This is a genomic window from Flavobacterium tagetis (assembly GCF_016735615.1).
In the GTDB taxonomy this organism is placed as follows: Bacteria; Bacteroidota; Bacteroidia; order Flavobacteriales; family Flavobacteriaceae; genus Flavobacterium; species Flavobacterium tagetis.
In genome coordinates, this window is record NZ_JAERSF010000001.1 from 57,672 (window position 1) to 288,357 (window position 230,686).

The 230,686-nt window shown below is 33.1% G+C and carries 212 protein-coding genes and 10 tRNA genes (1 of these 222 running past the window's edge); 87 read left to right on the forward strand and 135 right to left on the reverse strand.

Annotated elements, in window-relative coordinates; genetic code table 11:
• The 17 genes from rpoB to JI750_RS00295 form a co-directional block, all read right to left on the reverse strand.
• Nucleotides 1–1,409, reverse strand: partial view of a DNA-directed RNA polymerase subunit beta gene (gene rpoB, locus JI750_RS00215; protein ID WP_201998150.1) — the 5' portion only. It extends 2,404 nt beyond the left edge of the window; only the first 1,409 of its 3,813 coding nucleotides appear in the window; its start codon is at nt 1,407–1,409; the stop codon falls past the left edge of the window.
• 267 nt (nt 1,410–1,676) lie between these two features.
• Nucleotides 1,677–2,048 (reverse strand): 50S ribosomal protein L7/L12, encoded by a 372-nt coding sequence (rplL, locus tag JI750_RS00220; RefSeq protein ID WP_008466917.1) that lies wholly within the window; start codon nt 2,046–2,048, stop codon nt 1,677–1,679.
• 92 nt (nt 2,049–2,140) lie between these two features.
• Nucleotides 2,141–2,644, reverse strand: a complete 504-nt coding sequence (gene rplJ, locus JI750_RS00225) for a 50S ribosomal protein L10 (protein WP_091492767.1) — start codon at nt 2,642–2,644, stop codon at nt 2,141–2,143.
• Nucleotides 2,645–2,666: 22 nt separating this feature from the next.
• Nucleotides 2,667–3,356: a 50S ribosomal protein L1 gene (gene rplA, locus JI750_RS00230; RefSeq protein ID WP_025572415.1), complete on the reverse strand. Its 690-nt coding sequence runs from the start codon at nt 3,354–3,356 to the stop codon at nt 2,667–2,669.
• A 13-nt stretch (nt 3,357–3,369) separates the two neighbouring features.
• A complete protein-coding gene (gene rplK, locus JI750_RS00235) occupies nt 3,370–3,807 on the reverse strand; it encodes a 50S ribosomal protein L11 (RefSeq protein WP_008466923.1) in 438 nt (145 codons plus the stop codon).
• Between the two features lie 67 nt (nt 3,808–3,874).
• Complete coding sequence (nusG, locus tag JI750_RS00240; protein ID WP_008466925.1) at nt 3,875–4,426, reverse strand: transcription termination/antitermination protein NusG; 552 nt, start codon at nt 4,424–4,426, stop codon at nt 3,875–3,877.
• A 10-nt stretch (nt 4,427–4,436) separates the two neighbouring features.
• Nucleotides 4,437–4,634, reverse strand: coding sequence for a preprotein translocase subunit SecE (gene secE / locus JI750_RS00245; RefSeq protein WP_008466927.1), 198 nt, complete (start codon nt 4,632–4,634; stop codon nt 4,437–4,439).
• Nucleotides 4,635–4,652: 18 nt separating this feature from the next.
• A tRNA-Trp gene (locus tag JI750_RS00250) sits at nt 4,653–4,723 on the reverse strand.
• Between the two features lie 55 nt (nt 4,724–4,778).
• The gene (gene tuf, locus JI750_RS00255; protein WP_111364131.1) at nt 4,779–5,966 is read right to left on the reverse strand and encodes an elongation factor Tu; all 1,188 of its coding nucleotides are present in this window, start codon (nt 5,964–5,966) and stop codon (nt 4,779–4,781) included.
• Nucleotides 5,967–6,021: 55 nt separating this feature from the next.
• Nucleotides 6,022–6,093 (reverse strand) — tRNA-Thr (locus JI750_RS00260).
• A gap of 83 nt (nt 6,094–6,176) precedes the next feature.
• A tRNA-Tyr gene (locus tag JI750_RS00265) sits at nt 6,177–6,257 on the reverse strand.
• A 59-nt stretch (nt 6,258–6,316) separates the two neighbouring features.
• Nucleotides 6,317–6,390, reverse strand: a tRNA-Thr gene (locus JI750_RS00270).
• 90 nt (nt 6,391–6,480) lie between these two features.
• Complete coding sequence (gene hpf / locus JI750_RS00275) at nt 6,481–6,783, reverse strand: ribosome hibernation-promoting factor, HPF/YfiA family (RefSeq protein WP_008466930.1); 303 nt, start codon at nt 6,781–6,783, stop codon at nt 6,481–6,483.
• A gap of 32 nt (nt 6,784–6,815) precedes the next feature.
• The gene (locus JI750_RS00280) at nt 6,816–7,709 is read right to left on the reverse strand and encodes a tyrosine-type recombinase/integrase (RefSeq protein ID WP_201998152.1); all 894 of its coding nucleotides are present in this window, start codon (nt 7,707–7,709) and stop codon (nt 6,816–6,818) included.
• A gap of 89 nt (nt 7,710–7,798) precedes the next feature.
• Nucleotides 7,799–7,993 carry a 30S ribosomal protein S21 gene (gene rpsU, locus JI750_RS00285; protein WP_026730435.1) on the reverse strand — a complete coding sequence of 65 codons (195 nt, stop codon included), beginning with the start codon at nt 7,991–7,993 and terminating at the stop codon, nt 7,799–7,801.
• Between the two features lie 143 nt (nt 7,994–8,136).
• Nucleotides 8,137–9,279: an acyl-CoA dehydrogenase family protein gene (locus JI750_RS00290; RefSeq protein ID WP_201998154.1), complete on the reverse strand. Its 1,143-nt coding sequence runs from the start codon at nt 9,277–9,279 to the stop codon at nt 8,137–8,139.
• 13 nt (nt 9,280–9,292) lie between these two features.
• The gene (locus tag JI750_RS00295) at nt 9,293–10,180 is read right to left on the reverse strand and encodes a ComEA family DNA-binding protein (RefSeq protein WP_201998156.1); all 888 of its coding nucleotides are present in this window, start codon (nt 10,178–10,180) and stop codon (nt 9,293–9,295) included.
• A gap of 263 nt (nt 10,181–10,443) precedes the next feature.
• On the opposite strand from JI750_RS00295, the gene JI750_RS00300 reads away from it, so the two are divergent.
• The gene (locus JI750_RS00300) at nt 10,444–11,910 is read left to right on the forward strand and encodes an APC family permease (RefSeq protein WP_201998158.1); all 1,467 of its coding nucleotides are present in this window, start codon (nt 10,444–10,446) and stop codon (nt 11,908–11,910) included.
• 50 nt (nt 11,911–11,960) lie between these two features.
• Here JI750_RS00300 and JI750_RS00305 read toward each other — a convergent pair whose 3' ends face one another.
• The 7 genes from JI750_RS00305 to JI750_RS00335 all read right to left on the reverse strand — a co-directional run bounded on the left by JI750_RS00305 (nt 11,961) and on the right by JI750_RS00335 (nt 22,607).
• Nucleotides 11,961–12,188 carry a PspC domain-containing protein gene (locus tag JI750_RS00305; RefSeq protein WP_201998160.1) on the reverse strand — a complete coding sequence of 76 codons (228 nt, stop codon included), beginning with the start codon at nt 12,186–12,188 and terminating at the stop codon, nt 11,961–11,963.
• 63 nt (nt 12,189–12,251) lie between these two features.
• A complete protein-coding gene (locus tag JI750_RS00310) occupies nt 12,252–13,523 on the reverse strand; it encodes a DUF2851 family protein (protein ID WP_201998162.1) in 1,272 nt (423 codons plus the stop codon).
• A gap of 74 nt (nt 13,524–13,597) precedes the next feature.
• The gene (locus tag JI750_RS00315) at nt 13,598–14,080 is read right to left on the reverse strand and encodes a 3'-5' exonuclease (RefSeq protein ID WP_201998164.1); all 483 of its coding nucleotides are present in this window, start codon (nt 14,078–14,080) and stop codon (nt 13,598–13,600) included.
• Nucleotides 14,081–14,158: 78 nt separating this feature from the next.
• Nucleotides 14,159–15,520 carry a pyridoxal-phosphate dependent enzyme gene (locus JI750_RS00320; RefSeq protein ID WP_201998166.1) on the reverse strand — a complete coding sequence of 454 codons (1,362 nt, stop codon included), beginning with the start codon at nt 15,518–15,520 and terminating at the stop codon, nt 14,159–14,161.
• A gap of 45 nt (nt 15,521–15,565) precedes the next feature.
• Nucleotides 15,566–17,551, reverse strand: coding sequence for a putative porin (locus tag JI750_RS00325; RefSeq protein ID WP_201998167.1), 1,986 nt, complete (start codon nt 17,549–17,551; stop codon nt 15,566–15,568).
• Nucleotides 17,552–17,801: 250 nt separating this feature from the next.
• Nucleotides 17,802–19,316: a SusD/RagB family nutrient-binding outer membrane lipoprotein gene (locus JI750_RS00330; protein WP_236672943.1), complete on the reverse strand. Its 1,515-nt coding sequence runs from the start codon at nt 19,314–19,316 to the stop codon at nt 17,802–17,804.
• 3 nt (nt 19,317–19,319) lie between these two features.
• Nucleotides 19,320–22,607 (reverse strand): SusC/RagA family TonB-linked outer membrane protein, encoded by a 3,288-nt coding sequence (locus tag JI750_RS00335; protein ID WP_201998168.1) that lies wholly within the window; start codon nt 22,605–22,607, stop codon nt 19,320–19,322.
• Nucleotides 22,608–23,266: 659 nt separating this feature from the next.
• Here JI750_RS00335 and rnhB point away from each other — a divergent pair.
• Entirely contained in the window at nt 23,267–23,929 is a 663-nt protein-coding gene (rnhB, locus tag JI750_RS00340; protein WP_201998169.1) for a ribonuclease HII, read from the forward strand.
• Nucleotides 23,930–23,975: 46 nt separating this feature from the next.
• On the opposite strand, the gene JI750_RS00345 is transcribed toward rnhB, so the two are convergent.
• The 4 genes from JI750_RS00345 to JI750_RS00360 form a co-directional block, all read right to left on the reverse strand.
• Nucleotides 23,976–24,827, reverse strand: coding sequence for a nuclear transport factor 2 family protein (locus JI750_RS00345; protein WP_201998170.1), 852 nt, complete (start codon nt 24,825–24,827; stop codon nt 23,976–23,978).
• A 277-nt stretch (nt 24,828–25,104) separates the two neighbouring features.
• Complete coding sequence (gene lipB, locus JI750_RS00350; RefSeq protein WP_201998171.1) at nt 25,105–25,803, reverse strand: lipoyl(octanoyl) transferase LipB; 699 nt, start codon at nt 25,801–25,803, stop codon at nt 25,105–25,107.
• Between the two features lie 5 nt (nt 25,804–25,808).
• Entirely contained in the window at nt 25,809–26,552 is a 744-nt protein-coding gene (locus JI750_RS00355) for a hypothetical protein (RefSeq protein ID WP_201998173.1), read from the reverse strand.
• A gap of 66 nt (nt 26,553–26,618) precedes the next feature.
• Nucleotides 26,619–27,422, reverse strand: coding sequence for a hypothetical protein (locus tag JI750_RS00360; protein WP_201998175.1), 804 nt, complete (start codon nt 27,420–27,422; stop codon nt 26,619–26,621).
• 293 nt (nt 27,423–27,715) lie between these two features.
• On the opposite strand from JI750_RS00360, the gene lysS reads away from it, so the two are divergent.
• From lysS to JI750_RS00375, 3 genes are all read left to right on the forward strand, one after another.
• On the forward strand, nt 27,716–29,419 hold the full coding sequence (lysS, locus tag JI750_RS00365; RefSeq protein WP_201998177.1) for a lysine--tRNA ligase: 1,704 nt from the start codon (nt 27,716–27,718) through the stop codon (nt 29,417–29,419).
• 394 nt (nt 29,420–29,813) lie between these two features.
• Nucleotides 29,814–30,959, forward strand: coding sequence for a S1 family peptidase (locus tag JI750_RS00370; protein WP_201998179.1), 1,146 nt, complete (start codon nt 29,814–29,816; stop codon nt 30,957–30,959).
• Between the two features lie 74 nt (nt 30,960–31,033).
• Nucleotides 31,034–33,841: a DUF2135 domain-containing protein gene (locus JI750_RS00375; RefSeq protein ID WP_201998181.1), complete on the forward strand. Its 2,808-nt coding sequence runs from the start codon at nt 31,034–31,036 to the stop codon at nt 33,839–33,841.
• 79 nt (nt 33,842–33,920) lie between these two features.
• On the opposite strand, the gene JI750_RS00380 is transcribed toward JI750_RS00375, so the two are convergent.
• From JI750_RS00380 to JI750_RS00420, 9 genes are all read right to left on the reverse strand, one after another.
• A complete protein-coding gene (locus JI750_RS00380) occupies nt 33,921–34,517 on the reverse strand; it encodes a hypothetical protein (protein ID WP_201998183.1) in 597 nt (198 codons plus the stop codon).
• Nucleotides 34,518–34,544: 27 nt separating this feature from the next.
• Nucleotides 34,545–35,558, reverse strand: coding sequence for a 2-hydroxyacid dehydrogenase (locus JI750_RS00385; protein ID WP_201998185.1), 1,014 nt, complete (start codon nt 35,556–35,558; stop codon nt 34,545–34,547).
• Between the two features lie 95 nt (nt 35,559–35,653).
• Nucleotides 35,654–36,142, reverse strand: a complete 489-nt coding sequence (locus tag JI750_RS00390; protein WP_201998187.1) for a DUF6985 domain-containing protein — start codon at nt 36,140–36,142, stop codon at nt 35,654–35,656.
• Between the two features lie 78 nt (nt 36,143–36,220).
• Nucleotides 36,221–36,466 carry a DUF6755 family protein gene (locus JI750_RS00395; protein WP_201998189.1) on the reverse strand — a complete coding sequence of 82 codons (246 nt, stop codon included), beginning with the start codon at nt 36,464–36,466 and terminating at the stop codon, nt 36,221–36,223.
• Nucleotides 36,467–36,484: 18 nt separating this feature from the next.
• Nucleotides 36,485–36,994, reverse strand: a complete 510-nt coding sequence (locus tag JI750_RS00400; protein WP_201998191.1) for a QcrA and Rieske domain-containing protein — start codon at nt 36,992–36,994, stop codon at nt 36,485–36,487.
• 11 nt (nt 36,995–37,005) lie between these two features.
• A complete protein-coding gene (locus tag JI750_RS00405; protein ID WP_201998193.1) occupies nt 37,006–37,575 on the reverse strand; it encodes a 4Fe-4S dicluster domain-containing protein in 570 nt (189 codons plus the stop codon).
• An 18-nt stretch (nt 37,576–37,593) separates the two neighbouring features.
• On the reverse strand, nt 37,594–39,810 hold the full coding sequence (locus JI750_RS00410; RefSeq protein WP_201998195.1) for a molybdopterin oxidoreductase family protein: 2,217 nt from the start codon (nt 39,808–39,810) through the stop codon (nt 37,594–37,596).
• A 69-nt stretch (nt 39,811–39,879) separates the two neighbouring features.
• Nucleotides 39,880–40,929: an MFS transporter gene (locus JI750_RS00415; RefSeq protein WP_201998197.1), complete on the reverse strand. Its 1,050-nt coding sequence runs from the start codon at nt 40,927–40,929 to the stop codon at nt 39,880–39,882.
• A gap of 6 nt (nt 40,930–40,935) precedes the next feature.
• Nucleotides 40,936–42,405: an MFS transporter gene (locus tag JI750_RS00420; protein WP_201998198.1), complete on the reverse strand. Its 1,470-nt coding sequence runs from the start codon at nt 42,403–42,405 to the stop codon at nt 40,936–40,938.
• A 284-nt stretch (nt 42,406–42,689) separates the two neighbouring features.
• Here JI750_RS00420 and JI750_RS00425 point away from each other — a divergent pair, with 284 nt between their 5' ends.
• Nucleotides 42,690–43,130, forward strand: a complete 441-nt coding sequence (locus JI750_RS00425) for a DUF4890 domain-containing protein (RefSeq protein WP_201998199.1) — start codon at nt 42,690–42,692, stop codon at nt 43,128–43,130.
• Nucleotides 43,131–43,174: 44 nt separating this feature from the next.
• On the opposite strand, the gene hemL is transcribed toward JI750_RS00425, so the two are convergent.
• The 4 genes from hemL to JI750_RS00445 form a co-directional block, all read right to left on the reverse strand.
• Entirely contained in the window at nt 43,175–44,461 is a 1,287-nt protein-coding gene (hemL, locus tag JI750_RS00430) for a glutamate-1-semialdehyde 2,1-aminomutase (protein WP_201998200.1), read from the reverse strand.
• A 130-nt stretch (nt 44,462–44,591) separates the two neighbouring features.
• Entirely contained in the window at nt 44,592–45,491 is a 900-nt protein-coding gene (locus JI750_RS00435; protein ID WP_201998201.1) for a glucosaminidase domain-containing protein, read from the reverse strand.
• Nucleotides 45,484–46,392 (reverse strand): 1-aminocyclopropane-1-carboxylate deaminase/D-cysteine desulfhydrase, encoded by a 909-nt coding sequence (locus JI750_RS00440; protein ID WP_201998202.1) that lies wholly within the window; start codon nt 46,390–46,392, stop codon nt 45,484–45,486. The genes JI750_RS00435 and JI750_RS00440 overlap by 8 nt, the downstream gene beginning before the upstream one ends.
• Nucleotides 46,389–46,724, reverse strand: coding sequence for a hypothetical protein (locus JI750_RS00445; RefSeq protein WP_201998203.1), 336 nt, complete (start codon nt 46,722–46,724; stop codon nt 46,389–46,391). Before JI750_RS00445 ends, JI750_RS00440 begins: the two co-directional genes overlap by 4 nt.
• A gap of 115 nt (nt 46,725–46,839) precedes the next feature.
• On the opposite strand from JI750_RS00445, the gene JI750_RS00450 reads away from it, so the two are divergent.
• The 5 genes from JI750_RS00450 to ilvA all read left to right on the forward strand — a co-directional run bounded on the left by JI750_RS00450 (nt 46,840) and on the right by ilvA (nt 52,549).
• Nucleotides 46,840–47,019 carry a C1orf53 family protein gene (locus JI750_RS00450; protein ID WP_095928730.1) on the forward strand — a complete coding sequence of 60 codons (180 nt, stop codon included), beginning with the start codon at nt 46,840–46,842 and terminating at the stop codon, nt 47,017–47,019.
• 11 nt (nt 47,020–47,030) lie between these two features.
• Nucleotides 47,031–48,005: a 2-hydroxyacid dehydrogenase gene (locus JI750_RS00455; protein ID WP_201998205.1), complete on the forward strand. Its 975-nt coding sequence runs from the start codon at nt 47,031–47,033 to the stop codon at nt 48,003–48,005.
• 476 nt (nt 48,006–48,481) lie between these two features.
• Complete coding sequence (gene hutU / locus JI750_RS00460) at nt 48,482–50,458, forward strand: urocanate hydratase (RefSeq protein WP_201998207.1); 1,977 nt, start codon at nt 48,482–48,484, stop codon at nt 50,456–50,458.
• 30 nt (nt 50,459–50,488) lie between these two features.
• Entirely contained in the window at nt 50,489–51,025 is a 537-nt protein-coding gene (locus tag JI750_RS00465) for a DUF4136 domain-containing protein (RefSeq protein ID WP_201998209.1), read from the forward strand.
• A 279-nt stretch (nt 51,026–51,304) separates the two neighbouring features.
• Nucleotides 51,305–52,549, forward strand: a complete 1,245-nt coding sequence (gene ilvA / locus JI750_RS00470; RefSeq protein ID WP_201998210.1) for a threonine ammonia-lyase IlvA — start codon at nt 51,305–51,307, stop codon at nt 52,547–52,549.
• Between the two features lie 80 nt (nt 52,550–52,629).
• Here the strand turns inward: ilvA and JI750_RS00475 are convergent, their stop codons facing one another.
• Nucleotides 52,630–55,047 (reverse strand): RICIN domain-containing protein, encoded by a 2,418-nt coding sequence (locus tag JI750_RS00475; protein ID WP_201998211.1) that lies wholly within the window; start codon nt 55,045–55,047, stop codon nt 52,630–52,632.
• A gap of 376 nt (nt 55,048–55,423) precedes the next feature.
• Between JI750_RS00475 and JI750_RS00480 the strand changes: the two genes are divergently transcribed.
• From JI750_RS00480 to JI750_RS00490, 3 genes are all read left to right on the forward strand, one after another.
• On the forward strand, nt 55,424–55,834 hold the full coding sequence (locus tag JI750_RS00480) for a group III truncated hemoglobin (protein ID WP_201998212.1): 411 nt from the start codon (nt 55,424–55,426) through the stop codon (nt 55,832–55,834).
• Nucleotides 55,835–55,910: 76 nt separating this feature from the next.
• Nucleotides 55,911–56,354, forward strand: coding sequence for a hypothetical protein (locus tag JI750_RS00485; RefSeq protein ID WP_201998214.1), 444 nt, complete (start codon nt 55,911–55,913; stop codon nt 56,352–56,354).
• A 137-nt stretch (nt 56,355–56,491) separates the two neighbouring features.
• Nucleotides 56,492–58,255 carry an aromatic amino acid hydroxylase gene (locus tag JI750_RS00490; RefSeq protein WP_201998216.1) on the forward strand — a complete coding sequence of 588 codons (1,764 nt, stop codon included), beginning with the start codon at nt 56,492–56,494 and terminating at the stop codon, nt 58,253–58,255.
• A gap of 109 nt (nt 58,256–58,364) precedes the next feature.
• Here JI750_RS00490 and JI750_RS00495 read toward each other — a convergent pair whose 3' ends face one another.
• The 6 genes from JI750_RS00495 to JI750_RS00520 all read right to left on the reverse strand — a co-directional run bounded on the left by JI750_RS00495 (nt 58,365) and on the right by JI750_RS00520 (nt 69,693).
• Entirely contained in the window at nt 58,365–59,000 is a 636-nt protein-coding gene (locus JI750_RS00495) for a DUF4230 domain-containing protein (RefSeq protein ID WP_201998218.1), read from the reverse strand.
• Nucleotides 59,001–59,208: 208 nt separating this feature from the next.
• The gene (tamL, locus tag JI750_RS00500) at nt 59,209–61,527 is read right to left on the reverse strand and encodes a translocation and assembly module lipoprotein TamL (RefSeq protein WP_201998220.1); all 2,319 of its coding nucleotides are present in this window, start codon (nt 61,525–61,527) and stop codon (nt 59,209–59,211) included.
• Nucleotides 61,511–66,610, reverse strand: coding sequence for a translocation/assembly module TamB domain-containing protein (locus tag JI750_RS00505; protein ID WP_201998222.1), 5,100 nt, complete (start codon nt 66,608–66,610; stop codon nt 61,511–61,513). Before JI750_RS00505 ends, tamL begins: the two co-directional genes overlap by 17 nt.
• Before the next feature lie 174 nt (nt 66,611–66,784).
• The gene (locus JI750_RS00510) at nt 66,785–67,741 is read right to left on the reverse strand and encodes a GSCFA domain-containing protein (RefSeq protein ID WP_201998224.1); all 957 of its coding nucleotides are present in this window, start codon (nt 67,739–67,741) and stop codon (nt 66,785–66,787) included.
• Nucleotides 67,742–67,841: 100 nt separating this feature from the next.
• Nucleotides 67,842–68,708 carry a hypothetical protein gene (locus JI750_RS00515; protein ID WP_201998226.1) on the reverse strand — a complete coding sequence of 289 codons (867 nt, stop codon included), beginning with the start codon at nt 68,706–68,708 and terminating at the stop codon, nt 67,842–67,844.
• A 172-nt stretch (nt 68,709–68,880) separates the two neighbouring features.
• Nucleotides 68,881–69,693, reverse strand: coding sequence for a hypothetical protein (locus JI750_RS00520; protein WP_201998228.1), 813 nt, complete (start codon nt 69,691–69,693; stop codon nt 68,881–68,883).
• Nucleotides 69,694–69,851: 158 nt separating this feature from the next.
• On the opposite strand from JI750_RS00520, the gene JI750_RS00525 reads away from it, so the two are divergent.
• Entirely contained in the window at nt 69,852–71,000 is a 1,149-nt protein-coding gene (locus tag JI750_RS00525) for a M12 family metallopeptidase (RefSeq protein ID WP_201998230.1), read from the forward strand.
• 62 nt (nt 71,001–71,062) lie between these two features.
• Here JI750_RS00525 and JI750_RS00530 read toward each other — a convergent pair whose 3' ends face one another.
• Together JI750_RS00530 and JI750_RS00535 are read right to left on the reverse strand one after the other, a co-directional pair.
• A complete protein-coding gene (locus JI750_RS00530) occupies nt 71,063–71,857 on the reverse strand; it encodes a hypothetical protein (RefSeq protein ID WP_201998233.1) in 795 nt (264 codons plus the stop codon).
• Nucleotides 71,858–71,947: 90 nt separating this feature from the next.
• A complete protein-coding gene (locus tag JI750_RS00535) occupies nt 71,948–72,685 on the reverse strand; it encodes a hypothetical protein (protein ID WP_201998234.1) in 738 nt (245 codons plus the stop codon).
• 303 nt (nt 72,686–72,988) lie between these two features.
• Between JI750_RS00535 and JI750_RS00540 the strand changes: the two genes are divergently transcribed.
• On the forward strand, nt 72,989–74,734 hold the full coding sequence (locus JI750_RS00540; RefSeq protein WP_201998236.1) for an ABC transporter ATP-binding protein: 1,746 nt from the start codon (nt 72,989–72,991) through the stop codon (nt 74,732–74,734).
• A gap of 294 nt (nt 74,735–75,028) precedes the next feature.
• Here JI750_RS00540 and alaS read toward each other — a convergent pair whose 3' ends face one another.
• Nucleotides 75,029–77,668, reverse strand: coding sequence for an alanine--tRNA ligase (gene alaS / locus JI750_RS00545; protein ID WP_201998238.1), 2,640 nt, complete (start codon nt 77,666–77,668; stop codon nt 75,029–75,031).
• A 276-nt stretch (nt 77,669–77,944) separates the two neighbouring features.
• Between alaS and JI750_RS00550 the strand changes: the two genes are divergently transcribed.
• The 8 genes from JI750_RS00550 (at nt 77,945) to JI750_RS00585 (ending at nt 85,422) form a co-directional block, all read left to right on the forward strand.
• The gene (locus JI750_RS00550) at nt 77,945–78,922 is read left to right on the forward strand and encodes a M23 family metallopeptidase (RefSeq protein WP_201998240.1); all 978 of its coding nucleotides are present in this window, start codon (nt 77,945–77,947) and stop codon (nt 78,920–78,922) included.
• A 47-nt stretch (nt 78,923–78,969) separates the two neighbouring features.
• The gene (locus tag JI750_RS00555; RefSeq protein WP_111364203.1) at nt 78,970–79,302 is read left to right on the forward strand and encodes a MerR family transcriptional regulator; all 333 of its coding nucleotides are present in this window, start codon (nt 78,970–78,972) and stop codon (nt 79,300–79,302) included.
• Between the two features lie 34 nt (nt 79,303–79,336).
• The gene (locus JI750_RS00560) at nt 79,337–79,921 is read left to right on the forward strand and encodes a LemA family protein (protein WP_201998242.1); all 585 of its coding nucleotides are present in this window, start codon (nt 79,337–79,339) and stop codon (nt 79,919–79,921) included.
• Nucleotides 79,922–79,951: 30 nt separating this feature from the next.
• Entirely contained in the window at nt 79,952–80,389 is a 438-nt protein-coding gene (locus tag JI750_RS00565) for a TPM domain-containing protein (protein WP_201998244.1), read from the forward strand.
• 3 nt (nt 80,390–80,392) lie between these two features.
• The gene (locus JI750_RS00570; RefSeq protein ID WP_201998247.1) at nt 80,393–81,226 is read left to right on the forward strand and encodes a TPM domain-containing protein; all 834 of its coding nucleotides are present in this window, start codon (nt 80,393–80,395) and stop codon (nt 81,224–81,226) included.
• A 93-nt stretch (nt 81,227–81,319) separates the two neighbouring features.
• On the forward strand, nt 81,320–81,733 hold the full coding sequence (locus JI750_RS00575) for an RrF2 family transcriptional regulator (protein WP_012023964.1): 414 nt from the start codon (nt 81,320–81,322) through the stop codon (nt 81,731–81,733).
• A 252-nt stretch (nt 81,734–81,985) separates the two neighbouring features.
• A complete protein-coding gene (locus JI750_RS00580) occupies nt 81,986–84,532 on the forward strand; it encodes a TonB-dependent receptor (RefSeq protein WP_201998249.1) in 2,547 nt (848 codons plus the stop codon).
• Nucleotides 84,533–84,678: 146 nt separating this feature from the next.
• The gene (locus JI750_RS00585; protein ID WP_236672945.1) at nt 84,679–85,422 is read left to right on the forward strand and encodes a DUF2490 domain-containing protein; all 744 of its coding nucleotides are present in this window, start codon (nt 84,679–84,681) and stop codon (nt 85,420–85,422) included.
• Between the two features lie 111 nt (nt 85,423–85,533).
• Here JI750_RS00585 and JI750_RS00590 read toward each other — a convergent pair whose 3' ends face one another.
• The 3 genes from JI750_RS00590 to era form a co-directional block, all read right to left on the reverse strand.
• Nucleotides 85,534–88,287: an outer membrane beta-barrel protein gene (locus JI750_RS00590; protein ID WP_201998251.1), complete on the reverse strand. Its 2,754-nt coding sequence runs from the start codon at nt 88,285–88,287 to the stop codon at nt 85,534–85,536.
• Nucleotides 88,288–88,444: 157 nt separating this feature from the next.
• Nucleotides 88,445–89,755 (reverse strand): ribosome biogenesis GTPase Der, encoded by a 1,311-nt coding sequence (der, locus tag JI750_RS00595; protein ID WP_201998253.1) that lies wholly within the window; start codon nt 89,753–89,755, stop codon nt 88,445–88,447.
• Nucleotides 89,756–90,087: 332 nt separating this feature from the next.
• Nucleotides 90,088–90,969: a GTPase Era gene (era, locus tag JI750_RS00600; protein WP_111422569.1), complete on the reverse strand. Its 882-nt coding sequence runs from the start codon at nt 90,967–90,969 to the stop codon at nt 90,088–90,090.
• 117 nt (nt 90,970–91,086) lie between these two features.
• Here era and JI750_RS00605 point away from each other — a divergent pair.
• Nucleotides 91,087–91,159 (forward strand) — tRNA-Met (locus tag JI750_RS00605).
• 239 nt (nt 91,160–91,398) lie between these two features.
• Here JI750_RS00605 and JI750_RS00610 read toward each other — a convergent pair.
• The 4 genes from JI750_RS00610 to JI750_RS00625 form a co-directional block, all read right to left on the reverse strand.
• A complete protein-coding gene (locus JI750_RS00610) occupies nt 91,399–92,787 on the reverse strand; it encodes a serine hydrolase (RefSeq protein ID WP_201998255.1) in 1,389 nt (462 codons plus the stop codon).
• A gap of 279 nt (nt 92,788–93,066) precedes the next feature.
• Nucleotides 93,067–93,567, reverse strand: a complete 501-nt coding sequence (locus tag JI750_RS00615; protein WP_201998257.1) for an anthrone oxygenase family protein — start codon at nt 93,565–93,567, stop codon at nt 93,067–93,069.
• A gap of 1 nt (nt 93,568) precedes the next feature.
• On the reverse strand, nt 93,569–94,195 hold the full coding sequence (locus JI750_RS00620; RefSeq protein WP_201998259.1) for an NAD(P)-dependent oxidoreductase: 627 nt from the start codon (nt 94,193–94,195) through the stop codon (nt 93,569–93,571).
• Between the two features lie 80 nt (nt 94,196–94,275).
• Nucleotides 94,276–95,046 (reverse strand): helix-turn-helix domain-containing protein, encoded by a 771-nt coding sequence (locus JI750_RS00625; protein WP_201998261.1) that lies wholly within the window; start codon nt 95,044–95,046, stop codon nt 94,276–94,278.
• 202 nt (nt 95,047–95,248) lie between these two features.
• Here JI750_RS00625 and JI750_RS00630 point away from each other — a divergent pair, with 202 nt between their 5' ends.
• A complete protein-coding gene (locus tag JI750_RS00630) occupies nt 95,249–96,013 on the forward strand; it encodes a ThuA domain-containing protein (protein WP_201998263.1) in 765 nt (254 codons plus the stop codon).
• Here the strand turns inward: JI750_RS00630 and JI750_RS00635 are convergent.
• Together JI750_RS00635 and JI750_RS00640 are read right to left on the reverse strand one after the other, a co-directional pair.
• A complete protein-coding gene (locus JI750_RS00635; protein WP_201998265.1) occupies nt 95,978–96,538 on the reverse strand; it encodes a GNAT family N-acetyltransferase in 561 nt (186 codons plus the stop codon). The genes JI750_RS00630 and JI750_RS00635 overlap by 36 nt on opposite strands.
• Before the next feature lie 87 nt (nt 96,539–96,625).
• The gene (locus JI750_RS00640) at nt 96,626–97,771 is read right to left on the reverse strand and encodes a helix-turn-helix domain-containing protein (RefSeq protein ID WP_201998267.1); all 1,146 of its coding nucleotides are present in this window, start codon (nt 97,769–97,771) and stop codon (nt 96,626–96,628) included.
• A gap of 345 nt (nt 97,772–98,116) precedes the next feature.
• On the opposite strand from JI750_RS00640, the gene JI750_RS00645 reads away from it, so the two are divergent.
• The gene (locus JI750_RS00645; protein ID WP_201998269.1) at nt 98,117–98,671 is read left to right on the forward strand and encodes a porin family protein; all 555 of its coding nucleotides are present in this window, start codon (nt 98,117–98,119) and stop codon (nt 98,669–98,671) included.
• Nucleotides 98,672–98,762: 91 nt separating this feature from the next.
• Here the strand turns inward: JI750_RS00645 and JI750_RS00650 are convergent, their stop codons facing one another.
• Entirely contained in the window at nt 98,763–100,241 is a 1,479-nt protein-coding gene (locus JI750_RS00650) for a serine hydrolase (RefSeq protein WP_201998271.1), read from the reverse strand.
• Nucleotides 100,242–100,423: 182 nt separating this feature from the next.
• On the opposite strand from JI750_RS00650, the gene JI750_RS00655 reads away from it, so the two are divergent.
• Nucleotides 100,424–101,986, forward strand: coding sequence for a serine hydrolase (locus JI750_RS00655; protein ID WP_201998273.1), 1,563 nt, complete (start codon nt 100,424–100,426; stop codon nt 101,984–101,986).
• Nucleotides 101,987–102,088: 102 nt separating this feature from the next.
• Here JI750_RS00655 and JI750_RS00660 read toward each other — a convergent pair whose 3' ends face one another.
• Complete coding sequence (locus JI750_RS00660; RefSeq protein ID WP_201998275.1) at nt 102,089–102,604, reverse strand: hypothetical protein; 516 nt, start codon at nt 102,602–102,604, stop codon at nt 102,089–102,091.
• A 347-nt stretch (nt 102,605–102,951) separates the two neighbouring features.
• Here JI750_RS00660 and JI750_RS00665 point away from each other — a divergent pair, with 347 nt between their 5' ends.
• From JI750_RS00665 to JI750_RS00685, 5 genes are all read left to right on the forward strand, one after another.
• Entirely contained in the window at nt 102,952–104,049 is a 1,098-nt protein-coding gene (locus JI750_RS00665; RefSeq protein WP_201998277.1) for an exopolyphosphatase, read from the forward strand.
• A gap of 201 nt (nt 104,050–104,250) precedes the next feature.
• The gene (locus JI750_RS00670; RefSeq protein ID WP_201998279.1) at nt 104,251–105,651 is read left to right on the forward strand and encodes a DUF1254 domain-containing protein; all 1,401 of its coding nucleotides are present in this window, start codon (nt 104,251–104,253) and stop codon (nt 105,649–105,651) included.
• A 126-nt stretch (nt 105,652–105,777) separates the two neighbouring features.
• The gene (locus JI750_RS00675; RefSeq protein WP_111362835.1) at nt 105,778–106,104 is read left to right on the forward strand and encodes an ArsR/SmtB family transcription factor; all 327 of its coding nucleotides are present in this window, start codon (nt 105,778–105,780) and stop codon (nt 106,102–106,104) included.
• Between the two features lie 59 nt (nt 106,105–106,163).
• On the forward strand, nt 106,164–106,637 hold the full coding sequence (locus tag JI750_RS00680) for a DUF6428 family protein (RefSeq protein WP_201998281.1): 474 nt from the start codon (nt 106,164–106,166) through the stop codon (nt 106,635–106,637).
• A 131-nt stretch (nt 106,638–106,768) separates the two neighbouring features.
• The gene (locus JI750_RS00685) at nt 106,769–107,188 is read left to right on the forward strand and encodes an arsenate reductase ArsC (RefSeq protein ID WP_201998283.1); all 420 of its coding nucleotides are present in this window, start codon (nt 106,769–106,771) and stop codon (nt 107,186–107,188) included.
• A 32-nt stretch (nt 107,189–107,220) separates the two neighbouring features.
• Here JI750_RS00685 and JI750_RS00690 read toward each other — a convergent pair whose 3' ends face one another.
• Nucleotides 107,221–107,514, reverse strand: coding sequence for a hypothetical protein (locus JI750_RS00690; RefSeq protein ID WP_236672947.1), 294 nt, complete (start codon nt 107,512–107,514; stop codon nt 107,221–107,223).
• A 167-nt stretch (nt 107,515–107,681) separates the two neighbouring features.
• On the opposite strand from JI750_RS00690, the gene JI750_RS00695 reads away from it, so the two are divergent.
• Nucleotides 107,682–107,909, forward strand: a complete 228-nt coding sequence (locus JI750_RS00695) for a helix-turn-helix domain-containing protein (protein WP_201998286.1) — start codon at nt 107,682–107,684, stop codon at nt 107,907–107,909.
• Nucleotides 107,910–107,981: 72 nt separating this feature from the next.
• On the opposite strand, the gene JI750_RS00700 is transcribed toward JI750_RS00695, so the two are convergent.
• The 6 genes from JI750_RS00700 to JI750_RS00725 form a co-directional block, all read right to left on the reverse strand.
• Nucleotides 107,982–109,061 (reverse strand): hypothetical protein, encoded by a 1,080-nt coding sequence (locus JI750_RS00700; protein WP_236672948.1) that lies wholly within the window; start codon nt 109,059–109,061, stop codon nt 107,982–107,984.
• Between the two features lie 77 nt (nt 109,062–109,138).
• On the reverse strand, nt 109,139–109,618 hold the full coding sequence (locus JI750_RS00705; RefSeq protein WP_201998288.1) for a hypothetical protein: 480 nt from the start codon (nt 109,616–109,618) through the stop codon (nt 109,139–109,141).
• A gap of 17 nt (nt 109,619–109,635) precedes the next feature.
• Nucleotides 109,636–110,115, reverse strand: a complete 480-nt coding sequence (locus JI750_RS00710) for a YybH family protein (protein ID WP_201998290.1) — start codon at nt 110,113–110,115, stop codon at nt 109,636–109,638.
• A 140-nt stretch (nt 110,116–110,255) separates the two neighbouring features.
• Nucleotides 110,256–111,323, reverse strand: coding sequence for a type II asparaginase (locus JI750_RS00715; RefSeq protein WP_201998292.1), 1,068 nt, complete (start codon nt 111,321–111,323; stop codon nt 110,256–110,258).
• Nucleotides 111,324–111,347: 24 nt separating this feature from the next.
• Nucleotides 111,348–112,796, reverse strand: a complete 1,449-nt coding sequence (locus tag JI750_RS00720) for an aspartate ammonia-lyase (RefSeq protein ID WP_201998294.1) — start codon at nt 112,794–112,796, stop codon at nt 111,348–111,350.
• A gap of 37 nt (nt 112,797–112,833) precedes the next feature.
• On the reverse strand, nt 112,834–114,060 hold the full coding sequence (locus tag JI750_RS00725; protein WP_236672949.1) for a DcaP family trimeric outer membrane transporter: 1,227 nt from the start codon (nt 114,058–114,060) through the stop codon (nt 112,834–112,836).
• Nucleotides 114,061–114,497: 437 nt separating this feature from the next.
• On the opposite strand from JI750_RS00725, the gene JI750_RS00730 reads away from it, so the two are divergent.
• On the forward strand, nt 114,498–116,075 hold the full coding sequence (locus tag JI750_RS00730; protein ID WP_201998295.1) for a tetratricopeptide repeat protein: 1,578 nt from the start codon (nt 114,498–114,500) through the stop codon (nt 116,073–116,075).
• A gap of 65 nt (nt 116,076–116,140) precedes the next feature.
• Here the strand turns inward: JI750_RS00730 and JI750_RS00735 are convergent, their stop codons facing one another.
• Entirely contained in the window at nt 116,141–116,599 is a 459-nt protein-coding gene (locus JI750_RS00735) for an Lrp/AsnC family transcriptional regulator (protein WP_111377338.1), read from the reverse strand.
• Nucleotides 116,600–116,760: 161 nt separating this feature from the next.
• Here JI750_RS00735 and JI750_RS00740 point away from each other — a divergent pair, with 161 nt between their 5' ends.
• Together JI750_RS00740 and JI750_RS00745 are read left to right on the forward strand one after the other, a co-directional pair.
• Nucleotides 116,761–117,663 carry an EamA family transporter gene (locus tag JI750_RS00740; RefSeq protein WP_201998296.1) on the forward strand — a complete coding sequence of 301 codons (903 nt, stop codon included), beginning with the start codon at nt 116,761–116,763 and terminating at the stop codon, nt 117,661–117,663.
• Complete coding sequence (locus JI750_RS00745) at nt 117,657–118,418, forward strand: alpha/beta fold hydrolase (protein WP_201998297.1); 762 nt, start codon at nt 117,657–117,659, stop codon at nt 118,416–118,418. Before JI750_RS00740 ends, JI750_RS00745 begins: the two co-directional genes overlap by 7 nt.
• Here the strand turns inward: JI750_RS00745 and JI750_RS00750 are convergent.
• Nucleotides 118,415–118,660 (reverse strand): hypothetical protein, encoded by a 246-nt coding sequence (locus JI750_RS00750; protein WP_201998298.1) that lies wholly within the window; start codon nt 118,658–118,660, stop codon nt 118,415–118,417. The genes JI750_RS00745 and JI750_RS00750 overlap by 4 nt on opposite strands.
• A gap of 294 nt (nt 118,661–118,954) precedes the next feature.
• Here JI750_RS00750 and JI750_RS00755 point away from each other — a divergent pair, with 294 nt between their 5' ends.
• Nucleotides 118,955–120,211 carry a putative DNA modification/repair radical SAM protein gene (locus tag JI750_RS00755; protein ID WP_201998301.1) on the forward strand — a complete coding sequence of 419 codons (1,257 nt, stop codon included), beginning with the start codon at nt 118,955–118,957 and terminating at the stop codon, nt 120,209–120,211.
• A 5-nt stretch (nt 120,212–120,216) separates the two neighbouring features.
• A complete protein-coding gene (locus JI750_RS00760; RefSeq protein WP_201998303.1) occupies nt 120,217–120,993 on the forward strand; it encodes a TIGR03915 family putative DNA repair protein in 777 nt (258 codons plus the stop codon).
• A 198-nt stretch (nt 120,994–121,191) separates the two neighbouring features.
• Here JI750_RS00760 and JI750_RS00765 read toward each other — a convergent pair whose 3' ends face one another.
• Nucleotides 121,192–122,658, reverse strand: a complete 1,467-nt coding sequence (locus JI750_RS00765; protein WP_201998304.1) for a glycoside hydrolase family 130 protein — start codon at nt 122,656–122,658, stop codon at nt 121,192–121,194.
• A 188-nt stretch (nt 122,659–122,846) separates the two neighbouring features.
• On the opposite strand from JI750_RS00765, the gene JI750_RS00770 reads away from it, so the two are divergent.
• Together JI750_RS00770 and JI750_RS00775 are read left to right on the forward strand one after the other, a co-directional pair.
• Nucleotides 122,847–123,386 (forward strand): helix-turn-helix domain-containing protein, encoded by a 540-nt coding sequence (locus JI750_RS00770; protein ID WP_201998305.1) that lies wholly within the window; start codon nt 122,847–122,849, stop codon nt 123,384–123,386.
• A gap of 88 nt (nt 123,387–123,474) precedes the next feature.
• Complete coding sequence (locus JI750_RS00775) at nt 123,475–124,413, forward strand: hypothetical protein (RefSeq protein ID WP_201998306.1); 939 nt, start codon at nt 123,475–123,477, stop codon at nt 124,411–124,413.
• 29 nt (nt 124,414–124,442) lie between these two features.
• On the opposite strand, the gene JI750_RS00780 is transcribed toward JI750_RS00775, so the two are convergent.
• On the reverse strand, nt 124,443–124,685 hold the full coding sequence (locus tag JI750_RS00780; RefSeq protein WP_201998307.1) for a hypothetical protein: 243 nt from the start codon (nt 124,683–124,685) through the stop codon (nt 124,443–124,445).
• 372 nt (nt 124,686–125,057) lie between these two features.
• On the opposite strand from JI750_RS00780, the gene JI750_RS00785 reads away from it, so the two are divergent.
• Nucleotides 125,058–125,603: a DUF4494 domain-containing protein gene (locus tag JI750_RS00785; protein ID WP_111377332.1), complete on the forward strand. Its 546-nt coding sequence runs from the start codon at nt 125,058–125,060 to the stop codon at nt 125,601–125,603.
• 89 nt (nt 125,604–125,692) lie between these two features.
• Here JI750_RS00785 and JI750_RS00790 read toward each other — a convergent pair whose 3' ends face one another.
• Nucleotides 125,693–126,112, reverse strand: a complete 420-nt coding sequence (locus tag JI750_RS00790; RefSeq protein WP_142479109.1) for a hypothetical protein — start codon at nt 126,110–126,112, stop codon at nt 125,693–125,695.
• Nucleotides 126,113–126,342: 230 nt separating this feature from the next.
• Between JI750_RS00790 and JI750_RS00795 the strand changes: the two genes are divergently transcribed.
• The 3 genes from JI750_RS00795 to JI750_RS00805 all read left to right on the forward strand — a co-directional run bounded on the left by JI750_RS00795 (nt 126,343) and on the right by JI750_RS00805 (nt 128,556).
• Entirely contained in the window at nt 126,343–127,875 is a 1,533-nt protein-coding gene (locus JI750_RS00795) for a glycosyltransferase family 39 protein (protein WP_201998308.1), read from the forward strand.
• The gene (locus JI750_RS00800; protein WP_201998310.1) at nt 127,868–128,392 is read left to right on the forward strand and encodes a DUF4269 domain-containing protein; all 525 of its coding nucleotides are present in this window, start codon (nt 127,868–127,870) and stop codon (nt 128,390–128,392) included. Before JI750_RS00795 ends, JI750_RS00800 begins: the two co-directional genes overlap by 8 nt.
• A 91-nt stretch (nt 128,393–128,483) precedes the next feature.
• Nucleotides 128,484–128,556: transfer RNA gene (locus JI750_RS00805), tRNA-Met, on the forward strand.
• Between the two features lie 220 nt (nt 128,557–128,776).
• On the opposite strand, the gene JI750_RS00810 is transcribed toward JI750_RS00805, so the two are convergent.
• The 8 genes from JI750_RS00810 to JI750_RS00845 form a co-directional block, all read right to left on the reverse strand.
• Nucleotides 128,777–130,969, reverse strand: a complete 2,193-nt coding sequence (locus JI750_RS00810) for a peptidase domain-containing ABC transporter (RefSeq protein WP_201998311.1) — start codon at nt 130,967–130,969, stop codon at nt 128,777–128,779.
• A complete protein-coding gene (locus JI750_RS22155; protein ID WP_201999747.1) occupies nt 130,969–131,475 on the reverse strand; it encodes an SPASM domain-containing protein in 507 nt (168 codons plus the stop codon). The genes JI750_RS00810 and JI750_RS22155 overlap by 1 nt, the downstream gene beginning before the upstream one ends.
• Before the next feature lie 12 nt (nt 131,476–131,487).
• Nucleotides 131,488–132,267 (reverse strand): radical SAM protein, encoded by a 780-nt coding sequence (locus JI750_RS00820; protein WP_201998313.1) that lies wholly within the window; start codon nt 132,265–132,267, stop codon nt 131,488–131,490.
• A gap of 65 nt (nt 132,268–132,332) precedes the next feature.
• Entirely contained in the window at nt 132,333–132,527 is a 195-nt protein-coding gene (locus tag JI750_RS00825; RefSeq protein WP_201998314.1) for a hypothetical protein, read from the reverse strand.
• A 19-nt stretch (nt 132,528–132,546) separates the two neighbouring features.
• A complete protein-coding gene (locus JI750_RS00830) occupies nt 132,547–132,747 on the reverse strand; it encodes a hypothetical protein (RefSeq protein WP_201998315.1) in 201 nt (66 codons plus the stop codon).
• A 16-nt stretch (nt 132,748–132,763) separates the two neighbouring features.
• The gene (locus JI750_RS00835) at nt 132,764–132,961 is read right to left on the reverse strand and encodes a hypothetical protein (RefSeq protein WP_201998316.1); all 198 of its coding nucleotides are present in this window, start codon (nt 132,959–132,961) and stop codon (nt 132,764–132,766) included.
• Nucleotides 132,962–133,051: 90 nt separating this feature from the next.
• The gene (locus tag JI750_RS00840) at nt 133,052–133,231 is read right to left on the reverse strand and encodes a hypothetical protein (RefSeq protein ID WP_201998317.1); all 180 of its coding nucleotides are present in this window, start codon (nt 133,229–133,231) and stop codon (nt 133,052–133,054) included.
• A 29-nt stretch (nt 133,232–133,260) separates the two neighbouring features.
• On the reverse strand, nt 133,261–135,636 hold the full coding sequence (locus tag JI750_RS00845; protein ID WP_201998318.1) for an outer membrane beta-barrel family protein: 2,376 nt from the start codon (nt 135,634–135,636) through the stop codon (nt 133,261–133,263).
• Between the two features lie 243 nt (nt 135,637–135,879).
• Here JI750_RS00845 and JI750_RS00850 point away from each other — a divergent pair, with 243 nt between their 5' ends.
• On the forward strand, nt 135,880–136,197 hold the full coding sequence (locus JI750_RS00850) for a helix-turn-helix domain-containing protein (RefSeq protein ID WP_201998320.1): 318 nt from the start codon (nt 135,880–135,882) through the stop codon (nt 136,195–136,197).
• A gap of 86 nt (nt 136,198–136,283) precedes the next feature.
• On the opposite strand, the gene JI750_RS00855 is transcribed toward JI750_RS00850, so the two are convergent.
• The 3 genes from JI750_RS00855 to JI750_RS00865 form a co-directional block, all read right to left on the reverse strand.
• Nucleotides 136,284–136,550, reverse strand: a complete 267-nt coding sequence (locus tag JI750_RS00855) for a serine hydrolase (protein ID WP_201998321.1) — start codon at nt 136,548–136,550, stop codon at nt 136,284–136,286.
• 251 nt (nt 136,551–136,801) lie between these two features.
• Entirely contained in the window at nt 136,802–137,179 is a 378-nt protein-coding gene (locus JI750_RS00860) for a nuclear transport factor 2 family protein (RefSeq protein ID WP_201998322.1), read from the reverse strand.
• 93 nt (nt 137,180–137,272) lie between these two features.
• Complete coding sequence (locus tag JI750_RS00865) at nt 137,273–138,088, reverse strand: SDR family NAD(P)-dependent oxidoreductase (RefSeq protein WP_236672950.1); 816 nt, start codon at nt 138,086–138,088, stop codon at nt 137,273–137,275.
• 134 nt (nt 138,089–138,222) lie between these two features.
• On the opposite strand from JI750_RS00865, the gene JI750_RS00870 reads away from it, so the two are divergent.
• Entirely contained in the window at nt 138,223–138,723 is a 501-nt protein-coding gene (locus JI750_RS00870) for a GNAT family N-acetyltransferase (protein ID WP_201998323.1), read from the forward strand.
• A gap of 6 nt (nt 138,724–138,729) precedes the next feature.
• On the opposite strand, the gene JI750_RS00875 is transcribed toward JI750_RS00870, so the two are convergent.
• Nucleotides 138,730–139,161, reverse strand: a complete 432-nt coding sequence (locus tag JI750_RS00875) for a GNAT family N-acetyltransferase (RefSeq protein ID WP_201998327.1) — start codon at nt 139,159–139,161, stop codon at nt 138,730–138,732.
• Between the two features lie 414 nt (nt 139,162–139,575).
• Between JI750_RS00875 and JI750_RS00880 the strand changes: the two genes are divergently transcribed.
• Together JI750_RS00880 and JI750_RS00885 are read left to right on the forward strand one after the other, a co-directional pair.
• Nucleotides 139,576–139,647, forward strand: a tRNA-Glu gene (locus tag JI750_RS00880).
• 105 nt (nt 139,648–139,752) lie between these two features.
• A complete protein-coding gene (locus JI750_RS00885) occupies nt 139,753–140,952 on the forward strand; it encodes an outer membrane protein assembly factor BamB family protein (RefSeq protein WP_201998329.1) in 1,200 nt (399 codons plus the stop codon).
• Between the two features lie 65 nt (nt 140,953–141,017).
• Here the strand turns inward: JI750_RS00885 and JI750_RS00890 are convergent, their stop codons facing one another.
• Entirely contained in the window at nt 141,018–141,323 is a 306-nt protein-coding gene (locus tag JI750_RS00890; RefSeq protein ID WP_111365111.1) for a hypothetical protein, read from the reverse strand.
• 263 nt (nt 141,324–141,586) lie between these two features.
• Entirely contained in the window at nt 141,587–142,429 is an 843-nt protein-coding gene (locus tag JI750_RS00895; RefSeq protein ID WP_201998331.1) for a leucine-rich repeat domain-containing protein, read from the reverse strand.
• A gap of 179 nt (nt 142,430–142,608) precedes the next feature.
• Here JI750_RS00895 and JI750_RS00900 point away from each other — a divergent pair, with 179 nt between their 5' ends.
• On the forward strand, nt 142,609–143,097 hold the full coding sequence (locus tag JI750_RS00900; protein WP_201998333.1) for a DUF1761 domain-containing protein: 489 nt from the start codon (nt 142,609–142,611) through the stop codon (nt 143,095–143,097).
• 119 nt (nt 143,098–143,216) lie between these two features.
• Nucleotides 143,217–144,362, forward strand: coding sequence for a GNAT family N-acetyltransferase (locus tag JI750_RS00905; protein ID WP_201998334.1), 1,146 nt, complete (start codon nt 143,217–143,219; stop codon nt 144,360–144,362).
• A gap of 3 nt (nt 144,363–144,365) precedes the next feature.
• Here the strand turns inward: JI750_RS00905 and JI750_RS00910 are convergent, their stop codons facing one another.
• Nucleotides 144,366–145,235, reverse strand: coding sequence for a diacylglycerol/lipid kinase family protein (locus JI750_RS00910; protein ID WP_201998335.1), 870 nt, complete (start codon nt 145,233–145,235; stop codon nt 144,366–144,368).
• 61 nt (nt 145,236–145,296) lie between these two features.
• Here JI750_RS00910 and JI750_RS00915 point away from each other — a divergent pair, with 61 nt between their 5' ends.
• The gene (locus tag JI750_RS00915) at nt 145,297–146,259 is read left to right on the forward strand and encodes an App1 family protein phosphatidate phosphatase (RefSeq protein WP_201998336.1); all 963 of its coding nucleotides are present in this window, start codon (nt 145,297–145,299) and stop codon (nt 146,257–146,259) included.
• Nucleotides 146,260–146,600: 341 nt separating this feature from the next.
• Here JI750_RS00915 and JI750_RS00920 read toward each other — a convergent pair whose 3' ends face one another.
• Nucleotides 146,601–148,520 (reverse strand): ABC-F family ATP-binding cassette domain-containing protein, encoded by a 1,920-nt coding sequence (locus tag JI750_RS00920; RefSeq protein ID WP_201998337.1) that lies wholly within the window; start codon nt 148,518–148,520, stop codon nt 146,601–146,603.
• Between the two features lie 437 nt (nt 148,521–148,957).
• On the opposite strand from JI750_RS00920, the gene JI750_RS00925 reads away from it, so the two are divergent.
• Nucleotides 148,958–149,341: a DUF983 domain-containing protein gene (locus JI750_RS00925; protein ID WP_201998338.1), complete on the forward strand. Its 384-nt coding sequence runs from the start codon at nt 148,958–148,960 to the stop codon at nt 149,339–149,341.
• Here the strand turns inward: JI750_RS00925 and JI750_RS00930 are convergent.
• From JI750_RS00930 to topA, 8 genes are all read right to left on the reverse strand, one after another.
• Nucleotides 149,322–150,395, reverse strand: a complete 1,074-nt coding sequence (locus JI750_RS00930) for an NAD(P)/FAD-dependent oxidoreductase (RefSeq protein WP_201998339.1) — start codon at nt 150,393–150,395, stop codon at nt 149,322–149,324. The genes JI750_RS00925 and JI750_RS00930 overlap by 20 nt on opposite strands.
• Before the next feature lie 75 nt (nt 150,396–150,470).
• Nucleotides 150,471–151,460, reverse strand: coding sequence for a type IX secretion system ring subunit PorN/GldN (gene porN / locus JI750_RS00935; RefSeq protein ID WP_201999751.1), 990 nt, complete (start codon nt 151,458–151,460; stop codon nt 150,471–150,473).
• A 182-nt stretch (nt 151,461–151,642) separates the two neighbouring features.
• Nucleotides 151,643–152,632 carry a type IX secretion system ring subunit PorN/GldN gene (gene porN, locus JI750_RS00940; protein WP_201998341.1) on the reverse strand — a complete coding sequence of 330 codons (990 nt, stop codon included), beginning with the start codon at nt 152,630–152,632 and terminating at the stop codon, nt 151,643–151,645.
• Nucleotides 152,633–152,676: 44 nt separating this feature from the next.
• Complete coding sequence (porM, locus tag JI750_RS00945) at nt 152,677–154,218, reverse strand: type IX secretion system motor protein PorM/GldM (protein ID WP_201998343.1); 1,542 nt, start codon at nt 154,216–154,218, stop codon at nt 152,677–152,679.
• A 52-nt stretch (nt 154,219–154,270) separates the two neighbouring features.
• Complete coding sequence (gene porL / locus JI750_RS00950) at nt 154,271–154,918, reverse strand: type IX secretion system motor protein PorL/GldL (protein ID WP_008467092.1); 648 nt, start codon at nt 154,916–154,918, stop codon at nt 154,271–154,273.
• A 55-nt stretch (nt 154,919–154,973) separates the two neighbouring features.
• Nucleotides 154,974–156,368 carry a T9SS ring complex lipoprotein PorK/GldK gene (porK, locus tag JI750_RS00955; RefSeq protein WP_201998345.1) on the reverse strand — a complete coding sequence of 465 codons (1,395 nt, stop codon included), beginning with the start codon at nt 156,366–156,368 and terminating at the stop codon, nt 154,974–154,976.
• A 262-nt stretch (nt 156,369–156,630) separates the two neighbouring features.
• Nucleotides 156,631–157,782, reverse strand: coding sequence for a formimidoylglutamase (locus JI750_RS00960; RefSeq protein WP_201998347.1), 1,152 nt, complete (start codon nt 157,780–157,782; stop codon nt 156,631–156,633).
• A 6-nt stretch (nt 157,783–157,788) separates the two neighbouring features.
• Entirely contained in the window at nt 157,789–160,305 is a 2,517-nt protein-coding gene (gene topA / locus JI750_RS00965) for a type I DNA topoisomerase (protein WP_201998349.1), read from the reverse strand.
• 496 nt (nt 160,306–160,801) lie between these two features.
• Here topA and miaB point away from each other — a divergent pair, with 496 nt between their 5' ends.
• The 9 genes from miaB (at nt 160,802) to JI750_RS01010 (ending at nt 170,452) form a co-directional block, all read left to right on the forward strand.
• Nucleotides 160,802–162,247 (forward strand): tRNA (N6-isopentenyl adenosine(37)-C2)-methylthiotransferase MiaB, encoded by a 1,446-nt coding sequence (gene miaB / locus JI750_RS00970; RefSeq protein ID WP_201998352.1) that lies wholly within the window; start codon nt 160,802–160,804, stop codon nt 162,245–162,247.
• A 90-nt stretch (nt 162,248–162,337) separates the two neighbouring features.
• The gene (locus JI750_RS00975; RefSeq protein ID WP_201998355.1) at nt 162,338–162,709 is read left to right on the forward strand and encodes a GxxExxY protein; all 372 of its coding nucleotides are present in this window, start codon (nt 162,338–162,340) and stop codon (nt 162,707–162,709) included.
• Between the two features lie 53 nt (nt 162,710–162,762).
• Entirely contained in the window at nt 162,763–164,022 is a 1,260-nt protein-coding gene (locus JI750_RS00980; RefSeq protein ID WP_201998357.1) for a sigma-54 interaction domain-containing protein, read from the forward strand.
• 102 nt (nt 164,023–164,124) lie between these two features.
• Nucleotides 164,125–164,628 carry an LptE family protein gene (locus tag JI750_RS00985; protein WP_201998359.1) on the forward strand — a complete coding sequence of 168 codons (504 nt, stop codon included), beginning with the start codon at nt 164,125–164,127 and terminating at the stop codon, nt 164,626–164,628.
• Nucleotides 164,629–164,726: 98 nt separating this feature from the next.
• Nucleotides 164,727–166,460: a tetratricopeptide repeat protein gene (locus tag JI750_RS00990; RefSeq protein ID WP_201998361.1), complete on the forward strand. Its 1,734-nt coding sequence runs from the start codon at nt 164,727–164,729 to the stop codon at nt 166,458–166,460.
• 3 nt (nt 166,461–166,463) lie between these two features.
• On the forward strand, nt 166,464–166,808 hold the full coding sequence (gene secG / locus JI750_RS00995) for a preprotein translocase subunit SecG (protein ID WP_201998363.1): 345 nt from the start codon (nt 166,464–166,466) through the stop codon (nt 166,806–166,808).
• Nucleotides 166,809–166,951: 143 nt separating this feature from the next.
• Nucleotides 166,952–167,227 (forward strand): co-chaperone GroES, encoded by a 276-nt coding sequence (locus JI750_RS01000; RefSeq protein WP_008467105.1) that lies wholly within the window; start codon nt 166,952–166,954, stop codon nt 167,225–167,227.
• A 75-nt stretch (nt 167,228–167,302) separates the two neighbouring features.
• Nucleotides 167,303–168,934, forward strand: coding sequence for a chaperonin GroEL (gene groL / locus JI750_RS01005; protein WP_111365082.1), 1,632 nt, complete (start codon nt 167,303–167,305; stop codon nt 168,932–168,934).
• Nucleotides 168,935–169,252: 318 nt separating this feature from the next.
• Nucleotides 169,253–170,452 carry an alkaline phosphatase family protein gene (locus JI750_RS01010; protein ID WP_201998364.1) on the forward strand — a complete coding sequence of 400 codons (1,200 nt, stop codon included), beginning with the start codon at nt 169,253–169,255 and terminating at the stop codon, nt 170,450–170,452.
• A gap of 261 nt (nt 170,453–170,713) precedes the next feature.
• Here JI750_RS01010 and JI750_RS01015 read toward each other — a convergent pair whose 3' ends face one another.
• Entirely contained in the window at nt 170,714–172,243 is a 1,530-nt protein-coding gene (locus JI750_RS01015) for a SulP family inorganic anion transporter (protein ID WP_201998365.1), read from the reverse strand.
• 247 nt (nt 172,244–172,490) lie between these two features.
• Nucleotides 172,491–172,736: a hypothetical protein gene (locus tag JI750_RS01020; RefSeq protein WP_201998366.1), complete on the reverse strand. Its 246-nt coding sequence runs from the start codon at nt 172,734–172,736 to the stop codon at nt 172,491–172,493.
• A 170-nt stretch (nt 172,737–172,906) separates the two neighbouring features.
• On the opposite strand from JI750_RS01020, the gene JI750_RS01025 reads away from it, so the two are divergent.
• The 9 genes from JI750_RS01025 to JI750_RS01065 all read left to right on the forward strand — a co-directional run bounded on the left by JI750_RS01025 (nt 172,907) and on the right by JI750_RS01065 (nt 179,602).
• Nucleotides 172,907–173,902, forward strand: a complete 996-nt coding sequence (locus tag JI750_RS01025; protein ID WP_201998367.1) for a sensor histidine kinase — start codon at nt 172,907–172,909, stop codon at nt 173,900–173,902.
• On the forward strand, nt 173,878–174,591 hold the full coding sequence (locus JI750_RS01030) for a LytR/AlgR family response regulator transcription factor (protein ID WP_201998368.1): 714 nt from the start codon (nt 173,878–173,880) through the stop codon (nt 174,589–174,591). Before JI750_RS01025 ends, JI750_RS01030 begins: the two co-directional genes overlap by 25 nt.
• Nucleotides 174,592–174,914: 323 nt before the next feature.
• Nucleotides 174,915–175,379, forward strand: a complete 465-nt coding sequence (locus JI750_RS01035; RefSeq protein ID WP_201998370.1) for a hypothetical protein — start codon at nt 174,915–174,917, stop codon at nt 175,377–175,379.
• Between the two features lie 347 nt (nt 175,380–175,726).
• Nucleotides 175,727–176,971, forward strand: coding sequence for a TMEM143 family protein (locus tag JI750_RS01040; protein WP_201998372.1), 1,245 nt, complete (start codon nt 175,727–175,729; stop codon nt 176,969–176,971).
• Nucleotides 176,972–176,977: 6 nt separating this feature from the next.
• On the forward strand, nt 176,978–177,493 hold the full coding sequence (locus JI750_RS01045; RefSeq protein WP_201998374.1) for a DUF2199 domain-containing protein: 516 nt from the start codon (nt 176,978–176,980) through the stop codon (nt 177,491–177,493).
• A gap of 47 nt (nt 177,494–177,540) precedes the next feature.
• On the forward strand, nt 177,541–178,005 hold the full coding sequence (locus JI750_RS01050) for an Mpo1 family 2-hydroxy fatty acid dioxygenase (RefSeq protein ID WP_201998375.1): 465 nt from the start codon (nt 177,541–177,543) through the stop codon (nt 178,003–178,005).
• A gap of 107 nt (nt 178,006–178,112) precedes the next feature.
• Complete coding sequence (locus JI750_RS01055) at nt 178,113–178,619, forward strand: hypothetical protein (protein ID WP_201998376.1); 507 nt, start codon at nt 178,113–178,115, stop codon at nt 178,617–178,619.
• Nucleotides 178,620–178,740: 121 nt separating this feature from the next.
• The gene (locus tag JI750_RS01060) at nt 178,741–179,361 is read left to right on the forward strand and encodes a hypothetical protein (RefSeq protein ID WP_201998377.1); all 621 of its coding nucleotides are present in this window, start codon (nt 178,741–178,743) and stop codon (nt 179,359–179,361) included.
• Nucleotides 179,330–179,602, forward strand: a complete 273-nt coding sequence (locus JI750_RS01065) for a hypothetical protein (RefSeq protein WP_201998378.1) — start codon at nt 179,330–179,332, stop codon at nt 179,600–179,602. The genes JI750_RS01060 and JI750_RS01065 overlap by 32 nt, the downstream gene beginning before the upstream one ends.
• Nucleotides 179,603–179,952: 350 nt before the next feature.
• Here the strand turns inward: JI750_RS01065 and JI750_RS01070 are convergent, their stop codons facing one another.
• Nucleotides 179,953–180,894, reverse strand: a complete 942-nt coding sequence (locus tag JI750_RS01070) for an AraC family transcriptional regulator (protein WP_201998380.1) — start codon at nt 180,892–180,894, stop codon at nt 179,953–179,955.
• Between the two features lie 439 nt (nt 180,895–181,333).
• Here JI750_RS01070 and JI750_RS01075 point away from each other — a divergent pair, with 439 nt between their 5' ends.
• Nucleotides 181,334–182,716, forward strand: a complete 1,383-nt coding sequence (locus JI750_RS01075; RefSeq protein WP_201998382.1) for a WG repeat-containing protein — start codon at nt 181,334–181,336, stop codon at nt 182,714–182,716.
• Nucleotides 182,717–182,912: 196 nt separating this feature from the next.
• Here the strand turns inward: JI750_RS01075 and JI750_RS01080 are convergent.
• The 16 genes from JI750_RS01080 to JI750_RS01155 all read right to left on the reverse strand — a co-directional run bounded on the left by JI750_RS01080 (nt 182,913) and on the right by JI750_RS01155 (nt 200,117).
• Nucleotides 182,913–182,986, reverse strand: a tRNA-Arg gene (locus JI750_RS01080).
• A 120-nt stretch (nt 182,987–183,106) separates the two neighbouring features.
• Nucleotides 183,107–183,556 carry a GatB/YqeY domain-containing protein gene (locus JI750_RS01085; RefSeq protein ID WP_201998384.1) on the reverse strand — a complete coding sequence of 150 codons (450 nt, stop codon included), beginning with the start codon at nt 183,554–183,556 and terminating at the stop codon, nt 183,107–183,109.
• Between the two features lie 197 nt (nt 183,557–183,753).
• Complete coding sequence (ftsZ, locus tag JI750_RS01090; protein ID WP_201998386.1) at nt 183,754–185,742, reverse strand: cell division protein FtsZ; 1,989 nt, start codon at nt 185,740–185,742, stop codon at nt 183,754–183,756.
• 79 nt (nt 185,743–185,821) lie between these two features.
• A complete protein-coding gene (gene ftsA, locus JI750_RS01095) occupies nt 185,822–187,228 on the reverse strand; it encodes a cell division protein FtsA (RefSeq protein WP_201998388.1) in 1,407 nt (468 codons plus the stop codon).
• Between the two features lie 6 nt (nt 187,229–187,234).
• Nucleotides 187,235–187,957, reverse strand: coding sequence for a cell division protein FtsQ/DivIB (locus tag JI750_RS01100; RefSeq protein ID WP_201998390.1), 723 nt, complete (start codon nt 187,955–187,957; stop codon nt 187,235–187,237).
• The gene (murC, locus tag JI750_RS01105) at nt 187,944–189,293 is read right to left on the reverse strand and encodes a UDP-N-acetylmuramate--L-alanine ligase (protein ID WP_201998392.1); all 1,350 of its coding nucleotides are present in this window, start codon (nt 189,291–189,293) and stop codon (nt 187,944–187,946) included. Before murC ends, JI750_RS01100 begins: the two co-directional genes overlap by 14 nt.
• A 53-nt stretch (nt 189,294–189,346) precedes the next feature.
• Nucleotides 189,347–190,435 carry an undecaprenyldiphospho-muramoylpentapeptide beta-N-acetylglucosaminyltransferase gene (gene murG, locus JI750_RS01110; RefSeq protein WP_201998394.1) on the reverse strand — a complete coding sequence of 363 codons (1,089 nt, stop codon included), beginning with the start codon at nt 190,433–190,435 and terminating at the stop codon, nt 189,347–189,349.
• A gap of 45 nt (nt 190,436–190,480) precedes the next feature.
• On the reverse strand, nt 190,481–191,791 hold the full coding sequence (locus JI750_RS01115; RefSeq protein WP_201998396.1) for an FtsW/RodA/SpoVE family cell cycle protein: 1,311 nt from the start codon (nt 191,789–191,791) through the stop codon (nt 190,481–190,483).
• 50 nt (nt 191,792–191,841) lie between these two features.
• Nucleotides 191,842–192,201, reverse strand: coding sequence for a four helix bundle protein (locus JI750_RS01120; RefSeq protein ID WP_201998398.1), 360 nt, complete (start codon nt 192,199–192,201; stop codon nt 191,842–191,844).
• Between the two features lie 67 nt (nt 192,202–192,268).
• Nucleotides 192,269–193,600 (reverse strand): UDP-N-acetylmuramoyl-L-alanine--D-glutamate ligase, encoded by a 1,332-nt coding sequence (murD, locus tag JI750_RS01125; protein WP_201998400.1) that lies wholly within the window; start codon nt 193,598–193,600, stop codon nt 192,269–192,271.
• The gene (mraY, locus tag JI750_RS01130) at nt 193,601–194,833 is read right to left on the reverse strand and encodes a phospho-N-acetylmuramoyl-pentapeptide-transferase (RefSeq protein ID WP_201998402.1); all 1,233 of its coding nucleotides are present in this window, start codon (nt 194,831–194,833) and stop codon (nt 193,601–193,603) included.
• Nucleotides 194,834–194,934: 101 nt separating this feature from the next.
• Nucleotides 194,935–196,398 carry a UDP-N-acetylmuramoyl-L-alanyl-D-glutamate--2,6-diaminopimelate ligase gene (locus JI750_RS01135; RefSeq protein ID WP_201998403.1) on the reverse strand — a complete coding sequence of 488 codons (1,464 nt, stop codon included), beginning with the start codon at nt 196,396–196,398 and terminating at the stop codon, nt 194,935–194,937.
• Entirely contained in the window at nt 196,395–198,401 is a 2,007-nt protein-coding gene (locus tag JI750_RS01140) for a PASTA domain-containing penicillin-binding protein (RefSeq protein ID WP_201998404.1), read from the reverse strand. Before JI750_RS01140 ends, JI750_RS01135 begins: the two co-directional genes overlap by 4 nt.
• Nucleotides 198,392–198,739, reverse strand: coding sequence for an FtsL-like putative cell division protein (locus JI750_RS01145; RefSeq protein ID WP_008467159.1), 348 nt, complete (start codon nt 198,737–198,739; stop codon nt 198,392–198,394). The genes JI750_RS01140 and JI750_RS01145 overlap by 10 nt, the downstream gene beginning before the upstream one ends.
• Before the next feature lie 21 nt (nt 198,740–198,760).
• Nucleotides 198,761–199,669, reverse strand: a complete 909-nt coding sequence (rsmH, locus tag JI750_RS01150; RefSeq protein WP_201998405.1) for a 16S rRNA (cytosine(1402)-N(4))-methyltransferase RsmH — start codon at nt 199,667–199,669, stop codon at nt 198,761–198,763.
• Nucleotides 199,644–200,117, reverse strand: coding sequence for a division/cell wall cluster transcriptional repressor MraZ (locus JI750_RS01155; RefSeq protein WP_035691746.1), 474 nt, complete (start codon nt 200,115–200,117; stop codon nt 199,644–199,646). The genes rsmH and JI750_RS01155 overlap by 26 nt, the downstream gene beginning before the upstream one ends.
• A gap of 377 nt (nt 200,118–200,494) precedes the next feature.
• Between JI750_RS01155 and JI750_RS01160 the strand changes: the two genes are divergently transcribed.
• Together JI750_RS01160 and yihA are read left to right on the forward strand one after the other, a co-directional pair.
• The gene (locus JI750_RS01160) at nt 200,495–201,259 is read left to right on the forward strand and encodes an alpha/beta fold hydrolase (protein ID WP_201998406.1); all 765 of its coding nucleotides are present in this window, start codon (nt 200,495–200,497) and stop codon (nt 201,257–201,259) included.
• 44 nt (nt 201,260–201,303) lie between these two features.
• Entirely contained in the window at nt 201,304–201,924 is a 621-nt protein-coding gene (gene yihA, locus JI750_RS01165; RefSeq protein WP_201998407.1) for a ribosome biogenesis GTP-binding protein YihA/YsxC, read from the forward strand.
• 865 nt (nt 201,925–202,789) lie between these two features.
• On the opposite strand, the gene gldC is transcribed toward yihA, so the two are convergent.
• Together gldC and gldB are read right to left on the reverse strand one after the other, a co-directional pair.
• The gene (gldC, locus tag JI750_RS01170) at nt 202,790–203,122 is read right to left on the reverse strand and encodes a gliding motility protein GldC (RefSeq protein ID WP_008467164.1); all 333 of its coding nucleotides are present in this window, start codon (nt 203,120–203,122) and stop codon (nt 202,790–202,792) included.
• Entirely contained in the window at nt 203,122–204,078 is a 957-nt protein-coding gene (gene gldB / locus JI750_RS01175; RefSeq protein WP_201998408.1) for a gliding motility lipoprotein GldB, read from the reverse strand. Before gldB ends, gldC begins: the two co-directional genes overlap by 1 nt.
• Nucleotides 204,079–204,177: 99 nt before the next feature.
• On the opposite strand from gldB, the gene nadE reads away from it, so the two are divergent.
• A complete protein-coding gene (gene nadE, locus JI750_RS01180) occupies nt 204,178–204,984 on the forward strand; it encodes an NAD(+) synthase (protein ID WP_201998409.1) in 807 nt (268 codons plus the stop codon).
• A gap of 92 nt (nt 204,985–205,076) precedes the next feature.
• Complete coding sequence (locus JI750_RS01185) at nt 205,077–205,706, forward strand: response regulator transcription factor (RefSeq protein WP_008467169.1); 630 nt, start codon at nt 205,077–205,079, stop codon at nt 205,704–205,706.
• A 93-nt stretch (nt 205,707–205,799) separates the two neighbouring features.
• On the opposite strand, the gene dnaG is transcribed toward JI750_RS01185, so the two are convergent.
• The 5 genes from dnaG to JI750_RS01210 all read right to left on the reverse strand — a co-directional run bounded on the left by dnaG (nt 205,800) and on the right by JI750_RS01210 (nt 212,107).
• Nucleotides 205,800–207,872: a DNA primase gene (gene dnaG / locus JI750_RS01190; protein WP_201998411.1), complete on the reverse strand. Its 2,073-nt coding sequence runs from the start codon at nt 207,870–207,872 to the stop codon at nt 205,800–205,802.
• Between the two features lie 128 nt (nt 207,873–208,000).
• Nucleotides 208,001–209,596 carry a hypothetical protein gene (locus JI750_RS01195; RefSeq protein ID WP_201998412.1) on the reverse strand — a complete coding sequence of 532 codons (1,596 nt, stop codon included), beginning with the start codon at nt 209,594–209,596 and terminating at the stop codon, nt 208,001–208,003.
• Nucleotides 209,597–209,633: 37 nt separating this feature from the next.
• Nucleotides 209,634–210,377 (reverse strand): hypothetical protein, encoded by a 744-nt coding sequence (locus tag JI750_RS01200; RefSeq protein WP_201998413.1) that lies wholly within the window; start codon nt 210,375–210,377, stop codon nt 209,634–209,636.
• Nucleotides 210,364–210,924 (reverse strand): RNA polymerase sigma factor, encoded by a 561-nt coding sequence (locus JI750_RS01205; RefSeq protein WP_201998414.1) that lies wholly within the window; start codon nt 210,922–210,924, stop codon nt 210,364–210,366. Before JI750_RS01205 ends, JI750_RS01200 begins: the two co-directional genes overlap by 14 nt.
• A gap of 205 nt (nt 210,925–211,129) precedes the next feature.
• The gene (locus JI750_RS01210; RefSeq protein ID WP_201998415.1) at nt 211,130–212,107 is read right to left on the reverse strand and encodes a polyprenyl synthetase family protein; all 978 of its coding nucleotides are present in this window, start codon (nt 212,105–212,107) and stop codon (nt 211,130–211,132) included.
• Nucleotides 212,108–212,267: 160 nt separating this feature from the next.
• Here JI750_RS01210 and JI750_RS01215 point away from each other — a divergent pair, with 160 nt between their 5' ends.
• Nucleotides 212,268–213,128 carry a hypothetical protein gene (locus JI750_RS01215; RefSeq protein ID WP_201998416.1) on the forward strand — a complete coding sequence of 287 codons (861 nt, stop codon included), beginning with the start codon at nt 212,268–212,270 and terminating at the stop codon, nt 213,126–213,128.
• Nucleotides 213,129–213,213: 85 nt separating this feature from the next.
• Here JI750_RS01215 and rlmN read toward each other — a convergent pair whose 3' ends face one another.
• Nucleotides 213,214–214,257: a dual-specificity RNA methyltransferase RlmN gene (rlmN, locus tag JI750_RS01220; protein ID WP_201998417.1), complete on the reverse strand. Its 1,044-nt coding sequence runs from the start codon at nt 214,255–214,257 to the stop codon at nt 213,214–213,216.
• Between the two features lie 373 nt (nt 214,258–214,630).
• Between rlmN and JI750_RS01225 the strand changes: the two genes are divergently transcribed.
• The 7 genes from JI750_RS01225 (at nt 214,631) to JI750_RS01255 (ending at nt 220,176) form a co-directional block, all read left to right on the forward strand.
• On the forward strand, nt 214,631–215,191 hold the full coding sequence (locus JI750_RS01225) for a YceI family protein (RefSeq protein WP_201998419.1): 561 nt from the start codon (nt 214,631–214,633) through the stop codon (nt 215,189–215,191).
• A gap of 304 nt (nt 215,192–215,495) precedes the next feature.
• Nucleotides 215,496–216,065 carry a YceI family protein gene (locus tag JI750_RS01230; protein WP_236672952.1) on the forward strand — a complete coding sequence of 190 codons (570 nt, stop codon included), beginning with the start codon at nt 215,496–215,498 and terminating at the stop codon, nt 216,063–216,065.
• Between the two features lie 5 nt (nt 216,066–216,070).
• A complete protein-coding gene (locus tag JI750_RS01235; RefSeq protein ID WP_201998422.1) occupies nt 216,071–217,522 on the forward strand; it encodes a hypothetical protein in 1,452 nt (483 codons plus the stop codon).
• Between the two features lie 10 nt (nt 217,523–217,532).
• The gene (locus JI750_RS01240) at nt 217,533–218,084 is read left to right on the forward strand and encodes a hypothetical protein (protein ID WP_201998423.1); all 552 of its coding nucleotides are present in this window, start codon (nt 217,533–217,535) and stop codon (nt 218,082–218,084) included.
• Between the two features lie 178 nt (nt 218,085–218,262).
• Nucleotides 218,263–218,661, forward strand: coding sequence for a hypothetical protein (locus tag JI750_RS01245; RefSeq protein WP_201998424.1), 399 nt, complete (start codon nt 218,263–218,265; stop codon nt 218,659–218,661).
• A gap of 110 nt (nt 218,662–218,771) precedes the next feature.
• The gene (locus tag JI750_RS01250; protein WP_201998425.1) at nt 218,772–219,413 is read left to right on the forward strand and encodes an O-methyltransferase; all 642 of its coding nucleotides are present in this window, start codon (nt 218,772–218,774) and stop codon (nt 219,411–219,413) included.
• A gap of 43 nt (nt 219,414–219,456) precedes the next feature.
• Nucleotides 219,457–220,176, forward strand: coding sequence for a phytanoyl-CoA dioxygenase family protein (locus JI750_RS01255; RefSeq protein ID WP_201998426.1), 720 nt, complete (start codon nt 219,457–219,459; stop codon nt 220,174–220,176).
• A gap of 248 nt (nt 220,177–220,424) precedes the next feature.
• Here JI750_RS01255 and JI750_RS01260 read toward each other — a convergent pair whose 3' ends face one another.
• From JI750_RS01260 to JI750_RS01290, 7 genes are all read right to left on the reverse strand, one after another.
• Nucleotides 220,425–220,988 (reverse strand): phosphatase PAP2 family protein, encoded by a 564-nt coding sequence (locus tag JI750_RS01260; protein WP_201998427.1) that lies wholly within the window; start codon nt 220,986–220,988, stop codon nt 220,425–220,427.
• Nucleotides 220,988–221,335 (reverse strand): Sec-independent protein translocase subunit TatA/TatB, encoded by a 348-nt coding sequence (locus tag JI750_RS01265; RefSeq protein ID WP_008467194.1) that lies wholly within the window; start codon nt 221,333–221,335, stop codon nt 220,988–220,990. Before JI750_RS01265 ends, JI750_RS01260 begins: the two co-directional genes overlap by 1 nt.
• A 153-nt stretch (nt 221,336–221,488) precedes the next feature.
• A complete protein-coding gene (locus tag JI750_RS01270; RefSeq protein WP_201998428.1) occupies nt 221,489–223,732 on the reverse strand; it encodes a M1 family metallopeptidase in 2,244 nt (747 codons plus the stop codon).
• A 66-nt stretch (nt 223,733–223,798) separates the two neighbouring features.
• Nucleotides 223,799–224,305: a DUF6702 family protein gene (locus JI750_RS01275; protein ID WP_201998429.1), complete on the reverse strand. Its 507-nt coding sequence runs from the start codon at nt 224,303–224,305 to the stop codon at nt 223,799–223,801.
• Complete coding sequence (gene bamP / locus JI750_RS01280) at nt 224,302–225,057, reverse strand: BamP family beta-barrel-assembly machinery protein (protein WP_201998430.1); 756 nt, start codon at nt 225,055–225,057, stop codon at nt 224,302–224,304. The genes JI750_RS01275 and bamP overlap by 4 nt, the downstream gene beginning before the upstream one ends.
• The gene (locus JI750_RS01285; RefSeq protein ID WP_201998432.1) at nt 225,047–225,775 is read right to left on the reverse strand and encodes a carboxypeptidase-like regulatory domain-containing protein; all 729 of its coding nucleotides are present in this window, start codon (nt 225,773–225,775) and stop codon (nt 225,047–225,049) included. Before JI750_RS01285 ends, bamP begins: the two co-directional genes overlap by 11 nt.
• The gene (locus tag JI750_RS01290) at nt 225,762–226,529 is read right to left on the reverse strand and encodes a hypothetical protein (protein WP_201998434.1); all 768 of its coding nucleotides are present in this window, start codon (nt 226,527–226,529) and stop codon (nt 225,762–225,764) included. Before JI750_RS01290 ends, JI750_RS01285 begins: the two co-directional genes overlap by 14 nt.
• Before the next feature lie 163 nt (nt 226,530–226,692).
• Here JI750_RS01290 and pepE point away from each other — a divergent pair, with 163 nt between their 5' ends.
• Nucleotides 226,693–227,400 (forward strand): dipeptidase PepE, encoded by a 708-nt coding sequence (gene pepE, locus JI750_RS01295; RefSeq protein WP_201998436.1) that lies wholly within the window; start codon nt 226,693–226,695, stop codon nt 227,398–227,400.
• A gap of 134 nt (nt 227,401–227,534) precedes the next feature.
• Here pepE and JI750_RS01300 read toward each other — a convergent pair.
• Nucleotides 227,535–227,607 (reverse strand) — tRNA-Gly (locus tag JI750_RS01300).
• 95 nt (nt 227,608–227,702) lie between these two features.
• Nucleotides 227,703–227,775, reverse strand: a tRNA-Gly gene (locus JI750_RS01305).
• Nucleotides 227,776–227,910: 135 nt separating this feature from the next.
• Between JI750_RS01305 and JI750_RS01310 the strand changes: the two genes are divergently transcribed.
• Both JI750_RS01310 and JI750_RS01315 read left to right on the forward strand, forming a co-directional pair.
• Complete coding sequence (locus JI750_RS01310; protein WP_201998438.1) at nt 227,911–228,348, forward strand: GNAT family N-acetyltransferase; 438 nt, start codon at nt 227,911–227,913, stop codon at nt 228,346–228,348.
• A gap of 1 nt (nt 228,349) precedes the next feature.
• Nucleotides 228,350–229,933 carry a L,D-transpeptidase family protein gene (locus tag JI750_RS01315; RefSeq protein WP_201998440.1) on the forward strand — a complete coding sequence of 528 codons (1,584 nt, stop codon included), beginning with the start codon at nt 228,350–228,352 and terminating at the stop codon, nt 229,931–229,933.
• On the opposite strand, the gene JI750_RS01320 is transcribed toward JI750_RS01315, so the two are convergent.
• Nucleotides 229,922–230,647 carry a murein L,D-transpeptidase catalytic domain family protein gene (locus JI750_RS01320; protein WP_201998442.1) on the reverse strand — a complete coding sequence of 242 codons (726 nt, stop codon included), beginning with the start codon at nt 230,645–230,647 and terminating at the stop codon, nt 229,922–229,924. The genes JI750_RS01315 and JI750_RS01320 overlap by 12 nt on opposite strands.
• Nucleotides 230,648–230,686: the final 39 nt, after the last annotated feature.

Here is a 230,686-nt window from a genome sequence, read left to right on the forward strand (position 1 = left end):
TGGTTAGTACCAAAGAAAGAGTTGATAACTGATGATAATGTTTTAGCATTGATCAAATCAATTGGTGTAAACACCTCGTTATCTCTAACGTTCATTCTCTCACGAATAGTTCTAGCCATACGTGCTAAACCAACACCGAATTGTTGAGACAATTGTTCACCAACTGTTCTAACACGACGGTTTGACAAGTGATCAATATCATCAATCTCTGCTTTAGAGTTAATCAATTCGATCAAGTATTTTACAATTGTAATAATATCTTCTTTGGTAAGCACTTGCTTATCCATAGGGATATCTAAATTCAATTTTTTGTTCATTCTGTAACGACCAACTTCACCTAAGTTATAACGTTGATCAGAGAAGAACAATTTATCTATAATACCACGAGCAGTTTCCTCATCAGGCGGTTCAGCGTTACGCAACTGACGGTAAATGTGCTCTACAGCTTCTTTTTCAGAGTTTGTTGGATCTTTTTGTAACGTGTTGTGGATAATAGCATAATCTGCTTGATTGTTATCCTCTTTGTGTAACAAAATAGATTTTACGTTAGAATCAATGATCTCTTCAACATTATCTTTGTCGATAATAGTATCACGATCAAGGATGATTTCGTTACGTTCGATAGAAACTACCTCTCCAGTATCCTCATCTACGAAATCCTCGTGCCATGTGTTCAATACACGCGCAGCAAGTCTTCTTCCAATATATTTCTTAATTCCTGTTTTAGATACTTTAATTTCTTCAGCTAAGTCGAAAATCTCAAGGATATCCTTATCTCTTTCGAAACCGATAGCACGGAATAAAGTCGTTACAGGTAATTTTTTCTTTCTATCGATATACGCGTACATTACGCTGTTAATATCAGTAGAGAATTCTATCCAAGATCCTTTAAAAGGAATTACTCTCGCAGAATAAAGTTTAGTTCCATTTGCATGGAATGACTGTCCAAAGAAAACCCCTGGAGAACGGTGTAATTGAGATACTACAACACGCTCGGCACCATTAATAACAAAAGTACCACTAGGAGTCATGTAAGGAATTGTTCCAAGATAAACATCTTGTACAATAGTTTCAAAATCTTCATGTTCTGGATCTGTACAGTATAGTTTTAACCTAGCTTTTAAAGGCACACTATAAGTAAGACCTCTCTCTATACATTCTTGAATTGTATAACGTGGCGGATCAACAAAATAATCTAGGAATTCCAATACAAAGTTGTTTCTTGTATCTGTAATTGGGAAGTTTTCCATGAAGGTATTGTATAACCCTTCGTTGCCTCTTTCGTCAGATTTCGTTTCTAATTGAAAGAAATCTTTAAAAGATTTAACCTGAACATCTAAGAAATCTGGATAGTCAGGGATATTTTTTGTAGAGGCAAAATTCAATCTTTCAGTCTGATTTGTTATCATCAATGGACAAAATTTTGATTAAAAAAAAGTAATTTATTTTTGTGTATGAACACACTGTTTAATCTATACTTTCTTATTATAATCAATACATCTTTAAAAATTAATTCTATAAATTAAGTCTAATTTTCTTTCTTCGTATTGATCAAAAACTTTTTCGTATTTTAAACTATGGGATAATAAAATTTGATATATTTTATTATACGAAAAATGGTTTAGGTCTTTGAGTGTTAACTCAAGACCTAAACCTAGTTCTTAAACTGAGTTTAATTATTTAAGCTCAACAGTAGCTCCAGCCTCTTCTAAAGATTTTTTAAGACCTTCAGCCTCTTCTTTAGAAACACCTTCTTTAACGTTGCTTGGTGCACCGTCAACTACATCTTTAGCTTCTTTAAGACCTAAACCAGTTAATTCTTTAACTAATTTTACAACAGCTAATTTAGAAGCTCCTGCATCTTTCAATACAACTGTAAATTCAGTTTGTGCTTCTTCAGCAGCACCGTCTCCTCCTCCAGCAGCAACTACTACAGCAGCAGCAGCAGGCTCGATTCCGTACTCATCTTTTAATATTGTTGCTAATTCGTTAACTTCTTTAACTGTTAAGTTAACTAATTGTTCTGCGAATTGTTTCAAATCTGCCATTTTTTCTATCGTTTAAAATGATTTGTGTAAAAAATATAATTTAATTATTGTGCGCTAATTAAGCAGTAAGGAAGCAAACTCCCTTACGATAATTACTCTGCTCCTTCTTCTTCGCTTCCAGCGAATTTGTTTTGTAAAGCAGAAATAATTCTTTGAGCTGGAGATTGTAATAATCCTATGATTTCTCCAATAAGCTCTTCTTTAGATTTAATTGTAGCTAATGCATCTAATTGGTTATCCCCAATATATACTTCAGAATTGATGTAAGCTCCTTTTAAAACTGGTTTATCAGATTTCTTACGGAAATCTTTGATAATTTTTCCAGGTGCGTTAGCAACATCAGAAATAAAGATAGCACTGTTACCTGATAAAACTGTAGGTAAATCACCATAATCATTATCAGAAGCTTCCATTGCTTTTGCAAGCAAAGTATTCTTTACAACCTCTAATTTGATACCTGCTTTAAAACAAGCTCTACGCAAGTTTGAAGTTGTCTCTGCGTTTAAACCAGAAATATCAGAAATGTAAATGATATTTGTACCAGCTAACTGCGCAGTTAAATTTTCAATCGCGATTGATTTTTCTTCTCTAGTCATACTAAAAATTTTTAACTACCAATTATACTGCTTTTGGGTCTAATGCGATAGCAGGACTCATTGTGCTTGTAAGGTGAATACCTTTAATGTATGTACCTTTAGCAGCAGTTGGTTTAAGTTTTATTAATGTTTGAATAATTTCGTGTGCGTTGTCAACAATCTGCTCAGCTCCAAAAGAAACTTTACCGATTCCTGCGTGTACGATACCAGTTTTATCAACTTTAAAGTCAATTTTACCAGCTTTAACTTCTTGAACAGCTTTAGCAACATCCATAGTTACAGTACCTGTTTTAGGGTTTGGCATTAAACCTCTAGGTCCTAAAATACGACCTAATGGACCTAATTTACCCATAACAGCTGGCATAGTAATGATCACATCAACATCTGTCCAACCGTCTTTAATTTTTTGTAAGTAATCGTCAAGACCAACGTGATCTGCTCCTGCTTCTCTAGCTTCCGCTTCTTTGTCTGGAGTAACCAATGCTAATACTTTAACGTCTTTTCCTGTTCCGTGAGGTAAAGTAACTACACCTCTAACCATTTGATTCGCTTTTCTTGGATCAACACCCAAACGAACTGCGATATCAACAGACTCATCAAATTTTGCAGAAGCAACAACTTTAATTAATGCAGCAGCATCTTTTAAAGAGTATAATTTGTTCTTTTCAATTTTTGAAGCAGCCTCTTTTTGCTTTTTTGTTAATTTTGCCATTTCTTTTTCTTAATTAAAAAGGAGCATCTCCTGATACAGTTATACCCATAGATCTAGCCGTTCCAGCAACCATACTCATAGCTTTCTCGATTGTGAAAGCATTTAAGTCAGGCATTTTGTCTTCAGCAATAGTTCTAATTTGTTCCCAAGTAACGCTAGCTACTTTTTTACGATTAGGCTCACCAGAACCAGATTTTAGCTTTGCAGCTTCCATTAACTGAACTGCTGCTGGAGGAGTCTTAACAACAAAATCAAATGATTTGTCTTTGTACACAGTGATTTGCACTGGACAAATTTTGCCAGGTTTATCTTGAGTTCTAGCATTAAATTGCTTACAAAACTCCATGATATTAACCCCAGCAGCTCCTAAAGCAGGTCCAACCGGTGGCGACGGGTTCGCAGCACCTCCCTTAACTTGTAGTTTAACTACCTTACTAATTTCTTTAGCCATTTTTAAAAAATTTAACACTGTAATCAATGGAAGCGATTACAATGGTTTATTATAGTGTAACAAAAAATTATACTTTTTCTACTTGCATAAAGCTTAATTCCAATGGAGTTTTTCTTCCGAAAATCTTAACCATTACCTCAAGCTTACGCTTCTCTTCATTGATTTTCTCAACAGATCCATTAAATCCATTGAAAGGTCCATCAATAACCTTAACCGTTTCACCAACACTAAATGGAATAGAACGAGTATCTGTATTAACAGCCAATTCATCCACTTTACCTAACATACGGTTTACTTCAGAAAGTCTTAAAGGCACAGGTTCCCCTCCTTTAGTTTCTCCCAAAAATCCAATAACACTAGTAATTGACTTAATAATATGAGGGATTTCACCAACCAAGTTAGCTTCAATCATAACATATCCAGGAAAGTAAACTTTATCCTTAGATGATTTTTTCCCATCTTTTACAGTAACTACTTTTTCAGTAGGAACCAAAACTTGAGAAACATAATCCTCCATACCTAATCTCGCAATTTCAGTCTCGATATAAGCTTTCACTTTATTCTCTTGACCACTAACTGCTCTAACTACGTACCATTTTTTCACATTATTATCTGCCATCACAAAAAAATTATCCTTTTAACCAGTTAAAAAATCCAGCCAAAGCTTTTGCAAAAAATTCGTCTACTCCCCATGTTGCCAAAGCGAATAAAATCGAAAATACAGCCACAACAATTGTCAATTTTTGAACTTCAGCCCAAGCTGGCCAAGTAACATTTGACTTTAACTCTTCGAAAGCCTCTGATAAATAATTAGTAACTTTTGTCATTTGATATATTTTTTATTGCACGGGCGGAGGGATTCGAACCCCCATCAACGGTTTTGGAGACCGCTATTCTACCCTTGAACTACGCCCGTAATTAAAGCCAGTGATTTCAAATAAGAAATCACTGGCTTTTATTTATTTATAGAATTACTCTACGATTTCAGTAACCTGACCAGCACCAACTGTTCTACCACCTTCACGGATAGCAAAACGTAAACCTACGTTCATAGCGATTGGGCTTAATAAAGCAACCTCAATAGTTAAGTTATCACCTGGCATTACCATCTCTACACCTGCTGGTAAAGAAATAACTCCTGTTACGTCAGTTGTACGTACGTAGAACTGTGGACGGTAGTTATTGTGGAATGGAGTATGACGTCCACCTTCTTCTTTTTTCAAGATATAAACCTCAGCTTTAAATTTAGAGTGTGGTTTTACTGAACCTGGCTTAATAATAACCATACCTCTTTTGATATCAGCTTTATCAATACCTCTTAACAATAAACCTACGTTATCTCCAGCTTCACCTCTATCAAGGATTTTACGGAACATCTCAACTCCTGTAATAGTAGAAGTTAATTTTTCAGCTCCCATACCAATGATTTCAACAGGATCTCCAGTGTTAGCAACTCCAGTTTCGATACGACCTGTAGCAACAGTTCCACGACCTGTAATTGTAAATACGTCCTCAACTGGCATCAAGAATGGTTTAGCAACGTCACGTACTGGCTCTTCGATCCAGTTGTCAACAGCTTCCATTAATTCGATAATTTTAGGTACCCAGTTTGGATCATTGTTTAATCCTCCTAAAGCAGAACCTTGAACTACAGGACCATTATCTCCATCATATTCGTAGAAAGATAATAAATCTCTAATTTCCATTTCAACAAGCTCTAATAACTCAGCATCATCAACCATATCCACTTTGTTCATGAAAACAACGATTCTTGGAATACCAACCTGACGTCCTAAAAGGATGTGCTCACGAGTTTGTGGCATTGGACCATCTGTAGCAGCAACTACTAAGATAGCTCCGTCCATTTGAGCAGCACCAGTAACCATGTTCTTTACGTAATCCGCGTGACCTGGACAGTCAACGTGAGCGTAGTGACGGTTAGCAGTTTCGTACTCTACGTGTGATGTATTAATAGTAATACCTCTTTCTTTCTCCTCTGGAGCGTTATCGATTTGATCAAACGATTTTGCTTGACAGTAACCAGCATCTGACAATACTTTTGTAATTGCAGCAGTTAATGTAGTTTTTCCGTGATCTACGTGTCCAATTGTACCTATGTTTAAGTGCGGTTTGGAACGATTAAAATTCTCCTTTGCCATTTTACTTAATTTTTAATCTTAGTTATATATTAATTTTCAATTTCCTACTTACTTGAGCCAATGTCGGGATTTGAACCCGAGACCTCTTCCTTACCAAGGAAGCACTCTACCCCTGAGCTACACCGGCAGAGAGTTCTTATTTTAGATTTCTGAATTTAGATTCCAGATTTTTAAAAACCTAAAACCCAAAACCTTAACCTCTTTTATTTGTGGGGAGAGCAGGATTCGAACCTGCGAAGTTCACACAGCAGATTTACAGTCTGCCCTCGTTGGCCGCTTGAGTATCTCCCCTAATTTTAAAATCTCATTATCTTAAAGAACCAATTTCAAATCGCATTTGAAATTTATTGAGCCGATAGAGGGACTCGAACCCACGACCTGCTGATTACAAATCAGCTGCTCTAGCCAGCTGAGCTACATCGGCGAATGCATTAAAAAAGTCCGCTATTTCTAACGGACTGCAAATGTAGCTATTTTATCTTTTAATCAAAACATTTTTTAAAAAAAATTTCAATTAAATGTGCGCTCTTATTTTTTCCTTCCTTTTTACAAGCAAACGTTCTAACGACTCTGCAGAAAGCTCAACCGCTTCTTCAAATGTTTTACACTGTTTTTTTACCAAAAAATCATCACCAGGAACATTAATCTTTATCTCCACCACCTTATTCTCCTTATCACTTGTTCTTTCTACTTTTAAAAAAACATCTGATGAGACCACACGATCGTAGTATTTCTCTAGCTTACCCATTCTTTCTTGGATAAAATCGACCAATTTTCTGTCGACAGTAAAATTAACTGCATGAACATCTACCTTCATAATAAAAAATTTAGGATTAACATTTAGAACTACTATTTATTTCTAGGATGCGCATCTTTATACACTTTTTTAAGTTCCGCCAAACTATTATGAGTATAAACCTGCGTAGATGCCAAACTAGAATGCCCTAGCAACTCTTTAACTGAATTCAAATCTGCCCCATTATTTAAAAGATGTGTTGCAAAAGTATGACGAAGCACATGCGGACTTTTTTTTACCTTTTCTGAGACCCTACTAAAGTATGAATTTATTAAACGATAAACAAAAGATTCGCTCAATTTTAACCCTTTTTTCGAAACAAAAAAATAGTCCGAATCAATCAAACTTTCCAAACCATCGCGCTCCTTTATATATGAATCAATTTGACCTGCAATAATTGGCAAAATAGGAATAATACGCTCTTTATTTCTTTTCCCTAAAACTTTAATTGTATTACTTGAAAGATCAACATTTTTAACCATCAAATGAATCAATTCAGCCCGACGCATTCCTGTAACATAAAACATTTCAACGACAAGCCTATCCCGAACACCTTCAAAGTCAATAGAAACATCTATCACAGCAAGCAAATCTTTCAATTCTTTTTCCGAAAAAGGAACCTGAACAGTTTTCGGAGTCTTTAAAGATTTATGCTTCAGCATAGGATTAACTTCTATACATTTAATCTTCAAAAGAAATCTATAAAAAGCTTTCAAAGAAGCCATCTTCCTATTAATGGAAACATTTGAAATATTCTGATCAACCAAAAAAACAATCCAGCTTCTAACCAGACTATAACTTACCAAATCAATACTTTCCTGATCAAAAGATTCCTTCACAAAAACCTCAAAAGAAGCCACATCACTCAAATAAGCTTCAACCGTATGTTGAGAATATTTTTTTTCCAATAAAAGATAATCCAAAAAAGCTTCTTTATTCGTTTTCATAAAATCTAAAAATTAAGCACAAAAAAACCGTTAGTATCAAAATTAAAACATTTTGACCACTAACGGTAATTATTTTCTAAAAGCTGATATTAACTTTCTAAACTATCTTTCAAGCCTTGAATGTAAGCCGCTTTTTGGATTTGAGCTCTTTTGATAACAGAAGGCTTAATAAAAGCAGTACGTGCTCTTAATTGACGAACAGTTCCTGTTTTATCAAATTTTCTTTTATAGCGCTTTAATGCTCTATCGATATTTTCTCCGTCTTTAATTGGTATAATTAACATAATATAGACACCTCCTCTCGTTAAGGCTGCAAATGTATATATTAATTATGAATTATGAGTTATAAATTTTGAATTATTTTTCAATCAAGACTTGAAATCGGAAAGAAAAATCATTTCACCCCCTTCATTTGCCTTTTAAAACACTATTCTTTCAACAAATTTCTGGAAATAACCAATTTTTGAATTTCAGTTGTCCCTTCGCCTATAGTACACAATTTAGAGTCTCTATAGAATTTTTCTACTGGAAAATCTTTAGTATAACCATAACCTCCATGAATCTGAACTGCATCATTTGCAATTTTCACACACGCTTCTGATGCATACATCTTAGCCATAGCCCCAGATGTAGTTACTGGTTTATGCTGTTGTTTTAAGTATGCCGCTTTATGAAGCAACAATTCCGAAGCTTCGATTTCTGTTGCCATATCTGCCAACTTAAAAGAAATTCCTTGGAAATTACTAATTGGCTGCCCAAATTGATGCCTTTCTTTTGAATACTTTAACGCAGCTTCATACGCACCTTTTGCAATACCCAAAGATAGAGCTCCGATAGAGATTCTTCCACCATCAAGAATTTTCATAGCCTGAACAAAACCTTCACCAACCTCCCCTAATCTATTTGCATCAGGAACACGACAGCCATCAAAAACTAATTCAGCTGTTTCGCTTGCTCTCATTCCTAATTTATTTTCTTTTTTACCAGATGAAAAACCTTTCATGCCCTTTTCAAACACAAATGCTGTCATTCCTCTAGAATCGCCTTTTTCTCCAGTACGAACAATTACAACAGCAACATCTCCAGATATACCATGCGTAATAAAGTTTTTTGCACCATTTACAATCCAATGATCGCCGTCTTTAACTGCAGTTGTATTCATTCCCCCTGCATCTGATCCTGTATTATGTTCTGTAAGTCCCCATGCACCTATATATTCGGCTGTAGCCAATTTTGGAAGCCATTTTTTCTTTTGCTCTTCATTTCCAAAAGTTAAAATATGATTCGTACATAAAGAATTATGCGCCGCAACTGACAACCCTATTGAAGGATCTACTTTTGAAATTTCTTCTATAACTGTAATGTATTCATGATAACCTAAACCTGAACCTCCATATTCTTCTGGAACCAAAACTCCCATGAAGCCCATCTCTCCAAGTTGCTTAAATAATTGTATTGGGAAAATTTGCTTTTCGTCCCATTCCATTATATAAGGTCTAATATTTTTTTCTGCAAAGTCTTTTATAGACTGTGCAATCATTATTTGCGTTTCGTTGTAATCAAAGTTCATGAGTTAGTTTCTTTTAGAACTCCAAATATAAACTAATTATTTTTGCTTTTTCAACAGGAAAATCTTTAATTTTTGCTAAATCCTCAATATTATTAAAATTTCCATTCATACTTCTATACGTTACAATTTGTTTTGCGAGCCCATGTTTAAAGTACGAAAATTGAGCTAATTCTTTTAATGATGCTTCATTTACGTTTATTTTCTTCAAAGTTGAAGGAATTACAGCTTTAAAATGACTATTTAGCTCATTTATAACTTCTGGCGAAAGTCCCCAAATATCTTTCATCTGCTCCATTGACACAAATGATCCAACGATTTCTTTCTGCTTCAAGATTCTCGAGGACAACCCTTCTCCTATTCCGTAAATTTTCATCAAATCTTCTTGTGTTGCCTCATTAATATTTTTTATTTCTAACTTTTCTTTTTTCGGAAAGCTTTTTACAACGAATTCTTTTTTCTCCACATTATAGTTCTTTTTATTCTGCTTCCAATCTGGAAATTTAAACAAAGGAGAAATTTCCTTTAACAAAGAATCCGAGACTCCAGTAACTGCCTGAAACTCTTCAGCCGAATTTACATATTTATTTTCTTTGCGAAATGCCATTAAGCGATCTATTTCTTCCACAGACATCCCGAGCTTGTATCCTTTATAATCAGAAATAAAATTAGGGTTGAAAAGATAATTAATAGGGCTTGCCTTTTTATCATCTAGCTTTTTCTGATCGATTTCTGACTGTAGAGCAAGCCATTGCTCTTTTTCAGAACTTTTACTTTCTGAAATATTAAAATCGGATAAATAATAAAACAGTTGCAACCCTATCATAATAATGAAGAGCATAAAAACACCTATCCGTTGCTGTTTAGTAAAATGAAAATACTTGTTTAAAGACTTAAAATTCATAAATAAAATTACTTTCGAAGAATAACTTAAGAAAAATCTTTCAAATTTATTAAGAAAATTAGTAAGAAAAGTAACTTTTAAAAAATTATCGAATCTCTTATAAAAGTCCAATTAATTTAATGAATGTCAATACTTAGAGAATCTTTCTTACGAGTACTGTAAAAAAAACAAAGATTTTATAACTTAAAACATGATAATTGTTTTTATTTTTTACAAAAAACAATACATTTGGCACTTAATAACAAATAAACCAATAAAATAATATGTCAATTTGGAGAGTTAAACCTATATCAGCCTTTGAGGCCGATATGAAAAAGAGTGATTTAAAGAGAGTCCTAGGAAAATGGAGTCTTACTGCCATTGGTGTTGGTGCCATTATCGGTGGGGGAATTTTTGTACTTACAGGTACTGGGGCTTATTATCATGCAGGTCCAGCATTAGCAATTTCGTTTATCATCGCAGGTATTGCGTGTGTATTTGCAGCTCTTTGCTATTCTGAATTTGCTTCTATTTTACCTGTTGAAGGATCTGCTTATGCATATGCTTACGGTACAATTGGAGAAGTCTTTGCTTGGATAATTGGATGGGGACTAATTCTCGAGTATGCAATGGGATCGATGACTGTAGCAGTTTCTTGGTCCGGATACTTTAATAAATTGCTCAAAATATTTCACATTCACCTTCCTGATTGGCTAACTACAGATCCTGCAAGCTACACAGGAGAAGGTTTTTCTATGAATCTTCCAGCTTTCTTGATCGTTATCTTAGTTATTTCATTACTTATTAAAGGAACAAAAAGTGCTGCTAAAGCAAATAACGCAATTGTTATTCTTAAAGTATCTGCTGTAATCTTTGTAATTATTGCCGGTCTTTTCTTTATTAATACTGCAAACTGGAGCCCATTTATTCCTGAAGCAACTCAGATTGTTGAAAAAGAAACTACTCATAATGCTTACGGAATTGGAGGTATTATCTCTGGAGCCGCAGCTATTTTCTTTGCTTATGTTGGTTTTGATGCCGTTTCTACACAAGCTGGAGAAGCTATCAATCCTAAAAAAGATGTTCCTTTTGCAATTATCGCTTCTTTATTAATCTGTACTACCTTATACATTCTTGTTTCTTTAGTATTAACAGGAATGATGAATTACCAAGACTTTAATCCACTAGGAAAATATCCTGAAGCTATCAAAGCTCCTGTTGCTTATGCTTTTGATATTGCAGGACAAGGCTGGGCTGGTTCTATTATTACTGTTGCCGCAACTATTGGTTTGATTTCTGTATTAATGGTAATGATCATGGGGCAATCCAGAATTTTCCTTGGAATGTCTAAAGATGGTTTAATTCCGCAAGTTTTCTCTAAAGTAAACCCTATTTCTGGAACGCCAAAAACAAACTTAATGATTCTTGGAGTTATTATCGCAACTGTTGCTGCTTTTACACCAATCAACAAATTGGCTGATATGACAAGTTTTGGCACTTTGTTTGCCTTTACAATGGTTTGTATCGCAGTTTGGATTTTAAGAGTAAAACAACCAGGATTAACCAGAACATTTAAAGTTCCTGCTTTACCAATTATTGCGGTATTAGGAATTGCAATCAATTCTTATTTAATTTTTAATTTAAGTAAAGATGCACAGTTATTATCTTTTGGATGGCTACTTCTTGGTATAATTGTATATTTTGGATATAGCAAGAAAAGATCTAGACTTAACAATACTACAGAAGAATAACAAATACAACTTTATAAAAAAAAGCTCCAAATTTACATTTGGAGCTTTTTTTATAAATCAAATACTGACGTTCTTTTTGAGCGAATTAAATCTTTTAGCCTAATCCAGAAAGCGAGAGTTAAATAAACTCCAAATCCTAAACCGACTGTAACAAAAGAGATGTAGATAAAAAACAAACGCACACTCGTTACACGCATTCCGAGTTTATCTGCTAGTCTTGAAGAAACATGAAAACCATATTTTTCAAAAAAGAATTTAAGTTTTAAAATTGCTGACATTTCTTTTTTTGATTTTAGATTTACAAAAATAACAATTATCTAATTATCAAATTTTCTAATTCGCTAATTATTTTTAAGCAACTCTAATCCGATAGCACATTTTAGGCAAGCCTTACGCTCACAATATTCATTTTTAAGCTCTAATAATGTCTGACTTTCAAATGCTGTTTTTGAATTGATTCCAAACGAATTAAACTTGTCTATAATGGCATTTTTTTCTGAAGCCACTTCATTTACAAAATCAATTAAATTTTCTGAAATTGATTCTCCAATAATATTGGAATAAGTAAATTGAAGCGGAATAATCGTATTTATAATCAGGAGATCTATAAATGATTTAGAAAGCGTTTTAGACTTCTTCGGGCTCTCTTTGTCAAATTGATAATGATCTTGCCAATATGAGCTCGCAGACACACTCAGCAAACGATATACATCATCTACTGATTTTAATTCGATAATCTTAGAAAACAAATTTTGATGTTTATGGTATAAAGCCCCTAACTGAGAGAGTCTAATTGTTGGAAAATTATCTGGGCGAAGTTTAAAAAACTGAAGAGGTTCTATATATGTTTTTTCTATTTGATATTTATGCAGTAGATAAAAATAACGAAACTTGAGATCTTTATAATAAACATCTTCTTTTTCTGCTTCTAACAATCCAGCAACACCAAAAAGCAGCGCTTCTAAATTTTCAGCTTCAAAACTTTCTTTTCTAATTATCGAAAACGGAATTGCCTTAGAAATTTGTAAAAAAGAATCTCCATTGGTGTTTAATCCAAAATTCTTTGCTAAAAGACAAAATAAGACTGCCTCCCAATCTTGACCAGTTTCTTCCAGTAATTGATAAACAAACTTTGATTTTCGTTCTAACCGCTCAAAAAATAATCTTTCCTGCCAGTTTTTAAATATAAACCCATCAATTTCTTTTAATTGTCTTTCGCAAGAAATCCATGTTTTTGGAGCAAATAATGCATTATAATTTTCGATTATTTCTTTTGACACATAATCTTTGAGAACTAAAACCGGGATTTCAGTATTGTTTTCTCTAAAAATAGCTGTGTCATTCTCCCAAACTACATGAAGGATAACATTTTTATAAGCTGGATCTTTTTCGTGATTATGCAAATACCAATCTGAAGATTTTAAATGAATCTCTATATTACCCGCCCATTTTTGATTTCCAATTTCGATATGTGCATTAAAAAAATCTGGTCCAGAAAGTTCTAGATAATCACCAGTTTTAAGAATAGTAATTAATTCACCTTGGACAGATTTTAAATTCAAGGCATCAAACTTCTTGAATTTCCAGAGATAATGCAGAAAGTCTTCTTTCATTTTAGATTCTATAGTGTAATTACAAAATCTAAAAGTAATTAATTTTTAATACTATTCTTACAAAATAAAAATATTTAACGAAGCATATATAGTTTAGCACAAGCTCTTGCATCTGATAACGCTTCATGGTGATTGAGCTGAATTTTCATTTTGCGACAACAATCGCTTAGTTTTGTTGGCTTAATGCCTTTTGCTTTGTAGATTTTAACTGTGCATTCCCATTTTGTAGCAATATTCAAATCGTCATAATTTAAGCCATGAAGCAGCATTGTTTTCATTAAAACATTCCGATCAAAACTTTCATTGTGCGCCACTACAACTCTATTTTTAAGCCTCTTTTCAATCTCGGGATATATCTGAAAAAAAGATTTTGCATTGATGGTATCTTTAGGATAAATTCCGTGAACACGAATCGTAAAAGGATTATACTCGTTATTTGGCGGTTTAATTAAAGAAACATATTCGTCTATAATAATTCCGTTTTCGACTGTCACAATACCCACCGAACACGGATGATATCCTGTTGCAGTTTCAAAATCGATAGCTGTAAAATTCATTTTAATTTTTTAAAAGACAAATCCATAAACCTAATTGCATTACAACAAGGTTTATGGATTGTTTTTGTTTATAAAGGCTTACTTAATTGAGCCTATAATATCATATTTAGTAATAATATGATGTTGTCCGTTTCCTAAATCGACCAAAACAGCATCATTTTCTTTGCTGAAAAGTTTTGAAACTTCTTCAATTGGCGTTCCTAATTTTACAATCGGGAAAGGTTTACCCATTACTTCTTTAATTGGTTTTTCGGCAACATTTTTATCAGCAACATAGCTTCTAAATAAATCCGTTTCATCTACAGAACCCACAAATCCATTGATGTCAACAACCGGAATCTGCGAAATTTTATATTTACGCATACGCTCAATTGCATGAGAAACCAATTCTTCTGTACGTACCACAATCAGTTCCTTATCAATATGATCTTTTATAACGTCTTCTGCTTTTGTTACGTTTTCTTCTAAGAATCCGCGTTCACGCATCCAATCATCATTGAACATTTTACCTACATAACGGCTTCCAGAATCGTGAAATAATACCACAACAACATCTTCTGGTTTAAAATGCTCTTTTAGCTGTAATAAACCTTTTATACAAGCTCCTGCAGAATTTCCAACAAAAATCCCTTCTTCAAGAGCAATCTTTCTAGTATAGACTGCAGCATCTTTATCGGTTACTTTTGTAAAACCATCAATTAGAGAAAAGTCAACATTCTTAGGCAGAATATCTTCTCCAATACCTTCTGTTATATAAGAGTAAATTTCGTTTTCGTCGAAGATTCCTGTTTCGTGATATTTCTTAAATACAGAACCATAAGTATCAATTCCCCAGATTTTAATATTCGGATTTTGTTCTTTCAAGTATTTTCCAACTCCAGAAATAGTTCCTCCTGTTCCAACTCCCACAACAAAGTGTGTAATTTTTCCGTCTGTCTGTTTCCATATTTCTGGTCCAGTCTGCTCATAATGCGCCAACGAATTTGACATATTATCATACTGATTTACATACCAAGAATTTGGGGTCTCTTCTGCCAAACGCTTTGAAACAGAATAGTAAGAACGTGGATCTGTGGGTTCAACATCTGTAGGGCAAACAACAACTTTTGCTCCAACAGCACGAAGAATATCCATTTTTTCTTTAGACTGTTTGTCTGAGATTACACAAATTAATTTATAGCCTTTTACGATTGCCACAAGTGCAAGTCCCATTCCTGTATTTCCAGAAGTTCCTTCAATAATAGTTCCTCCAGGTTTTAGTCGGCCATCTGCCTCTGCATCTTCAATCATTTTTACAGCCATTCTGTCTTTTACAGAATTACCTGGATTAAAGGTTTCGACTTTTGCCAATACTAACGCATCAATTTCAGCAACAATTTTGTTGAGTTTTACCAATGGTGTATTACCAATTGTTTCTAAAATATTATTTGAAAAGTCCATTTTTATTTAAGTTTTATTAAGTGGTTCTAAATAATAAGCCAGTTTTTATTGGAAGAAATTCCAAACCAGACCAAAGCGCAGTACAAAATCACGATACGGATTATGTGGTGCAGCATAATAATTACTTTGTGAAAATAAAGCATTAAAATGCTCTGCTTTTAAATAAAAACGAGTCTGGCGTATTCTGGCATTTACAAAGAAATCGAATGTTGCAAAACCTCCAATTTTCTTATCCTGCTGTACAAAAAATTCTGCAATTACAGGGTTATAATCATCTCCGTAATATTTTGTCATATAATTAAATACAAGTCCGGCTTGCATAAACAATGCTTTTTTAAAGAAATGATTAGAATAATAGAATGTATTTCTAGTTACAAAATCAGGCACATTTAAAACTAAATCTGACTGATCTACTTTTTGATACAAAAGTGTATTATCTAGTGCAAAAGGTCCAAATTTAAACTCTCGACTTGCTTTTATTTCTAAATAATTAATCACATTTCCGTACTGCATTGGTTTAACGATTTGTTCACTCACTGCTTTCTGAGCATCTGTAGCCATATCTGTGAAATACAAATGATCTTTTAATACCGTATATTGAACTTGTCCAGTCAACCAAGGAGTTGTAATTTCTGCACTTAGCGAATTAATTTTTTCATTTTTAAAATTATTTGACCAATTGTACGAAATCCAGCTACTTTGGTACAAATTATAATTGTTATTAGGCAGTTTGTTGATATTGCGATATCTAAAATCAAATTTAATTTTTTCGCTCATATCATATCGCAACTTAGCATCTAAATCTGAAAGCGATTCCTTGGTGATTGACCTTGAATACAAAAATCTACCATTCCATTTGTTTTTCTGATATTCATATTGAGCACCAAAATTATTAAACTGTAAATACAAATTGTCAGGAACAGCATTTCCATCTGCATCAACAATAATTCGGCCGTATTGGTAATTTGATCTGTAATCGTCTACAAAAAATATAAATTTCCCTAATAATGAATTTTCGTAAGCTGCCCCTACCTTATTATACAGTCTTTCATATTTAGTTTGATCATTAATATTACTTGCTGCGTAAGACTCTCCAAATCGCTGTATACGCGTAGTCGATCCATCATTGGCTGTTATAGTAGAAATTACAGTTGGCTGTTTATACTCATAATCTTTGTACTCATAATTAAACTGATGCGTTATATATAGGTTATTACTTCCATCAGTTGGGTTTACCCTAAAAGCATGATCAAAAAACAGTCTTCGTCCTTTTAAAAAGGATTCTGCATCAGTCAAATAAACCTGTAATCTTTGTCGGTTTTTATAATCTTTATTATCACTTTCAAAATCAGCATCGTTCGTTATACCTCCATTTTCTTCATTCAATATATCCTGATTCGTAAAATGAGCGTTTATTGCGTAACGTTTATTGGTTGTTGCATAACTGGTTGTAATTCTTAAATTTCCAGCACTGACCAATTGATTGTTGTAATCTCCTTCAGATCTTAATCCTTTATATGCAATTGAAAAATTAAGATTTTTAGAAGCATTTAATGTGATAAAAGAATCTACATTTTGTCCTTTTTTTATAGTCGTATTAAAAAATAACTCTGTAAAAGGAGTTGCAACAGAATAATATCTAATTTGATCTGCTTGCATATAAAGCGAATGCTTCCCGTTAAAACCAATTTCAGGATATGGAGAAAAACTGGTTAAGCTATATTGCAACGTGTTTAAAGGCTGGCCTATATTAGATAATTCCTGAAGTCCAAAAAGATCTTTTCTAAGATGATTTTGTCTGTAAGCACTTTTAATAGTCAGCGAGGTATCCGCATAAATGGTATCATGTTCTAATGTCACAATTTTATACTGATCTATCGTCGCTATTTTTTGTTTTTTCTTTTTTACGGTATCTGTTATACTAGAATATTCCGTATTCATATCTAAATTATTTTTAGAAGCAGTTTTTTTTTCTTGCGAAAACAATAAAGTTGGAACAACTAATAGATATAGAAAAATGAATATTCTCATTTGATGGCTTTATATAAAATTATTTCGAAAAAATTTAGTGAAGCAAAGGTAAAAGATAAAAACGTATAAATAAAAAAACATAATATATAATATGAAACTAGAATTGTTTCGGTCTTTAGGAAACGAAAACCCCGTATACAAAAGTATACGGGGCTCTCAAAAAAAATCAAAATATTTATTTTTCTTATTCCCAAATTGGGTATAAATCAATTTTAATCATCAACTTAATTGATATAGAACATTCTAAAGATTAGAATTTATCCCAGAACAATTTAGTATTTAATAAATCTCCACCAATATCAGCAGCAGCTTTAGTATAATTTGCCTTATTTATACTTGCTTCTACACCTGGATAAGTGTATCTAACTGGTACAGTGAAAATAAGCTTATTGATAGCTGCTTGTGGTGCTTTTAATACAGGGAAATCCAATCTTCTGTAAGATGTCCATGCTTCGTATCCTCTGTTATAAAGAGCAAACCATGCTTGATTACCAATTTTTTCTTTATACGTAGCTCCACTTAACGGATTATTATAATCTACTTTTGGGCTCGCAATATAAGCATCAATAGCAGCAGTATTAGTTACTCCCCAATCTGCCATAGAAGCTCTAATACCTGCATCATAGTATACTTTTGCTTGAGCAGAACCACCTGGAATTAAACTTTTCTCAGCAGCTTCTGCTAATAAGAAATTCAACTCAGCGAAATCAAAGATATTTCCTGGAAAAGCAGGATTATTTAATGTAGACGTTATTTGCGAGTAAGTCGTATAAACATTTCCTGCACCATAAGTTCCACCAACAAATGTTCTTCCTGCAGGAATAACAGGAGCTGGAGAAGTTAGATTAGTAAAATATTTAGGCATCCTTGGGTCACCGCCAGGAACAACAGCATCCATAGCAGAAACAAAAGGCTCAGCAGGAATAAAATCAAATCTCTGACTAGTTACTAAATCAGCATACAATGGATTTTGATTTCCTGATGTAGTCAAATAAGTCAATTTTGTATTATCAGCATTACTAGCCAAAGCACCAGAAGCTAGAGCTGCCTGAACTTGAGTAGTTGCGTATGCTGGATCAATATCAGACATATTAACTGCCATTCTAATTATCAACGAGTTAGCAAATTTCATCCATTTCGCATTACTTGCAGCATTACCTGAATAGATAATATCCGCAGCACCAAAGTTAGCTGCTGCACTATTCGTTTTTAAAACAGCAACATCTGCATTTAATCTTTTAATAAGATCTATGTAGATAGTTTTTGCATCATCATAAGCTGGTAAAGGATATTTCTGAATATCAATTGCCTGTGTGTAAGGAACGTTTCCAAAAGTATCTACCAATACACTATAAGCATAAGCTTCCAAAATATCAATAAGCGCCAATTTATTTTGCTTAATTGCCTCATCTGCAGGAGTTGCAGTAGCTGTTGCTGCAATCATAACTCTTGAATCATGAAAATCAGCTAGAACATCTCTGTACAAAACCAAAAAGTGCGTATCAGGAATTTTTCTATTTGTAATGTTATACTGGCTTTCATCAGGATAAGTAGTTTCCGTCCATTGTTGTGCAAATAATCTAAAAACATTATTATTTACACTAGTACTAACCATTTGATCGACTAATTTTTTCTCAGCATTTGTAAACAAATATTCAGCTTTGGTGGTTGTTGGTCTTTTCGGATCAACATTCATATCTGTAATGTCTTGGCTGCACGAAACCATCATACCTACCACAGACATTAATAAAAGTACTTTTTTCATGATTTAAAATTTTAATGTTAGGTTACAACCAATGTTTCTTGTTGTAGGAAGTGAACCTCCTGAATAACCTGATGATAAGTTACCTGAACTTATACCACTTTCTGGATCTGCATCTGGAAGATTTTTACTGATGATCCATAAGTTAGAACCTACTAAAGAAAGACGTAAATCATTCAAACCTGCTTTAGCTATAAATTGTTTAGGGAAGCTATAAGTAATACTTACCTCTCTTAATTTAACATAACTTGCATCGTAAACAAATGCTTTTTGCGGATTATTGTTGTATCCATAGATACTTCCAGCTACTTCAGGACTTGGCGTTCTTGTAGTATTAGGAGTTCCATCTTCATTTACTCCTGGTAAAATAACACCTCCACCATTAGCAAGTGTATTTCTTACAGGGTTTCCAAGCTCATTGTTTCCTGCTGTAGAAGTATATAAACCAGAGCTTTGTCCATAATATTGGTCAAGAGAGAAAATATCTCCTCCTTTTTGAACATCAATTAAGAAACCTAGAGAAACTTGTTTGTAAGTAAATTTGTTACGAATACCTCCAATCCAATCTGGAGTAACATTACCAATTACATTATTAGTAGTTGCAGTTTGTAAATACACTCCATTTTTAGTTACTCTTTGACCGTCTGCACTGTAGATATAATCTTTTCCAAGAATATCTCCATAAGCATGTCCTTTTGTACCAACGATACTAACACCTCCTTGGAATGTTCCAATTGTTAAAACATCAACACCTGGTGCTAAAGCTACAACTGTATTCTCATTTTTAGACCAGTTTAGGTTAATATCCCACTGGAAATCTTTTGTTTTGAAAGGAGTTGCATTGAACACTACCTCAATACCTTTATTTTCTACAGATCCTGCGTTTACATATCTAGAAGAGTTACCAGTTGCAGTAGAATAATCTACTGGGAAAATTTGATCTTCACTTAAACTTTTATAAACACTTACATCAAAACCTAATCTTCTGTCAAGGAATTGCATCTCTAAACCAAGTTCTTTAGATGTAGTTTTTACAGGGTGCAAATCTGGATTGTTAGCAATGTTCGGTCTTGAATAAAGTTGGTTTGAACCAAATGGGTTAAATTTAGTAAATACATCTTGCAATGCATATGCGTCAATACTTCCTTGTGGATTCTCTGCATAACTTGCTCTAAGTTTACCGAAAGATAACCATGGTTGATTAATATGACTTGTGAAAACATAACTTCCAGAAACAGAGTACGTATTAACATCGTTGTCGTCTTGTGGCAACATAGAGAATGCATCATTACGTACAGTTCCTTCTAAATAAAGGAAATCTCTGAACCCTACCGAAGCAGATGCATAAATACTGTTTACAGCTGTGTTATCTTCAGCCTCAATTGGGAATGGAGAAGCATTTACTGAATTTGATAATGCATAGATTCCTGGAATAATAAGTCCTCCATCTGTAGAAGCTAATGTAGAAGTACGTCTAGTTCTTAAAGCATTATAACCAACTAAACCTGTTAATGTGAAATCTTCAGTAATTTTTTTATTGAAGTTCAATGTAACCTGATAGTTTTGCTCAGAAAACATACCAGTATACTTTTGGTATCCTGAACCAACAGCTAAACGGTTGATTCCAAATGTTCCTGCCAAAGATCCTACTGCTTTTCTCTCTTCACGTAATTCTGAATAAGTATCTGTACTTATTTTTCCTGTAGCGTTTAACCAATCTGTAAATTTATAATCTAACTGACCATAACCGATGAAACGATTTCTTTCGTCTGTTTGGTAGTTTCTATATCTTGTAAAATATGGGTTATCCCAATATTTAGGATTTGTATTTCCATTAGCAGGATCTGCCATGTTCCATGAAATATTTTGTCCGCCTGAATTTTGGAAAACTTCTTTTTGAGATTGAATATCTACGTTAGTTCCCCACCATTGACGGAATAAACCAGCAACGTTATCACCACCGTAACCAGTAGTGTTTCTACCCATTGTAGTTTGAGCTAAATAATTTGCAAAAACACTTGCAGATAATTTATCTGTTAATTTGTGGTTGAATTTAATACTTGCATTATTTTTCTTCAATTCACTATTTGGCAAAATACCATTCTCTTTATAGTTGTTGTAATTGATAACAAAGTTGCTTTTATCTGTACCCCCTTCAAAAGAGATTGAGTTATTGAATGTTTGTGCTGTTTGAAAAAATGTAATTGGACCATTTTTAGCAGCAACCCATGGAGATTTTTGTCCAAATTTTGAAGAATATGGAGAATAAGATTCCCAAGTATAAACAGAAAGATTTGGATCAAACGCAACACCGTAAGAAGCATCATCTGTTGTACTTACAACTTGGTTACCATTTTTATCTATAACAAAAAATGCACCTGTTGGTCCAACTGGAGTCCCTTTTGGATTACCATTGGCATCATAAGTTGGTCCATATCCTTGACCATATTTGTTTTGGTAAACAGGGAAAGTGTTTTTATCAACTGATCCAACACCAAACTCACTAGAAATAGTAATTCCCATACCTTTTTGAGCTTTACCTTTTTTGGTAGTAATCATAATTACACCATTACCAGCTTGAAACCCGTATAAAGCAGATGCAGCAGCACCTTTCAATATATTTAATGTTTCAATATCATCAGGATTAATATCCATACCAGCATTACCATAATCATAAGTATTACGTGCTCCTGCTGTTTGTGCTCCATTACTAGAGTTCACATTCGAGTTATTAATAGGCATACCATCAATAACAATAAGCATTTGGTTATTTCCAGTAAGGTTTTTAACACCTCTTGAAACTACGTTTGTAGATCCTCCAAAGTTTGTATTTCTTCTAATTTGTACCCCAGCAGATTTACCAGAAAGATCGTTAAGGAAGTTAGGACCGGCAGTACCACCAACTAAGTCTTCTCCTTTTATTTCCTGAGTAGTATACCCAAGAGCTTTTTTCTCTCTCTTAATACCTAATGCAGTTACTACTACACCTTCAAGTTCAACTGATGAACTTACTAATTTTGCATTTACAGAAGTTGAGCTTGCTGCAATTTCTTGGGTTTTCATCCCAATGTAAGTAAATACCAAGATTTGATTTGGGGATGCTTTGATAGAATATTTTCCATCAAAATCTGTTTGTGTTCCAACTTTTGTTCCTTTAACTAAAACACTCACACCTGGCAAAGGCATTCCTGCGTTATCGGAAACAATTCCTGAAACAGCTCTTTCTTGCGCAAAGGTAAGTTGCGCTATAAGTACTAATAATAGCACTAAGAATCCATTAAACTTTAGTTTCATTTTATAAATTTTGAATTAGTAAGTCGCAAACATCTTAATATTTTCTTAAAGCAACAACCCGATTTTCGGGTAACTCATAACTATTTTTTAATATTTCTTTAACATCTGATTTTTTTAAAATACTTAATTAGCATAAAAACAACACTATATGTAATTTTATACATAAAATACTGTAATTTGTTCAACATTAATATTAACATTTAATTAACATTTAAAGGAAGAATAACCTCAAAAAAATGGATAAAATTCAAAAAAAAAGACAAGTATTATCTTATAAAAAAACTTAGGAAATAAAACATTTTCAACTGAGAATGTTTTATTCCGGCTTTTTTTCCATTTATACTTCTTTATTTTAACATAATAAATTGTAAATCAATTCTTCTAAGTTTTATAAATGTTAAATTTCAGCCTATTTTGCTCCTCTTTTTAAAAATTCATAATTAAACATTTTTCAAAAAAAATCATAAAAAGCAGATGTTTTTCCTTGTTTTTACTGGGATCACAGATTTAAACTCATTTTAAAAAATGGCCAAATTTGCATCAATTTGGAATTTTAAATATGACAATTCTAGAAGGACAAATTTCTCTCTGTTTTCACTTAAATTTTGTTAATGATTTTTAGAAAAAAAGCACCATATTTGCTTTTTAAAAACTAAAAAATGCTCGAAAAAAATTTCTCTGGGTTTGTTTTAGAAACGGGAACTGATGAGGCTGGCAGAGGATGTTTGGCTGGACCAGTTACTGCTGCAGCTATAATATTACCCGAACATTTTGAAAATCAAATTCTGAATGACAGTAAACAGTTGTCTGAAAAAACAAGAGCACTTTTAAGACCTATTATAGAAGAAGAAGCTTTATGTTTTGCTGTTACGCATTTATTTCCAGACGAAATTGATGAAATAAACATTCTAAATGCTTCGATGAAAGGAATGCAGGAGTGTATTTTAAAACTAAAACATATTCCTGAATTTATTATTGTTGATGGAAATCGTTCTTTGAATGCCAAACTGGGACTTAAAAACACCTATGGAAAACAGTTTTCTAAAGATGAAATTGCGCTTTTAAAATCGATTCCGAATCAAAGCATTATAAAAGGCGATGGGAAATATTTAAGCATCGCTGCCGCGTCTGTTTTAGCAAAAACCTATCGTGATGAATACATGGATCAAATTCATGAAGAATTTCCAATGTACAACTGGAAACAAAATAAAGGATATCCAACCAAAGAACATCGTGAAGCCATTAAAGAATTCGGAACTACAAAATACCATAGAATGAGTTTTAGGCTTCTACCTGAGCAGTTAGAACTCGATTTATTTTAATAAAAAAACGACCTAGATAATAGGTCGTTTTTTTACTTTTTATTTTTTACTTTTTACTTTTTAAAAACTCAGCAAATGTTTTTGTATCATAATAGAAAGGTCTAACAGAAGTAATTTTTCCATCTTTCAAATCGAAATGTTCCGAAATTGGAACCGACATTGTTTTGCCCGACTTTTTAGATTTGCAGTTTATTGTAAAATAAATGATTACTTCATTTTTAGAAGCATCGCTAAAATAAGTTGGTTCTTTCTCTATTTGAAGATCAAAAAACTCTGTTGATTTTGTAAACATTTTAGTCCATTCACTAAAACCAATATAAGTTCCGCCGTAAGGTAATCCAGCTGCCTGATTGTAAATTGAACCATCTGCCACTACAGTCGCCAATGCATCAAGATCTTTTGTTTTAAAAAGGCTTTCGTAATATTTTGCTACTACTTTTAAATTATCAGTTTCTAAATTTTTCAAAATATCAGCTTCAGACAATGTTGCTCCTTTGTCCCAGAAACCAATAATTTTACTAACCTGACCCTTTCCATTTAAACGTGCAAAATCACGGCCAGCCATTATAAGGTTATTTTTAGAATCGAGAACCTTCCATTCCCACGTAACATAATTGTCTTTTACAATTTTTGGACCCGACGTTAATACAGCATCTGGGTTTTTCTTATAAAACTCGTTGATCACATTATTAAATGCGGCAATCCCTTTTATAGAAGCCGAAGGATCTTCAAAGGTGCTGTCTTCTAACCAGATTGATTTAATCATCTTTAATCTGGTATCGCTATTTTTTTCCTGCCACACTTTTTCATAAACTGCAACTGGATATAATTTATCTTTCTTTTGGGCAAAAAGACCATTAAGCACAAAAAGGAAACAGAATAAGTAGATTTTTCTCATAAGCAATCAGGAATAAAATGAAATTTAAATTTAATAGTATAAAACCAAATTTAGCATAAATAGCTAAGAGAATTACAAGAAGTCTAGAATTTGCCATCCCATCAAAATCTTAACTTTTGCGAAATGGTTTTTCCGTTTTTTGAATATAAATTTAAGAAAAAAACTGCTTTCTATTAAAAAAACAAACCTAATTTGCTGTTCAATTCACCACTTAAAATAAAAAACCCGTTTCAAAATCGATACTTGAAACGGGTTACTTTTTATTAGGAATTATTTTTTAAACAAATTCGGCTTCGAACAGCTCAGTTAAATGTTTGATGATTTTAACTTTTACTTCTTCTTCGTCTACTTTTTCTACTCCAAGTTCAACGTTTAAAGAAGTAACGCCTTTTCCGCGAATACCGCACGGAATAATATTATCAAAGTAACCTAAATCGACATTTGCGTTTAAAGCAAACCCATGCATGGTTACCCACCTTGAAGCACGAACGCCCATTGCACAGATTTTACGTGCAAACGGAGTTCCAGCACCAAGCCAAACACCTGTTTCTCCTTCGCTTCTACCCGACTCTAAACCATATTCTGCCAAAGTCAAAATAATAGATTCTTCAAGCAAACGAAGGTATTTATGAATATCTGTAAAGAAATTTTCTAAATCTAAAATCGGATAACCTACAATCTGTCCAGGTCCATGATACGTAATATCGCCTCCACGGTTAATTTTATAGAAAGTCGCGCCTTTCGCTTCGAGCTGTTTTTCGTTTAATAATAAATTCTCAAGGTCACCACTTTTCCCTAAAGTATAAACATGCGGATGCTCTACAAAAAGTAAATAGTTTGGCGTTGGGAGATCTAGTTCTTCTCTTCTGTTCTTGATTTTTAAATCGACTATATCTTTGAAAAGTTCTTCTTGATATTCCCAAGTCGACTTATAGTCTCTTTTGCCCAGATCCTGAAGTTGGATTTTTTTGTTCATTTTAATTATTTTTCAAACTCAACATCAAAGTTAAGCTTGTCGGGATTCTCCATATAATCCGTAAAAGAGTATTGAATTGTAATTGATTTTCGATCGTCACTAAACAACGCAGTTGGATTAGAGACTTTCTTAATTTTTTTTGGAAAATGATAATTTACAACATAACTAGATGAAGCAAACATCATTTTTGACATATCTGCCGCAGAGTCTTTTGCTTTTGCAGCTTTTTTTTGCTGATCTACTACTGCTTTTCTTGTAAATTTCTTTCCGTCATAAGTATAACTTAGCTTACTGCCATTATCTCCAAAACCGCTTCCCATAGGATTTGCACCTCCTTCTAATTTTTGAAGCGTACCTAATGTTTGTAAAATATCTTGAAGTTCATTTACATTTTTAAAATCAGTTGCCATTATCATTTGAAACTGTTTTTTCTCCGAGCTCATTTTTGTTGACACAACAAAGTTTTCCAACTTTTTAAGCTCTTGTTGTGTTTCTGGTGACAACTTAGCAATACTGTCTTTTTTCTCTTCAAATACTTGCTTGAAAGTAAAAGTAGTATCAATATCTTTTTTAGCATCCCCCATTTGCCCAGCAATCTGATCGCCCGCCATTTCCATTAAAGCAGAACCATCCATATCTACAGAGAATTTTCCAGTTCCGTTATCGTTTATATAAATATTTTCAGTGAAAGTACAGCTAGTTAAAGTCGCTATTAAAAAAGAAAAACCAAGTAGTTTATATAATTTCATCGTAGTTATATTTTTATCAAAGATACAAAGACTATTTTTAAAAATACATTTTATTGAAAGCTCCAATTATTGTTCAAATTCAACTTTAAAACCAAAATCTACATTACTTTCCTGCATGTTATCCAAAGGCACTTCTACAGTAAAGCCTTTTCTATCTTCTGTTATAACTGCTTTTTTGAGTGAGACGGTTTTGATTTTTTTAGGAAAATGATATTCGGCAATATACCTGCATTCCTTTAGCATTTCTTCCATTTTTTTAGAGAATGGATCATCGCTTTTTTCTTTCTTAGCTTCTTTTTTCTTTTTAGCTTTTTTATCGTCTTTAGCAGGCGTTACAGTCTTAATAAAAACCTTTCCATCATAAAAAATAGTCGTGGTTGCTTTTTCTTCAGGCTTGGGCGCGGCACTTAAAAGTCCTAAATTCTTTTTGTCTGTAGCAGCCAATCCTTCTAAACTTTCTGCCGGAGTTGCAATAGATTTATAGCCTGTTCCACTAGGAAAATCAAATGCCATAGCATATTCAAATTGCTTTTTTTCGTCATTTATCTTTATGCTCACTTTAAAATTCTCTAAAACTTCAAGTTTCTCTTTTTCTTTCTCAAGTATCTCTAGTTTTTCTTTATCTCCATCTGGAAGTTTAGAAATACTGTCTTTTATTTTTGCTAGAACATCTTTGAAAGTAAAAGTGGTATCTAAAACTTTATTAACTTTTGTCGAATCTGATTTTTTCATCCCCATTTTATACATCGGAGACATATCAAAACCGTACGAAAAAGTTCCAGAACCATCTTCGTTCATAGTCATCTTTTCTTTAAGGATACAGCTAGTAAAACAAAATGCAATAAAAAAGCAAAGTAGAATTTTTTTCATAATTGAGGTTTAAGTTATTCAAGCGAAGATACTTTCTTTTAAGAATTATTTTAGTTTCATTTTAAAACAACTTCAAATTTGTCATTTAAGGCTTTATCCAAACCCTGTAAATGAACAACTTGATATTAGAGCATATTTTACATTTGTTAGAAACACGTCTATTCCAACAGCTATCGATGCCGACTAAAGTTGATTGAAACCCAATAATTTGATGTTGCAAAAAATCTAAAAACTGCATTAAAAAATCTACATTCTTTTCTTTATCTTTGCACACTTAAAAAAATAAAGCAAAAATGGCATTATCAGAACAAGAAATCATCAGAAGAGAAAAACTTCAAAACTTACGCAACTTAGGAATCAATCCTTATCCAGCTAATCTTTTTCCTGTAAATCATACATCTAAGCAGATAAAGGAGTCATTTGAAGAGGGTAAGAAGGTTATCGTTGCGGGTCGTTTGATGAGTGTTCGTGATCAGGGTAAAGCTTGTTTTGCTGAGTTGCAAGATAGCGAAGGACGTATTCAATTGTACGTAAATCGTGATGTATTGTGTGAAGGTGACGATAAAACTTTATACAACCAAGTATTCAAAAAATTAACCGATTTAGGAGATTTTATTGGTATTGAAGGTGAATTGTTTACTACACAAGTTGGTGCAAAATGTATTCGTGTTTCTGGTTTTACTTTCTTGAGTAAAACTTTGCGTCCGCTTCCATTGCCAAAAGTTGACGAAGAAGGAAATGTTCACGACGCATTTAATGATGCTGAGTTACGTTACAGAATGCGTTATGTAGATTTAACTGTAAACCCACAAGTTAAAGAAACATTCATCAAACGTACTAAATTGTTCAGTGCAATGCGTGGTTATTTTAACGACGCTGGATATTTGGAAGTTGACACTCCGGTTTTACAATCCATTCCTGGTGGAGCTTCGGCGAGACCATTTATTACGCACCATAACTCGCTTGATATTCCGCTTTACATGCGTATTGCAAATGAGTTGTATTTAAAAAGATTAATTGTTGGTGGATTTGAAGGTGTTTATGAGTTCTCTAGAAACTTCCGTAATGAAGGTATGGACAGAACACATAACCCTGAGTTTACTGCAATGGAAATATATGTAGCTTACAAAGACTACAACTGGATGATGGAGTTTGCTGAAGGTTTATTGGAGCATTGTGCGATTGCTGTAAATGGTACAAGCGAAGTTACTTTTGGCGAGCACAAAATAAACTTTAAAGCGCCTTATGCACGTGTCACAATGACAGATTCTATCAAACACTTTACAGGTTTTGATATCTCTGGAAAAACAGAACAGGAATTGTTTGAAGCAGCACGTGGAATGGGAATCGAGGTTGACGAAACAATGGGTAAAGGAAAATTAATTGATGAGATTTTTGGAGCTAAATGTGAAGGAAATTATATTCAGCCAACTTTCATTACTGACTATCCAAAAGAAATGTCTCCGCTTTGTAAAGAGCACCGCGATAATCCAGATTTAACGGAGCGTTTTGAATTAATGGTTTGCGGAAAAGAAATCGCAAATGCATATTCTGAATTAAATGACCCTATTGATCAAAGAGAGCGTTTTGAAGATCAAATGCGTTTGGCTGCAAAAGGTGATGATGAAGCAAACGGAATTATCGACGAAGATTTCTTAAGAGCTCTTGAATACGGTATGCCTCCTACTTCTGGAATGGGAATTGGAATGGATCGTTTGATTATGTATTTAACAAACAACGCTTCTATTCAAGAAGTTTTATTGTTCCCACAAATGCGTCCTGAGAAAAAACAAGCTCAGATCGAATTGACAGAAGAAGAAAAAGTGATCATTACTTTATTGAAAGGAAACGAAAATAAAATGGATTTATCTCAACTAAAAGTTTCTGCTAACTTAAGCGGTAAAAAATGGGATGCTTCTATGAAAAACTTATCTAAACATGGTTTGACTAAAGTTGTCGTTGATGGCGAGTTTAAATTTGTGGAATTGGTGGGGTAAATTTTAAAAAATCCAATTTTGGAAATTCCAAATTCCAAATTGATTTACATACTTCAACCCCGACAGGTTTTAAAAACCTGTCGGGGTTTCTTTTTTTAAACGAATACTTCTTCTCATCAATACTTAAAACTGAAATCAAAACTCATTTTTAAAAAACTGAAAAACAATACTTTAATTCCACTAAATTGTTTTACAAGAAAATACTTTCATAAGCCTTACTATAACATTAAAAAACAAAACAAATTACGACTCTAAGTTAATATACAATTGATATAGTTTTTGCTTTTTTTAGCAAACAAATTACTACATTTGAAAACAAAAATAGACTTTCAATCAAGTCTATTTTTTTTTAACCCAAACCCATTCAATTAACATTTTTCAACCAATAATCTAAATGAAAATTAGAAAGATCGCCCCAAACGAAGACTTAGAAACAACAATCAAGAAAAAAAGAAACCGTTACAAATTTGCAATCGTCGCTGTTGTTTTTGTCTCAGCAGCATCATTTTTAGGATTTAAATATTTTACACCTAAAAAGGAAGCCGTTTGTTTAGCCACAGATACCAAAATCTACGATGCTTACAAAGACGCAGTTGTACTTATAAAGCATAAATATGGATACTTTGCTAAAATTAACGGAAAAGAATTTCAACTTAATGTTGAAGACGCTAAGGAAGAAACCATTTACGGAACTGGCTTTTTTGTAGATACAGAAGGAGACATGATAACCAATAGACATGTTTTACAGCCATGGGATTCAACTGAAGAAGAGAGCGAGAAAGTAAATACTAATATTCGAAATCTACGAATGAAGATTGCTTCTATTCTTACTACCGATGTTTCTGAAGATGACTATGAAAGCTTTATCAATAACAACTGGTCGCATGCTTCAATCTCATACGAAGAAGGTGAAGGAGAGGGAGAATACGAAGAGTCAGGTGAAGAAACTACTGAGTCAGCGGGTGAAGAATTTGTTAGCTCTAATGAAACAGAAACAGATACAACTCAAGCATCAACAGATATTGCCGCATCTATTCCAGTGAAAGAATATGTTTCTGCAGAAAATATTGAGGTATATGTAAAAACTGTAGGGATTGAAGTGGCTCTTCATAATTCTGATGGTGAATGGATTAATTGTGAGATTAAAAAAGTTTCAGATGACAGCAATATTGATTTAGGCATTTTGCAAGTAGCCAATCATAAAACTCCTAAAACAGTTACCAACATCATTAGCCTTGATAATATTGTTGACAATGATACTTCTCTAGCTCCGGGGCAAAAAGCGATAATGGTGGGCTATCCAATGGGAATCGATTTGGCTCAGACAAATTCTGGTATAAAAGTACAGCTTTACAATGGTCAGATAAGTAAAGAATCTGACGGCAATAAAATTCAATACAGTATAACTTCTACACATGGCGCTAGTGGTTCACCAGTTTTTAATGAATGTGGCCAACTAATTGCTGTTAATTTCAGTGGATTCGATCAGGTTCAGGGTTTCAATTTTGGAATTGTAGCAAAGCATATTCAATCACTTTAGTCAAAAAAAAAAGACTCTTAAATCTAAACGGATTTTGACATTTCAAATCAAATAAAAAATCACGCTTATTAATTATGAATAAATTTTTCACTATCTGTACGCTACTGTTCTTTAGTGCCGCTTTTTCACAGATTCCAACTCTGGATGTCGAAAATCAGAAAAAAAATTCGGTAATCTTACAGGAAGTACAAATCGAAACCAAAATTTTAGGAAATCTTGCCTCAACTACGGCTACTTATACATTCTATAATCCTGGCGACAGAATTTTAGAAGGAAATTTTACACTTCCATTGCCAGAAGGAGTAAGTGTAAGTGGCTATGCATTAGATATTAACGGAAGCTTAAGAGACGCTGTTCCCGTTCCAAAAGAACGAGCTAAAGAAGTATTTGAAAGTATTGAAAAAAGAAATGTAGATCCAGGTATTATTGAAAAAGTAGCTGGAAATAATTTCAGAACCAGAATTTACCCGATTACAGCTAGAGGCACCAGATTTATAAGAATTACATACAATCAGGAATTAAAAAATTCGGCTACTGATTATCTGTATTTTTTAAGTTTTGCCAATGCTGTTAGGATTCCAAAATTCAATCTGAAAGTATTAGTTAATGAAAGTCTGACAACTCCAAAAATCACAGAAAATCCAGATGGAAGTTTTGCTTTTCAGAAACAAGGAAATCAATGGATTGCTGAAATTAAAAAAGCGAATTTCACGCCAAATGAAAGCCTAAAAATAAGCATTCCAAAAGTAAACGAGTCTTCTAGTGTGATGCTTCAAAAAGCTTCTGACGATAAATCTTATTTTGCGGCAAGTGTTTCGATGAATTTCCCTGTAAAAGAAAAAGCAAAATCTCAAAAAGTCGCTATTATTTGGGACAACTCATTCAGCGGATCAAAGAGAAACCATCAAAAAGAACTAGACTTTCTTACTGCTTATTTTTTAGAGAACAAGGATATTGCAGTCTCTTTTGTTCTTTTAAATAATACTCTAGAAAAAACAGAAGATTTTGCTGTTTCTGGAGGAAACTGGAATGCATTAAAAGACAGAATTCTGAATCTGAAATACGATGGTGGAACTGACTTTGGCGCTTTAAAAGAGATTTCATCAATAGACGAATATCTTTTGTTTTCTGACGGAATTTCAAATTTTGGTGATTTAACTTTAAAATTCAAAAAACCAGTCAACAGTATCGTGAGCACGCCAACTTCTGACTTTAATTTGCTAAAGCTTTTAGCATCACAATCAGGAGGGAATTTTATCAATCTTAACGAATTAGACACTCAAACTGCTCTAAAAACCTTCAAAAGACTTCCTATTATATTTTTAGGCTTTAAAGAAACTAATACGCTTCAGGAACTGTTTCCAAATGTTGGAACTGCCGTAAATGAACCGGTAAACATATTTGGAATTTCATCTTCGAACGTAAGTAAACTTACTGCTGTTTTTTCAGTAGGAAATAAGAAATTTGAAGTACCTGTAGATTTTAGTAACGCTGTACAAGTAAACAATTGGCCTATTGCGCAATTTTGGGCGCAACGAAAAATTAATGATCTTGAACTTAATTCAACACAAAACAACGATGAAATAAGAAATCTGAGCGAACAGTTTGGAGTTGTAAGCAAGAACACTAGTCTTATCGTATTGGAAGATGTTAATGATTATGTACGTTTTGGCATTACTCCTCCAGAGGAATTATTATCAGAATACAATAAAATCGTTTCGCAAAACAAAAGAGAAGTTTTAGAAAAAAGAAGAAATCTTTTATCTAAAGCTTTTGATAAAACGCGAGAACTGACAACTTGGTGGAATAGCGAATTTAAGCCTACGGAAAAAAAACAGTATCCAAAAGTTTCTAAGCAATCACAAAAATTGTCGTCGGCAGAAGAAAGTGTTGTTAGCGATAATGCTGTATATTCTGCAGAAAGCAGAGCGGGTGATAAAAAAACATCCTCTGGAAAAATAACTTTGGTAGATGTTGAAAGCACTCAAGAATACATGAAAGATTTTCAATCTTTACAGTCTCCCGAATTGATTTACCAGAAATATCTTGAAAATCGTCCGAAATATGAGAAACAGGTAACGTATTATTTTGATGTTTCTAAACTGCTATTCAAAAAAGGAGACAAAGCACTTTCGCTAAAGGTTTTAAGCACATTAGCCGAACTTGATTTGGAAAATGAAGAATTGTACAAAACGATATCTTATTTATTGAAACAGAGAGGCAATTATGAAAAAGAATTGTGGATTACTCAAAAGATTCTAGAATGGAGACCTTTTGATCCTCAAAGCCATAGAGATTATGCATTAGCTTTAGTTGACAATAAAAAACCTCAAGAAGCTCTTAACATCTATAAATCTATGCTTTATCAGGAATATACCGATGAGATTTCTGTACGAGACAATGGTATTGAAGAAATCTTGATTATGGAAATCAATAATATTTTGAGTCAAAACAAAAATGTTGATGCAAGCAAAGTAGATGATCGTCTAAAAGCCAATCTTCCTGTTGATATTCGTATTGTTATTAACTGGAATAAAGACAATACAGATATCGATCTTTGGGTTACAGATCCAAGAGGAGAAGATTGCTCTTACTCGCATAGATCTACAGAAATTGGAGGAAGATTAAGCAACGATTTCACTCAAGGTTTTGGTCCTGAACAGTTCTTATTAAAAAAAGCAATTAAGGGAAAATATAAAATCAAGACTAATTTCTTCGGCGAGAGACAGAATATTCTTTCTGGGCCAACGACTATAATGGCAGAAGTTTACCTTTACTATTCTGATGGTAGACAAGAACGAAAAATTGCTGTTTTCCAAAGTCAAAAAGAAAACAAACGTGAAAGCGATAGCAAAATTCTAATTGGAGAATTTGAATTTTAGAAATTACAAACTTCACTAATATTTAAACCCGACAGATTCTTAAAACCTGTCGGGTTTATTTTTTATCCTAAATCACAATTTAAAACGAATACTTCTCCAATTTTCCACTCTGAATATCCAAAACCTTTGTGCTTTCTTTTGGAACATCGCCTTTTATAACTTCTTGAACAGACGGATTAGATGGATATTTACCACCTTTCATTTTTAAAAGATGAAATTTTCCTCCGCTTTCAAATATAAGATCATAAAATTTTTCTGTTGATGAAGTGGTTACATAAATTGGAAAATCGGTTACAGTGAAACGATTGATTATACTTCCGTCATTCTTCAAGATATAACCTGAACAGCCTCCACTTCCACAGAAATAAGAATTTGAGAAACCAACAAAATATTCGTTTTTCTTATCATTATTTAAATCAAAAGCATCATAATAAAAATAACGATCGTCTTTTGTCAGTGCAGAAATATCATTTTTTAATAAAACCAGCAATTGTTTACGGATTAATTCTACCGCCTTGTCTTCTTTTGGAGTAACTTCGCTCAAATCTGCCGTCCCGCCAAGTGTTTTAGACAATGTGTCTTGAACAACTGTTTTTACTATATTTTTTGAATTGTCTTTATTCTGGCAAGAGCTCAATGCCAAAATTGAGATTAGAATTAAAATCTTATTTTTCATAATCTGATATTTTAAATTCGTTATAATTTACACTAGTAATGCGGCTTTATTTTCAATATCATTTTCCGTTAGCAATGATTTTATATTGTTAAAAGTCACCAAAGCAATCTGCGTTAAAGCTTCGTTGGTAAAAAATGCTTGATGCGCCGTTACCAAAACATTCGGAAAACTCATTAAACGCTGAATTGCATCATCCTGAATAATGTCTGCCGAGAGATCTCTAAAGAATAGTTTTTCTTCCTGTTCGTACACATCAATTCCTAAATAGCCAATTTTCCCTTCTTTTAAGCCTTCAATAACCGACGACGTTTCGATTAACCCGCCACGGCTTGTATTGATAATCATAACACTATCTTTCATAAAAGAAATAGAAGTGGTATTGATAACATGTTTGGTCTGTTCATTCAGCGGACAATGGAGCGAAATAATATCACTCGATTTAAAGATTTCTTCCAATCCTACAAAAGAAACACCGTCTTTTTTCATCTCTTCATTTTCAACAATATCATAAGCCAAAACTTTACAGCCAAAACCTAATGCAATTTTAGAAAATGCTTTTCCTATATTTCCTGTTCCAATAATTCCGATTGTTTTTCCGAATAAATCAAAGCCTAATAATCCGTTTAAAGAGAAATTCTGTTCACGAACTCTATTATAAGCTTTGTGCGTTTTTCTATTTAAAGTCAAAATCATCGCCATGGCATGTTCGGCAACCGCCTGAGGAGAATATGCAGGAACACGACAAACTTTTATGCCGTGATTTTTAGCAGCTTCCAAATCGACATTATTAAATCCAGCACACCGTAAAGCAATTATTTTTACTTTTTTTTCTGCTAATTGTTTAATAACTGTTTCGTTTACAATATCATTTACAAAAACACAAACAATCTCGCACTCTTCAATTAAAGCTACTGTCTGAGGATTTAACTGTGTTTCAAAAAAATCTAACTGAAAACCAAAGTCTTCGTTATATTTATTGAAAAACGTTTTATCGTAAGGCTGAGTAGAAAAAAAGGCAATTTTCTTGTTTGCTAAGGTCATGGAATTTAATTTTTAATAGTTCCTTAAAATTACGGATTTTATTTTAAAGTCTATTTAAGACATAAAAAAAGAGCTTGTTAAGCTCCTCATTTATCTTAAGTCTCAGCTATTCCTGCAACTGCTACTATTTTATTATTTCTTAATTTAATTTCAATACCATGTTCGGTATCTAAATTATAACGAATTGGTATTTTTATCTCATTTCTTTTTAAAATCCTTATGTATAATATTTCTTTAATGTACTCAAAGTGTTTTTCTTTAGTATCAATATTTAAAGGTTCCTCTCCTGATTGTCTTGGGTCTTCATAATATTTCGCATAAATCTTTTTATAGCGAAGAAACGTTTCTTCTTTTATTTGAAGTATAACATCTTCAATATTTTCTAAAAAACTACTATACGTTTTTTCAAAATCATCTAATTCTTCATTTGTTGGAAATTCTTCGATTTCTTCTCCATCTTCATCAAATTCTTCTCCTAAAAAAACTTGAATTTCGTCATCTTTAAAATGAGAATTTTTAAAAAGCTTATCTCCTGAAATTCCTGCCCAGTCTTCTTGAATCTCTCCCCAAAATTTATGATTCATAATTTATACTTTTTTACAAACTTAAAGCTTAATCAAGTTTGTAACAAGTTATAAATATAATATTAAAAGCTTTATATATTATTTTTTAAAATTCCCTTTTGGCAGATAATACAGCCATCCAAAACCAATTAAAAATAAAATAAGCGAACCTATAAATGCTGGAATTAAAATCTCTTTATTGTTATCTAATGCATTGTTTAACGCAGCATATAACAACCAAATCTGAATGCTTACATTTAAGATTAAAACAAATATTAAAGTAGACAGAATAACATTCAACTTATTAGGATTTGCCTGATTTTGACTTTTTCTAAATGTACTCATAATCTTTATTTTAAACTATTAACTTTCTTTATTTTCGAATGCTTTCACGAAAATCTTTTCTCCTTTTAAAACCACTTCTAACTGAGGCAAAGCTCTTGGCGGAGGTCCTGCAATTACATCTCCCGTCAAAGCATCAAAAGAACCTTCGTGGCACGGACAGTGAATAATTCCGGTTCCTGGCTTGTAATAAACAGCACAAGAAAGATGCGTGCATTTTTGTTCGTAAGCTCTAAACATCCCGCTTTCTAAATGCACCAAAATATACGGAATGTTACTTCCTTCAATTACAAATCCTCTTGTTCCTCCTAATGGAATATCTTTTATTTCACACACAAAATGTTCTCCAACAACTTCTTCGCCAGGCAATAAATAAGCTTTTGCTGCAACCAGTCCGCTTCCAACCATTAAACCTCCTGAAACCAGCGTAAGGAATTTGGCAAAATCACGTCGGCTTACTTGTGTCGATTCTTGTTTTTTATATGGAAAATCTTTCTTCCAGTTTTCTTTTAAATTATCTTCTTTAGACATGGATTTTAGATTTAGAATATTCTTAATTCGCTGCTTCCTTTTGGCATCATGATATTCACTTTTGTGTTGACACGTTCTTTCCCAAAAACAAATGAATTTACAGGAGTGCTGTTAGGGCGCATTTCTTCGATCTGAGCACGAGTTCCATAAAACAGTGCGCCACTCGGGCAAACTGTAGCACACATTGGCTTTTTGCCAACGCTTGTTCTGTCATAACACATATTGCATTTCATCATTAAATCGTATTCTTCCATTTTCTTCGGAACCCCAAACGGACAAGCCATTACACAATTGGAGCAGCCAATGCAACGCTCTGTATTTGCGGTATGAACTACGCCAAATTCGTCTTGCGAAATCGCATCAGCAGGACAAACATTGGCACAAACCGGATCTTCGCAATGCATGCATACCTGAACCGTGGTTTGAATCGTTACGGCACGCTCGACATAATTAACATGAATCATCGATTCCTGACCATTTGTTTCACATTCCGAACACGCCATTTCGCAGGCTTTACAGCCTATGCATCTTTGTAAGTCTACAAAAAACTCTTCGTTTTTATTATAATTAGTCAAATTCATGATTCTTGTTTTTATAGATTAAACACTTGCATAAGCATTTGATTTGTCTGATGAATTTTCTATTTCTCCCAAAGGTTCCAACTTACAAGCACAAACTTTGAACTCTGGAATTTTTGAAATAGGATCTAATGTTCCAGGTGTTAACTGATTGGCTGATTTTTTCCCGGGCCAGTGATACGGAATAAAAACAGTATCTTTTCGAATGGTTTCTACAATATTGGCAGGAAAAATTCCTTCACCTCTTCGGGTTGAAACTTTTACTAATTCTCTTTGCTTAATATTATATTTCTGTGCCATTTCAGGATGAATTTCTAACAAAGGTTCAGGAAACTGATCAACCAATTTCCCGATTCTTCTGGTTTGTGTTCCGCTTAAATATTGAGATACAACTCGTCCAGTCGTTAATATTATTGGATATTCATCATTTGTGATTTCGCCAGGCAATTTATAAGGAGCTGGATTAAAATGTGCTTTTCCGTCTGGAGTTGCAAACTTTTTATCTTCCCATAATCTTGGCGTTCCAGGATGATCTTCGGTTGGGCATGGCCAGAAAACGCCCATATTATCTTCTACTTTTTTATAAGTAATTCCGTTGTAATCAGCTGTTCCCCCTTTTGATGCAACTCGAAGTTCATTAAAAATGGCCTCGCTGTCGGCGTAAGTAAATCTTTCTTCTTCGCCTAATCTCTTTGCTAATTCTAATAATATTGAAGTATCTGTTCTAGCATCTCCCGGAGGTGTAACAGCTTGTCTGATTCGAATAACGCGGCCTTCAGCTGAAGTTGTCGTTCCTTCTTCTTCTTCTTGCAATGAACCTGCTAAAACAATATCGGCATGACGCGCTGTTTCATTCAAAAAGAAATCTATGGCAACGTAAAACTCTAATTTTTCAAGGGCAGAACGCACATAATTATTGTTTGGAAGAGATACTAACGGATTAAAACAAATCGAAATCAATCCTTTTATTTCACCGCTGTGAATGGCTTCGATAATTTCATAAGCTGTAATGCCTTTGTGAGGCATATCTTCTTCTTTAATCTTCCAGACATCGGCAATGTATTTTCGATGATCCATATTTTCTATATCACGATTTCCGGGCAGCTGATCACATTTGTGGCCGTGCTCTCTTCCTCCCTGACCATTTCCTTGTCCAGTAATGGTTCCGTAACCACAATATGGTCTTCCAATTCTTCCTGTTGCCAAAACCAAATTGATGCATCCTAATACATTATCAACACCTTTAGAATGATGTTCTATTCCTCTTGCGTGCAGTAAAAAGCTTGTTTTTGCTTTTCCCCATAATTCGGCCGCTTCTTTAATTTTTTCTTTTGAAATTCCTGTAATTTCTTCTGCCCATTCTAACGTATAATCCTTTACAGCATCTATGGTTTCTTGAAATCCTGAAGTATGATTATCTATAAAATCGTGGTCTAACAAATCATGATCTACGAGATATTTCAACATTGCTCCATATAAAGCCGAATCGGTTCCAGGTCTTACATCCAAGTGAACATCTGCCGTTCTTGCCAATGGAATAACTCGCGGATCAACAACAATTAATTTGGCTCCTCTATCTCTCGCTTTCCAGATCCAATGGGTTAAAGTGGGAAACGTCTCGCTTATATTCGCTCCAGCAACTATAATAACTTCAGCATATTCTAAATCGGAATAATTGTTTGAAGCGCGATCTAAACCAAATGCTTTCTTATTTCCTGCACCAGCACTTACCATACAAAGACGTCCGTTGTAATCTAAATTTCTTGTTTTTAAAGCCACTCTGGCAAATTTCCCAACCAAATAACTTTTTTCATTGGTCAACGAAACTCCAGATAACATTGAAAACGCATGTTTACCATATTTCTCCTGAATTCTTTTGATTTCAGAAACGGTTTTATCCATAGCTTCATCCCAAGTGGTTTGTTCAAAACCTTTGCCTTCTACCCTTTTTATTGGATGCAATAATCGATCTGGATGATTGTTCTGCATGTATCGCTGAACACCTTTTGGACAAAGACGACCTTCATTGAACGGGAATTCCATCCAAGGTTCAAAACCAACCACTTTATTGTCTTTTACAGATAATTGAATTCCGCACTGCATCCCGCAGAAACAGCAATGTGTTTTAACCGTTTTGTCTGGTTCATCACGCCCTGAATAACCTTCTTTTGGCGTATAATTCAAATGCGGACCAAATGCCTCAATTATTTTTTCAGTTGATACAGGTAGTTTTGCCATGATTTTTTTGTTGTTTTTTGTTTCAGCTTCAAGTCATATTAAAGAGACCTGAAACCTGACACTATAATTTTATCCAAATAAATTTCCGCCTTCAATTCTTGCTTTTAAATGTGCTTTCGCCAAACGATCTCGTTTTCCTTCTGGACTTAAATCCAAGTGTGAATTACCTTGATCATCACTAAAGTCAAAACCTAATTGTTTGGTTACTATTTTTAAATCATCAATATGAAGCTGAGTTGTAAAAGGTTTTCCAGTTTCTTTGCAGATGGCCATCCCTTTTTTCATTCCTTCCTTTTTGTAAATATGCGCACCAATTTGAGCCGGTCGCTGAATGATGTGGAAGAACTTTCCAAAGGGAATCCATATCAAAAACATTATAACCGTTACAGCATGAATTACGGCTAGAAAATCATACGCGAATCCTTTCATAAACTGATACGAATACGTTAGGCATAATCCAGTGACCGAAATAGCAATTAATAAAAGAAGTGGCAGTAAATCGCCTTCAAAAGTCTGTGTGGCAATTAATCCTGGATTGGTTAAACGTCTTCTTAAATAATAAAGAGAACCGAAAATAACCAGATAAGAAGACCAGTTTAAAGCATGGAAAGTTAAAAATGCCATAATAGAATCCAATCTGAAATCCATTACTTTAAAACCAAAAAAATGAGCTTCGTAAACGGAAATAGAATTGGGTGCCAAAGTAAAATGAATCCATCCAAATGTAAGCGGAAAAGTAATAGCAAAAGCCGAAAAACAGCCAATTGCAATACAAAAATGGGCCAGCCATCTGTATTTTCCTCTTGGATAAATGAATTTCTGAAAAGCGATATTCTGAACTGATTCTTTTCCTAAAAACCACAAATGCGAAAATACTTTTCCTGTAAAGAGAAAATGAATGCCGCGTTTGAAATACATCCAAGTTGGCGGGCGTTGCAACCAAACCGTATAGCGATACACTACTCCGAAAAATGCAAACAACGTTCCGAACAGATAGGTAACCAAAGCCGCATCAAAATTTTGCAATTTTCTTGATCCATAGAAAACCAATACGACCATAAAAACCGAAGCGGCCGTTGCAATTAATAAAGCTTTTGTATTAAATGTTTTTTCTTTCATGACAGATTATTTTCGATCAATATCTTTAGCCATTTCAGGCAGTTTTTCTTTTGTCATTTTCACAATTACACGATGCATCCATATTAAACAAGTTAGCGACAATGCTAAAATAAAGAGCCACGAGCTCGTCCAGAATCCTGTAAATGATAATAAATACCCGAAAATAATAGGCCCGAAGAATCCGCCTAAACCGCCTAAGAGTCCGACCATTCCGCCAATTACTCCCACTTCATTAGGAAAATAATCTGGTATATGTTTGTAAACAGCAGCAGAACCAATTCCCCACGAAATTCCTATTAGAATAACCAAAACTAAATACACCCACATATTGGCTTCAAAATGAATTTGTGTAATTCCTTCTGCCAATAAATCTTTCTTTTGCACTTTTTGGTTTTGCTCTACAACCACTTCCTGCCATGTTTTTTTGGATGGAAAAAATTTAGAATGCGGCTGACTTTCGTCTTTCTGGGCGATGTTATATTCTTTATCATCTATTACAATTTTATCTGGTGCTACAGACGTAACTGTTCCTGCTTTGCTAGATAACAACCCACTTCCTGATGTTGTAATATCCATTTTCGGAAATAATAGTAAAAAGCTCAAAACGACTGAAGAACTCAAAACCCAATACATCACTTTTCTAGCCCCGAATTTATCCGATAAAAAACCTCCAAAAGCACGTACGACACCTGCAGGCAAACTAAAACAGGAAGTAAAGATTCCGCCTAAAACTAAAGTTGTGTGATAGACATTCATAAAATTTGGCAGAAGCCATTGTGAGAAAGTAACAAACGACCCAAATACTAAGAAATAATAAGTTCCGAAACGCCAAACACGCACACTCTTTAAAGGCTGTAATAATTGTTTTACCGTTTTGGACTGTGCTTCGATTTTTTTGTTTTTGGCAAAAATCAGAAATACAATTCCCATCAATAATAAAGCAGAACCGTACAGAATAGGCAGCCATTTCCAACCATTTTCAGGATCGCTTTCTGAAAATGTACTTAATAATGAAGGTGCAAGAAATGGTGTAATTGAGGCTCCTGCAGTTCCCATTCCGAAAATTCCTAAAGCTCTTCCCTGCCATTCTTTTGGATACCAAACAGAAGTTGATGCTACGCCTACAGCAAAACTAGTTCCGACCATTCCGAATAAAAAACTTAAAATGGCAAAAACAGTAAAAGAAGTCGCAAAAGGTAAAAGAAACAATGGAATTGATGCCAAAATCAATAAAGCAGAATGCACAATTTTACCTCCAAATTTATCGGTTAAAATTCCCATTGGCAATCTCATAATCGATCCTGTAAGAACAGGAATCCCTAAAAGCCAGCCGATCTGTACAACACTCCAGTTAAAAATTTCCTTATCAACTAAAAAAGTGACCAGTACTCCGTTGAGTGTCCAGCATGCAAAACAGATTGCAAATGCCAAAGTGTTTAAAAAAAGGATGCGGTGGGCTTGGGAAAGATCTGCCATAGAATAAAGTATTAAATTGTGTTTTTGAAAATCTATTACTGAAATATGGGAATCATGGAAATTGCTTTTACTAAACAACAAAAAAGCAATAGTTTACTAAAGTTAAAAAAAATATCCAAAGCAAAGCACTTACTGTCAAATATTTAGCGTTATAATAATCTTATTTAAATTCATTCTTAGAAAAACTGGTAATCAATCTGTTAAATAAAACACAATTTCAAAAGAGTGATTAAACCTGTTTTAATTAATAAAGTCTAATCTGTAAACAATTAAAAAACTTGAATATGAAAAAATTATTTATTGCAGCTATGTTATTTGTTGGAATAGCAAGTTTTGCACAAGAAACGGATCAAAAACCGGCGCGTGAGCAAAGAGAGAGAATGACTCCGGAACAGCGTAATGAGAAACAGCTTCAAAAACTGACTACAGAATTAAGTTTAGATGCTAGTCAGCAAGCACAGGTAAAGCAGCTTTTAGCAGATAGAAGTGCAAAAGCTGAAAAATTTAGAGAAGCTAGAAAAGAAAAAAAGGATAGCAACACAAAACCAACTGCTGAAGAAAAAGCGGAGTTCAAAAAACAAATGGAAGACGAAGTTGCAGCAAATGATGCTAAAATGAAATCGATCTTAAAAGCTGATCAATACACAAAATGGAAAACCCTTCAAGAAGAGAAAAAAGACAAAATGAGGGATAAAATGAAAGAGCACAAAAAAGATAAAATCTAATTTGATGCAAAAAAAAGAGGCTTTGAAAGCCTCTTTTTTGTTATTTAAAATGTTTTCGATACTTTATCAATCGCATTGATTGTAAAATCTAAATCTTCGTAAGTTAATGCATCTGTAATAAACCACGTTTCGTATGCAGATGGTGCGATGTAAATACCTTCTTGCAATAATCCGTGGAAGAATTTCTTGAATGTTTCATTATCCCCTTTTGCAGCAGTTTGGAAATCGGTAACTGGATTGGCATCAAAGTGAACCGAGATCATAGAACCAACTCTATTAATGGTAAACGCAACATTATTTGCTTTTAAAACTCTATCAATTCCTGCTTCTAAATAAGCTGTTTTTTCTTCTAAACGTGTAAAAACTTCTCTGTCAGAATCAAGTGCTTTTAGCATCGCCAATCCCGCTGCCATTGCTAACGGATTTCCAGATAATGTTCCCGCTTGGTAAACTGGTCCAAGAGGAGCTAAATAATTCATGATTTCTTCTCGCGCCGCAAAAGCTCCAACTGGCAATCCGCCACCGATAACTTTTCCGAAAGTCACGATATCAGCATCTATACCATATAATTCCTGAACTCCTCCGCGAGCCAAACGGAAACCTGTCATTACTTCATCAAAAATCAATAAAATTCCGTTTGCAGTACACAAATCTCTTAAACCTTGCAAAAATCCTTCTTGAGGAGGAATACATCCCATATTTCCTGCAACTGCTTCAATGATAATCGCAGCTATTTCTCCTTTATTAGCTTCGATTAAAGTTTTTACATTCTCTAAATCATTGTATTTGGCTAACAAAGTATCTTTTGCAGTTCCTTCTGTAACTCCAGGGCTATTTGGCGAACCAAAAGTTACAGCTCCACTTCCTGCTTGAATCAAAAATGAATCTGAATGTCCGTGGTAACAACCTGCAAATTTTACAATTTTATCTCTTTTTGTAAATCCTCGAGCCAAACGAATTGCACTCATACAAGCTTCTGTACCTGAATTTACAAAACGAATTTTATCAATATTTGGAACCATAGAAACAGCCAAAGCAGCGATTTCAGTTTCCAATTCAGTCGGCATACCAAATGAAGTTCCTAGTTTTGCTTTTTCAATAACAGCATCAACAACTGGCTGATAGGCATGACCCAAAACCATTGGTCCCCAAGAGTTAATATAATCTATTAATTTGTTTCCATCTTCATCATATAAATAAGCACCTTTGGCACTTTTTACAAAAATCGGAGTTCCGCCAACGGCTTTAAATGCTCTTACTGGTGAATTTACTCCTCCCGGAATTACTTTTTCTGCTTCAGCAAAAAGCTGACTACTTCTTTTATATAACATTCTTATTTTTGATTTTAGAATTCAGATTTTAGATTAAAACTGAAAACCTATTTTAATTTCTAGATTAATTTCAACAGAACTAAAAACTGCCACTGAGACTGAATACTAAAAACTGAACCTGACCACTTAATTACTTAACCTTAAGTCTCTGTCCAATTGAAATAGCATTATCCGTTAGATTATTTTTTCTTTTTAAATCTTCAACCAATAAATTGAATTTCTTTGAAATGGAATACAATGTATCTCCTTTTTGAACTTCGTATGAATTTGGATCATATTGGTTCATATTGATCTTTGGATCAGAAGCGACATCATAAGATGATTTTTTAGGTGGAGCCGAAGTATTAATTGGCACATAGTTTCTTCCTGTAACCTGGCAATCGTATTGATGTAGATTATAACGTTCAATATAACTAATCAACTTATCTGGATATTTCGGATCTGTTGCATAACCAGCTGCTCTTAATCCTTTTGCCCAAGATTTATAATCGTCTTTTTCGTAAGTAAATAAAGTTGCATATCGCTTTTTCCCAACCAAAAACAAAGCATGATCTCTATAAGATTCTGATGCCTGAGGATATTTTCTGAAACATTCCTGAGCCGAATCATCATCGTGGCGAACACTTTCTCCTAACCAATCATTATGACATTTTATACCAAAGTGATTATTAGCATCTACAGCCAAATCTCCTCTTCCTGCGCCCGATTCTAAAATTCCTTGCGCTAGAATAATACTCGCTGGAATTCCGTACGTTTTCATGTTTCCCATTGCAATATCTTTGTAAAGCAAGACATAATTATTAATCAAATCGCTGGTAACAACTGTTTTGGAAGTAGATTGAATAACCTCAGTTGTATTATTTGTAGAAGGGTAATTTTTACCGATAGGCTTAACAGGAGTACTTCTTTTTGTCGCTGCCGTTCGAGATTGAACTGCTGCCGCTTTTTTAGTCGTCGCGATAGCAGGCTTACTAGAAGAGCAGCTTGCTAAAGCTAATATTACGAGAAGTAATACAATTTTTTTAATCATTGGTTTTTAGTATTGGTAATTTCTTCTGCTTCAACTTTATATTCATTCCATCAATTCCCTGCAATCCACCTGTGTGAATGAGTAAAATTTTTGAATGTGCAGGAAAATAATTTTTGCGGATTAAATCTATAACGCCAAAAACCATCTTTCCTGTATAAATTGGATCTAAGGGTACTTTATTTTCTTCAAAAAAAGCATTAATAAATTCGATTAATTCTAAATTTATCTTTCCATAACCTCCAAAATGATAGTCAGAAATTAAATTCCAGTTATCTTTTTTTGCAAAAATACGAATTTCATCGGTTAAAAAGTCACCTTTTAACGCTGGAAAGCCCAAAATTTTCTGATTTTGCAGCGAACTATTAATTAATCCCGAAATCGTGCCGCCTGTTCCAACTGCGCAACATACGTAATTAAAAACCGAATCTTCTTCGGTTAAAATCTCCTCGCAGCCTTTTACTGCCAATTCGTTTGTACCTCCTTCTGGAACCAAATAAAAATCGCCAAATTGCTTTTTCAGCTTTTCTATAAATGAAGTTTCGCTTTTTAAACGATACTCTTCTCTTGAAACAAATTCAAATTGCATTCCGTTTTCTTGGGCAAATTTCAAGGTTGGATTTTCTTCTATTTTATCTAAAAGCTCATCGCCTCGAATTATTCCGATGGTTTTGAAACCTTGTTCTTTTCCCGCATAAGCAACTGCTGCAATATGATTGGAAAATGCTCCGCCAAAAGTCAGTAAAGTGGTTTTATTTTCGGCTTTCGCCTGAAGTAAATTGTATTTCAATTTTCTAAATTTATTCCCCGAAACAAAAGGATGAATGAGATCTTCACGCTTTATAGTCAACGAAATATCATTCGGAAATTGAATATTGATGGATTGATTGAAAACTGGATTCATTTTAATTTAATATAATGTAGAAACTGGAAAAAAGATCTGTTTTTCAGATAATTTAAATCGGCTTCTTTTGTGTAAGCTTCTCTTTCAAAACTAATATTTCGATACGCTACATCTTTGTTTTTGTATTGAATTAAACGAATTAAAAATTCCAGAACATACCAAATAAAGAATGGCAGAACTAGCATTTCTAGCTGTTGCCTCAAATGTATTTTTTCATGATTTACAAAAGTCCCGTTTGCTTTATCAAAATCATATTTAACTAAAACGAAAGGAAATAAAGTCATTCCTCGATACCCTTTCGGAATTAAATATTTAGCAACAATCAGAAACATTGGCTGTAAAATTTATAAATTTGTAGCTATAAAATTGTTCGATTTCAATAAAATCATAATCAAATATTTATATTTTTGATTTTAGTTTATCCGAAAAAGAACCCGAAGCAGATTTATGAAAGAGCAAAGTAATGAAAATAAATTAATCGAAGGCGAAGATTTTTACTATACGCCCGAAGGTTACAAATGCTTTACTGAAAAACATCATTTAAAACGTGGTTATTGTTGCAAAAGCGGTTGTCGCCACTGTCCGTACGGATATGATAAAAAAACAGGAAGAATAAATAAAAATTAGAATACCACAAGATGAAGGTTTTTATCAATAAAATTATACCTGAAGATGGCATTAAATTGCTTCAAGACAAAGGCATTACCTTTACAATAAATCCAACAGAAAATGCATTGTCAAGAGAAGAGTTTATAAAAAACTGTCAAGAACATGATGCGTTGCTGAATGTTGGAACAAACAAATTTGACGAAGATTTTTTTCAGCAATGTCCCAATTTAAAAGGTATTGCTTTGTTTTCTGTCGGATTTGATTCTGTCAATATTCCATCGGCAAACAGCAGAAAAATTCCTGTTGGAAATACGCCCGATGTTTTAAGCAGAGCGACATCGGATGTTACTTTTTTATTGATGCAAAGTGTTGCGAGAAAGTCATTTTTCAATCATAAAAGAATTTTAAATAATGATTGGGGAAGTTTTGACCCTTTGGCCAATTTAGGACAGGAACTTTACGGTAAAACGCTGGGAATTTTCGGTTTGGGAAGAATTGGTTTTGAAATGGCTAAAAAATGTAAGGCCGCATTCGGAATGAACATAATTTACCACAATCGTTCGCATAATGAAATTGCCGAAAAAGAATTGGATGCGAAATATGTAGATTTTGAAACGTTACTCGCAGAAAGTGATGTTTTGAGTGTTCATTCGAATTATACAGAAGAAAATAACGAAATTTTCAATAAAAATGCTTTTGCTAAAATGAAATCTAATTCGATTTTCATCAACACGGCAAGAGGAAAATTTCATAATGAAAATGATTTATTTGAGGCGCTAACGAATAGTATAATCTGGGGCGCAGGATTGGATGTTACCAATCCTGAACCAATGAAATCAGATAATCCGTTATTATCACTTCCTAATTGTTGCATTTTACCACATATTGGCTCTGCAACTTATGAAGCTAGAAATGCAATGGCGATTTGCGCGGCTCAAAATATTATTGCGCTTTTTGAAAATAAAAAAATGCCGTTTTGTGTTAATGAGGAAGTTTATATTTAAAATTCCAATTTTTTAAATTCCAAATTCCAATTTAAAATCAACAATCTAAAATCTAAAATTATAAATGGATATTCGTTCAAGAAAGTTTAAGATTACGATTTACAAATCGTATCATAGGTCGGATATCCGTTATCCCTAGCTCTTTTTAATTAGAAAATGTGACAATTTGAAAATGAGTCAATTTGAAAATGAGGTAATTAAAATAAATTTTAAATTCCAATTTCGTCGGCTAATATTTCGCTCCTCTGGAGCTTTTATATTGGGGTTACTGTTTTTCTATATATATATTTCGCCTTTCCAAGGCTTTATTTTATCAGCTCCAGAGGAGCTAAATATTTATAGAAACAATTAACCGTCAGTCACATTTAAGCCCCTGCGGGGAGGCATAATTAAAAAAACAAAAATTAATCTGTTGTTAATCTAACCGCAATATCTTAGCTTCTTAGAACCTTAGCAACTTAGCATCTCTAAAAAAAATGACTTTCAAAGAACAAATACAACAAGGAATACCTTCTATATTACCAGCAAAGCAGGCTTACGATCCAGCAATTAATCATGCTCCGAAACGAAAAGAAATTCTTTCGGCAGAAGAAAAAAAGTTGGCGCTGAAAAATGCTTTACGCTATTTCGATCCAAAACATCACGCCGAATTACTTCCTGAATTCTCAGAAGAATTAGAAAAATACGGCCGTATTTATATGTATCGTCTTCGTCCAGATTACAAAATGTATGCAAGACCAATTGACGAATATCCAGGGAAATCATTGCAGGCGAAAGCGATTATGCACATGATTCAGAACAACTTGGATTATGCAGTGGCACAACACCCGCATGAATTGATTACGTATGGAGGAAATGGAGCCGTTTTCCAAAACTGGGCGCAGTATTTATTGACGATGCAATATTTGTCTGAAATGACAGATGAGCAGACTTTAACCATGTATTCAGGACATCCGATGGGATTGTTTCCTTCGCATAAAGAAGCGCCAAGAGTTGTGGTTACCAACGGAATGGTGATTCCTAATTACTCGAAACCTGACGATTGGGAAAAAATGAATGCATTGGGAGTTTCGCAATACGGACAAATGACGGCTGGAAGTTATATGTACATTGGCCCTCAAGGAATTGTACACGGAACGACAATTACGGTTTTAAATGGTTTTAGAAAAATAAAACAAAATCCTGAAGGAAGTTTATTTGTAACTTCTGGTCTTGGCGGAATGTCTGGGGCACAGCCAAAAGCAGGAAATATTGCAGGATGTATTACCGTTTGTGCTGAGGTAAATCCGAAAATTACTAAAATTCGTCATGAACAAGGTTGGATTAATGAAGTAGTAACTTCTACAGACGAATTGGTTGCCAGAGTTGCTTTGGCGAAAGCCAATAAAGAAACCGTTTCGATTGCTTATTTAGGAAATGTAGTTGATGTCTGGGAACGTTTCAATCAGGAAAATATCAAAATTGATTTAGGTTCAGATCAGACTTCACTTCATAATCCATGGGCTGGAGGTTATTATCCAGTTGGAATTTCATTTGAAGAAGCAAATGATTTGATGGCAAATAATCCCGAATTATTCAAAGAAAAAGTTCAGGAAACTTTACGTCGTCATGCAGCAGCAATTAATAAACATACTGCTAAAGGAACTTACTTTTTTGATTACGGAAATGCCTTTTTATTAGAAGCTTCTCGTGCAGGAGCAGATGTAATGGCCGAAAATAATATCGATTTTAGATATCCGAGTTACGTTCAGGATATTATGGGGCCAATGTGTTTTGATTACGGATTTGGCCCTTTCCGCTGGGTTTGTACTTCTGGAAAGCCTGAAGATTTACTAAAAACAGATGCGATTGCGTGCGAAGTTTTAGAAAAAATGGCTGAAACTGCTCCAAATGAAATTCAGCAGCAAATGCAGGATAACATCAAATGGATTAAAGGTGCGCAAGAAAATAAATTGGTCGTAGGTTCTCAAGCTCGTATTTTGTATGCTGACGCTGAAGGTAGAATTAAAATTGCAGAAGCTTTTAATCAGGCGATTGCAAAAGGAGAAATTGGTGCAGTTGTTTTAGGACGCGATCATCATGACGTTTCTGGAACTGATTCGCCTTACAGAGAAACTTCAAACATCTATGATGGCTCTCGTTTTACTGCCGATATGGCCATTCATAATGTGATTGGAGACAGCTTTAGAGGAGCAACTTGGGTTTCTATTCACAATGGTGGCGGAGTTGGCTGGGGAGAAGTTATAAATGGCGGATTTGGTATGGTTCTTGATGGTTCTACAGAGGCCTCAAAGCGTTTAGCTTCAATGCTTTTCTGGGATGTTAACAACGGAATTTCAAGAAGAAGCTGGGCACGAAATGAAGGTGCTGTTTTTGCTATAAAAAGAGCAATGGAAGTTGAGCCATTATTAAAAGTAACTTTACCTAATCTAGTCGATGAAAGTTTGCTTTAATTAAAATTGAGAACATTAATTCTTAGATATATGAAAACACTTAAGTTAATTCCGTTTTTGCTACTGCTGATACTTACTTCTTGCAGCACTGTGACCGTTTATTCTGATTATGACAAAACTGTCGATTTTACGCCTTATAAAACGTACGCCTATTTTAAGCCCGGAATTGACAAGGTTGAAATATCAGATTTAGATAAAAGAAGAATTCTTCGTGCAATTGATGATCAAATGCAAGCTAAAGGATTTACGAAAAGTGAAAATCCTGACTTGCTAGTAAACATTTTTACTAAATCAAGAGAGCAAGTCGATGTAAACCAATTTACAGCTGGTTGGGGTTATGGCTGGGGCTGGGGTTGGAATCCTTACATGATGTATGGAGGACAGACAACAGTTTCTACTTCTACTGAAGGAACTTTATACATTGATTTAATCGATGCTAAAAAGAAAGAAATGATTTGGCAAGGTGAAGGAGTTGGAACTTTGACAAGAAACATCGATAAAAAAGATGAAAAAATTGCTGAATTCGTTGCTAAAATTTTAGCACAATATCCGCCAGTAAAAAAATAATTTTTACATTTGCTGTTCAATCAACAAGAAAAATGACAAACTTTAACAACATTATTATCGCTATTATTAGCATTATTGCAATTCAGCAATAATGGCGAGGTGCTATATAAGTTTGTAAAATATAATTTATAGAAACCTCCCAATTGGGAGGTTTTTTATTTTAAGAATAATTAAAAAGTCGCCACGAATTACACAAATTAACACGAATTACTTTTACGCCGCTTCTACATAAAGATTAGTGAAAATTTGTGCAATTCGTGGCAAAAAAAACAAAACACCATGAGTTTATTTGAAGAAGTACTTAATGCCCAAAAGCATCTCGAAAATGTAGTTGCTGCAACGCCTTTAACGCAAAATTTGAATCTTTCAGACGAATTTGAATCGACTATTTTATTAAAAAGAGAAGATTTACAAATTGTTCGTTCTTATAAAATTAGAGGCGCTTATAACAAGATTTCTTCGCTAAACGAAAAAGAAAAAGCAAACGGAACTGTATGCGCCAGTGCAGGGAATCATGCTCAAGGCGTTGCCTATTCCTGTAATCTTTTAAAGATCCATGGTAAAATTTACATGCCAAAAACCACTCCAAAACAAAAAGTAAAACAAGTTCAGCTATTCGGAAAATCATTTGTTGAAATTGTTTTAACCGGAGATACTTTTGATGATGCTTATGCATCGGCAACTGCAGACGCCATAAAAAACCACAAAACATTTATACATCCTTTTGATGATGAAAAAGTAATTGCTGGGCAAGGAACTGTAGGATTGGAAATCTTAGAAAGCTATAAAGAACCTATCGATTATGTTTTTGTGCCAATTGGCGGCGGCGGACTAGCATCTGGCTTATCAGAGGTTTTTAAACATTTGAGTCCGCACACCAAAATAATCGGCGTTGAACCAAAAGGCGCTCCTTCAATGAAAACTTCAATTGAAGAAAACAAAAATACACCATTAAAAACAATCGATAAATTTGTTGATGGTGCAGCAGTTAAACAAGTTGGTGACAAAACATTTGAAATCTGCCGTTATAATTTAGAAGATATTATTTTGGTTCCAGAAGGGAAAGTCTGCACAACCATTTTAAGGTTGTATAATGAAGAGGCTATGGTTGTAGAACCTGCAGGAGCTTTAACAATTGCCGCTTTGGATTTTTATAAAGAAAAAATTAAAGGCAAAAATGTGGTTTGCATTGTAAGCGGAAGCAATAATGACATTGAAAGAACTGCCGAAATAAAAGAGCGTTCCTTGCTTTACGAAGGCTTAATGCATTATTTTATGATTCAGTTCCCGCAACGTCCTGGAGCATTAAAAGAATTTGTCAACAATATTTTAGGTCCTGATGACGACATCACTTATTTCCAATTTGCCAAGAAAAACAGTCGTGAAGTAGGTTCTGTTGTCGTTGGTTTAGAATTGAAAAACAAGAATGACATTATGCCAATTAAATTAAAAATGACCGAAAATGGTTTTGAGTTTCAATATCTGAATGACAATCAGGATTTGTTTACGCAATTAATTGGATAAAATAAAAAAACAAAGGCTGTCAGATGGGATGACAGCCTTTTCAAATTCAATACAAATTACTAATTGAATTGTGGATGTAATTATTGCTTCAAGATTTTTTTCGAATAAGAACCTTTACTATCGTTAACTTTTACAACGTAAACGCCTTTTGGCAATCGAGATATTTCTATTTCAGCTTGATTTCCTTTTACAAAATTCACATTTTTCTTTAAAACTGGCTGTCCAGTAATATTAAAAATCTGTACATCAGCATCTCCCTCATGATTGGTATCAATTTTCAAAGAATCATCTGCTTCATCAACAAAAATTGTCATATCATTTGAACTTGCATTTTCAACCGCAGCGGTTTGTACAGCTAAAGCACTTTTTGCTGCAGAAGATTCAACCTGTACCAACTGCCACTGCTGATTTAAGCCTCCTGTATAAGCCCAAACCTGAATATTGGCACCATTTGCTGTAGAAACGTTTTCAACATCAAGCGATTTGCCACTGTTTACATTTATAATTTTGTAATATCCTGTGCCAAGACTTGTTACTGTCCACTTAAATTCATTTGAAGATGAGAACGTTTTTTGCTGAACTTTTAATCCATCACCTGTACCGTTGTTTTCAACAGCCAAATACATTCCAGTCGATTTTACAATGATGTAATAATTCCCGCTTCCGTCAGAAACAAATTTCCATCGCTGGTTGCTTCCTCCCCCGTTTGTAATATCATATTGCTGGATTCTGCTTCCGCTTGTTGTAGCATTATCAGCAACGTCTAAACCTTTATTGCTGTTTCTAGATATAATATTATAGTATCCTGGAAAACCTGTTGAGCCAGCTGTTACGGTAATTGCACTCGTTGCTGTTTTTGCTCCATCAACAGTAGTTGCTGTGATAGTAGCATTTCCTGCTGCAATTGCCGAAACCAGTCCGCTTGAATTTACTGTTGCAACAGAAGTATTACTAGAGCTCCAGTTTACTGCAGTATTTGTAGCATTATTAGGAGAAACAGTTGCTGTCAATTGCTGTGACTGACCCGCTGTAAGTGTTGCAGAAGCCGGACTCACACTAACTCCCGTAACCGCAACTGGATTTGATGCTCCCCAAGTAAAAGTAACCGCAGAAGATGCTGGAACTTCATAATTAAATGCAGATGACCCAGAAACTACTTTTATTGTATTTGATGATCCGCCAGAATTATAAATTACAAGTGCTGTTGAACCATCAGGATTTTTAAATGCAACTGAAGAAATACTTCCACTTGTGCTCGAAGAACCAATTCGTACTGCACCTGGTTTTACGTATTTGGAAATCTGGCCAATAATATAATACGCAACATTTTTAGTATAGCTTGTACTATTATTAACTGTAATCGCGCCTAAACAAGTAGTGCAACCTCCAGGAGTGCGGGGACCAAAACTTGGGTTATTAGCAGCATTCCATTCTAAAACTGTTTTAGACCAGTTATTTGTGCTTCCGATAACAACGTTTTGCATGTGCCAGCCAAAATCTCCACTAAAACTTCCGCCCGAACCAGTGTATTGTTCTGTAAAGTAAACGTTTTTATTAGTTTGAGTTTTTACCGTTGACATTGCCGAGATGTTTCCTAAATACAAGTGAAACGCTGCTCCATCAACATACGAGCTGTTATTTAAAACATCAATCGGATAAGCTGTATTATCGCAATTGTGGTCAAAAGCAATAATTTTAATGTTTCCATAACCCGCTGCTGCCATCTGAGGACCAAGCTGTTGATTAATGAAGTTCTTTTGCTCTGTAGAATTCATCAGCATACTTGGTTCGTTGTTTGGATTTTCTGGTTCGTTTTGTGGTGTAATTCCCCAAATATTAATACCTTGTGCTTTCATAGCATCAAAATATTTTACGAAGTATTTTGCATACGCCGCATAATATTGCGTCTGCAAAGAACCTCCAACCCATGAACCATTAGATTTCATCCATCGCGGTGCAGACCATGGTGTAGCTAAGATTTTGATGTTTGGATTAATCAACAAGATCTTTTTAAGGATTGGAACCAAATAAGTTAAATCAGGTCCATTCAAACTGAAATTGTTCATGTTGGTGTCGCCCGAAGTTTCGTTATAACTGTAAGATGAGCTACTTAAATCTGAAGCTGCAATACTAATACGAACTACGCTTGCATTTAATCCCGTTGTCGGATTGTATAAATCATTCAACAATTGGTTTTGCTGTGTGGCAGCCATTCCAGAAATGACTTCGCAGCTTCCTTCGGTAAGTGTGTAGCCGAATCCGTCCATAGTTTGGTAAGTTGTTCCTGCGTTTACTGTTACAGTTGAAGGATTGGTTCCTGAATTGGTTCCGAAACTTACAGTAGCTTGCTGCTGTAATAATTTAGTCTGATCTCCTGTAGTCATAAAAGGAGTTACCGTCTGAGCATTTAAGCTGTTCATGAATAAAAGCGTACCGCAACATAATAGTTTCAACGCTTTACTTACCCGAATTGTAGGTGTTTGAGTAGTTTTGTGCATTCTTTTGTGGTTTTGGTTTGATAATTAGTTTTTTCTTATTTATTCAGTTTTATTTTACTAAAACATCACAATATTATGAGTATTTTTACAACATTCTTAATTTTTTAACTTTACAAATACACATCAAATTAAAAAAATCGATATAACAAAAACTAATCTTATTGTTTTTCAAGGCACTGAAAAACAATATTTTAAAAAAATAAAAATCATAAAAAACTTACCTGTTAAAATCGAAATAACTTATCATAAAATAAAAAATCTATACAAATCCTTACAAAATGTGATTTTGCCTAGTAATTAAAGGGCATATGACAATTATCAGGGAAGTAAAAGAAAGATATATTGTATTTTTGCAGCTTACTTAAAATACAATAAAATGACGGCTTTAAAAGATATTTCGACAATAGAAGACATTCAGCAAATGGTTAATAGCTTTTATGCAAATGTTAGAAAGGACGATTTAATTGGGCCGATATTTAATGATAAATTACAAGACCGTTGGGAACCTCATCTTCAAAAAATGTACAATTTCTGGCAAACCATTTTATTTGATGTTCGCGCTTATTCTGGAACGCCTTTTCCTCCGCATAAACAATTACCTGTAGACAAAACCCACTTTGACCGCTGGATTGCTATTTTTAATTCAACAATCGATTCTCAATTTGCTGGGCCAATAACCGAAGAAGCTAAAATGCGCGCTACCAATATGGCATTTATGTTCAGCCATAAAATTGAATATTTTAGAAATGCAGAAAATGAAATGAGAGATGCAATAAAAAAATCTTAAAAGATTTCTTTCAAATAAAAAGCAGAATTTTATATTTGATAAAACGAATTAAACCCAAATCTATATTCTTTTATTTATGAAAAAAGTAATTTTATTTATTGCAATCTGCTTCTCATTTTTTAATCAATTATCAGCACAATCTCAAACGTCAGCTTCTAATTTATACAAAGGAACATTCGATGGAAAAACTCCTGTAACGTTTTATATTAAAACCCAAGAAAATCAATGCACTGCCGACTTAGACTACATTGCAATTTATCGCTATAAATCGAACAAATGGATTTATCTGAATGTTACGCAGAATAGAAAAGTTGAAAATGAATTTATCATGGTGGAACATGGTTTTAGTGGTGTTTTGATGTTAAAGAAGATAGGAAATACTTTTTCTGGTTTATGGATTAGCCCTGATACTAAAAAGCAGCTAAAAATAGAAATCAAAGAAACGTCAATGACCAAAAAAGAAATTGAAAACTATGAACAAACGTTGGAAAGGGTAAGTTTCGAAAATAATGACTGTTAAAATCCTATTTCTTTCAGCTCTTTAAAAATCTATAAAAATGCAATAAAAGTTAATTTCGAATAAAAATTTTGTGATGGATGGTAAAAAATCGAGCCGTAAATTCGTAATTTTACATTTTAATCTACAACGTTTTCGAAATGAATCCAAACATTGAAACCAATCCGTTATTAGAGCGATTGCCTAAACATTTACAGCAATTCATTAAACCTCAAGATTATAGCGATTACACTCCTATTAATCAAGCAGTTTGGCGATATGTTATGCGTAAAAATGTAGATTATCTTTCTAAAGTTGCGCATCATTCTTATCTGGAAGGTTTGCGTAAAACGGGAATCGAAGTTGATTCTATTCCGAGCATGTATGGAATGAACCGAATCCTTAGCGAAATTGGCTGGGCAGCGGTTGCCGTTGACGGATTTATTCCGCCAAATGCTTTTATGGAATTTCAGGCTTATAATGTTCTTGTTATTGCATCTGATATCAGACAATTGGAACATATTGAATATACTCCTGCTCCAGATATCATTCACGAAGGCGCCGGCCACGCTCCTATTATTGCTAATCCTGAATATGCTGAATATTTAAGACGTTTTGGTGAAATTGGCTGTAAAGCAATTTCTTCTCACAAAGATTATCAAATGTATGAAGCGATTCGTCTGCTTTCTATTTTAAAAGAAGCTGAAGATACTCCGCAGGAAAAAATCGACGAAGCTGAAAAAGCGGTTGCTGATTTACAAAATGATATGGGAGAATTGTCTGAAATGGCACAAATTAGAAACCTACATTGGTGGACAGTTGAATACGGTTTGATTGGAACCGTTGAAAATCCAAAAATATATGGTGCTGGATTGCTTTCTTCTATTGGAGAAAGTGCACACTGTATGACAGATAATGTGAAGAAAATCCCTTATGATATTTCGGCTGCGAATCAGAATTTCGATATTACGCAGTTACAGCCACAGCTTTATGTAACTCCAAATTTTTCTTATTTAAGTTTAATTCTGGAAGAGTTTGCCAATAAAATGGCTTTGCGAACTGGAGGTCTTTCTGGAATTCAAAAACTGATTCAATCGAATGCTTTAGGAACTATTGAATTGAGCACTGGACTGCAAATTTCAGGAGTTTTTACGAATGTTATTGAAGAGGAAGGAAAACCTGTTTACATTCAAACAACAGGAAAAACAGCCTTGGCTTACCGCGAAAAAGAATTAGTGGGTCACGGAACTTTAACGCATCCGCACGGATTTGGAAGTCCGATTGGGAAATTGAAAGGTTTTAATCTTGCAATTGAAGATATGAGTCCGAAGGATTTACAGGCTTATAGTATAGTGGAAAACGAAACTGTAAAACTGGAATTCGAAGGCAATATTATTGTGGAAGGTGAAATTATAACAGGTTCGCGAAATCTTCACGGAGAAATTATTTTAATCAGTTTTAGAAATTGCACCGTAACTCATGGAGAAACTGTTTTGTTTCAACCTGAATGGGGCAATTACGATATGGCAATTGGCAAAAAAGTGATTTCAGCATTCTCAGGTCCAGCCGATGTCAATAGTTTTGACTTAATTAATATTGTTCCTTCAACAAAAACTATCAAAGCAAAACATACTGAAGAGCGCGATGAATTAGAAATTTTATACGCCACAGTTCGAAACATTCGAAATAATAAAGACTCTAAATCGGAATTAAAATCTGTTTTTGAGAAACTAAAAAGCAACCACCCTAATGACTGGTTATTATCTGTTGAAATTGCAGAACTTTTGAAAGATTCTGATGAAAAACAACTTCTACAGGAAGTTTTGGTTTATTTGGATCAATTGAAAGAAAGACGTCCTGAAATTGCGCATTTAATTTCTGGCGGATTGGATTTGATTTTTGATAATTTGCCACAAAGGCACTAAGACGCGAAGTTTTTTTACGTTTTTTTAATCTCGCAAAGATGCAGAGTCGCAAAGTTTTTTACTTTTTAAAGTTTACTTTGCGACTCTGCGTCTTTTGCGAGATTTTTTTTTATAGCTTTGAATTCAAATCCTGAGTTAACTCTTTTTCAGATTCAATAGTTTTTCCATTATACTGCAATTTCCAGCCCATTGAATTTGTCATGATTAAAATCTTAGACAATTCGCTTATCAGTCTATTTTGGGCATTGGTCTTAAGAGTAGAATTTTCGATTTTCTTAGCCAGATTGGCTTTTATCGATTTATTGATTTTATTGTAATCATCTCCCGTAAACGGATTTAGTTTGCTCTGTTCAACATCATAAAACTGAATATCTGGGTTTATGGTGATTTCTTCTTTCGGAATATTTAAAATCGTAATGGTTTTATTTTTTTCATCAATATCATATTTCATCTGATGAAGATCATAAGCCACCGTTACGTTAGCATTGACCACAATAAGTGCTTTCTTCTCAAAAGAAATCATGTCCATCAAATATTTCTGCTGATTTTTATAGGTAATGACTTCTGAAAAATGCCCTTCTGTAACAACCAATTTCCCAACATTAAGAATCTGCTGCTGAATTAAATTAGTATTATACTGAATGTCAGAATCGTCTTCTTTTTTGAACTGGCAATATTTAAACCCCAGAACAATTATTAAAACAATAACTCCAACACCTATAATTCTTTTAATCAAGTTTTGCATTCCTCTAAAATATTTTAGACCAATTTACTTCTTTTTTTAGTTTTTTTCGCCACGAAATTGTTTCTTTTTCTGCCACGAATTCACAAATTTTCTCCAATCAATACGGATACTTACAATTGAATTTCACAAAATTTGATTTGTGAAATTAGGAAAAATCTATAGACAAAGAAATTAGTGAAAATTCGTGAAATTCGTGGCAGAAAAAACTTTAGAAAGGATATCCGATAGCGATATTCAAAATCAGATTGTCTTTTCTCCAAGTACTGCTTCCAAAATTAATGTCATCAATAATCCAGCGCTGACCATCTGGCAATGCTGGATTTCTAAGCGGAATAGCCAAATCTGTTCTTAAAACAAAAAACGACACATCAAAACGTAAACCTACTCCAGCGCCAACAGCAATTTCTTTCATAAAATCTTTTGAAATTTCTGCTCCAGGTTTGTCCGGATCGGCATGCAAAAGCCAAATATTTCCTGCATCCAAAAACACCGCTCCTTTCACAATACTAAATAATTTTGCTCGGTATTCAGTATTAAATTCTAATTTCAAATCAGCTGATTGATCAGGAGTATAATTATTATTTGTTGTTGGCGGAATAACATAACTACCCGGTCCTAAAGTTCGTGCTCTAAACGCTCGAATACTATTTGTTCCTCCTACTACAAACTGTTTAGATGCTGGAAGTGTTCTCGAATTTCCGTAGGCAAACCCAGCACCGACAATCAATCTACTGGCTAATTCGCTTTCTTTTCCGAGTTTTAAATAATGCCTGAAATCGGATCTTATTTTTACATATTGGCTAAACGGAACATCAAAGATTTTTATGGTATCATTTTTCTTAATGTTGGCTCCAGTAACCGCCCCTGTTAAATTTCCAGCCAAATCTAATTCTCCATTAAAATAGATTGTATGTTTTTTGCGCTTCTGCATCGTGTTGGTATACGTATAATTGTATGTTGGGCCAAAAATCAACTGCTTCTCTATTACTTTTCCTAATGCTGGATCATCATTTATATCTTCTAAATATTCTGGCGTTACATGATTTGGACTTACATAAGTCACATCAATCACATTTAACTGATGTTCTTTTCGCATATTTTCTTTCCATAAATAACCAAAAGAGGTATTGAAAGAATTCAACGCATATAATTGTGTACGTTTTTGGTATTCATAACGAATTGTTGCTTTGGTTCTTGGCACATATTCGCTATTTCCTTCAATATGAAAAGGCGTTATAAATCTCGGCCAAGTTAAACTAACTTCTCCTCCAAGTTTATAAATATTTTTACCTTTATTAACGCCACCTAACTGAAAATCGGCTCCGCCAAAAATCGAGGCAGTAAACAATTCTGCACCACCCAAAAAGTTTCTATTATTCCAATTCAAATTCAATTCTGTACCAGTATAGCTTGCTGAATTGGTTTTTCCAATAACTTCAACACGAATAAACTTTTTAGGCAGAAGCGTTAAGTAATAATAAGAGTCCAAAGCATTGTCAATACTATCTGAAGGCTTAAATTCGTTTTTAACAAAACTGAAAGTTCCTAGATTTACAAAACGGTTTAAAGTCAAATTATGATCAGTTCTATTGTATAAATCGCCTTTTTTAAAATAGATTGTTCTGTCATAAACTCTTGGTTTAAAAGTTTCTGCAGTATCAATAATCGTAAAATCTTTGTACTGTGTGATATTCTTTTTTCTATAAACCATACTATCGTTGGCCAGAGAATAATTCGGATACACAAAAATGTTATTTATGGTATAAGCTCTTAAAGCTTTTGCAGGAGTTTCGTCTTTAATAACCAATCTGATTTTTACTTCATGATCGCCTTTGCTGCTGTCTACTTTTGCCAGAAGATAATCAGGACTGAAATAGTAATATCCTTTTTCTTTCAATCTGGCATCGATACGTTCTCGCTCTGCTTTTATAACATCTAAATCATAAGGTTTTCCGACTTTCAATAAACTGCGTCGGCTTGATCTGGCAATTATTTTTGACATTTTTAAAGAATCATCAGGAAAAGTCACGCTTTTAATAACATATTGTTTTTTGGGAACAACAGTATATTCTGCTGTAGCTCTTTTATTGTTTACGGTAGAATCGGCGCTAACGCGAGTTTTAAAATAACCTCTGTTTTCTGTAAAGTTTCGCAAAACTGAAGCATTATAATCTAAATCTACTTTGCTGAAAAGAACTGGTTCTTCTCCGACTTTAGTTCGAAGCCAATATCTAAATCCTTTTTGTTTTTTAGGTTCTCCGGCAATATTATAAAACCATAATTTCGGGCGTAATCCTAAAAAAATTTTATTCGGTTTTGGGCGCAAAAGTCCTTCCAACTCCGTTTCGAGTGCTTTTCTATCTTTCTTTTTCATAATAGAATCTTTCACTTTTACCGAACCGCCTGTATACAACAAATCGCCTTCCGGAAGATATTTTGTATTACTGCATCCAAAAACAAAAAACAGGGATATCAGCACAAAACACTTTGCAAAATGGTTATTTATATGATTACGTTTTTTGTTCATTTCCTTCAATTTGATTTTCCTGCAATTCCTCCTTCTCTTTATCTTCCTTCTTTTTCTGTTTTTCTTTTTCTTTTCGAAGCTTTTCTTCCCTTATCAATTCTTTTTCTTTTTCTGTGCGATGGAAAAGTTCCCTGAATTTATTGTAACTCATCGTAATAATAAAAGCAACACCCGTTTCTATCACCTGTCCTTCAACTGCCACTTGATATTGATTTTTTCTGTAAGCACGAACCATATAACGGCCGTCTTTAGTCAATTGATAATCCAGAGCAACGTCGCCAGCAATATTGGTACTTTCTTCATTGGCGCGCTCCGCTCCTTCCACTCCAAAACTGCTTCCAACAGTTACTTTCAATCTGTCATCCAACAGTTTTTTAGAAACTTCTACATTCAGATCGGTTCTGTTTTGCATCGTTCCAGAAGTATAATCTTCAGACGATTCTAAATCGAAATTGACTTCAAAACCTGTAATTAATTCTCCAGCCAGATTATTCAATTGTTGCGAAAGAATCTTACTCACACTTTGTCTTGCCATTGTTTCAGCACTGATTCCTCCACTTTGACTCGCAAACGGATTTTCACCCACAAAACGATTTAATAACAAAAGGGCAAAAACCTGTTTGTTTAATTCTGCGGGATCTTGCTCTAATTGTTTCAACTTGGTTTGCGTCATTTTAACTACATCTGTAGAAACATTATAATTTCCATCCGGCAATACAATTCCAAAAGAAATTTCAGGCTTCATTAATTCGCCGTTCATTTTCAATAAAGTCTGAAACGGAAGTTTTTGTTTGTAAGTGTTTTGTACCGCCTGAGTCTCACTTTGTAATTGTTTTCCAAGTAAATCAATTGGTGCGGCATCAACCTTGTAAATAGCCGTAATATTGACATTTGCCATCGTAGGTTCGCCATTCCAGGTTATAAAACTTCCTTTTTGAATATCAAATTTTCTTTTAATTCCGTTAAAATTCATTTGATAAGCACCATCCGAAAACTCATATTTTCCTGTCAGAGTTGTTTTCCCGGATTTATCGATTCCTCCAACCAATTCAGCTTCTCCTTTTAAGTTCAAATAATCTCCGTTTGATTTATCAATCAGTAAAGTCAATTCTGCTTCCTTATCAATTGTAATGGCAACGTTAACATCCATTCCTTTTAATTCCGATTGATCTAATTTATTCTGAAGATCAACTGTTTGTTTAAGATACATATTATCTTCATCGACAAACTCCACAATTCCTTCACGATCCGCAATTGAAGGATCTGACTGTGGCATAACCACCGTAAACTTAGTTTCTTTATTTATTTTTAAAGTTCCGTCAACAACCGGACTTTCTAAACTTCCTTTGATATTTAATTTAGTATCCAAAAATAAATCTCCGTAGAACAAATCATTGTCGGCAGCTTTAGAATGAATTGCTCTAAAATCGTCAGCTTCAACCAGCAGATTAAAATTATACTTTATAAAATCAGCCGATTGAATAGTTCCATTCACGAACAGTTCATTATCATTTTCATCTAAAAGAGAAAATTTATCAAATGAAATTATTCCCTCATTGAAAGTGATTTTTTCTTGTCCGGTTTTAAAATAAGAATTAAGCTGTGTCACTCTGAAACCGGCATCATTAAAGTTCAATTCCCCATTCACTTTTGGAGCCGAAGTATTTCCTGTAACTTTAAAATTCCCTGATAAGAATCCTGTTCCTTCGGAAATATTTCCCATGCTGAAACCTTGAATACTTTTGATGTACAGCTTATTGATTGCCATATCTAAATCAAAACTGCCTTCCGCAATTTTATATTCTCCGGTAAGTTTTACATCATTTCCTTCATCGCTCAAAACGACATTAGCTGAAAGAGTATCTTCGGTTTTATTATCAACTTTTATTTCTAAATCGCCAACTTTCGAACCTTTAAAAGTAAAATCATCTATTTTTAAATCAGAGGTAAAAGTCGGTTTGGTCATTATATTTTCGACTAAAGCATTTCCGTTTATCAAACCTTGAATCATCGATTCATCTTTAGAAACCATATTCATAATGGTTCCCATTTTAAAATTCACAAAATCAACTTGCAACGGCGCATTATTTTGTGTTCCCTGAGACTGAATCTTCAATTGGTCTCCTTCCTTATTCAAATAAAACTTATTGATATAAAGTCTCTTATCTCCAAATTCAATTGCGTTTTCGGGATCGACTGTCCATTTATCATAATTTAAAACAAAACTGTCGGCATCAATTTTAAAAATGTTTTTAGAGTCTTCATGTTTTAGGTTTCCGGCAATAAAATATTGCTTTTTTTCTTTGGCATCTTTTACTTCTAACGCATACGTCAGTTCATTATTTTCTACTTTTCCTGATAAGCTCGTAAACGGAATTTTAAGAGATCCGCTTTCTATAGTCGCCACAGAAACCAAATATTCTAAGGCATTTTCTTTGGTTTCGATATTTATTTTTCCGTCCGAAATAGTGTTTCCGCCATACACAATACGCGGAATTGTTCCTTTTACTTCTAATGAATCGACCTGACTGTTATATTTTCCGTTTATTGTAAAAGGCTCTAAAGCAGTCAGTTTTGGTAATAATTTCAAAAGCACAGGATCATTATCTACTTTCAAAGTAAAAGCTAATCTTTGTTCATCTGATTCGGCGTTTACTTTTGGATTTTGAAGGTTAACATATTTAGACAATGATTTTTGAATTGAATTGGCCAAAGTCGTCAATTTGTATTTTCCCGTAACTTCTGCTTTTAGAAATTGAGACGAAATTTTAATTGAATTACTGTCTTTATCTGCAAAAGCAAACACTCGAATGGAATCTAAAACAATTGGCTCTTTGTCTTGCAAAATCTGAATGTTGGACAAAAACACTTTTCCGTTCAGAAAATCCGGATTACTGTTGGCAATATCGGCATCTACATTTCCGCGCAGTTTCATTGGGGCGGCATGAAGATTTAGTTTTTCTAAATCGGCTATATCGAGATTTAATTTCAGTTTTACGGTCGGATATTTATCTTTTGTATCTCCGCTTGCTGTTAAGTTAAAATTCAGATTTGGATCTTCCATTCCTGATTTTACTGCGAACGATCCATTTTCTATATTTCCTTTTAAGGTTAAATCTTTATAAGTATATCGATTAAAGACTGCTTTTTTTACAATTCCGTCAACCACAGCCTTTGCCGTTTTTGGATCTAATCCGTTTCCTTTTACTTTCGCGTTAAGCGTAATTTTCCCGATTGAATCGTTTTTGATTAATCTGCCTAAATCGAACTCATTTAAGGAAACTGTCGCATCGTATTTTTCTCTTTTCTTAACACGCTGATCAAATAAAGCATCAACTTTTGCATTTCCGAAACTGCTTTTTAAAGCCAGATTGGTTTTGAAATTCTGAACCGAACCTTTAAATTTTCCTTGTAAACTCAACTGCGACGGAAGCTGAATGTTTTTTGGAATTGTTCCTGGCGGCACAAACATATTAATGTCTTTTGCGGTGCTCGACATTTTTTTAATATTCAGATCGTAATAGGCTTTTTCTGCATCTGGCAATCCAGCGATTTTCCCCGAAAGGGAAACTTTTGTCATTCCGATACCGCTCATTTCGAATTTGGAAATATTCAAATCTTTTACTTTTCCGCTAACACGGCTGTCCACATACAAAATCGCATTTGGATTGCTCTTAAACGGATTGATGTTTTGAAGCGTTGGCACAAACAATAAAATGTCTTTGAAACCGATTTTGGATTCTTTCAAGTTGGCATCAATAGACAGATTTCCTAAATCCTTTTGAAGCGATGCTAATGATTTGTATTCGGCTTTGATTTTATCCTGAACAAGCGTTTGAGGCGTTTTTAAATACAAATTTTCTAAAGACGCATTTTTCGGTCCGTAAAAGAAATTGGTTTTTAAGGATTGAATCTGCAAACCGCTTTTTTCATTAACAGTAAGCTTATTTATATTTCCCGAAATCGTATCGTTTCCGTAATACAATTTCTCTGCTTCAAAATTAAATTTACTCAAATCCAAATGACTGTAATCTAAACCTTTTGCAACAGGTTTTGACTGCATATCATCAAATTTGAAAGCAACATTTTCGATATTAACTTTGTTTAATTTTGTTTTCCAGCCCGCTTGTTTTATGGCAGTTGTATCTAAATCTGGGGTTTTAATTTGTTTGTCTTGAACCCCTAATCGTAGGTTTCCGCTTAAATCTTTAACTTCGAAAGTATCGAAATCTAAAAGCTGTTTGTTCAGATCGATTTCATTTACAGCTAAATTTAGGTTTCCTAAACGAATGCCCGAATTTAGTTTTGAATCTTTATTATCGTATAAAATATCAATCTTAGACAAAGCAATTTTATCTAACGCTAATTTAAAATCTGGACGTTTTGAAATTGTATCGACGGTTTTAACCGAAACCTCTGCAATTTTCTCCACTACATCCTGATCTAAAACTACTTTTAATCCGTTTAAATTAATCGTCGGAATATTAAAATCCATTTGATCGAGATCAAATTTCTTGAATTTGGTATCAAAATGGGTCAGATTTACTCGAATATCATTTTTGGCGAAATCGTCTTTAAAATTGAATTTAACCTGATCGAGATTTACTTTGACAACCGAGATTTTAAAAGTTTTTGCATTTGGATCTTCTACTTTCGGTTCTTTGGATTCGAAAGCCTTTATGATGTAATCAAAATTGAAAACGCCGTCTTTATTTCTTGATATATTCGCTTTTACATTTTCAAGCGAAACCGAATTGATTTCGAGTTCACTATTAACGAGTTTAAAAAGATCAACATCAACCTCTAATCGTTTACCTGCCAGTAAAGTATCTTTTTTTTGATCTTCAAAATAAAAACCTTCCAGCACTACATCTTTAGGAAATTTGATTAGAATTTTATCTAGAGATACTTTGGTTTTTATCTTCCCTTGAAGATACGTTATAGCTTTATCCTTAACAAAATTTTGAACTGATGGAACCTGAATTAAAATAATGAGAAGTAATAATAATGTAATCAGAGAACCCACACACCAAAGCAGTATACGAAGTGTTTTCTTTAAATAGTGAATGGATTTCTTATTCATACGTCAATAAAATCGTTAAGATTAAAATTGCTTCTGAAAAAAGCAGGATTAGACATCTTACAAAAATGTAAAATTTAAACCTTAACAATTTACATAATTATGAGGAATTATTCTAAAATTTTATGGCTAAATAATTTTTTATGCCACAAAGACACTAAGACTCTAAAGTTTTGTTTAGAATTTTATATGAGGTAGTTTTTCACCTAAAGCTTCTATTTTTTGCTGTAGTTTTGCCAGAAACTTTTGGTGCTGTTCTGATTCTGGATTAAAGCTTCGATGACGAAGGCTTTTTTGGATTTCGTCTATTTCTTTCATCATAGGGGCACTTTCTTCTGAAACATAATTTTCACTGAAAAGCTTCCAGATATAATCTATCGCAATCTGATTTGGATGTAACATATCTTCGTTGTAGAAACGATAATCACGAAGTTCGTCCATCATGATTTCGTATGAGGGAAAGTATGCAGTGTTCAGTTTTGAGTGTTCAGTTTTTAAAACTTGATGCAAAGCTGTAAATAAATGCGATTTGCTTAATTGGTTTTCTACAAATCCATCCTTAATATGACGTACTGGAGAAATGGTGAAAATGAAGTTTATATTGGAATTTAAAACTTGAATGGCTTCAATTGTATTTTGAATACTTTTTTGAATTGCTTCTGCTGACAATAATTCTTTCGAAAATTGTTTTTGAGGCACTTTATGGCAATTGGCTACAATTTGGTCTTTTTCAAGATTTCTGTAAATCCAAGAAGTACCAAAAGTGATGATAATATGGGTCGCTTCTTTAATTTGCTTATGGGTTTCTGTAATTGCTTTATTTAATGATTCCAACAATTCTTGTCGATCGAAATTGCTTAAATCGGAATGCACTTCGTAACTGTGCCAGCGTTCGTTATGAAAAAAAACATCTTTTTCTTCAAACAATTCTTGTTTAGAAATTCTGCTAAATAATTTCTCAATTGAAATGGGATTAAAAATTATTCCAAACGGATTAGTTTCGTTCTGAAATTTAAAATAATCGAATTTCTCTGCCATATTTTCTGCAAAACAAGATCCAATAGAAAGTATTTTCGAATCGTAATTGATTGAATTATTACTTTTTGAAATTGGGATTTGGGTTCTGAATTGCATGATTTCTAAATTTAAACACGAATTTCACCAATTTTAATCAATAAAAAAACCAAATACAAAAAGTATTTGGTTTGTAAATTTAAAATATTAAAACTATACTCTATTGATAAGTAAATGTTACATCATCTTGAGCATCATCAGTAGATGTTTTATTTAAAGGAAACCCGTTTACATTATAAACATAGTTTAAATATTCCTTGTAAACAGATATATCATTAGGTGCAGATGCAATTGTTGTAATTTTTTCTACAACATTATTGCTTCCAAAATCAGTAATACCAAAATCTCCGTGAGCCATATCATGTCCAAAAAGCAAAGTTCCTTCTAAAGCGATCAAACTAAGTCCCAAAATATTTTTTAACGGATTATTTTTATTATCATATTTATATTCATAAGTGTAATTATAAAATGGAGCAACAGTATATTCTGTATATTTTTTTACAAGGTTTCCATTTTTAAAACTTAAAACTACTATTCCGTCTTCCGCTTCTTGAGAACCTCCTCGAAATGTTTTATAACTAATGGTTCCATCTGTATTATGTGCATATACTAACTTAAAAACAGGATCTGCTAATCCATTATGTATCGACAGATATGTTAATGTCTTTAATTTACCATTTTCATATGTGTACAATGTTCGCCCTGATAAATTATTAAAAGTAAAGCCTTCTGCTTTCGTAATCAAATTCCCTGTATAAGTAAATACGGTTTTCATTACATCAGCTCCATAAGGGCAGGAAATACTTAAAATTTTATTGCCATTTAAATTAAATGTATTTACCTGGTCATAAAATCCAATATTAACCATATCACCATTGTTATATTCATAAGTTCCCATCTTGTAACTTATTGCTTTAGGCAAATCGCTTTGTGTTGGCAATGGCTTGGGTGAAGTTTCAATATCATTTGAACATGAAGATATAACTCCCGTAATAACAAATAACAAATAACAAAATCTCTTTTTCATTGTTTTTTCAATTAAATAGTTAAAACACAAAAAGAGGGTTTTACTATCCTATTTGTTACCCGTAAAAGTCTAACTTACGACACTTTAAGGCATATTCTAAGACATCATGCCTTCAAACATGATCAAACCAAATACAAAAGTACTTCGCCTTTTACAGTTTTTTTTAAAAGAATTAATACATATATTCAACAATTTCAATTATCCTTTCTGTATAATAATCATATGTTGTTTTCTTTATTGGGTATCCTTTTTTATTGTATTTATATTCCATTCTAAAAGCATGTGGTTCAAAAATTATATTTGATGATGGCCCTTGAATATTCTTTACATAATAACGACTCATATTATTATTTGAAGACATATTTATTTCATAATCAAAACTATACTGATCGAGTAATAAATTTAAGCCCTTAATATTTTTAAAGGCATTTTTATTTGTATCGTACTCATAATTAACAACACTAATAACATCATAACCATCTTCCCAATTATATTCGGACTTCATTATATTTCCATCAATTATAGTAATTACATCTTTTCCAGTTCTTTTTGTTTCTTCCCATGTATCAATCTCTAAATCATACGTTTCTTTAGTTATTGAACCATCATTGTTATAATTATAAATATATCTTATTACTGTACCATTTACAAATTTAGCAACAGTTTTCAGCTTATCATTTTCATAAGTATATAAAGTTTCATAACTTTTTGTTTCTTCTCCTTTATAGAAACTATAAACTCTTTCCTTCACGATATGACTACCATCATATTTATAATCTCTTTTACCATTTTTATTTGTTATACTCACGATTTTATTTCCGTCATATATAAAATTGGTATCATAATTTTCAGAAGGAGAAGTGGGATATATTGTCTTTAAGGTTTTAGGTAAAATTGCATTTTCAGAATGATAGTATTCTTCGTTGGAACAAGAATTAAAGACTAAAAAAATAACTGACAAGCAACACACTAACTTCTTTTGCATTATATTTTATTTAAAGATTTAAAGCAAAAAAAAACATTTCTATAAAAACAAGTTTCCACTAAAAGTTTTAATTACATTAAAATAAGACAAACCTAAAAAAGTAGGTTATTTCGTCTGTTTTTTTTAATAAAATTGCATTTAATTTAAACTGTACAATTATGAGAGAATTAAAAATTCTGTTAATATTCTTAATGTTAGCACTATCATCTTGCCATTCGGATGAAAGAGGCACTAATCCAAAATCGATTTCATCCAAAGATAGAACTCCATTAATCTGTACATTTGATCTAATAGAAAATTCGAATAATTTGACTTCAAAGCCTAATGCAGCCATAGTAAATTGGCGTTGGCAGGCAGGTCAAACCGTTAAAATTAAATTTTTGGATGGTGAAATTGCTTGGCAGGAAAAGGTAAAAAGCATCGCCAATGAATGGACTAGATATGCTAATCTAAAATTTGAATATGTAAATAAGGATGAATATGCTGATATTAAAATTGGTTTTTTATTAACTGGAGAAAATAATTATTATGGGGCTTGGTCAGAATTAGGCGCCAAGGTATTATATATGAATCAGGATAGACAAACTATGCGTTTAGGTCCTCTTACAGCAACAAGTGAAACTACAACTAGAAGAACAATATTACACGAATTTGGACATGCATTAGGACTGCATCATGAAACTACTAACCCAACAGCAAACATCCAATGGGATTTACCAAAAGCTTATAAGTATTATAGTTTGCAATTTACCAAAGAGGAAACTGATTTATTTATAATAAACAAAGTAAATGTCTCTAATTATAGTGAATACGATCCGCTTTCAATAATGCATTATTATATACCTGCCTCAATTACAAAAAATGGAATTGGAGTAGATGCACAGACTGTTTTATCAGAGATAGATAAAAAATCCATAAATATGTGGTATCCTTTTCCTTTTGTATCTGTTATGGAATCTGGACAAAGCTTTAATGATCTACGTTGGAAAGATCGCATTCAATCGAACAATAAAAGATATTCTTTAGAATTTACTCCTGGTTTTTTACGAATAATGGATGTAGTTGAAAAAAAGATAATTTGGGAAGTTGGAAATATTCGATATCCTCGTAGAGCAATTTGTGATTTTGAATCAAATGGAAATATTATATTAAAAGGAGCTAAATATACTGCAGCAACGATAGAAACCATTTGGAGTAGCAATACATCTGAGTTTCCTGGCGCAACATTACATTTACAAGATGATGGAGATCTTCAATTAATTTATAATGGAACTGTAAAATGGTCTTCTAAAAATGGAAAAATCTAATTAAGTAAAAAAGCCAAATACTTCTGTATTTGACTTTCTCTAAATTTAAATATCACTTAGTTTTAATATGTATATTCTATTTCATATTCAATATTTTTTCCTCCTCCATCAAATGAAGTATGTCTAGTTGGATAAGAAACATCATTATAAATATAAGTTGTTAAATACACCGATGGATTCGGAAATTCAGTTGTTGCTCTTGTAGTTTTTACAATATTGTTAGTCCCAAACCCATCAATTTCGTTTAGTAATAAATTGAAACCTAATATGTTTTTGAGGGGATTTTTTTTGGAATCGTATTCAAAAACTAATGTTGTGGTTGAAGAGCCAGACTTTTGTTCCTCTTTTATTAGGTTTCCATCTTTATAAGTTAAAGTTCCTTCTCCATCTTTACTTTCAGTTTTCTTTACATTATCAACCGTATAATTAATGTAAGAAACGGTTCCATTGGAATTATGAGTATAAACCATCTTCTCAATAAAATAACCGTCAGGATATTCGGCACTTATCCTTTCTCTAAAAACTCTCGTTTTTAGTTTTCCATTTTCATAACTATACGAAACTTCTTCACTTTTGATTTCTTTTCCATTTTCTATATCAAATTCTTCTTGCTTAATTATTACATCTCCATTGTATGTAAATACTGTTTTTGAATCGTCACGAACGATACTAAGAATTTTATTGCCATTATAAGTTAGGGTTCCTTTACTATTTGTACCTAGATAAATAGAAGGATAAACATAAGAAATTGTCTTTGGCAATGTAGAATCGGTTTCTTGTGAAGGAGATTTCTCATCACTAGAACATGCTGTTAATAGCAAAGCTAGAACACCAAATAGCCATAATTGTTTTTTCATAATTGAGAGATTAGTTATACTTTTCAAAAGTAAGAAAGCCAGAAGCATTTGCAACTGGCTTTTTATAATATTAATAAACTTGTTCAAATATTAATAAAAATATTCAATAGTACCGAAGCTATCAGATCCTGTATTAACTTCTTTAGTTGGGTATCCTTGATCATTATAGGTAAAAGTGCTATTTCCCCATAAATCACCATCTGCTGTATCTGTTAAAATATTGAATTTAACTCCATTTCCTTCTCCATCAACAAATGCAATTTTATCCATTCCTGTAATATTTTTAGTAGGATTGTTTTTACTGTCATATGTATATTTATGGTCTGGCTGATTTGCAGTAATTGCAAGGATTTCGCTTACTTCGCCATTTACAAATTTAATTGTTGATGTAACGCCTCCGCTTGTTTGAGTTTCACTATCTCCAGAATATGATTTTACCGAAATTGTACCATCAGCATTGTATATATAAACTTCTTTATATCCCCAATCCATATTTGGTTCTACTCTAACAAAAGTCGTCAATTTACCTTCGGCATTATAAGAAAAAGTATTTATCTGATCTATCGTCCCGTCAGGATATTTAAATTCTATTTTAGTGATTAAATCTCCTGTATAAGTATAATACAAGTTTGCGTCACCTGTATCGTCTATAGAACTGACAATTTTATTACCATCATATTTATAGTTTGTAGTATATTTTTCTCCATCAGAATTTGTAACAACTGTTTTTTTAAGTAACACATTCGAAGAATCTGAAGAAGAATCATCACTTGAACAAGAAGCTAACACTAACGTTAAAGCTCCAAAAAGACATAAAATTTTTTTCATTTTGATTTGGTTAAATTCGTTGTTGATGCAAACTTAACGCAACCCAAAATCAAAACCTTACGGGTTTCCTCATTCGAAACAAATAATACACTTCAAACATTTTTCAATATATTGTTGGCAAACAATATAACCACAATAATTACCTTATTTTAAAAAATCGAAAAGTAAAAAACACGTGTAAACACCTAGCTTTTTTCCTATATTTTAATTTATCAAAAAAATTACATTTTTAATAACAAAAATGAACTTCACAAACTAAAACAATTCCTTATTTTTGCATCTTCCATTTTTTTTAAATCTTATATGAAATTACTATATACCTACATTATCAGACACAAAATGCTCTTGTTTTTTGCGTTGATAATGGCTACCATCAACATTTGTTTCAGTTTGTCAGACTCTGTAATTACAGGAAAATTAATGCAAGACTGTGGTGTCGGTCTGGCAAAATACAAAGGAAACGAAATAGGATTTATAAAATCTTTAGCCTTCTGGCTTGGGCTTTCGCTTGGTGCCGCTATGATTTCCAGAATTACAAAAAACTTCCAGGATTACTTTACCAACGTCGTAATTCAGAGAACCGGCGCGCAAATGTATACTGATGGAATCAAAAAGTCTCTTGACCTTCCTTATGCAGAATTTGAAGATCAACGAAGCGGCGAAACTTTAAGCAAACTGACAAAAGTTAGAATTGATTCAGAAAAACTGATTACACTTTCTATTTCTTTAATCTTCCAGACTATTATCGGCTTCATTTTCGTAATCGTATATGTTGCCAGAATCGATTTCAGGATTTCGATTATCTTCTTAATTACGGCGCCAATTATTGCTTTGGTGAGTTTATATTTAGGAAAAAAGATCAAAATCGTTTCTCGAAAAATTGTCAATCAAACCAATGCATTGGCAGGTTCTACCACCGAAAGTTTAAGAAATATCGAATTGGTAAAGAGTCTTGGCTTGACTTATCAGGAAGAAAAACGTTTAAATCTGAATACTTTTAAAATTCTTCAATTAGAATTACAAAAAATCCGTTTTATTAGGAGTTTAAGTTTTATTCAAGGAACAACTGTTCATTTCTTAAGAACTTGTGTTGTTTTTGCCTTGTATTACTTTTTATTTGGAGGAAAAATTATCGTTGGAGATTTATTGACAATGGTATTTTTTACTTTCTTTATTTTTGGTCCTTTACAGGAATTAGGAAACTTTATTATTGCTCTTAATGAGACGAAAGTTTCGATGGAAAATTTCAAAAACTTATTGAATGCTCCAAAAGAATTTCGCCCGAAAACACCAAAACATATTGGTGCAATTCAGAAATTGCTTTTCCAAAATGTCAGCTTCCAGCACAAAACAGCCAAATTCAAAGCGGTTGAAAACATCAATTTCGAAATCAAACAAGGCCAGACCGTTGCTTTTGTCGGTCCGTCTGGATCTGGAAAAACAACTTTAGTAAAATTATTAGTCGGTTTGTATACTCCAGAAGAGGGTCAGGTTTTATACAATGATATTGATTCTACCGAAATTGATTTACTAGATTTAAGAAAACAGCTTGGTTTTGTAACGCAAGACGCACAATTATTCTCGGGAACAATCCGCGAAAATTTATTATTTGTTAAGCCAAATGCAAGTGACGAAGAACTATATGATGCTTTACAACGTGCAAGTTGTGATAAACTTTTAAGACGTGCAGAAGATGGTTTAAACACCACAATTGGCGAAGGCGGAATCAAAGTTTCGGGCGGTGAAAAACAGCGTTTATCTATTGCAAGAGCTATTCTTAGAAATCCGAATTTATTGATTTTTGATGAAGCGACTTCTGCTTTAGACTCTATCACTGAAGAAGAAATTAATGATACTATTCGTAATATTTCAGATAAAAATAGAATTACGGTTTTAATCGCTCACCGTTTATCAACTGTAATGCATGCTGATAGAATTTTTGTTCTGGAACAAGGTAAAATCATCGAACAAGGCAAACATGAGGATTTGATTGTAGAAAAAGGATTGTATTACGCTATGTGGCGCCAACAGATTGGCGAAAGAAAATAGTTTTTTTTAAGGTTCTGAGGTGCTAAGATACTAAGGTTCTAAGTTTTTGCCTACTATTTGTCATTTCGACGAAGGAGACCCGAGCGATAGCGAACAGGCGAAGCAAATCTCCACAAGTAACTCCGCAACGAAAATTCAATCTTTGTCGAGCTTCTCACGAAGATTTCTCCTTCGTCGAAATGACATAAAATGAGAAAACCCTATAAACACAAAACCCGACAGGTTTTAAAAACCTGTCGGGTTTGTTGTAAATTATAAAACTTAGTTCTTTAGTACCTCAGAACCTTAGAATCTTTATTTAACAAAATCTACCGCTTTAGCCAAAGCCTCTCCAATTCCGTCAACATTTTTACCTCCTGCAGTTGCAAAGAAAGGCTGACCACCACCACCACCTTGGATGTATTTACCTAATTCGCGAACCACTTGACCAGCGTTTAAGTTTTTACTTGCTACGATTTCTTTAGAAACATAGCATGTTAACATTGGTTTTCCTTCATGTGCTGTAGCTAAAACAATAAATAAATCGTTGTAAGCATTACCTAACTCGTAAGCTAAATCTTTTGCTCCCTCTGGGTTTAAATCTACTTGCTTAGCCAAGAATCGAACGCCATTGATTTCTTGCAATTCTTTTGCCAAATCAGCTTTCATGTTTTTAGCTTTATCTTTTAATAAAGCTTCCAATTGTTTTTTCAACTGAGCATTTTCATCTTGCAATGCTAAAATTGATTTTACAGGATCTTGAGCATTTTTAAGCGCTTCTTTAATTTCAGCTAAAGAAACAGCTTGAGACTCAAAATATTCTTTTGCTGCTTCACTAGTAATTGCCTCAATCCTTCTGATTCCAGCTGCAACTGCTCCTTCTGAAACAATTTTAAAATGCCAGATGTCAGATGTATTTGCAACGTGAGTTCCTCCACATAATTCAACAGAATCTCCAAATTTAATGGTACGAACTAAATCTCCGTATTTCTCTCCAAATAAAGCAATTGCGCCATCTTCAAGTGCCTGCTCTTTCGGAATTGCTCTTTTTTCGATTAATGGTAAACTCTCACGAATCCTTGCATTTACGAAGTTTTCTACTTCTACTAATTCTTCATCAGTTACTTTAGAGAAATGAGAAAAGTCGAAACGTAAAGATGCATTTCTTACCATCGAACCTTTTTGCTCAATATGAGTTCCTAAAATCTTACGTAAAGCTTGGTGCAACAAGTGCGTAGCCGAGTGATTTGACGAAGTTTTAGCTCTTTGGTTTGCATCAACAACCGCGTTAAAAGTTCCCGTAAGGTTTTCTGGTAACGATTTTGCTAAATGTATCGTTTGGTTATTTTCTTTTTTCGTATCGATAATATAAACGATATCTCCGTTTTGAGCTTCTAAATATCCTTTATCTCCCGTTTGTCCTCCGCTTTCTCCATAAAAAGGAGTTGCATTGAAAACTAATTGGAAAATCTCTCCGTCTTTTGCACTTTCAACTCTACGATATTTAGTGATTTTTACTTGCTGTGATAATCTGTCATATCCAACAAATTCCTGAATATCATCTTCAACAAGTACATTCCAGTCACCAGCAGTTACTTTAGACGCTGCACGAGATCTTTCTTTTTGCAATTGTAATTGTTCTTGGAATCCTTCTTCGTCTAATTTCAATCCTCTTTCAGAAAGAATCAAAGCTGTTAAATCGATTGGGAATCCGTAAGTATCATACAATTCAAATGCTTTTTTACCATCAACAGTATTTGTATTGTTATTTGAAATTACAGCATCTAAAAGAACTAATCCTTGATCTAATGTTTTCAAGAATGAATTCTCCTCTTCACGAATTACATTCGAACAAAGTGCTTTCTGCGTTCTGATTTCTGGGAAAGAATCTCCCATTTGCTCGCTTAAAGTTTCAACCAATTTAAAAATAAACGGCTCTTTTGTTCCTAAGAAGGTAAATCCGTAACGAATTGCACGACGTAAAATTCTACGAATTACATATCCTGCACCCGTGTTAGAAGGCAACTGACCGTCAGCAATAGCAAAAGCTACCGCACGAACGTGATCTGCAATTACACGAATAGCAATATTCATTTTATTCTGTTCCTCACTAATGCCTGTTACATCATTAGTGGTATATTTTGCTCCGGTAATGGTTTCAATTTCTCTAATTAAAGGCATGAAAACATCTGTATCATAGTTTGATGTTTTTCCTTGTAAAGCCATACACAAACGCTCAAATCCCATTCCGGTATCTACGTGCTGTGCTGGAAGTTTTTCTAAAGATCCATCCGCTTTACGATTGAATTCCATGAATACGTTATTCCAGATTTCAACTACCTGTGGGTGATCATTATTTACCAAACTTTTTCCTGAAACCAAAGCTTTCTCTTCTTCAGAACGTAAATCAACGTGAATTTCAGAACATGGTCCGCATGGTCCCTGATCTCCCATTTCCCAGAAATTATCTTTTTTGTTTCCAAGAATAATTCTGTCTTCGTCGATTAAAGTTTTCCAGATATCCCAAGCTTCTTGGTCAAAAGGAACGTTATCTTCTTTACTTCCTTCAAAAACAGAAACATAAAGATTTTCTTTTGGGATTTTGTACACTTCTGTCAATAATTCCCAAGCCCAGTTGATCGCTTCTTTTTTGAAGTAATCACCAAAAGACCAGTTCCCTAACATTTCAAACATAGTGTGGTGGTAAGTATCAATCCCCACTTCTTCAAGATCGTTATGTTTTCCTGAAACACGAAGACATTTTTGCGTATCGGCTATTCTTGGACTTTTTGGAGTTCCGTTTCCTAAGAAAAATTCTTTAAACTGGGCCATTCCCGAGTTATTGAACATTAGGGTTGGATCATCTTTAAGAACAATAGGAGCTGAAGGAACAATAGTATGCCCTTTACTCTCAAAAAAATCTAAAAATTGTTTACGTACGTCTTGTGATTTCATATTTAAATTAGAAAAATGTGTCAATTTATTGTGTCAATTTGATAACTAGATAATTAGCTAATTAATTCATTTGATGATGCGTTAAGTTTTTGATAATGTAATTAAAAAACTTATAATTTAAACAATAAATTGCCTATTTTGCGCATTATCTAATGATAAAATAGCCCCAATATCTAATCATTAATCCTCGTAAAAAAGTGTCGAATAACTGAAACAATTAGCAGTTTTATTCGACTAACTCATTTTACAAGGTGCAAAAATAGCGTATTTTAAAATATGGCGAAAGTAAAATATTATTACGACCCAGAAAATCTGGCTTATACAAAAATAAAAACCAGAAAAAGAATAAAAATAGGTTACGCATTCTTGTTTTTACTGGCATCGGCTCTGTTTGGTTTCTTAGTTTTTGTTCTTTTAATTAACACACCTTATTTCGAAACTCCAAAAGATCGTTTACAGGCACGTGAAATTGAAAATTTGAAACTACAATATGCCATTTTGAATAAAAAACTGGATGAAATTGATGAAGCTGCAGATGCTTTAGAAGAACGTGATAATAATATTTATCGTGTTTACTTCAATAAAGCTGAAATTCCAGATTCGATTCGAAAAGCTGGTTTCAGAAGTTCCGACAGATACAAAACACTAGAAGGATATAACAATTCTCAATTGGTTTTGAATGCAACAAAAAGAGTTGATAAATTATCGAAGCAATTGGCAATTCAGTCTAAATCTTTAGATGAGATTTTAAAATTAGCTGGAGCTAAAGAAAATTTATTATTGGCTATTCCTGCCATTCAGCCAGTTCGAAATGAAAATTTAAAACGTGTCGCGTCAGGTTTTGGATATCGCATTGACCCTTTCACGAAAGTGAGAAAAATGCATAACGGAATGGATTTCACCGCCAATACAGGCGCTCCAATATACGCAACAGGAGATGGTGTTGTGGAAAGAGCTGACAACACAGCTTCAGGATACGGAAATCATGTTGTGATCAGGCACGGTTTTGGATATGAGAGTTTGTACGCGCATTTGAGCAAATACAATTGTCGTCCGGGGCAGCGTGTAAAACGTGGCGATGTTATTGGTTATGTTGGAAGCACAGGAAGATCTGAAGGTCCGCATTGTCATTACGAAGTGCATAAAGACGGTAAAGTAGTCAATCCGCTGAATTTTTATTATGGAAATATTTCAGCTGTAGAATATGTTGCGATTTCACAAATGGCAAACCAAGAAAATCAATCATTAGATTAATAGTACAAAAAATACTATTTTTGAAGTAAAATAGAAAAAAACGAATCATGCATATTGAACTTTCTAAAGACAAAAGATATTACAGTATTGGCGAAGTTGCCAAAGCTTTTAATGTCAATGCTTCTTTGATACGATTTTGGGACAGCGAATTTGACATTCTAAAACCTAAAAAAAATGCAAAGGGAAATAGAATGTTCACTCCAGACGATATTACCAATCTTCAATTGATTTATCACTTAGTTAAAGAAAGAGGATTTACGCTTGAAGGTGCCAAAACACACTTAAAAGAAGGCCAGAAGAAAACGTTAGATAAATTCGAAATAATACGTAAATTAGAGTCGATAAAAACGCAACTGAACGACATAAAAAACGAATTGTAATTAAAAATAGAAATAAACTTAAATCAAAACAAACATGAAAAAGTGGTTAATCCCTGTAGGAATTATTGTAGCACTTATTGCTATTATCGCATTTTGGTCGATTGGTATTAAAAATACTGCTTTACAACACAGTCAAGCTGTAAATAAAGAATGGGGAAATGTTCAAACGGCTTACCAAAGACGTAATGATCTTATTGGGAATTTAGTAAACACTGTAAAAGGTGCTGCTGACTTTGAAAAAGGAACTTTAACTGCTGTAATAGAAGCTCGTGCAAAAGCTACTTCAGTAACAATTGATCCAAGCAATGTAACTCCAGAACAATTAGCAGCATTTAACCAAGCTCAAAGTGGAGTAACTTCATCTTTATCAAGATTATTGGTTTCTGTTGAGCAATATCCAACTTTAAAAGCTAATGAGAATTTCTTGAAATTACAAGATGAATTAGCAAGTACTGAAAACCAGATTTTAACAGCTAGAACACGTTTTAACGAAGCGGTACAAGTTTACAACGGATATGTTTTAAAGATTCCAAACAACTGGTTCTTGAGCGAATACAAAGAGAAACCATACTTTGAAGCTTCTACTGGAGCAGACAAACCTGTTGAAGTAAAATTTTAAGAATACCTAACTAACTCTAAAATCATTTTCATGTCAAAAGTAGAAGATTTTTTAACCAAAGAAGAAGAACAAGAAATTGTTGAAGCTATTCGTATGGCCGAAAATAATACTTCTGGCGAAATTAGAGTACATATAGAAAAAACAACTTCTAAAGTCCATTTTGATAGGGCTTTAGAAGTTTTTCATGAATTGCGAATGGATGAAACTAAACTGAAAAATGGTGTATTGCTCTATTTTGCCGTTGAAGACAAAAATTTTGTGATTTGTGGAGATAAAGGAATTAATGATTTAGTTTCTAATGATTTTTGGGATTGCACCAAAGACATTATGGTGAATCACTTTAAAGCTGGCAATTTTAAACAAGGAATTGTTGACGGTATTTTGAATGCCGGCGAACAGCTTAAAAAATATTTTCCTTCTCAGGAAGATGATGTAAACGAACTATCTAACGAAATCTCAAAAGGATAAATAATGAAAAATTCCAAAATTAAAATCCCAAATTCCAATAGAATTTTTCAGATTACTTTTTTATTTATCGCATTATTTATCAGCAATGCTATTTTTGCGCAATTTGAGATTCCACCAAAGCCAAGTTTTCAAACTTCTGTTTACGATTACGCTAACATTTTAAGCTCTACAGAGAAAGCACAATTAGAAGAAAAACTAATTCGTTACTCCGATTCGACTACCACTCAAATCGTAATTATCACTATTGAAAGTTTAAAAGGAGAAGATGTAAGCCAATTAGCAACAAAATGGGGTCAAACTTGGGGAATTGGAGGAACTAAACAAGATGATAATGGAGTTGTTATTCTTTTAGCTAAAAATGAGAAGAAAATTGCCATTAATCCAGGGTACGGACTTGAAGATCGTTTAACGGCAGGTATTGGCGGAACAATTATCAGAAACATCATTATACCGGAATTTAAAGCAGGAAGTTTCTACAACGGTCTTGATAAAGGAACTGATGCCATTATTGATGTTTTTAAAGGAAAATTTAAAGGCGAACGCAAACAAGCCAAAGGACAAGATTTCCCTATTCTACCTTTTATCGTAATTGTTGTAATTGTTTTGATCTTACTTTCTCGAAATAAAAGAGGCGGCGGAGGAAATTCTGGCAACAATGGCGGCGGTCCTAGCCTGCTCGATGTTATTATTCTGAGTAATCTTGGAAGAAGTGGCGGAGGCGGATTTGGAGGCTTCGGCGGCGGATCATCTGGTGGTGGTTTTGGCGGAGGCGGTGGCTTCGGTGGCGGATTTGGCGGTGGCGGTTTCTCTGGCGGTGGATCTAGCGGAGGCTGGTAATTTATTCTGGTTCTAATTTTCTTTGTTTCAGGTTTCAAGTTTAGGTTTCAATCTTAAAAAATCATACATTTACATTTTACAATTTATTAATAGATGTTATCACATAAAGCAAAATACGCCCTTAAGGCCTTACTTTATTTAGCAGAACAAGACGAAAATCACATTTCTAGAACTGTAGAAATCGCTGATGGCGCTAACATTCCTAAAAAGTTTTTAGAGCAGATTTTATTAGATCTAAAACGCGGTCGTTTTGTAAGCAGTAAGCAGGGAAAATTTGGCGGATACTATCTAATTAAATCCAAAAACGATATCACTTTGGCAGAAATTCACCGATTATTTGACGGTGCAATTGCCCTTTTGCCATGCGCTTCTTTAAATTTTTACGAGCCTTGCTCTGATTGTAAAACCGAGTCCGAATGCAGTCTTCGTCACGGTTTAATGCTAATTAGAGATAAAACTTTGAAGGCTATGGAAGGCATCACAATCGCCTCATTGGTAAAAAAATAAAAAAATATTTTCTAAAGTCTAGTAAATCGATAGAATTAATTATATATATTTGCCAAAAATAATTAACTAATCATTTACAAAATTTTAACTCATGAAAGTACATTCTAGTAAATCAGGTGGACAAAATCTTTTGCAAAAAAAACATAATTATAATTTCACAATCGTGAATACTGCTTCATCTATGATGTGTATGTGTTGGTAAAAAAAAATTTAATTTTAAATTCTACTAATCATATATACTTAATATAAAAAATGAAGACATCTATAAAAAATATACTTACAATACTTGCAGTTTTAACATTCTCAATCTCATTCGCGCAAAAAATTGACGGGGTTGTTACAACAGATCAAAATATTCCTTTAGAAGCAGCCAATGTGGTAATTAAAGGAACAACTTTTAGCACAATTACAGATTCTGAGGGAAGATTTTCGATAGAATCACAAGGAAAATTACCGCTTACAATCCTAGTTCAATACATTGGCTATAATACCGCTGAACTTGAAATTACAGCTATCCCTGCTTCACCTTTATTGGTGACTTTACGCGAAGAAAACAAACTTGTTGAGGTTGTAGTTTCTTCAAGAAGAAGAATTGAAAAAGTACAAGACGTGCCTATTGCCGTTTCTGTAGTTACAGGAAAACAAGCAGAAGCAGCAGGAGCTTTCAACGTAAACCGTATTAAAGAATTGGTTCCTTCTGTACAATTGTATTCTTCTAATCCAAGAAATACTGGAATCAACATTAGAAGTTTAGGTTCACCATTCGGACTTACCAACGATGGTATCGATCCTGGAGTTGGTTTCTACGTAGACGGTGTTTATTATGCGCGTCCTGCAGCAACTACTTTAGATTTTATCGATGTAGAACAAATCGAGGTATTACGTGGCCCACAAGGTTCTTTATTCGGAAAAAACACAACTTCTGGAGCTTTTAATATTACATCTCGCAAACCAAGTTTTACAACTGGTGCCGATTTTGAATTGAGTTACGGAAATTACGCCTTTTTACAAGCTAAAGCTTCTATCACTGGAGCATTAGGGAAAAAAGTTGCTGGTCGTTTATCTTTCTCAGGTACACAACGTGATGGTTTAATTGATAACATTGCGACAGGAAGACCAACCAATACTTTAAACAATCAAGGTTTTAGAGGACAATTATTATGGACTCCTACTGAAAATACTAACATTACTTTTGCAGGAGATTTAACAACACAGCGTCCTGACGGATATGCGCAGGTTGTTGCTGGTGTTGCCCCTACCCAAAGGGCTGCATACCGTCAGTTTGATGCTATTATTAAAGATTTAAATTATCAACTACCAAGTTTAAATGCTTTTGACCGTAAAATAGATCACGATACACCTTGGCGTTCTGGACAAGATTTAGGAGGTGTTTCTTTAAACATTGACACTAAAATTGGAGGCGGAACTCTAACTTCTACAACTGCATGGCGTTTCTGGAACTGGGACCCGTCAAACGATAGAGATTTTACAGGGTTACAAGTTTTAGCTAAATCTCAAAACCCAACAAGACAAACTCAGATTACACAAGAGGTTCGTTATGCTGGACAATTAACTTCAAAAATTAGCGGTGTTGCAGGAGTATTCTTTATCGATCAGACTTCTCAAACAGATGGTACAGAAGAATCAGGAAATGCTCAATGGAGATTCTCTCAAAGTTCAACTAGTCCATTATGGAAAACTCCAGGTCTTTTTGAAGGATACGGAATTAAAACTGATGCAAGAATTAGAGCTTCTAGTGCTGCAGTATTCGGACAGCTTGATTGGGCTGTTACAGAGAGATTCCACATTTTACCTGGTTTGAGATATAATTTTGATAAAAAAGACGCAAGTTATTCTCGTAAAACTTATGGAGGTCTTCAGACTACAGATCCTGCCTTATTGGCTTTGAAAAAATCGGTTTACTCTGATCAAGCATTTGATTCAGATACTGACAATACAGACTTTTCTGGAAACTTAACGCTTACTTATAAAGCATCAGACAAAATCAACGCTTATGCAACTTATGCAAAAAGTTACAAGCCGGTTGGAGTTAACGTAGCTGGTCTTCCAACAAATGCAGCGGGACAGCCATTAACTGAACTTGCAGTGGTTAAGCCAGAAAAAGTAAATCATTATGAAATTGGAGTAAAAACTTCTCCTTTCAAAAACTCAATTTTCAACTTAACGTTCTTTAATACTGACATCAAAGATTTCCAAACCAACGTTCAGGCAGCTGAATTAGGTGTAAACCGTGGATATCTTGCCAATGCGGATAAAGTACGTGTAAGAGGTGCAGAATTGGATGCAAGTTTTGTTATCAATTCGCATGTAACAATTAATGGAGCGGCAACTTATACAGATGGTAAATATGTGAAGTTTACTAATGCGCCACTACCTTTAGAAGAAACTGGAGCACCAGTTGCCTTCAAAGATGTTTCTGGAACTGAATTGCCAGGAGCTTCAAGATGGGCAGGTTCTCTTGGAGGTGAACTTTCGGACAACGCAAAATTCTTTGGTAATGCTGGAAAAATCTTCTTTGCTGCTGACGGATACGCTCGTTCTGAATTTTCTTCAAGCCCTTCGGCTTCAAAATATTTAGTAGTACAAGGTTATGCAATCTTTAATGCTCGTTTAGGTTTCCGTGCTTCGCAAGGTTTATCTATTCAGATTTGGGGAAGAAACCTTTTCAATAAAGATTACTATGAGCAATTATTGCCTGCAGGTGGTAACACAGGTCAATATGCTGGAGTTCTTGGTGATCAAAGAACTTACGGCGTTACATTTAAGTATTCACTGTAAGATGGTTAGTTAGTTTTAGTATTAAAAAGGGATACATTTTAAAATGTGTCCCTTTTTTTTATTTCACAAAATAACTTTCAAATCAAATTTTAAAATAGACGGAAATAAGATCATTTGTATAAATTCGCAGCCTGAATTTATAGTTTTTGAACAGATCTTTTAGATTACTTTTTATTATAATCTTTCTTTGTCAGCTAATTACTGGGCAAAATCAAAGAAATATCGACCAGCAGACTTTGACTTGGATTCGATACTATAATATTTTTCCGTTATCCGAAAAATGGGCTATTCATTCTGAATTTGATAATCGAAGCTTTGTAAAACCTGTTCATGAGAATCTTTTCGTTATACGATCTCAAGTTCGTTACAGAGCGACTAATATGATGGATTTTGGTGCCGGATTTGCCTTTTTTAGCGTCAATACTCAAAACCCAAACCTTGATCCTGATTATTCTGTTCCTGAATATCGTGCACAGCAAGACCTTACTTTAATTAATGATATTGCCAAAATCACTTTTCATAATCGCTTTCAACTAGAAGAACGATTCATTCAAAAAGCAGATAAAAACGGACTTTTAGACGAATTCTCATTTGCATACCGATTCAGATACCGTTTACAATCTATGTTTACTCTATGGGAAAAAGAAAGAAGAAGCATAAAGGGAACTATTTCAGATGAAATTTTATTTAATTTCGGAAAAGACAATCGTAGAAATACATTCGATCAAAACCGTTTTTATATTGCGCTACGTTATCATTTCAATCCAAATCTTGGTTTAGAATTGGGTTATTTAAAGAACTTTCAAAGACGCGCAAGCGGTGTAGATTTCTACGATCGTGATATTGTAAGGTTTACGGTTTATCATAGAATTAATCGTAAAAAGTTATGAGTTATGAATTATGAGTTATGAGTTATACAAAAAATGCCTGTCAAATTAAATTTGACAGGCATTTTTTTAACCTTTGAACCTTTGTTCCTCTGAACCTTTGCACCTTAAAAATCAAGACCCCCTCTGTCTCTTTCCTCCTTTTTTACTTTCGGCAAAGTTTCCAATTTTATAGGCTAAAGAAAACATTACATATCGTTTTAAAACGGTGTTTTCTTCATCTCTAATTGAAGTTGGTGAAATGGTTCTTGTTGCACTTTGGTTCTGATTTAAAACATCATACACTTTTACTTTAGCATATAATTTTTTATCTAAAAATCCGTAAGACAAACTCGTATTCCAAAGGAAGAAATCTTTTTTGAAATCGTCTGAAATATTTGAATTATAAGTATATCCAAAGTCATTTCCGAAGATTAAATTAGCTGGCCAATATGATGTTGTCTGCATATTAATTCTGTGAATTACGTTTGAAGTGGCGTCTCTTGAATAGTTTTCATATCTCGTTTCGTTATACGATAAACTATAAGATGGCGCAATCGAAAGCACTTCTCCATAATCATAAGAAGCATAAACACTTGGCGTAACGACAACCGATTTTGCATAATACAAAACAGCATTTGTAAATCCTTTATCAAAATTATAATTACCGCTTAAACGCAAACCATATCTGATAGTATGAGCATCTTTTTTAATCTGCTGGTTCCAGTTTCCTCCAACCGAAGCCGAATAAGTTCCTGAAATATTTACATAAGTCGTATTTCTTTTTCCGCTGTCATCATAAATCGAAGTAGAAACAATATCATTACTGTAATAATCTCCTTTAAGAAATAAACTGTACCCAGAACGCGTTCTAAAATCAAAATTCTTAAAATCGATGCCCGTTGTACTTTTTTCAATCGGGTTTAGATTTGGATTTCCAATTACACTATTTAACGGATTATTTAAATCTGCAACTGGCATTAATTGTGTTGCCGACGGAAGCGCATTAGAATAATCGTATTTAAAAGTCAAATTTTTAGAACGATTAAATTTATATCTAAGCTGTGCTGTTCCGTAAGGAAGCATATATCTCTTATTCAAATCTGTAGCTTGATTCAAGTAAAAAGAATGATTATCAAATTCTACAATTGATGTTCTTGAATTTACATTCAACGTAAATTTACTTTTCTGCCAAGTAATACCAACTTTCGGTGCAATCGAATTTTGTTTTGATGTAGTATAATTGGTCAGCGATAAATTTAAATCTGAGTATTCTTGCGATGCATCATCAAAATTGAATGTTTTTTGATCGTTCATAGAACTTTGCCAGTCAAAATCGGTTCCGAAACGCAGTCGAAGCGAATCTGTTACAGGCTCTGTATATTCAAGATCAAGCGAATAAGCATCACTTTTTGATGTATTTTTTGCATTCTGATTTCTTTCATCATTTGGTTTATTATCCTGATAAAAAATAGTCTCAGAAATATTGATTCCGTTCGAATCATTTTTAGTGTTATTGTTGTTAAAAACCACACTTAAATTACGCGATTGCTTCTTAAAAGTTTTATTGAAGTTAATACTGTTAGCAAAACTTGTATTTGAACTTTCTGTGTGCGATGTTGCCGTACTTTCGTTCAATGCATCGCCATTTTCATTTTCAGAAAAAGTCGAAGAAGACGAATTGCTGTTCGATTCTGATAAATTCAATTTAGGAGCAAAAACAATCTGCATAGTAGGATTGATTTTGTATTCCAGTTCAAAATTTACTTTGTTTCCTGTGTTTTCATTTCTAGTTTTAGAATCTGCTTCGGTTAAAATATTTCCTGTTGGCAACAAACTAAGCTGGTTTGATTTACTTTCGTTTTTGGTTATAGCATTTGTAAAGTTGTAACTGCTCATAAACTCCAAATCCTTTGTCCAATCATCAGAATAATTAATTCCGGCCAAAGTAGACTGCGTAATTCCCTTTCCTCCACTGCTCGCGCCTTGACTTCCTCCTTTTGCATTTCTTCCGCCTCCCATATTATCAAAAACCTCATCCATAGAAAATCCGGTCGAGTTGATATTGTTTGACGAAGCCAATACGCTTATTTTTTGCTTATTCTTAAAGAAGTTCATCATTAAACTGCTTTCGTAGCGCTCGTCTGAACCATATCCACCAAGGACTTTTCCGAAATAGCCTTTATTTTTCTTTTCGTCAATGGTAATATTTATACTCGAATAATCTGAAGTCGATTCTTGTTTAGCCAGTTCTTCTTTTTTGGTTTTAAAATCAGAAACTTGAACTTTTTTAATAATATCAGCCGGAAGGTTTTTAATGGCAATAGCTCCATCTTTATCAAAAAATGCTTTTCCGTTGACTAAAACCTGATTGACTTCTCGTCCATTTACCGTAATTTTTCCCGTGTTATCAACATCAAATCCTGGCAACTGTTTCAGTAAAGTTTCCACATTTGCATCTGGACGCACTTTATAAGAACCTGCATTAAATTCTAGAGTATCTTTTTTAATGGTAATTGGCGGTGCTTCGCTTTTAATTACCACTTCATTCAAGACATTGGCATTTTCAAGCAGGTACAATTTACCAAAGTCTTTACTTTCTGTAAGCGCTTTTTGCTCTTCAAAATAAGTTTGATATCCTGTATAATTTACTTTTAAGAAAACTGGCTTATCATACTTTTTAGTATTGATAATAAAATTTCCGTTTTTATCGGTTGTAGCATATTCAATAATTGTTGAATCTTTTACGGCTGTAAAATAAACGGTGGCGAGTTCAAGCGGAAGCTGCGAGTTGATATCAACTACAGTTCCTTTAATAACGATATTGTTTTGTGCATTTGCCGAATAAACAAAAGCTAGAAACAATAGTAATGAATAAATTCTGGTCATAAAATTAGGTTAGTTAGATCAGTAAGACTTAAAAAAATGCAAAAGGTTTAATTGTATTTTTTACATTTATTCAAATATAATGCCAATAAAAAATTGATACTATAATAAAGATAGACACAAAACATAAAAAAGTCCCCTATTCAGGGGACTCATTTTTTTATTTTTCTCTTATATAAATATCGATTGGAACTCCTGCAAAGTCCCATTTCTCTCGAATTTTATTTTCCAAATACCTTTTATAAGGTTCTTTTACATATTGAGGCATATTAGCAAAAAATACAAACTGAGGTGTTTGTGTTGGCAATTGCATACAATATTTAATCTTTACATATTTTCCTTTTGTTGCTGGTGGCGGATACGCTTCAATCACTTTCAACATGTACTCGTTGAATTTTGAAGTCGCAATTCTTTGTTTTCTGTTTTCGTAAACTTGAACTGTTGCTTCAAGCGCTTTTAATAAACGTTGTTTCGTTAAAGCAGAAACGAATAAAATTGGCACATCTGTAAATGGCATCAATTCTTTTTTGATTTTATCTTCGTAATCGCGAGTAGACATCGTATCTTTTTCTACTAAATCCCATTTGTTTACCAAGATTACAACACCTTTACGGTTTTTCTCTGCTAACCAGAAAATACTCTGATCCTGACCTTCAAATCCGCGTGTTGCATCGATCACTAAAATACAGATATCAGCATGTTCGATAGCACGTACAGAACGCATTACAGAGTAAAACTCTAAATCTTCTTTTACTTTTGCTTTACGACGAATACCAGCAGTATCAACCAAATTAAATTCGAAACCAAAACGGTCAAATTTAGTATCAATTGCATCACGAGTTGTTCCAGCAATATCAGTAACAATATAACGATCTTTACCAATCAAGGCATTGATAAAACTAGATTTTCCTGCATTCGGACGACCTACAACTGCAAAACGAGGCAAATCTTCTTTAACCTCAACTTCTGGTTTTTCTGGGAAAGCTTCAATTAAAGCATCTAATAAATCTCCTGTTCCGCTTCCTGAAATACTTGCAAATGTGAAATAATCTCCTAAACCAAGATTATAAAACTCAATTGCATCTTTCTCACGCATTGCGTTATCTACTTTATTTACAGCCAATAAAACTGGTTTTGTTACTTTACGAAGCAATTTTGCAACGGTTTCATCCATTGGCGTAATTCCTTCTTCAACATCAACCACAAAAATAATAACATCGGCTTCGTCGATAGCAAGCTCTACCTGTTTACGGATTTCACCTTCGAAAACGTCATCAGACCCTCGAACGTATCCACCTGTATCAATGACAGAAAACTCTTTTCCGTTCCACTCGCTTTTACCATAGTTTCTATCACGGGTAACCCCAGATACTGAATCTACAATAGCTTCTCTTCTTTGTATCAGCCTATTAAAAAGGGTCGATTTCCCTACATTAGGTCTTCCTACTATCGCAACAATGTTATTACTCATTTTATTGAATTTTAGTCCCGATAGCTATCGGGATTAGATTTAAGATTTCACTTTTTGATTATATAACAATAAATTATAAGTCAAAAATGCTTTATTTAAATTTTTTGCAAAGGTAGTTAAAAAAACTACTAATTTGCTATCCCGATAGCTATCGGAACTAAGTACCTAAGTTTTTATTGTTTTTTTTGCATAATTTTCAGGAGCTAATCCAGCTATCCGCTATATCTTTTCCTGGCTAAAGAAGCCAGAAAAAGGATACCGCTCCTATCTGGGCTAGGACACCTATTTTCAAAAGAACTTTCGTTTAACGATTAACCGATTAAACAAAAAAACTACTGATTGTAACCAAATCGTTTCAGCATATTTGCGTTGCTTCTCCAGTTTTTGTTCACTTTTACATAAAGTTCAATATGAATTTGTTTTCCGAAGAATTTCTCTAAATCAGCACGGGCATCGGTTCCTACTTTTTTCAAAGCGGCACCTTTGTGTCCAATGATGATTCCTTTTTGTGTGTCACGCTCCACCATAATTACTGAACGGATTCGTATAATATTGTCGGTTTCATGAAATTCTTCTGTTACAATTTCTACTGCGTATGGAATTTCTTTAGCGTAATTCAATAAGATTTTCTCACGGATTGTTTCATTAACAAAGAAACGCTCTGGTTTGTCTGTTAATTGGTCTTTAGGGTAATACGGTGGTGATTCTGGCAATAATTCGATAATTCTTCCGAAAACTTCTGGAACATTGAAATTCTGCAAAGCCGAAATCGGGAAAATTTCTGCATTTGGCACTTTTTCTTTCCAAAAAGTAACTTGCTGTTCTAACTGTTCTTGGTTTGAATTGTCAATTTTATTTAAAAGTAATAAAACCGGAATCTTAGCATGAATGATTTTCTTGAAGAAGTCTTCGTCTTTCAAATCCTGCTCCCCTATTTCGACCATGTAGATTAAAATGTCAGCATCTTCAAAAGCCGATTTTACAAAGTTCATCATCGATTCTTGCATTTCGTATGCTGGTTTGATGATTCCAGGAGTATCAGACAAAACCAATTGAAAGTCTTCTCCGTTTACAATTCCTAAAATTCTATGACGTGTAGTTTGTGCTTTTGATGTAATGATCGACAATCGTTCTCCAACGAAAGCGTTCATCAATGTTGATTTTCCAACATTTGGATTTCCGATAATATTTACGAAACCTGCTTTATGTGACATTTGCATGATATTTTAAGATGCAAAGGTAGTCATATCAACTCAATACAGAAAATAAAACATTTTTTTAAGTTTTCGTTGGATTTCTAAAAAATCGGCGTATCTTTGCACCCGAAACATCGCGGGATAGAGCAGTAGGCAGCTCGTCGGGCTCATAACCCGAAGGTCACAGGTTCGAGTCCTGTTCCCGCTACTAAGTAAAAACACCACTTGAAAAAGCTGGTGTTTTTTTATTCAAAATTTTATCAGCTTGTCGGACTCATATCCGCCGCCGCGGGCACAGGTTCGAGTCCTGTTCCCGACCGCTACTAAGAAAAAAGCTTCAGATTTCACTGAAGCTTTTTTTGTTTTTACCTTTTTTTCTGATTCTCTTTGCGGGCACAAATTGTAAATATGCACTATCGCTGTCTACACATTGGAGAGATCGATTTTTTATTTCGTCCTTTTTGCTTCTATCTTTTTCCCATTCTGCAATAAAAACAAATTTGAAATTTCTCCTTTTTCGTTCTTTTCAAACTGAATTTGGGCATCTACTACTTTATAGAAAAATAACTTTTCACTTTCTGCGAATATTCGGAACGTATTTTGTCCTGTTAATTGTGAAAATAGTTGGTCTTTATCTAATGAAATTTTGATTTCAAAATCTTTTTCAACTTCATAAGTTCCAACAAACTTTTGAAGTTCTTCGGTAGTAACACTAATTTCTTTTCTGAATTTTTGCACCGGCAATGGTTTATTATACAGAATATTTCTAATTGCTTTAGAAGGTATTGAAACGTTGTTGTGATTTTGAAGTATTATAATTGTTTTATCATTTGTAAGATGCCTATCGATAAAAGTTACATAACCTGGCCAACCTCCATCATGGTTTGCAATTTTTCCAAAATCAACATTTTCTTCAATTCCCCAGCCAAAACCATAATTCCTTTTAGCTCCGTCTTTCAAAGTTGCTAATTCAAAAACTGATTTCATTCCCTCTTTTGTGAGTAATTTATTGTTGTATAATGCTCTATCCCAAATCAATAAATCGTTTACAGTTGAATTAACTCCTCCGTCTCCAACAATACCATCAAGCCAAACAACTATTTTAGTTTCTTCCAATTCATCTGGTAAAACATATTTTTTCAAACTATCTGAGTAAACATATCCAAAAGCATAATTGTCAATTTTCTTTGGCGATAATCTACGATTGTAAACAAAGGTATTTTTCATTTTCAACGGTTGGAAAATAACTGTCTTTAAATAGTCAGCGTATGTCAAACCCGATGCTTTCTCGATTATTGATGCTAATAGTGCATAACCTGTATTACTATATTCCCATTTAGTATTTGGCTCAAATAATATTTTTGGATGATGGGTACTAAATATATTAATTATGTCTTTGTTAGTGGCGATTTTAGATTTGTCAAATAAACTATCCATAAGTTGCATATAGTCTGGTAGACCCCCAGTATGATTCAATAAGTTTCTTACAGTTATACCTTTATAAAAAGAAAGTTCGGGTAAGTATTTATTGATGTCATCGTCCAAATTCAACTTCCCTTTTTCTTTAAGTATCATTATCCCCATTGCTGTGAACTGCTTTGAACAAGATGCCAATTCAAAAATCGAATTTTCGTTCAATTTTTCTTTTGTTGTTTCGTTTGCAAGTCCAAAACTATGGCTATAAATAACTTTCCCTTTTTCTGCAATTAGAAAATTTCCATTGATTTTCTCTTGTGAATAAAGAGAATTAAGTAAACTGTCAATTTTTTGAATTCTTCCTTGTCCAAATGTAAGATATCCAATTAAAAGAAGTCCGATTGTAATTGTTAATTTCATTTTTTATTTCTGGTTAGTTAATGTCGGTGAGATGTTTCAAATATATATTTTTTTCACTACAAACTGTCAGAAGGACATTAAATTTGATTGATGTTTTTTTAGTTCTTATATGAGTGACTATACACGAAAAAAGTATAGAAAAAATTAAGATGCACATGCTAAAACATTATAATAATCCATGATCTGGTTAGATATTTAAATGCTTCTCACTACCAAAAAAAACACCACTCATTACAAGTGGTGTTTTTTTGTTTTTACCAATTTATTTTATATTTAGCATCAATTATTTTTTAATTTATGTCCATTATAAACACAGGCTAAAATAACGAAAAACACACTGCATAAGGAAGATAGAGATCTTATGTTATTCCAAAAATTCCAACGGTCTTCGAAGATATTTCTCATTTGCTTCGCACTTGCGCTTGAGGCACTTGCAAGATCAAACAACTCCAGAGTATTATTGAGAGGAACGTTTACAAATACAGTTACAGCAAACACACCAACTGAATAAAATAGTGTCGCTATAAAGAGCAACAGAAACGATTGCTTTTTGTAGCGCAGAAAACTGGTAATTGGAAGCAAAAGTAACGTGCCAAAAAAACAAATGAAAAATGGTATATTCTGAATCTCTCGATTGATGTTCTGCATGGCATTTAGAAATTCCTTATCGTTTAGTTTTCCCAATCCCAAACTCACCGAAATCGAGTATGAAAAGAAAAGCCCAGCCATTAATGCTGTTGTCGTTGCTGTAATAATTAGTAGAATGTTTGATGCTCTCATTTTAATTGGAAATACTAACTGTTCTTTTTAAATATTCATTGGTATTTAGTTGACGAATCATAAAATCAGCAACTTCCTTACGGGCAATTTTTAGATTGAGTTTTTTATAATTTCCGTCAAAACCTATGCGATACGTATTGGTAATTTGGTCATCTGTAAAAGCACTAGGCCTAACAATTGTATAATCCAAATTACTGTCCAAAATATATTTTTCTTGCAATTTATGGTCTTGAAATGCTTTTTTTAGCAACATTCCGAACATAACATGTTTCCAGATAAAATTAAGATTTCCATAGCTTTCGCCCAAGCCTAGTGTCGTTTGGCAAATCAGCCTCTTTGATCCTTTTTTCCTCATTGCCTCAATAATTTTTTTTGTTCCTTCTGCGCGTATTTTGCCTTTTCTACCATCGCCTAAGGCACAAAAAACTGCTTCTTGATTCTGCAGCGCGTTTTCAACATCATTCAAACTCAAAACATCACCTACACGAATATGAAGGTTAGGATGAGAAATGGTTTGTAGTTTTTGAGGATCACGAACAAAAGCCGTTACTTCATCACCATTTTTTAATGCTTGTTTTACGATTTCAATGCCAACTGTACCTGTGGCTCCAAAGATTATTACTTTCATTTTATATCAATATTTAAGATTAGTGATACAAAATTGCAATAGATAAATGCCTTAAAATAGAATAAAAGCGACAGTGGCAATTATTTCTCAAATGATTTTGGAGTTTTACCGGTAAAAGCCTTAAAAACTTTTATAAAATGAGATTGATCTGAAAACCCATTTTGATACACAATGTCGGTATGTTTTTCATAATCTTTAACCGTCAATTGATCCAAGGAGGCTTGAAACTGGATAATCTTAGCAAATTGCTTAGGAGTAAGCCCTGTTTCAGTCAGAAATCTTCGCTCAAAGGTGCGAATATTGAACTTTAGCTTACTGGCGATCGAACGGATGCTTTCCTGACCTTTTGTTTGAAAGATGCATTCTATGCCTTGTCGTATTTCAAAATCAAGGTTTTCCTTTTTCTTTTCAAAATACCGTAAAAGCAATTTTGATATAATTTCAATTTTATCTTTTACGCTTTCACTCAATCCCAATTGTTTTTTGAGCCACTTCATATCTTCTTCAGTATCATCAAAGTAATAGCAATTATCATTTATGCTTTGAGGCAGAATATCGAAAAATGTTTTCAAGACAAACGGATACAACTGAAAAACGATAATAAGAAATGCGCCCGAAATCTCAAGTTCAATTGGCAGAATGGTTTGGCCATAAAGAAAAACTTCTGGCATCTTTTTATCGTGAGGCTTTACGATTAATCCGTGATCAGTTTGCTGAAACATCAAACCTGGACAACCGTCTGCAAAAAAAGGCAATGTCGTATCTGTATTTTTATCTTCATTTTCAAACACCCATATGTTTTTCACAAAAAGCGAAATAGAGTCTTCGGGAACAATATTTTGATAGTCCATATTATTGTGATTACCGATTTTATATCTATCAAATATCTGAAAATTTTTCAAAACGCAAATTTCGAGACATTTACGAAACTTTTCAATTGTCAAAAGAAGTAACAATCTGTCGATTATTCAGAACTAGCCATTTTGTAATACCTAGAAAACACGCTCGACAGAAATATTTTTTTTCTATCTTCCCAAAATAAAATTTTCTAAAATGAACCACCTGTTTTCGATAAAAAAATCATTTTTATTCAGTTTCATTGTACTAACAAGCTATTTCTTGGTTTCTTTTCACATAAAAACCGAAGAACAGACTACTTCTTATAAAACCAAAAAAGTTCTGATTTTTTCTAAAACTAATGGTTTCAGACATGAAAGCATTCCTGCCGGAATTGCAGCGATAAAAAAATTGGGACAGGAAAATCATTTTATTGTCGATGCTACTGAAGATTCTTTGGCAATTAATTCAAAAAACTTAAAGCAATATCAAGCTGTTATATTTTTAAGTGCCTCAGGTCATGTTTTAGGCGAAAATCAAAAATTGGCTTTACAAAAATTCATAGAAAACGGAAATGGTTTTGTCGGCATTCATTCGGCCACAAACTGCGAACCAGATTGGTCTTGGTACACAGAAATGATCGGCGGAATCTTCGAGGGTCATCCTGAGCCACAGAATGCAAAACTTATCATTGTAAATCATGAACATTCGTCTACAAAACATCTTCCTGCAATTTGGGAACGAAAAGACGAATGGTACAATTTTAAATATTTAAACCCAAACGTAAATGTGCTTATAAAGATTGACGAATCTTCATATAAAGGCGGTAAACATGGCGAAAATCATCCTTTGGCATGGTATCATGAATATGATGGTGGCAGAATATTCTACACAGCTTTAGGACACAGCTCTGAAAGTTACAACGATCCTCTTTTTGTACAGCATTTACTTGGCGGAATCACTTATGCTATCGGCAGATAAAAAGATAGCATAAATATCAAGACTTACAAACTTGCCATTTTTAATTTCACAATCTTTCATAGTTCCTTCATACTGGAAGTCAAGCTTGCCCATTATGCTTTTACAATTCTTATTTTCCGACTCAACAAATGCTTCAATTCTGTTAAGTTCTAAATTATCAAATCCATAATTACAAATTAACGGTATTGCTTCTTTGATAATTCCATGTCCCCAAAAATCTGGAATTAACCAAAAACCAATTTCTGCTTTTTTATGTTCTTTACTTAAATTATTTAATCCCGCCGCTCCGTAGAATGTTTTATTGTCAGCAGAACAAATAGCAAACCAAATTCCAGTATCGTTTTTTTCAAGGTCAGCAAAGAAAACCATTTGTTCTTTTGTTGCTTCCAATGTTTCAAAACTCACTCCATAATATTTGATAACTTCTGGATGTGAAAGTCCTTTGAAAACATTTTCAAGATCACTATCTGCAAATTGTCGCAGCAAAAGTCTTTCTGTTTTTATTGTTGGAAATTCTTTTTTCATGATTTTTTGTCCGTTACTAATTATCAGTTTCCGTGGTCAAGATTAAAAATAACTCATTTATTTTCAAACATGTAACTAAATTCAATTTTATTTATTGGTGTTCCGAAAGCTGTTTGGTGTCATACCTGTCGATTTTTTAAAAGCATTGTGAAAAGTTGTCTTCGAAGTGAATCCAGATTCTAATCCTATTGCCAGCAGGCTGTAGTTTTCATAATCCGAATCGAGAATCATTTCTTTCACGGCTTCAACCCTATAGTTATTTATGTAATTGGCAAAGTTATCTCCCGTAATCACATTGACGAGTTGTGAAACATATCCCGCACTTATTCCCAGCTCTTCTGCTACTTTTTCTCGGTTTAAATTGCTGTCTTTATAAATTTGATGCTCTTCGCAAAGTATTTCCAATCTCTTAAAATAAGGGTTTTCTTTTGTAAAGATTTCTAAGCCATTAGCGTCATTTCCTCTTTTAATAGGTACTTCTTCAACAAATATTTCATCGTCTAACAAAGTCTTATTATTTAGCAATTCTTCGATTTCAGTTTTATTGTCAGCCAACCTGTATCTGAACACACCATAATATGCCGTGCAATGAATTAAAAATGTAGCAAACAACGCCAAAATCTGCATAACATATGAGAGATCATATTCAAAAAGCAGCCCTGTCAAAATAACCACCATCCAGGAAAGCATTAATGCATAAACCAAAAACCATAGAAAAGTGATCCATTTCTTTTCTTGTTTATCTTTTGAAAATTTAATAAAACCGAAAGTATAAACAGCCATAAAAGGCATAAATAACAGAACAAGATAAAAATCAAAACTTCCTAAAGTTTCTAGAAAACTTTTAAGAAAGTGCGGAATTGTAAAAATATGTGCGACAGCATCACAGTCATAAAAAACATTTGTAATGGCTGAATATACAAACGGAGCATACAGCCATCGAATCTTTTTCGAATTTCTAATTGGATGGTTTACCTGATGTATAACAAACATAAAAATGAGAACCGGAAAAAGAAATGCCCATTCTACATTATCCAGAAAACGCAGGAAAGGCATACTGCTGTAAAGATCAATTATTTCGAAAACGAGATTGGCAATAAGCACCGAAAGCGCAAATATTGCATAAGCCAGATATCTATTGGCATTACTCTTAAATAGTGGTGATTTTAGAATAATTGTTCCAAGAACTATTCCTTGAAAAATTGCCGTGTTAAAAAAAATAGTAAAGATCAATCTATATAGTGGTTATTTAGTTAGGATGCTGTTTCTGTTTTTTTTTAGGTAATTACCTATAATTTTCCATCACGAAACTATACTTAATTGATTTTATTTACTGTTAAAGGAATTACAATTAAAACTAAACAAAATGACAATTAATAAGATCTGAATTACAAATTATCATTCGATTATTCTGTAAAATCTTTAATAGAATTGGCTTATTTCAACGTTTCATGTTCCTAAGAAAAAGTTAAGAAACAGCTAGAAATAAGTACCAATTTATCCACTTTTAAGCTTTTGAAACCTCTGCTAATTTTGCTTTTTTGAATTTTGGCATCAAATAATTCAAAACACTATTTTATGAAAAAAATTTTATTGTTAGCTGTTTTTACAGTTTTAGGATTTGTGAATGTAAATGCCCAAGAAATTAAATTTGGAGCTAAAGCGGGTTTAAACTTTGCAACTATCAGTGAAGATAATACCGAAAATGCTGATTTTGTAACATCGTATAACATTGGTGTTATGTCAGAAATTCCATTGTCTGAAAAGTTCTCTTTTCAACCCGAAATAATGTATTCTCGTCAGGGATATAGTTTCAATAATGATGTAATTGCTATGAATTATTTGAACATTCCCTTAATGGGAAAATACTATGTAACAAAAGGATTGAGTCTTGAAGCCGGACCTCAGATAGGTTTTTTACTTTCTGCTAAAAGTGAAAAAACAGATGTAAAAGATTCGTTTAATACTTTTGATTTTGGTGTTAATTTTGGCTTAGGATACAAACTTGAAAACGGGCTTAATTTTGGTGTAAGATATAATCTGGGATTAACTGACATTAATAATGTAGATAATTCTTCTATTAAAAATAAAAACGGAGTATTTCAGGTATCTGTTGGTTACTTCTTTTTCTAAAAACATTAATAAAAAAACACCACTCGAAATGAGTGGTGTTTTTGTTTCCTTAAATATTGAAAGCTTCTGAAACCTCATAATTCTACATTGATCAGAGCAATTCTTTTAATACCTTTTTACCGTTTTCATTATCTGGATTTAATTCAACAGATTTTTGATACATCTTAATGGCATCCTCTTTTCTACCACTTTGAAGCAATGCTTCTCCGTAGCTATCATATATATTTGAATTATTTGGAAAAAGTAATGTTGCTGAAGCGAATGTTAAAAGAGAATTGTCTGTTTTTTGCGATCTAAGAAATTGATATCCTAGTCTATTAAAATCTCTTTCTGTTGCTTCATAATTGCTTGGATTTTTTAAATATTCTTCAATTAACTGATTTGCTTTTTCTTTATTTCCACTTTCAAGTAAACTGCCATAGACTCTCGAAAGACTCTGCAAAGGCATTTTATAAGGCTTATTATCAATTAATTTCAAAACTTCACTGGCGGTCGTAAGAACCGGACTTGCAGTATTGGAGAGCAAAATGACTGTATTATTTCTAGTAATATTATGCATTAAAATTGATGTAAGCCCAGTATTGAGTCCATCATGAAAAACTATTTTTTCATTAGTATCAGTAGTGTACATCGCCCAGCCCAAACCATAGGCTATCTCTTTTTCATCTATTCGAAAAGAAGCAATTTTTCCATCATTAAGTTTTGCTGGTGTCAGCGCTTCTTCTAATTCTTTCTTACCTAAAAGCTGATTGCTAAACAATGCTTTTTGGTACTTCTGTAAATCTAGAGCCGTACTTACAATTCCTCCAGGTCCATAAAAATTACTTTTTTCATCTATTAAAAAAGTTTCTTTTAAGGTTTGAACATTCACTACACTAGTCGAATAAAAGTTGGGATAAGTATACAATTCTACCTGATTTGGCTCTTTAATTCTTCTATCTTTAGGAAGAAATGAATCTTTCATTTTAGCTGGTTCGAAAATATTTTGTTTCAAATAATCTCTAAAACTAATTCCAGTTACTTTCTCTACTATCAAAGCAGCAAGACAATAATTAACATTATTATATTCCCATTTATCTCCTGGAGCAAATGAAAGTGGCACTTTATTTTCAATTAATGCAGGTATAATATCTTCATTAGAAAAAACCTTTTCTGGCTTTTCTTTTATTGCATTATCAAATAGACGATAGTAGTTACTTACTCCCGAAGTATGGCTCAATAAATGTCTAATGCTAACATTTGGATACGGAAAATCCAGAAGATATTTTTGGACTGGATCGTCTATATTCAATTTCCCTTTTTGCTTAAGTTGCAGTATTGCTGTAGAAGTAAAGGTTTTTGATACCGATGCAATTGTAAATAGAGATTTTTCATTGATTTTTTCGTTCTTTTCGAAATTAGAATATCCATAAAAATTAGAAAAGACTTTTTCTCCCGATTTTGAGATTAAAACACTGCCATTAAAAAGATTATTTTTAGCAAGAGTTGAAAAAAAATCTTTTATCTCTTGCCCTGAGATAGTACTTGTAAAAAGTAAAACTGTAAAATAAAGAACGATTTGTTTTTTCATTTTGATTGATTTGATTTGATTGATGATTGATTTTTTAAACGAAAATAATGAAATCTTATTACTACAATTCAATAAAGTTATTTCTTATATTGGTCATTCATAAATTTCAATTGCAAACCAAATTATTTCTTATTTAAAAATTCTGTTTAACTGTTTACCAGAAGTCCAAAAATCAAATTAATATGAAAAAAATGAGAATCCGTTTAGCTTTATTACTTTTTATTTGCTTTGCATCTTCAACATCATTTGCTCAATTATCATCTGTAAAAATTGATTCTTTAATGCAAAATGCTCTTCAAAGATTCAAAGTCGCAGGAGCATCAATTGCTGTGGTTAAAGATGGAAAAATAATCCATTCGAAAGGATATGGAGTTGGTTCAATTGAAACCAAAAAAGCGGTAGACGAATACACCAATTTTCAGATTGCATCTAATTCTAAAGCTTTTACAACAGCCGCATTATCTATTTTAGAAGATGAAGGCAAATTGAAATGGACCGATAAGGTTAAAGATTATTTGCCTGAATTTAAAATGTATAATGATTATGTTACAGAGAATTTTAATATTCAGGATTTAGTGACGCATCGAAGCGGACTTGGATTAGGTGCTGGTGATTTGATGTTTTTTCCTGACGAATCTAACTTTACCGCACAAGATGTGATAAAAAGTTTTCAGCATTTTAAACCTGTTTCTGCCTTTAGAACCAAGTTTGATTATGATAATTTGCTTTATATAGTTGCTGGGGAAATAATTGCAAAAATTAGCGGAATGAGTTTTGAACAATTTGTACAACAAAGAATTATAACTCCTTTGCAGATGAATCATACGTTTGTTGGAAGTTTGCTAAATGATAAAACAAATCTCGCTGTACCTCATTCTTCAACATCTGGAACAATAAAAACCGTTGAAGCTTATGATATAGGAATAGCAAGTGCTGCAGGAGGTATTTACTCTAACGTTGCTGACATGGCAAAATGGATGATTGTGCGTTTAAATAAGGGCAAATATGGTGAAGATTTAAAATCGTCTCTGTTTTCTTTAAAAAATCATGACGAAATGTGGCGTTTGCATACCATTATGCCTACAGATTCTGACCCTAGATACAATTCTCATTTTAACGGTTATGGGTTAGGATGGTTTATATCAGATTCAAAAGGGAGTCTTAAGGTAGAACATACGGGAGGATTGCCAGGAATGTTATCAAAAGTAACGCTGTTTCCTGATCTGAACTTAGGAATTGTGATTCTAACGAATACCGAAAATGGAGGTGGCGGTCTTTTTACTGCAGTATCAAACACTATTGAAGATCGTTATTTAGGCCTTAATGATTATGGCTGGACAGATAAAGTAGCCCAATGGATGAGCGAAGACAGAAATTCAAGCGATGACGTAACCAAAAACGTTTGGAAAAAAGTAGCTTCTGCAAAAAATGTCAAAATAAAAAATGAAGATTTTATTGGCATTTACGAAGATAGCTGGTTTGGAAAAGCAGAAGTATTTTTAAAAAATAAACAATTGTGGATCAAATGCCTTCGATCTCCAAAGTTAAATGGACCCATGGCTTTTTATAATGCCAATACATTTGCTGTAAAATGGGAATACCAAGCTATGAATTGTGATGCTCTTGTAATGTTTTCACTTGACGAAACAGGTAAAGCCCAATCTATTAAAATGAAAGGCATTTCTCCAGATATCGATTTTAGTTTTGATTTTCAAGATTTAGATTTCAAAAGAGTAGAAAAATAGAAACTTCTTTTTATCACGATTAAATTTAAGTAAAGCTTCAGAGAAATCTGAAGCTTTTTTGTTCTTATACTAACTAACGCTCGAATCGGCAAAGGGAGCCTCTCAGTGAATATAATTTCCAAAATCTAAAATCAATGATTTATTGTCAGAATGGATAAAAAGAACTCTAACCAAACTCCCATCGTTAGTATCAATCAAGTATTCATAACTAATTATATCCCATAAGTCAATTAGATCAAAAATGTTCCTTTTTACTGTTTCTACTAATTGATTTAGATTGTCAATATGATAATTGCTTCTGAATATATCAGGCGCGTTGTTGAATGTTGCTAAATGATTAAGACACCATGAAAAATTCTCGCTTATTCTCTCTCTGATGCTAGTAATATCTTTTCTTGTTGGCTGAATCTTGTTAAGGAAAAAAAATTCTGTACCCAAATTGTTTGGAGAGGAAAATACAAATCGATCTTCATCAGTTAATCTTTTATCAGTACTAACTTTTATATCAAACATTGTCGGGTTATATCCGTCTGACAATACACTCATGAAATCGGAAAACAAACGAATTGAATTTTCCAATAACTTGATCCGAATCAATTCGGTCTCATTCTCTATCATATATTTTCTTTAAATCAACAGTTGCTCACATATCTACATGAAAAGTCCCATGCATAATCAACCAAATATAGATAATTCCTAATTCGTCGATCATAAATTTAGAGAAATCTGAAGCTTTTTTTAATAAATATACTTTAGCGAAATAAAATCCGTTATCCCTTTACAATTATTTAATATTACGTTTTCTCAATAACTGATTTTATATTATTAAATGTTTTCTTAAATTCGCGATTCCATAATGAAATCATTTGTTTTTATTCTAAAATTGTGATTTTCATATAAATACCACATAAAACAAACTTTATAATTATTAAAAACAAATTATATTCTAACTACAATTCAACACAATGCTTAAAAAACACAACCCCAAATTTTTATTTTTTATCCTTTTAACCTTATTTTTTTCTGCTTCTGCATTTTCTCAAAAAAGTGTTTATGCTGGAATCGAAATTGGTCGTAGAGCCATAAAAGTTTCTGTAATTGATGTTAGCAACATCAGAAAAGCCGATTATAAAATCCTTTCTTTCTGGACTGAAAGAATTCCTTTTGCTGATCACATTGACTCTAAAGGCGAACTTACTGCAGAAGACATTACTAAAACTACCGTTACAGTTACCAACCAATTACAGAAAATTAGAGCTGAAAATAAACTTCTTGAAGAAAACATCTTTATTGTAGCAGCTCCAGTTTTTGCATCTGCGCGTAACTTAGATGTTCTAAAAAACAAAATTGCTCTTTTAACTGGAAAACAATTAGAAGTATTAGAGGTGAACGAGGAAGCAAAAACTCTTGTAAAAGGTGCTATTCCTCCTGTTGATTTTGCTAATGCTTTCCTTCTTGATATTGGTGCTCAAACTACAAAAGGCGGTTATATCGACGAACTTAAAGACGGTAAATTAGAATTTGTTCCATTAGAACTTAGTTTTGGAACCATGACACTTACTGATGCTGTAGAAAAAACAGTGGTAAACAAAAGTCAAGTAAACGATATGTCTACATATCAAGAAAAATCTTTTGATTATAATGTGATTCTACGTAAAAAAACAAAAGAATTATTTGATGCAAATCCTCCTTTGGCAAAAAAGGATAAATTATATTTATCTGGTGGAGCTGTTTGGGCATTTTCAACTCTTTTCTATGACGAGAATGTTAATAAAGAGCATTATGTTGCTTTGACTCTTCAGGATGTAATCGATTATGATGCAATTCTTAAAAACAACTTTAATAAGTTTACTAATCTTGCAAAAACAAACAAAGAGGCTGCAAGAGTTTTAAGCACTTACGATCAAAAATATTTGATTTCGGCAAACAACATTCTTGTTACTTGTCTTGAAAGTATTCCAGACTATGCAACAAAGAAAATTTACTTTGTAAAAGAAGGACAAGTAATCTGGTTGATCTCTTATATTGCTGATCGTTCGAAAAAAATAAATACTAATTTTTAAGGATTTATTCTCCTAACATATTAATATCATAAAGCTCTAGAGAAATCTGGAGCTTTTTTATTTTAAGTCATTTCATAAGAGCAAAATGGTTTCAAGTTATAATTTGCAACCATGCTTAACATTCAAAAAAGTATAGTTCTTCTATTAAAGTCTAATTTTAAAATCAGGAAAAAATCTTACATGAAATAAAACTTCCCGATTATGAAAAATTTAACCGCTTTTTTTATTACTGCACTTTTAGCACTAACAGCCTGCAAAAAAGAACAATCAAAAGATAATCCAGAAAATGCAAGTGCAACGTCTACGGACTCTATAACTGCTATTGCAAAAGAAGCTTGGATATACGGATATCCAATATTTTATAATTACAAAACCATTTATGCCAATGCGCTGAATAAAGGAGACAGAGCATACGCAGGTTTTAATAAATTTAAAAGCTTCGCTAATAGCGCTACTCCCGCAGATACTCTAGTTGTAACAATAAATAATGATACGCCTTACTCTATGGCAGCGCTTAATGTTTCTGATGAACCTGTTGTTCTTGAAGTGCCTAAAATGGAAAGTGACCGATATTACGTAATGCAATTGGTAGATTTATATACCTTTAACTACGAATATATTGGAACTCGTGTTACTGGAAACAATGGCGGAAAATATCTGCTTGCAGGACCAGACTGGAAAGGTGAAACGCCAAAAGGAATTGACAAGGTTTTGCACTCAGAAACCAACTTAATATTTGTAGTCGGACGAACTCAGCTTCATGATCCTGCTGATATTTCTAATCTGAAAAAAATACAAAGTCAGTATAAAATAACTCCGCTACACGAATATACAAAACAGCCTGCACCACCAGTTAAAAAATACAACTTAGAACTTCCTGTTTGGAAAGAGAGCGATTATGGCACTCCGCAATTTATTAATGTATTAAACTCTCTATTACAATATGCGAGCGAAGACAGCAGTGAAAAAGAACTGAGAGCCCGTTTTGCTAAAATCGGACTTGTACCAGGCACTGCTTTTGACAGCAGTAAATATCCGCCAGAAACGATAAAAGCAATCGAAAAAGGAATTGCAGAAGCAAAACAAGAATTAGAATCAAAAGTAAGCGGTCTTAAAGACTTCGGAAATCTTTTTGGCACTAGAGCCGAACTTCAAAATAATTACCTAAATCGTGCAATTGCAGCGGCTGCTGGAATTTACGGAAACACAAAAGAAGAAGCTGTGTACACGGGAGCTAGTAACGACAAAGACAATCAGCCTCTTTTAGGAAATAATAAATATGTTATAAAATTCAGTAAAGATCAGCTTCCTGAGGCGAAATACTTTTGGAGTTTAACGATGTATAATCTTCCGAAACGTTTTCTGGTTCCGAATCCGATTAACAGATATTCTATCGGTAATAAAACAAAAGGTTTAAAGTATGAGCCAAACGGAGATTTGGTTATTTATCTGCAAAGCACTTCGCCTGGAAAGGATAAAGAAAGCAACTGGCTTCCGACTCCGAAAGATGAAAAATTCATGTTTGTTATGAGAATTTATGGTCCAGAACCTGATGTAATCAACAATGTCTGGAAAATGACTTTACCAGAAAAAGTAAAATAATCATTCATTGATAAAGCATAAAAGCTTCAGAGAAATCTGAAGCTTTTTTTTGTTTCTAAAATAATCTATTAAAAATTTCATCATTTAAAAACTATATCGCAATATTGCAATATTAATATAACCAACATGGGAGCAACTAAAACTGAACATTTTACAGACGCACAAAATCAAATTGCTACAATTGCCAAAGCATTAGGGCATCCTGCAAGAATTGCCATAATCGAATATTTATTAAAAGTAAACGAATGTATTTGCGGCGATATCGTAAACGAACTGCCTCTTGCCCAGCCTACAGTTTCTCAGCACCTAAAAGAGTTAAAAAATGCGGGAATCATTAAAGGAAATATTTCTGGAAATGCAATTTGTTATTGTATTGATGAAAAAACAATTGACATTTTAAACTCCTACTTTTTAAACATTACACAAACTATTTCAAAATCAAAATGTTGCTAAAACATTTTTTTTGACAAAGTGTATCGTAATATTGCAATTAACAAATAAATAAAAACAAGATGAAATTATCAGAAGTAAAACAGATTTTACCAACATTGGAGAATGTTGAGTTTCAATTGGAAAATGGAACTTTTGTGCCAGAACATTTTCATGTGACGGAAGTTGGCGTAGTGACCAAAAACTTTATTGATTGCGGCGGAGTAATCAGAACTGAGAAAGCAGTAAACTTTCAGCTTTGGGATGCCAACGATTTTGAGCATCGCTTAAAGCCTAATAAATTATTGCACATCATTCAATTGTCTGAAGACAAGCTAAACATAGAAGATCTAGAAATTGAAGTAGAATATCAAAACAGTACAATTGGTAAATATGATTTAGAGTTTAATGGAAAAACGTTTATTCTAAAAAATAAAACCACAGCATGTTTGGCACAAGATGCTTGCGGTATTCCAGCAGAAAAACAGAAGATCAATCTTACTCAATTGACCAATGACACTGCTTCCTGCTGCACGCCAAATTCAGGATGCTGTTAAAAAATGAAAGAACTAATCTTTAAACACAAAAAACCAATTATAATAACCTCCTCTGTTATTTTGCTGCAGCTTATTTTTGGTTTTGAACCAAAATTCTGCATTATAAATATCATTTGGTTATTTGTTTAATTATGAAAAAGAAAATACTAATACTTTGTACAGGAAATAGCTGTAGAAGCCAGATTGCTGAAGGCTATATGAGATTTTTTGCAGGAAATAAAGCTGAGGTTTACAGCGCTGGTGTAGAAACTCATGGCGTTAATCCGAAAGCTATTTCGATAATGAAAGAGGATGGAATAGATATTTCAAACCATACCTCTAATAATATTGACGAATACACCCATATTGATTTTGATTTTGTCATTACAGTCTGCGATAATGCAAAAGAACGATGTCCATTTTTTCCAACCAAAGCAGTCAAATTTCATTATAATTTCCCCGATCCTGCAAAGGCAACAGGAACTGATTCTGAAATAATGGAACAATTTAGGAGCGTTAGAGAGCTCATAAAAGAGTATTGCAAAAATTTTGCTACAGAAAACTTATCATAACAAAAAGCTTCAGAACAATCTGAAGCTTTTTGTTATTCCTCAACCAACATTTCGTTAATAATATCTAGCAATTCCATTTCGTCAGTAGGAAATAAATGAAGTGCTTGTTCTAAAACCAATCTGACATCTATCGAAGGGTTTTTATGATTTTCATTTTCTAAAGCCATAATACAAAGCTTTAAGGTATTTGTGATCAAACAGCCTAATTCGGAATAATTTAAAACCTTTACCTCAACATTACAGCTTTTATTACCCGTTGGTTTCAAAATATTTAAATATTGAACCGATTGTTTTTTGATGTATTCTAAGTCTTTTAATTCTTTCATTTCTATAATTTATTCTTTAATAATCAGATATTTATTCATTAAGTGAATTTGACAGCATCACATTATCAAACAAATATAAGCAAAAAACAGACGAATATGACTGGATTTATATATTCCTGTTTTTTTAACTACTTCATTTTAATTTTCAATAAATAAAATAAGAAGAGATGAGAAAGAATGAAGTTCCCGAATCTGTAAAGATTGTTGGAAATAATATAAGAGAGATTGTCAAAGAGAAAGATCTCAAAGTCCGACATGTAGCTCATGATGCAGATCTTGATATTGAAGCTTTAAGAAGATATATGCTAGGAAAACAAATTATGGGTATTGATAAACTTATTCGAATAGGTAAAGCCTTAAATGTTCCTTTTTCGGAATTATTTCGAAATATGTAATTAAAACCAAAAATGCGTAAACCCAAAAGGACTTACGCATTTTTTCTGATGAAACATTATAAAAAACGCCGTTTATCTTCTTCTTCCGCCGCCTCCGCCGAAGCCTCCACCTCCACTAAAGCCACCTCCGCCACGAGAACCGCCTCCCATTTGTCCTGCACTTGGTCTTGACGAAGAGCCTCCTCCTCTATTAAAATTGCCTCCTGAAGAGCTTCCTCTATTAAGATTTGAAGTCCCTGCACTTGGCGATGAACTTTGACGTGTTCTTCCAGATGCGCTAGTATTTCCTGCACGATTGGAATTTCCTGCTGATGGACGTGTACTTGCTGAAGGGCGCGAATTACCTCGATTGGTATTGTATCTATTATTGGTCGAATTATCTCGTACTGTAGTAGATCTCGATCTATTATTATTGTAATTATTAAAACTGTTTCTGTTATTTATATATACATTGTTATGCCCGCCATGATAATGTCCGCCATGATAACCATGATGATGGTAATAATGGTTATGACGATAAATTCCAACCGCCATTACAGTAAAAGCGGCGAAATAAGGCGGATAAAATCCGTAATAATAAGGTGGATAATATGGCACGTAAGCTGGTGAATATACATATTGCACAATTGGCACTGTTTCTACCACAACTGCCGTTACTGCTGGCGAACTTTGTACGGGTTCGTCTCCTGTATAGGCAGGGTTTGCTGTTTTTGCTGGCGAAGATTTAGCTACTGGTTCAATAACATAATCTTTTCCATACAGAAGCTCATCGCCTACAATCTGCATTTTCACCTTTCCGTTTTTATCTTTATCGACCAAAATAACAGCAACGTCTTGATTTTCCTTCTTGTTTACAGCAACCTGCAGAATAAAAGTAAACGAATTACCATTTTTCTTTGTGACTACTTTTATAAAGTCTACTTTTTTATCCAGATCCAAATCCAGATTATTGATTCCTGTTTTTTCCAGATTCAGATTTTTTTCAAATTCCTCGATGGTTTTTGATTTCTGGAACAGAGACATTACAGCATACAGATCAAGATTATCGCCAGGAAGCCCAAGTTCTGGACCATCATTATCAGATTGGCAAAAAATCAACTGGGCAGACATGATTAATGCAACGGTCAAATATTTTGTAAATTTCTTTATCATAGTAAGAGTATAAAATATTAATAAGCGGAGTAGAAAATGATTCTTTCTATACTTTCTACTCTGTACCCAGAAATCGTTTATTGTTTTTTCGTTTTATCCAATTCTCCAATAAAAGGAATAGCATCTTGAATTTCAGCTCGTATGGTTACTTGCAAATACTGTTCAAGTTGCACAAATTTTGCAGCATTGATTCCGCCAATAGCTTTCACCAGTTTAGAATGTGTTTTGGTAAGCAGTTTTTCAGCTTCTTGATTATACTTTAAATTCGAAGATGTTAATTCTGTAGCTTTAGCATCGCTCAGCGTAGCATAATTCTTTGCATAATCTTCAAGAATTTGAATCTTCTTTTGACTTAAAGCTTTGCGCTCTGATTCGTAATTGTCATAAATCGGCTGAAATGCTGTAGCCTGTACATCTGTTAAACCCAAATATTCTTTGACCACTTCTGCTTTAGATTTTCCGTAAAGATCTTGGATTAGTTTTATCTCATCAACAGAACTTTGCGCAGCGGCATTCAATCCAAAAACCAATGACAGTATAAATAGTATTTTTTTCATAATCTTTATTTAGTAAGTTATTCTATCAATCCATCAGAAGCGCTCATGTCTCTTACACAAACATATTTGCCATCTCTTTTTTCGAAATAGCTCATGTAGTTTCCGGTATTAATTGGCGTTTTAGTAGAATCTATTACTTTATAATATCCTACTTCTAGAACCATATTTCCGTCATGCGAAACAAAAACTTCTTTGGTTTCAAATGATATCGTATTGGTATTATTAGTCAAATCTGATTCTAAAAACTCATATCTAGCATCTTTACCAATAATTGGTGGCCTGTTCTGATAAAAAGTTATCGCATCGTCTGCATAATATCCTATTTCTTTTAGCTGACCTGCATTGTATGTAGCAGCATATTCATTTTCTTTTGCCTGAATTTGCTTCTTGATTTCTTTTAGGTCAATTACAGTATTTTCGTCTTTTTTTGTGTTGCAGGAAACCAATAAAGCACAAAACCCTGCGAGAACCGCTCTTATCACTATTTTATTTTTCATACACATTAAATTTTCAAGTTGATATTACATTATTCCCTTTTACTAACAGACCAAAAAGCAGCTGTTGCCTTTAGCAATGATTTTATCAGCATCAATAATAGTATTAGGATCATAAGTCTAGATTTGCTTAAAAAATAAGATTAATATTCTTCGAATATCTTTTGAAGTTCTGCCAAGCTTCTTTGTTTCAATAATGCTACTGACAATAAGATTCTAGATTTCTGCGGATTCAAAGCGTATGAAGCAATAAGTCCAAGTTCATCATCATTGCATTCTACATTACGGCTTACAAGTCCAGTTGCAACTCGCGTGCTTCTAACTACTATAATTCCTTTTTTACTGGCTCTTGCACAAGCATCTAATGAAGCTTTGTTCATATTTCCGTTTCCTACTCCAGCAATTACAATTCCTTTGGCGCCACGCTCTATTGAAGCATCAATTAAATCTGGTTTCATATCTGCATCGGCATAAATAATATCTACGCGAGGGAAAGAGCTAACGCCCTTCACATCAAACTCTGAGTTTTTCCCAAATTTTTGACTAGGGTAATTAAAGAAATCATTCGTCCCGTAAGAAGTAATACCGATAAGTCCACGAAGCGGAGACATAAAAGTCTGAACAGCAGTTGTACTCACTTTTGTTAAAGATTGAGCTGAATGAATCCAGTCATTCATTACCAAGAGAACTCCGCGTCCTTTTGCTTTAGGATCACCGGCTACTGCAATCGCATTATAAAGATTTAAAGGCCCGTCTGCACTAATTGCCGTTGACGGACGCATTGATCCAACAAGCACTACTGGTTTATCTGTTTTTGTAGTTAGATTTAAGAAAAAGGCCGTTTCTTCCATCGTATCAGTTCCGTGCGTAATTACAAAACCGTCTACATCGTTGCTGTTGGCTAATTCATTAATTCGATTAGCCACTTTCAGCATAATTTCAAAAGACATATCCTGAGATCCTACATTCGCAATTTGCTCGCCTTTTATATCGGCCACTTTTAAAGCATCAGGAATTGCATTTACCATCGCATCAATGGTAACCTGCCCCGAAGTATATCCTGATTGTACCCCAGTTTTAGCAGAACCTGCAATTGTTCCTCCGGTTGCCAATATTAGAACTTTCGGCTTAGCCTGTCCGAACATGCTGATATTTAGCGATAATATCAGCAGTAAAATTATTTTTTTGCAAAAGTTGATATTTAATTTCATGTTTTTTCTGTTTAAAGTTGAGGTTTATTTTTGGCCTGTTAAAGTTGCTGGATCAAGCAGTTTTTTAATTTGATCTTCTGTCAGCAATTTCTTTTCGCGTATAAGTTCTAAAATACCTTTATTGGTTGCCAATGCTTCTTTGGCTAGTTCAGTTGTTTTTTCGTAACCCAAAACAGGATTCAGAGCAGTTACAACACCAACACTTCGATCCATATAATGCGCCAAAACGTCCTTGTTTACCGTAATGCCATCGATACAGTTTTTTCTAAATAATGGCATTGCTTTAAAAAACAATCCTTGAGATTCCATCATAGCGATGGCTTGAACAGGTTCAAAAGCATTTAATTGCAATAAACCAGATTGAGCGGCAACCGTTACAGTCAAGTCATTCCCCATAACTTTAAAACACAATTGGTTCATAAGTTCTGGCATAACCGGATTTACTTTTCCTGGCATAATTGAAGATCCTGGCTGAAGTGCAGGCAAATTGATTTCGAAAAAACCAGTACGAGGACCAGAAGCCAAAATGATCAAATCGCTGCTTATTTTTGCCAATGCAACTGCCATACTTTTAAGTGTAGAAGAATACATTACAAATCCTTGCTGGCTGGTTGTGGCGGCAATTAGATCTTTGCTCATTACGATTGGTTTTCCTGTAATTTTGGCAAGATGTGCAGCTACTTTTTCAGCATAACCTGGAGAAGCAGTAATACCTGTTCCAATAGCTGTAGCTCCCATATTTTGTTCGCATAGATAGACTTCAGATTTTTTCAAAGCACTAATCTCTGCATCAAGCTGATTTCCGAAAGCATGAAATTCCTGGCCTACCGTCATTGGCACAGCATCCTGTCCTTCTGTTCTTCCCATTTTTAGGATGTCTTTAAATTCATCCCCTTTTTTATGGAAAGCTTTAGCCAAAAGATCGGCCTCTTTAAGCAGTTTGTCATTATGAAGCAGTAATGCCACTTTTATAGCTGTTGGATACACATCATTTGTTGATTGTCCCATATTAAGATCATCGTGAGGTTCAATGTATTGATATTCTCCTTTTTTATGACCGCTCAGTTCCAATGCAATATTGGCCAAAACTTCGTTCACATTCATATTAGCAGAAGTACCAGCACCACCTTGATACAAATCAACCAAAAATTGATCGTGATATTTCCCGTCAATTACAGCTTGGCAAGCTTTTTCTATAGCAGCCAGCCTGTCTTTTTTAAGTCGGCCTACATCAGCATTTGCACGCGCCGCCGCTAGTTTAACCATTGCAAAAGCTTTTACATAATCAGGATAAGATTGCGTGGTCAAACTACTTATCTGAAAATTTTCTAACGCACGTGCTGTCTGCACACCGTAATAAGCATTTGCTGGGATTTGTTTTTCTCCTAGAAGATCTTTTTCAGTTCGAGTCTGAGCATTAAGAATGCCTAAAGACAATGCGAACAATAGCAGGTATTGTACAGTTTTACACATATTTTCTTTTTTTTATTGATTAAAAAACAAAAGGCTTTTACTGATTTCTTTTATAAAATGATTGTGAAAAATTATATCTAAAAGAAAACTGTATTTTATTTATTGAAGTACTCCATCCGTCGTTGAAGTTTTCGCGGTTACCCCACTGAAATTCTACTCCAACCATGCAATTTTTTACAGGAGTGTACAACAGATTTCCAAGCACATACTGTCCCTTTTTAAAAGCGTCATCTGTTTGTCCGTCTGAGTTATCAATATCAATCATAGAATATCCTATTGCGGTACTAAACTTGTCACTCCAAGTATGATCTAAGAAAGCAACAACACCAACTAGAGGAAGCGCAACACCTTTTACAGGAGTTACAAGATTACCAAAATTGTTTTCGATACCTATATCAACCGGAGCATCGTTCATGTAGTTTTGTATTCCCTCTCCATATACAACCTGTCCTCTAAAAACATCATTTTTACTAAAATTGATATTAGTACTTAAATTAAGTCCCCAGCCTACTGCGTCTCCAGACAAATCATACTGATCATTATTCTGATCTTTCCATTCGATTTTTCGAACGATACCAGCTAACTCAATATACCCCCATTTTGTAGCGTGATGATATTCTGCAGAAAGATCTGGTAGCGGAAATCTTGCTTTTACCCCTTGCAATTCCACACGATTTGCATAATCTCCCTGATCGGCACTTGCTCCTGGTCTTTCTAATGCAATGGTTAAACGGGTATCGCCTTGAATTGGCATATAACGTATTTGAATATTTCTAAAAAATACCATTCCTGTTGGTCCCCAATATTCTAACGAATTCGGGAACACACCAATATCCATAAAAGGGCTCCAAGTTTGTCCAGCTCCAAATTTTCCTAATTCGGCATAAGCATGGCGAAGACGAAAAGTAGTCTGTCCCGCATCAACACCTGTACCGAACAATTCGAACTCAAAATGAGTTTTTAATTCGCCAATTCCTGTGTCAAAGTAATTTTTAAAACCTAATCTAGTCTGACGTACAGAAGCATAGTAACTGCCATCTGGACCGTATTGATCCTTAAAAGCGGGCAATTTGGTAGGTCTAACCACATCGTACCAATCTGATTGTATCTGATTGAAATTATAACCGACATCGGTCATAATAAAACCGTAGATTTCCATGCTTTTATTCCCTTCATCTTGAGCCTGAACAAAAGCGGAAATGAGAAAACAAGTTATGAGGAAATGATGCCTCATAGCTGTCATTTGCAAAAACCTTTTTTTCATAATGATTATAGTTTGTTTACTGTGGGATACAACTTTTAATCTGATTTTTGCAGTCCTGGTTTAAAATAAAAGTCATTTTATTTTAAAAAATCGATATTCCTCAGTACGAATTTTTATTCACCTTAAAAGCTTTTATCTGATCCTAAAAGTTTTTAATATGGGAATGCAAAAATTTCAACACTTTTATAATACAGTCTTTTTTTGTTAAAAAAAGCACCAAAACACAGGTTTTTCATTGATTATCAAACAAATATAATTAATACAATAGTACAATCAGGGTTATTAACCGTTACATTTAACGGTTAAAAATATCAGATAAATAATACTAACATGTTAAAAATTTTCATAAATTTATATCTCCATAAACATTTGGTTTTTAACATTTTATACGCCCCAGTGACTTTTTTTTGACATTAATAATTTTCAAATAATTTATTATGGATATAAAAAAAATCCCCTCGGATAAAATCTATGATGAGCTGGAAAATGTTTTGAAGTTTTATTCTTTTAAAAACTCAACACTGCTAAGTAACTTTCTGCGCTATATTGTGACAGAGACTATAGATGAAAGACAGCAGTTTATCAAAGAATATTCTATAGCTGTAAATGCTTTAAGCAGGCCTTCTCATTTTAATCCTCATGATGATGCAATGGTTCGAATTCATGCAGGACGCTTGAGAAAATTGCTTCATGAGTACTATTCTACCGACGGAAAAGACAATCCGCTTATTATTCACGTCCCGAAAGGCGGTTATGTTCCAGAATTTATTCACAACAACAAAATGAGAGCTACTGATCTCCATGTCAGTACCAATAAAACAAATCCGGTGATTACGGTTTTTCCTTTTAAAACAATCGCTCATCGACCAGATTTAGAAGCTTTTTCACAGATTCTTTCCGAAGAAATTAGCGCAGAACTTTCTCGTTTTCAGGATATCTCTGTAATCGGCCATTTCCCTTCTGATGTTATTTCAAAAATTAACGAAAATGTTCTAGAAGCTGCTAATCTTATTGGAGCTGATTTTATTATTACAGGACATATTCAAATTATTGATAACAAATTGCAAATCAGAATCAATCTGATAAATTCTTCTTCAGGAAAGTTTATAATGACCAAATTGTTTACACCTGCAACTTTAGATGACGGCATTAGACTTCAAAATGATATTGTCAAAGATATAGTTTCTACTATGGGTGGCTATTATGGTATTATTTTTAATGAAATGGTGAGAACTGCTCCATCTAAAATTTCGAATAACACCGGAATTCTAAGAGCAATCTGCAGTTATCATGAATATCAGCGCTCTTATTCTATCGAAAATTTTGCTAAGGCTCTGTCCAATTTAAATGAAGCTGTAGAATTAGACCCAAATCATGCAATTGCTTGGGCAATGCTGGGCGAAATGCATTTAGCTTCTATGGCATTAGGATTAGATAATTGTAAAAAAACGGTAGAAAAAAGCAGTCATTGCGTTACAAAAGCTTTAAATATTGATCCTAATTGTCAGCAGGCTTGGTATGCCCTAGCCATTATAAACTGTTTTAAAAAAGATCAGGACAATTGTCTATCAGCGGCAGAACAATGCCTAAAGATAAATCCTAATTCTTCTGGTATTGCTTCAGGAATAGGTTGCGTATTGATTTTTGCAGGTTATTTTGAAAAAGGGTTTAATTTATTAGAAAATACAATCCGCATAAACCCCTCACATCCATGGTGGATTAATGTTGGATATTGTTACTATTACATCCATAAAAAAGAATACCAAAAGTCTTTATATTGGGCAGAAAAAATGGATTTTAGCGAGACTATTTGGGATCCCTTATTAAAAGCTGTTTCTTTATCCCTCTTAAGTGAAGATGCAAAAGCAAAAGTCTATTTAAATAACCTTCTAGAGCTACAGCCTCAAACAGCAGGAGAAATAAAAGAAACGCTTTCTAGTTTCATGTTTTCTGATGAAATTGTTTTTAGAATCATTAACAGCTTAAAAAGAATTGGACTAAAAAATGACTTTTAAACTCTAAGAGATTTAATCAAAAACTACGCAAGCCTTTTATTTAAAAAGCTTGCGTAGTTTTTGATCTAAAAATGCAATTTAGTAGATTGTTTGATATAACTCATTACAAATGAACTCTGCACTTTGCTTATATTAGGAATATCTGAAAGCTTTCTAATAAAATCATTAAACGATTCTGGATCTTTCACTACTACTTTTAGAACATAATCGAAGATTCCGCCAGTTACATATCCTTCAACAACCTCATCGAGTGCGGCAACTTGTCTCGAAAATTCTTCTACAAGCTCCAAACGCTGACTGTTTAAAGAAACATTAATAATTACTGTAAAATTTAACCCTACCCTTTTCGGATCAATTATCGCTACATAATCTTTTATATAACCTTCATTTTCGAGTTTTTTAATTCGGTCATAAACCGAAGTTCTCGACATGTTGAGTCTTTCCGTCAAATCTGTAATATCAAATCTTGCATTCTCCTGAAGGATTCGAAGTAACTCTATTTCTTGTTTGCTTAATTCTTGCATCGGATTTTTTCCAGTTAAAGTATAAAAAATAATTCAATTTCGTACAAAACACACAAAATCATAACTTTAAAAATATTAAATACATATTTAAATCACAAATATCGATCTTTATTCTCCATTATATACTTTTGCCTGTACAAAACATATTTCAAGAATAAAAAATGAACAAATATATTATCATTGTTGCTTTGGGCGCATTAAGTTTCGGAATGCTTTCTTCTTTTGCTAAAATCGCTTATGGAGAAGGCTATTCTCCTGCCGAAATCACTTTGACGCAAGCACTTGCAGGAACCCTAATTTTATGGTCGATCGCAATTTTTAAAAAACTAAAAAACGGCCATAAAATGGCATTAAACTGGAAATTGCTTTTGGCAGGAATCACAATGGGATCTTCTGCTTACACTTATTATTTATCTGTTGCTTATATTCCTGCTTCGTTGGCAATTGTGTTATTAATGCAGATTACCTGGCTTAGCATTTTGGTCGATTGGATATTTTTTAAGAAAAGACCAAATACTGTTGAGGTAGGTTCAGCACTTTTCATCATATTAGGAACTGTTCTCGCAGGGAATCTTTTAGATCTAAACGATGCTAGTATTTCTTTTACAGGAATAGGTTTGAGTTTATTATCGGCAATCCTTTATACTTTATATATTGTTTTTACAAGCAAAATTGGCAAAGAAACCCCAATGTTTGAAAAAAGCGCTTTAATGACCAGCGGATCTGCAATGATTATATTTTTAATCAATTGCGAAGCTATTACCACAAGCACACATTTAGATTTCGGATTATTGCAATGGGGAACATTTTTAGCCATTTTTGGGACAGTAATTCCGCCAATATGTTTTACAGTTGGAATGCCTAAAATAGGTGCAAGTTTGAGTTCTGTTTTATTAACGCTAGAATTGCCTGCTGCCGTTTTTTGTGCACACATTATTTTGGGCGAAAAAGTTACTTTTCTCCAAATTATCGGAATTGCAATAATGCTTGGCTCAATTGTTTATCTTAATGTTTCTAAAGCTAAAAAAGCAAAAATCATTCAAAACGAAACTGTAATATGCTAATCAATATAGACGGAAATAATCTCTACGCCGAATATTACAATGAGTTTGAAGATCGTCCAACAATTGTGTTTCTGCACGATTCTTTAGGATGCACAGCACTTTGGAGAGATTTTCCAAAACAGATTGCCGAGCTTTGCAAATGCAACATTCTAATTTATGACAGATTGGATTACGGAAAGTCAGATTCAATGCCAACTTATGTCCGTCCCGTAAATTATTTAGAATTGGAAGCTGCTGTTTTAAATACTATACTAGAAAAACTAAAAATTGAAAATGCTATTTTATTTGGACACAGCGATGGAGGTTCGATTGCACTGATTGCAGCAAGTAAATATCCGCAACGCATTAAAATGGTTATTTGCGAAGCAGCACATATTTTTGTTGAAGAAATTACGCTTAATGGTATTCGCGAGGCTGTCGTTGCGTATCAAAACACAAACTTACCTGAAAGACTGCAGAAATATCACGGAAACAAAACCGAAACTATTTTTAAAGCTTGGACTGAAACATGGCTCAGCTCCGATTTTAAAAATTGGAACATAGAATATCTTCTTCCTGAAATCAAATCTCCTTTACTGTTTATTCAAGGTGAAAAAGACGAATACGGAACTTTAGATCAAGTCAGAAATACAGTAAGTAGCGTATCCGGAAAAGCGGAAAAATGTATCATTCCAAATGTTGGACATACTCCACACAAAGAAGCTCCAGAAACTGTACTGGATAAAATCGTTGCATTTATAAAAGCTAACGACTAAGCCGCTTTCTTTGCGACGCGTTTTTTCTTTTCTAATAATTTAAGATGATTTTCGGCACATAGAATTTTCTCAGTTGTACCATTTTTTTGTATCTCAATGAGATAATGAAAATCTCTTTCTTTTGAAGTCGATTTTATTATAAGTCCCTTTTTAAAATCCATTTTTCTTTCGATAATGGTTCCCTTGTAAGATATCCCACTCAATGCTGTGTAGGAAACATCTTGTCCTTTTACAAATTTCATTGTTTTAGCCGTTTGTTCCTAATATTTGCTAATACTTCTAAATTTGAAAAACCAATGTTAAGGGGGGAAATCAGTTTTTCTATTTCGGCGAATGTATAAAGTTTTGACAATCTACAACCCCGTATTTATACCTGTTTTTTGAATTTTAAATATAGTTATTTTTTTAATGTAAAAATAACCTTCCCAAAAAAAATTGATACAATTTAGAACAGCTCATTTCGCTCCTTTTTTATAATGAATTCCTAGTTTTGAAAGAATGAATTTTCATTCCAAAAACAACTAAAAAGAGCAAAAATGGTACAGGAAAGAGTGATGGAGAAATTGGCAATTTTAGCAGATGCAGCCAAATATGATGTTTCTTGCTCATCGGGACAAAGCACTAGAAAAAACAAAAACAAAGGTTTAGGAGATACTGGAGGAGGAATTTGCCATGCTTTTACCGAAGACGGACGATGTGTATCTCTCTTAAAAATTCTGCTTACCAATCATTGTATTTTTGATTGCGCATATTGTGTGAGCCGAAAAAGCAACGATATTAAACGTGCTGCTTTTACTGTACAAGAAGTGGTCGACTTGACAATAGGTTTTTATCGAAGAAATTATATCGAAGGTCTTTTTCTAAGCTCTGGCATTTTTGACAATGCCGATTATACGATGGAACGTCTAGTAAGAATTGTAAAGAAGCTTCGATTAGAAGAAAACTTTAATGGCTACATTCATCTAAAAGCAATTCCTGGTGCCAGCGAAGAATTACTAAAAGAAGCTGGGCTATATGCTGATCGTTTAAGTGTAAATGTCGAAATGCCGACAGAGCAAAGCCTTAAATTGTTAGCGCCAGACAAAAATCATAAGGACGTGATTAAACCAATGCAATATCTTAAAAATGAAATTATTGGTTATCAGGAAGAGAAAAAATCCAATTACAAAACGCCTCTTTTTGCTCCAGCAGGACAGAGCACGCAAATGGTGATTGGCGCAACAAAAGAAAACGATCTGGAAATTCTCGGAATGGCCAATTATTTTTACGAACAAATGAAAATGCGTCGAGTGTATTATTCTGGTTATGTTCCAATAAGTTATGATAACAGACTTCCCGCAATTGGCACTCCAGTTCCTATGATTCGCGAAAACCGTTTGTATCAGGCTGATTGGTTAATCCGTTATTATGGATTTAACGTAAACGAAATTGTTGGTTTTGATCAGCCTAATCTTGATTTGGATATTGACCCGAAATTAGGATGGGCGCTGCGAAATTTACATCAGTTTCCTGTTGATATCAATACGGCAGATCTAGAATTAATTCAGCGAATTCCCGGAATAGGATTTTTGAGTGCTAAAAAAATTGTATCTGCTAGAACTTTCAAAAAATTGCAGCCAGAAGATTTAAAGAAACTAGGAATTGCTTACAGCCGTTCGAAGTTTTTCTTGGCTTTTTCTACGCCTTTTTATTTACAGAAAGACTTGACTTCTCTTCAAATAAAAAATCAGATTTTGAATTTGCAAAACAGTAAATACAAGAATAATTTTTCGAACCAGCTCTCTTTATTTTAATTAAAATGACACAGATTATTTATGATGGAAGTTATGAAGGCTGGCTAACAGCTGTTTTTGAAATCTACGAATACAAACTAAAAGATATTGTTTTTGCCAAAGAAGAGATTTCAAACACTTTACTTTTCTCCAACACACATTCTATAACAACTGATAGCGTAAAAGCAAATCGTGTTTTGAATGGCTTGCAACAGCGTCTTTCTCATCACGGTTTCAATAATCTTTATTTTGCTTTTTTATCTGAATTGGATCAGATTGAAGAAATCTTATTTCGATTTGTTGAATATTCTTTTTCAAGTCCAATCAATATTGAAGGAGATTTAAGCCGAAGCGAGGTTTTAAATGTAAAAAAAGCAGCACATTTAACTGGAAAAGAAAGTCATAGAATGAAAGCTTTTGTTCGCTTTAAACTAACAAAAGACAGACTGTATTATGCCATCATAGAACCCGATTGTGATGTTTTACCGCTTATCGAACAGCATTTTAAAAACCGCTATGCCGACCAACGTTGGCTGATTTACGATTCAAAACGCAAATACGGAATTTATTATGACCTTGAAAATGTTTCAACAGTTGAAATGCAATTTGAATCAAGTCCGTCTTCCAGTTTTCTAGCCGAAATAAATGATGAAAACGAAGAATTTTTCGAGAATTTATGGCGAAATTATTTCAAAAGTGTCAATATTGAATCCAGGAAAAATACCAAACTTCACATCAAACACATGCCAAAACGATACTGGAAAAACCTGACGGAGAAAATCCCAAACCTCAACAAAAAATGATATTATCTAATCCGATAGGTTCAAATCAAAAATATACTTTTAACACATAGAGACATAGATTTTTGCACCAAAAAAGAAAGCAAAAGAAACAAGTTTCAACACATAGATAAACTATGTGCATTAAAATTAGTGAAACGCCTTTTTTTTAAGACTTCAAAAACTATGTCTGTATGTGTTAAAATACTTTAGACAAAGATATTATTTACTTTTTTTAAGCGCATCCAGCAATTCTACCATATCGACTACAGCATAAGTAGAGCAATAATCTGATACGGCATATGGCAAAATTAAACTGTTGTTATGAATAATCGCTCCACAAGAATACACCACATTTGGCACATATCCTTCTCGCTCATCTTCTAAAGGGGAAAGCAAAGGTTCTGTAAGTCTTCCTATTTCTTTTGAGGGATCATCAAGATCAAATAGCGAAGCACCAATACAATAGCGTCTCATTGTACCAACTCCATGCGTAATGACAAGCCAGCCTTCCTCTGTCCATAATGGAGAACCACAATTTCCAATCTGAGTTAATTCCCAATTAAATTTAGGTTTTTGCAAAAGAATTGGTGTGTTCCATTGTGTTACACGATCAGAATACATAATATAATTGTTCACTCCATCAATTCTCGCTAGCATGGCATATTTACCTTTTATTTTTCGAGGAAACAAAGCCAGATTTTTATTCTGAGCGCCTTCTCCATGAAGTGGCATAACTCTAAAACTATAAAAATCTTCAGTAGAAATTAATTTGGGAAGTATTGTATGTCCGTTATAAGCTGTATAAGTTGCCATAACACGATCTGAACCGTTATCATCAACAAAACGCACAAAACGAGCATCTTCTATTCCGCGACTTTCAGAATCAGAAATCGGAAAAATGACACGTTCTGTTATATCCGAATCGTGTTTGAACTGCAAATCGTAAAAAGAATTCGCCAGCCACAATATTTCTTCTAGGGCAACTTTTCTTTCTTCTCTAATTAAAGGATCTTTTAAAGCTTCAATAAGCGTGTTTTTCAGCACAGCAAATTCAAATTCCTCAGGAAGATCCTGCATAATCTGAGCGATATATTTATCAGTTGTATGCATTTCATACAGCTTGGTCAAAAATCGCTCTTTATTAAACAATGTTTTATGTTCGATTTCTGCCTGATCAATATGATTTCCTATCTTCATAATGTGCAGATTATTGTCACGGTCTAAAATGGCTCTTCTAAAAACAATCGATGAAATATGGCCTTCGCCCGTTGCACGAAAAGAAATAATTACTCTCATTTCTCCCGCTTCAAGCCCCGTTTGATCAAAATCTTCTACGATAGACGGATTAAAAATCGCAGCCGATTCTATGGCATATTCCATTGTGCAATAAGACCCAATAAGCATTTTGCGGTCTAGAGATAAAGCTTCATAGTCAATCTGCATTTCCTCTATTATAGGACGAATTCTTTCGCAGTGTCTAAAAAATACAGCCGAGATATTTCGATGCCTTCTGGCAAATTCGCGAAGTGTCTGCTCCAAAGTCTGCAGTACTTGTTTCTCATCCAACATCATTATCCGAAGCACCATTTGCTGGGTCCTTTCCTGCCCATTCATAAAATATCGGGCAACAACTCTTTTAGAATCTGGCAACAACTTTACATTTTTTCGAACTACGGATACTCGCATAACTGGAAATTTTATGATAACATCATTAAAGGAATCATTTATTACACAACAAGTTAGTGAATTTTGTTAAAGAAAAAAACTTAATTTTTTATTAAACTTTGAATTGGTATATAATTGAAGGTTTTATTCGTACCCATTTCATCAAAACTTTTTTCATAATTTCGTCTTTAAACCAGCAGTTTAAAACCATGAAGAATAAAGTTAAACTTTTGAGAGAAGAAAAAAACATGACTCAAAATGAACTTGCCGAAAAATCGGGTCTTTCATTACGAACCATTCAGAGAATTGAAGCTGGAAGCATTCTTAAAGGTTTTACCTTAAAAACAATTGCCGAAGCTCTAGAAACCAATCCCGAAAATCTTATTTTCAAAAAGGAAAGCGTCCAAATAGAAAGAGCCAAACTGATTAATCTTTCTGTTTTATCTGGGCTTATCATTCCGTTTGGGAGCATCATTTTTCCTTTAATTTTAACCTACAAAACTAAAGATGAAACAAACAAAGAATTAGGAAAACAAATTGCAAGTGTTCAAATTGTCTTAAGCCTTGTGATTTCTCTTTTAATGATTTTAAGTCCGTTTATCCAAAAAATATTTACTTTAAAATTTCCTCTTTTTATTATTCCTTTAATTGCATATTTGGGCTTAAAACTCCTGATTGTTTTTCTAAACGGAATCAGTTTAAACCAAAAACAAGAGTTATCTATAAAACTGAAAAACAACTTCTTATAATTCAAGTCATAAAAATGGCGTAAAACTGTCGTATTGTTTTCGCACGAAAATCGGAATTGAAATCCGAATCTTGCAGAAAAAACAGACCATGAAATTATTTAAGAAAATTGCATTCGTATTTTTAGCTATTATCGTTTTATTCTTGATCGGAGGATATTTTTATTTTCAAAAGAAATTTACTCCGCCAGAAAACTATTTAAATGTTTCAGGAGTTGCAGAAAATATTCCGGCAAAATGGATTTCGAGCAACGGCAACTCCCATTCTGCTCTACTTTTACCTGTTAAAATAAAAGAAATCAATCAGACTTTCTATATGCAATTTGATTCGGGTTCGCCTATTACTGTTTTTTACAAAAAATCAGTAGAATCAATTGCAGCAAAATTTCAAAATCAACTGATCATTTGCAATGAAAACTCCTCAATTTCTACTGCTTTTACAATTGGAAAAATGAATATATCTTCAGATAATTTTGAAGTTTTGAATTATGGTGAAAAAATCAATTTTGACGATTTAAAAGCCGTGGACATAATCGGTACAATTGGAACCGATTTATTAGAAAAACGTGTTACTGTTTTAGATTTCAAGAACAATCAATGTTCATTCATCGAAAAAATCAAAGAAGATGATTTCACCGATTTTGAATTCAAAAAACGTAAAATACTCATTCCTTCCGTTATCGAAAATGAAAAACTAAAACTGCTATATGATTCTGGAACTAGCGGTTATGAACTCATTACAACAAAAGAAATCTGGCAGCAATACCGCAATAAAAACAGTAAGATAAAAACCGAAAAAGGAAATTCGTGGGGAAATACTTTGAGTGTTTATTCCGCTTCCGCGAAAAAGAAAATACAATTTAGAAAAATAACATTGAACCTTTCTGAAGTTACTTATATCGAAGGCACTTCAGATCTTCAAAAATTCTTGATGAAACGTTCTGGAATGCAGGGAATGATTGGCAACAAACTTTTCCTGAACCACAAATTGATTCTAGACTGCAAAAACGAAAAATTCAAATTGGAATAAAAAGTAAAATTCTATAATATTAAGTGTTTTTAAGAATTGATTTCAATGATGTTTTTGACGCTCTCAATAAAAGTTTCGGTCTCTTTAATTTCTTGTTTTATCAATTGATAATGGTCAGATAAATTGTGCTGTTCCATCATATCTTTTTTTAGATAATTAATCATCGATTCTAGACTTCGCGTGTCTTTTTGATCTTGCCTTTTTAATTCGCGCTGTTTGCTTTCCAGATATTTTAAAGTCTCTGCTAACTTTTGAACGTTTAATTTTCTCAACCTTTTATTTTTAATAGTGATAACAATAATAGCTGGAAATGCGAAAATTCAATATGCTCCAAAAACCAATATCATTTGAATTTAACTCCGTTCCCAGCCATTATTATTGGTACTTACGAATAAATCGATTACTTGGATTTCAGAAAATTCATATTTTTTTATAATATTTCAGTTTAAAAACCAAACAACTGTTTTACAGCATTTTACATTAAAAACATAAAAAATGAAGCCAAATTATTCAGTAAAAATCACAACTTTCAGATTCTCAAAACATTACCTAAAATCATCTAAAATTGTGAATATCTATTTGAAGATTTAACTATTATTTCTGCTGTAAAATTTATCTTTGGCATCCTTAAAATTTAAAAAGAGATGAGCGCAACTTGGTACGAATGCAAAGTAAAATATAGAAAGACAGATGAAACTGGAGGACAAAAAGTTTTAACCGAGCCTTATTTGGTCGATGCTTTGTCTTATACAGAAGCTGAAAAAAGAATGACTGAGGAAATGGCCGCTTATACTAGTGAAGAATTTAAAATCACGGCTATAAAAGTGGCAAATTATGCCGAAATTCATCCTTTTGAAAACGCGGACAGATGGTTTAAATCTAAAATCACTTTAATCGCTTATGATGAAGAAAGCGGTAAAGAAAGAAAAACAAGCATGTATATGCTAGTTCAGGCAAATGATGTTCGCGAAGCTTATGACAATACACTTCACATAATGAAAAATACAATGGGCGAATATTCTATTCCTGCTATTACAGAAACACCAATTATGGATGTTTTCCCTTATTTCAGCGGTGAAGAAGGCGAAACAGAAATGCTGGAAAGATTTAATGCACTGAAAGCGTCTAAACCAGAAAAGCCAGAAGCAGAAATTATCGACCACATGGAATTTGAAACTGTCGAGGAATAAGACCTTTCGATCAAAGATATTTTCTGAAAATTTGAAAATAAAAAAAGCAAAATAGATTTCTATTTTGCTTTTTTTATTTTTAAGCTATTTCAATAAAGCATTTTTGCCAATGGCGTCACTGCCGAAGCTGATTTGGGCAATAAGGATGTAAGTGCATCAAATTGTGTTGGACTAATATTCTTTTTCATTTTGGATATAAAAGATTCTCTAGTCGTGGTCATTTTAGAAGTATAACCTGCCTTGTCAGTAGCCATTGTAGGCAAAATATTCTTCTTTTTGTTTAGAGTCTCATTTACCAATGAATTTACAATCGGTTTTTGAGCATCTGTTAATTTCAATTTTGGAGATAGTACCCCCATAACCTGATTCGCTAAACTAGCAACATCAAAACCGGGTACTGCCGCTGTCGACGCCTTACTTGCCGCTTTTGTAACATCTCCTATACTTTGTGCATTTGTAAATGAAATTGTCCCTAAAAAGACAACTAAAATCAATAATTTCTTTTTCATGGTATTTTCTTTTAAAGTTATTTGCTTGATAATAAAGGTAATAAAAATCTTAATCCAACTAACACTTGAAAATTATAAATATCTAAACATCTGCACTTTACTTCTTTTTATTCAAAAACATTCCCAATATTCAAAAATCAAAATAAGTCCTATCTTAGCTACAGAATTACGTGTTGATTTGAAACCACTTACAGCACAAAACCAAACAAGCCTAAGAAACCAAAATCTACATGAACAAAAGAACACTTATTTTAATTGGGTTTATCATTTTAAAATTTGCACTTCAATGTGTTTTAGTGAGTCCAGAATACGATTTGCAACGCGATGAATATCTGCATCTGGATCAAGCGCATCATTTGGCTTGGGGCTATTTGTCTGTTCCGCCAGTTACTTCTTGGTTTTCGTATATTATTTATCTACTCGGAAATTCAGTTTTCTGGATCAAATTCTTCCCTGCCCTATTTGGCGCTTTGACGCTTTTGGTGGTCTGGAAAACTATAGAACTTTTAAAAGGCAATCTTTATGCTTTAATATTAGGTGCTTTATGTGTTTTGCTTTCTTGTCTTCTTCGTCTCAACACACTATATCAGCCCAATTCTTTTGATGTTTTATGTTGGACTGCATTTTATTATTTTCTGACACAATACATTACTTCAGAAAACACAAAATGGATTTATTTCGCTGGAATAACTTTCGCCTTGGGTTTCCTGAACAAGTACAATATCGTGTTTTTGTTTCTCGGATTAGTTCCCGCTATTTTACTTTCTAAACAACGAAAAATACTGACAAAAAAAGAGTTTTATTTTGCTCTGATTTTAGGATTAATACTAATTCTTCCGAATCTTTACTGGCAATACAGCAATTATTTTCCGATTGTACACCACATGAAAGAATTGGCCGAAACGCAATTGGTTAATGTAGATCGAGCTAATTTTCTTAAAGAACAGATTCTCTTTTTTATCGGCGGATTATTGGTGATTTTAGCTGGACTTTATTCGGTATTATTTTACAAACCCTTCAAAAACTATCAGTTGTTTTTTGCAACATTTGTTTTCACTCTTTTGATTTTTATTTACTTCAAAGCAAAAGCCTATTATGCAATCGGATTATATCCAATATACATTGCTTTTGGAGCTGTTTTTTTATCGGAAATTTTAAACAACGGATGGAAACGTTTTCTAAAGCCTGTTTTTATCTTACTTCCGTTATTGTTTTTTATTCCGATGTACAACATTGCTTTTCCAAATAAAAGTCCAGAATATATGGTAGCGCATTCAGAGAAATATAAAAAAATGGGAATGCTTCGCTGGGAAGACGGAAAAGATCATCATTTGCCTCAGGATTTTGCTGACATGTTGGGTTGGAAAGAATTGGCCAGAAAAACAGATTCGCTTTACGCATTATTACCCAACCAGAAAGAAACTATTGTTCTTTGCGATAATTACGGACAAGCTGGCGCAATTAATTATTATACTAAAAAGGGAATAAAAGCGGTTTCTTTCAACGCTGATTATCTGAATTGGTTTGATCTCAGCATTAAATACAAAAACTTGATCCGTATTAAGGATTTCGAAGAGAATGACGAAGAAATGAAAGAAACAAGTCCGTATTTTGAATCTTCGGTTATTGGAGGAGAGGTTAGAAATCAATATGCAAGAGGATATCGTGCTACGATTTTTGTTTTCACGAATGCTAAAATCGATATCAATAAAAGATTAGAGCAGGAAATCAATGAAGAAAAAAACAATATCATAAATGATTAATTTCAAAGACATATCTTATTTAAAAACAGGAAATCTAAAACAGCAAACCGCTTTCCATATTTTAACTCAATATAAAATTTTGGAAAATCTTGCCGAGTTTGATCCTATTTTGGTTGGCACGATTCCGATAAATATTGATATTGAAAATAGTGATTTGGATATTGTATGCTATTGGAAAAACAAATCTGATTTTATTGAAAGAATTAAACATTTGTTCGAAAAAGAAAACCATTTTTCTATTCGAGAAATTGTAATTGACAATCAAGAATCGGTTGTTGCAAACTTCTTTATTGAGACTTTCGAGATAGAAATATTCGGACAAAATGTTCCAACAGAACTCCAAAATGGCTACAGGCATATGGTTATTGAAGACCAAATTCTGCTTTCTAGAGACGAAAACTTTAGATTAGAGATTATAAAACTGAAAGAAAATGGCATAAAAACCGAACCTGCATTTGCCTTGCTATTAGGCTTAAACGGAAATGTTTACCAAGAATTACTGGATTATAAAATCTAAGAAAAATCGTCTTTTAGAAAAATTATAAAAAATAAAGTACTAAAATTGTTTGCATAACCGTATTTAGTGTGTATCTTTGCACCCGAAACATCGCGGGATAGAGCAGTAGGCAGCTCGTCGGGCTCATAACCCGAAGGTCACAGGTTCGAGTCCTGTTCCCGCTACTAAGTAAAAACACCACTTGAAAAAGATGGTGTTTTTTTATTTAAAATCTTGACAGTTCGTCAGACTCATATCCGCCGCCGTGGGCTAAGTAAAAGAGCTTCAGAAAAATCTGAAGCTCTTTTATAACTCATTTTAATATTTTAGTTTTAATATAAAAATAAAAGGTAAAAAAATCAATAGAGTAATCTCTGAAACTTTTCTTGAGGGATTGCAAAAAAATTAATTTCCTAATTCCAATTGATTTTTAACTAATTTAAAATAATCAGCCTTATTTTTAACTAATTGCTCATGATTTCCAATCTCGGAAACCTGACCATTTTTAAGAACTATTATCTGATCAGCATTTTTAACAGTACTCAAACGATGTGCTATAATTAAAACCGTTTTCCCTCTAAAGAATTTTTGCAAATTATTATGAATATTTTTTTCATTTTCAGCATCTAATGCAGATGTTGCTTCATCAAAAAAAATGTAATGTGGATCTTTATAAATAGCTCTAGCAATAAGAATTCTTTGTTTTTGCCCTCCTGACATCCCATTTCCAGAAGCTCCGATTTTGGTTTTATAACCTAATGGCAAGCTGTCTATAAAATGCTTAATATTTGCGACTTTGGCTGCATTTTCTAATCTTTCCATATTAATTTTCCGATCACCACAAACTATATTTCTTTCTATCGTATCAGAAAATATAAAACCATCCTGCATGACAACTCCACAATTCTCACGCAAATTTTTAGGTGAAAGATTCTTTATATTCTCTGAATTAAATAGCACATCTCCTTCTGTTGTTTCATAAAATTTTAATAGCAATTTCATTAAGGTAGTTTTCCCACTTCCACTTGAACCAACTATAGCTGTTATTTTTCCTTCTGGAATTATAAAATTAATATCCTTTAATACATAAGGAGATTTAGTCCCCTCATATTGAAATGAGACATTTTTCAAAAATATTGCCGAATTCTCGCTCCTAACGAAGCATAATTGTCTATGATCTTTCTTTTCTTCTGTCTCATGATTTTGGACTTCATTCAAACGTTCTAAACTTAATTTTGCATCTTGCAATGAACGAAAAAAACTAACCAATTGACTAACTGGAGAATTCAACTGACCTACTATATAAGAAACACTTAATAATTCTCCTAAAGTCATTTTTCCTTTCACAACCAGAGTAGCCGCTAAGAAAGTCACAACAATATTTTTTATTTGATTTAAAAAATCAAAACCAGACATTTGAATTTGATCTAGTTTTAAAATTTTAATATTTATTTCAAACAATTTTTTCTGAATAATTTCCCATTCATTACGCTTAAAATCTTCAAATTGATTGATTTTCATTTCTGTTACTCCATTGATTATTTCAAATATTGAGTCTTGATTTTCGCTACGTTGCTGAAATTTTAAGTAGTCTAATATTCTGCGTTTTTTTAACCAATAAAATGACCATGAAACAGAAACAATAGTTAGAAGTAAGTATACCGCCAATATTAAAAAATCATAGTACCATAAAACCCCAAAAAAAACAGAAAATGTAATAATTGAAAAAAAAGTTAACAAACTCTGTGAAGTCAAAAAGTATTCTATTCTTTCGTTATCTTGAATTCTCTGATTAAAATCTCCCATCAATTTTGTTTCAAAAAAAAATATTGGCAACTCCAGTATTTTTTTTAGAAAACTCGAGATTATTGTAATGCTTATTTTGGTTCCCATAAATAGCATTAACCAATTTCTAATTATATCAATTATGATTGAACCCAAAAACACTAGTAATTGTGACAACAAAATAATACTTATAAAATTTAAGTCTTTTTTGTTTACTCCTTTATCTATTAAGTTTTGAGTAAGAAATGGAAAAATTAATGTTAAAACACTTCCTGATAAAATCAGGATAAACATATAAGATATTTGTTTTCTGTAAGGCTTTAAATAACCTAAGATATACTTTAAATCTAAATCATCATTCTTTGGTGGTATCAAGTTAAAAAATAATTCTGAAGGCTGTAAAAACAACAATATACCATCCTTTTCATCAGTGATCCAAGATTTTTTAAAAGTTTCTTCACGCAATTTAATAAGTCCATGTGCTGGATCGGCAATGTAGAAAGTTCTTTTTTTTGAATATCTATTTTTTGAAATCTTATATAAAACGACAAAATGATTTTGATTCCAATGAAGTATTACTGGAAATTCTTCTTGTTCTGCTAACAACTCATTAATAGATATTTTTGCTGCAAAACTTTCCAAGCCAATGGCATTTGCCGCTTCAACAATTCCTAATAAAGAAACTCCTTCACGTGTAATAAAGGAGTTTTTTCTAAGGTATTCTAATCCATATTTTTTACCGTAAAAACTTGTTATCATCGACAAACAAGCTGGACCACAATCCATCTGGTCTTTTTGTTTAACAAATTTCATTAACTTATTGCGTACATAAATTTATCCTTGATAATTTCGATTTTTTTATTTTCATCAAAGTTGTGAATACAATATTCTTTACCTTCATGTTCTATTGCTTGTTGTGAACATCCACCATTACAAATAGGCAATATTTTACAACTTAAACATGGTGGATTCTTAAATTTTGAATTCATTCTTTTTTCATATTTTTCATTCCATTCAATTGTGCCATCTTCATTTAGAACACCTTCCTTTGAAGCAGATTCAAAGTCACGAGCGGTACATTTGTAAACTTCACCATTGTAATTAATAGTTGCATGATTATTTTTGTCAGCATAACACGAATTGCGTACCGTATCTAGATTTAATCCTTTATATATCGAATTGAATCCTTTTTCTCTAAATAGATTAACAATCTTCTGAACATCATCATTAATATCTTTTTGTTCTTGCCAGACCTCATGAAATGAAAAGTTTAAATTTTTTTTATCTTCATCAGTTAGAATAATAAAGTCATCAATAATTAAATGTAATTTTTATATTGTTTCCTCAGAAATATTCAATCGTACACTTACTTTAAATTTATTTTTTAGACACAAATGAATGTTATTCACTATTTCGTCATAAGAGCCTTTTTCTTTAGAAACATATCTAACTTGATTGTGCCTTTCTCTATGTCCGTCCAATGTAATTTGAAAAAAGCTAACACCATTTATTCTGCAGCTATCTAACATTTCCTGATTAATAAGCAAGCCATTGGTCGTAAAACCAGATGAAAAATTGATATTTTTCTCTTTCATTTTAGGATAAATATTCTCCAATATTGGCTTAACAGTTTTGTCAAAATACAACAACGGCTCACCGCCAAACCAACTTAAATGAAATGTTTCCATTTTTTTTCTTTCGGCAAGAATATTTTCAATTAATTTCACTACAGAAATTAAAGTTGTATTGGTCATCTTAGATGCTTTGATATGAGTTTCATAACAATACCAGCACTTAAAATTGCAATTCATTGTTGGATTAATCGTAAGCTGATAAAAAGTCTCATTATCAAAATCAAATTTTCTAGATAATTCTTTTACTTTTTCAATTTCATCTTCATCCTTATCTACTAAGAAACCTTTTTCAATCAGATGTGAATAAAATTCAGGATGGATTTCATTTAACTCTTCAAGATTATTTTCTCTTACCGCAGCTAATAAAATTTCATGTAATTCGGGATCCAAAATTGTAAAATCATTAGCAAAAGCATTATATCCGATTTTTCTATCCTCGTAATTAAAAAATGAATTAAATTGACTATATTTCATCATAATCTTTGAAAAGTTGGTGGTTATAATTCAATAACCACCATTTTTAAATTATTAATTGTATACTTTTATGTGCATTGTATTTTATTTGTACAATCTCCATTATTACCTGTACAAATTCCATTTAAGCAAGTATCATTAGAATTCTCAGCATCTTTCTGTCCTCCTTTAATTTTACTTAATTGATCATCAGTAAGTGACGAAAACCCTCCCACAAATTTATCCTTATTAACAATCAGCCATGATTTTTTAAAATTTTCCATTTTACTTTATTTTTAGTTATTAACAAGTCCCAGTATTATTACAAACACCTGGATTTCCACTTTTCGTACAATCATTTTCGTTTGTACAAACTGCGTTTGTGTCAGCAGCATCTCTTTGACCTCCTTTGATTTTCAATATTTGATCGTCACTTAAGGATTCAAAACCTCCATTGAATTTATTGCCGAAGACCTGTAATCTCGCATTTTTAAAATTTTCCATTTTAAGTCTTTTATTATTAACAGCTACCATTTACGCAAGAGCCAACATTAGTTTCTCCTGGACAAGAACCATTTAAACAATTTGTATTTTGACACTCCGCATCCTTTTGCCCTCCATTAATTTTCCTCATCTGTTCTAACGATAGTGAAGAAAAACCACCTTTTAAAGCAAACTCATTGTTTCCTTTTGAATAAATTAATTTCGTTTTTTTCATTTTTTAATCAGTTTAAATTTATATTTAATAATTACTCACATAGCAACAAATATTTTATATTGTTTTATAACAATCAATATTCGTAAGTGACTACGAGCAAATTGTATTTGAATTGTATGAGCAATCGAATTGATTTACATTACATAAATTTTGCTCTTTTTCTTTTATACCTCCCTTAATCTTAATTAATTCTGATGGACTCAAAAAAGAAAAACCTCCTATTAGTATTCCATTCTTTTCAATCAATTTACTTTTTAAATCTTTTTTCATAATTTCCTTATTTAATTATTTAATAAAAATTAGTTTGCTCTTTGTATTTCTTCCTGGTTTCCAAGTTTTCGTTGTTTTACACCAATTTTATTACTTCCAATTTTGTATAATAATGAAAATCTCATACTTTGAGTATCTCTGTATTGCATAAAACTTTGATCAATATTATTTGAAGTGTAACGCATTGTTACTCGGTCAGATTTCAAAATATTAGTAAGTAGTAATGTTAACTGCAGTTTCTTGTCTAAGTAAAAATGCTTGAACGAAATATCAAGATTGGAAGCTGGAGATTTTTTTACTTGCATAGACATTGATTGAAAATCATACCAATAAGCTCCTTCTATAAAAAATGTTTTTGCTTTGTTTGCAGTAAACGTATGGCGAGTTTCAAAACCTCCCCCTGCTCCTGAACCTGTAGCCTCTATTTCAGGTATATGACTTTTATACTCTACATAATAAAAATAAATACTAGAAACTGTAGACCATCGTTTGTTAAAATCAAAATTTATAGATTCATCAAAATTTACTCTATTATAGTCGGCATAATTTTCCCATGTGGCTGTTTGAGTATTATCTAATTGTGGAATGTTAATTTGACTAATATTATTTTTACCTATTGTATAACTAGCGGAGCTAGTAAAGATGCTTTTGTAACTATGTTTGATTTCTGCATTGTATACGAAAGATGGTTGTAAAAAAGGATTACCAAATACGTAACTATTTATGGAACTATATCTTCTCGCTGGATTTACATAATCATATCCTGGTCGATTAATTCTTCTGTTCAATGAAAATGAAAATGAATTATTTTCATTTACTGTATATGTTGCAAACAATGTTGGAAAAAACTTTGAATAGTTTTTTCGATTAGTTATATTTTCAGTAAGGACGACTCCCTTAGTTTGTGTGTTTTCGAAACGCAAACCAACTTTAAATTCCCATTTTTTTATTTTTTTGTTTGCTGAAAAATAAACGGCCTGAGTATTTTCTTGATAGTCGAATTGAGTTTCCTGATTAAAAACATCTTCATTAGCTATATTATCATAAAAAAGAAGATTCACAGCACTATTGGTATTAATAAAACTTAACTTACCTCCATATTCATAATTTGCAAAATGACTTGGAATAGTAAAGTCAATTTTACCAGCATAATTTTTTATTTCGAGATTACCTTTATTAATGACATTATTATCCAGAATGACATTATTGTCCTGATCAAGAATTATCGAATTGAATGGATTTATTTTGTCATTCTTATAAGTCAAATAATCTAAGTCAAAAGTCATTACTTTACCTTTATCATTTAACTTAGTAACTCCATTTACATTTAAAGAAGATCTCGAATAGTCTATTTCAGAATTACCATTTGAAGCATAGATATTTTCCAGATCGCCTGTTTCTTTATTAGTCACAATAGAGTTACTGTAATCATAAATTGTCGGTTTATTTATCGCCCCAATGTATTGTACTCCAAGAGTGGTTTTATCTGTTACTTTATAATTAAAAATAATTGTAGGTGTAATGAATGCTGTATTATTCACATTGTTTAAATACACATTCCAGAAGGATGACGGATAATTATATGTAATATAGTTGTCATAAAGTGTTTTTGATTTATTAAATCCTAAATCGGCTAAAAAACTAATTCTCTTTTTTTGAAATGAAAAATTTGCTCCCATAATATCTGAAAAATATGTTGCTTGCTTCATTGTATTTCTCAGTGTCATGTTCCAACTATCATTTTTAGGCCTTTTTAATTTAATATTAATCAAACCACTATTCCCTTCTGCATCATACTTCGCCGGGGGAGTTGTAATGATTTCTATAGATTTTATATTGTCTGATGCAATTGATTTCAAGTAATTCACAAGATCCTCTCCAGAAAGCTGAATTAATCTGTCGTCTACCATCAATCCGACACCACTTTTACCTACCATAGAAACAGTTTCATTTTGTACGCGAATTCCGGGAGCAACTTTTAGTGCATCCAAAGCATCACTGCCAGATGTGGCAACACTATTTTCTACATTAAAAACAAGTCTATCAACTTTTCGTTCAATAAGTTTTTTTTGAGATTTTACCATAACTTCATTTAACATTTGTCTATTATCCATTATTCCAATAAATCCTAAATCAATATTATGATCGAGATTTATTTTTTTTCTCCATAAAAAAGCATCAAATTGTTTTATTTCCAAAATATAAGTCCCTGCATATGCATATAATATAAATTCTCCATTCCTATTAGTCATTTCACTTTTTATAGGAATTGAATCTTTGGTAACCAACAAAACTTCAGCTAGCTCAATGGGATTATTTTTAAAATCCACTACTTTTCCACTTATTTTTATTTGTGCGAACAAAGCTGAGCTATAAAAAAAAACAATCACTAATAATCTTATCATATATAATACAAATTAAGCCTTATTGGCATATATAATTACAGGCAGGTGTAGGAGCTAATCTTAAAAATTTCCATTTATCACATACTAATAATCAATTAAAAAGTAAGAATAATTTTATATTTTTCAAATATCTGGGTAAATTATCAAAATTTAGTTGTCATATTTAGAATAAAAAATTCCCATTCAATTTCAAAAAAAATAAGATTTTTCTTGTATTTTTATAATTATTTTAACTTTAGATTCATGAATATCGGAGAAAACATTCGGAAGTATAGAAGAGAAAAAGATCTTAAAGCAGAGCAAATTTTTGAAGAGATAGGAATTAGTCAATCCACTTATTCGAAAATTGAAAACAATAGATGCAAAGTTGACATCGCTACTTTAATAAAAATAGCGTCAGTACTCAATATTGACGTCGTTGAATTATTGAGTATACCCAAAAAACCTGCAAAATATGATGAGTTAAATCTTTTAATAAAAACTCTGGAAGACAAAATAGTTTTACTGAAAGAACAGAACTTTTTATTGAAAGAAGAAATAGAAATACTTAAAAAAAAGTAGTTTGCTGACCACACTTATATATATATATGATAACTCACACAAAGCTACCTTATTTAATTAGACACATTTGAAGTATCATATTTTCCTTAAACTGTAGTATTATTACAGCTGTAAATGTTTTTTGATACTGATGCAATTGTAAATTGAGATTTTCTATTGATTTTTTCTTTCTTCTCAATATTTAAATATCCATAAAAATCAGAGAAAATAATTTGTCCTGATTTAGAAATTAACACACTGCCATTAAATAGGTTATTTTTAGCCAGTGTTGAAAAGAAATCTTTTATCTCTTGTCCTGAAACACTACTTGTAAAAAGCAATGCTGTAAAATAAACAACGATTTGTTTTTTCATTTGACTGACTGATTGATTGATTGATTGATTGATTGATTGATTGATTGATTGATTGATGATTTTTAAACGAAAATAACAAAAGATTACTACTACAATTCTTTTTTTTTAATATATTATTACTATACATTTCAAACTAAAACAGAATCGAACCACTAAAAACAAAAAAAACTTCAGATTTTTCTGAAGCTTTTTACATTCGTTTGTGTTCATTAGCAGAACGCTTTTACAGTCGAGGAAAATATATCTGATTTCTAACTTTTTTCCAGTTCTGTTTCAGTATGCATCACACATGCCCACTTATTATTTTCTTTAATCCAAGTAGAAGTACAAACACATTTAATTGGTGCTTTTTGACTTTGATCTACTATCTCAAAATCGAGACGATATCCTATTATGGCAGTATTTTCGGCTATTAGACTTTCTTTTACATCATAGATGTTCAGCACTTTTATTTTATTGGTCTGTCCAGAGTCAAACATATTTTTGAAATCAGCTTCGCTGATACTTTGAATACCGTTTTTTCCGGCAACTATGCAAGGAAACAGCGTCAGATTTCTTACCGTTTCATAGTTATTATTTTCAACTCCGTGCCAGTATTTTTTTTCCAATTCTATAATTTGTCCTTCCATATTATCTCGTTGTTAATTAGACTTTTCACAAATTTCACATTAATATTGAATTAAAACTCCTCTTTTAACATAGATTTAATTCAAGCTTCTTATTTATAAATCTGGTTTTGGCCCTTTTGAAATGATGGATCTCATTACCCCAGGAAACCATCTTTGCAACCATACAGCTAATTTTCCATGACCTGTAAAAATGTAATTTCTCTTTCGTTTCAAAATAGCCTCTACCATCACTTTTGCAGCTTTATCAGTTGGCCACATTAAATTTGACGGTCGTGGATCTTGTTGTTCAGGATGCCAAATTCCGTCATTATCAGTTCGCGCAATCTCCGAGACCACAAATCCGGGATGAACCGTAGTGCAGCTCACACCTGTGCCCATTAATTCAACCTGCAAAGTTTGACCAATAGAGTTTACAGCAGCTTTTGAAGCACCGTATGCACCCACATTAGGATTAGGAAGATAAGCGCCAACACTTCCAACTAAACCAATTCTTCCTTTGTTTTTCTTTAAATGTGGCAGTGCATATTTTACTGTTAGAGCTAATCCAGTCACATTGCCTTGCAATTGCCTATTCCAATCTTTGGCTGTTAGGTTTTCTATACTTCCGAAAACGCCAAAACCAGCATTGGCTACAACCACATCCAAACTCCCCCATTCTTTAATGATTTGTTGGACTGCGTTTTCAATAGAGGTGTCTTCCATTATGTCACACGGAATTACCAATGCTAGTCCACCTGATTGCCTAATCTCGTCAGCAACTTCATCCAACAGTTCTTTACGCCTTGCAGAAAGGACAACTTTATATCCTAATCTTGCGCATTCAAGAGCCATCGATTTTCCAATGCCAGATGAAGCGCCAGTTATCCATATTACGTCTTCTTTTGCTTTTGTCATTTTTACTACACTCATTTCAAACATCTAATTTATTCATTATAAACCAGATAAACAAAATAAAGACTTTTCATAATCGCATATTCACGAGCTGTAAGTTTACCTTATTTATTTCTCTAAATTCGATATATTTACAAAGAAAATCCAAATCAATGCGCACTATCTATCAAAGCCCAAAAATAATTATTCGCGAATTTTTACCTCGAGAGAAGCAGACATTCTTAGACCTTTTTAAAGACGAACAGGTTACCCAATATCTTCCTGAAACTTCGCCTGAACGATATGTCGAAATGTTTAACGAATTGCTGGAAAATTATGAAAAGAAAAATCTCAGCAGATGGGCAATATTTAGTGCTATAGACAATGATTTTATAGGAATGTGTGTTGCACGTGTTTTTGCGCACAACACAAACCAGATAGAAATCGGATATGTATTAAGCCGAAACTACTGGGGAAAAGGTATTGCTACAGAAGTATGTAAGGCTCTCACGCAGTATAGTTTTGCAAATACAGATACCAAAGAAGTTGTAGCTATAACAGATCTTGACAACACAGGATCGCAAAATGTATTGCAAAAAGTTGGATTTGAACGATTAAGCAATTTGATAAGAAATCAAGAAGAGCTAGCTTATTTTAAGATAGAAAAGGTGTAATTCACTTTATAATTTCATGTCAAATATTTTTTGTTCTTTGGTTTCATTGAAACCAATTTTAGAATAAAAAATATGAGTTTCTTTTCGAACTGTGTTGCACCTCACCCTTATTTTAGTGCTATTTTTGGAGTTCGCCCATTCGATTACTTTTTCAACTAAAATTTTACCAATTCCGTTTCTTCGGTAATTTTCATCTACTACTAGACCTCCAATTTCTACAAAAGAATCAGATTCAACCCGCAGAGAATAAAAGCCGTGAATCCAGCCAACAATATTCTCATTATAAATACATACAAAAATACTATTGTCTGTATTTTTTAAAATTTCCGAAAGTCGACTATGCATTTTTTCAATTGTTGATTCATAACCTAATTGATTGGATAGCTTGCTTATAAATTCAACATCATTTAATTCTGCTTGTCTTAAAAAAAATTCCATACTTATAAATTTAATACCTTGCATTATGATGATTTATAACGAAATTAAATCCATTCCTTGAATTTGCAAAATAATCTACTGCACAATTGGCAAATAATCTTTTAAGGAAGATTTTATCAATTCAGTAAGAAAGCTTGTCTTTATAATTTAAAAAAGTTATAAAAATATTCTTTCAAAAATAAAATTACTCAATATTTTCAAAAATATTTTTCTCTTAAAAGAACAAGCATTTTCTACACGTACACACAAAACAATCAATTATCAATCAAATAAATACAACTTCATTAACTCAGTTACAGAAGTAATATTGATGGTTCAAAATGATTTTCATTCAAAAAAAATCAAAAAGTTTTTTCCAAAATGCTTTGTACATCTCAAAAATAGTTGCATTTTTGCACCCGCAATAGCAAAGCAGGTCCGTTCGTCTATCGGTTAGGACGCCAGGTTTTCATCCTGGTAAGGGGGGTTCGATTCCCCCACGGACTACTTACTAAGACAAAAGCTTCAGAGAAATCTGGAGCTTTTTTTGTTTATATTTACTCCGTTAAATGTTTTAAAAAAGACAATCAAAAAATCAACCCAAATCTTAAAATGAAACACAAATTAATAGCCCTTTTATTTGTATTCGCCTCTGCAAATATGTTTGGACAAGCGCCCGACAGCAAAACTAATTATACCAACAGCAAATTACCCGCAGAAGAAGCTGTTACTAATAAATCTTTAAAACCATTAAAAAAAATCTCTTTAGACGACACCTCCATTTTAGTTTACGATTACGATGGTTCTCTTTTTTCTTGGGATTTAGAAGTAGAAAGTATTGTTTGGACAGTAAAAGCTTCGGATGCTCATACTGAAATGTGCGCTAATAAAATAACGATTCATGACGGAGTGGTATATATTCCGTTTATTAATGGCGAAATTTATGCCGTAGATAATGGCACCGGAACTATTTTCTGGAAATCTAGATTAGGAAACATCACAGACCAGATTGTTTTAAAAGATCAGACTCCGATTATAGCTAATGGAAAACTTTTTATAACTGCTCAAAATCAAAATCAGAGCAGTAATTTATACGCTTTAGATCTAAAAGATGGAAGTTTAGCTTGGAACTACAAATTAGACACTCCAAACAACGATATTGAGCCATTGTTTTTTGACAATAAAATCTTTACTCAAAGCGGAACAAATGTTTATTGTTTTGAAGCTAATACTGGTAAGTTGCTTTACCAAAAAAGCTTTGACGAAACCATGACCGGAAAACCTGTTACCGATGGCGAAAGTGTTTTTATTGCTGGCGACAAAAATTGGCTGTATGCTTTAAAACCAAACAGCTTAGATGTTTTATGGCAGTTTAAGATAGACGAAAACCAAAACAATGTGAAAGAGCGTATAGTATGTCACGACAAAAAACTATACTTTGCAGCACAAGGTCCTGAAGTTTCCTCAATTTATGCTGTCGATTCTAAAAAAGGAACTCAGCTTTGGAAAACAGATTTTAAAGGCGATAATGTCCAATACATCGTTAAAGAAGTAGATAATCTTTGGGGATATACTCTTAACAAAAAACTTTTTGAATTGGATTTATCTAATGGCGAAATAGCTTTTGAAGAAAAACTGACTACGTTGCCAATTTCAAATATTGAATTTCCTGCCGATGACAACTTACTTTACTATTATTGCGATGCAGGCTTAATTCAGTTTGATTTAAAAGAAAAAGACGAAAACGTATACTACATGCGAACTTCGCTTAAAGATGATCCTTACAGCGCTTATTTAAAGATTATTCGATAATAAAAAAAGAAGCTTTTTCACTTAATGAAGAAGCTTCTTTTTTTTGTTACTCTTTTGAGAAAAATTTATGCTCTAAACAAAGCATATTTATTGTAGTTATACAAGACTTTATCATAAGGAACATAAAGCGAAACTATTTTCTCTGACGATTCATTGAATGTGATTCCGTTGTGTTTCCTGAACAAGTAGATTTCTCTTAAGCAATTAGAAAGACTTTGGTGAATTTCACTTGTAAAAGTTGGCAGTTTTTTGTCGCCCACCAAAAGATCGATCTGATAGTTTGAACTGCTTTTTGACAAATTGTTTCCAATAATTCTAATTGTAAAAGTAGTTGGTTTTCCGTACTGTTCACCTTGATATTGTAGTGTCATGATTTCTTCTTATTAAGTAATTAGTAATACCGCTGATTAATTCGGTTTTTGGTTCTCCGGATACTTTTTATTAAAGTTATAAAAATTTAGACAAACATAAAAAATTCAATTCTAAATTAAATGTTATATTTTTAAAAGACGAAACCTCTAGAAACCATAAAACCGTAACACAGTTACGGTTTTGGCAATTAACTAAATATATTTAATCAACTTGTTTAACGAGTGTAAAATTCATTCATAAGCATCGATTAATTTTGGGTAAACTATTGTAATTTATTTTCTTGGTTTATTTCTAATAAAAACGGATTTCCATTTTCGTCTATCATTGTCACATTTAAAGCATCCAATAAAGCTATCTTTTTTGAAACTTCTCCTGTAAATTTATTATATGAAAGATTCAATTCTTCCAAATTGCTAAGCTTTTCAATTTCCTGCGGAATATCTCCTGTAAAATCGTTATTAAACAAACTAAAATTCTGCAATGCATTCCAATTAATAATTTCGTTTGTCAAATTTCCTGACAACTTATTATCGTTTAAAAGCAAGATCTTTAATCCCGAAATTTTATAAATAGAAACAGGAAGTTTTCCATTAATCTCGTTATTAAAAACAGCTAAAATTTCTAGCTGATTCAGTTTTCCAATCTCCGACGGAAGCTCTCCTGAAATAGTATTCATAAAAAGCTCCAAATCTTTCAATTTTCCCAATTGGCAAATAGAAGCCGGAATTACACCAGACAATTTGTTGTTGGCAACATTCAGCAATTCCAATTCTTTCAGATTAAAAATCGACGAAGACAAGCTTCCTTCAATTTTATTCTTTTCCAGATTGAGAGATTCTAAATTTACAAGATCATACAGCGCTTCAGGCAATTCTCCTTGCAGATTATTGTCTGCTAAATTCAACGCAACTACTTTTCCATTTTCAACTTTAACTCCGTACCAGGTAGAAACAGACAAACTTAAGTCCCACTTCTTTTTCCATTGCAAACCATTTGTTGCATGATACAATTTTGTAAGTGCCTCTTTTTCTTTATCAGAAACGGTATCTGCCAAAACACTTAGCGAAAAAGCAAATACTAAAGAAAAGGTTATTAAAATTTTCATAACAGATTTGGGATTTGTTACTAGCGTAAAATTATACAATTCACAGCTATAATACACTAAATATCGGCAAACTGTTGAAAAATTTTTTATTTGTAGGATTAATACCTCTTTTTATATTTTTCAGAAACCTACCCCTTTTTTAATTACATTTGAACAACTAATTCTAAAAACCTCATATCATGCAAATTAACTTCGCCGCTTTATTCATTGCAGCCATTGTCACACTCGTAACCGGTTTTATCTGGTACAGCCCAAAAGTATTCGGAACTATCTGGATGAAAGAAAATAATCTTACTCAAGAAGAGTTAAGAAAAGGAAATATGCTTAAAATATTCGGACTAACGTACGTATTTTCCCTAATGATCACTATGACTTTAATGTCTTTAACGATTCATCAGTCTGGCGCAATCGGAATGGTTGGCGGACCGCCTTTAATGGATAGTGCAAAACCTTCATTTGCTGCTTTTATGGCAGATTACGGAATGGCATACAGAACTTTTAAACATGGTGCGCTTCATGGTTTTATGTCAGGACTATTTTTCGCATTTCCGTTAATCGGAATCAACGGCTTATTCGAAAGAAAATCTTGGAAATATATTTTCATTCATGCTGGATATTGGATTCTTACCTTAACTCTTATGGGCGGAATCATTTGTGGATTTGCTTAATATCACTAATAAAAAACCCGTTTGATAAACTTACTTCAAACGGGTTTTTCTTAATAATAACTTAAAGCAGATAAGTTATTACAAATATTATCTAATTTTGAAGAAATTAGCTCACTCTTTTGAATACAACATATTCTTTCCAGATTTACAAAAGCGCATCTTTATTGCCTGTAGAATGGAACTCGCTTGCAGCAAATAACATCTTTTTGACTCGAGAATATCTCGAAGTGCTGGAAAACTCTTGTCCAGTAAATATGACTTGTCATTTCATTGCACTTTTTGAAGAGGAAAAATTAATCGGAATTGTGTTAACACAGTTCTTATTTGCAGAGAAACTAGAATCTTTTGGAGAACGTGACAAATGCTTAAAAACTTCGGTACGCAATTTTGCCTTAAAAAATTTCGCTTCTCACGTTTTATTTGTTGGGAATAATATGCTTACAGGACAAAATGCTTTTATTTTTGACAAGAACATCAAAGAATCAAAAGCGATTAAAACACTTCATAAAGCAATTAATCAGTTAAAAAAAGATCTGAAAGAAAGCGGAAAAAAAGTTCACATAACCAGCATAAAAGATTTTACAGCAAAAGAAATAGAACCGCTTCGAGCTGAATTTAAAAACAATTACACCTTTTCGACCCAACCCAACATGATTTTCAACATCAAAGAAAGCTGGAAAACCGAACAGAATTACATCGATGCCTTGTCAAAAAAATACCGTGATCAATACAAACGCGCACGAAAAAAATCGGAAGGAATTATAAAACAGCAAATGTCACTTTCCGACATCAGACAATATGAAGATATTATTTATGACCTCTATTTTCATGTTGCCAAAAATGCACCTTTCAACACCTTTTTCTTAGCTCGCAACCATTTTAGTTTTTTTAAAGAAATAATGGGAGACAACTTTCTTCTATATGGTTATTTCTTAGATGAAAAACTAATTGGTTTCAATACTTTAATCAAAAATGGCAACGTAATGGACACCTATTTTTTAGGTTACGACGAAAGCATTCAACGAGAAAAAATGCTGTATTTAAATATGCTCTACGACATGATTGCATATTCTATCAAGAAAGGCTTCCGTGAAATTGTCTTTGCCAGAACTGCTCTCGAAATCAAAAGTTCCGTTGGCGCAAAACCTGTAAAAATGTATGGTTTAATTACGCATAGCAACGCTTTAATTAATCATAATATTTCCAGATTTTTTAATTATTTGGAACCCAAAACAGAATGGCAAGAACGCAATCCGTTTAAATAAAACTTACGGAACCGCAATTTTCATCTGCTTATGCAGAATATCGATTTCCAATGAAGTCTGGGCGCCGCAATATTCTCCATCAATTTGAAAATTAACGGGATAATCAGTTTTAATTTCTGCTTTATTCGTTGAAATAATTACGATATCCTCAGAGTCAATAGGCATATTTCCGGTAATTATTTTTCCGATTAGAAGCAGATCAAGACTTTTCAAAATCACCAGCTCAAACTTTCCATCATTCATAGCGCCATTCGGATTGATGATTACACCCGTTCCATATTTCTGCGAATTGGCAATTACAATCATTCTCGCAACATGCTGTACCGTTTTATTATTTGCTGAAATTGTTGCCACAAAAGGCTCTTCAGATTCTTTAAGCGTCGTAAAAGCTTGGAGCGCGTAACCCCAAAATCCTCGAACATCACTTTGCTCATAGTTTTTAACCAGATTGGCATTTAAACCAAGGTCGCTTAAATGAATGCTTTTTTTGCCGTTGATGCAAATCATATCCATTTCTATATAGTGATGTAAAAAGGCTATTTTAAGGTTCTCCTCTATCCCATCTGGAAGATTCAAGTCTACCGAAAGTCCGTTTGCAGAACCTGCAGGCAAAATCCCGATTATAACATCTTGATCTTCCATGGCTTCTGCAACCATTTTTATCGTTCCGTCACCTCCTGCCACAACAATACGTTCTGGCTCAGATTCATCATATAAAGATTGTATCGTCCTTAAATCATTTTTTCCTGTAGTTTCATACACTTCCAAATCAAAATGATTGGTTGCCGCAAACTCTTCGACAGCATCAATCAAATCAGATTTATCTAAGTCTCCAGAAATAGGATTTACAACAAATAGAATATTCTTTTTCAAAATTTTATCTTTAAAATCAATTAAATTAAGTAAATTACAGTTACATAAATATACGTAATTAATGAAACCAATTCTACAATTATATCGCGGTTATGCAAATGAACAAGAGCTAATTGTAATGGGGCACGTTTTAAAAAGGGAAAACAAATACAATTTTGAGAAAAGGAAATTAAAAAATGCTACTTCTATTCTTCGATTGTTCAGAATAAAAACCATTAAAAATTTTGATGTTTACCTTCACTACAATAATGAAGTAATTCACACCAAAACACTTGACGACGGTTACTTTAACTTCTGTATTCCGCTAGAAAAAGAAACTCACTTTGGATGGATGTCCTATGAAGTAAGTATAAAATACCGTAACGAAACCACAACTTGCAAAGGCAGTTTTATAAGACCACACAAAGGAAAACTCGGAATCATATCTGATATTGACGATACTTTTCTGATTTCACATACCAATAACTTCTTTCGAAAACTTTATATTCTATTATTTAAAAATGTAAACGACCGTAAAGTTTTTAATGATGTTGTACCGCATTATCAAGCTTTAAGTTCTGCGGGAAGAGATAATGTAGAAGAAGTAAATGCATTTTTTTACATCTCTAGCAGTGAATGGAATTTATACCGATTTATTGCCAAATTCACGCAAATTAACAAACTCCCAAAAGCTGTTTTTCTCCTAAAAGATATCAAACGTGGCATTACCGATTTCTTTATGAGCGGAAGAGGAAATCACGATCATAAATATGAAAAAATCAAACATGTTGTTGAGTTTTATCCAACACTTAAATATGTTTTAATGGGTGATGATTCTCAGCACGATCCAAAACTCTACGAAAGAATCTGCAAAATATTTCCCGTGACTGTAGTTGCCGTGTATATAAGACAAACTGGAAAATCTCCTAAAAAAGAAGTCCAAAAGATTTTAAAAAATCTGGAAAGCATAAATGTTTCGGTGTGCTATTTTAAAGAAAGTAGCAAAGCGATAGAACATTCTAGATCTATTGGGATTATTAAGTAGTTTTTAAAACTTAAATAATTTGGGCGAGACAACATTAGAAAAAGTGGGCCAACATACTTTGTCTTTATTTGCCCACTTTCTCTAATGCTGTCGGGCTGTACGCGCTACTTCGGTAGCTTGCTCCCATCCCTCTCGCGACCAATCTTTGTCGAGCTACTTACGAAGATCCCTCCTTCCTTGGAATGACATACTCTGTGAAAAATGAGCAACTTTCATCAGCCTAGATTGATCCTAAAAAATAGATTAGCTCCTGAAAATCAAAAAACCTTTATCAAAGTTTGAAACTTTGACAAAGGTTTACATATATTTTCGAGTAATGTGACTGTGACCGAGACTATAGACTAAGCATTCATCCCTTCAATATCTTCTGAGACAACTTCCCAATCAATTAATAATTGCTCTAAATCTTGTTTCTTTTTATTGTAAGCCGTAAAAAATGAAGCGTCTTCGATGTGTTTATCATAATTAGTTTCAAGCATTTTATCGTCATGCTGGATCTGTTTTTCTAATTGCTGAATCTGACTTTCAATTTTACTTAATTTGTTCTGAAGTGCTTTTCCTTTCTTCTGATCTTCATAAGATACTTTGGCAACTTCTTTTTCTTTTGGAGCTTCCTTTTTCACCACATCTTTTTTCTCCACTTCGCGCATATTTTCAAGATTGCGTTGTTCTAAGAAAAAGTTGATGTCTCCAAGATATTCTTTAATTTTTTGATCTTTAAATTCGTACACTATATTTGACATTCCTTGAAGAAAATCCCTGTCGTGAGAAACTAATAATAAAGTTCCGCCAAATTTTTGAAGCGCCGCTTTTAAAACATTTTTAGATTTAATATCTAAGTGGTTCGTAGGCTCATCCATCAGCAACACGTTGATTGGCTGTAATAACAATTTACAAAGTGCCAAACGGTTACGTTCTCCTCCAGAAAGGACTTTTACTTTTTTCTCAACATCATCTCCGCGGAATAAAAACGAACCCAACATATCACGAACTTTCATTCGGTTTGTATCGGTTGCCGCATCTTCCATTGTTTGAAGCAAAGTAATTTCTCCATCTAAATATTCAGCTTGATTTTGAGCAAAATACCCTAATTGCACATTATGCCCTAATTTGATATTTCCTTGGTATTCAAATTCGTTTACTAGCGCTTTAATGAAAGTCGATTTTCCTTGTCCGTTTTGTCCAACAAAAGCAATTTTACTTCCTCTTTCAACCAACAAACTAATATCTTTAAGAATCGTTTTGTCTCCGTAAGCTTTTGTTACATGTTCAGCTTCAATAACTACTTTTCCTGGTTCTTTAGAAACTGGGAAAGAGATATTCATTACCGAATTATCATCTTCATCTACTTCAATTCTTTCTACTTTATCTAATTTTTTAATCAACGATTGCGCCATTGAAGCTTTTGAAGCCTTTGCACGGAATTTCTCGATTAATTTTTCTGTTTCTTCAATCTTCTTCTGCTGATTCTTTTGAGTAGCCAATTGCTTCTCGCGAATTTCATGACGAAGCTCTAAATACTGAGTATATGGCTTATTGAAATCGTATGCTTTTCCTAACGAAATTTCGATTGTTCTATTCGTCACATTATCCAAAAACATTTTATCGTGCGATACAATTACCACAACTCCAGGATAATTGCGAAGGAAATTCTCCAACCAAATGATACTTTCAATATCTAAGTGATTGGTTGGCTCATCTAGAAGCAATACATCATTAGACTGCAATAAAAGTTTTGCCAACTCAATACGCATTCTCCATCCTCCAGAAAAAGTCTCGGTTTGGTTATTAAAAACTTCTCTTTTAAAACCTAAACCTAAAAGGATTTTTTCTGTATCTCCCACATAATTATATCCACCAAGAAGATCAAAACGATGTGTGTAATCAGACAAATCTTCTATAATCTGCCCATATTCTTCACTTTCATAGTCGGTTCTTGTAACCAATTGATGATTGATTTCTTCTAGTTTTTTCTCTACAGCTTTAATTTCTGTAAAAGCCTCATACGCTTCTTCCAAAACGGTTCTTCCATGTTCAAAATCAATATCCTGACGCAAGAATCCCATTTTTATATCTTTCTCTTGAGAAATTACTCCAGAATCAGGTTTAAAATCTCCAGCTAACATTTTTAGCATTGTAGATTTACCTGCCCCGTTTTTACCAACAAGACCTACGCGGTCGCCGGCACCCAAACGAAAAGTAACTTCTTCAAATAAATAGGTTCCTCCAAAAGAAACGGAAAGATTGTGTATATTAAGCATAATGTATTGCTGTAAATGTAAAGGCTAGAAAACCTTTTTTATTCATTAAATAAATAAACTGTAAAAAGACAAATATCCTGTTACAATTTTGAAAGTGCAAAAGTATAACTTTTAATTGAAGTTTTTATACTGAAAAACAATAGCTTTTGTAATATTCAAAAACTAAAAGCCTTGTTTAATTCAGAACTTTCCTTATTTAGTTAAGCCAAAAAACAATTGCATTGAGAATATATCTTTTTTGCATTTTAGAAAAAAGAAAAATTGTCATGGCAAACATTTTACTCAAAATCAAATCAGCATAAGCTGTAAGTTTTTATCCTGATTTAGTAGCTTAAAGCCTCAAAATACTTTATATTTGCTTTAAATAATTACTCCCATTCACACTGGTATCCAAATACAATCGAGGTGAATTGAAAGACTATAAAATTTACTTAAAAATGTTCAAAAGAGGCTCCAAACTAAATAGCATAATAACAGGAAGTTGTCCAAAATGCCAAAAAGAAAGCATGTATGAAGACACAAATCCGCTTCATTTAAGTAAAGTTCTCAAAATGAATGAGCATTGCAGCCACTGCGGCTTTAAATACCAGATTGAACCTTCATTCTTTTATGGTGCCATGTATGTTAGTTATGCCCTAAATGTAGCTGTAGGTGTTGCTGCATTTATTGTTTCATTTGTTTTTTTTAACACCACAATAGAGCAGTCATTTTTGGCAATTATTATAACACTGGTTCTTTTATTTCCATTTGTTTTGCGGCTTTCAAGAAACTTATATATTAATATGTTTGTTTCTTACGATCCTAATGCTGGCAAAAAGTAAGGCCTTTCAAATATCTTTTATGGAATCGTTTAATGTCAGCTTCTCTGTCTAGCGGAACATTATTCTCGATATGATCGTATAATGCTTTCGCCATTGCCGGACCAAGCATTACACCGCGTGTTCCCAAACCGTTAAGAATATGCAGAGACTTATGTTCTTCATGCGTTCCAAGCAAAGGTCGTCGATCTGCAACCGTTGGGCGGACTCCAGCAAAGTGTTTTACTATTTCAAAATCGCAATTAATAATTTCTTTAATACGCTCCAAAAGCTCTTGCTTGCCTTCTTCTGTAGGCTCAGCAGTTTTATCATGCCAATTGTAAGTTGCCCCAACTTTGAATAGATCGTTGCCTAGAGGCAAAATAAAAACGCTTGTATTTACAATTACATCTAGATTCAAATCTGGTGCTTTTATAATAAACAATTCCCCTTTTGTCCCATCTAGCGGAAGATAGTTAAAGAAAGGATTTTTATGCATTCCAAAGCCTTCAGCAAAAATGATATGGCGAGCCTGAATATTTTTATATCGAATTTCTGAATCTAAAAATTCAATGTGACTAAAATCAAAAGATTCTTCTCTCAACAAATCATTCTCAAGTAAATATTGCCTATACACATCTAGCAATAAAGCAGTATCAACATATCCTGTATGCAAAACTTCACCGTAGTCGAATGGAGAGTCGATGCTTTTATATTTTTTTGAAATTAATTTAGTAGACAAAAAAGGAGCTAGATTTATTTTATCTGAAGCTGCAAACCAATTGTTCTGCTCTTCAATTGAAAAGAACTTTCTTAAAACTGGCATTTTAAAGTTGAATTTCTCTTTGAGCTTCTCTTCTACTTTATCATAAAACTCGTTCATCAATACAAGTTGCTCTTTTGCATTCCAGACTTCACTAAAGCGCTTTAATATTACAGGATTATACAAACCGCCAGCAATTCTAGAGGAATTCTGAGATTTGTCATCTAAAAGTAAAATTGATTTGTTGTTCTTAAGGGCGACTTCGGCAAAAGAAATTCCAGCCAATCCAGATCCGACAATTAAATAATCAAGCATTGTAGTATATAAATAAAATAAAAAAACTCTTATTACAAAGGTAGCAAGAGTTTTTCTTATTATGAGTTTATCGACTTAGTAATTCCACATATCTTCCTCAAAATTACGAATCTTCTCTTTCACTCTTTCAGATTCTAACAATTGACTTTGCGCATTGTCTCTAATATAATCTTTAATTTCACGATCACCATACACATTTTCCTCTTTATATATTACAGAATTAAAACGTCTCGAATTCAAGATTTGATCAAATGAAATTGGCAATGCCGAATTTTGATCGTTGAAAGCTTTTCCTTCATGTAACACCTCACGGGCATTTGGAAAGAAGACCCAAAAGAGTTCAATATAATCCTTTTCATCACTATTCATAGTATATACATCAGGGGTTATAGGACAAATTCCAAGTAAACGATATTTTAAATCACTTTGTCTCTTATCAAAATACCAAAAACCTTTAATCTTATACATACTCACATCTGCAGCCGTTAAATCCTGTTTCAAGATATATTCAGCAGGGACCGTTCTTGTTGGCCCTACTGTCTGGTCTACATAAGTAACTTTTTTATTCTTACCTGTACCCGTAACGACTTTCTTCTTAACAACACGAGTCCTATAATCATCAGGATACTGATTGATTAGCTCTCGCCCAGCATCTGTTGTATCAACACGCGATAAAGCACCTTGAATATCTTTTAAAGACTTTTTTGTATTGAAATAACTATCAGTATAAACTTCAGTAATTTTGCCACTTCTAATACCCTTCGTTAAAATATCATAAAGTGAGCGCCTATCTGGGCCTATGTTAGCAGTATCTACTGGAAAATATAATGGAAAATTGATTTTTTCATTTAAATCGATAATTTCCCAAACCATTTTTCCCATCAAAACATCACGATCATCGACATAACCATATGCTAATGGTTTATCGTTATCAGATATCATTTGGGCTGCCGTCCTAACTCCAATCTGATCAGCGGTTTTGGCATTAAGTAAATTAGACTGAGCATTAGAAGACAAGCCTCCAAGAACAGTAACAATAGCAACTAATAAATTTCTTACTTTCATCATGATAATTTTTTACAAGACATTAAACGAAATTTTATTATAAATATTGTTATTTTTCTTACATAAATATAAATTAATTAACCTAATCCTATTCAGACGGGTGTTTATTAATTTATGGACATAAAAAAAACTCTTACTACAAAGGTAGTAAGAGTTTTTTAATTATTATACTATGTATCAACTTAGTAGTTCCACATATCTTGCTCGAAGTTGCGAATTTTTTCTTTCACTCTCTCAGATTCTAACAACTGATTTTGTGCATTGTCTTTCATGTAATCACTAATAGCTCTGTCTCCATAAAGATTTTCTTCTTTGTAAACCACAGCATTAAAGCGTCTAGAATTTAAAATCTGATCAAATGAGATTGGAAGAGCTGAATTGTTGTCGTTGAAAGCTTTTGCTTCATGCAATGCTTCTCTTGCATTTGGGAAGAATATCCAAAACAATTCAATATAATCCTTTTCATCACTATTCATGGTATAAACGTCTGGAGTTACTGGACAAAGTCCAAGTAAACGATATTTCAATTCACTTTGACGTTTATCAAAATACCAGTAACCTTTAATTTTATACTGAGTAACATCTGCAGCAGTTAAATCTTGTTTCAAAATATATTCAGCAGGAACCGTTCTTGTTGGTCCAACTGTTTCTTCAACGTAAGAAACCGATTTGTTTTTACCTTTACCAGAAACTACTTTTTTCTTCACAACACGTGATTTGTAGTCATCTGGATATTGGTTGATCAACTCTCTTCCTGCATCTGTTGTATCAATACGAGACAATGATCCTTCGATGTCTTTCATAGATTTTTTAGTGTTAAAATAACTGTCAGTATACACTTCAGTGATTTTTCCACTTTTAATAGCTTTAGTTAAAACGTCATAAAGAGAACGTCTGTTAGGACCAATATTAGCTGTATCTACCGGAAAATACATTGGAAAGTTAATTTTTTCATTTAAATCAATGATTTCCCATGTTGTTTTTCCCATCAAGATATCTCTATCATCTACATAACCATAAGCCAAAGGCTTATCATTATCAGATATCAATTGAGCAGGAGTTTTAAGTCCAATCTGATCAGGAGTCTTTGCATTAAGCAAATTAGATTGCGCATTAGAAGCAAAACCTCCAGCGATAGAAACAATAGCTATTAAAAAATTTCTTACTTTCATCGTGGTATCGTTATAAGATATTGAATGTAGTTGACACTACTTTATTATTGTATTTCGTAAATTACAGGAGCAGTTCTTGGCAATAAATAACTACCAGCTCCAACAAGTTTAGTTTTAATTTCAGAAATAGTAACTTGGTCTCCTTTACCTGCTCTTGAAAGTACTTGTTTACATTGTGCATTCATTTTGTTTCCTGAAACAACAACTGTAGGCTGTCCAGCAATTTTCATATTGAATCCAACAACATCTAAACCAACTTCAAAATCAAAATCAAGAAGTTTAGCTCCAATAGTAGCAATCTCTAAGTTAGATTTAGGACCTTTAACAACTCCCATCTCACCTCTAATTGTTCCTGTTGGACCAGGAATACCTTTAATTCTGAATGTTTTCTTATCAGTTACTTTATCACCGTTTGGTAAAGTACCAGTTACAGAAATTGTAGTTTCAGTACCTTGACCTGGGCTCATGTTATATTTTCCTGGTTTTCCAGCAGAAGATAAACCTGGAGCACTTGCAACAATTTTGTTAGCATCAACACCAGCAAAAGATACAGAGATTGGGTTAACAACTCCTCTATACACAACGTTCATTTTATCTGCAGAAATTGTAGCAGCGTTTGGTCTTGGAACTACAACGTATTTACCAGAGAATTTTAAAGGAATATTTTTTCCATCCTCTAAGAAAGTAAATTGTCCGTTGATGTCTTGTTCTCCAACTCCACCAGCAGTTAAAGAGATAACAGCTTGTCCGTTAACAATTTGTCCAGGACCTTGGAAAGAAGTTGGTGTAGTGTTTTCGTCATAACGACCTAAAACAACTTTACCAGTAACTTTTTCTCCTTGGAAATAAGCATTTTTATCTAAAACAACGATTGCTTGGTAGTTGCTGTAAGAAGCAGCAGCAACTGCAGCTTTACCTAATGCACTGTTGTAAACGTCAGTTTCAACTTTTTTAACGTCATTTTGCCAAGCTGAAAGTTTTGCAGCTGTAGCAATTGCAGGAAATCCTTTAAAGTGGTACGCTAAGTATTTTTCTTTAAGCCCTTCTTTATTTTTAACATCAGAAACATCAAATTTCTTTTCAACCTCTGCAATAATTGCAGCGTATTTTTTGTCTGTTCCTAAAGCCGCTTTGATATCAGCTTTATATTTTTCGATTTTAGAGATAATTTCGTTACCTTTTTTAGTGTAACCGTCTCCTGTAAACCAGTCGTCGATATTATCTCCTCTATCCATAGACTCATAAGGCATTTTTCCAGTTGCTTTATCAACTTCAAAACCTTTAACTGCCTGAGCTTTTAGAGTAGCTATATAATCATAAAAATCTTTTGTAATTGTTTCAACTTTGTGAGCTGTTACTGCAGCAATAGCAAATTCTCCTTTTGCCTCAGCAGCTTTTTGATCTAAAGAGCTTAATAAACCAGCGTTTGACTCTGTAGAACTAGTGTTTGCACCTTCGAATTTTTCATTCATCAAACCAAAAGCAGAAATTACTTCTTTTGATACGTTCATTGCTAACATTGCGATGAAAACCAGGTACATCAGGTTAATCATCTTCTGTCTAGGGGTTAATTTTCCTCCTGCCATTTTTTTCTAATTAGTTCTTTATTAATAAATTTAATATTTAGTTAAAAACTAATTATCCTTTGTTACTCATTGCAGAAAGCATACCACCGTAAACGCTGTTTAAAGAAGCGATGTTTGCAGTCATTGATGCCATTTGTTCTTTTAATTTAGAAGCGTTTTCAGCGATTTCTTTGTTAGCTTCAGCATTTCTAGAAGCGCTTTCTAATTGAACTTTATATAAACTGTTTAATGATTCCATTTGAGCAGCAGCAACAGATAATTCTTCAGAATATTTCTTTTGACCTGCGATTGAATCTACAGTTGGAGCAATTCCTTTAGCAGCAGATTCGAAGTTTTTGATGCTGTTTCCTAAACTTGACATTAATTCACCGTCAATTTTAGCTTCTTTTAATAATGTGTCTAATTTTTGAGATAATAATCCTTGAGCGTCAGTTGGAGTTTCAGCTTTAGCTTTTTTCTCTCTAGCTTGTCCATTAGCTAATTCTGGGTAAACTAGAGTCCAATCTAGTTCTTCTTCAACTGGTTCGAAAGCAGAAAGCGCGAAAATTAAAGCCTCAGTAACTAATCCTACTGAAAGCATAACTGTACCTGTTAAAGGTCCAATCTCAAAGTGAGTAATTTTGAATAACGCTCCAACGATTACCACTGCCGCTCCCATACCATAAGCGAAATTCATTGCTTTTTTACTTAATAATGCCATAATACTTTTTTTTTAGGTTTAAAATAGATTTGTTGGATATTGAATTAATTATAAATTACTTTTTTCTGTTTCCTGTAACTTGAGTACCCATGTAATCTTGTACAGTTCTGAATCCGATGTAACTTCTAGCAGAATCAGCATATTCGTGGTCACGAGTGCTTACCTGTAGGAAATAAGCAACATCTTTCCAAGAACCTCCACGAACTACTTTTCTTTGATTTTTACCATCGATAACGTTTGGATTCATTGTTGATACATACTCGTAAGCGTTTGGATTATAAGCTGAATCTGTCCACTCAGAAACGTTTCCTGCCATATTGTATAATCCGTAACCATTCACATCGTATGATTTAGCTTCAACTGTATAAAGAGCTTCGTCAGCAGCATAATCTCCTCTACTTGGTTTGAAGTTTGCTAAGAAACAACCTCTATCACTCTTAGTGTAAGGACCTCCCCATGGGTAAGTTGCAGACTCCAGACCTCCTCTAGCAGCATACTCCCATTCCGCCTCAGTAGGTAATCTGAAAGCATTTACTAAGTCACGTCCTTTTTTCTTAGATTTAATGTAGCTGTTTTTGTTTAAAGTTCTCCATGCACAGAATGCTTTAGCTTGTTTCCAAGTTACACCAACTACTGGATAATCTCCGTAAGCCTTATGCCAGAAATAATCATTATGCATTGGCTCATTATATGAATAAGCAAAATCTTTAATCCAAACTGCAGTATCAGGATAAACATTTACCTGCTCAGTTTTTACGAAGTCGCTTCTTTTTCCAACTTTTGCTTTTGCAGCAGCTTGAATATCCATCCAAGAATAACGGAATTTTAATTTATTTACATCAATTGTTCTTAAACCATTATATGATTCTTCAATTGGCAAATACATAGAATCCATTACTTCAGCGTAATACTCATCTGGATATGCTTTAGTATCTTTAATTAACTTAACTTTTCTGTTTAATTTTCTTCCAGCATACGGATCATCTTTTGTACCAACACTATAGTAGTTATCGTACATATATTTATCATAAGCCGTCATTTTTTCTGGATCAGAATCGTTAAAAGCGTAGTCAGCAATGCTTCCTGCTTTTTTACCTTTTCCATCAGTAGCTTTTTGCCCTGTTTCGTCTGCTAAAATTGCTAAACGAACTCTCATTGTAGAGTCTTTTACCCACTCCACAAATTGACGATACTCACTATTTGTAATCTCAGTTTCATCCATGTAAAATGAACGAACAGTTACAGTTTTAGTTGGAGCATCTTCTACGTTAGCTAAATCAGCATCTGATTTACCCATAATAAAAGATCCACCCGGAACTAATGTCATTCCATAAGGCTTCTCAGGATGCCATTTCCCTCCAGTAACACCGACTAATTCACCTTTGTCACCAGACTTACCACAGCCGATTACTAGTGTTAACATTGCTGCAAATGCAATAAACTTCTTCATATAAATTTGGGATTATCTATTCATTATTAAAAGTCCGTAAACGTATTTATTATTTATCTAAAAAACAATACTACTTGCGAATTTATTTTATCGTTCAAAAATAATGTTAAATAAAATAAAAAAAAAATATTTTATCGACAAACTGTAGCAAAAAATCGATGTAAAACGTTAATTTTTATATTATATAAATATTTTCTTACTAATTTATTTTAACCCTTTTAAACAGGTTTTAAAAACTTAAGAATTCACTTAATTTTTTGATCTATAAAGCATTTTTTCGTTGTGCTTTCCACCATCTTTCCGGCAATTCTTGATTGCAAGCCGACAAATATTCGTCGTAAGAACATGGTAATAACGTATTTCTTTTCAATTTATTGCTGCCGTTTGATTCAAATGGAATTTCTATCCACCAACGGTCAGTTTTATCACTTTTATAGAATATCAATTCTTCATCATCTAGCGGAACAATATACTTCAAATAGTTTGCTCGGCTTCCAAATGGATATTCTTTTGAACGATAATGATACCCCTCAATAAAATACCATACAATCTGAGCAATAATAACCGATTCGGCTAATGTGCTATTATGATTAAATACCCCAAAAGAAGAAACTTTATCGCTAATACCAGCATATCTAGCTAAAGCACAAACCTCTTTTCCATTAAATCCGTTTGGCTCAAAAGTAACCATATTTCCTGAAGCAGAAGACTTTACAGAATTCAAATCTATACTAACCAAGTCTGCATCTCTAAAAACAGGCTCAGCCAAAGTAATTTTATTAGAAATTTCGCCTAATCGATAAGCATCAAAAAACAGCTTCTGGATCAAATCGATTTCTTCTTGCGAATTGTAATAAGTCTGATATCCTATATTACAGTAGTTAAAAAGGTTATTTGGCTCGTCTATAATAATCTTTGTTAAGTATGAATTAGCAGAAACTGACTCATTTTCCTTACCAAAATCAAATTTATTATCTACTGCAACCAAATTTACCATCTGCTCCAAATCATCATAAGCGCGATACAAAGCATAGGTCAAATCCTGAGAACCTCCCAGAACTATAGGAATGACTTTATTCTTAATTAATGTAGCCGTAACTTTCTTTAATGCATAATAAGTATCTTCTACTGAATCGCCCGCAAGAATATCACCTAGGTCTGCAATGGAAGCATCCCAGTTACCAGGAAACATACTATAAAGCTTTTTACGCGTAGCAGAAAGATTAACTTCGTTAATCATATTAATGTTGGTACGGTCTTCTAAAACACCAATTATAGCAATATTAATCTGCGCAATATCAGGAAACTGATCTTGGGTATGAAAGACAACTTTGCTTCCAAGCTCTTGTGAAGACAGTGCGCCGACGAATTTTACAATTCCGTCATTAACTGGTTCTAGAAAATCAAATTCCATTTATACTTATTTCTTTTTAGCAGCCGTTTTTTTAGCTGGAGCTTTTTTAGCCGTTGTTGTTTTTTTAGCAGCCGTTTTCTTTGCTGGTGTTTTTGCCGCGATCATTTCTTGAACTTGAGCCAATGTTAATTTTGTTGCATCAACATCTTTACTCAATTCAATTTTGATTTTTCCTTTTAGAATTACAGAACGTCCCCAACGAGCTTTTTCTACTACAATTCCTTCTTCTTCCCAGTTATGAATAACTTTGTCAATATTTTTCTGAAGTTTTTCTTCAATCAGTTCTTCAACATCAGATTGAGAAAGGTTATCAAAATTGTATTTTTTGTTTACGTTTATAAAAAGTCCGTTCCATTTAATGAATGGTCCAAAACGTCCCACTCCTTTTTGAACAGCTTCTCCTTTGTAAACTGCAATTGGCGCATCAGCAAGTGCTTTTTCGTCAATTAATTCCTGAGCTCTTTCTTTCGAAACATTAAGCGGATCTTCTCCTCTTGGCAATGAAATAAAAACACTTCCGTGACGAACATAAGGTCCGTAACGTCCATTATTTACTTCAACTTCTTCTCCTTTATATTCTCCTAAACTTTTTGGAAGCAAGAATAAATTCAAAGCTTCTTCAAGTGTAATGTTTCCAATATTTTGATCAGCCATTAAGCTGGCAAACTTTTTATCTTCATCGTCTGCTTCTCCAATTTGAGCCATTGGTCCAAATTTTCCTAAACGAACAGAAACTTGTCTTCCGTCAGCATCTTTTCCTAAGATTCTTTCTCCACTTTCACGTTCTGCATTTGCCTCAACCTCTTTTACATTTGGATGAAACTGATTGTAGAAATCTTGCATCATTTTTGCCCAGTCAATATTTCCTTCGGCAATTTCGTCGAAATCCTGCTCTACTTTTGCAGTGAAATTGTAATCTAAAATGTTTCCGAAATTCTTTACCAAGAAATCAGTTACAATTGTCCCGATATCTGTTGGAACTAATTTTCCTTTATCAGAACCTGTATTTTCTTTTAACACTTTTTCGCCAACTTTACTGTTTTGCAAAGTAAGCTGTGTATAATTACGTTCTACACCTTCAAGAGTTCCTTTTTCAACATAATTTCTATTGATAATTGTAGAAATAGTCGGTGCATATGTAGATGGACGCCCAATTCCAAGTTCCTCTAGTTTTTTAACCAAAGATGCCTCTGTGTAACGTGCAGGCGGTCTTGAATATCGTTCTGTGGCTGTAATATAGTTATTAGCCAGTTTTTCGTTTACTTTTAAAGCCGGAAGCATACCTTCTTGCTCTTCCTCGTCGTCATCATGTCCTTCTAAGTATACTTTTAAGAAACCTTCAAAAAGCAATACTTCTCCTGAAGCTGTAAAAATTTCATCATGATTATCTGCTTCAATTTTTACGTTTGTTCTTTCCAACTGCGCATCACTCATCTGAGATGCCAAAGTTCTTTTCCAGATCAAATCGTATAAACGAGCTTGGTCACGGTCGATATTTACGGTGTGACGAGACATATCTGTTGGACGAATTGCTTCGTGCGCTTCTTGAGCTCCTTTGTTCTTATTTGCAAAAACTCTCGGCTTAGAGAATTCTTTTCCGTAAGATTTGATAATTTCTGCCTGTGCAGCATCCATCGCTTCCTTAGAAAGGTTCACAGAGTCGGTTCTCATATAAGTGATAAGTCCCGCTTCGTATAAGCGCTGTGCTAACTGCATGGTGATTCCAACTGGCAAATATAATTTTCTTGCTGCTTCCTGCTGTAACGTAGAAGTTGTAAAAGGTGCTGTTGGAGATTTTTTGGTAGGTTTAGTTTCTAAATCGGCTACCTTATATTTAGAACCGATATTTTGATTTAAGAAATCTTCGGCTTCTTTTTTAGTATTAAAGTTTTTCGGAAGTTTTGCTTTGAAAGCTTTTCCTGCTTCGTTTACAAATTCTGCAACAATTGAATATGTTGCAACTGCATTAAAACTTTGTATTTCGCGTTCTCTCTCTACAATCAAACGTACAGAAACCGACTGTACACGACCTGCTGAAAGTCCGCCTTTGATTTTTCTCCATAAAACAGGAGATAATTCATAACCTACTAAACGATCCAGCACACGACGTGCTTGTTGCGCATTTACTAAGTTATAATCAATTTCTCTTGGATTATCAATTGCTTTAAGAATTGCAGATTTTGTAATCTCGTGAAAAACAATACGTTTGGTTTTTTTTGTGTCTAACTTTAATTCTTCCGCCAAGTGCCATGAAATAGCCTCTCCCTCGCGGTCCTCATCGGATGCTAACCAAACCGTTTCGGCATTCTTAGAAAGTGATTTAAGTTTCGTTACCAAGGCTTTTTTATCCGGAGAAACTTCATATTTTGGTTTAAAACCATTTTCTACATCTACTCCTATTTCCTTTGATGGTAAGTCTGCTATGTGACCATAACTTGACTCCACCTGAAAATCACTCCCGAGGAATTTCTCGATCGTTTTCGCCTTTGCAGGTGACTCCACTATTACTAAATTCTTTGCCATTGCTCTATTTTTCTGCAACAAAAGTATTTATTTTTTTTAAATATTAACCTTACGAATGCATTTTTGAAGTATTTTGATATTATGAAACTTAAAATTGCAGATTTATCTGTAATAATCTCGATAATATATATAGGTATAACTTTTAGTGATTTCTGACCGAGAAATGTGCTTTTTGAAACCATAATTCCTAGCCCAGATTGAAACGGATTGCCCGGAGTAAAAAAAGCAAAAGTTTCTTGTTGGAAAAAAGCGACCAACGGAAGCTCTTTTTGCAACATTAGAAACTTTGCTTTTTTTATGAGGACAAGTAGTGGAAAGCTGGAAATAGCTTCTAAATAATTATGAATTGTTAATTGTTAATTTCTCTTATATTTTTCCTGACTAAAGTCTGCAAATGAATCCTCTATCAATAATTCTCAAAACATTGTTAATTCTTTATCTGACATCTTGTCATATTCGTTTCAATTACGCTATCTTTGCACTTTGAATTTTTACAATGGAAAAGATTATTGAAGAAAGCAAACAGGGCGAAAGTCTTGTTTTGGAAAATAAACCTGAGAATACTAAAAAACTATTTATAGAAAGTTACGGCTGTGCGATGAATTTTTCGGACAGTGAAGTCGTGGCTTCCATTTTGTCTGACGGAGGATATAACACAACTTCAGTTCTTGAAGAAGCTGATTTGGTTTTGGTAAACACCTGTTCTATTCGTGACAAAGCTGAACAAACAATTCGTAAGCGTTTAGAGAAATACAACGCAGTAAAACGTACGAATCCGAAAATGAAAGTGGGTGTTTTGGGCTGTATGGCTGAGCGTTTGAAAAGTCAGTTTTTGGAAGAAGAGAAAATAGTTGATCTTGTTGTTGGTCCTGATGCTTACAAAGATCTTCCGAATTTATTGGCAGAAGTTGAAGAAGGACGTGACGCCATTAATGTAATTTTATCAAAAGAAGAAACTTACGGAGATATTTCGCCAGTTCGTTTAATGAGTAACGGAATCACAGCTTTGGTTTCAATTACTCGCGGTTGCGATAACATGTGTACGTTCTGTGTTGTGCCTTTTACGAGAGGACGTGAGCGTAGCCGTGAACCTCAAAGTATCATGAATGAAATTCAGGATTTATGGAATAATGGCTATAAGGAAGTTACACTTTTAGGTCAAAACGTTGACAGCTATCTTTGGTACGGTGGTGGTTTGAAAAAAGATTTTGTAAACGCTTCTGAAATGCAAAAAGCAACTGCAGTAGATTTCGATCAATTGCTTGAAATGGTTGCTGCTGGTTTTCCCAAAATGCGTATTCGATTTTCGACTTCAAATCCGCAGGATATGCATGAGAGTATTTTACATGTTATTGCGAAATATTCAAACATTTGTAAACATATTCACTTGCCAGTTCAGTCTGGAAGTAACCGAATTTTGAAAGAAATGAATCGTCTGCATTCTCGTGAAGAATACATGGCTTTGATTGACAAAATTAGAGCTATTGTTCCAGATGCTTCGATTTCACAAGATATGATTGCTGGTTTCCCAACCGAAACTGAAGAAGATCATCAAGATACAATGAGCTTAATGGAATATGTAAAATATAATTTTGGTTATATGTATTCGTATTCTGAACGTCCTGGAACTTTGGCTGGAAGAAAAATGAAGGATGATGTTGAAGAAGAGACCAAAGCCAGAAGATTGCAAGAAATTGTCGATTTACAGCAAAAGCACGCTTGGTTTAGAAGTGAGGAATTTGTTGGTAAAACAGTTGAAGTTTTAGTAGAAAAAGTTTCTAAGAAGTCTAAAGACGAATTCTCTGGAAGAAACTCGCAAAGCATAACGGTAGTTTTTCCAAAAGAGAATTATAAAATTGGAGATTTCGTAAACGTAAAAATTACAAGCTGTACAAGTGGAACTTTAAAAGGTGAAGCGGTTGGGCTTAGCAGCATGAATTAAGTTTTTTTTTTGCCACAGATTAAAAGGATTAAAAAGATTTTTTTTTAATATTTTTCTTACTTTTAATTTTGTACCAAAATTAAAATACTTATGCAACATTATAGAGAAAAAGATACTTACAAGATTATTGGAATCTGCATGGAAGTGCACCGAAATCTTGGCCCAGGATTATTAGAAGTCGTTTACAAAGATGCTTTAGAATTAGAGTTTAAAGAAAATAATATTCCTTTTGAAAGAGAAAAGGAATATTCAATTGAATATAAGGGAACTATTTTACCTCATAAATTTTATGCAGATTTTATTATTGATGAAGACATTGTTTTAGAGGTAAAAGCAATTAAAGAATTTTCAAATGAACATATTGCTCAGATTTTAAATTACATAAAACTATCAGACTCAGAAGTAGGATTGCTTGTAAATTTTCAAACAAAATCTCTACAATATAAAAGATATATTTTATAATTTAGGTAATCTGTGTTAATCATTTTAATCTGTGGCAAAAGAAAAAAATATACATGGAAACAGTTCAAGCAATAAAACAGCGATTTGAGATTATTGGAAATGATCCGAAATTAAATCGTGCTATCGAAAAAGCCATTCAGGTTGCTCCAACTGATATTTCGGTTATGGTAACTGGGGAAAGTGGTGTTGGTAAAGAAAATATTCCTAGAATTATACATTCACTTTCGCACAGAAAGCATGGAAAATATATTGCCGTAAACTGTGGCGCAATTCCAGAAGGAACTATTGACAGTGAACTTTTCGGACACGAAAAAGGAGCTTTTACAGGCGCAACAAGCACTCGTGAAGGTTATTTTGAAGTGGCAGACGGCGGAACAATCTTTCTTGACGAGGTTGGAGAATTACCATTAACAACTCAAGTAAGATTACTTCGTGTTTTAGAAAATGGTGAATTTATAAAAGTAGGTTCGTCTCAAGTTCAGAAAACCAATGTGAGAATTGTTGCGGCAACAAACGTGAATTTATTTAATGCTATTGAAAAAGGTAAATTCCGTGAAGATTTATATTATCGTTTAAGTACTGTTGAAATTACTTTACCTCCTTTAAGAGAAAGAAACGACGATATTCATTTGTTATTCAGAAAATTTGTAGCCGATTTTGCTCATAAATACAAAATGCCACCGCTAAGACTAGATGATGATGCTGTTCAGCTTTTACAAAAATTCAGATGGAGCGGAAATATTCGTCAGCTTCGAAATGTGGCAGAACAGATTTCTGTTTTAGAAACCAATCGTGATATTAGTCTTGCTACTTTACAATCTTACTTGCCAGCCGAAGGAAGCAATCTGCCTTCTGTTATTAACGACAGCAAAAAAGAAAGTGACTTTAGCACAGAAAGAGACATTTTGTACAAAGTGCTTTTTGACATGAGAAGCGACTTGAACGATTTGAAAAAACTGACTTTAGAATTGATGAAAAATGGAACTTCTAAAGTACAAGATATTAATCCGAATCTAATTCAGAAAATATACGGAAATCAGCAAAACGACAGCGAAATTGATTTTGAAGAAGAACCAAGAACAGCTGTTATGACAACGCCTTCTGTTCGAGAAGACAATTATCAAATGCAGGATGACAATTACTTGTTTGCTGAAACTATCGAAGAAGAAGAAATTTTGCGTTTGGAACAAAAAGAAATCGAAATGATCAAAAAATCATTAGAAAAAAACAAAGGAAAACGTAAAGCAGCTGCAGATGAATTGGGTATTTCTGAAAGAACTTTATACCGTAAAATCAAACAATTCGATCTATAAAAATAATTAAATTACAATTTCTAAATTCCAAATCCCAATCATTATATTTGACCACAATTGGAATTTGAAACTTTAAACATTGGATTTTTTCCAATATACATTATGAAAAAAATATATTCTCTTTTCGCCTTATTAAGCCTTTTTATGTTGAGTGGCTGTTCTGTTTATAATTTTACAGGAACTGGAAAAATTGATGCAAAAACATTTCAAGTTAACTTTTTTCAAAACAATGCAGACTTAATTGAACCAGGAATCGATAGAACTTTTACATTGGCTTTACAGGATTTGATAATGAATCAGACTAACTTAAACTTAGTTAGCAATAGCGGTGATTTAGTTTATGAAGGTGAAATTACAGACTACCGAATAACTCCGATGACAGCAACTGCAGATCAGCAAGCTGCACAAAACCGTTTATCGATTCGTGTCAATGTTCGTTTCACAAACAAAAGAAAAGAAACTGATGATTTTGAAAAATCTTTTGAATTCTATTATGATTTCCCTGGACGAGACCTTCCAACAGGATCTGTTTTAAACGAAGCTATCAGAGTAATTTTTGAGAGAATCACCCAAGACATCTTTAATCAATCATTGGCAAAATGGTAATTTTACCTGTTTGTTTAATCGTAAAACCGTTTAATCGATAAAACAACCAAAAACAAATAAACTATTAAACAATTAACCGATAAAACAAAAAATAAATAATGAACGTTAGCGATTATACCTACTTAATGAACAAACCCGATGCTATTACAGAAAAGCAGGCGGACGCATTAGGAAGTGTTTTGAATGAATTTCCGTATTTTCAAAGTGCACGCGCATTGCGATTAAAAGGGCTTTACAATCAGAACAGTTTTAAGTATAATTATGCTTTGAAAGTTACCGCAGCATATACAGCTGATCGTTCTGTTTTATTTGATTTTATAACTTCTGAGGCTTTCACTTCTATTCAAAATGATTTTTACGAACAAAAACTGAGAGATCTTCTAGAAATTACTGTTTTTGACAGTGAAATTATTTCATCAGAGCAAATTCAGAAAGCAATTGAAATAAAAACCGACATTGAAGAACAGCCTGTTTCAGATGCAATTAAAGATGTACAAGCCACTTCTGCTGAAACGTCTTCGGTTATAGAATCTGTAAAAATTGAAGAAATTGTAAAAGCTGAAGAACCTATACAAACTGAAGAAATAAAACTTCAAGAACCTATAGTAGTTATTGAAGAGCCTAAAAAGTTTCCAGAAATAGATCCTTCTATTTTTCTAGCAATAAAAGAAGCGCATTCTGTTACTTTTGAAAAACCAATAATAAAAGAAGAGCCAAAACAACTTCCAGAAATAGATCTTTCTATTTTTGCTGCAATAAAAGAAGCACAAACTGTAACTTTTGAAAAGCCTGTAGTAGAAGAAATAGAACAGAAAATTGAGTCTGTTGAATCTAATATTTCTAATGATGTAGAAGAAGTTGAAACAACTCTACTTTCAGAATCAGTACAAACTGAGGAATCTAAAATTGACCGTATAGAAAACTCTATTTTAAGTTCTATAAAAGTTGCTGAAACTCCTTCTGTGCCTATACCTGAATCTATAATTGCAGTTGAAGAGCATAAATTTGATCGTATTGAAAATTCTATTTTAAGCTCAATTAAAGAATCAGAAGCCGCAACTGCCGAACAACCTTCAAAAACTGAAGAAATAAAAGCTGAGCCTATTACAGAAGATCCTGTTCTAAATTCGACCGAAGAAGACGAAGATGACAGCGTTATCGAAGAAATGATTATTCCTGAATTTAAAATGAATTCTGTTGAACGATCTATTCTTTCTTCAATCAAAGAAGCTGAAACAAAAACGCCTGAAGAACCAAAAGAAGAGATTCTCGAAGTTTTGCAATCTGAGGATAAAGAAGAAGAGCAAATCATAGAAGAAAATGAACAACCGATTGAAGAAATAATCGAAGAAGAAGAGCCTAATGAACCCGCAAAGACAGCCGCAGAACATTTAGAAATCGGAAAACCTTTGGATTTTTCTCTTAGCGAAAAACATTCGTTCCAAGAATGGTTGCAATTATCTAGAACAGAACCTATTGACCGCTCAAACGAAATTTCTCCAGAAGAACAAGCTAAAATTGAAGCTGCGAAAGAAGAAGAGAGACAAAAAAAGGCTGAAATTATCGATAAATTTATCGAAAACAATCCAAAAATCTCTCCAATAAAACCTGGCAACAGTGCTCCAGCAGTTCAAATTGAGACCTCTGTAGAAGACAATTCGTATTTAATGACGGAGACTTTGGCTAGAGTTTATCTGGAACAAAAGAAATATACAAAAGCAATTCAAGCATATGAAATATTAATTTTGAAATATCCAGAAAAAATTACTTTCTTTGCAGACCGCATATCGGATATAAAGATTTTACAACAAAATAACAATAACAATAATTAAGTAATGAGCACATTTTCAATTTTTTTAGTTTTAATTACAATAGTTTGTTTTCTATTGATCATCGTTATCATGGTACAAAACCCTAAAGGAGGCGGATTGTCGTCTACTATCAGTGGAACTCAAATGTTAGGTGGAGTACAAAAAACAACTGACTTTTTAGATAAAAGTACTTGGACTTTAGCTACTGTTTTAATTGTGCTAATTTTACTTTCAAGCTTAAGCTTCTCTGGATCTTTAAGCGATACAGAATCTAAAATTATTGACAAAACTGAAGCTCCTGTAAATGCACCTGCAGCTCCAGCGCAAGGAACTACACCAGCTCCTGCAACTCCAGCACCAGCTAAATAATAGAAGCTCTATATAAAATTTAATGCCAGCCTGTCAAAGCTGGCATTTTTTTTAAGAAATAATGTCAGTTTTTCTAGCATGGCACAGTTTCTGGAAGTTTATAGAACAGAAAAAAATCGTATAACTTATAATAATATAAAATCATGGCTTTAAACATTAAACCGCTTTCAGACCGCGTACTTATTGAGCCTGTTGCAGCTGAAACTAAAACTGCCTCAGGTATTTTTATTCCAGATACTGCCAAAGAGAAACCACAAAAAGGAACTGTAGTTGCAGTAGGAAACGGAACTAAAGATCATACAATGACTGTAAAAGTTGGTGATACTGTTCTTTACGGAAAATATGCAGGTACTGAATTAAAATTAGAAGGCACTGATTATCTAATCATGCGCGAGGATGATATTTTAGCGATTATCTAAAAATATTGTATTAAGTACGAAGTACTAAGAACTTCATTTAACTTGAAACAAATCAAACTTTAAACAAAAATTAAAATGGCAAAAGATATAAAATTTGATATTGAAGCACGTGACGGATTAAAACGTGGTGTTGATGCATTAGCAAATGCTGTAAAAGTAACTCTTGGACCAAAAGGTCGTAACGTAATTATCGGAAAATCATTTGGTGGACCAACAGTTACTAAAGATGGTGTTTCTGTTGCAAAAGAAATCGAATTAAAAGACGCATTAGAAAATATGGGTGCGCAAATGGTGAAAGAAGTTGCTTCTAAAACCAATGATTTAGCTGGTGACGGAACTACAACTGCTACAGTTTTAGCTCAAGCAATCGTAAAAGAAGGTCTTAAAAACGTTGCCGCAGGTGCAAATCCAATGGACTTGAAACGTGGTATCGACAAAGCTGTTGAAACTATCGTGGCTGACTTAGCAAAACAAGCTAAAGTTGTTGGAAGCGATTCTGATAAAATTCAGCAAATTGCTTCTATCTCAGCTAACAATGATGAAGTTATTGGTGAATTAATCGCTACAGCTTTCGCTAAAGTTGGAAAAGAAGGTGTGATCACTGTTGAAGAAGCTAAAGGAACTGATACTTTTGTTGACGTTGTTGAAGGAATGCAGTTTGACAGAGGATACCTTTCTCCTTACTTCGTAACTAATCCAGAGAAAATGGAAGTTGAATTAGACTCTCCATACATCTTATTATATGACAAAAAAGTATCTTCTTTAAAAGAATTACTTCCAGTTTTAGAGCCAGTTGCACAATCAGGAAAACCATTATTGATTATTGCTGAAGATGTTGACGGAGAAGCTCTTTCTACATTAGTAGTAAACAAATTAAGAGGTGCTCTTAAAATTGCTGCTGTAAAAGCTCCAGGTTTTGGAGACAGAAGAAAAGCAATGTTAGAAGATATCGCAATCTTAACTGGTGGAACTGTAATTTCTGAAGAAAGAGGTTATACTCTTGAAAATACAACTATCGAAATGTTAGGAAACGCAAAAAGAGTTTCTATCGATAAAGACAACACAACTATCGTAAGTGGTGCTGGTGAAGCGGATATCATCAAAAACCGTGTGAACCAAATTAAGGGTCAGATGGAAACTACTACATCTGATTATGATAAAGAAAAATTACAAGAGCGTCTAGCTAAATTAGCTGGAGGTGTTGCGGTTCTTTATGTTGGTGCTGCTTCTGAAGTTGAAATGAAAGAGAAAAAAGACAGAGTAGATGACGCTTTACACGCAACTCGTGCTGCTGTAGAAGAAGGAATCGTTGCTGGTGGTGGTGTTGCTTTATTGAGAGCTAAACTTGCTTTAGCTGACTTAAAAGCTGATAACGCTGACGAAGCAACTGGAATCCAAATCGTTTCTCGCGCTGTTGAAGCTCCATTAAGAACTATCGTTGAAAATGCTGGTCTTGAAGGTTCTGTTGTTGTAGCTAAAGTTTCTGAAGGAAAAGGTGATTTCGGATACAACGCAAAAACTGATGAATATGTAGATATGCTTACTGCAGGAATTATCGATCCGAAGAAAGTAACTCGTGTAGCTCTTGAAAACGCTGCATCTGTTTCTGGAATGATCTTAACTACAGAATGTGCATTGATTGATATTAAAGAAGAAAATGCCGGAGGCGGAATGCCAATGGGAGGCGGAATGCCAGGAATGATGTAATTCATTCTCTTCTTAAAACTTAAAAGCGCTGGATTTTTATCTGGCGCTTTTTTTTGATAGCCACGAATTCACAAATTATATTTTCAATTCTGTGTGTTTATTTTTTTTGCCACAGATTAAAAAGATTATCACAGATTATAATTCTTTTAATCTGTGTAATCTGTGGCTAGTAAAAATATAGCTAAAGATTATAAAATAATTCGTGAATTCGTGGCTAATCTCCTCAGTCAAGTCGTGGCTATCTTTTTTATTTAACATTCTCTTTTTCTTTAAAAAATCTGTTATCTATACCTTTGCGGTTCTATTTAAAATTGCACAATGAGAAAATTCACAACTCACTTTTTATCTTTTACATTTTTACTTCTTACTACTTTTTTACAAGCCCAAAATAGCAAAAACAATTACGTAGTTTTAGTTTCTATGGATGGTTTTCGCTGGGATTATGGGAAGATGTATAATCTTCCTAATCTGAAACAAATTGAGAAAGAGGGCGTTCATGCTAAATCAATGAAACCTTCTTATCCGAGTAAAACCTTCCCGAATCATTATTCAATTGTAACGGGGCTTTATCCAGATCATCACGGAATTATTAATAATGTTTTTTATGATGCTTCTTTGAATCAGTCTTTTTCATTATCAAGCAATGCAAAAAATGATTCGAGATTTTATGGCGGAAATCCGATTTGGAATTTAGCTGAACAGCAAGGCGTAAAAACAGCCTCTTTCTTTTGGCCAGGTTCTGATATTGACAAAAGAAACCCAAGTTATTTCAAAAATTATGATGGCAAGATTCCGTATGGAGCAAGAATTGATACCGTTATGAAATGGCTGCAGCTTCCAGAAAAACAGCGTCCTCATTTGGTGACTTTATATTTCGACGAACCAGATCATACCGGGCATAATTTTGGTCCGCTTTCTCCAAAAACTGAAAAAACAGTGATCAAAATGGATTCAATTATTGGAGAAATATCTAGAAGACTAGATCAATTGCCTATTGGAAAAAAAATCAATTTGATTATTGTTTCAGACCACGGAATGGCCACTATTAGCAATGATAAAAAAGTAGCGGTGTTAGATTATTTAAAACCAGAATGGTTAGGTTATAAAGACGTAATTAACCCTATTATGAGTTTACAGGCAAAACCAGGCTATCAAGATTCTATTTCAAATGCTTTGAAAAAAGTGCCTCATATTAAATTTTGGAAATCGACTGAAGTCCCAAAAAGATTGCATTATGGAACAAATCCTCGTGTCCATGATTTTGTTATTGAAGCTGATAAAGGCTGGAGTTTAGTAAGCAAAGAAAGCACGCATATAAATGGAGGAACGCATGGCTATGACAATGAAGAAAAAGATATGCATGCCATCTTTTATGCAAAAGGTCCAGCTTTTAAAGTCAATAAAAAAGTAAAAACGTTTCAGAATGTTTCAGTTTATCCTTTAATTGCTCATATTTTAGGTTTACAAGTGGGAGAAATTGACGGAAAGTTTAGCGACGTAAAATCGATGCTTCGTTAATTAGATAATCTGGCAATTAGAAAATTTGCTAAGGGATTGAATGTCAACCTGAGCGAAGTCGAAGGGCGCTCCAATTGGCACGTGGGCTTCGACTCCGCTCAGCCTGACAAACCTATAAATGCAACAAACCCGACAGGTTTTAAAAAACTGTCGGGTTTATTTTTTGATATACATTGCGTAGATGCACTGCAGCGCATCTCTACAGAAAATCGATTTGAATTAATTCACAATTAATAATTCACAATTAACAATTAACAATTATCAAGACACCACCTTATAAGTAGGATCTTCAATAACATTAACTTTAATAACAGCATCAGCATTTTTTAATAATTGTCTGCAATCGGCGCTTAAATGCTGCAACTCAACTGTTTTATTTATCTGATTGTACTTTTTAGTAATATTACTTAAAGCTTCAATTGCTGACATATCAGAAACACGACTTTCTTTAAAATCAATAATAATATGATCAGGATCGTTCTGGATATCAAATTTTTCTAAAAAAGCAGTAGTTGAGCCAAAGAATAATGGTCCGAAAATTTCGTAATGTTTTATTCCGTTTTCGTCAATATAGTGTCTTGCGCGAATTCTTTTGGCACTTTCCCAAGCAAAAACCAAAGCCGAAATAATTACCCCAATTAAAACTGCTAAAGCCAGATTATGCAATACAATTGTAATTAAAGCTACTAGAATTCCAACAAAAATATCATGTTTTGGCATTTTGTTTATAATCCTGAAACTTGCCCATTCAAAAGTAGTAATGGCTACCATCATCATAACCCCTACCAATGCTGCCATTGGCAATTTTCCAATTACGGGTGCACCAAAAAGAATAATCATTAAAATAGTCAAAGCGCCAATAATTCCCGCAAGTCTGGCTCTAGAACCAGCTCCAAGATTTACCAAAGTCTGTGCAATCATTGGACACCCTCCCATTCCGTAGAAAAAACCGTTTAAAATGTTTGAACTTCCTTGTGCAATACATTCTCTATTACTGTTTCCTCTTGTTCCTGTAATTTCATCAACCAAATTCAGCGTAAGCAAACCTTCTGTCAAACCAACAGCGGCAACAATTACCGAATACGGAAATATCACTTTTAAAGTTTCGAAAGAAAATGGAATATTCGGAATATGAAATGGAGGAAATCCACCTTGAACCGAAGCAATATCTTCAACCGTTTTGGTTTCGATATTAAAAACAATTACGATTGCAAAAACGACCATAATAGCGACTAAAGATGCTGGAACGGCTTTTGTAATCTTCGGAAAAATTAAAACTATAGCAATTGTTAAAGCAACTAGACCTAACATAATATATAATGGAGTTCCTTGAAGCCAAGAAACCTGTCCATTGACAACGGTTTTAAACTGTTCCAGTTGCGACATAAAAATTACAACAGCCAAACCATTTACAAAACCAAACATTACAGGCTGAGGAACTAATCGAATAAACTTTCCAAGTTTAAAAAGTCCTATACAAATCTGAACAACACCGCCAAGAGCGACGGCAGCAAAAACATATTCAATTCCGTGCGATTTCATTAAAGCGATCAAAACAATTACCGTTGCTCCCGCTCCGCCCGAAATCATTCCCGGTCTTCCGCCAAAAATAGCAGTGACTAATCCTGCAATAAAAGCGGCATATAAACCAACTAATGGTGGAAATCCAGCCAAAATAGCAAACGACAACGATTCTGGAATCATGGTCATTGCTACAGTTAAACCTGCTAAAATTTCGTTTTTATAATTAACTTTCTGGCTAAAATCGAAGAGTTGGAATGCTTTTTTCATGGCGTAAAATTAGAAAAATAATACGCAAAAGAACAGACCTTTTAGCTGATAAAAAGGTATTAGAAAAACAGTTCAAAAAAAACAGTTCAATCAGACTAACTGTTCGAGAAGAAAAAGAAAAATAGAAAGTATAAAACTTAACATTCCAGATTTATTTTAAAAATTAGAATTATTACACAAAATACTTACAAAAAATACAAACACGTTAGCGTATTTACACCTGTTTTTTAGAAATAAAAAATGCAATTTATTCTAATCGTACACAAGTAAAGCCTAAACCGTACAAATGACTAACAACTTTATCATATTGCAAATCAAAACCTTCTACTCTTAAAATCTTGTCGCAATCCTCCAAATCAAAATTAATTTTACAATCTGGAAACTGATTTTGCATCATTGTTATAATATAATCTCGATCAGATTCTTTCTGGACATTTGTTTTAAAAATTTCCACAATCTTCTCTGCTTCTTGTAATTCTTTAAACTGGTACATTTTTATTTTTTATTAAAAAGATTATAGAAACTCAAGCTCAAAAATAATAGAGAAATCCTTATTTTAATAGCAATTTTATATCAATGGCGTATGATTTATTCGAATGGCGTTGGTATAAATTATTCTTGATAAATGCTTACAAACTATAGGATTATATTATTTTTGCCGCTATGACAATTGCAAAAATCTACCAGAATTTTTTTCTACGAAACTTAATCGTAAATACACTTGTTTATTTGGTTATTTTGGCCTGTATTTACGACGAAATAAGACTCGATGGGCATAGCTGGTCTTATATTCTCAGTAAAATTGCTATGGGATATTTCCCTTGTATTGTCTGGATTACGGTTTTTAATATCTGTATCATTAATCCTTTTTTATTCCACAAAAGGTTTAAGATCTTTTTTACACTTCTTGCCATTTATTGGACTGGTTTTTACTTTTTTATGAATTGGTTTTTTCCGCTTGTCGGATTAGGAAATTTAAAAACTCTTCAAATTGTATCACTTATCATAAATGGCTGTTTTTTCTATTTTCTGCATATTGTAATCAGTAAAAAAATGAGTCAGGCCGATAAAGATATTATGAATTTTAAGTCGGAGCTTTCATTTTTAAAACAGCAGCTGAATCCGCATTTTTTACTAAATGCCATGAATAATCTTTACGGAGAAGCCTTGGCAGAACCAGAAAAAGTTCCAGACAGAATCCTGAATCTCTCAGACTTGCTGCGCTACCAGATCGAAGCTTCAAAAAAAGATTTTGTTTTAATGCAGGAAGAAATTGCTTTTATTAAAAAATATATTGAATACTATACGTTTAGAAACGAAAGACTCGCTGTAACGCAAAATATTGAAGGAGTGCATGATCAAATCGAAATCCCGCCTTTGTTCTTTTTGCCCTTGGTAGAAAATGCAGTAAAGTTTTCTGCCGAAACGGCCAAACCATTTATTAATCTGGATTTGAAAGTAAATTGCCGAAGTTTATGTTTTACTCTTAAAAACAATTGTTTAGATACAGAATCACGGCTTTCGAGTACAGGAATCGGAATTGAAAACCTAAAAAGACGTTTGGAAGTATATGGTTTAAAACACACTTTAAGCTGTAAAAAAGAAAAAAATATGTTTGTTGTAAAATTGAGTATATGGCACTTACCTACCGCTGTCTGATAATCGATGATGAATCGCCGGCACATAAAGCCTTGATTTCGCACATCTCCAAATTTGACGAACTGGAACATTCCGGAAGCGCATTTAATGGTATGGAAGCCATAAAACTGCTTAACGAAAACCAATATGATATTATTTTTCTTGACATTAATATGCCTGTCATTTCTGGTGTAGAATTGATGGAACTGCAACCCAAACGTCCGCTTACAATTGTAACAACGGCTTATTCCGATTATGCACTTTCAGCCTACCAAAACGATGCTATTGATTATCTTTTAAAACCGATTTCGTTTGATAAATTCTCAAAGGCGATAGAAAAAGCTAAAACGTATCATTCAGGAAATAATCTTAAAAAAGAAAACAGCGACGACGAAAAAGTACTTTCTTACCGTTCCAACGGACAAGCAATTGAAACACCTCTTTCTGATATTTTGTATATCGAAAGTTTAGGAAATTATATGAAATTGTACAACTGCAAATTAAAATCTCCGATTGTCATTTACGGTTCTCTTGCCAGTGTAAGTGCTGAAATTGATTGTACGCACTTTATACAAGTACATCGGTCTTTTATAGTAAATACGACTAAAATTTCTGCCATTACTGCTAAAAATCTTACTATGTCTAATGGCGATGTTATTCCTGTGGGAAGGAAGTATCAAATTTTGCTAAATAATCTTTCGATTAGATAATTTGTCAATTTGGACAATTAGATAATTTTTGAAAAGCTCATCTTTTTTATGTTGGGCTTTTTCTATTAAATCATTTTTATACAAATGAAAAGCTTCTTTTTTTGCTCAATCCTAATGCACCATAAAAACTCCATATTCCCAATAATTACTGGTATTTCAAACTCTAAAAATCATTATTTTAATTTGTTTTAAATCTACAGCGACTACCCTATTTCTTTATTTTGTTAATTATTTTCTTAAAAAAAATGACGAACCAAGCAACTTTTCCTACTTAATTATTTAAATTCGCCAAATAAGCAATCCCCTAAGCTATTTATAAACCAATGACCATTTTTAATTTCTTTAAAAGATCTACTACAAAATGCCCGAGATGCCTTGGAAAAAGATTTGTTGATTGGGATGATATCCGCCGTTTAAACCGTCAATTAAAATGGAGTCCTGCGCCATGCGCGTACTGCGATGCAACAGGAAGAGTCCCCAAAGAAATGCTTTCGAAAGTTGCTGTAGATTGCATGTACCTGACCATAGACTTGCCAGAATCTGTAATCGAAAAAATAAAAGAAGGCGATCTACAAACGATTGAAAAAGGAAAACAGCGCGAACTTTTTGTAGATCATCTTATACAATATACAGAGCATCATTATCTTGCTCAAAATCTAGATGCCGAAAGCATTGCTAATTTATATTTGGAATACGAGGCAGAAAAAGCTCCTTTTGCTGTTACCAAAGAAGAATTAATAAAATATATTCAAGGTGTAATCGAACTTAAAAAAACGGTATTACAATAACCTTTGCAACTCAATTACTCAAAATCTTTGACCATTTACAAAAACAGGTAAAAACACCTATAGCCGCTCTATTATTTTGTTCTAATATTGTTATGAATAATTTTTAGTTTAGGCAAGGTTTTCTAATAGAGAGCTTTTTAATTTTTTGTCACTTTTTTTTTGGAACAGAAAGTGGAATTTCAAATCGCTGGTACCGATTGGAAATTTCACTTTTTTTTGTTCGTCATCCTGAGGAACTTTAAATTCTCTGTCTCTTTACCTCTTTATACCTTTGTATCTCTACACCTTTTCCCCTAAGAAAAAAGCAGTATTTTTGCGTTCTGTAAAAGCCACGAAATTAAGTCCGCATGACTAGAGAACATTATATTCCATTTAACAAAGAATTTTTACTGGAACAGCAAATCGCAACATTTGCTGAAGATTCACAAAAAATTAGTGATTTTAAAAAGCTGTTCGAAATCATCGAACATTATTATCATTACGAGTCTTTTAATCTTAACAGAAATCTAAAACAGCATTACGCTCTCTATGATCCAGATTTAAGTGAAAAAGAGCGTGAGCAATTTATCAATAAAAGCAATTTCCCAATTTTTAAAGAAACGTTGCTTAAAGTTCTAGAACGCGGCAATTACTACAGAATCAACCAAAAAGCGTTAAACGATGCTTTTAACGAATCTGATTTGATTGGATTGAATCTTTCTATTGATTTTAATGCCTTTAAAGATTTCGAACTTTATGCACGAGGCCATCATAAAGCAAAAGAAAAAATCAAAAAATATTTCTTCTGGACCAAAGAAGTCGAAATTGAATATTATGATCGTGTCTTAATTTACCTCAATTACAGCGAAGCTGATTATCTAAAAGAAAAGAAAGTCAAATTAGGTAAAATGCCAATCGATCCGGGTTCAATTGCATTGAAAATATTCAAACGCGTTCCTAAAAACGATCTTGAAACTATTTTTCCAAATGCCATTCCTAAAATGTCTCTTAAGGATAAATTGCTGCTTTGGGTTCCTGGTGTTTTTGGTGGACTTTCGTTATTGAGCGCCAAGGTGATTCCAGCCTTGATCAATATGTACGACGCGTATCAAACTGGCGAAACAATCGATTTACTAAACAGTAAAACTTCTTTAAATCAAGGTTTAATAGCACTTGGAATTTTAGGAGCATATTGCTTTCGTCAATACAATAATTTCATAAATAAGAAAATCAGGTATTCTAAAACGCTTTCTGATAGTTTGTATTTTAAAAATATCGGAAACAACAGCGGTGCGTTTTATTCTTTATTAAATTCTTCTGAAGAAGAAGCTTTAAAAGAAACTATTCTTGCTTATACATTTTTACACGAAAGTAAAAAATCCTTAACCACTGAAGAGCTAGACAATCAAATTGAATCTTGGTTTAAAACCAAACTAAATGCCGATTTGGATTTTGATGTAAACGATGCTTTATTAAAGCTAAAAAGCATTGGTTTAGGAATCGAAACTAATGGAAAATGGAACGTGATTCCGCTCAATGAAGCGCTTATTGCCATTGATGAACTTTGGGATAATGTTTTTCAGTACAATCAGAAAGCTAATGCTCTAAAATAATTAAAAATGTATACTTACAAATGTTCCTGCTGCGGAGAAGTTTTTGATCAAATGCCTTTGTGTTTTGGAAACGAATTTCCTGCTTATTATTTTACAATTCCACCCGAAGAAAGAGAACAAAGAATTGAATATGGAGGAAGCTGGTGTTATGTCGATGAAGAACATTTTTTTCATCGTGGCAGATTAACCATTCCTATTATTGATTATCACGAAGATTTGGTTTTTAATGTATGGACTACAATAAGCGAAGATAATTTTTGCCTACGAATGGATTTATGGAAAGATCCAAATCGAATAAATCAAGAGCCCTATTTTGGTTGGATGCAGACTGACGTTCCCACTTACGGCAAAACTATATCTCTAAAATCAATCGCCATTGAACAAGGTTTAGGATTGATTCCTGAAATAAAACTGATTGAAGAAAATCATCCTTTAACTTTAGATCAGGAAAACGGAATCACATTAGAAAAAGCCATTTCGATTGTAGATGAAATAATGAAAATACAGCACGGTAAAAGCTAAAAGAAATTTTATTAGATTTACGCATCTAACCTTTAAAACCACAAGCAATGAGAACATTAGACCAATGGTTTGCTGAATATGCTGTAAGTCATCAGAACCCAACCAACAAGGCGATTCATTACATTTGCGTTCCCGCGATTTTCTTTTCTATCGTAGGTTTACTTATGAGTATTCCAACCAGGATTATTGCTAATACTCTAAACCTAAATTTGCCTATTATTGAAAATTGGGCTTTTATAATTTTACTTTTTGTTCTTGTTTTTTACATTAGATTATCCGTTTCTATGGCACTAAAAATTGCTGTATTCTCTGGAATCTGTTTAGTTATCAATTATTATATCGGACAAATTGTACCGTTGTGGGCATTCTCAATTGGCGTTTTTGTTATTGCTTGGATAGGACAGTTTTATGGTCATAATATTGAAGGCAAAAAACCTTCTTTCTTAAAAGATCTTCAATTTTTATTGATTGGCCCTGCTTGGGTTGTTGAGAATTTGTTTTCGAAGAAGTAAACTTGTCCATTTTCAAAATGATATTGCATTAGTGACAAATAATTAAACATAAGTATTCTCTTATTTTTAAAATAAAAATGTACTTTTGACATACCAAAAACAAAATCATGATACAGTTAATCTGGGGAATACTAAACGTTTCACTGTTTTTAGGGCTTATTATTTTTTGCGCAAAAAAAGCAACTGAAATTCGTAAAAAAGTGGGTTTGTCCGTTGCCATTCTCTTTTCTTTTTTTGCTTTATCTTTTATCACAAGACCAAGCAATGAACAAAAAGATAAAAAATTTGAATTTGAAAATAGGGAAACCGAAAAACAATCTTTAAATCGCAATACCTATCTTTCAAAAATTACCCTTGAAGATGACTTATGTACAAAATTTGAATTGAATGTAATTTGTGATGGTGAAAATGCGCGTTCAGCATTAATTCAGAGAACTGGATTTATGGGTGGCACAGAATGGTCTACACTTTATATTAATATCAATAAAACAGAAAAGAAAAATACCTTCCAATATCAGGCTGGAGGAACTAGAAAATGGATACTTCTTGGTATAGAAATATATTCAGAGTATAAAGAATTTAGCGGAATGAGCGAATTTAAACCTGCTTTCTAACGTTCTTTAAATCCTAAATCAATTCTAAAAAAATAAAGGACAAAGAAGAATTTTATCTTTTTTGTCCTTTTCATTTTTAAAAACATTTAAAACTGTTCACATCAAAACAAATCAACATCAAATGAAAAAAGTTTTTACATTTATTACAATTTCAATCTTAATTTCTGCCTGTAAAAAAACTGAAAATAATGCCACTTCTACCATTTCAAAAATAAAAACTGATAGTGTTGCACTTAACCACTCAGCATCAGTAGCCGCATCAGATTCCGAAGCTCTTTTAGATTTATTCACCAAAAGAAAAAAAGAAATAGTTTTAAAATTAAAATCTATTTCTGCCGAAGAGTCCAACGCTTTGTATGAAAAGTATTTTGAAGAAAACAGTACCTTATTACAAGAAATAGCAGGAAAAGAATCTCCCGTATTAGATAGATTTTATAATGAAGACGAAGCTGATAAAAAAGCTGTTAAACTTTTAGGTGAGAAACTTTCCAAACATCAATTACAGTTTTGGGAAATTGGAGAAGGCTATGTAGAAATAGAACCTTTACATGATTTCTACTATACTATTTTCAAAGATTACATAACTAGCGATTACAAAGATTATCTGTACTTAAAAAGCGAAGAAAACAAAACGTTATATTCTGCAGATGCTGGACTTGTGATCTCTTTTAAAGATCTAGGCGACAGAGTAATTTCTTGGGGAAAACTTTATGACCAAATACCCAAATTCAAAACTGATTGAATCTGTAAAAGATGAATACAAAAATTACCAAATGGATTATCTAATTGGCCAGGATAATACGCCAACCGCAGAACGAGCAACAGATGAGACATATATTTATCCTGAAAACATTCAGGAATTTAACCGATTCATGAAAAAATATCCAAAAAGCCCTACTGCTCCTCTAATTAACTTGTTTATGGAAAACTTTAAGACTGAAAATATTTCGGATTTATTAAGAGCTGAACAAGATAAATTGTAAAATTTTAATTGAAAAATAAGTTTAACCTTTAGAATCTGAAATTTGAGAATCTGGCAACGGTCATTATTTATAGTATTCTCTTTGTATTTTCTGTTTATTACATTTTTGAAAATTCTAAAAAGCAACCAAAGTAAATTGTAAGCTTGCGAGAAAAGCGTAGAAATATCTATAATTTAGAAAGTGCATTCCTTTAATAATTAAAAGAATGCGCTTTTATTTTTTGACCGTGACGGTACAAAGTTCTATTTATTTGTAGATAATTTAAAACTAGAAATACTTCATTCTAAAATTAAACTGCAAACCAATTCCCGAAAGGGAGAATGAGATATTAAATGACAATTTCATAATTATCACAGCAACTTTATTGGTATATAAATATCTATAATATGATGATTTTCGGGATGCGATTTAGGATCGTTTAAATGACTTAAAAAGAAATTTCTGTTATCTGGCTGATATCCATTTTCTTCAAACCATACTTCATAAATATAATTCCATGTTTTAAAGCATTCAGACATTGGCGCTTCTTTGTGGAAAATAGCATACAATCCGCCACTTATCGTTGTATTCCCAATTATACCTTCTCCAACTATTTTTTCAGGAACAGACAAACAAACATCTGCTTGAAGCATTCCTTCTAAATTAGCATTACTTCTATAAACAGTTAATGCTTTTGTTTCAGGAAAATTTACCAAATTTCTTGGGGAAGCCCAGCTAAAAAGCTGTTTAAACATATCTTCAAATGTTTCACTATCATGTTTGTGAATATTCAGATTTCGAATGTAAATAACGTTAAATGCATCCAGTTTTTTGATTTCAAAATCAAGTTTCATAGTTTCACTCATTTCAATATTTTTTAAATTATTTAATTTGAGTGCAAGATAGTTTTCGATTTCAGACTGCATTTTACCAATATTGCTATCTATTATACCAATATTGCTATTTTTATGTAACTTTCGCCATTCACTGGGAGTTACATGTTTAACTTCACGGAAAGCTCTTGAGAAAGACGAAATACTTAAGAAACCACATTCAGATGCTATTTCGCTAATTGTTTTGGAAGGATTGTTCATTAAGAAAAATAAGGCTCGTTCAATTTTTGCATTTTTAATAAAATCATTAATTCTTGTTCCTGTTACTGACTTAAAAATTCTATGAAAATGAAATTTTGAAAAATTCGAAAGAACAGCCAATTTCTCTAAAGAAAGTTCTTCATGAAGGTTCTCTTTAATATAATCTATACTCTTATTAATTCTAAAATAATACTCTTTAATAGACTCTTCTTTTGTCATGCTTTTGGATCTATGATATTGTTTCAACTAAAGATTCCTTGATGTGTAAAATAATATTGTAACCAAAGTTAAGAATGTATTTATACATTCTTAGGCTTTCAAATTTTATGGTGACCTTGACGATACATAATTCGAATCTTTTGTTCGAAGACTTAAAGATTCTAAATGAGATTTAACTCTTTTTATTTTATAATTGGTTTAAGAAAATTATTTTAATATACTTATTTAATATAAAGCAAGATGTGTCTAAAATGAATACTCTTATGAAAATTAGTTCTATTTTAGCAATTATAATAAACGACTTAATAACTTGATTCTTGCTAAGATAAAATGGTTAAGGCTGCTGTTTTATAAAATGTATAAGCAAGTAGTTGATTAGCTTACAATGAATCAGTCAATCGTTTTTCAGAAAAAAAGTTAGTTATAATTTTAAGAAAATATGCTATATCCTATTAAACGCAACAACATCTATGGTTTTATTAATGAAAAAGGCGAAATAATTATTGAGCCTAAATTTAACTATACTCGAGATTTTTCAAATCAAGTTTGTGTTGTTTCAAATAATTTACAAGAGACTAATTTTGAATATGATGGAAAAATTTATTTTTACTCAACTTCAACAATTATTAATAGTAATGGAGATATATTATTCCCGTTTAAAAAATATTTAACAATTGATAAATATTCTGATGATGTAGCTTTTTGTTATAATGAAAAAATAAAGAGGCATGGTGTTATCGATAAAAATGGTGAAGAAATAATTCCATTTATTTTCTCAACTTCTGAAATTGAATATTCGTTATTTTCTGATGGTCTTGCAAGGATAAAAAGAGATGGAAAATATGGTTTTATTAATAAAAACAACGAGGTTGTAATCCCATTTGATTATGATAAAGCAAGTAATTTTCATAATGGTTATTCACTTGTGAAAATCAAAAACAAAGATTTTTTAATAAATAAAAACGGAGAAATATACAAAACAAAACATAGTGTAATTTCAGCGTTTTATGAAGATCGAGCAATTGTTAAATTAAAAAACAAATATGGGTTTATTAATAAAAATAATGAGCTTGTTATCGATTATTTATATGATAGAATAGTAGGTATTTTTAATGAAGGACATTGTTTGGTGAAAATCGGAGAAAAATATGGGCTAATTAATACATCAGGAGAGACGATAATTGAATTTAAATTTGATGAAGTAAGATGGATCGGTAATGGTGTTTTCCCTGCCAAAATTGGTAAAAAATGGACCTTAATCAATTTCAAAGGTGAGATGAAATTTGAGCCAAAATTTGAATTCATAAATGATTTTAATAAATTCAATGAAAATATTGACTATTTTGATGCTAAACTTACAAGAGCCGAATTTAATAAAGAGGATTATTATATAGATACTTATGGTAATTTAATCTCGAAAATTAAAACTACAGAAAGAGAAGTTATATATACCGAATTAATTGAACTTCTATGTAAAAGTCCTGAACAAAAACAAGTTTGGGATAAAGCTGAATGGAGTTATGATGGTTTTTCTATTACTAAGAAGGGAGCTATAAAACCATTTTATTTTATTTTGAAATGGTTTAAGAATAATAATTTATTAACAGATGAAGGTATAGATGCCTACAATGATAAGAACAATTTAGAAATAGGACTTTACCGATCTATGTTTAAGAAAAATGCGGCCGGTTTTTTAGATTACTTTTATGATTATTGGTATGAAAAACAACATATTGCTAATTATCAGATCGATCCTGATTTAAAATTTGAAGAGGACGAAAATATTGGGAAATATTGGGAATTTTACAAGCAAAATTTCTAATTAAGCTCTCTTTACAGAATTCAAATTGAATCTTATTTAACTGCCCGCTAGATATCGAAGAATTGAAGATCCCTGACGGAGTTCGAATCCAAATTGCTTGTAGGCATTGACTTTATAAAATGAAGGGAAATTTTAAAATTTATCGAACCATAAAAAAAGCCTAAGAATCAATACTCTTAGGCTTTTGTTTTTATAGTGACCCCGGAGGGGTTCGAACCCCCAACCCTCAGAGCCGAAATCTGATATTCTATCCAGTTGAACTACGAGGTCAAAAAATATTTAAATTTCAATTTTTAAAATTCCAAATTCCAAGTTTAGTATTGGAATTTGGAATTTCTATATTGAGATTTCCAATTTGGAATTTGGATTTTCTTTATTGGAATTTAAAAATTACGAAAGTAATTTTTTCACAATTGTAGAAATGGTTTTTCCTTCAGCAGTTCCACCTAATTGAGCAGATGCTAATCCCATAACTTTACCCATTGAAGCAATTCCAGAAGCTCCTGTTTCAGCAATGATTTTTGCTACTACAGCTTCTACTTCTTCTTCGCTCAATTGAGCTGGCAAAAACTTCTCGATTACAGCAACTTGAGCCAATTCTGGTTCTGCTAAATCTGGACGGTTTTGCTCTGTAAAGATTCTTGCGCTTTCTTTACGAGTTTTAACCAATCTCTGAAGTAATTTAATTTCATCCTCTTCAGATAAATCTTCTTTAGATCCTGAAGCTGTAGATGCTAATAATAATTCTGATTTTACAGCTCTTAAAGCTTCTAAAGCTACTGTATCTTTCGCTTTCATGGCGTTTTTAATTTCGTCCATGATTTGTGTTTGTAAACTCATGTTATATTTTATTTGAATAAGCTATTGCTTATTATTGATGTATTAATTTGGCCCTTCGACTTCGCTCAGGGTGACAATAAGATTCACTTTAAAAACCTATTTAGGAAGTCAAATTTTGAAATTCTGTGCGAAGATAAAAAAAATAACCCGAAAATTAAATCCAATTTTCGGGTTACCCTATATTATGATTCTAAAAATTAATCTACGTTATCGTGCAAAAATGAATTGTTTGAACGTAATTGCAAATCATTATTACTGTCTGTTCCAACAGAGATTCTAGAATTTGTATTATTAGACTGAGAATTAGACAAATCTATTCCTAATCTCTTGTAAGCTGGCTCTTTTTCCAACTCATCGATTCTAGAAACATTGTTATGGAATTTATAGTTAAATTCTTTTAGTTTCTTTCTTCTTTCTTCTGCTCTTAAACGCAATGTTTCTTCAATAGTTAATTCTAAAGGAGAAACTTCAGAAGTTGTTGAAATATCAGGTTGACTTGCAAAATCAGGTCTTGCTTTCAACGTGATGTTTAATTCCTCTGGAATTGTAGGTTCAACTACTTTTTCAACTGGTTTAGAGGCCAATAAATCATTTTCAACTTCCATATATTCTTCTAGAGAATATTTAATAATTCCGTTGTCTGAAACTTCAGTTACCGGAACAAATTGTACTGGATCGTTTACTTTAATATCACGGGTTTCATTTGTCAATTCAAACAGAACTCTGTTATCTTCAATAACTGGCTCTCTTCTTACAGGCTCTTGCTTAAACAAAGGAAGATCAAAAGAGAAAGTTGTTTGTTCTTCTTTTTCAAACACTCTTTGCTGTTGTACTGGCTGTATTGGCTGTTGTTGCTGCACTTGCTGAACAGCTGGTGTTTCAGGTGCAGAAATTGTAAAATCAATATCTGTAATTGGCGAAACAATTTCGAAAGTTACATCTAAATTTTTGATAAACTCAGACATCACCACTAACTCTTCCTGATTAATTGCTGGAGCAACAGCTTGTGCAGTTGGAGTAAATGTTTCATCATCGTCAATTAAATCAAAAACAACTTTATCTTCTACTTTTGCTGTTGGTGTATCAACAGTTAGGTCGAAAGAAGCAAGCGGTTTATTGGTTAAATTATGAACACTTCTTTGCTCATCTTCTAACGTATGAATGATTTTCTTTGGTTCTGTATTTACAATTTCATTTTGTTGTTCTACATCAAAACCTGTAGCAATAATAGTTACTGCAATAGCTTCTCCAAGAGTTTCGTCTTCACCAACTCCCATAATAATATTTGCATTGTAACCAGCTTCATCTTGAATGTGATCGTTGATTTCTCCAATTTCATCTAGAGTAATCTCATTAGTTCCAGAAACGATAAGCAACAATACGTTTTTGGCACCCGTAATTTTATTGTCATTTAACAACGGAGAATCTAACGCTGAAACAATAGCATCTTTAGCTCTGTTGTCACCTTCAGCCACAGAAGATCCCATGATCGCAGTTCCACTGTTAGCCAAAACAGTTTTCGCGTCACGTAAATCGATATTCTGAGTATAGTGGTGCGTAATTACTTCGGCAATACCTCTAGAGGCTGTTGCCAAAACTTCATCCGCTTTAGAGAATCCAGCTTTAAAACCAAGATTTCCGTATACTTCTCTTAATTTATTATTGTTGATTACAATTAAAGAATCTACTTGCTTACGCAATTTCTCAATTCCAATAATTGCCTGCTCCTGACGCACTTTCCCTTCAAATTGAAACGGAATCGTCACGATACCAACTGTTAATATTTCTCTTTCTTTTGCTAATTGAGCAATTACCGGAGCTGCACCAGTTCCAGTTCCTCCACCCATACCAGCAGTGATAAATACCATCTTAGTATTTTTATCCAACATTTTTTCAATATCCGAAATACTTTCGATTGCCGACTGCTGTCCAACGTCTGGATTTGCTCCTGCTCCTAATCCTTCAGTCAAATTAACTCCTAACTGAATCTTATTTGGCACTGAACTATTTTGAAGCGCTTGCGAATCGGTATTACAAACGATAAAATCCACGCCTTTAATACCTTGTTTGAACATGTGGTTAATTGCGTTACTTCCGCCTCCACCTACACCTATTACTTTGATTACATTTGATTGATTTTTTGGTAAATCAAATGAAATACTTCCAAATTCTGAGTTGCTCATCATCTTTTTGGTTTTTTGAAATTCTTATTAAGTACATTTTTTACTTCTTGACTTGGGGCAAGAAATAATCCTTCTCTTTTTATTATTCTGCGTTGTCTAAAAATTCTTTGATTTTGTCGACATATCGATCAAAAAATGATCTTCTTATTTTTGTTTCGGTAGATTCATTTTTAGGAATCCTTTGACTTACGGTTTCTCTAGATTCTTCAATGGTTTCTACTTTTTCAACGTAGTTTTCTTCAACTTCGTATCGCTGCACTGGCGGAGCAGTTCTGTAAACAACTTTTGGCTGTTCTTGAACCATTTCCAATCTAACAGCACTTTGCGAACTGTTTTCGATACTGTTCATTACTAATCCTACTGCAGTTGCAAATAACGGACTAGAGATTTCTTCACTAGAGTTTCCTGCTAAATGCTCGTTCGGATAACCAATTCTAGTATCCATTCCTGTAATGTATTCTACCAGCTGTTTGATATGCTTTAATTGCGCACCTCCACCTGTTAATACAATTCCAGCGATTAATTTTTTACGAGGATCTTCATGCCCATAAGCTTTAATCTCTGCAAAAACTTGTTCTACAATTTCCACTACTCTTGCATGGATAATTTTAGATAAGTTTTTAAGTGAAATTTCTTTTGGCTCTCTTCCTCTCAAACCTGGGATAGAAACAATTTCGTTGTCTTTATTTTCACCAGGCCAAGCAGATCCGAATTTTATTTTTAAAAGCTCAGCTTGTTTTTCAATAATCGAACATCCTTCTTTGATGTCATCTGTAATTACGTTTCCTCCAAAAGGAATTACAGCTGTATGACGAATGATACCATCTTTGAAAATAGCTAAATCTGTTGTTCCGCCTCCAATATCGATAAGCGCAACACCAGCTTCTTTTTCTTCCTGACTTAAAACAGCATCAGCCGAAGCTAATGGCTCTAATGTTAATCCAGACAATTCAATTCCTGAGCTCTGAATACATCTTCCCACGTTTCTGATTGAAGATGCCTGTCCAACTACAACGTGAAAACTAGATTCTAATCTTCCGCCGTACATTCCGATTGGCTCTTTAATTTCAGACTGTCCGTCAATTTTAAATTCCTGCGGTAAAACATGAATTATTTCTTCTCCCGGTAACATGGCAAGTTTATTCACCTGATCAATTAGGAGCTGAATATCTTTTTCTCCAATTACTTCTTCTGGATTATTTCTGCTGATATAATCAGTATGTTGAATACTTCTGATGTGCTGTCCGGCAATACCCACAACTACATCTTTTATTTTGTATCCTGAATTATTTTCTGCTTCAACTATAGCCTGCTGTATAGACTGAATCGTCTGCGTAATGTTGTTTACTACTCCTCTGGCAACACCCAAACTTTTGGATTTGCCAATGCCCAAAATCTCCAACTTACCATATTCATTTTTTTTGCCAATCATGGCAACGATTTTGGTTGTTCCAATATCTAGACCTACTGCAATGTTATCTTTTTCCATTTTCTATTATTTAGTGCAAACTACTTGTTCCGTAAACCTAAGGTCAATTTTTTTGTATTTGTATAACGAACTATCTAAAACTGCTTTTTGAAAGAAGGCTTTATAGTTTCTAAATTTCTTATCAACATTCATCGTTCTGCCAAAATCTATGAAGTAATCATAGTTACGATTAAACATTTTTAAGCTTCCATTCGGCATAATCTCTATAGCAATGATGTTTTTTTTCAAAAACGCATCGTCATAAATTGTGCGAAATAAAGCTGCTAAATCTTCGTTATTTTTTTCATTTATTGCCCCTGAAACAAGAGGAACTCGCGCAGTGAAATTGTCCGACAAGGGCATTTCATTACCCTCATAGTCAATATAAAAAGAAGCGCCGCCATCATAAACTCTTGCTATGGGCGTCTTCTGTTTTACTACTGCTTTTAGAACTCCATCAATACTTACAAAAACATTTGACTTCTCAATCATGTCTTGCGTATCGAGGGTTTTCTCTATCTTATTCAAATCTAGTTCATCTTTTCTAATACTGGAAGCGTCTCTTTTATTTTCTATCAACAATTTATTAACCGTTTCCGGCTTCACAAAAAGCGTATTTTCTCCTACAAAAACGACCATAGATTTTTTCAATTTTCGATCGCCATTTCGATGCTGTGCGAAAGAATATAGAAAAAGAACTAGTCCGAAAATAAGTACTAATCTAATATTTGCCCAATTAAATATTTTCATTTAAAATCTTTTTAATTGACGGAACCATTTCTCCCAGATCACCAGCTCCAATTGTTACAATAATAGGTGCATCACTGGCTTTGATTTCACCTAATAAATCTTCTTTTGCAACAATTTTTTTGTTCGAATTTGTCATTTTACCCAAAAGCCACTCAGAAGTCACTCCTTCCATCGGAAGCTCTCTTGCAGGGTAAATATCCATCAAAAACACTTCGTCAAACTGAGACAAACTTTCTGCAAATCCGTCAACGAAATCTCTTGTTCTGCTGAACAAATGCGGTTGGAAAATCGCCAAAACTTTACGTCTTGGATACAATTCTCTAACTGCCTGATGAACAGCATTTATTTCTGTTGGATGATGTGCATAATCATCAATATATACTAAATTTTCGCTCTTAATCTGATACGAAAAACGTCTTCTAATTCCGTTGAATGAAGCAATGGCTTTTGCAATAGAATCGGTTGGGGTGCCGTAAGTTTTAGCCATTGCAATAGCCATCAATCCATTCATTAAATTGTGTTTTCCAGGCAATCCGAAACGTAAATCTTTCATAATTTCTGACGGCGTTTGCACGTCAAAAACATAAGCCCCATCTTCAATACGAACGTTATAAGCCTTATATACAGCATCTTCATTTATAGCACATTGAACCCCGTCTAAAGGCAATTCTTTGGTAATGAAGAGATTATTTTTATCTTCAACTTTTGAAGCAAATTCTCTAAACGAAGCTTGAATTGCATCGCTAGTTCCATAAATATCCAAGTGATCCGCATCCATAGAAGTTACGCAAGCAATATTTGGATGCAAATGCAGGAATGACCTATCAAATTCATCTGCTTCTACAACCGTCACAGTTTTACCGCTTCCTATAAGATTTGAATTATAGTTTTCTACAATTCCTCCAATAAAAGCTGTAACATCGGCACCGCTTTGAAATAAAATATGTCCAAGAATACTTGATGTTGTTGTTTTACCATGTGTTCCAGCAACTGCAAAACAAAAAGTGTCTTTTGTAATGATGCCAAGAACTTCAGCACGTTTTTTAACCTCGTAATTTCTTTCAATAAAATAATTCCATTCTGAATGTGTTTTTGGAACTGCCGGCGTATAAATTACCAATGTATTCTCTACATAATAATCACTCGGAATTAAATTTATATTATCTTCAAAATGAATATCAATACCACTTTCAATCAATTCACTAGTCAGCATAGAAGGCGATTTGTCGTAGCCTGAAACTTGTTTTCCAATAAACTTGAAATAACGAGCTAAAGCACTCATTCCGATGCCTCCGATACCAATAAAATAAACGTTTTGTATTTGATTTAAATTCATTTTTATTTGCTTTAAGCTGTAAGCTTTAGGCTTTAAGCCTTCTACTTTACTTATTATTTAATTAACTTGACAATCTCTGATACAATATCTTGTGTTGCTCTTGGTTTTGCCAGTTTTTTAATATTATCACTTAATTGTTTCTGTTTTCCAGAATCTTTCAGCAGCGCTTCAAAAACAATGCTAAACTGACTGTCAAGCTCAGATTCTTTCAACAAAATTGCACCTTTTTCATCTACAATTGCCTGTGCATTTTTAGTTTGATGATCCTCAGCTACATTAGGCGATGGAATAAAAATCACTGGTTTTCCAACAATACATAATTCTGACACCGAAGAAGCACCTGCACGTGAAATTATGACATCTGATGCAGCGTAAACAAAATCCATTCTTTCAATAAAATCAACCACTTTTACATTTGGCTGATTGTATTTTTTGTATTCTTCAAAATATAATTTCCCACATTGCCAGATTACCTGCACATCTTGCGAAAGAAAATTTTGCAATTCTTTTTCAATTAACTGATTGATTCTTCTTGCTCCTAAACTTCCTCCAAGAACCAACAATGTTTTCTTATTTGGATCTAAACCATAGAAAGCAATTGCTTCTTCACGTTTACTTTCAATATCAATCAAATCTTGACGAACTGGATTCCCTGTTAAAACAATTTTTTCTTTTGGAAAAAAACGCTCTAAATTTTCATAAGCCACACAAATTGCATTTGCTTTCTTGCTCAACAATTTGTTTGTAATTCCTGGATAAGAATTCTGCTCCTGAACAACCGTTGGAATTCCTGCCGAACCTGCCGCTTGCAATAAAGGGCCGCTGGCAAAACCACCCGTACCGATTACCACATTGGGCTTAAACTTTTTAATTATCCTTTTTGATTCCAATAAACTGCTTGCCAGCTTAAGCGGAAACATTAAATTTTGTAATGTCAATTTTCGCTGTAAACCAGCAATCCAAAGACCTTTTATTTCGTAACCTGCCTGAGGCACTTTCTGCATTTCCATTTTATCTCTGGCACCTACAAAAAGAAATTCTGCATCAGGAAATTGTAATTTTAATTCATTTGCAATTGCAATCGCAGGATAGATGTGCCCTCCTGTTCCTCCTCCGCTAAGTATGAATTTATACTTTGTCATCTGTCTAAAAATTACAACTTTTTAAAAAATTTTTATATTTTAATCTTATTTGTTTAAAACCGCATTCATCGGATTTCTTGAATTGTCTTCTATCGAATACATTGCCTCTTCTTCATATATTTCATCTGCTGGTAAATCCTCTTCTGCCATTTCTTTATCTATCAATCGCTGTAAGGCTTCTTTTCGTTTTTCTCTCTCCAATTTATCCTCAGCAATTTCTTCTTCTTTTCTTGTTACACTAATGATAATTCCAAGTCCAAGACAGGTCATCCAAATCGAACTTCCCCCGCTACTTATCAACGGAAGTGTCTGCCCTGTAACTGGCAATAATTCTACCGCAACCGCCATATTGATCATTGCTTGAAATATCATCGGAAACCCAACACCAACGACAACTAATTTTCCAAACACTGTAGGAGCTTTATGCGAAGCAATTACAAATCGGAACAATAACAACAAATACAGAATAACAATTGAAACTCCTCCAACCAAACCGTATTCTTCTACAATAATGGCATAAATAAAATCGGAAGAAGATTGCGGTAAAAAGTTCTTCTGAACACTTTTTCCTGGACCTAATCCACCTAATTTTCCAGATGCAATTGCAATTTTTGCTTTCTCAATCTGATAATCATCTTCGTCTGGTTTGTCTGTTGTAAAATTCGTAATACGACTTTCCCAAGTTGAAACCCTGCTGAAGAATCTTGAATCTGGAAAAGCTTTTGCCACTAAAAGGAAAAATGCTAACATTGCGACTCCTGAACCAATGATAAAAGCAATATATTTTAATGGATATTTACCAATAAATGTCAGCATCAAAACCATTGCAAAAATTAACGCCGTAGTCGAAAAGTTTGCTGGAAGAATTAATACTAATGTGATAAATACTGGAACCCAAAGCTGAATCAACGAGGTCTGAAATGGCTCATTTTCTTCTTTAGTCTTTGACAAATAACGCGCTACATAAATAAACAAAACAATAGATGCCAATGTTGATGTCTGAAACGTAATTCCGATAAAGGGAACCTGAATCCAACGGCTAGCGTTTGCGCCAGCAATAACAGTTCCTTTTAAAAGCGTATAAAGCAGTAAAATCCAAACCACTGGAAGCGCAATCTTCGAAATGGCTCTAAAATAGTGATACGGAACTCTATGCACCCAGTAAATAATTAAGAATCCGATACAAATATGTGCCAGATGTTTTACCAAATACCCTAATGTATTTCCTGTCCCGTGCCCAATATAAGCCAAATTACTACTCGCACTAAAAACAGGCATAAACGAAAACAACGCCAATAAGGCCACAAATGACCATATTACCCTATCTCCTTTTAGTTTGTTTACTAATTGCTTCATTGTAGATTTCTGATTTTAGATTTTAGATTATTTTCCCAAACCTTCGGTTTTTATTGATTGATTCTTTTATTTACTGTTTTTAAACTACTCACAAAAATTGCTGTTAATTCATTTGCTTCTTTTAACAACGTTTCTAATTCCTCTTTAGCAATCCACATTTTTTCTTTTATAATTTCTAACCAAAACAAAGTTTCATCTGCTTCTTCTAAAACTATGTTCATTTTAGAAATAAATTCTTTATCACTTCGAGCTCTGCATACCGCTCGATAATTCGCACCGACTGATGTTCCACTTCTCACTATTTGACTTGCAATAGATCTAATCACATTGCTATTTGGAAGCTTCTCAGCTAAATCAATTACCATCAAAGAGAATCTCTTTGTTCTCACCTTCATTTCATTCGTCGTCATATTCAAAAGAACTTATTTGAGTTCAAAGATTGGAAACAATCTAAAATCTGAACTCTAAAATCTAAAATTATAAATTGTGTACCGCTTGCTTAAATTGTTTTCCACGGTCTTCGTAGTTTTCGAACAAATCGAAACTTGCGCAGGCTGGAGACAATAAAACTACATCGCCTTTTTCTGTTAATCTTTGAGCAGTTTTTACTGCATCATTCATGTTATTTACTTCAACCATAATATCAACAACGTTTCCAAAAGCATCAATAATTTTACGGTTATCGATTCCAAGACAGATAATTGCTTTTACTTTTTCGCGTACTAACGACATTAATTCGTTGTAATCGTTTCCTTTATCAACACCTCCAACAATCCATACTGTTGGCGAATTCATACTATCCAAAGCAAAGAAAGTAGCGTTTACATTTGTTGCTTTTGAATCGTTGATATATTGAACGTTCTGTATTTTTAATACTTTTTCTAAACGGTGTTCAACACCTTGGAAATTAGATAGACTTTCACGAATCGTTGCATTTCTAATTTGCATCAATTTAGCTACAGAGCTTGCTGCCATGGCGTTTTTCATATTATGTTTTCCTTCTAACGCAATGTGTTCTGTATCCATTGTAAACTCTTCTTGGTTGATCTTTATTTCCATTTTGTTGTTATTTATAGAAGCCCCTTCATCAAATTTTTTCGTCAATGAAAAAGGAATTAGTTTTGCTTTTGTTTTGTTCTTCTGTAACCATTCTGTACTTGCGATATCATCCGCATCGTAAATGAGATAATCATTTTCAGTCTGGTTCATTGTTATTCGGAACTTCGAATTGATATAATTTTCATATTTATATTCGTATCGATCTAAATGGTCTGGACTTATATTGGTTATAATCGCAATATCGGGTCTGTAATTTATTATTCCGTCTAGCTGAAAACTGCTTAATTCAAGAACGTAGGCATCAAATTTATTCTCAGCCACCTGCCAGGCGAAGCTCTTTCCAATATTCCCTCCCAATCCGACATTTAATCCTGCATATTTCAACAGGTGATGGGTCAGCATTGTGGTGGTTGTTTTACCATTACTTCCCGTAATACCGATGGTCATTGCTTCTGTGTAAGGAATCGCAAATTCAATTTCCGAAATCACTTTCACTCCTGCCGCAACCAGCTTTTTCACTATCGGAGATTTATCTGGAATTCCTGGGCTTTTCATTACCACATCTGCATTTAGAATTAAATCTTCTGTATGCTGCTCTTCTTCCCAGGCTATTTTATTAATGATAAGAACTTCTTTGTAACTCTCTTTTATTTTTCCGAAATCGGATACAAAAACATCATATCCCTGTTTCTTACCGAGGATCGCGGTTCCTACACCGCTTTCTCCTCCTCCTAAAACTACTAGCCTCATTTATCTCAGTTTTAAAGTGATGATTGATAAAATGGCTAACATTACAGCAACAATCCAGAAACGGGTTACGATTTTACTTTCGTGATATCCCTTTTTCTGATAATGATGATGAAGTGGCGACATCAGGAAAATTCTTCGTCCTTCTCCGAAACGCTTTTTGGTATATTTAAAATAAGTTACCTGAATAATTACTGAAGCACTTTCTGCTAAGAAAATTCCACAGAATAAAACAATCAATATTTCTTTACGAACTGCAATGGCTAATACCGCAATGATTCCTCCAATTGTCAAACTTCCTGTATCTCCCATAAATACAGAAGCTGGATAAGAATTATACCAAAGAAAACCAATCAATGCACCAACAAAAGCCGAAATAAATACCGTCATTTCTCCCGAATTGGGGATGTACATAATATTCAGATAATTTGAAAAAATTATATTACCAGAAACGAACGTAAAAATCCCGAGTGCGAGGACGGATATTGCAGAGGTTCCTGCCGCGAGTCCATCAATTCCATCTGTTAAATTAGCCCCATTTGAAACCGCTGTGATAATGAAAATCACTACTGGAATAAAAATTAACCAAGCCCATTTCTCATATCCATCTCCCATAAAAGACAATACTTCAGCATAATCAAATTCGTTGTTTTTTACGAAAGGAATTGTCGTTGCTGTAGATTTTTCTTCAATGCCTGCTGGTACAATAACTGTTGAATTTACTACAGTTTTAAATACATCTGTACGGCCAGTATCTGTTCTTACCGTTACGGCAGGGTTAAAATAAAGAACTGCTCCAACAATAATTCCAAGACCAACCTGTCCAATTACTTTAAAAATACCTTTTAAACCTTGCTTGTCTTTTTTAAATATCTTGATATAATCGTCAACAAAACCAATAGTTCCCATCCATAACGTAGTTACAATAAGCAACACGATATAGATATTATGTAATCTTGCAAATAACAAAACTGGAATTAAGGTTGCAACAATGATAATTAACCCTCCCATTGTTGGTGTACCAGCTTTTTCATTCTGACCTGCAAGACCAAGCTCACGTACAGTCTCTCCAACTTGCTGACGGCGTAAAAAGTTAATTACTCTTTTACCATAAATAGTCGACAGAAGCAACGAAAGCATAAATGCCAAAGCTGACCTAAATGTGATGTACTGGAAAACTCCTGTTCCAGGAATGTCCAATGTTTTATCAAAATATTCAAATAAATAGTACAGCATATTTTCTTATTTTTTTAAATTCCAATCTCGAATTAAATTCCAATTTTTTAAAACCCTAAATCCAAATTTTATTGGGATTTGGATTTTGAAATTCCTTTTTGTTATTTATTTAGTTGTTCTAAAATCTCTTTTACCGTTTCCATATCATCAAAATGATGGCGAACACCATTTATTTCTTGATAAGTTTCATGCCCTTTTCCTGCAATTAAAATGATATCTTTAGGCTGAGCCAATTGACAAGCCGTTTTAATTGCCTGTTTTCTATCAGTAATTCGCAGCATTTTTTTATAGTTGTGAGGCTCAACTCCCTGCTCCATTTCGCCCAAAATAACTTCTGGATCTTCATTTCTTGGGTTATCCGAAGTCAAAACTGCTTTATCGCTTAAATCTGAAGCAATCTTTGCCATAATCGGGCGTTTTGTTTTATCACGATTTCCTCCACAGCCTACTACAGTAATTAGCTGTTCATTTTTAGTGCGAATATCATTTATTGTTTTCAAAACATTTTCCAAGGCATCTGGCGTATGGGCATAATCTACAACAGCAGTAATTCCGCCATCTGATACAATATACTGAAAACGACCTGAAACACTTTCTAAATCAGACAGTAAACGCAACGCTTCAAGACTATCAATTCCTAGCTCTACTGCGGTTCCATAAATCGCTAAAACATTGTATGCGTTGAATGTACCAATCAGTTTTACCCAAACTTCATTCTCATTGATTTTCAACAATAATCCAGACAATTGGCTTTCTAAAATCTGCGCTCTATAATCTGCATAAGATTTTAAAGCGTAAGTCAATTTTTTAGCCACTGTATTTTGCAGCATCACCGATCCATTTTTGTCATCAATATTCGATATAACAAAAGCTGATTTTGGAAGAGAATCAAAAAATGACTTTTTAACATCTCTATATTCAGCAAATGTTGGGTGATAATCTAAGTGATCGTGAGAAAGATTCGTAAAAATTCCGCCCACAAAATGCAAAGCTTCTGTACGTTTCTGGTGAATTCCATGCGAACTTACTTCCATAAAACAATGCGTAACTCCCGCTTCAACCATTTCATTCAAATAATGATTAATAGTTAAAGAATCTGGTGTTGTATGCGTTGCTGGATATTCTGTTTGATCTACTACAATTTTTACCGTTGACAATAAACCAACCTTAAAGCCTGCTTTTTGAAACAACTGAAATAATAAGGATGCAATAGTCGTTTTTCCATTTGTTCCTGTTACACCAACTAATTTTAGTTTTGCAGATGGATCTCCAAAATAATTAGCTGCCATAAAAGCCAAAGCCGTATTGGTATCTTTTACTTGAATATAAGTTACGTCATTGGCAGTATTTGCTGGAAGTGTATCGCAAATAATTGCTTTTGCTCCAAGTTGAATCGCTTTCTCAATATAATCATGCCCATCTGAAAGCGAACCTCTGATTGCCACAAAAACATCATTTGTTTCTACCTTACGTGAATCAAATTCAATTTTAGAAATAGCAATATCTGTTGAACCTTTTACTGATTCAATAGCTACTTTATATAATATGTCTTTTAATACTTTCACGATAATTCTAATACAATTGTTGTGTTTCTGCTAATACTGGTTCCCGCTTGAATTGATTGATTCTTCACTTTCCCCATTCCATTTACTTTAACTTTCAAACCTAAATTTTCTAGTAAAGCAATCGCGTCCATTCCTGGCATTCCTTTTAAATTCGGAACCTCATTAAGCTTTTTATTGGCTTCAGCCGTGTATTTATCATAACTAGCATCCTGCTTTGGAATTCTAGTATCTAATTTTTTAATTTTATTTGTTGAAGGAGCATCTGTAAAAATCTTCTGAGCAATTCTTTTGAAGACAGGCCCCGCAACGTCAGCTCCATAATAGTTGTTTTTAGCTGTATTTGGCTTATGAACTACAACAATACAAGAATATTTTGGATGATCTGCCGGAAAATATCCTGCGAAAGAGGAAGCATAATACATTCCTTCTCTTCCCGCATTACCATAATTTACCATGGCTGTCCCTGTTTTTCCTGCCATCGAAAAATCTTTTGAATACAACTTAGATCCTGTTCCTTTTTTCACCACATTCGCCAAAACTGCTTTTACTTTTTTAAGTGTTTCTGGCGAACAAACCTTCGAATTCATTACTTCTGTATCAAACTTTTTAATAGTCTTATTCCATTCTTTAATTTCTGATACAAATTGAGGTTTTACCATTACCCCATTATTCGCAACTGCATTATATAATGTTAGAGTCTGCATTGGTGTAACCGAAACGTTATATCCAAAAGCCATCCAAGGAAGTGTAGTTCCTGACCAATGTTTGTCTCCTGGCTGTGGAACATAAGGTCTTCCCTCTCCTTTAAAATGCAATCCTAATGGCTTATTTAAACCCAAATCATTGATGTGGTTTACAAACTTAGAAGGGTTGCTTTTGTAATTATCATAAACCGCCTGAACCATTACTGTATTTGATGAAAGCTCAAATCCGCGTGCTAAAGTAACTTTCCCGTAACCACCTTTGTGCGAATCACGAACAGCTCTTCCATAATATCTGATTTCCCCACCATGACTATCGTAAACTGTACTTGTATCAGCTACTTTATCTTCTAAAATTGCCATCAAATCGACTAATTTAAAAGTCGATCCAGGTTCGTGAGATTCAGCAACCGCGTAATTTGTTGTTTCGTAATACGATCCGTCTTCTGCTCTTCCTAAATTTGAAATCGCTTTTATGTAACCTGTTTCCGTTTCCATTACTACAACACAACCGTGATCTGCCTGATAATCTTCTAACTGTTTTAATAAAGCATGGTGTGCAATATCTTGGATAAAAACATCTATAGTCGAAATCACATCGTAACCATCAATTGGATCTACTTCGTTTACATCACGAATTGGTTTCCATTGACCTTTTGCAATTTTTTGCTTTAGAATTTTTCCGTCTTTTCCGTTCAAATAATTTTTAAAAGCCCATTCAATTCCTTTTCCTACTTCAACTCCAGTTGCAGGATCAATACGGTCGTAACCAATTGTTCTTTCTGCAATTTTACCAATCGGATGTTTTCTAACCGTTTCCTGCTCAACAATAATTCCGCCTTTAAAAGCTCCTAAATTGAACAATGGAAAGCCTTTAATTTTTACATATTCGGTATAGCTTAAATTACGAGCAATTAAATAATAACGATTTTTATTGGCACGTGCTTTTCGCAATTCTTTCTCGTAATATCCTGATGGTCTTTCTAAAACAGTCTCTAGAGAATCTGATAATTGTTTTACATACTTCTCAAAAGTTTCTGTTTTTGGTGCTTTTGCATCAAAACGAATCTCGTAATTCGGAATTGATGTTGCCAGTAAACTTCCATCAGCAGAATAGATATTCCCTTTGTTGGCTGGAATTACAAAGTTTCTTACAGTACGCTGTTTTGCCAATTTTCTGTAATAATCTCCCTCAACCCACTGAATATTGGTTAATTTAACAACAATAGCAATTGCCATCAAAAAGATGAAAACTGCTACGAGGTAAATTCTGTAGGATATATGTTTATCGTCTACTGCCATATTCTTTTAAAGAAACTTTTTTCTTCTTCTTTTTTAACTTCTATTTTCACTGGAGGAACTGTCGACGGAAAAATTTGTTTTTCTAACATTTTATCCGAAATGGTCGACTCCATTTTTAACTTCATCAATTCTGAACGTCGATCTACAAATTCTGATCTTAGTTCTTTTACTTCATTATTTAATTTCGCGATTTCAAAAACCTTTTGTTCGTATCGCTGTGTATTGGCAATCATCAAAATGGCCAGCAGAATTATAAAGACGATAAATCGCCAATTTTTCACTGCATCTTCATGAATCAGGAATCTTGCTTTTAATATGCTAAATACGCCACTTTTCATTATTTCCTACCTTAATATATATTATAGCTTTTCTGCAACTCTTAATTTGGCACTTCTTGCTCTATTATTAATCTTGATTTCTTCATTATCCGGAACAATCAGTTTTCCGATAGTTTTGAATGGAACTGAAAAGTTTCCGTAAAAATCTCTTTCTGGTTCTCCTTCAAACATTCCGTTTTTAATGAATCTTTTTACCAATCGATCTTCTAAAGAATGATATGAGATTACAGAAAATCTTCCTCCTGGTTTTAAAACCTCCAATGACTGCTCAATAAATTCTTTTAGAACATCCATTTCCTGATTTACCTCGATTCTGATTGCCTGATAAATCTGAGCCAATACTTTGTTTCGAACTTTCTCTGGCAAAAACTTTTTAAGAACTTCTTTTAACTCTTCAGTTGTTTTGATTGGGTAATCTCTTCTTGCTTCAACAATTGTTCTTGCCAAAACTGGCGCGTTTTTCAACTCCCCATAATCAAAAAAAACACGACGTAAATCCTGTTCTTCATATTCGTTAACCACTCGATAAGCATTTAAATCATTTCTTTGACTCATCCGCATATCTAACTCGGCATCAAATCTTGTTGAGAAACCTCTCTCAGGAACATCAAACTGATGTGATGAAACTCCCAAATCTGCCAAGATTCCATCAACCGCTTTTACTCCGTGAAAACGTAAAAATCTTTTTATGAACCTAAAATTCTCGTTTATAAGAGTAAACCTTTCATCTGGCAATGCATTTGCAAGCGCATCTTCGTCTTGATCAAATGCAAACAGCCTTCCGTTTGGCCCTAATCTTCTTAAAATCTCTTTTGAATGACCACCGCCCCCAAACGTAACATCTACATACACACCATCAGGTTTAATATTTAAACCATCTACTGTTGGATGAAGCAAAACCGGATTATGATATTCCATCTTCGTCGTCATTAATATTTCCCATTACTTCTTCGGCTAAATCTGCAAAATCCATATCTTCGCCGCTTATTGATTTTTCGTATAAATCTTTGTCCCAAATCTCAACTATATTAACCGCAGATGAAAAAACCACATCTTTAGAAATGCTTGCAAAAGTCACTAAGTCTTTTGGCACAAGTAATCTACCCAATGCATCAACCTCAACCACTTTAACACCAGCAGTAAACCTTCTAATGAAATCGTTGTTCTTTTTTACAAAGCGATTAAGCTTGTTGATTTTTTTCATCATCGCATCCCATTCTACCATAGGATACAATTCTAAACACGGCTGAAAAACAGAACGCTTCAAAACAAATCCGTCTTGAAGAGAAGCCGTCAACTGCTTTTTTAAAGGGGCAGGCATCATTAGCCTTCCTTTAGCATCGACTTTACACTCATATGTTCCAACAATTGTGTTCAAAAAAACTAGTTAACATGTTATACAGCAAAAATATAAAAAATATTACCACATTTTACCACTTTATACCACTTTGTTAATAAGTTTAACCACTTTACTACCACATTCCATAATTTACAATCAATCAATACCTTAACTATTAATTAACAGATTCTTAAATACGTTATTCATTCAAAAAAATAATGCGCTAATTTTCTTAAAAAATTGATTATAATGCATATTTCTTAACATTTGAATATTTTAACAAATACCACTTTAATTACTGATTTTTAATGATTTACAAGTTCTACTCAAATTATCTAGTTAAAAAATGGCATCAAAAATTCATTTTTGTGTAATTAACCCTATATTTGTCGAAATTGAAATTGGCATTAGATTAGATGGACAAACACTATAAAAAAGAAGGCAAATACAGCTATTTCGAAGCTGGAGAAGGAACTCCGATCGTTATTCTGCATGGTTTAATGGGAGGTCTTAGTAACTTTGATGGTGTAGCACAATATTTCCCAACGAAAGGATATAAAGTTGTTATCCCAGATTTGCCAATATACACCCAAAGCATTTTAAAAACGAACGTAAAAAGTTTTGCGAAATACGTAAAAGACTTTATCACTTTTAAAGGGTTTGATAAAGTTATTCTTCTAGGAAATTCTCTTGGAGGACACATTGCTTTGTACCATACAAAGCTTTATCCTGAGAAAGTTGCCGGACTTGTAATTACCGGAAGTTCTGGACTTTACGAAAGCGCAATGGGAGACAGTTATCCAAGAAGAGGCGATTACGAATACATCAAAACAAAAGCTGAAGCTGTATTTTATGACCCAAAAATCGCAACTCCGGATTTGATTGATGAAGTTTACGCGACGGCTAATGACCGAATCAAATTGATCAAAACTTTAACAATTGCAAAGAGCGCAATTCGCCATAATATGGCTAAAGATTTGCCAAAAATGGACGTTGAAACTTGTATTATCTGGGGTCGAAATGACTCTGTAACTCCTCCAAATGTAGCTGAAGAATTTGATAAATTATTACCAAATTCAACTTTATACTGGATTGACAAATGCGGACACGCAGCAATGATGGAACACCCTCAGGAATTTAATGATATTCTTGAAAAATGGCTTACTGAAAAGAATTTTTAGCCGTTAAAATTTATTTTTTTTAGGAGGTTTTAAAACGAAAGATTATGAAAATTAACACCGCCGAATTTATTGTCAGCAATTCTGACGCATCAAAATGTCCGAAGGATTTTTTGCCAGAATACGCTTTTATTGGAAGATCAAACGTAGGTAAGTCATCTTTGATAAACATGCTTACCAACAACAAAAACTTAGCTAAAACATCTGGAAAGCCAGGAAAAACACAATTAATCAATCACTTTAAAATCAATAATAACTGGTTTTTGGTTGATTTACCTGGTTACGGATACGCAAAGGTTTCAAAGAAAACAAAATCAATTTTTCAGCAATTTATTACTGACTATTTTGAAAACAGAGAGCAATTAGTTTGTGCTTTTGTTTTAATTGATATTCGCCACGAAGCACAGAACATTGACATAGAATTCATGTCTTATATGGGCGAAAGCGAAATTCCATTCTGCATTATTTTTACTAAAGCAGATAAAATTAGCAAAACGAAAATAGATTCGCATATTGCAGCTTACAAAAAACAAATGTTTGCCAACAACTGGGCCGAAATGCCACAGTATTTTGTAACCTCATCTACAGAATCAATAGGAAAAGAAGAACTTTTATCGTATATCGATCAAGTGAATCAGGAAGTTTTTAAAAACAACTCAGAATTTTAAAGTTTAAATTCCAATTTTTTGAAATTTCAAATTCCAAACTTTAGAAACTCAAAATATTAAATCCCAAATTCCAAGTCTTAAAATTGGAATTTAGGATTTTTTTATTGGAATTTTATCACTGTAGTTTTTTCTTCGTTGCTCTCCTAAAGTTCAAGGCCCTCCATTCTTTATAAATCAAAAATTGATAAAGAATGTAAAAGAGCGAATTGAAAAACCAAAAATCGACTACAAACGGCTCCGTAAGTATTATGGAGTCGCTATTTCCAGATAGAAAAATACCGGCACTACTTGTTACATAAATAATGAGCCCGTTACAGAAATAAAAATAATTATGCTTATCAGTTTTTAAATTTGACACAATAAAATAAAATGCATAAAATAGTAGCGGAATAGAGGTTATCGCCACTTCTACTAAATTAAATTCCCAATAAAGCGAAGGTCTCTCATAATATTGATATCCTAGAAAAAGCAATACCAAAACAAACACAATTACCATAATCTGTTTCAATACTTTATTTGAAAAACTTTTATAAAAGAATAAGTTTAGTGCAATAAACTGGAAATTAAAATAGTAGTGTGAAAGGAAAAAATTAGAATTAGGATAAAGAAACCCTATAATATGGCAAAGCAATTCCACACAAAACAAAAGAACCAAATAAGCTGTTATAATGCGATATAAGACATCTCTGTTTTTGCAGGTCACAAAAAACCGTATCGCATTTGCAAGTAAAAAAAACAATCCGACAAGGCTTACCAGAAAAGGAAACAGCATATAATTTGTTTTACTCAGACAATGTACAAAATAAAAAATCCCAAACCCAATATTTAATATTGGAATTTGGGATTTCTTTTATTTGAAACTTGACTATTTCGTAAGCTCTAATTTTTCTGCGAAGTAATCACAGAAATCTTTCATCGTGTCAGACATTTTTTCGTCGTCTGTTGCACGTTTGAAAGTGTCCGACATAGCTACTAAAGTCTGGTGGAAGAAAATCTTCATTTCGTCTACCGGCATATCTTTTGTCCATAAATCGATACGCATGGTTTCTTTTGCTTTACTATCCCAAATTGATAGCATTATTGCTTTTGCTTCTTCAGCTTGAACTCCACCGTCTTGCGCACTCCATGTTAGTTTTTCAGGAACGCGGTTTTCGTCCAGTTCTATATTAAATTTAATTTCTGAATTTATATTTGCCATTATTTCTTAGGTTTATATTTTGATTTTTCGAAAATTTCTTTCGGCTCAAGCTTGAACAATTCAGCCAAAGAAACATCATTATTATTTTTCATGTAAGAACGTACCATCTGCCAGCCAATCCAAGCTCCCACTCGCCCTGGAGAATCGTTATCTATTTCTAAAAAGAATTTAGAAAAAGGTGCTGAAGCTATAAATCGCGCTCTCAACTTTGGATCTTCACTATAAAGCATTTCATTTTCTATGAAATAACGCCACATATAGGCTTCGTTTTCTTCACACCATTTTATCTGCTCTGGAGTATACCCCATTTTTTCTGCATCTGTATATTCAGGAATCAGCAAATCTTTTGCATAAAGCTGTTTTCCTTCAAAAATCATTTGAGCAACCAGACTCTTATCAATTGAATTTGGAATATTTCGATAAGAAAAACTAGAAACCACGTCTGGCATAATCTGTCTTTCTTCAAAGTTCTCTTTTAAGTAATTTGGAAACTCATAAAACTTATGATCTTTTCCTAAATACAATTCTAAAGCCACCACTACAAGACTGTCTGCATAAATTGATTTAGCATTATAGTCCATTTCTCCAATAACGGTAATTACTTTAGGAATTTTAGTTTTAGGAAAATAATATTTTACGTGCTGAAAAAGCTCATTAAATTCTTTGCGAACAGGTTCAAAATTGCTGTATTTTTTCTGAACTTCTTCGTAAACTTCTTTCCAAATCGGATCATTCATTTTCTGAATCCAGACATTATCATCATTGCCAGGAAAGAAAAACGGATATTGCTTTTTTACTTTCGCAAGATCTTGGGGTTTAGTTTCAAAAAACACCTTATCAAATCGTTCCACTTTAATATCAACAGGAATTTCTTCTACTTCTTTTTCAACCTTACTTTTTTGATTGCAAGACAAAAAAAACAGGCACAGAACCACTGCAAAGCGATATATTTTCATTTTATTTTAATTAGATTTGTGTTATCAGAATTTTAAGTAATAGCATACTCAAAATAATTCTGCAAATATACATCCCTGCATTTTAAAACTTAAACTATTATGGCTAAAAAAAGCACAATTCAGACAGAAAAAGTAAATACGCACATTGTAGAGTGGTTAAAAAATTACGCTACTAATGCAAAAGTAAATGGTTTTGTAATTGGAATCTCAGGAGGTGTAGATTCTGCAGTAACATCAACTTTATGCGCACAGACCGGACTGAAAGTTTTATGTGTAGAAATGCCAATTCATCAGGCAGAAAGCCAAGTTTCAAGAGGGAGAGAACATATTAATCAGTTAAAAAAACGTTTCCCAAATGTTTCTGATGTTAAGACTGATTTGACAGAAACTTTTGAATCGTTTAAAACTGCCGTTCCTTCAACTGAGGATACAGCAAAAGTAAATTTGGCTTTAGCAAACACACGTGCACGTATTAGAATGACTTCTTTATATTATTTAGCAGGAATTCATGGTTTGCTTGTGGCTGGAACTGGAAATAAAGTTGAAGATTTTGGTGTAGGTTTTTACACAAAATACGGAGATGGCGGCGTAGATTTAAGTCCGATTGCTGATTTAATGAAATCTGATGTATATGCTTTAGGAGAATTTTTAGAAATTCCCCAGTCAATTTTAACAGCAGCACCTACAGACGGATTATTTGGTGACAATCGTACCGATGAAGACCAATTAGGTGCAAGTTATGACGAATTAGAATGGGCAATGTTAGCTTCGGAGTCAGGAAAGACGGCGTCTGACTTTGAGGGGAGAGAAAAATCTGTCTTTGAAATTTATAAAAGACTAAACACCAACAACAAGCATAAAATGGATCCAATTCCTGTTTGTTTAATACCAAAAACGTTAAAATAACACATTTTAACATTCTCTGCGAGTTATTACAGAATTTATTTATTAATTTTACCATTCCAAAAACATGAACAATTCTAAAAAAGGTAAAAATTATGATTAAAGTATGTCTAGCAGACAATCATCCTGTTACGCACTTTGGCGTTAAGTCTTATTTTAAAGACCACGATCAAATTTCAATTGTTGCCAACGTAGGCAATTTTTCAATGGTTAGAGATATCCTCCAAACTAAGGAAATCGATATTCTAATCTTAGACTTAGAGTTAGAAGGTCTTTCTAGTATCTTCGAAATCAAATCAATCCTGAAAAATTTCCCAAAAACAAAAATTGTTATTTTCAGTGATCTTGCTGAGCAAATGTACGCTCCAAACGCAATTAAAGCAGGGGTTTCTGGGTATGTACACAAAACAGAAAAACTTGAAACATTAGGTCATTCTATTATTAAAGTACACGAAGGAAAAATTATCATCAACGAAACAGTACGCAAAAACATGGCACTTATTGCTAAACAAAGCAAAAGTGAGCGTCTGTACAGAAAACTTTCTAACCGTGAAATCGAAGTTTTACGTTATTTAAGTGATGGTAAGAAAAATAACGAAATCTCTAAAATCTTAAATCTGAACGAAAAAACAATCAGTACTTACAAACTGAGATTATTAACAAAATTAAACGTTACTAATCTAGTTGACTTAGTTAACAAAGCTAAGACTTTAGAAATTATTTAATCAAAGTCGAAAATCTTAGCCTTTTAAGAGAATCGAAAATTATAAAAACTCTATCTATTTTGAATTATCAAATTAGATAGAGTTTTTCTCTTTTTAATGATATGGCACCACTACTCGCCCTAGTTTTTTCGAAAAATTATTAAGTAGTTTAGAATAATCAATCACCATGCTTAAAATCTCCGAATTGTCTTCCTGCGGATTCGTCAGAAGAGAATTCTTTAATTCTGCTATGATTGCAGACACCAAGTACCATCGCATAGCAAATATGGTCTCAGAAACATTCTGCTCAATTGTTTCACTTTTTTGTTTTGGAAAAATATTCTGCCCTTCCCAATTATGAATGGTCAACCTTTCGTCTTCCATTAATATATTGGTCACTTCTTGAGCAAATTCAGGTTCTAAATGCATCAAATATCTATCTAAACTAAAAGTTTCATTCTGATTATAAAAATCAATAATATTAGTGTAAATATTTTTAAATAAAACATTCGACAACTCTATCTCATCCTCCTGAAGACTTAAATATATTTTTTCGAATACTTTATACTTTCTTTTTTCAGAAACCTCTTTTACATTTCCTTCTTCATCAGCTTTCAAGAAAACATCTTCAAAATCTTCTACTACACTTCCGTACAAAAGTAGAACCTCAATTACTTTCCTTTCGAAACCATATAAAATATCAACTTTTTGAGCTTGTTGCGGCGGGTTATACCCTTGATCTCCTGGATAATCGTAACCTTCGGGCGGACCTGTCCTTGGATCTTCAGGATCTCCTCCTGAAAAGGTTCCTGCCTGCGGAGGCTGATTCCTAACAACCTCAAAAGGCTTTTGTTCTTGTTTCTGCTTTTTATTCGCTTCAGCAATATCTTTCTGAATAAGCTGCGCCAAAGTACTCGTAAGAACCTGCTCCGAAATATCCATAATTCGAGCACATTCTTGAATATATACTTCTCGCTGAATACGATCTGGTATTTTAGAAATACTCGCCACCATATCACGAATCAGATCGGCCTTTTTTATCGGGTCGTTTTTAGCTTCGCCCATTAAAATCGAAGCCTTAAACTGTATAAAATCTTTACTGTTATTTTCTAAGTAAGCAACTAAATCATCATGCGAATTTTTACGGGCAAAACTGTCTGGATCTTCTCCTTCGGGGAAAGAACAAACACGAACGTTCATCCCTTCTTCCAAAATCAAATCAATCCCTCGAATCGCCGCTCTTAAACCGGCAGCATCTCCATCAAAAAGAACGGTGATATTTCGTGTCAAACGATTTATCAAACGAATCTGATCCGGCGTTAAAGCTGTTCCAGACGAAGCCACAACATTTTCTATTCCAGCTTGATTGAACTGAATCACGTCGGTATAACCTTCTACCAAATAGCAGTTATTTTGCTTAGCGATAGATTGTTTTGCATGATAAATTCCGTAAAGGACTTTACTTTTATGGTAAATATCACTTTCTGGCGAATTCAGGTATTTTGCAGCTTTTTTATCATTGGTTAAAATACGTCCTCCAAAACCCAAAACTCGACCCGACATACTTTGAATTGGAAACATTACGCGTCCTTTAAATCGGTCAAACGGGCGGTCTTCTCTTGGAATTGTTAAACCGGTGCTTTCTAGAAACTCTAATTTATATCCTTTTCCTAACGCCTCTTTTGTCAGAGCATCCCAAGTTTCTGGAGAATATCCTAAGTTGAATTTTTTAATAGTTTCGTTGGTAAATCCTCTTTCTTTAAAATAAGATAAACCAATCGCTTTTCCTTCTTCAGAATTAACCAAAACATCCTGAAAATATTTGGCCGCAAATTCAGAAACCAAGTACATACTTTCACGAAGATCTGTATTTGCTTTTTCTGCTTCTGTCTGTTCTGTTTCTTCAATTTCGATATTGTATTTTTTAGCTAAATATCGAATGGCTTCTGGATAAGTAAACTGCGAATGTTCCATTAAGAATTTAACAGAATTCCCTCCTTTTCCTGTACTAAAATCTTTCCAGATTCCTTTTGCTGGAGAAACCATGAACGACGGTGAACGCTCATCTGAGAATGGACTTAAACCTTTAAAATTACTTCCTGCGCGCTTCAAATTCACAAAATCACCAATAACCTCCTCTACTCGAGCAGTTTCAAAAACAGAATCAATGGTGGCTTGTGAAATCAATGTGTATTAAATTTTAAAAGTTGAGAGCTTGCAAAAATACGTAAATCTTGTTGGAATTTTAATCATTTCAAACCAAAAAAAGCATCTCTCTCGAGATGCCCTTTTACTAACTAAACTTAATTTTATATTTAATTGAAATCGAAGCGCAATCCCAAAGAAATATTATTTTGATCAATACTATTTTTTTCAAATAAAGGCTGTAAATCATATTTCAAATACAAACTTGTCGATTTGTAGCCGACATATGTACTTAATCCATAATTAAAATCATTTACATTAAAATTACCCTTTGTTTTTTGCTTCACATCATTTCCAACTGCATCGTCAAAACATAAAATTTGTTTTGATTTTACTCTAAATCCTGCATAACCTCCTATACCAAATCTGGCACTTTTATGGGATTTAAAATAATTAACGCCATCTCGAATTTCTTTTTTAGTAAAATCAAATTCCAAATGCAATGGCACCATTACATATACATTTCTAAATCGGGATTCGTCTAAATGTACAGGACTCGTCACTAAATCGGTTTGTGCGCCATTTTTTTCAAAATAGCGATCATCTGTCGCTCGCAAATTATTATACATCAAAGACATTCCGTATTTAAAATGCAACAAATTATCTTCTTTTAAAATTCTAGTGTTCCCAGTTATTCCCCATTCATAAAAGTGAGACTGCAAATATTTAAAATCTGAATGGGCAACTTGGCCATCTGTCACTAAATTATTTGCGCCAAAAGCAAAAACAAATTGAGTAGTGGTTCTTTTTGATTGACGTTTATCAACATCTTTTTGCCCGTGATACACTTTCATGGAAGTAAGATTAATGATTGTTTGATCTCCTTTATCACAATCATTGCAATCGCCAATTATAATTTTTGTCCCTTTTCTTTTATTTGCATCTTCAGCCTCAATTTTTCCATCAACTCTATCTTGAACCAATTGACTTAGTTTATTTTCTTCGATAGCAACATTTGTTTCGATATTAGCAGCGCGAACTTTAGCCTTATTTAATTTAAGCTCTTCTGCTTTTTCTTTAGAAATTTTTCCTTTTGAAGCTTCATTGTCTAATGAATCCACTTCCACTTTTAAAGCCTTTTTTTCATCCTCTGTTATTTTTTTAATTTGATCGGCAATTGCTTTTGCTCTTACTTCAAACGGAATTTCTTTAGGCTCTCGTCCTTTATTTGACCCAGTTTCTGGAACACTATTATCAACTACTTCAAGCTTTACATCTTTAAACCAAATTTGACCGGTTCCATCTAATAAAACTCCATACGTAATTGATGTTGCATCCTTTGGCACGAATAAAACAACTTCATATTTTGTCCAATTAGTTGAACCTTTTATAGGTCTGCTCTGCATATTATCAAAAGCAAGTACACGAGCTGAATAATAATCGACCCGCATCCAAAGTCCAGCCCAAGAATTTACGCTTTCAGTCTTTACATAAGCAGTCATTTTAAGCGTTTTATCCTGATACAAATTAGATTTTACAGATTTCCCAAGACTTCCAAAACCTTTTACTTTGCTTTGAACTGATTTTATTGTAAAGATATTTTGATCAGTGGATTCTGGATTTTTTTCAAAATTCATTTCATATTTTACAGGATCATGTTGCCAATAAGACCAATCTAAAACCTTTTTATAACTGCCACTCTCCTGTGCTGATAATTTAGTTGCCATGACAACTATCATCATAGTAATTAATATAATTTTTTGCATGATTTCGTTTTTTGATTGATGATTGATGATTCTTTATTTATTCTTCGTAATTCCTATTTGCTATAGCGCTTTTTACAGCCTTCAAATTTTTATTAAATTTATCTAGTGCAGATTCTCTATAAGATTGATTTAATTCTGTTTCAGCGTTTAATAATAAATCATTAGGATTTACCGAAACAGCTTTTCTATTTTTTTTAATTACCTCATCAGCAGATTTTGTTTCGACTTTACCATTAACTTCTGCTAATAATTGTTCTGCAGTAATGTATTTGCTTTTATTTTCAGATTGGTGATTTTTATTTTCAAAAGAGTTAATTATTGCGCTATCTCCTTTTAAATCATTCTTAGCTGAAAGCTCCACTTTACTCTCAAGTTGTTTTGAATTCTTGTTTTGATTATGAATGCCAACAACAGCTATCGCATTTTTTATTATTGGTTTCTTATTATGATTATTGACACTTACAACATTATCTTTACTTATCCCTACTATATTTAAAGTGTCTCGATTTATTTTTTGTTCTAAGACTATTGGCGTATCCTTTTTTATTTCTACAATTTCAGAACGATTAAAATAAATTGTGCCAACCAATAAAAACCCGATGAAGCTGGCCGCGATATACAACCATTTTCTTTTTGATTTTTTTGAATCAAGTTTAATCGGTTTTTTCTCTTCGGCTACACTCAACATCGCATCCAATCTATCCCAGGCTTTATTGCTTGGTTTAATTTCGCGTTGGTTTAGTTTTTCACGGAAATCCTTTTCAAAATTATTCGGTTCCATTATCTTGTCTTTTTAAAATAGTAATTTGTGTTTGCAGCATTTTTCTAGCATGCGATAATTGCGATTTTGATGTGCCTTCATTAATTCCTAACATCTTGGCAATTTCATTGTGTTTGTAGCCCTCGATTGCATATAAATTGAAAACCATTTTGTAGCCGTCGGGCAAAGCATCAATTAAATACTGAATCTGTTCTACTGTAAACTGACTGTCGATTTCATTAAAACTTTCTTCTACAAAAAACTCATCTTCGGCAAATTTTACTTTTTTCTGAACTCTTAAATAAGAAATACATTCGTTTACCATAATTCGGCGGATCCAGCCTTCAAAACTTCCTTTATGCTCAAAGTTTTTTAGATTCGTAAACACTTTCATGAAAGCTGTTATCATTACATCTTCTGCTAATTGAATGTCTTTTATATATTGTCGACAAACACTCAACATTTTCGAAGAAAACTTACTATAAATCTGCTGCTGTGCCTGACGATTGTTATCGGCAGCCAGCTTTATGATTTTGGTTTCTTCTCGATGTAACGAAATAATTTTCATTAATAAGCTTTTCGGTTTGGTTTTGGTTTTAGAAATAGACTTCTATTAGCATAGACGATTGTCGATTTGAAATGGTTGCATGGAAGTGAAAAAAAATTCCAAAAAATAAATTCCAAATTCCAACTACAAGGAATACACAACTGATTTACAAACAAGTAAATCAATTATCTAATTGACAAATTTTCTAATTATTTAATTAAAAAGATTATTTTTTTCTTTCAATAACGTAGTTGACCATCAAAGTTAAGGCGTCTTTATACTCAGAATCTTCGAAGTTTTGAAGAAGAGAAAGTGCTTCCTGTTGGAATTCGACCATTTTATTTTCGGCGTAAGCCAAACCATTATTATTTTTCACAAAGGCAATAACTTCTTTTACGCGTTTTTTGTCTTTGTTGTGGTTTTTGATGGAGTTTATCAACCATTTTTTTTCTTGCAGAGTACAAGTATTTAAAACGTGAATTAAAGGCAAAGTCATTTTTTGCTCTTTAATATCTATTCCAGTTGGTTTTCCTATGGCTTCTTCACTGTAATCAAATAAATCGTCTTTGATTTGAAATGCCATTCCGATTAACTCACCGAATTTGCGCATGTTTTCAACCTGAATATCATCTTCTATCACAGCTTTCGCGCCAAGCGCACAACAAGCCGCAATAAGCGTTGCAGTTTTCTTTCTGATGATTTCGTAGTAGACATCTTCTGTGATATCAAGTCTTCTTGCTTTTTCTATTTGAAGCAATTCACCTTCACTCATTTCACGAACGGCAACTGAAATGATTCTCAATAAATCAAAATCGCCATTATCTATAGAAAGCAACAAACCTTTAGACAGTAAATAGTCTCCAACCAAAACGGCAATCTTGTTTTTCCAAAGTGCATTGATTGAGAAAAATCCGCGGCGGCGATTACTGTCATCCACAACATCGTCGTGTACTAAAGTTGCAGTATGAATAAGCTCAATTACCGAAGCTCCACGATACGTTCTTTCGTTTACAGTACCGCCTGAAACCATTTTAGCAGTAAGAAAAACAAACATCGGACGCATTTGCTTTCCCTTGCGGTTTACGATATAATAAGTGATTCGGTTTAATAACGCAACCTTAGAAGTCATCGATTCATGGAACTTTTTCTCGAAAAGTTCCATCTCGGTAAAAATAGGCTGCTTTATTTGAGACGTAATATTCATTTAGACTCCAAATATACTATTTTAAATAAAATTACGTTGTTTATTTTAGGTTAGGATTGTAATATTTTATGTCTTATTGCCGAAAAAAACACCAAAAATACCTCTAACTAATACTAATTTGAATTCATTAACTAAAAAAAGAACCTAAAATTATTTATTTATGAAAACAAAATTTTTATTAATTAGTACTTGTATTAGTATGTCTTTTTTCATCAGCTGTAGTTCTGATGAAAAAACAAATGACGGATCTGGAGTTGCGATTACCAACCAAGAAATTATAACCAATTCTAAAATCGATGCTTCTGTAGAGGATGTTACTAATATTGCTGAAGACCAGTTTAGCTCTCAGCTTAATGTAAATTCAAAACCAGGCGGACCAATTAAAAATTTTCTTCCAAGCTGTGCCACAATTACTACAGTTCTAACCAACAATACATGGACAAAAACGGTAGATTTTGGTGCTGAGGGCTGTACGCTTAACAACGGAAATACAGTAAAAGGGAAAATGGTTGTTTCTTTTTCAAATGATTTTACTTCTTCCACACAAACCATCAGCTATACTTTTGAAGGATTTTATCATAATGGCAAAAAAATTCAGGGAAGCAAAAGTATCGTGAGAACAATTAAAGAAACTGATTTATTAGTAACACCACACCCTGTTTTAACTGCTTCTATTGACTTGACAATTACTTTTGATGATGGCGGAGTTTATGCTAGAAAAGGAACTTTGACTAAAGAAATGACTTCTGGTTACGATACTTGGTTTGACTGGGATGATAACGTTTTTGTAGTTACTGGAAGTGGTTCTACAACTTTCCCTAACGGAGATACTTTTTCGGCAGAAATCACAACTCCTTTAGAGTTTGATGCGTCTTGCAGAAAATCTATTGCGGTAAAAGGAATTGTTTCTATAACTAAAAATGGTGCTACGGCAACTATTGATTACGGTAGCGGAGAATGCGATACTCTTGTAAAAGTAACAAAAGATGGAGTTACAGAAGAAGTAGATTTGAAAAAATAAGCATCCTTTTTGTCCAGAAAAAAAGCATTAAAGACAAGAGATTTCTCGTTTTTAATGCTTTTTAGTTTTTATAATTTTAAAAAGATTAAGCTTCTTTGTTGGCTAACTGACCGCAAGCAGCATCGATATCTTTTCCTCGGCTTCGTCTCACTTTTACCACTACTCCAATATTTTCAAGCGCTTTTATATAAGCCATAATCGATTCTTCTGAAGCTTGTTGGAATTCTCCATCATCAATTGGATTATATTCAATTAAATTGACTTTACAAGGCACATATTTACAGAATTTAACCAAAGCATCGACCGAAGCTTTATCATCGTTGATTCCTTTCCAAACTACATATTCGTATGAAATTTTACTTTTTGTTTTTCTATACCAATATTCTAAAGCTTCTCTCAAGTCTTTTAAAGGGAAATTTTTACTGAAAGGCATAATTCGTGCACGTGTCTCATCTATTGCTGAATGCAGAGAAACTGCTAGTTTAAACTTCACATCATCATCTGCCATTTTCTTGATCATCTTCGGAATTCCTGAAGTCGAAACCATGATTCGTTTTGGAGACATTCCTAAACCTTCTTCTGAAGTAATCATATCGATTGCTTTAATGACATTATTATAATTCATTAAAGGCTCTCCCATTCCCATAAAAACAATATTAGAAAGCGGATGATTATAATATAAACGACTTTCTTTATCTATAGCCAAAACCTGATCGTAAATTTCGCCTGGTTCTAGGTTTCGCATTCTTTTTAATCTTGCTGTTGCGCAGAAATTACAATCTAAACTGCAACCAACCTGACTAGAAACGCAAGCAGTAGTTCTTGTCTCTGTCGGAATTAAAACCGATTCTACCACAAGTCCATCATGAAGTCGAACGGCATTTTTTACAGTTCCATCACTACTCTTCTGCATGGTATCAACTTTAATATGGTTGATTACAAAGTTGTTTTCAAGCATTGATCTTGTAGCTTTTGCTACGTTTGTCATATCTTCAAAACTGTGTGCGCCTTTGCTCCACAACCATTCATAAACCTGATTACCACGAAAAGCTTTATCTCCATTTTCAACAAAAAAATCGCGAAGCTGTTCTTTTGATAAGGCTCGTATGTCTTTTTTCTCCATTTGCATGCTACAAAGTTAATTTATTTCCAGTATTTTCTAAAACTTAAAGCACTTTCCATCTTTTTTTCTTGATTTCTTTCCAAAAAAGACAGACTGAAAAAATGATACGAGACATCTTCAACCAACGCACACAATAAACTAACAAGCAATTACTTACACTTCATTTTCTTTTCTTTAGAGATAAAATCTGAGTGATAATAGGCTATTCCCTCCTTTACTATAACAATTTAATAAAACTTTAGCCATGATTTTTATCATTTCGTTTTGTCCGCGCGCGCGATAATTTTGGTCTAAGAAATAAGGACATCTTTTGATTCTTTAACCACTAATTGATTTTTAAAGCTTCCTTATTTAAATGATTAACCTATACTTTATCAACATGAAAACAATTCAATCATTTTTACTGACAGTAATTTTTACAACAATGGCATTACAGGCAAATGCTCAAAAAAATTATAGTGTGGCCGCAAATTCTACTTTTGAAGTAGCAGGAACTTCTACCGTACACGACTGGGTAATGAAATCTACAGAAGGAATAGGAATGGCTAACTTAATAGTTAAAGATTCTAAGCTAACAGGCATAAATAGCTTAAGAATTTCATTATTAGCTGAAAGCTTAAAAAGTTACAAAGTAAGCATGGACAAAGTTGCTTATGAAGCTTTAGATACTGAAACACACAAAAATATTGAGTACGTTTTAAAATCTGCTGAGAAAATAGATGATAACACGTGGAACTTGACAGGAGTTTACACTATTGCAGGAGTGAGTAAAGAATACAAAACTCAAGTAAAGGTAACCACTAGTAAGGGAAATATTATTCTGCAAGGTTCTAACCAAATTACTTTTGGCGATTTTGAAATGACTCCTCCTAAAGCTGCCTTAGGAGTTGTAAAAGCAGGAAAAGATTTAACTGTAATCTTCAATATTATTCTGAGCTAAAATCTTAATTGGTTATGTTAAAGAATTCTTCTTTTTTAACTTTTTGTTAATTCAAACTAAATGTTAAAAAATATCAATTTAACAAGATCAAACCTCTCTTTTTGCTTTAGCAATCGATTCTCTAAAAAATGAAAACGTTGTAGTTATTAAATACCTATTTAATAAAATTTTTAACAATGATTTTTATCATGCACAAAGCTGATTTATAGAAAGATCTTTGATTCAAGTTAAAACAACATTCTTAGTACTAAATAGAAACTGGCCAACTATTCACTTATTTTTTCACAATACAAACATGACAAAAATGAAAACAAATACATTAAAACTTTTAGCCGTTGTAACAGCATTTTTAGGAATCAGCACTTTTGCGACAGCACAAAAATCATATACTTTAGATAGCAAATCAACTTTTTCGGTAGCTGGTACATCTACACTTCACGATTGGGAAATGAAATCTGCGTCTGGAACCGGAACAGCATCTTTAAACATTGCCAACGGAAAACTAACTGACATAGAAGCTTTGACTGTAACTCTTTTAGCAGAAAGTGTAAAAAGCGAGAAAAAAAGCATGGACAAAGTAGCTTACGAAACTTTAAAAACAGACAAAAACAAAAACATTAAATATGTTCTTAAATCTGCTGAAAAAGTAAACGAAACCACTTGGGAACTAACAGGAACTTACACCATTGCTGGAGTTAGCAAAGTTTACAAAACTTCTGTAAAAACAACTGTCACAAAAGATGGCTTAAACCTTCAAGGAAGCAACAAAATCACTTTTACGGATTTCGGAATGAAGTCTCCGACAGCAATGCTTGGAACAATAAAAACAGGTCAAGACCTAACAATAAAATTTAATTTAAACTTTAATTTATAAACGCCATGAAGAAAATTTATATTCTATTCGTCACATTAATCAGCACATTTGCTGTTCAGGCACAGGTCAGTTTTGGAAACATGCAAAACCAAATCTCTAGAGGAAAAGACGGTATCAACGTTTTCGACGTACAAAAAGACAATAGAGAGTTTAAAGGTCTTAGTATTGATCTTGGTGGTGCTTTCAACATGGATTTTCAAGCAACAAATTCTTTCAACAACCAACCTCCTACCATTACAACTACGACTAATACAGCTACTGGAACTACCACTAGATCAATTACTGGATATCGTTTAATGAATAATGAAAACAATTTTACTCTTCCAGCTGCTGATATGTATATTGGTGCTCAATTGTTTGATGGAGTAAGAGTGAATTTAGATGTTTATTTAGCTTCAAGACATCACAATGATTCTTATGTAAAAGGTGGATACTTACAAATTGACAAGTTAGACTTCATCAAAAAAGACTTCTTGGCTGATGTAATGAAATATGCTACAATTAAAATTGGGCAAATGGAGAACAATTTTGGTGATGCTCACTTCAGAGGTTCTGATAACGGTAATACAATAAGAAATGCATTTGTTGGAAACAATATCATGTATTCTTTCACTACAGAAATGGGTATGGAGGTTTACTATAACAGAAATGGATTGGTTAGTATGTTAGGTGTTACAAACGGTAATTTAAATCAAAGTAATGAAGAAGTTTTTTACCCTGCCGGACCAAACGCTAACACAACACATAGCCCTTCAATCTTAGCTAAACTTGGTTATGATAAACAGCTTAATGAAGATTTAAGAGTAAGATTAACTGGTTCTTATTACCATAATGCAAACCTTGGTAACGCAAACATATATTCTGCTAATAGATCAGGATTTGGTTATTGGGGTATATTAAACAATAACGCTTATAAAAATACTATTACTAAGACCGATGCTAATGGTACTGTTATTTCTACAACCACTACTGATGTTCCTACTAGTTTCAGTAAAACATCTACTCCAGAAGCAACTTTCAATCCTAATTTTAAAAACTGGGCTACTACATACATGATTAACCCTTTTGTAAAATATAAAGGACTTGAATTCTTTGGAACAATCGAATTAGCTTCAGGAGGAGACAAAGCTGGTACCGATGACAAACGTACTGCTAATCAATATGCTTCAGAGCTTATTTACAGATTTGGAGGAACTGAACAATTCTATATCGGAGGAAAATACAATACAGTATCTGGAAAATTATCTAATGCTGATGCTAAAAAGGTTACCGTAGATAAATTTGAAGCAAGTGCTGGCTGGTTTATGACTAAAAACATTTTAGCTAAATTAAACTACGTTAATCAAAAATATAAAGATTATTCACAATTTACAGGAGATCCTGCTACTGGAAATCTAAACAACTTTTATGGCGGTAAATTTGAAGGTATAGTATTCGAAGCAACAATTGCATTCTAATATAAAAAAAATGAAAACGAGATTTTCAATCTTAATTATGGGTTTAGTAGTTTTCTTTTTCTTAGGAAGTGCTAAACCCACTTTTTTTCCAGAAGATACAGCTGTGGTAATAAATAAAATAAAGATAGAAATCACAGGTTTATCAACTGTGGGCAAATACAATTGCTCAAACACCTTTTCTATAAAGGATACTGTTTATGTAAACTCAGTTAAAAAAAACACTTTTAATACCGATATCAAAATGTCCAACTTTGATTGTGGTAATAAAATAATGACGAAAGATTTACAAGGAACGGTAAAAGTCAAAAAATTCCCAAACAGCACGGTTTCCATAAGTGATATAAAACCAATGGGAAAAAATTACAAATGCAGACTAAACTTTTTCATAACCGATAAAACTCTTAAATACAAAGATTTTATACTCTATAATACTGATGATAAAATTCAAGGAACACTTAGTTTGAAATTCTCTGATATTGAACTGGAACCACCAGTAAAAATGGCTGGATTGATTAAAGTAAAAGACGATATTGTAATTAATTTCAGTTTATATAAAAACTAATTTTTTTGTTCTAAAAAAAATTAATGCCCAGCAACATAATTTCAAAATTTTGGCACAAGAATTGTCTAGCTCTTAAAAGAAAAATAATCTTACAAAGAGCTCAATCATTTTAAAATTTGTAATTTTATTTTTCAGCCATTTAACCTTTAAGTTTTATCAACCTAAAAAAAATGAAATTATGAAAAAACAAATTTTGAGTTTAGCTGTTGTTGCCTTATTAGCATTTGCTGTTCAGTCATGCGAGAAAAAAGAAAACAAACCTGCAGAAGATGAATTAACGCTTGGAAACAAAGTCGATTCTCTAACAACAGATATTGAAGAAGTAAAAGACAGTGCTGTAAGCAAAGCTGAAAGTGCCGCTACAAAAGCTAAAGATGCTACAGAAAATGCAGCAAATGATGTAAAAGATGCTACTAAAAAAGCGGCTAATGATGTTGAAAACGCTGCAAAAAAAACAGCAACTGATGTAAAAGACGCTACTAAAAAAGGAGCTGAAAAAGTAGAAAATGCTGCTAAAGCTGCTAAAGACGGAACCGTAAAAACAGCTAAAGACGTTAATGAAGCTTTGAAAAAATAATACCTGTTTAAATCTTAAAATGAACCATTCGCAAAACGAATGGTTTTTTTATACCCAATCACAAGCAGATAATTTTGTATTTTTGCCTTCAAATTACAAGATACTACAACATGCATTTTATATCGCAAGAATTAGAAGATTATATCGAACAGCATTCTGAAAACGAACCAGAATTGTTAGCGAAACTGAATAAAGAAACTTACCAGAAAATACTTTTGCCAAGAATGCTAAGCGGTCATTTTCAAGGCCGTGTCTTAAGCATGCTCTCAAAATTGATTCGTCCAGTCAATATTCTTGAAATCGGAACATATACTGGCTACGCTGCTTTATGCTTATGCGAAGGAATGCAAGAAAATGGTCAATTACACACCATTGACATCAAAGAAGAATTAATCGATTTTCAGCGAAAATATTTTGATATGTCTCCTTGGGGAGAACAGATTTTTCAGCATTTAGGAGAAGCAGTAAACATTATTCCAGATTTAGACTTAAAATTTGATTTGGTTTTTATTGATGCTGACAAAGAAAACTACTTGAACTACTGGGAAATGATTGTTCCAAAAATGAATAAAGGCGGTATCATTTTATCTGATAATGTTTTATGGAGCGGAAAAATTCTGGAACCAGTTCATCCAAATGATGTCAGTACAAAAGTGCTTTTAGAGTACAATCAGCTTTTAAAAAATGATCCTAGAGTTGAAACAGTTTTATTGCCAATTCGTGATGGATTGACGGTTAGTCGTGTTCTATAATTTTTAGATTGTAAGGTTCTATTCAGCTTTTAAACATTTTATAATGATTCACTCAAAACAAATTGATAGCGAAGGATTTTCAATAATTAATGATGTTTTTACAGAAAATGAAATTGAAAATCTAATTTTATTGATTGACAATAAAACTAAAAATGATTCTGATAATTCGACTTTTAGAAAATCTGAAGATTTATTTGCAATTAGACAGTTTCATAAAGAAGTCCCAGAAACCCTTCCTTTTATTTTTAATGAAAAACTACAAGACATTATAGAATCTAATTTTGGGAAGGGCTTTTTTATAACGAAATCAATTTATTTTGACAAACCAGAAAAATCAAATTGGTTTGTAGCCTATCATCAGGATTTGACGATTTCAGTCGATCAAAAAATTGAAATAGAAAATTTTGAAAATTGGACTGTAAAACAAAATCAATTTGCAGTACAGCCACCTACAGAAATATTAGAAAACAATTTCACAATCAGAATTCATATTGACAAAACCACTAAAGACAATGGTGCTTTAAAAGTAATCAATAATTCACATTCAAAAGGAATCTTAAGAATTGAAAACCTTGATTTCGAAAAAGAAAAAGAAACAATTTGCGAGGTCGAAAAAGGCGGTATTATGATCATGAAACCGCTATTATTTCATGCTTCCAATAAAACTACAAACAACGAACGCAGAAGAGTTATTCATCTTGAATTTAGCAAACAACAGCTCCCAAATGGTTTGGAATGGAGCGAAAAAACAATCATTAACTAAGGTTCTGAGATAATAAGCTACTAAGATTCTAAGTTTTATGCTACTTACTTGCCTCCAGCTTTAGCCGGAGGTATATAATTTTACTCCCCCAAGGCTTTAGCCAAATACTTTATAATATTTGGCTAAAGCCTTTTACTTTGCTCCAAAAAAAACTCCAGCTAAAGCTGGAGTCAACTCAAAATATATTTTTATTCAGTTCAAAAACTTAGAATCTCAGAACCTTAGAAACTTAGTATCTTTTAAAAAAACTATCCCGGAAAATACTGCGGTTTCAGTTTTTTATAAACTAGATAAAGTAAAAATCCGAAAAGTGCTCCAAAGAAATATCCTGTAAGGATATCACCTGGAAAATGCAATCCCAAATAAATTCGGCTGTAAGCAAAGATTAAAGGCCACAGAAATATAAACCCGAAATATTTAAAATAGCGCTTTAAAATCAAAAATAAGAAAGTTGCAACCGCCATAGTGTTGGCTGCATGTCCAGAAAAGAAACTAAATGATTTTCTAACCTGTACAACTCTAATAATTGTGTTCACTTCTGGATCATTGCATGGTCTCAAACGTTGAAAAGTATGTTTGAACAAATTACAGGTTTGATCAGTAAACGCAATCAGAACGGCTATAAAAAGCAACAAATACAGGGTTTGTTTTCCTCCTATTTTTTTATAAATAAGATAGAATAGCAATAGGAAAAATGGCGTCCAATACAATTGATTGGTAATAATAAGCCATAATTTATCATATGTTTCAGAACCTAATCCGTTAAGAAAGATTAAAAGATCTTTATCTAATTCCTGTATTTTTTCAAGCATTACATTTGGCGTTTAATAGGTCCAGAAAGAGTATCAATATCTTCTTTTACTTTTTCGATTTCAGTTGCAGTATCTCCTAAAAGATTTCCTGTATCTCCAAGTAAATTAGATTTTGCATTATTAATTTCTGCATTGATATTTCCAGTAATATCATTCAGAGATTTTGAATCAAGACCATTAGCCTCTGCTCCTTTCTGAATTTCGCTTTTAATATCATTAGTTGCATTTTTTAATTGAGCCATAGCTTTTCCCATTGTACGTGCGATTTCCGGCACTTTATCAGAACCAAAAAGCATTAGCACTATAAACAGTATGAAAACTAATTCTCCTCCTCCTATACCAAACATAACTTTTATTTTTGTTGTCGCAAAGATATTAAACTTTTCAGGTTAGAGTTTTAAAATTAACTTAAAAAGTCCTTTAAAATATATTTCCTAAAAAGAAAAAAGTTCATCAAGCTTTCAAACCTGATGAACTTTTCATTCTTAATTTTATTTTATTTAGTCAAATTTTGACTTTGTTTCAACTTTTGGCCAAGAGTTATTGGTTACATCAATATCTGCTGTTAGCAATTGCGGATCAATTTGAATGCTCTTAATTGCTTTTGTTGTAGCATAAACTTTTCTAGCCGTTTCATTACTTTTTCTCCAGATTTGTGCTGGATATTTGTAATTATCTTTAGAACCATCTTCGTAAGTAATCTCAACTAAAATAGGCATAATCATTCCGCCTGGTTTGTTAAATTCTACTTCATAGAAGTACTTAGGAGATTTAATAGAAGCTTTTTCTTCAGCCGTAAAAGTCTGATCTACATAATCTGCCAAAGGCTTGAAATCTTGTACTTTTAAAGCTTTTTTCTTAGAATCGCTTACTTCTGCATTATCTCCAGAAACTAAATAAACAAAAGGTCCTTTTTCGAATCCAAAACGTCCTTTTCTAACTTTTACGTCTTTAATATCTGCTGTTGGAGTATCTGAAACGTAATATTGTTTTACATCTTTAATTCCGATATCTACGAAATCTGTTGAGTAGAACCAACCTCTCCAAAACCAATCTAAATCTACTGCAGAAGCATCTTCCATTGTTCTAAAGAAATCTTCTGGAGTTGGGTGTTTAAACTTCCATCTATTTGCATACGTTCTGAATGCGTGATCAAATAATTCTCTTCCCATAACTACTTCTCTCAAAATATTAAGACCTGTAGCCGGTTTTCCGTAAGCATTATTCCCAAATTGGTGGATTGTTTCAGAGTTTGACATAATTGGCTCCAAGAACTTTTGATCACCGCTCATGTAAGGAACAATATTTTTAGCTGGACCTCTCCTTGAAGGGAAATTTGAATCTAATTCTTGCTCAGCCAAATACTCTAAAAACGAGTTCAAACCTTCATCCATCCAAGTCCATTGGCGCTCATCAGAGTTTACAATCATTGGGAAGAAAGTGTGTCCAACTTCGTGGATAATAACACCAATCATTCCGTTTTTAACTTCTCTGCTCGTTACACCATTTTCATCAGGGCGACCATAATTCCAACAAATCATTGGATATTCCATACCTTGATCTTCTGCAGAAACAGAAACTGCTTTTGGATAAGGATAATCAAAAGTATGAGAAGAATAGCTTTTTAAAGTATGAGCCACAACCATTGTAGAAGTTTCTCCCCAAAGCGGGTTTGCTTCTTTTGGATAAACAGATTCTGCCATAACAGTTCTGTTTCCGATTTTCACAGCCATTGCATCGTAAATGAATTTTCTTGAAGAAGCAATTCCGAAATCACGAACATTTTTAGCGCTGAATTTCCAAGTTTTTTTCTTTTCAGAAAAACCTTTTTCAGCTGCTTCTGCTTCTGCCTGCGTTACAATAACTACAGGTTTATCAAATGATTTTTGTGCTTGCTCGTATCTTTTTACTTGTTCAACAGTAAACACTTCGCTTCTGTTCATTAATTCACCTGTTGCATCGATTACGTGATCTGCAGGAACTGTAATATTTACATCGAAGTTTCCGAAAGGAAGAGCAAACTCTCCGCTTCCCCAAAACTGCATATTTTGCCATCCTTCAACATCATTGTAAACCGCCATTCTTGGGTAGAATTGGGCAATTACATATAATTTATTGCCATCTTTCTCGAATAATTCATATCCAGAACGACCGCCTTCTTTTCTGTAGTTGTTAATATTATACCACCATTTGATTGAGAATGAAATTTTTTCTCCTGGTTTTAAAGGTGAAGTCAGATTAATACGCATCATGGTTTCATTGATCGTATAAGACATTGCACTTCCTTTAGCATCTTTAACTTGTTCAATATTAAAACCGCGCTCTAAATCTTTTTTCAAATATTTAGAAGAAAAACCATCAAGCGGCAAAACCTGATTAATTTTATCACTTTCTGCTAATGAACTTTGGGTATTTGCTTTTGCCTGATTTTGATCTAATTGAATCCATAAATATTCCAAACTATCTGGCGAGTTATTTGTATACGTAATGGTTTCAGATCCGCTTAATTTTGAATTTTTATCATCCAATTCAACATCAATTTTGTAATCTGCTTGCTGTTGGTAGTAAGCTGGCCCAGGTGCTCCAGAGGCTGTACGGAACATATTTGGAGTTGCCAGCAAATCATACATTTGGCTAAACTTGTTGGTATCGTACTTTCCCTGTTGTTTAGTAGGTGTGGTTGTTGCTTTATCCTGCGCAACTAACATTGCAGGAAAAAGTAATAATAATGAAAGTTTTTTCATAAAATTTTAATGGTAATTTCTTTAGGCTGTGAAAATAGTAATTAAAACATTAATTTTATCAATACCTTAATATTTTAACAATTCTTTCCTTGAAGATTCTGTAAAAAGAACACTTCTTTTTGTATCAAATGCTGAAATATGTGTAATATTTTGCTGTTCTGAATTCCAATCTACCAAAATAGTATTTGAAATCTCAAGCGTTTTGAATTTATCTACATCCTTAATTCTGGAATAACAGACCAAAACATCATCAGCCTCGACTTCTTTAGATAAAAAAGTTATCGCTTTTGATTGCCCATTTATTTTAATTAAAAAATGTTCTGATAGGTATTTTTTTAATAATTCAACATCTGCTGGAGTTTCCTTGCTTGTACCAACAAATGTCTTTTTGTGATACTTTTTCTCCATTGCATTATTCAAATCATCAATAAAAATGCGGGAAGTAATTTGTAACATCTTTTTTTCAGCTGCATAATTAACCTGAAAAACGCCAACATAAAATTTATGAAAAGCAAATGCCGAAGACAAAACAAACAAAACTCCCAGCAAAGGGAAAACTAACTTTTTTTTCATTTTTGAACAGCCTCAGCTTTCTTAAATTCTTTATTCTTATTGATCATAAAATCCATTAACTGAAACTTCTGATCTGGATCTACCAATTCTTTTGAATGTGGATCGTTTGAGCAATACATCAAGAAAAGCTCTACTTCGTCATCTTTAAGATTAAGTGTTTTAGAATAAAAATCTTTTGTGAAGTTATCTTTAGCGTATTCTACAAAAGCAATATCTGTAATTTCTTCTTCCCTTACTTCGTCTTTTTTACTTAAAAGTTTTTTGACGTCTTTAAAGATTCGAACAAAATCGGTTCCATATTTTATAGTCTGATCCGAAAGCATTGCGTTGTTTTTTGCAGTAGATTGTTTATCATCCTCAAACTGCATGTCTACATATTTTTGAGAACCGCCCTGCAGTGCTTTTACTTTTAGTTCTTTATGAACAACAACTTCTTTAAGCTGATTATTAACCAAATCCAATTTTATTTTTAAAAGAATCTCGGCACAATCTTTTTCAGTTAAAACGACTTTTTTTGATTGAAATGTCAAGCCAGAGAATAGTAAAGTATCTTTTGGCTGTGCAACAATATCAAACAAACCGCCAGAACCAATAAATGTCCTAGTATTTGCATTAATATTCATTACATAACCACTTTCTATGGCTAAAAAATCATTGATAACCTGACCGTGTAATGGCTTCCTGAAACCGTTTTGCCCTAATACAAATTGACAAAATAAGCAGACAACGAGCACTCCTAATTTATTTTTCATTTTCGAGAATTGTTAGATATTTTCTTGCTAGATCTGTGATTAAAAACATACTCATTGTTTTGTTTTTAGTATTCAAAGATACAGCAAAATCAGCATCATCTACACAAAATAATTGAAATCCTTTTATGTCATCTACAGGAATTTTCAATCTATCTGTATAATAGTTCTCCTCAAAAAGATACTCAAGCTTTCTAAAAAGCATTTCTTTTTTCTCTACGTTCACTTCTTTTTTCAGCATCGCGGTGCGCCCCGAAATCTTATTTAGCAACTTGTCGATTGATGTTGAAGTAGCCGTATAAACCTTTCGCTCGGCAGGCGTATATTTTTTTTGTCCGTACGGAATAATTCCTAAATTTTCAGCTGTTATACTAGCATTTTCATTAACAACAACTTCTTTCAGCTCCACTTCTTTGGCAGCCATTTTTACAACTAAAGAACTAACCATCAAATCTTCTGCAGAAATTCGGCGTTTAACCGGATCCAAGTTCACAGCCGAAAAAACCAAAACATCGCCTTCTCGAACAGCAATCGAAAAATTACCATCAGAATCTGAAACAGTAGCAGCTTGAGTAGCATTATTTATAATATTCACCCCTTCAACAGGAGTAGATTGCTCCTGCACCTTCCCTACTAATAGTTTAACATCGCTTTTTTGCCCAAAACCAATCTGAACAAAAAAAACAAAAACAATTATCGATATAACCCTACTTATTTTCACCAGCAATCATTTCTTTATACTTTACAGCCAATTCTCCCAAAAGAAATTCCGTAGAAGTTTTGTTTTTAGAATTCAAAATCACCGTAAACTTCTCATTTTCTATAGCGTAATATTCAAAACCTTTTACATAATCCGCAGGAATTTTCAATCGGTCAATAAAATGATCTAGACTAAACATATTCTCCAACAGCCTCATAAAAAATTCTTTCTTTTCAACTGCAACTTCTTTCTTAAGCATAGCTGTTCTTCCTGAGAAAAAATTCAGCAAAGGATCTGCAGAGATAGAACCTCCTGCCATTGTTCCTCCATTTGCCGTAGCATTCAACGCAGTTGCGGTCTGCAATTTGCGTTCTGCCGCAGTATATTTCTTTTGCCCCATCGGAATCACACCCAGTCTTTCGGCATTAATATTATCATACCTTTTTACCACAACCTCTTGCAATTGATACATAACCATATTAAGATTGACAGTAAAATTAAGATTTGAAAAATCTTCTTGTTTCAGCAAAACTCTTTTTTCTTTAAAGCTTATTGAAGAAAAAACCAGAACATCATCTGCTTTTGCTGAGATAGAAAAAGATCCAGATGAACTTGTTGTAACCGTTTCTTCTGTTTGCGCATTAATCACATAAATACCTTCTAAGTCTAAAGTATTCGAAACCACTTTACCATTAAAAACAGATCGATCTTGGGCTTGAGACCAGCAAGCCTGTCCCGCAACAATAATTAAAAAACAAGTAATTTTCTGAATCAAAATATAATAAATTAAAAATATTCTTAAAACGGTAAAAATATCTCAAGTCGTTCCAAATTTAATATTAATGACTTCGTAAAAATATGTTAATTAAAATGGTAAAAATTAAAACAAAAACAGAGTTTTTAATACCTTTAACAAACAAAATTTGAGTTTAAAAATCATGAAAAGCATTATTATCGCAAGTACTTCTACTTTGCACGGAGGCAACTACTTAGAATATATTTTACCTACTTTAAAAACGCATTTTAAAAACTGTAAAACAATCTTATTTATTCCTTATGCTCGTCCTAGTGGAATTTCGCATGACGAGTATACAAAAAAAGCTGCAGAGGCATTTAACACAATTAACATCAATGTTAAAGGAATTCACGAATTTGAAAATCCGCAAGACGCGGTCAAAAATGCAGAAGGAATTTTTACAGGCGGAGGCAACACCTTTTTACTGGTTACCCAACTTTACAAAAACAACATTATGCAGTTACTTTCTGAAACTGTAAAAAATGGCACTCCTTACCTCGGATCAAGTGCAGGAAGCAATATTTGCGGTTTATCAATGCAGACTACAAACGATATGCCCATTATTTACCCTCCAAGCTTCCAAACTTTAGGATTAATTCCATTCAATTTAAATCCGCATTATCTGGATGCCGATTTACAATCTAAACACATGGGAGAAACTCGCGAAACAAGAATAAAAGAATTTCATGCATTTAATTCAATTCCAGTTTTAGGTTTAAGAGAAGGAAGCTGGCTGGAAGTTAAAGGTGAAAAAATTACTTTAAAAGGAGATTTATCTGCTCGCCTATTCAAACAAAACGAAGCTCCAACAGAGTTAGAAACAGAAAGCGACTTGAGCAATCTGAAGTAATTTTAAAACCATATAAGTCATATAAGCCTACCAAAAGCTAAATTCAAAAACTTACCTCAACTTAAATCACTTATATGGTTTTAAAAAAGAATAGAAAACAAAAAAGCCTCAAACAATGTTTGAGGCTTTTGAAGAGCGAAAGACGAGGCTCGAACTCGCGACAACCAGCTTGGAAGGCTGGAGCTCTACCAACTGAGCTACTTTCGCATTAATCGGGTGCAAACTTAAAAAATTTAATTTTTAAAACAAAATAAAAATCAAAAAATTTATTTCACATAAAGTAAAACATGTTTACTTTTTAGAGCGAAAGACGAGGCTCGAACTCGCGACAACCAGCTTGGAAGGCTGGAGCTCTACCAACTGAGCTACTTTCGCATTGGTTGTGCAAATATAGAAAGAAAGTTCAGTTCAAAACAAGCTTTTGAGCAAAAAAAATCAATAAAAATCAACATTTTTTTATAACTTATTTAAAATTAAAAAGTTATAAAAGCAATATTTTTTCAAAAAATCATGATTACAATTAAAGAAATTACCTCGAAAGAGACTTATGCTGTTCGCCAACCTGTTTTAAGAAAAGGAAAGCCTATCGAAAGTTGCATGTTTGAAGGCGATGATTTAGAATCTACTCATCATTTCGGTTTATTTGAGGACAAAAATTTAACAGGAATTATTTCGTTATTCGAAAAAATCAATCCTATATTTGCCGCTCAAAATCAAGCCCAGATTAGAGGGATGGCAGTTTTAGAAATCCATCAGAAAAAAGGAATTGGAGAAGCTTTGGTAAAACATTGCGAAACCTTTTGCAATGAAAACCAAATAGATTTAATTTGGTTCAATGCCAGAACTGCTGCTGTCGGATTTTATCAAAAAATGAATTACCAAACACTTGGCGAAGCATTTGAGATTAAAGATGTTGGCGAACATTATTTGATGTTTAAAAAATTATAAAATGAAAAAACTTTACTCTTTGGTAGTAATATGCCTTTTTTTTGGCTGCAAAAAAGAAGACCCAAAACCTACACCTATTATCAAAAAAAAGGTACCGGCAATTATACTTACTGATGAGAGAACAGTTGAAATAGACACTGCATTAATAGGAACTTTTAAAAGCGAAACCCTAAAACAGTTTTATGTTGGGTCTGAAAATCAAACTGTATGGGGAAATCTTAAAAAAAGAACTTTTGTTTTAACGCAATTAGAAAAATCAGAAGAATTAGGTTTAGAACCAGAAGATTATAAAATATCTAAGCTAAAAAAATTCGAGAGCAAAGTCGCTTCGCTTAGTGATAAAGATTTGGCTACGTATGATATTTTACTGACTTATAATTTCGAAAAATATCTTAATCATATATATAAAGGAAAGTTAGACCCTAAAAAACTGTATACCAATTGGGATTTAGAAGAAAAGGAATTTGATGTGAATTCCGTTTTAATTAAAGGCTTCAACAAAAATAAATTAGATAGCATTGTTGAAAACATTCAACCTAAAACACAAACTTACAAAGAGCTACTAAAAGCTCTTGAAATCATTAATGCTTTTCCAAATGACAATGTAAAAACTATTGAATCTGCTGATAAAATTGTTTTAAATGATACTAATCCCGCTTTAATAAATATTAAAAAAAGGCTTTTGTATTGGAATGATATGACTGGAAAAGATAGTTTGTCAACAATTTATAATGAAAAAACATTTGAAGCAGTTAAAAGATTCCAAGAAAGACACGGTTTAGCTTCTGACGGAGTTATCGGAGCTGGAACTATTCGTGCTTTAAATTATTCTAAAGAAGATAGAAAAAAGCAAATAATTGCCAATTTGGAGCGTTGGAGATGGTACCCGTCTGAATTAGCCGAAAACTATTTCATTATAAACATTCCCGATTACAGCTTAAATGTTGTTGAAAATAAGGACACCACTTTAGTTAGAAACATTGTAGTAGGAACAAACAAAAGAAAAACACCTATCATTACTTCTTTTTTAAAAACGGTTGTTTTTAATCCGACTTGGACTGTTCCACCTACAATTCTGAAAGAAGATGTCGTTCCTGCAATGAAAAGAAACCGAAATTATTTGGCTAATAAGAATATCACTATCTACGATACTGCCGGCAAGGTAGTTTCTCCGATGGCATGGAATGAGAATAAACCAAACAACTATCGCTATGTACAAAGTCCAGGTTATGACAATTCGTTAGGTTTAATGAAAATTTTATTTCCAAACCACCATAGCGTTTATCTTCACGATACAAATCATCGTAACATTTTTGGGCGCAATAATCGTTCTATGAGTTCTGGATGTGTGCGTGTCGAAAACCCATTGGAACTTGCCCAACATATATTAGATGTTGACGGAAACTGGCCACAAGACAGAATTGACACTATTATTGCAAGTAAAACAACAATGAGTTTCAAGATTACCAAGAAGTATGCTTTATACCAGTGGTATTGGACAGCATGGAGCAAAAAAAATCAGCTCATTTTCAGAGCTGATATTTATGATCTAGATTCGGATTTATATGCGCAATTAAGAAATTAGCCTCTCTTCCATCGCAAAACTTCTTGAAGGATGGTAGATGTATAAACACGATTTGTCTTTTATTAATTGAATAATTTCGTTTGTCAATTCAACTGGAACTGCTGGACATCCTTGGCTTCTGCCCAATCTTTTATGATTTCTGATGAAAGATTCAGATACGTAATCTGCGCCGTGCATTACAACACCTCTTTCACGTGCGTTGTCATTGACACCATTTTCTAAACCATCTAAACGCAATGAAGCACCATGTTTTCCTTGGTAAATTTCGCCAGTTGAATAAAATCCTAAACTGCTTTTAAATGAAGAATTAAGGTTTGAAAATGCTGAAGCGAATTCTTCTCCAGTATTTCTTCCGTGAGCGACAAGCGAATTAAACAAAATTGTATTACTAGTTAAATCAATCACCCACAGACGTTTTGCGTTTGATGACAAACTAAAATCAATTAGTGTTAAGATATCTTTCTTAATCACTCCTCTTTCTTTCAACAAATAAAATCCTTTCAAAGCTTCCGAGAAAGTTTTAAGTTCAGGCATTTTAAAGTTGTTGGAATTTAATGAATTATAAACGCTCTCGATTTTAGAATCTACTGTAACTTTTTCGACTTTAGCAATCGCTTTTACAGTGGCATTTTTTTTAAGGTCGGGTGTGTTTTTTGAATCTTTTCCAAAAGACAATAGCAAAAACACAAATAACGGATAAATTTTGTAAATCATTGAATTTCTTTAGGTTAAACAAAAATTTGGGTATCGCAA

Bases quoted from the DNA above. Each gene is read 5' to 3' on its own strand.
- rplL (WP_008466917.1), bottom strand. From the start codon at position 2,048: ATGGCAGATTTGAAACAATTCGCAGAACAATTAGTTAACTTAACAGTT.
- rplJ (WP_091492767.1), bottom strand. From the start codon at position 2,644: ATGACTAGAGAAGAAAAATCAATCGCGATTGAAAATTTAACTGCGCAG.
- rplA (WP_025572415.1), bottom strand. From the start codon at position 3,356: ATGGCAAAATTAACAAAAAAGCAAAAAGAGGCTGCTTCAAAAATTGAA.
- rplK (WP_008466923.1), bottom strand. From the start codon at position 3,807: ATGGCTAAAGAAATTAGTAAGGTAGTTAAACTACAAGTTAAGGGAGGT.
- nusG (WP_008466925.1), bottom strand. From the start codon at position 4,426: ATGGCAGATAATAATGTGAAAAAATGGTACGTAGTTAGAGCAGTTAGT.
- secE (WP_008466927.1), bottom strand. From the start codon at position 4,634: ATGACAAAAGTTACTAATTATTTATCAGAGGCTTTCGAAGAGTTAAAG.
- tuf (WP_111364131.1), bottom strand. From the start codon at position 5,966: ATGGCAAAGGAGAATTTTAATCGTTCCAAACCGCACTTAAACATAGGT.
- hpf (WP_008466930.1), bottom strand. From the start codon at position 6,783: ATGAAGGTAGATGTTCATGCAGTTAATTTTACTGTCGACAGAAAATTG.
- JI750_RS00280 (WP_201998152.1), bottom strand. From the start codon at position 7,709: ATGAAAACGAATAAAGAAGCTTTTTTGGATTATCTTTTATTGGAAAAA.
- rpsU (WP_026730435.1), bottom strand. From the start codon at position 7,993: ATGTTAATTATACCAATTAAAGACGGAGAAAATATCGATAGAGCATTA.
- JI750_RS00290 (WP_201998154.1), bottom strand. From the start codon at position 9,279: ATGAACTTTGATTACAACGAAACGCAAATAATGATTGCACAGTCTATA.
- JI750_RS00295 (WP_201998156.1), bottom strand. From the start codon at position 10,180: ATGAATTTTAAGTCTTTAAACAAGTATTTTCATTTTACTAAACAGCAA.
- JI750_RS00300 (WP_201998158.1), top strand. From the start codon at position 10,444: ATGTCAATTTGGAGAGTTAAACCTATATCAGCCTTTGAGGCCGATATG.
- JI750_RS00305 (WP_201998160.1), bottom strand. From the start codon at position 12,188: ATGTCAGCAATTTTAAAACTTAAATTCTTTTTTGAAAAATATGGTTTT.
- JI750_RS00310 (WP_201998162.1), bottom strand. From the start codon at position 13,523: ATGAAAGAAGACTTTCTGCATTATCTCTGGAAATTCAAGAAGTTTGAT.
- JI750_RS00315 (WP_201998164.1), bottom strand. From the start codon at position 14,080: ATGAATTTTACAGCTATCGATTTTGAAACTGCAACAGGATATCATCCG.
- JI750_RS00320 (WP_201998166.1), bottom strand. From the start codon at position 15,520: ATGGACTTTTCAAATAATATTTTAGAAACAATTGGTAATACACCATTG.
- JI750_RS00325 (WP_201998167.1), bottom strand. From the start codon at position 17,551: ATGAGAATATTCATTTTTCTATATCTATTAGTTGTTCCAACTTTATTG.
- JI750_RS00330 (WP_236672943.1), bottom strand. From the start codon at position 19,316: ATGAAAAAAGTACTTTTATTAATGTCTGTGGTAGGTATGATGGTTTCG.
- JI750_RS00335 (WP_201998168.1), bottom strand. From the start codon at position 22,607: ATGAAACTAAAGTTTAATGGATTCTTAGTGCTATTATTAGTACTTATA.
- rnhB (WP_201998169.1), top strand. From the start codon at position 23,267: ATGCTCGAAAAAAATTTCTCTGGGTTTGTTTTAGAAACGGGAACTGAT.
- JI750_RS00345 (WP_201998170.1), bottom strand. From the start codon at position 24,827: ATGAGAAAAATCTACTTATTCTGTTTCCTTTTTGTGCTTAATGGTCTT.
- lipB (WP_201998171.1), bottom strand. From the start codon at position 25,803: ATGAACAAAAAAATCCAACTTCAGGATCTGGGCAAAAGAGACTATAAG.
- JI750_RS00355 (WP_201998173.1), bottom strand. From the start codon at position 26,552: ATGAAATTATATAAACTACTTGGTTTTTCTTTTTTAATAGCGACTTTA.
- JI750_RS00360 (WP_201998175.1), bottom strand. From the start codon at position 27,422: ATGAAAAAAATTCTACTTTGCTTTTTTATTGCATTTTGTTTTACTAGC.
- lysS (WP_201998177.1), top strand. From the start codon at position 27,716: ATGGCATTATCAGAACAAGAAATCATCAGAAGAGAAAAACTTCAAAAC.
- JI750_RS00370 (WP_201998179.1), top strand. From the start codon at position 29,814: ATGAAAATTAGAAAGATCGCCCCAAACGAAGACTTAGAAACAACAATC.
- JI750_RS00375 (WP_201998181.1), top strand. From the start codon at position 31,034: ATGAATAAATTTTTCACTATCTGTACGCTACTGTTCTTTAGTGCCGCT.
- JI750_RS00380 (WP_201998183.1), bottom strand. From the start codon at position 34,517: ATGAAAAATAAGATTTTAATTCTAATCTCAATTTTGGCATTGAGCTCT.
- JI750_RS00385 (WP_201998185.1), bottom strand. From the start codon at position 35,558: ATGACCTTAGCAAACAAGAAAATTGCCTTTTTTTCTACTCAGCCTTAC.
- JI750_RS00390 (WP_201998187.1), bottom strand. From the start codon at position 36,142: ATGAATCATAAATTTTGGGGAGAGATTCAAGAAGACTGGGCAGGAATT.
- JI750_RS00395 (WP_201998189.1), bottom strand. From the start codon at position 36,466: ATGAGTACATTTAGAAAAAGTCAAAATCAGGCAAATCCTAATAAGTTG.
- JI750_RS00400 (WP_201998191.1), bottom strand. From the start codon at position 36,994: ATGTCTAAAGAAGATAATTTAAAAGAAAACTGGAAGAAAGATTTTCCA.
- JI750_RS00405 (WP_201998193.1), bottom strand. From the start codon at position 37,575: ATGAATTTGACTAATTATAATAAAAACGAAGAGTTTTTTGTAGACTTA.
- JI750_RS00410 (WP_201998195.1), bottom strand. From the start codon at position 39,810: ATGGCAAAACTACCTGTATCAACTGAAAAAATAATTGAGGCATTTGGT.
- JI750_RS00415 (WP_201998197.1), bottom strand. From the start codon at position 40,929: ATGAAAGAAAAAACATTTAATACAAAAGCTTTATTAATTGCAACGGCC.
- JI750_RS00420 (WP_201998198.1), bottom strand. From the start codon at position 42,405: ATGGCAGATCTTTCCCAAGCCCACCGCATCCTTTTTTTAAACACTTTG.
- JI750_RS00425 (WP_201998199.1), top strand. From the start codon at position 42,690: ATGAAAAAATTATTTATTGCAGCTATGTTATTTGTTGGAATAGCAAGT.
- hemL (WP_201998200.1), bottom strand. From the start codon at position 44,461: ATGTTATATAAAAGAAGTAGTCAGCTTTTTGCTGAAGCAGAAAAAGTA.
- JI750_RS00435 (WP_201998201.1), bottom strand. From the start codon at position 45,491: ATGATTAAAAAAATTGTATTACTTCTCGTAATATTAGCTTTAGCAAGC.
- JI750_RS00440 (WP_201998202.1), bottom strand. From the start codon at position 46,392: ATGAATCCAGTTTTCAATCAATCCATCAATATTCAATTTCCGAATGAT.
- JI750_RS00445 (WP_201998203.1), bottom strand. From the start codon at position 46,724: ATGTTTCTGATTGTTGCTAAATATTTAATTCCGAAAGGGTATCGAGGA.
- JI750_RS00450 (WP_095928730.1), top strand. From the start codon at position 46,840: ATGAAAGAGCAAAGTAATGAAAATAAATTAATCGAAGGCGAAGATTTT.
- JI750_RS00455 (WP_201998205.1), top strand. From the start codon at position 47,031: ATGAAGGTTTTTATCAATAAAATTATACCTGAAGATGGCATTAAATTG.
- hutU (WP_201998207.1), top strand. From the start codon at position 48,482: ATGACTTTCAAAGAACAAATACAACAAGGAATACCTTCTATATTACCA.
- JI750_RS00465 (WP_201998209.1), top strand. From the start codon at position 50,489: ATGAAAACACTTAAGTTAATTCCGTTTTTGCTACTGCTGATACTTACT.
- ilvA (WP_201998210.1), top strand. From the start codon at position 51,305: ATGAGTTTATTTGAAGAAGTACTTAATGCCCAAAAGCATCTCGAAAAT.
- JI750_RS00475 (WP_201998211.1), bottom strand. From the start codon at position 55,047: ATGCACAAAACTACTCAAACACCTACAATTCGGGTAAGTAAAGCGTTG.
- JI750_RS00480 (WP_201998212.1), top strand. From the start codon at position 55,424: ATGACGGCTTTAAAAGATATTTCGACAATAGAAGACATTCAGCAAATG.
- JI750_RS00485 (WP_201998214.1), top strand. From the start codon at position 55,911: ATGAAAAAAGTAATTTTATTTATTGCAATCTGCTTCTCATTTTTTAAT.
- JI750_RS00490 (WP_201998216.1), top strand. From the start codon at position 56,492: ATGAATCCAAACATTGAAACCAATCCGTTATTAGAGCGATTGCCTAAA.
- JI750_RS00495 (WP_201998218.1), bottom strand. From the start codon at position 59,000: ATGCAAAACTTGATTAAAAGAATTATAGGTGTTGGAGTTATTGTTTTA.
- tamL (WP_201998220.1), bottom strand. From the start codon at position 61,527: ATGAACAAAAAACGTAATCATATAAATAACCATTTTGCAAAGTGTTTT.
- JI750_RS00505 (WP_201998222.1), bottom strand. From the start codon at position 66,610: ATGAATAAGAAATCCATTCACTATTTAAAGAAAACACTTCGTATACTG.
- JI750_RS00510 (WP_201998224.1), bottom strand. From the start codon at position 67,741: ATGCAATTCAGAACCCAAATCCCAATTTCAAAAAGTAATAATTCAATC.
- JI750_RS00515 (WP_201998226.1), bottom strand. From the start codon at position 68,708: ATGAAAAAGAGATTTTGTTATTTGTTATTTGTTATTACGGGAGTTATA.
- JI750_RS00520 (WP_201998228.1), bottom strand. From the start codon at position 69,693: ATGCAAAAGAAGTTAGTGTGTTGCTTGTCAGTTATTTTTTTAGTCTTT.
- JI750_RS00525 (WP_201998230.1), top strand. From the start codon at position 69,852: ATGAGAGAATTAAAAATTCTGTTAATATTCTTAATGTTAGCACTATCA.
- JI750_RS00530 (WP_201998233.1), bottom strand. From the start codon at position 71,857: ATGAAAAAACAATTATGGCTATTTGGTGTTCTAGCTTTGCTATTAACA.
- JI750_RS00535 (WP_201998234.1), bottom strand. From the start codon at position 72,685: ATGAAAAAAATTTTATGTCTTTTTGGAGCTTTAACGTTAGTGTTAGCT.
- JI750_RS00540 (WP_201998236.1), top strand. From the start codon at position 72,989: ATGAAATTACTATATACCTACATTATCAGACACAAAATGCTCTTGTTT.
- alaS (WP_201998238.1), bottom strand. From the start codon at position 77,668: ATGAAATCACAAGACGTACGTAAACAATTTTTAGATTTTTTTGAGAGT.
- JI750_RS00550 (WP_201998240.1), top strand. From the start codon at position 77,945: ATGGCGAAAGTAAAATATTATTACGACCCAGAAAATCTGGCTTATACA.
- JI750_RS00555 (WP_111364203.1), top strand. From the start codon at position 78,970: ATGCATATTGAACTTTCTAAAGACAAAAGATATTACAGTATTGGCGAA.
- JI750_RS00560 (WP_201998242.1), top strand. From the start codon at position 79,337: ATGAAAAAGTGGTTAATCCCTGTAGGAATTATTGTAGCACTTATTGCT.
- JI750_RS00565 (WP_201998244.1), top strand. From the start codon at position 79,952: ATGTCAAAAGTAGAAGATTTTTTAACCAAAGAAGAAGAACAAGAAATT.
- JI750_RS00570 (WP_201998247.1), top strand. From the start codon at position 80,393: ATGAAAAATTCCAAAATTAAAATCCCAAATTCCAATAGAATTTTTCAG.
- JI750_RS00575 (WP_012023964.1), top strand. From the start codon at position 81,320: ATGTTATCACATAAAGCAAAATACGCCCTTAAGGCCTTACTTTATTTA.
- JI750_RS00580 (WP_201998249.1), top strand. From the start codon at position 81,986: ATGAAGACATCTATAAAAAATATACTTACAATACTTGCAGTTTTAACA.
- JI750_RS00590 (WP_201998251.1), bottom strand. From the start codon at position 88,287: ATGACCAGAATTTATTCATTACTATTGTTTCTAGCTTTTGTTTATTCG.
- der (WP_201998253.1), bottom strand. From the start codon at position 89,755: ATGAGTAATAACATTGTTGCGATAGTAGGAAGACCTAATGTAGGGAAA.
- era (WP_111422569.1), bottom strand. From the start codon at position 90,969: ATGTCACATAAAGCAGGTTTCGTAAATATTATCGGAAATCCAAATGTT.
- JI750_RS00610 (WP_201998255.1), bottom strand. From the start codon at position 92,787: ATGAAATTAACAATTACAATCGGACTTCTTTTAATTGGATATCTTACA.
- JI750_RS00615 (WP_201998257.1), bottom strand. From the start codon at position 93,567: ATGAGAGCATCAAACATTCTACTAATTATTACAGCAACGACAACAGCA.
- JI750_RS00620 (WP_201998259.1), bottom strand. From the start codon at position 94,195: ATGAAAGTAATAATCTTTGGAGCCACAGGTACAGTTGGCATTGAAATC.
- JI750_RS00625 (WP_201998261.1), bottom strand. From the start codon at position 95,046: ATGGACTATCAAAATATTGTTCCCGAAGACTCTATTTCGCTTTTTGTG.
- JI750_RS00630 (WP_201998263.1), top strand. From the start codon at position 95,249: ATGAACCACCTGTTTTCGATAAAAAAATCATTTTTATTCAGTTTCATT.
- JI750_RS00635 (WP_201998265.1), bottom strand. From the start codon at position 96,538: ATGAAAAAAGAATTTCCAACAATAAAAACAGAAAGACTTTTGCTGCGA.
- JI750_RS00645 (WP_201998269.1), top strand. From the start codon at position 98,117: ATGAAAAAAATTTTATTGTTAGCTGTTTTTACAGTTTTAGGATTTGTG.
- JI750_RS00650 (WP_201998271.1), bottom strand. From the start codon at position 100,241: ATGAAAAAACAAATCGTTCTTTATTTTACAGTTTTACTTTTTACAAGT.
- JI750_RS00655 (WP_201998273.1), top strand. From the start codon at position 100,424: ATGAAAAAAATGAGAATCCGTTTAGCTTTATTACTTTTTATTTGCTTT.
- JI750_RS00660 (WP_201998275.1), bottom strand. From the start codon at position 102,604: ATGATAGAGAATGAGACCGAATTGATTCGGATCAAGTTATTGGAAAAT.
- JI750_RS00665 (WP_201998277.1), top strand. From the start codon at position 102,952: ATGCTTAAAAAACACAACCCCAAATTTTTATTTTTTATCCTTTTAACC.
- JI750_RS00670 (WP_201998279.1), top strand. From the start codon at position 104,251: ATGAAAAATTTAACCGCTTTTTTTATTACTGCACTTTTAGCACTAACA.
- JI750_RS00675 (WP_111362835.1), top strand. From the start codon at position 105,778: ATGGGAGCAACTAAAACTGAACATTTTACAGACGCACAAAATCAAATT.
- JI750_RS00680 (WP_201998281.1), top strand. From the start codon at position 106,164: ATGAAATTATCAGAAGTAAAACAGATTTTACCAACATTGGAGAATGTT.
- JI750_RS00685 (WP_201998283.1), top strand. From the start codon at position 106,769: ATGAAAAAGAAAATACTAATACTTTGTACAGGAAATAGCTGTAGAAGC.
- JI750_RS00690 (WP_236672947.1), bottom strand. From the start codon at position 107,514: ATGAAAGAATTAAAAGACTTAGAATACATCAAAAAACAATCGGTTCAA.
- JI750_RS00695 (WP_201998286.1), top strand. From the start codon at position 107,682: ATGAGAAAGAATGAAGTTCCCGAATCTGTAAAGATTGTTGGAAATAAT.
- JI750_RS00700 (WP_236672948.1), bottom strand. From the start codon at position 109,061: ATGATAAAGAAATTTACAAAATATTTGACCGTTGCATTAATCATGTCT.
- JI750_RS00705 (WP_201998288.1), bottom strand. From the start codon at position 109,618: ATGAAAAAAATACTATTTATACTGTCATTGGTTTTTGGATTGAATGCC.
- JI750_RS00710 (WP_201998290.1), bottom strand. From the start codon at position 110,115: ATGAAAAATAAAATAGTGATAAGAGCGGTTCTCGCAGGGTTTTGTGCT.
- JI750_RS00715 (WP_201998292.1), bottom strand. From the start codon at position 111,323: ATGAAATTAAATATCAACTTTTGCAAAAAAATAATTTTACTGCTGATA.
- JI750_RS00720 (WP_201998294.1), bottom strand. From the start codon at position 112,796: ATGTGTAAAACTGTACAATACCTGCTATTGTTCGCATTGTCTTTAGGC.
- JI750_RS00725 (WP_236672949.1), bottom strand. From the start codon at position 114,060: ATGAAAAAAAGGTTTTTGCAAATGACAGCTATGAGGCATCATTTCCTC.
- JI750_RS00730 (WP_201998295.1), top strand. From the start codon at position 114,498: ATGGATATAAAAAAAATCCCCTCGGATAAAATCTATGATGAGCTGGAA.
- JI750_RS00735 (WP_111377338.1), bottom strand. From the start codon at position 116,599: ATGCAAGAATTAAGCAAACAAGAAATAGAGTTACTTCGAATCCTTCAG.
- JI750_RS00740 (WP_201998296.1), top strand. From the start codon at position 116,761: ATGAACAAATATATTATCATTGTTGCTTTGGGCGCATTAAGTTTCGGA.
- JI750_RS00745 (WP_201998297.1), top strand. From the start codon at position 117,657: ATGCTAATCAATATAGACGGAAATAATCTCTACGCCGAATATTACAAT.
- JI750_RS00750 (WP_201998298.1), bottom strand. From the start codon at position 118,660: ATGAAATTTGTAAAAGGACAAGATGTTTCCTACACAGCATTGAGTGGG.
- JI750_RS00755 (WP_201998301.1), top strand. From the start codon at position 118,955: ATGGTACAGGAAAGAGTGATGGAGAAATTGGCAATTTTAGCAGATGCA.
- JI750_RS00760 (WP_201998303.1), top strand. From the start codon at position 120,217: ATGACACAGATTATTTATGATGGAAGTTATGAAGGCTGGCTAACAGCT.
- JI750_RS00765 (WP_201998304.1), bottom strand. From the start codon at position 122,658: ATGCGAGTATCCGTAGTTCGAAAAAATGTAAAGTTGTTGCCAGATTCT.
- JI750_RS00770 (WP_201998305.1), top strand. From the start codon at position 122,847: ATGAAGAATAAAGTTAAACTTTTGAGAGAAGAAAAAAACATGACTCAA.
- JI750_RS00775 (WP_201998306.1), top strand. From the start codon at position 123,475: ATGAAATTATTTAAGAAAATTGCATTCGTATTTTTAGCTATTATCGTT.
- JI750_RS00785 (WP_111377332.1), top strand. From the start codon at position 125,058: ATGAGCGCAACTTGGTACGAATGCAAAGTAAAATATAGAAAGACAGAT.
- JI750_RS00790 (WP_142479109.1), bottom strand. From the start codon at position 126,112: ATGAAAAAGAAATTATTGATTTTAGTTGTCTTTTTAGGGACAATTTCA.
- JI750_RS00795 (WP_201998308.1), top strand. From the start codon at position 126,343: ATGAACAAAAGAACACTTATTTTAATTGGGTTTATCATTTTAAAATTT.
- JI750_RS00800 (WP_201998310.1), top strand. From the start codon at position 127,868: ATGATTAATTTCAAAGACATATCTTATTTAAAAACAGGAAATCTAAAA.
- JI750_RS00810 (WP_201998311.1), bottom strand. From the start codon at position 130,969: ATGAAATTTGTTAAACAAAAAGACCAGATGGATTGTGGTCCAGCTTGT.
- JI750_RS00820 (WP_201998313.1), bottom strand. From the start codon at position 132,267: ATGATGAAATATAGTCAATTTAATTCATTTTTTAATTACGAGGATAGA.
- JI750_RS00825 (WP_201998314.1), bottom strand. From the start codon at position 132,527: ATGGAAAATTTTAAAAAATCATGGCTGATTGTTAATAAGGATAAATTT.
- JI750_RS00830 (WP_201998315.1), bottom strand. From the start codon at position 132,747: ATGGAAAATTTTAAAAATGCGAGATTACAGGTCTTCGGCAATAAATTC.
- JI750_RS00835 (WP_201998316.1), bottom strand. From the start codon at position 132,961: ATGAAAAAAACGAAATTAATTTATTCAAAAGGAAACAATGAGTTTGCT.
- JI750_RS00840 (WP_201998317.1), bottom strand. From the start codon at position 133,231: ATGAAAAAAGATTTAAAAAGTAAATTGATTGAAAAGAATGGAATACTA.
- JI750_RS00845 (WP_201998318.1), bottom strand. From the start codon at position 135,636: ATGATAAGATTATTAGTGATTGTTTTTTTTTATAGCTCAGCTTTGTTC.
- JI750_RS00850 (WP_201998320.1), top strand. From the start codon at position 135,880: ATGAATATCGGAGAAAACATTCGGAAGTATAGAAGAGAAAAAGATCTT.
- JI750_RS00855 (WP_201998321.1), bottom strand. From the start codon at position 136,550: ATGAAAAAACAAATCGTTGTTTATTTTACAGCATTGCTTTTTACAAGT.
- JI750_RS00860 (WP_201998322.1), bottom strand. From the start codon at position 137,179: ATGGAAGGACAAATTATAGAATTGGAAAAAAAATACTGGCACGGAGTT.
- JI750_RS00865 (WP_236672950.1), bottom strand. From the start codon at position 138,088: ATGAGTGTAGTAAAAATGACAAAAGCAAAAGAAGACGTAATATGGATA.
- JI750_RS00870 (WP_201998323.1), top strand. From the start codon at position 138,223: ATGCGCACTATCTATCAAAGCCCAAAAATAATTATTCGCGAATTTTTA.
- JI750_RS00875 (WP_201998327.1), bottom strand. From the start codon at position 139,161: ATGGAATTTTTTTTAAGACAAGCAGAATTAAATGATGTTGAATTTATA.
- JI750_RS00885 (WP_201998329.1), top strand. From the start codon at position 139,753: ATGAAACACAAATTAATAGCCCTTTTATTTGTATTCGCCTCTGCAAAT.
- JI750_RS00890 (WP_111365111.1), bottom strand. From the start codon at position 141,323: ATGACACTACAATATCAAGGTGAACAGTACGGAAAACCAACTACTTTT.
- JI750_RS00895 (WP_201998331.1), bottom strand. From the start codon at position 142,429: ATGAAAATTTTAATAACCTTTTCTTTAGTATTTGCTTTTTCGCTAAGT.
- JI750_RS00900 (WP_201998333.1), top strand. From the start codon at position 142,609: ATGCAAATTAACTTCGCCGCTTTATTCATTGCAGCCATTGTCACACTC.
- JI750_RS00915 (WP_201998336.1), top strand. From the start codon at position 145,297: ATGAAACCAATTCTACAATTATATCGCGGTTATGCAAATGAACAAGAG.
- JI750_RS00920 (WP_201998337.1), bottom strand. From the start codon at position 148,520: ATGCTTAATATACACAATCTTTCCGTTTCTTTTGGAGGAACCTATTTA.
- JI750_RS00925 (WP_201998338.1), top strand. From the start codon at position 148,958: ATGTTCAAAAGAGGCTCCAAACTAAATAGCATAATAACAGGAAGTTGT.
- JI750_RS00930 (WP_201998339.1), bottom strand. From the start codon at position 150,395: ATGCTTGATTATTTAATTGTCGGATCTGGATTGGCTGGAATTTCTTTT.
- porN (WP_201999751.1), bottom strand. From the start codon at position 151,460: ATGAAAGTAAGAAATTTATTAGTTGCTATTGTTACTGTTCTTGGAGGC.
- porN (WP_201998341.1), bottom strand. From the start codon at position 152,632: ATGAAAGTAAGAAATTTTTTAATAGCTATTGTTTCTATCGCTGGAGGT.
- porM (WP_201998343.1), bottom strand. From the start codon at position 154,218: ATGGCAGGAGGAAAATTAACCCCTAGACAGAAGATGATTAACCTGATG.
- porL (WP_008467092.1), bottom strand. From the start codon at position 154,918: ATGGCATTATTAAGTAAAAAAGCAATGAATTTCGCTTATGGTATGGGA.
- porK (WP_201998345.1), bottom strand. From the start codon at position 156,368: ATGAAGAAGTTTATTGCATTTGCAGCAATGTTAACACTAGTAATCGGC.
- JI750_RS00960 (WP_201998347.1), bottom strand. From the start codon at position 157,782: ATGGAATTTGATTTTCTAGAACCAGTTAATGACGGAATTGTAAAATTC.
- topA (WP_201998349.1), bottom strand. From the start codon at position 160,305: ATGGCAAAGAATTTAGTAATAGTGGAGTCACCTGCAAAGGCGAAAACG.
- miaB (WP_201998352.1), top strand. From the start codon at position 160,802: ATGGAAAAGATTATTGAAGAAAGCAAACAGGGCGAAAGTCTTGTTTTG.
- JI750_RS00975 (WP_201998355.1), top strand. From the start codon at position 162,338: ATGCAACATTATAGAGAAAAAGATACTTACAAGATTATTGGAATCTGC.
- JI750_RS00980 (WP_201998357.1), top strand. From the start codon at position 162,763: ATGGAAACAGTTCAAGCAATAAAACAGCGATTTGAGATTATTGGAAAT.
- JI750_RS00985 (WP_201998359.1), top strand. From the start codon at position 164,125: ATGAAAAAAATATATTCTCTTTTCGCCTTATTAAGCCTTTTTATGTTG.
- JI750_RS00990 (WP_201998361.1), top strand. From the start codon at position 164,727: ATGAACGTTAGCGATTATACCTACTTAATGAACAAACCCGATGCTATT.
- secG (WP_201998363.1), top strand. From the start codon at position 166,464: ATGAGCACATTTTCAATTTTTTTAGTTTTAATTACAATAGTTTGTTTT.
- JI750_RS01000 (WP_008467105.1), top strand. From the start codon at position 166,952: ATGGCTTTAAACATTAAACCGCTTTCAGACCGCGTACTTATTGAGCCT.
- groL (WP_111365082.1), top strand. From the start codon at position 167,303: ATGGCAAAAGATATAAAATTTGATATTGAAGCACGTGACGGATTAAAA.
- JI750_RS01010 (WP_201998364.1), top strand. From the start codon at position 169,253: ATGAGAAAATTCACAACTCACTTTTTATCTTTTACATTTTTACTTCTT.
- JI750_RS01015 (WP_201998365.1), bottom strand. From the start codon at position 172,243: ATGAAAAAAGCATTCCAACTCTTCGATTTTAGCCAGAAAGTTAATTAT.
- JI750_RS01020 (WP_201998366.1), bottom strand. From the start codon at position 172,736: ATGTACCAGTTTAAAGAATTACAAGAAGCAGAGAAGATTGTGGAAATT.
- JI750_RS01025 (WP_201998367.1), top strand. From the start codon at position 172,907: ATGACAATTGCAAAAATCTACCAGAATTTTTTTCTACGAAACTTAATC.
- JI750_RS01030 (WP_201998368.1), top strand. From the start codon at position 173,878: ATGGCACTTACCTACCGCTGTCTGATAATCGATGATGAATCGCCGGCA.
- JI750_RS01035 (WP_201998370.1), top strand. From the start codon at position 174,915: ATGACCATTTTTAATTTCTTTAAAAGATCTACTACAAAATGCCCGAGA.
- JI750_RS01040 (WP_201998372.1), top strand. From the start codon at position 175,727: ATGACTAGAGAACATTATATTCCATTTAACAAAGAATTTTTACTGGAA.
- JI750_RS01045 (WP_201998374.1), top strand. From the start codon at position 176,978: ATGTATACTTACAAATGTTCCTGCTGCGGAGAAGTTTTTGATCAAATG.
- JI750_RS01050 (WP_201998375.1), top strand. From the start codon at position 177,541: ATGAGAACATTAGACCAATGGTTTGCTGAATATGCTGTAAGTCATCAG.
- JI750_RS01055 (WP_201998376.1), top strand. From the start codon at position 178,113: ATGATACAGTTAATCTGGGGAATACTAAACGTTTCACTGTTTTTAGGG.
- JI750_RS01060 (WP_201998377.1), top strand. From the start codon at position 178,741: ATGAAAAAAGTTTTTACATTTATTACAATTTCAATCTTAATTTCTGCC.
- JI750_RS01065 (WP_201998378.1), top strand. From the start codon at position 179,330: ATGACCAAATACCCAAATTCAAAACTGATTGAATCTGTAAAAGATGAA.
- JI750_RS01070 (WP_201998380.1), bottom strand. From the start codon at position 180,894: ATGACAAAAGAAGAGTCTATTAAAGAGTATTATTTTAGAATTAATAAG.
- JI750_RS01075 (WP_201998382.1), top strand. From the start codon at position 181,334: ATGCTATATCCTATTAAACGCAACAACATCTATGGTTTTATTAATGAA.
- JI750_RS01085 (WP_201998384.1), bottom strand. From the start codon at position 183,556: ATGAGTTTACAAACACAAATCATGGACGAAATTAAAAACGCCATGAAA.
- ftsZ (WP_201998386.1), bottom strand. From the start codon at position 185,742: ATGATGAGCAACTCAGAATTTGGAAGTATTTCATTTGATTTACCAAAA.
- ftsA (WP_201998388.1), bottom strand. From the start codon at position 187,228: ATGGAAAAAGATAACATTGCAGTAGGTCTAGATATTGGAACAACCAAA.
- JI750_RS01100 (WP_201998390.1), bottom strand. From the start codon at position 187,957: ATGAAAATATTTAATTGGGCAAATATTAGATTAGTACTTATTTTCGGA.
- murC (WP_201998392.1), bottom strand. From the start codon at position 189,293: ATGAATTTAAATCAAATACAAAACGTTTATTTTATTGGTATCGGAGGC.
- murG (WP_201998394.1), bottom strand. From the start codon at position 190,435: ATGACAAAGTATAAATTCATACTTAGCGGAGGAGGAACAGGAGGGCAC.
- JI750_RS01115 (WP_201998396.1), bottom strand. From the start codon at position 191,791: ATGAAGCAATTAGTAAACAAACTAAAAGGAGATAGGGTAATATGGTCA.
- JI750_RS01120 (WP_201998398.1), bottom strand. From the start codon at position 192,201: ATGACGACGAATGAAATGAAGGTGAGAACAAAGAGATTCTCTTTGATG.
- murD (WP_201998400.1), bottom strand. From the start codon at position 193,600: ATGAGGCTAGTAGTTTTAGGAGGAGGAGAAAGCGGTGTAGGAACCGCG.
- mraY (WP_201998402.1), bottom strand. From the start codon at position 194,833: ATGCTGTACTATTTATTTGAATATTTTGATAAAACATTGGACATTCCT.
- JI750_RS01140 (WP_201998404.1), bottom strand. From the start codon at position 198,401: ATGGCAGTAGACGATAAACATATATCCTACAGAATTTACCTCGTAGCA.
- JI750_RS01145 (WP_008467159.1), bottom strand. From the start codon at position 198,739: ATGAAAAGTGGCGTATTTAGCATATTAAAAGCAAGATTCCTGATTCAT.
- rsmH (WP_201998405.1), bottom strand. From the start codon at position 199,669: ATGACGACGAAGATGGAATATCATAATCCGGTTTTGCTTCATCCAACA.
- JI750_RS01160 (WP_201998406.1), top strand. From the start codon at position 200,495: ATGGACAAACACTATAAAAAAGAAGGCAAATACAGCTATTTCGAAGCT.
- yihA (WP_201998407.1), top strand. From the start codon at position 201,304: ATGAAAATTAACACCGCCGAATTTATTGTCAGCAATTCTGACGCATCA.
- gldC (WP_008467164.1), bottom strand. From the start codon at position 203,122: ATGGCAAATATAAATTCAGAAATTAAATTTAATATAGAACTGGACGAA.
- gldB (WP_201998408.1), bottom strand. From the start codon at position 204,078: ATGAAAATATATCGCTTTGCAGTGGTTCTGTGCCTGTTTTTTTTGTCT.
- nadE (WP_201998409.1), top strand. From the start codon at position 204,178: ATGGCTAAAAAAAGCACAATTCAGACAGAAAAAGTAAATACGCACATT.
- JI750_RS01185 (WP_008467169.1), top strand. From the start codon at position 205,077: ATGATTAAAGTATGTCTAGCAGACAATCATCCTGTTACGCACTTTGGC.
- JI750_RS01195 (WP_201998412.1), bottom strand. From the start codon at position 209,596: ATGCAAAAAATTATATTAATTACTATGATGATAGTTGTCATGGCAACT.
- JI750_RS01200 (WP_201998413.1), bottom strand. From the start codon at position 210,377: ATGGAACCGAATAATTTTGAAAAGGATTTCCGTGAAAAACTAAACCAA.
- JI750_RS01205 (WP_201998414.1), bottom strand. From the start codon at position 210,924: ATGAAAATTATTTCGTTACATCGAGAAGAAACCAAAATCATAAAGCTG.
- JI750_RS01210 (WP_201998415.1), bottom strand. From the start codon at position 212,107: ATGAATATTACGTCTCAAATAAAGCAGCCTATTTTTACCGAGATGGAA.
- JI750_RS01215 (WP_201998416.1), top strand. From the start codon at position 212,268: ATGAAAACAAAATTTTTATTAATTAGTACTTGTATTAGTATGTCTTTT.
- rlmN (WP_201998417.1), bottom strand. From the start codon at position 214,257: ATGCAAATGGAGAAAAAAGACATACGAGCCTTATCAAAAGAACAGCTT.
- JI750_RS01225 (WP_201998419.1), top strand. From the start codon at position 214,631: ATGAAAACAATTCAATCATTTTTACTGACAGTAATTTTTACAACAATG.
- JI750_RS01230 (WP_236672952.1), top strand. From the start codon at position 215,496: ATGAAAACAAATACATTAAAACTTTTAGCCGTTGTAACAGCATTTTTA.
- JI750_RS01235 (WP_201998422.1), top strand. From the start codon at position 216,071: ATGAAGAAAATTTATATTCTATTCGTCACATTAATCAGCACATTTGCT.
- JI750_RS01240 (WP_201998423.1), top strand. From the start codon at position 217,533: ATGAAAACGAGATTTTCAATCTTAATTATGGGTTTAGTAGTTTTCTTT.
- JI750_RS01245 (WP_201998424.1), top strand. From the start codon at position 218,263: ATGAAAAAACAAATTTTGAGTTTAGCTGTTGTTGCCTTATTAGCATTT.
- JI750_RS01250 (WP_201998425.1), top strand. From the start codon at position 218,772: ATGCATTTTATATCGCAAGAATTAGAAGATTATATCGAACAGCATTCT.
- JI750_RS01255 (WP_201998426.1), top strand. From the start codon at position 219,457: ATGATTCACTCAAAACAAATTGATAGCGAAGGATTTTCAATAATTAAT.
- JI750_RS01260 (WP_201998427.1), bottom strand. From the start codon at position 220,988: ATGCTTGAAAAAATACAGGAATTAGATAAAGATCTTTTAATCTTTCTT.
- JI750_RS01265 (WP_008467194.1), bottom strand. From the start codon at position 221,335: ATGTTTGGTATAGGAGGAGGAGAATTAGTTTTCATACTGTTTATAGTG.
- JI750_RS01270 (WP_201998428.1), bottom strand. From the start codon at position 223,732: ATGAAAAAACTTTCATTATTATTACTTTTTCCTGCAATGTTAGTTGCG.
- JI750_RS01275 (WP_201998429.1), bottom strand. From the start codon at position 224,305: ATGAAAAAAAAGTTAGTTTTCCCTTTGCTGGGAGTTTTGTTTGTTTTG.
- bamP (WP_201998430.1), bottom strand. From the start codon at position 225,057: ATGAAAAATAAATTAGGAGTGCTCGTTGTCTGCTTATTTTGTCAATTT.
- pepE (WP_201998436.1), top strand. From the start codon at position 226,693: ATGAAAAGCATTATTATCGCAAGTACTTCTACTTTGCACGGAGGCAAC.
- JI750_RS01310 (WP_201998438.1), top strand. From the start codon at position 227,911: ATGATTACAATTAAAGAAATTACCTCGAAAGAGACTTATGCTGTTCGC.
- JI750_RS01315 (WP_201998440.1), top strand. From the start codon at position 228,350: ATGAAAAAACTTTACTCTTTGGTAGTAATATGCCTTTTTTTTGGCTGC.
- JI750_RS01320 (WP_201998442.1), bottom strand. From the start codon at position 230,647: ATGATTTACAAAATTTATCCGTTATTTGTGTTTTTGCTATTGTCTTTT.